This is a genomic window from Methanolobus zinderi, assembly GCF_013388255.1.
In the GTDB taxonomy this organism is placed as follows: domain Archaea; phylum Halobacteriota; class Methanosarcinia; order Methanosarcinales; family Methanosarcinaceae; genus Methanolobus; species Methanolobus zinderi.
Genome location: NZ_CP058215.1, coordinates 2,074,254 through 2,304,939, shown reverse-complemented (window position 1 = coordinate 2,304,939; position 230,686 = coordinate 2,074,254). Strand labels below are relative to the sequence as shown.

Here is a 230,686-nt window from a genome sequence, read left to right as displayed (position 1 = left end):
TGGAATTAGTAGGAAAAACAAGGGTAGTCGTAAAAGATGGAGAAGTTATTGAAGTCGGTGAGCCTGAGGTCAAATGGTGTCCTATATTTGCCAAGCTGCGCGGTATCGAGGAGATAACCCCGGAAGATGTCAGGAAGAACATGGAGTTCAGAATAAGCGACTTTGGGATGTTCACCGATAAACGTCGTCTGGAACTCGAGGACTTTGTCGGATTTGGGGCAAGTGAGATCATGATGACGGGCCTGAGCCGTGGTTTGCTTGATACAACGGTAACAGCCTGTGACGGAGCAGGAACTGTAATTTCCAGCAATCCGACCCTTGTTCAGGGTATGGGTGGCAGGATGTCCGGTCTTGTGGAAACAGAGCCAATTGAAGGTATCATTAAAGGTATCACCGAGCGTGGAGGGACCGTGCTTGATCCATCAACTGCAAGAATGGATCCGGTCGCAGGTGTGAAAAAGGCAGTCGAGCTTGGCAGCAAGAAAATTGCAGTAACTGTGGCCTTCCCTGATGTGGCGGAAGAGCTGAGAGAACTTGAAGCGGAAATGAATCTTGATCTGGTAATAATTGGCGTGCATGTTACAGGTCTGAGCAAGGAAGATATCCAGAAGATTGTCGATAACGCGGATATTACAACCAGCTGTGCATCAAAACATATGAGGGACCTCGTAAAACCACTTGCCCAGGTGGGAACCGCAGTGCCACTCTTCGCCCTGACCCAGAAAGGAAAAGAACTTGTTGTCGAGCGGGCAAAGGATGTTAAAAGCCCTGTTCTTATCAACACCATGCCTCTTCCTGAGCTGCCTGAAAAGAAACAGCCCAGAGAACTCAAATAAAAGTAAAATACTTTATGCCGGTATTCTAAAAAGGAGTTCTGTAATTATGCAATTCAGTCTTGGGATCGATGCAGGAGGTACCTATACAGATGTTATTCTGGTCAGGGATTCCGATGGTTCTGTTGTAAGTTCGGGTAAAGCACTTACAACCTATCCTGACCTGATAACAGGTATCAGGAATGCTATTGACAACCTCGAACAAGAACATCTTGACAATGTAAGCCTTGTATCGGTTTCAACGACTCTGGCCACCAATACGGTACTTGAAGATACTGGCAGTCCTGTGGCACTCATTCTTGTGGGTGAACATTCAATGAAAGGTGATTTTCCGGCCAGGCACATTACCCGCGTAGAAGGTGGTCACACTTTCAATGGTGAAGAAAATGTTTCCCTGGAAATAGAAAAGGTAAAGGAATTTGCGGGAAAAGTCAAAGATGACGTCGCAGCCTTTGCAGTCTCTTCCTTTTTTAGCATCCGCAACCCGGAACATGAAAACATGATACGTGATGTGGTTCATGAACTTACGGGGATGCCTGTGGTCTGCGGCCATGAACTTTCCCAGGATCTTGGTGCATATGAGAGAGCTGTGACCGCCTCCCTGAATGCACAGTTGTTGCCGATTTCGGACCAGTTCATCAAGTCGGTGCTCAAAGAGATCGAACGCAGGGATATTGATGCTAAACTACTGATGTTGAAGTGCGATGGTACGGTTGTAGGACTCAGGGATGCCCTGGAAAAGCCGGTAGAATCCATCTTCTCGGGTCCTGCTGCAAGCCTTGTGGGTGCATCCTATCTTTCAGGTCGTGATACCTGTGCTGTCATCGATGTAGGCGGGACAAGCACTGATGTTTCGGCTATTTATGACGGTGTTCCTGAACTGACCGATGCCGGTGCCATGGTAGGTGGCTGGAAAACAAGGGTCCGGGCAACAAGGATGGAAACCTCTGCCATGGGTGGGGACAGTCATGTATGGACGCGATCCAGGAAAATATTCATCGGTCCCAGAAGAGTTATCCCGCTCTGTGTGGCTTCTGCCAGGTATCCGGATTTTCTTGATAAATTGAAGAAAAATATCACTCCCCGAAGAAGTGTTCTTGACAGCAATATACAGCCGACCAAATTCTTCATGAGGTCCGGCTTTGAGTCAACGGATATGAACAGGTTCGAGGCGGCAGTTTTTGAGGCTATCGGTGACGAGCCTGTGTCACTTAATGAGATTGCAGCGGTTTCAACAAGATATCCCTCAACTATCGTTCTTGACTCCCTTATTCATAAAAGACTGATCCAGCCTGTTGGCTTTACACCCACGGATGCTTTGCATGTTCTCGGAGATTATTACCGGTGGGATGCCGATGCCTCGGCTGTTGGAGCCGGAAAGCTTGCCAGCCTGAACAAGATGGAGAAGATCGAATTCTGTTCCAGGGTCAAGAACATGGTTGCAAAGAACATGGCCTCTAATCTCATGTCATTTATCCTGCAGGACGTGGACAGATCAGGTATCGAGAGGATAGTTGATGGTCAGTTTCCTGCAAGATTTAAAATGGATGTCCCTGTTGTCCTGCTTGGAGGGCCGGTGGGAGCTCTCAGTGAAGAGCTGGGCAGGGTGATTGATGCTGAAATCCTTGTTCCTGACCATGCTGAAGTGGGAAATGCTGCCGGTGCGCTTTTTGGGAAGGGGATCAAGAGGCTGGAGTTCTTTATCCGGCCGATCTCTATTGCAGATCCCGATGAAGGCTACCTTAACTTTACTCCTACCGGAAGGGAAGAGTTCGAAACATATAATGAAGCGGTGGCCTATTCAAAAGAGCTCGGAAAAAAGCTGATCCTTGAATACATGGGTGATTGCGGGGTAAGCAAGGAAGTCCTTGAGATTAAAGTAAATATGAAAACATTCTCTCCTGAGGACTGGAAACATGATCCCCTGGAAACAAAACTGATGATCGTAGGGGTAGGCCATCCCAGGAACCTGAGAAAACACTAAATCCGTAAATTCCGGTTCCGATCTTTTTTTATATTAAATTGTAAAAAAACAGTTTTGCATAGCTTCGCGTGCTTGCTGATAATATACTAATTCTAAAAAAGAAAAAAGAGGCTGGTTTGCTTAAACCAGCTTGTTGATCGGGTGGTCCTCGTCCATTATTTCAAGGCCGAGTTCCTTTGCAGTCTCTGCAAGCATAATGTCAACCATTGCAGTTGCAGGGAACACTTTGTCGGTGTTCTCGATAGGACCGAAGAGCTGGAAGTTCGATCCGATTATCTGTGACACAAGGTTTGTGCCGATATCGGTTGGCATGTAGATTGCCTGTCTCTGCTCTTTTGTCTCGAACTGCTTCTTGTATGTCTTCATCCAGTCCCATGCAGATGCCATGTTGTGGTATCCACCGCCAACAGGCAGTCCGAAGTGTCCTTTGATGGCAATAACTGATCTCATGGACGCACCGGAACCTGCTCCGAGTGGGGTTGCTGCTACATCGACAAGTGGCTTTGTGATGCCACATTCCTTTGCGATCTCAAGCATACCCTTCTCCTGTCCGGTACCACCGGTCTCAAGGATCTCGAGCTTACCTTTTACGCTTGGGTCTGTTGCGTTGAACGCGAGGACGATTGAACTGTCTATGTCACTGTCTGCAATAGCCTGTATTTCGTCTGCGTGAACACTGGCGTTGATTGAGTTGTAGATAGCTCTGTCAGCAACACCTATCTCTGTTACGTACTCTGCTGCAGCTGCACGAACATCACCGGCTGAAGAGTCGATAAGGAATGGTGTCTTATCATCTACTTCAATGAACCAGTCAATATACTTCTTGATAGCTTCCGGTGTCTCTCCGACGATCTGGTTTACGATTGGGTTTCCTGTAACTTCTCCCATGTCAACCATTCCCTGCCAGAGATTGTTTGCGGCCTCTACATCGAAGACACCCTTGTCTTCATCAGTCACGATCTTGTGCCTGTTGTAGAACATCGTTCCTATAAGTACTGTCGGATATTGTCCTGGCTGGCCACCAAATTTGACCCCGCCTACCTCGAATACTTCTTGTTTCTTATCAAATCTGAACATATGAATACCTCTTTTTAGATGTTGAGCATAGGTGCGAGGAACAGAAGGTATAACAGGAACATAATGATCCCGGCTACTGCTCCGTATAAAATTCCTATGTCTCTTCCTACCTTTTTACCAATGCGCTGAGCAACTTCACTGTTTACGAACTCGATCTTCTCATCAATATTGTTGAGTTTCTCAAGTACCTCATTGAAATCTGCAGGGTCTACGACTACGCTTGGTATCTTGTCGCTTGCTTCACTCATTTTAGATCACGCTCCAGATGAACATCGGGAGTATGATTACCATCACTATGACGAAGACAAATCCTGCAATAAAACCGCTTACGCCGGCTGCAGATACTCCTGAATCAAGTTTCTGGTTCCTTGCGATAAGTTGAGCCCTGTAACGGATGTCTTCAACCACGGCTTCGATGGGTCCCATATTTGGCTCGATTACCATCGGGACTCCCTTTCCATATTCTTCTTCTGCCATGTTAGTTACCTCCGAACAACAACATTCCAAGCAGTGTAAGGGTAATGGCAAGTCCGATCATTATTCCTTCAACCTTGCCTGCATGTACTCCTGAGTGGAACTTGTTCAGGTTACCGATACTCATCATTTCCTTTTCGATTTCCAGGATCCTGCTCCTGACGGTTGCCAGTTCTGCTGCCATTGGCTTGAGTCCGCCGACTTCTTCTTCTTCAGCGCCTCCTTCACCAACTTCAATGACCATCGGGTCAGCATCAAAGGCATCAGCATCCTTGGATGCATATTCCTTGATCTTGGCAACGATGGCATCCATATCTTCAGTGCCGATGAAATCAACTATTTCGACCTGTTCCTGGAATCTCTTGATAGCTTCCTCGTTGAGGTTTTCAATGTAGGGGATCGCACCGGTTGCACCGACGATCCTGTTGTCCTTTACACCGTTCTGGTGAAGGGCAACGAATGCCTGTCCGGTAATGTGACCTTTAACCTCCGCTCCGGTAACTATAAAGTATCTGATGTTCGGGTTAGCTATGATGTGTGCAACTACTTTCTCGGCACCCAGGTTCTCTGTCTTACATGGACCTGTGATTGCCGCGCCGGCTTCAAGTTGAGGACCGGCAGGAAGGTGTGAACCACACGTAATAACAGCTACACTGTCCTGGATATTTCCGACATCATACTCACCTTTGAGTATTGGCCAGCCCGGGGCAGCATCTCTTTTTGTTGCCATTTTACATCACTCCTAATGCGCCCATAACAAGAAGCAGCAATCCTGCAACTCCAAGACCCACAATTATTCCGTAGAACGCATTTCCGTAGAAACCTGCACTAAGTGCTGTGGTCTCACGTCCCGGGAATGAGCTCTTTAATTGCATGTCGGGTGAAAGGGAGTTTATAAGATCGTCTGCTATCAAGTCAAGTTCGTCAAGCTGTGCCATAATAGGATCCATTGAATAGGATATTACGTCTTCTCTCTCCTCTGCGAGGAAAGAAGTAAGGGGATCCAGCACGAGATGTGCTTCCGGGGCTACGTGAACCATGCTCATTCCAATTCCTCCTTAGAAGGTAAGAGCCCTGAACCTGTTACCTTGAATGCATCTCTCTTTACACGCTTGTAGAATTCTGAGAAAGCAACATACCATATGATCAATCCGACAAGGATTGTAAGGGTTGCTGATGCTCCATCATTGACACTTGCTACTACTCCTGCAACGACCATTGCAATAGCACCTTTCTCAAAGGCAGTTGCAAGTGTACGATCCTGTTTCTCGTCAGGACCAAGGTTTGCATTGAACGGGTGCAGAATTCCAAGACCACCGGCAATGAAGATCACTGCTATGTATCCGGTTGCGATTACACCGGTCAAAACTTCATCGAACATGAATGTGCCAACCATGGCAGTGCTAAGACCAATGATTGTGATGGTACCGGCTGTTGCTATCTCTGTCATGGACTGTTCCATGATAGGTATGCCCATATTGAGTACCTTGTTTGCCAGGACACCAATGATCAATCCGATGACGGCTGCAGCTATTACTGCAACAACAGGTCCTGCTATGCCACCGACTGCAAGTCCGAAGGTAGCTGCTACAACACCAGTTCCAAGTGCCAGCATACCAATAGAAGGTACACCGGTACCAAGACCGTAGCTTGCAACCCTTCTGACCGCTGCGGCGCCCCATACGATACCACAGATGGCACCAAGGCCGCCGAGGAAGGACATGTATCCTCCTGGTATCATGCTGTCAAGGAAATAGGCTGCGTATATTAAAACAAGTCCGCCAACTGCGCCAAAGGCAATTATGTTGTTCTGGGGGATTCCGCCATGGGCTTCTCCACCAGCTCCTCCTGCTGACATATTACAGACCTCCTATTGCGAGTACTCCCATTATCGCAGCAAAGAATGTTGCAACAAGGGATGCAATTACAGCTTTAGGGAACTTCTTGAACTTGGGGTCATGGAAACCTTCGATGGTTCCGCCGATGTTGTATGATGGGATTACAGCATTCACAAAGAAAATACCTACTGCGAAGATGCTTGCAATTCCTACAAGATCGCTAGCAGCGAGCCCGTTCTCAATGGTGAGAAGTGAGTCATATATCAAAGCTCCTCCAAGTCCTCCGAGTGCACCACCAATGACACCACTTACATAGGATACTGTTGGCAATGCGTGTCCTTCTGTACCCTGGGATACATAGAGGTCCTGTCTGTCTTTTGTGATCGGGTCGTATTTGACCTTTGCAGATGCAGGTGGACAACCGACACCGTAGACGTATACCCACTGTCCTACGATCATTGTAACGGCTATCATTATCATGGCACCTACAGCACCTGCTGCAAGAACGAGAGCAAGGTTGTCAGTGACATTCATCATTGCACCGGCGGTAACAAGTCCTGTGAGACCTGCACCGGCTGCAAGCTGTACAGTACCGGTTCCGATACCGGTTGCCTGTGCCATAGCTGCGGGAGCACCGCCGACGGGGACGAAGTGAACGCTCCAGGAAATAAGTACTCCGCCAAGCGTTATAAGAATTATATTCAAAAAGTTAGCTGTTAAGATTCCAACTATATCGATCAAGCTGCCACCTCTGCTTCTTCATCTTCTTTATAAGGTCCATATGCCTTGCGGGCAGCTACCTCAATGTTCCTGTTCCAGAGTATCAGTATAAGCACGATAATTGCTCCTGCAATGACCGATGCCCAGCCGAATGCGTCACCTCTTGTTTCATCAAACAATACGGTGGTCCATCCGCTAAGGAATACCGTCATACCGAAGGCAATTCCTGTAACCGGTCCTCCGAACTTGGCACAGAACCATGAGTTATCAATACCGTTCCTGAGTCCGGATTCTCCTTTCCTCACGATGTTACCTGAGTTTGCAGCGTTGAGTCCGGATCCGAATTCTACATTCTGGAATTCACGTTCTGCACCATAGTGTACATCACCGGTTGATGATCCTATTGCACCAACTGTGATTCCCCAAATGAATGCCAACAGTGGCAGTGGGAACGGGTGTCCGAGAACAGCTATCATGAGGTATGATACCACAAGTATACTGAACGTTGTGATAAAGGCATATCCCATTATAACTGGAGTGTGTGATCTTATAATATCTAGATAAATTGGTTGTTTGAAACGTTTCTGACTTGCCGATCTGCCAAAATGAGATGAGACTGAGTAAGTACCGTGTACTGCTGCTGCGAGAATAGCTCCAATTGTTAATGCAAGAACAACAGATGCACCGGTGCTCATCAGAACAGAAGCAGTTGTACCACCGATAGCACACATAAGTGCATTTGAGGGTGGTTCGCCAGATACGGCTTTATTGAATATCCTGTGTGGATACATCATCTGGGGCGCTAATTGCACCTGTGAGTTCGGGTTACTCTGAGAACCTACGTCTGATTCGAGGTCTTCAGAAGCGCCTGCAATAGTTGCAGCTGCTCCGATCAGTGCCATTACGCCCATGCCTGTGAGCGGTTCCATTCACATTTCCTCCTTTTTTTGTTAATTTATGCGTAAATCGTGCCAAAATCATAATAACTTCTTTTCAATTAGATGTTTTTTATCATAATTGATATGGCGTAGACTAACGTCAGGTGGTTTGCATTATATTAAATACTTATTAAACCTTTCGAATGAATGCAGCTAAAAAACGGTATTTATAAGTGAGTTAATAAGATCGGGCAAGCAAAAATAAATATATTTATCCAATTATTTTTATTTCGGAAAAATGAAGAAATTATTCCCTGCGGACAAGGTTAAGTATATATATGTCCGGCCTGGGCTTCTTCCCGCTTCCCCTGGCAAAATCCATGTAGCATCTGTCGCAGAGTACACGTGAATTGAGTGATGCCAGTTCGGGAGTGCCCGGTATGAGCCTTGCAAAAAGGAATGATGGCTCGACTTCCAGTTCAAGGGATGTTTCTTTAAAGTATTTTGTGATGTGCTCTTCGAAGATCTCCAGGTCGTCAACCTGCAGTCCGCGGGTGTTTATCGTCATTCCATGGCATCCGCACGGAAGGGCAAAGGCATCTGCTTCTATGAGAAAGACTGGTTTTGCAAGCAGTTCACGTAATCTGTTTTCAAGTACACTCCGGTTCTTTGAGATTTTTTCTATTAGGTTCATGTTGTTCCACCTGTACTTTTCAGGGGCTGAAGTGTTTGCTCAGTACCGTCCGTTGAGTAAACCTGTACGATCTTCTCGATCAGTCTTTTGCAGTATCCGCACTTAGAGCAGTTCTTATCGCATCGTTTCCATTGCTCGAGAGCATTTCCTAGCTCTTTGTTAGGTATGTAGAACAGATCTCTGATATCCTTAGGACAGTCAAGAAGGTCCATCAGATTCCCATCATAACTTTCCTGGATATATGCTTGGACGTTGTTCAGTATCCAGTTTGGAAAATGGGTCCTTCCGCCTATTTTGAATGTGTCTGTGATATGTTTGTATTCTTTGATATCCTCGGGACGTATCCAGGGTGATTTTACCAATTGCTGGGGATCGTTTATCCTGAGTGACAGGCACTTATAATAATAGTAATCGTCAAGCACGTTCAGTTTCGGTCCGGGTCCGTTGGCATGGGAGAAGAAATTGAAATGTGCATATCTGAAGGGACACTGGTACAGACAACCTTCGTTGACCAGCAGTTTCAGATTACATGATACTGATTCTCTGATAGCCTCAAGTTTTGAGAAGTCCCTGTTGACCGCCGGGTCCACAACGATCGTATCGGCACCCATACCCTCATAGAATTCAGCCTTCTGGGGTGAATCAACAAAGGAGAGAACCGATACCACAATTTCCATATCGTAGTCCTTTGCAAGCATTTCCACAAAATAGGGTTCGGCAACTGTTATGGAATCAATACCGATATCATTGAGCCTGTCAAAGTACCATTTGACCTTATTGAATCCCTGGGGTGTCAGATGCTGTCCGCCCATACATGAGCTGTTGAGCACGATTTCCATTTTCACGCCCTTCTCATGGGCAAATTCTGTCTGCTCCTGTATCTCCTCCAACCCGGGTGCGCTCAGGTTCGTCCTTCCGGTTCCCACATAATCAGGGGTTCCGGCCATATATACTGCATAAATGTCCTGGGACCCTGACAGGAGATCCTCCAGCCCTTCCATATGTCCCACATGAGGTACGTAAAGCTTCATTTATTGCTTGAAAGCTTTAGTTCAGATAAAGATTTTGGTGAGGCTAAACCAAAAGTATATTATATTGCACTGGTTTCACTTTTGTATATGATATTAGGTGCCTCATCCTTTGCCGGAAGTCTGCCGGAGATCGCATCCGAAGTGCAGTCAGTAGAACTTTACATGCCAAAACTTGGTGTTTACAGGAACTCGGTACTTCAGAAAGACCTGCTGGAGAATATACTTGATGAGCTGTCCACACTGGATCTGCACACTTCGATCCATGCTCCCTATTTTGCAGATGTGCCTACCTACCCGAAGGATGTTGTGGTTGATTCTGCGGATATGGATAAGAGGAGTTTCAGGCTCATGGAAGAATCCATAGAACTTGCAGGACGTCTGGGCTCAGGAGCTGTTGTACTGCATCCGGGCAGGATCAATGGTAACTATGAAAGGGCTTTTTCCGGAATGATCGAAAACCTAAGATCACTCGCAAAGAAGGCATCAGATTATGGTGTGATGCTGGGTCTTGAAAATAAGGAAGGCACAGATCCCGGAAATCTGTGTACTGAAGTAGGGGAGCAGATAAAGGCCATAGAAGAAGTGAATTCCGATAATCTGGGTGCAACGCTTGATATCGGACATGCCAACCTGACCTGTGGAGGAGACATGTTAAAACTGCGTGAATTTGCCCGCAAACTTGCTCCTTACATAGTACATGTGCATGTGCACGACAATATGGGTGTCTGGTCTGAAAACTATGATGGTGACGAACATATGGCACCGGGTGATGGAATCATCGATTATGATGTGCTAAAAGAGATAAAGGGTTACAAAGGCATCTTCAACATGGAAGTGTTTTCCATGGAGGACGTTGCAAAAGGCAGGGCAACGCTGTCAGATGCTGTTCTGTATAGTAGATGAAGCACTCTTCAGGGTAGTTTATAACTTGGGGGTACCACGAGCACTAGCACCTCAGAGCTCTGCAGGACCTTTTCGGTAACCGTACCAACCAGTTTCTTAATTCCGTTCTTTCCCTGCGTTCCCATTACGATCCTGTCTACATTGAGTTCTTTTGCGACCTCAACTATTTTCTCGGGAGCGCTGCCGTCAACGGTCTTTGTCTCTATGCGCTCTTCCTCACATCCCACTTCAAGCAGGATTTCCCTGAGTTCCTGAAGAACGCTTTCAGCACCCTCCTTGCGCCATGTCTTTCTGGTAAATCCTTTGTCATCCACTACATGAAGTAATATCAGATGATAGTCGTGTTTTCTTGCGATCCTGGCTGCGACCCGGGCAGCATTTTCGGCATAGGCCGAACCATCTGTAGGGATCAGTATCTTCATCGCTTTAGGATAATGCTGCGCTATTATTAAATATTTGGATTTGCTTCTATTGTGTAGTATAGTGGCTGCAATACCAACTAAAGACATCAATATGGAAGCTTAGTATGAACAAATATCGCAAATTCAAAAAGATGGACAACAAGAGTTATTCTGACGTCACCCGCTTTCTAAAACAAACAACTCATCTTACTGGGCGTGAATGGGTGACCGCAAGATTATGTGCGGACTTCAAGAACCTGTCCAACCAGTCTGAAATGACATGGATAGGTGAAAAACTTCCGGAACTCGTACCCTTCATGGACGAGACCTATACCCGGCAGGAGGTTTCCAACGCACGTGCATCCTTCAAGAAAAAAGTTCAGCGCAGCGGAACAACATTCTTCTACGCCTACTATGCCGGGCTGATAACACAGGAAGAAATGTTGAATCTCATTCACAAAATGGTCAAGGATATTAAACAATTAATGGACACCGAAGGCAGTGAGATTCCCGAGGAACATGCCACCGAGGTCCAGTTGCTGATCGCTGATGTCCTGCGCAGGATCAATGAGTCCCTGGATGAGGATTATTAGATTTTCTCTCAAGATACATCAGGTATCTTTCAAGCATCCTCATTTCTATCTTTCTCAGATATCTTGCCTGGACCTTTGATACATATAGCGTATTGCCTCCTATCTCAATTATGAGATCCGTGTCCTTCGGAGTGCTGTACTCAATAGGGTAAATAACAGGTCCTCCGCAGGTTGTACACACTCTGAAGTCCCTCCCGGCATCTTTTATGAAATTCTCTACTGCTTTTTCGACTTCAATCTCTCTTGGAGTATCTATCATGGGTCTAAAGCAGTACTTTATATACTTAAGATTTATCGTTCCCGGATCTAAACTGATTTTCCCAAGCAAATTTAAATTGAATGAATTCCAATCTATGCTCCATGTTGATGAAGGAAAAGGGAAAACTCGTTATCTGGCCTGCATATATTGACAGAAACAAGTCAAGAAGCAAGGGGCGCATAATCTCACGAAAGACATCCATTAAAGAGCCGACAGTCAAGGAAATTAATCTTGCGGCTGAAAAACTGGGACTCAACCCGGAAATAGAAGCCGATAAAGCCTACCCAAAATCCTGGTGGGAATCCAGTGGCAGGGTTCTTATAGACGATACTGCTCCTAAGACTGTTCTGTCCAGAAAGATATCTTCTAAGATTAAAGAAATACGTGGGCAATAAACTTCCACGTTTTACAATTTATATACTAAATCAAGGTGCGAAGTATCAGAAAAGATATGAAATGGACTCTCAGGGAAGAGGCCACATTCCAAAGTAAGAACTCAATACGAGTATTGACAGGCCTATCACTATGCCTGAAACGATAACGGTCTTCGGATCAACGTGTATTGCTCTTTTGTCGGCCTCATAATAACGCATAAGACCTGCGGATGACATAAGTCCGCTGCCGCCTGATTTCTTTTTTGCCATGTTATCTCCGTATAGTTTATTATCACTAATATATCGGTGTTTTCTTAATTATTTGTTGCCCTTCATGTACTTAATCGTTTAAAAGATTGTGCCTTCACACAATGACCTCGTCAAGCAGGAAGGGTGGATGAAATACTCCTTTCTCTGTGATAACAGCGGTCACATTCTCCATGGGTGTGGCATCGAATGCCGGATTGTACACTTTCACGTCCGCAGGGGCGATCTGCACATCCTTAAAGAAGCGTAGCTCATCTGCATCCCTCTGCTCGATGGTAACAGTATCTTCCCAGTTGTCGGGATCGAAGGTTGATATCGGGGCTGCCACATAAAATGGGATCTCATGCTCTTTTGCGAGCACCGAGTGAGTATAGGTTCCTATCTTGTTGAATACCGCATCTCCTGTGATCCTGTCGGCACCCACTATGACCTTATCAACCATTCCCTTGCTCATGACGTGCCCTGACATTGAATCACTTATAAGTCTCACATCTATATTGTCCTGCATAAGCTCCCAGGTAGTGATCCTGCCACCCTGGTTCAGGGGTCTTGTTTCACAGGCAATGACATTGATATCCTTGCCTGCTTCAACCGCAGAACGGATCACCCCAAGTGCGGTACCCCAATCTACACATGCCAGCCTTCCGGCATTGCAGTGTGTCATCACAGTGTCCCCGTCTTCCAGCAGCTTTGCTCCATGCTTCCCGAGCTTTTTGTTTGTCTCCACATCTTCGTCAGCTATGTTCTTTGCTTCGGCAAGTACAATGTCCTTGATGCCATCAACATCATATGCATCCGAGATCGCATTGATGGTCCTGTCCACTCCCCACGCAAGATTTACCGCAGTGGGTCGGGTAGCCTTGATTGTCTTTGCCGCTACCTTCAGGTCTCTTGTCAGACCATCCATATCATCCGCACTGCTCAGTTCTGCTGCAAGAGCTATTCCGAAGGCTCCGGCAGCCCCTAGTGCGGGTGCTCCTCTTACGCGCAGGGATCTGATCGCCTCACAGAGCGAAGCAAGTGTCTTACATTCGATCACCCTGTACTCCACAGGAAGGAGCGTCTGGTCTATCATAACTATAGAATTTGATTCGTCATTCCAGTCTATGGTTCTCATGATATCTATCTGAATTAAAGTCCTGCCTGGGATAAAAATGTGAAGGTTGGTATGGTTAATGCAGATGCTTGTTCACTTTATCTCAACGGCCATAGCTAAGATTGGTTAAAAACGCATTGTTACTGGGTATTGTGAGTTCAAAAAAGGATAAAATGAAAAATAAATAATAGTTTCAATGTGGTGTATGACCTTTCTTGACTACAAATTCATGATCCCTGTATGCCCAGTATATTCCGCTTATTCCGGATACTATCATCAAGAAGGCAATCGACCATACAAGTATAGTTGCACCGAGATAGACATTGAAGATGAACAGCAGACCTATGAGAATACTGGCAACACCAAGTATGCCTGTTCCCCATCCGTCACCTGCAAAGGCAGCGATCAGAACTAAAATTCCCATACTAAGCCCCAGTATTCCAATAATAAGTGCCAGAGTTGCCGGTACTATAACAGATGCCTGAAGCGGATGTTGCAGGACAAGTATGCCGGCGACTATCCCTATTATTCCTGAAAATAGTTTCCAGCCCCATTGTGAACTGTCAAGGAATATACCGAATATCATGAATATTCCCTGTATCAACCACCAAAGACCAACAAGTAACATAATTACAGATAGTGTAGCCCCAGGCCAGCTAAGCAGCAAAATGCCGAATATAAGCGAGGCGATTCCTCCCAGCAATAATGCCTGGCTATTTACCGAATCCAGATCGTATATGTTTGACATTTATTTCCCCCATTATCGTCCTTTGTGTGCCATTGTATCAATGACCACAGTAATTGCAAGAATAAGCAGGGCGTCCTCACCGTCGTGCACATCCACACCATATGTATCACGGACACGGAACCATTTTTTAGAAACCTCTCCGATGACCCGGCCATTTCTCATGATCTTATATTCATGGTTCAGGATATTGCCCTTAGCCGTCAGATCCTCGCCGTCTGTAACGGAGACCTTCCAGCGGTCACGCAGCGGTGTGATAAGTGCATTATGAACCTTTGCAACAGTATGGCCATCACTCTCGATCTCCATGGTATCGCGTATACGTGCCACTTTCTCCTGTATCTTGTAGATATCATTACCATCAAGATCCTGGAACTTCAGTGTCTTGCGCAAGCGAAGTACCTTGTTCTCGATTCGGAATGCTCTGTTACCGTGTTCATCCTCTATAAAAAAGCGGTCCCCAATTGTAAAAAAACGCTGGAGGACTTTGAATCGTGTGCCGAGGTGCTCTCCTTCCCCGGTGGCTTCAGGTGTGGCTCTGCTTCTGAGCACACCAGGGCCTCCAGACCTTTCCCTTCTTCTCCTGAGCATTGAAACCCCTTTACAGCAGATTTCTATCTGCTATATTGATTATCTGATGCAGGCATCTAAGCTGCATGGGCGTTTTAATGCATTTTAATATCTTTTGGGAAGGCATATAAAAGCGTAAGAAACTTTAGTATGGATGAAATCAGGCCTGTGTATATAATAATTCTGAATATGAACTGGATGTACTATGCTCTGATATATTCTGTTTTCTCTATTGTGGCACATCTATCGGTTAATTCGGACTAAAGTTTCCTGCAATGATTTAAATCCGGATATTAATTTCTTTTATGGGCCTAAAAGGTGATTTTCGATGGATACAAGTTCAATTGCCAGATCAATTCCTTCTTTGTATTTCATAGTACTTTTCACCGGATACGGGCCCGGTTTAGTTAAACAAGACTATTCAATAAGTGGGGTTAGTTTATGATAAAGCGATTGATAATACTGTTTATAATACTGTTTGTTATGTTCATGGCTATGGGATGTACGTCAACAGATACCGAGGACCAGCCAGTAGATAATGATACCGGGGCAAATCAGACTGAACAGGAAGATATGAATATAGAAGAGAGCGCTCAGGCTGTAAGAGATACGGAACTGCGGATCAGGGGCATCGAGGTAAATGAGATCAGCAGGGATGTGGTCGATCTGACTTTGACCTTTGCTGTATATAATCCCGGGGATACTACGGTGGAACTTGAAAGAATGGAATATGATATCTACGCTAACGATGTGAGAATGGGAGAGGGGACCTTTGAGGAACCTATTGAGATACCACCGGATGAAGAAATAGAAACGACAACAAACTTTGTAGGATCAGTTTCAACAGCACCGGCAGCAATCCTCGGTGCCGTGACGGAAGGGGAAGTTGTATGGACCATGGAAGGGACCATGTTCTTTAATACGGAATCAGGAACAGTTGAGCAGTCATTTTCCAGAGAATTCCAGAGGGGAGAGGAACAATAAAATCCTTTCTTTTAAAGAGTGTAAGGGAGTGGAATGAATGGAAAATAGGCCGATAGGTGTGACGATCCTGGCAATCCTGGCCGGGATCTTATTTGTATTGAACGTTATCATAACACTTCGTTTTCTGGGCTTTTTGCCTTTTATAGGCCCTCTGGACATACGTACTTTCAATCTGTGGTACGCTCTGCTCTACGGCCTGCTGGCATATATCTGGTTCTGGGTAGCCAGGATGCTCTGGGAGGTAGATCCACAGGGGTGGATGTTCGTTGCTTTTCTCTCAGTCATGAACCTGAGCTTCGATTTCATTATACTGATTACAGGCGGCTCGTGGTATGATGTGAACGCCTCGGTGATACTGAATGCCCTGGTCCTGATCTACGTTATGTTGCCAGGTACCAAGGAGGCTTTCGGGACTGACTGAAGTTTACATGGACGATGATTAATACTACTGAATTGCGATACGTAACTAAGTGTCAAAAAGTCTAAACTTGCAGAATATAAACAACTAATGGGGATTTGGGTTTTGGCTTGTCTGAATGAACTGGGTTTTGATTCTCAGTTGATTCAGGTGCATACCGGGTAGGAGGGTTTGCTATGATGAAGAAATGGTCGGTGCTGATCACACTTTCAATGGCGATGTTCATTATTGTGATCGACACAACGATAATGAACGTGTCCATATCGGCTTTGATCGAAGATCTGGACACCACTGTAAGCGGTATCCAGGGAGCTATCTCGATCTATGCACTTGTCATGGCATCGTTCATACTCATCGGTGGTAAACTGGGTGACATTCTGGGCAAGAAGAGGACATTTCTGATTGGTACGATACTTTTCGGTATAGGCACTTTCACTGCTTCCATAAGTCAGGGACTGGGCACATTACTGATAGGCTGGTCTGTTATCGAAGGTCTGGGATCAGCACTGATGCTGCCCAATATACAGACCCTGCTGAGGGACGAATATCAGGGAAAGGATCTGGCTTTTGCCTATAGCATAGTCAGTGCTATCGGTGCTGTGGGAGCGGCTGTAGGTCCAATCGTGGGTGGTTACCTGACAACATTTCATACCTGGCGCTGGGCTTTCCTGCTAGAGGTGCTGGTAGTGGTCTCGGTGCTGGTGCTTAGCAGAAGCATCAAGGCAGATCTGCCGATGGAAGGAAAGCCGAAGTTTGATTTTGCAGGCTCATTCCTGTCCGTTCTGAGCCTTTTCTCCATTGTCCTGGGAATTCTATTGGGACAGGTCTACGGATTCTGGCTTGCCAAGCAGCCTTTTGTGATCGGACCTTTTGAAATCGCTCCTTTTGGCCTTTCCATTACCCCTGTCCTTATCGGACTTGGAATATTATTGCTGATGTTGCTTTTCAGGTGGGAAAAGCGGCAGGAGGGGACCGGTGGCGATGGCCTGTTCAAACCTTCGCTCTTCAATGTACCCGGCCTTTTCCCCGGATTTTTTGTCCGTAGTCTTCAGATGGGCCTTACTGCTGCCTTTCTCTTTACCTTCCCACTGCTACTGCAGCTTACCTTCGAGTTCACTGCAATGCAGACGGGCTTTGCACTTCTTCCCCTGTCGGCAGCAGTATTGGTGGCTGCCATAGTAGGGGCCAGACTGACAGCCAGGTTCATAGCAAAGCGCATCATCCAGGCAGGATTTTTGCTGATCATCTTTGGTCTTGGGATCGTGGCAGCAACTGTGAAACCGGATGTACAGCCATCGGACCTGAGCTATGGGGTTGTGTTCGGTGCAGGTATAGGACTGGTGACTTCCCAGATCTTGAACCTCATTTACTCCTCGGTCGACGAGCACGAGACTCCTGAAACCGCAGGTATTACCGGCACCTTCGAACAGCTTGGCAACTCCATAGGTGTAGCTCTGGTGGGTACTATAATGATTGGTACTCTGATGACAGGTCTGACGGTAAGTATAGAGGACAGCACTGCGATTCCACAGCAATATAAACCGGAACTCAACGCGGCTGTACAGGATGGTGTACAACTGGTCTCGGACACCCAGATACAGAACTGGCTGCAAACAACAGATGCGGATGCAGAACTAAAAGCAGAGATCATGGATATTTATGCTGCTGACCGGACCCAGGCCTTTAAGGTAGGGATAGCTTTCCTGATCTTCCTGGCCCTGGTGGGGCTGGTGTCAACGGTTGGCCTGTCGGACAGGAAGCTGGTGGAAAAATAAACGAAACAGTGAGTCTTTACTGAAGATGATGCGAAACTGTCCTCTTTACTCATCTTTCTTAGTATACGTTCAAAATGGATTAGTATGAACCATCCAGAACTAAAGTAATAGATGCTCAACTGGGGTTAGGATCTTGAATTTTGGCAAATGGGGATTTATCATAACTCCAGATGTAAACAGAACTGCCATCTAAATAGTAAGGAGTGAAATCAATGAGTAAGGAAACGATAAACGAGGGACAAGGTGCTGAAAGTGTGGGTATGTTTGTAGCTGCCTACGTAGAAGAGATGGGTGCAGACCATGCTTTAGATAGTTTGAAGCAGTCCAAAAAGCACGGCGGCTTTTACTACGATGATGCTGCCGTGGTGCGTCACGATGCCAAAGGAAAAGTACACATCAAAGAGACGGAAGATATGAGTACCGGCAAAGGTGTCGGGATTGGCACCCTGATCGGCGGCGTTATCGGTCTGTTGGGGGGACCGGCAGGTGTGGTCGTTGGTGCCGGTGCGGGTGCCGTAGTAGGTGGTGCCGCAGCTCATCATGATGCCGGCTTTGACAACAAATCTCTAAAGGAGATCGGTACCTCTCTACCTTCCGGCACTTCGGCCCTTGTTGTTACAACCAGCAAGAAATTTGTTGAAGAGGTGCGCAAGCATACTCCTAAAACGGAGACACTTACGATGGCCAAGGAAATTTCCCACGAGATCAGTGACCATCTGGCCGCCCGCAAGGATGTATTGCTGGCTATGGATCTGACCATGGATGGAATAGCGGCTAGCGAGGTTGTTTCCTCTCCTGAGGAAGTTGAAGTATTTGGCATCGCTGTCTCTGAGGAGGAAGCAGTTGCCGGTGCGGGTGAGGTCACATCAGAGGGTGCTGTGGAATTCGCTGCTGTCTCTACAGGGGAAACGAAGAAAAAGGAATAGAATGACTAAGAGAATTAAGCCTGGCCATTGATGGCGATTTGCAATATCCGGGCTGGCTCCCCTGCCGGGAAAGCCAGTTCTCAGGAAAAACGGACAAGAAATAGTCACCCTATTCTGGTTCTTTTACCTTTTCTTCGCTTTTGCTTGGACCCAGCAACATTCCCAAACTCTTTGTCTCCTCAAAACTATCGAGTATAGATTTAACAGCCATCGTGAGAGGAACTGAGATCAGTGCTCCGGCAGGTCCCAGCACGAAGGCCCAGTAGACCAGAGATATGAATACAACTGAAGAATAAAGTTCCAGTCCCCTTCCTGCAAGTGAGGGGAAAATCACATTCTCAGCAAGCGTATTCACAACCGTAATGATTGCAATAACGATAAGGGCTGCCACAGGACCATACTGCATCAGTGCAAGGAATACAGGTGGAATGGATGCCAGGAAAAGACCGATATAGGGTATATAGCTGAATATGATTATGACTAAAGCCCAGAATATTGCGAATTCGATCCTTCCCAGAAGAAGTATAATTCCAATACCCACTCCTGTGATTACATTCGTTTCGGTTCTTATCATAACGTAATCCATGAGACTTTTACCGAAACCACCCAGATTCTTCAGAACTAAAGACCGTTCTTCTGCCTCCTCAAATATCTTTTCCGGAACTTCTAGAGAATCCAGGAGCAGGAATCCTGTTGTAACTATGATAAGTACTATTCCGGTAGTAGCGTTTATGGCTCCTCCTAGGATATTTAAGGCAACACTTATCAGAGATCCTGTAATACTGCGCAGAAAAGCACCAAGGGAGAAATCTGCAGATAGCGGGATAAAACCGGTAAGCTGACTTATGTAGATGTCCAGTTGACTTTCATACACTGGGATACGTGAATTTAGCTGGACTATACTGATGACTGTCAATAGGCCAACAAATAGCACAATCAGTATAAAGAAAAATATAACTATTCCAACACTAACCGTATTTGGTACTCCTTTTCTTTGAAGCCATCTAACAAGAGGAGCAAAGATCATTGCTCCAAATATTGCAAAGATAAAAGGTGACAGGATCGAGGCTATTTCCCTCATTCCAAGTGTCACCAGTATAAAACCTACAAACACCAGAAACATAGTTATTGGTGCTGAGAATGTGTTATTTCCCATTCATTCACTTCCTATATTCTCTATGGTGTATTGTAATACCATTCTAATCGATGTTCTCGCTGGATTCCGTCCCTGTCGTGTCGGTAGCTCCTCAACTTCTGATTAATTTCTCCCCACTCGCTTCATTTATAAAATTTCAGGAATTGTAATCCGGGCAACTCGTAAGTCGTCTCTATACTTTCTAGTTAAGTACTGCTGATACCCTCCTGGAGCTTTTCCATCACCCTGTCTATGGTGAAGCTGGCTGCCTTCTGGCGTGGCGGGAACTCCACGAAGCTTGATAAAAAGTCGCCAACGATGCTTTGGGCCGGTACCAGGAGAAAAGCGTGGTCAAGCATCCAGTCATAATATGTATTGGATGTCATGTCTGCGCGTTCATATGGATCTGTGCGCAGGTTGAAGATCTTCGGGACACGCAGCGGTATGAAAGGCTCGGCCCACACCTGCAGGGTGCCGATAGCACGCTGCTCCATGAACACCATTTTCCAGTTGTCATACCTTACCGCAACCAGGTCCCCGTCGTCTGAGAAGTAGAAGAAATCAATACGTGGGGATTTTTTCTCCCTGCCTGTCAGATAGGGTAGGAGGTTGTGACCGTCGAGATACACCTTGAAGTTCTTCTGCCCTACTTTGTATCCTTTCTTTAGCTTCTCTCTTATATCCGTAACCTCTGCCACGGCAAGGAATGTGGGCAACCAGTCTGTATGACTGACAATTCCGTTGGATACCACGCCTGCAGGAATCCTGCCTGGCCAGCGCACGACCTCAGGAACGCGGAAGGCACCCTCCCAGTTTGAATTCTTCTCGCAGCGGAAAGGAGTCATAGCCCCGTCAGGCCAGGAATTCATATGAGGTCCGTTGTCCGTGCTGTACATGACGATGGTGTCCTCGGCAATACCCAGTTCGTCAAGCAGATCAAGCATCATGCCCACCTGCCTGTCATGTTCTATCATCGCATCGTGATACTCTGACTGCCAGCGTCCTGCACGTCCCCGGATCTCTTCAGGAATATGGACCCTGAAATGCATCCACGTGGTATTGAGCCAGACAAAGAAAGGCTTACCGGCTTCCTTCTGGCGTTTGATGAAATCAATGGCAGCATCTATGAACTCAAGATCCACCTTTTCCATACGTTTTCTTGTCAGCGGTCCCGTGTCCTCTATTATCTGTTTGCCCACACGTCCCCACCGTGGGTCCTCTGTAGGATCGTCCTCATCGGTGGCCAAGGAATGTATCACTCCTCTGGGTCCGTATCTTTCCCTGAACTGAGGAAAATCCTCCTCTGGCGGATAATCGGGCAGTTCAGGCTCCTCCTCGGCATTCAGGTGGTAGAGATTCCCGAAGAATTCGTCAAAACCATGGACAGTTGGCAGGTATTCATTCCTGTCGCCGAAATGGTTCTTTCCGAATTGTCCTGTGGCATAACCCTCTGCCTTCAGCAGTTCGGCAATGGTTGGGTCTTCATGCTGGAGTCCTGTCTTAGCTCCGGGCAGCCCCACCTTGCTCAGCCCTGTCCTGAAAGGACTCTGGCCGGTAATAAATGATGCACGTCCGGCTGTGCAGCTCTGCTCCCCGTAGGAGTCCGTGAATCTCATGCCCTCATCGGCTATGCGATCTATGTTCGGTGTTCTGTACCCCATTAATCCGTCGCTGTAGCAACTGAGATTGCTGATACCTATGTCATCTCCCCAGATGACCAGTATGTTTTGTTTCTTTTCTCCCATTGTCAAATCCCCGTGATTAATTGTTCACTGTCGATATGTTTCTGGCTCCGCCTCTCTGAATTCTATTGCTTCTTTTGAAATTTTTACATTCGGGCTGCTACCCTTGCGACCATGGCAGCGTTTGAACTTGAGCCCGCTGCCACACGGACAGGGCTCGTTGCGTCCGACCTTATGGAATCCCTTCTTCTGAACAATCTTCTCTCTGGACAGGATACGCATGACCTCCGAAGCCGGATATCCACGTTGCATCAATGAGACCATTGTTTGCATGGGTCGGTCGATATGATGAAAAAAAGCTTTCCAGCCATCACAGAGGTAGTTCAGTTTCCGCTCGCTGTCAGGAATTTTCAGGAAGCGGTTCTTCGGACATCCGCCATGGCAGGCAAAGTATACATCACATTCCCGGCATTTTTTGGGAAGTAACTTATTTTTATTCCTTCCGAAGCTGTATTGCTTCTCAGATGCCACTAACCTGGAAAGTTCGGTATTTGTGATGTTGCCCAGCAGGTAGTCCGGCTCAACGAAATGGTCGCATGAGTAGAGATCACCGTTGTGTTCCAGGGCAACTCCCATTCCGCATGTCTCATCGAAGACGCACATACCTGAAGAAGGCAGCCCCATCCAGCTTCGTGCTGCGGCCTCGAATGTCTGGACAAATATCTTTCCTACATCGTTGTTGACCCACTCGTCAAATATGCTGGTAAGGAAGTTTCCAAGCTGTTCAGGTCTTACGGAACGATCCGTCACTCTGTCTCCTTTCTGGCATAGTGTACTTCCATCACTGTTGATGCGCTCCACTATAGGAATGAACTGTATCCAGCTCGTTTTTGCTTCATCCCGCAGAAAACGGTAGACTTCCAGCGGATGGTCAGCATTGGCACGGTTGATTGTTGTCAGGATGTTATATTCTACACCGTATTTCTGCAGGAGGCGCAGTCCTTGCATGGCACTGTCAAAGGTCCCCTGTGCTGCTCTGTTCACCCTGTAGGCATCGTGCATTTCGCGTGGACCGTCTATGCTGATTCCGATAAGGAAGTTATTCTTCCTGAAGAAGCGGCACCATTCGTCATTAAGCAACGTGCCGTTGGTCTGCATGGTATTCTCGAATTTCATGCCGGGCCTGCGGTACTTTTCCTGCAGCTCGATTGCATAGCGGTAAAAGTCGATGCCCATAAGTGCAGGTTCTCCACCCTGCCATGCCACGGTCACCTGAGGACTGCGATGTGCTTCGATGAGCTGCCTGATATAGCTTTCAAGCACCTCTTCCGACATGCGGAAATCGCTGCCCGGATAAAGTGTCTCCTTGCTCAGGAAGAAGCAGTATTTGCAGGCCAGGTTGCAGACTGCTCCTGTAGGCTTGGCAAGCACATGAATGCGGGGAGGAAGATGGTTATTTGTCATTCAATATTTCCTCCATGTGTAGAGTTCAATGGTTCAACAAAAACCCCTTCCTCTTTCAGGCGGTGTACTGTCTGTACAACGACTGCAGTCAACGGCACGGCCAGTACCATGGCGAGTACTCCTCCCACAATGCCGGCTGCGATGGTGACAAGAAAAACGGCCAACGGGTGCATTTTGAGGGTTGCTCCAAGGACCCAGGAATTTATTGCATTCTGCAGAGCTCCATTGGATATGGTAACTGCCACCGCAATTATCAGTGCCGCTTCGGGTCCTCCTGAACCAAAGGCAATGATAACAGCAAAAGCCCCACCAATGAATGCTCCTATGTATGGTATAAATGAAGTAAAGAAGTAAAGGATCAGAATTGAGCTCACCAGGGGGACATTGAGGTAGATTAGGGGAATTGCAACCACGATCGCGGTTATTGCTGCAGTAATAGCAGTGCCCCGGAAATAGAGGCGTATTGAACGGCTTGTGTCAGCAATGATAGCTGCTCCGGTTTCGGGTTTTAAGTTTAATTGCCTTGACATCCACAGATCTATTTCAGGTCCGTCCCGCAGGATGAAAAAGAGGATGAAAATACTGAAATAAGCTCCTATCAGGAATGTCACAATACCTGAAAAGGTATTGGTCAGAAGTCCTACGATTCCCTGGCCAAGTGCAGGTATGGCAGTATGGACCGTGACGCTGATAGACTCTAATATCCCTTCGTCTATCTCAAACTGCATCAACCAGGCTTGAAGGCCTGTCCATCCTGCCTGTATCTGGGTTACTATCTCTGCTCCCTGATAAACAAAACCTCTTACCAGGATGATCAAAAGGATGACAATACCCACTAATATGAAAAGCATCGTCAGTACCGTGCCAGTGTTGCGATTAACATGCTGTTGCTCCAGTATGTCTACAAGCGGTCTGAAAACAATCCCTATAACTACCGCCACGAGCAGAGGGACAATTATTCCGCTCACTGTTGCAACAATACTCAGTATGGTGCTTGCAGCGAGAAAGATCCCAAGGAGGAGCCAGCTTACGACGCCTGCACGGCGCAACCAGTATGGTGCGCTCCTGACAAAGTCACTTTTATATGGTATGTCGCTAATGCAATTCCTCCCTGAATAGATACTGATCTCTCGTCTGCCCCGGTCCTTGAGTTCTGTCCTTACTGCCTGGCCAGGGCTGCGCGTATCTCAGCTTCGTGATCTTCTATCCTGTCACCGCTGACGTCCACAATAACACGGTGGATTGTACCTGTGAAAGCAAAAGGTGCCTTGTAACTATCAGTGACAGTTGATCCGGAATCCTGTCCTATTGCCAGTCCTCCTCCCAGACCTATCATGTTCGGCATGGTGACAGGTATCTCTGCCTTACCGGCCTGCTCTTCATTGAAGTAGAGCGTGCCTGTTCCAGGTGTTCCTTTTCCACTTGAGAGATCTGGTTTACCTACAGGTTCGAACTGGTAACTTAATATTACACGACCCTCAGGTACATTTTTTTCAGATACCACATGCAGTTCCTTAACCCCTACATAATTGTGGATATAGTGTAGTTTACCGTCCTTAACGAACAGTGTATAGCCCCCTGTCCTTCCACCATGGCGCAACAATACTCCTTCAGCTCCTCCTTTTGGAATGTCGACCATGGCAGCTATAACATGCGGACGGTTGAGCACCCTGGCAGCAGCATTCTCAGGTACCTCCTGGGTACCCGGGTAGTAAACGTAACGGCTGCGGTCTTTGGAAATCTGTGGCCTCTGGGCAGCGAACCGTGCTACAGTTGATCCGTCGATCGGCAGCACATTGTACTTGCCTGCTTCCACATACCACTGGTTAATAAGCTCTTGGAGTATCTCAGGATACTGGTCAGCTAAATCATTGCTTTCCGTAAAATCCTCTGAAATATTGTACAGCTCCCAGCCATTGCTGTCCCGCTCCCTGAGCATTTGCTCAGTAATGGGATCGCCGAATTTGTAACCGGTCTCATCTGCAGCTTTCCTGAAACTCGGACCCGGATATGGACAGACAGCCCTCCATCCGTTGTGGTAGATGGAACGATGCCCGAACATCTCAAAATATTGTGTATTGCGCTTGCCTTCTGCTTTTGCATCATTAAATGTATTGGCAAAACTCATTCCCTCAATAGGAGACTGTGCAACACCTCTAATCTCCTCAGGAGGTTCTATTCCAAGAATTTCGAGAACTGTGGGTACCATGTCTACTACATGGGCATACTGTGTACGTACTTCTCCTCTGGCTTTGATGCCTTCCGGCCAGTGGGCAATGAAAGCGTCACTTGTACCGCCCCTGTAGGTCTCCCGTTTCCAGCGTTTGAAAGGAGTATCACCTGCCCATGTCCATCCCCATGGATAATGGTTGAAGTGCCTGGGACCACCAAGCTCATCAAGGGCTGCCAAATTGTCTTCAAGTGACTCCGGTACATTATTGAAGAAGCGGTTCTCATTTACCGAACCTGTAGGACCACCTTCCGCACTGGCACCATTATCGGATATTACCATTATCAGGGTGTTGTCCATCTCTTCTATGTTTTCCAGAAAATCAAGAAGCCTGCCGATCTGGTGGTCTGTATGCTCTAGGAAACCGGCAAATACCTCCATCATGCGAGCATACAGTTTCTTTTCTTCAGCTGAGCACTTATCCCACTCGGGAACATCGGGATCATGGTAGGGAAGTTCGGAATTCTCCGGGATTATTCCCATCTCTTTTTGCCTGGCAAATACCTTTTCACGATATGCTTCCCATCCGTCATCGAACACTCCCTTGTATCTGTCTGCATATTCCTTTGGAGTGTGATGTGGTGCATGCATGGCACCCGTGGCAAAGTACATGAAGAATGGTTTATCGGGTGCCACCTGTTTTGCATCGGCGATGAAATGTATGGCCCTGTCAGCCAGATCCTCTGTAAGATGGTAGCCTTTCTCAGCTGTCTTTTCAGGTTCTACCTGATGATTATCGTATACAAGATCTGGATAATATTGGTGTGTGTCTCCTCCAAGGAAACCATAATATCGCTCAAAACCACGACCTGTGGGCCAGCGGTCATATGGTCCGGCTGCACTCATCTGTTCGGCAGGTGTCAGATGCCATTTTCCAACACAATAGGTGTTGTAACCATGCAGCTGCAATATCTCAGACAAAAATCCGTTCTCGAAGGGAATATAGCAATCATATCCCGGGTATCCTGTGGATGTTTCCATGATACTGGCCACGTGGTTACTGTGATGGTTGCGACCTGTAAGGATACAGGAACGTGATGGCGAGCAAAGGGCTGTAGTGTGCATGTTATTGTACAAAAGACCGTTTGATGCCAGTTTATCCAGATTTGGTGTATTGATGGGACTTCCATAGCATCCCAGCTGCCCGTATCCTGTGTCGTCCAGCACTATAAACAGAACATTTGGCGCATCTTTCCTGGCTCTTAATGGTTCCGGCCAGGCAGGATCAGATTCTCCCACCGTTAGTCCTATCTTGCCGGGGAATGTAGTTCCGGGTTTATATTCTTCCATGATGTACCTCTCCTTTAACTTTTATACTCCTGGAATGTCCCGGCCTGAAAAAATGATAAAAAGAAAAGGACTTCAGATTGCTTTCCGGATGTTTTCTAAAGAAGCCGTTTTTGTCTCAATTCTCTTTCTCCTCTCTATAATAACAGGCCTTCTGGAAGTAATCCTGAAGTATGTTTATGATCTTCACTTATTCTTCTTCTGCAAAGGCTTCACGAAGCTTTTCTTCCTGTTCCTTGGTAAGGTTGGATGCGATAAGTTCAAATTTGTGATCTTTCATGGCATCAACGACCTTGTCCATAACAGCACCGCTGGTCATCAGGAAAAGTGCTGATGTGCCTTCTGTCACCTTGCTTCTGACAGATTTAATGAAATCATCACTGATACCCACATCTGCCATGGAACCTGCCAGTGCACCCATGGCTGCCCCGAAGGCCATTCCCAGGAACGGGACAAAGAATAGTATCCCAAAGAGCATTCCCCAGAATGCACCGCTTAAAGCACCCGCCCCTGTCATACTGGTAAGTTGTTCTGTCTTTGGTTTCTTCTTGCCTTCAGGCCAGCTCACTATCGCTGCATCATGCAACGTGATCAGTTGTTGCTTGTTCAGATCTTCTATCACCTCAAGAGCTTTCTCTGCTCCGTCCGATTCTTCAAATTTAAGGACGGTTAAAGTTGTCATTGCCATATTCCTTCCTCCTGTAGTTTCACAATTTCATTTCCTGTTTCCGTGTAAATTCAGTCCCATATGCCTGAATCTTGATATGAATTTCTTTTTTATGCTTCTGCTTCTGTTGCACTTTCAGCTATGTCCAGTGCTGCTGTATCCATTAGTCCCGCTTTGACCAGTGCCTCAATAGCTTCTATGGTCTCAGATTCATCTATTATACCGGCCACAACCAGGTTTCTCACTGCTTCGGCAACAGCTGCGGTTTTTACCAGCTGTATTTCTGACGCGCTTTTTGATGTTCCTTCAATTACGGCTTCCTTTAACTCCTCGGCTGTGTCAATGGTGGAAAGAACGTCAAGCAGGGCGGCACCTTTTACGGCTTCCGATAACTCTATTGCAGCTTCAGCTTCTGCAATCGCTTCAGCCTCCTTGCCGATCATCAGTGTTGCTTCCGAACTGAGAAATCCCTGAGCAAGAACATGTCCTCCTGCCTCGACTATGGCATGTTTGAGGCCTGATGCCCATACATGTTCTATGAGTAAAATACCGGCTGAAGTGCCGGGTTCTATCCGGTCCACAACATCAAGTATGTCTTTTATTGCAAGTCCGTAGCTGTTTTCAACAGATACCTCCCCGCCTGGACTCTCCGTATCTTTCATGCCAAGCATGCTGCCTATCAGATTGCCCAGTTCCACTTCCTCCTCAGGTGTGAGGTCGGTATCTTCGATGGTAAGTATGTTCCCTTCTTCATCCTTCATTACAAAAAGCATATCCAGGAGTCTGATCACCCCTCTGCTGCGTATCTCATCCAGTTCACGCAGGATATCTCCCTTGAACCTCTCGTTATTTTCAAAGCCGACAGCAAGTAGCTGTATAGGTCCTAACATATTATCCCTCTTAACCCCTTTAACGTCCTTCATGTGCCATGGTATCAATGACCGCAGTTATGGCAAGGATCAGTGCCGCATCTTCTCCTTCACGCACGTCAACTCCGTATGTGTCGCGTACGCGGAACCACTTTTTAGAAACTTCCCCGATTACCTGGCCATTTCTCATGATCTTATATTCATGGTTCAGGATATTGCCCTTGGCTTTCAGGTCTTCACCATCCGTAATGGAGATGCTCCAGCGGTCCCGAAGTGGTGTGATCATGGCGTTGTGAACCTTAGCTACAGTGTGGCCATCCTTCTCGATCTCCATGGTGTCACGTATACGTGCCACTTTCTCCTGTATCTTGTAGATATCATTACCATCAAGATCCTGGAACTTCAGCGTCTTGCGTAAACGAAGCACCTTGTTCTCTATTCTGAATATCCGGTTTCCATTTTCATCCTCAATAAAAAAACGATCACCAATTGTAAAAAAGCGCTGGCGCATTTTGAACCGTGTGCCAATGCCTTGTTCTTCTGCGGTAGCTGCAGGGGCACCTCTGCTTCGAAGTGGTCCTGGCCTGCCGGCTCCTTCTCTTCTTCTTAACATTGAAATTCTCCCCACCTTGCATAGTAAATGGCTTTTGATACCCCCATTCATAAGCCTTTGTATGCAAAATATCATCATCTTTTAGATGTTTTCTGCAATTTGATATTCTCCTGAAAGAATTATAAGTGTTAGGAAACTATGGGGAGTAGTAAAGTTATTTTATCGCTCATGATTCGGATTTTCTCGTGTATAATAGTTTTTTCTGAATGAAATCCAGAAAATTGATTCCTATTGATTCTGCAGGAAAACTAAGATAGGCTTATATACAAACTATATAAATATATTATTATAATTGCAGAATTGATCATATTAATTCTGCTCTTGACACGGATGTGATAGTATAGCCGAAACCAGCTTTTATAATAACATAACTGTCCTTGACAGTGTCGATAAAGGAAATTTCAAAGCAGAGATACTTCAGTATGGTTCTCTTGCCGGAAGCAAGGATCCCCAACTTGGAAAGAGTCTCTACTATGTTCACAAATCAGGTATGGCCCTCAAACAGGTAAAGATAACACTGGATGATGGCGGAGTTATAGTTGAGCCGGGTGCTCTTCATTTCCACAAAGGAAACATCATATGTGATGCGAACGTCGGCGGGATGGGAGGACTTGCAAAGAAAATGGTGAAGAAAAAGCTCACGAACGAAGCTGCTTTCAATCCCCTGTACAGAGGTGTGGGTGAGGTATTTCTGGAACCAAGTTTCAGTCATTTCCTTATAGTTACATTGAAGAACGGTTCTATAATTGTAGACAAAGGTCTGTTCTACTGTGCCGAATCGAGTCTTGAGGTCGGTGTGGCAAGCCAGAAGAGCATAAGTGCGGGATTGTTCGGAGGCGAGGGCATGTTCCAGACAAAGATCAGTGGCACAGGTACGTGTATCCTGGAAAGTCCGGTTCCGATGTCTGAAATACTCAAATACAATCTTGATAATGAAAGACTCCAGGTGGACGGGAATTTTGTTCTGCTAAGGTCTGATTCTGTCAATTTCCGTGTTGAGAGCTCAGGCAAGGGGATTGCAGGCAAACTAACATCAGGAGAAGGTCTGCTCCAGACATTCGAAGGTTCCGGAGCTGTATGGCTTGCACCAACACAATCTGTTTACAGATCTATTTCCGCAGGTAGTATCCCTTCACTGGCTACTGCGACCTATAACAGGGAAAATCCGGCATAAGGAGCTTTAAGCTCTTTTTTTATTTTGTGTACTTATTACGATATTTACAGTTTTGATACCTTCTACTTATATGTGATAGGTAATTTAACAGAGCCAGAAATTTTTTAAATTTATATACTCTGACATTAGTATTATCCTATATGCAAAAGCCCATGCTCATACATGACCCTGTGCACAAGACCGTGATACTTGACGAGCTGGAACAGATGCTTGTCAATACCAGGCACCTGCAGAGGCTCAGGAATATCCAGCAACTGGGACTTGTGGACAATGTCTATCCCGGTGCCAACCATACCCGTTTTGAGCACAGCATCGGGACAATGCATATGGCGTCGGTTATCGGGAGCTCCCTGGAACTGGAACAGGAGGATATCCGTAAGATTCGGCTTGCAGGCCTTTTGCATGATGTGGGTCATCCAGCATTCTCTCATGTAGTGGAGGGGGTCCTCAAACGTGATGCTTCATTACAACCGGTGGTAGATGGTGTACACTTTATCAAACATGAGGCTTTCACCAGGCAGATCATTTCCCAATATTTGCCGGAGGACGGTGCCATATCAGCTTATGTGGAAAAGGAATTTGATACCGATCCGCATGTATTTTTCAGGGAAATATCAAAGATTGCTACAGGTGACACTTTGCAACTCAAAAAACCCTATCTTGCACAGATCATTGCTGACGATGTAGATGCTGACCGCATAGATTTTCTACTCAGGGATTCCTATCACACAGGTGTTTCTTTTGGCATGATAGACGTGGACCAGATCGTCCGCAGTCTTATGATAAAGGATGGCAATATCGTTCTTGGGAGTTCCGAGGGCTCGGGTTATGATGAGGACATGGCACTTACGGCAGCTGAATCCATGCTGATATCACGTGCACATCACTACACAGCTATCATACACAATCCAAAGACCCAGGCATCACGCATGATGCTGCTGCGTGCACTTGAGGACGCGCTCGGGCAGTTTGAGGATAAGAACGGGACCAGAAGTGCCAGAGAAGAAGTCGTAAGTTTCTTTACTGAGTATAATGACGATGACCTTCTGGCTTTTATCAGGGAAAATGCATCGGAAAAATCCTGCCATCTGCTGAATGATATCCGTGACGGTAACATATTCGCACCTGTCTCAAGGCTCAACCAGAAGACGATTTCACCCAAAATCAGGATGACATTATCCACCATCGCACGCAGCGGTGTGGCAACAAAGAAGCTGGAGGATCTGATTGCAGGAGAGCTGGGTGATGTCCTGGTGGATCTGAGTGTTGCATCCGGTGTCCCGAAAAGCATGAGGATAGTGATCGGGGATGAGGACGCTTTTTTCTATGATGAATCAGCCCTTGCAAACGGTCTTGTACGTGCCATATCAAGACAGCTGTCACTGACCGCATTCGCACATCCCGATCTTGCAAAGAATATGGATGAGGAAGCCATCTCTGTGAAACTCAGGGAGGCTGTGGACAGATTATCTCCTAAACTGCTCCATTTTATCCGTACCGAACAATATCTGCCGGTTGAAGGTATAATACTGCTGTTCTTTGGTGTTCAGAGTCTTTTCCAGGATGAAAAGGATGGTTTTATCTCAATTCCACGTCTGAGGCATATAACCTGGCTGTACCGTACTATCAGGCACCTGAGAGAATCTGTGAGACTCAAGAACCTGTTCGATTACTCTTTCCATGATAAATATGGGTTCCCTTATAGTGAAAAACTCTTTGAGGACATACAGAAACTTGTAGCCATGGGTATAGTGGATGAGGACCTGCGTTACTATGAGAAAGGTGGGAGATTCCGGCAGAGTTATGAATATGTGCTCACATGGGATGGTGTCCAGTATGCAAGGACACTTGCCGATGCCTACAGTCCAGAGTTCGAAGAGATCATGGATTACCTTGAAATGAACAAACACGCAATCCCCAGGGATATTGTTACCATTCCGGTCAAGAGGTATGCATCAGGAAAACGCTAGACAGGTGTAAAATTAAATGCAATCAGGCGAATTGATAATGCTTAAGACCTCCCACAGGGGCAAGGTCAGGGAGTTTATTGTGAATGTATCCGAAGATGAGTTCCATACGGATTTCGGGATTATTGACCTCTCTGTTATGCTGGATAAATCTCCCGGTGACAGTGTGACATCCCACAAGGGTCAGGAATTTACCATACAGAGGCCGAGAATGCCTGATTTTTTCAATCATGCAAAGAGGACCGGTGCTCCCATGATGCCCAAGGACATAGGGTCGATAATTGCCTACACCGGTCTGAACAAAGATGACTCGGTACTTGATGCCGGCACAGGCTCGGGAATACTTGCGATGTACCTGGGTTCCATAGCAAAACGTGTCCTGAGCTATGAAGTTCGTGAGGAATTCGTCAAGGTTGCCAGACAGAACATGGCAAGTGCGGGACTTGACAACGTGGAGATAAGATGCGGTAATATCGTTGAAGAGATATCATCAATTGAAGAGAGCTTTGATGTTGTGACACTGGACACACAGGAGTCAAAGGATGTTATTCCGCATTTAAGAAGAGTATTGAACCCGGGTGGTTTTCTTATGACATATTCTCCTTTCTTCGAGCAGACAAAGGACATCAGAAAAGCAATTGATGACGCGGGTTTCTATGATGTCAGGACCATGGAATTTTCCGAGCGTGAGATCTCATTTTCAGAAAGAGGCACAAGGCCTGCAACTTCAAGGGTTGGCCATACGGGTTTTATCACAATAGCAAGGCTTTGAGAGATTACCTGATGCCTTTGTTTGTGATCCTGAAATCAACGGTTTTGCCTTCGGGGATCGAGCGGTGTTTCCAGAGTCTGGCACGTCTTGTACCCTCTCCTGTTTTTTCCAGTTGCATGATAGTCTTGGATATATGTTCTATACCACTGCCACCTATGGGTTTAAGTTTACCTGATACCACGTCGCTGTAGACCTGGTTTGTTATCACGACAGCCAGTTTGTATTTACGTGCGACACCGTGCAAAAAACCTATCTGGTTGGAAAGCTCCCTTCTTGATCTGATACTTGATTCGTCCTGATCAAGCTCAAATCTATAGAAAGCTGTGGCAGAATCCACCACTATAAGACCTATCCTGTCAGAAACCAGTTTCTCTATTTCCTTGACCGAGGCGTATTGTTCTTCGAAACTGGTGGGCTCAAAGATAATGATTCCTCTAGCTATCTCCTTTGCATTCTCCCCGGCAATCTGTTTGAACCTCTGGGGTGAGATGGCTTCCGTGTCAATGTAGATGACCTTCTTGCCGCTCCTGACACACTCCACTGCAAGCTGCATACACAGATTGGTCTTACCGCTGCCTGCCTCGCCGAATATCTGTGTTACGATACCGTTTTCAAATCCTCCGTCAAGGAGTCTGTCTATTGACTGGCTGCCGGATGATAGCTGTTTGCTTATTTTTCACACCTCTTGTTCTGGACTATCTGCTATAATAGGATTCATAATATACAACTTTTGTCAAACAATCTTTGTATCCAGACATGTTATCATATATGATTCATATCTATATTCGATGTTGATGTGTATCCTTTTGTATAATTATCATCTCTATTCTTTCTTTGTAAATTTTCATGTTTTTTGTTACCAGATGGAGTCTGAAAAAGCATTATTAAGCTAAAAGTCATTTGTATAATTTACCTCACGGTGTTAAAGGAAACATAACACACAATGTCACTTGCATCTTTTTTTGTAGGTGGCATTGTTGTTCCTCTCCCAGAGGCATATTATATAAAAATTACTTTATAAATAAGAAGGGACGCGAGAAACAATGGCTGAAGTGATTATATATACAACAGAAACATGCCCGAAATGTGAACAGCTGAAAAAGGTACTTAATTCAAAGGGTATCCCTTTCAAAACAGCCGACATGTCAACTCCTGAAGCCCTCACTGAACTTAAATTCAATGGTGTTTTCACGATGACCGCACCTGTCCTGCAGGTAGACGACGAGTTTTTAACTCATAAGGACCTCTTCAAGGGTCCTGACGTTAACCTGGATGCGCTGGGCAGTCTTGTCTGATCTGAATTGTTGTGAGGTGGGAATGATGGATATTTGTGCTACGAAGAACAAGACGACCGGGGAAAAAGAGAATCTGGAGAAGACTGACCCGAAGCAGAATGGTTTCCGGACAGAGGAGAACAACGGGGTATCGAATAATATGAAATCGCTTACAAAACCACATGCCATTCAAAAGACACTTGATGGTCAAACTATCTCCATAATGCCCAAGGTCCGTACCACAGTGGGGCATATGGTTGACTGGGACCGCAATATCATTATCGACCAGTTATTAAAAGAAACCAAACTTGCAGAAAGGTTCCACGGCAAACCCGGTATGGAGAAAGAAGAGGCCCAGGAAGTTGCAAAAGAGGTCGAACGCCGTATCAGGAGTCTTGACCTGAAATTTCTCTCAGGCCCTCTTATCAGGGAGATAGTAAATATAGTACTTCTTGAAAGGGGACATATAGAATGGAGGAACATCTCTACAAGGGTAGGTACTCCTGTCTATGATGCCTGTGAGATCGATCTTGGAAGCGGTTTTGAAGCCAAGGACAACGCCAATCTCCAGGAGAATGCCGAAACCTCACACAAGAAAAAGGCTGACAAGATATCCAAAGAACAATATCTCCTGCTTCTGCCTCCAAAGACAGCTGACCTGCATCTTAATGGTGATCTTCATATACATGACCTTGAATATCTCGGAACCCGTGCCTTCTGTCAGGACTGGGACCTGAGGTACTTCTTCTACTATGGTCTCATGCCGGATGGCTCAGGTGCAAAGGCAAGTGTTGCAGGTCCTGCAATGAAGGCTGAAGTCGCCATACTGCACGCCGTGAAGGCACTGGGAAGCGCCCAGACCAACTTTGCAGGCGGGCAGGGTTTCTACAATTTCCTTACATTCCTTGCACCTTATTTCGAAGGCAAGAGCTACACAGATATAAAGCAGCTCATGCAGATGTTCGTGTATGAGATGACCCAGATGATGGTTGCACGTGGCGGACAGGTTGTTTTCTCCTCCGTTCAGCTTTCCCCCGGCGTACCAAAGCTCTGGAGAGACAAGCCCGCAGTCTATAAGGGCAGGGTGCATGATGGAACCAACGATACCCAGAAGCGTACATACGGTGAGTTCGAGCGTGAAGTACGTCTGTCTTTCAAGGCTCTCATGGATGTCATGATAGAGGGTGACAACTGGGGCAAACCGTTCAACTTCCCAAAGCCGGAGATCTCAATCGAGCCTGACTTCATGGAAGAGGATGAGTTCTTCAACAGGGCACATCCTGACCTGCCAGGCTACGAGGAACTGTATGACATGACCTTCGAGCTGGCAGCTAAGTTTGGCACACCATATTTCGATAATCAGTTACCTGAATACAGAGGAGCAGGCGAGGGTATATCCTGCTATCAGTGTTGTGCATACCAGTTCTCAGCCAACGCTGATGCTGATGACAGTTTCGAGGATAAGCTCCTGTTCAAGGACGGAAAGCACTTTTCCATGGGTTCCTGGCAGGTTGTCTCCCTTAACTGTCCGAGGGCTGCATACAGGGCTAACGGGGATGACAATGCCCTGTTCGCAGACCTCAAGAACCTCATGGACGAGTGTATAAAACTCTTCAAGACAAAGCGCAGCTGGATGGAGAGTATCATCGAGAACAACAGAATGCCCTTTGCCACTCAGAGACCTAAGGATCCTGTTACAGGTAAGAAGGGTGCCATCGCAGTGGATATCGATGCACTTGTGTGCACCATCGGTGTCGTTGGTATAAACGAAATGATCCAGTATCATGTTGGTTCCCAGGTCCACGAGTCAAAGGATGCCTTCAAGTTTGCAATCAGGGTAATGACCGAGATGGAGATGTACGCACACCAGCTCAGCCAGAAACATGGTTTGGAAATCGCACTTGCGCGTACACCTGCAGAGACCACAGGTCAGAGGTTCTCTGTATCAGACCTCCTGCATGATGAGTACAGGGACTGCGCACTCGAGGTTGTCAAAGGTGACAAGGAAACAGCTCTTGCAAAGCTCGGCAAGGCACACGACCTTCCGGTCTACTACACCAACGGTACCCATGTACCTCCAGGGGCCGATATATCCCTTATTGACAGGATCAATATCGAGCATGTCTTCTTCCCGATAGTTGACGGTGGTAACATCTGCCACATCTGGATGGGAGAAGGTGCGCCCGATGCAAAGGGACTCAAGGAATTCGCCACGAACATTGCGAGGAACACTCAGATCGGCTATTTCGCATTCACAAAGGACATGACAGTCTGTCTCAATGACTTCCACATAATGTCCGGCCTGAAATGTTCCTGTGAGAATTGTGGCTCTGAAGATGTCGAACAGCTTTCAAGGGTTACAGGCTATGTACAGGCCGTAAACGGCTGGAACAATGCCAAGAAGCAGGAGCTTGCAGACAGAATGCGCTACAGTTCAAGCGATATGATCTGATCGCATGAAAATCAATTACGGAAATTCTGTTCCGATCTCTACTATAGACTGGCACGGGCGTGTGTCAGTCGTCTTTTTTTTACGTGGATGTCCTTTCCGGTGTCCTTATTGCCAGAATTATGAATTGCTTGTCGAAAGCAACATGGTCGATATTTCAGTTCTAGAAGCAGCCATCAGGAAATCCAGGCCTTTTGTCAGCAGCATGGTACTCTCCGGCGGAGAGCCTCTCATGCAAAAGAAGGCATGTATGCATCTTGCACGTTTTGCAAAGGACAATGGTCTGCTTGTGGGAATACACACCTGTGGCTATTATCCGAAAATGATTGCCGAAATGATAAATGAAGGTCTTGCTGACAAGTTCTTTATAGATGTCAAGGCCCCTCTTGATGATCCTGGTATGTATGGTAAGGCAATTGGCTGCTGTTCAACTCAGTCTGCTGGCGAGTGTACTAAAGTCAATCCTGGTGAAGCTGTGAAGAATGTATCAGAGTCTATTCTTAATGTCCTGCACAGACACGTTGAACTTGAACTGAGGACAACTGCCATCAGGGATTTCATCGGTAATGCGGATGACATCTCAAAAATAGCTGCTTCCATCTTCAACCTAACCGGAAACAGAAATATTTCATATGTCATCCAGCAGGGTATTCCGGAACACGCAATGCTTGAAAGTATGAGGGATACCAGACCGTACAGCAGGGATGAGATGCTTGAGCTTGCCGCTGCTGCCCATGAGTTTCTGGATGATGTGTGGGTCAGGACAAAAGAGAAGGGTAATGAGAAGGTCTAGTAGTGAATCTGCCGTTTTTAATATCTCTTATATGTTCTCAGGCTCGACCGCCGTGATTCCGGGAATTCTATCAAAGTGTTTTATGTTCCGTGTCACTATTGCGTTCATTCCGGCAGATAGGGCTGTGGCGGCTATAAGACAGTCATTCAGTTCTATTGTTTTTCCTTCTTTGACAAGGGAAGCGTATATCTTCCCTGCATCTATCGCAATTTTTGAATCAATATCTATTATTTCTACGATTTCAAGCAGCTGCAGTGTCTTTTTGAGGGCATCCTCCCGTTGTGCAAGGTGTGCTCCGACGCTCAGCTCGGCAACTGTGATGGAGGAAGTAAATCCGATATGTTCTCCTCCAAATGATTCTAGAAAATGCCGGGATGAAGGTACTACATTCCTGCGCAGACAGTCGATAAATATGGAGGTATCCACAAAAAATCTCATTGTACCCAGTCCAGACGCGAAGACCTTCTGAGCTGGTCTACAAATTCCTCACTGTCAACTTCAATATCCCATGCCCCCAAAGAGGAATCGACAATTTCCTTTGGGTCTCTAGCACTCTTTTTTTTGAGCATGTTGAGAATAGTGTGGATATCGCTGTCAATGTTATGCAGCATGTCCTCAATGTCTGCGGATGAACTCATGATGTAAAATCTGTTTTGATGTGGTATAAATGTAATGTTAGCTTCATGAGCCTAGATGTAAATGTTGCTTGGACCGCATGAAAACCCACCAGGAGATCAATATCTACGGTCTAAAGGAGTTAATCATGGATCTTCAAATAGGGACCGCCACATGTACGAGGTACAGAGCGGCTTCGACGTGAAGAAACTTGTTACTTGTCCGCAATAGTGGGTATATAATGTGTGGCATATCAGTACCCTCAACACTCACAAGATTCTAACTGTAGGCTCACAACCATAACTTCGGAACCATTTGAAGTTTAAGCTATTGTTTTATAGGTATGTTCCCAATCTTCTAATAAAAGGAACGTGATCCTATGAAAAAGATATATTCTCTATTAACGGTTTTCCTGACAATCCTTGTCCTGATCGCAAGCGGTTGTATGGGGATTAATGATTATGAGACCTCCCAGTCATCAGACAGGGCATCAAATATCGCATATGAAGAAGAAGCGGCTTACTATCCGGTAGACGGGGTTTCTGAGGAAGCCGATTATGGTGGAGCAGGTACAGGTTCTGCGAACCGCAAGACTATCACAACCGTGGAGATGTCCATAGAAGTGGATGATGCTGCGGCCACGATCGACACGATAACAGATGCAACCATAGCTTCCGGTGGTTATGTTTCAAGTTCATCGGTCTATGACCTCAACTACAACTCGGACACCAGGAAAGCCGGATATATTACTGTCAGGGTCCCGGAATCGGACTATCCTGTATTTCTTGAAACGGTGGAAGGGCTTGGAGATGTTCAGTCCAAAAGTGTAAGCGGTCAGGATGTGACCGAAGAGTATATCGATGTCAGTGCCCGTCTGGAAAATCTCAGAAATCAGGAGGTACGCCTGAACGAGATCCTGAACATGAGCACAACGGTCGAGGAAGTGCTGAGTGTCGAAAAAGAACTCGAACGTGTCCGTGGAGATATCGAAAGCCTTACCGGGCGTCTGGAATATCTGGATAACAGGATAGAGTTCACAACGATAAACATACGTGTGACCGAACCCAGTCCGATAAACCAGTCCTGGGGACTCCGGGATGCGCTTTCCGAATCTGTGCAGGGCTTTATCTCAATGGTCAATGCGCTGATCGTACTGGCAGGTTATCTCCTTCCGATAGTGATATTACTGACACTGCTTGGAGGACTTGTCATTGGTATAAGGCGGATGGCAAAAAGATAATTCTGCAATGACCGGCACTGGATATTTCGTTTTGTGCCGGTCTCACTTTTTTACCATTATTTTTATAACTGTGTTCAGGATTACTGACTGATGATTCTACTGCAGAGTTTGCATCATTAAAGATAAATAAAGCGTAATCCAATACAGGTGCTCATTGTAAAAAAACTAGCTGTAAAACTTTCGAAATGTAAAAAGTCTTCCTTAAATATTAAAGCAAAAAACCATGAAAATCACACAAGTCTCACAGATGGGTGAAAGACCCCTTGTAGGCCTGCTGTCGGTCATGTTCAACAAGGATTCGAACGAAGACCTGCTGATCGGGCCGGGTAATGATGATTGTGCGGTACTTGATATCTCAGGTGAGGAATGCCTTGTGGCAACCACGGATATGTTGCACCGGAAAACGGACTTCCCTCCTGAGATGAACCCCTGGCAGATCGGCTGGATGTCTGCGGCAGTGAACCTGAGTGATGTGGCGTCCATGGGTGCGCGTCCTGTAGGCCTTCTCATGGCCATAGGAATGTCTTCTGATACGCATGTGTCCTTTGTGGAAAAAATAGCCCGTGGTATGTCGGATTGTGCAAAGGCATGCGGTACGACTGTGATCGGCGGGGATATTGACACTCACGATGAACTCACAATCACAGGAACAGCTCTTGGTATGGTGAAAAAGTCAAAGCTTCTGAAAAGGGAAGGTGCCAGGGTGGGTGATAAGGTCTGTGTAACAGGCTTTGCAGGCTCTGCAGGTGCTGCACTCCATGCTCTGCAGCATGGTATTGAAGCTCCAAATTCCTTTCTGAATGCACTGCTTGAGCCATATCCAAGAACCGAGGAAGGACAGGCACTTGCACATTCCGGTGCCGTGACATGTATGATGGACACAAGCGATGGCCTTGCAATGTCCCTGCATGACCTTGCTGACCTCAATGGCGTAGGATTCCGCATATATGAGTCCGGATTGCCCGTGCATGAGGATATAGGAAGATATGTAACATCAGATCCCGATGAACAGACTGACTTTGCACTTTACACAGGTGGCGACTTCGAATTGCTTTTCACCGTCTCTCCTGATAAACTGGATGAGGCAAATAACGCATGTGATTTAAGTATCATAGGTGAAGTAGTTGAACAAACAGCTGGTATTCGCATTGAACGAAAGGAAGGTACAAACCTGTCGATTTATCGTAAAGGTTATCTACAATTGGGAAGTTAAAGATATGCAAGACTAGATTACACTATTCAAATTTCAAGGCAAATTTCAAGGACGGTTTAAAAATGAATAAAAACCTAAAAATAATCCTGTTTGGATTATCATTAATAATGTTTGCAGGTGGTGCAATGGCTGCTCCATCTCTTTCAGGAGGAACTGTCTCTCCTGAAACTGGTACTGTAAGTGACAGTTTCGAGTTTACAGTAACTTATACAGATCCAAATAATACCGTTGCAGACTACGTCAATGTTACAATTGATGGTGTTCCCTTTTCAATGTCAGAAAGTGATGCGTCTGATACTAATATGGTTGATGGAAAAGATTATACTTACACTGAATCAAGTTTCACCAAAGGCACATATGCTTATGCATTTTATACTGCAAATGCAAACGGCACAGTAGGACCATTGGATTCAGGCACATTTGAGATTACTAATAGTGCTCCTGTACTTTCATCTCCGGATGTCAATCCTTCAAGCGGATCACCTGCTGACAATTTTGTGTTTACGGTAACGTACACAGATGCAGATAATGACAGTGCAAATTATGTCAACGTTACAATAGACGGTACACCATATAGTATGTCTGCTACAGATGCAAGTGACACCAATACTGCTGATGGGAAGGAGTATACTTATACAGGAAGCAGTTTTTCCGCCGGAACTCATTCATATAATTTCAGTGCTTCCGATGGGACTGATATCGTCGGTCCGGAAGGGTCAGGCACCTTTGATGTGGGTTCAGGTTCAAGTCTAACGGGCAGTATTTCACCTTCTAGCGGTAATCCTTCTACTACATTTAATTTCAATGCAACTTTCACTAATGAGGATGATGAAATTCCTGATTACGTGAGGGTTACTATAGATGGCAACGAGTATGATATGACTGAAGTTGACTCTGCTGATTTAATAACATCTGATGGAAAAGACTATAGTTACAGTGATTCTGGTTTTTCCGATGGTAGCCATACATACAGTTTTAGTGCAGGTGTGGGTTCAGATACGATTGGTCCTGTAGGATCTGGTACTTTTGATGTAGATGTCTCCAATCATCAGCCAACACTAACGGATGACGAAGTGAATGCGCCTGATGAATTCATTGTTGGTAAGAAAGTTTACTTTAACGTAACTTACACCGATTCAGATAATGATGCACCGTCTTTCATGTATGTGCAAATTGACGGTGACAATAACACGATGTCCAAGCTGGATAGCAGCGACAATGACGCAACTAATGGCATAGAATATACCTATAATACCTCTTCTCTTGATAAAGGAGAACACACATATGCATTCTATGCATCAGATGGTGCATCCGATGTAAATATTGATTCTGCTAACTTTTCGATATACTCAGAAAACTATTACAGTGGTGACAGGATCTGGGATGAGAATGCAGGTCAATCCACAACCTACACATGGGATGCAAAGAGCTTTTCCGGATTCTTTTATGATCTGGATTCAGGCATAAGCTCAGAAACCATGAGAATAACTGATATAAACAGGTCTCTGGGTGAAGGGGACATCGTTTATGAGACACGACCAGTTGAGACTGAATTCGAACAAAGTGACTGGGGCTCATACGAGGTAATCGGCTTCATGGCGGAGAAGTATTTTGCGGCATATACCTCTGCGACATCAATCGATGATGTCAGTCCGGTCAGTCTGATATCTTCGGGTCAGCTCTCGAAGGTCCTCATAGATGACGATGATAAGAAGTCCGTGTATACTGGCTCATCCCTGACACTGAAGGAAGGGTACAGGCTCAACATCGTTCAGGTTGACAGGGACGGCGGTAAGGTCATGGTGACTCTGACAAAGGACGGTGACGAGCTGGACACCGGAATTATCGATGGAAGCGGCGACTACGTCTACAAGACTGATATTGGCGACTCTGAAGATGTTCCAATAATTGTCGTACACTTTAATTCCATATTCAGTGGAACCGAGTCAAATATTGTTACTGTTCAGGGTATTTTCCAGATATCCGAAGACTATATCGAAATTGAGAACGGGGAAACCTTCGGTAAGATGGAAGTCACAGGATTTGGTAATGACTACATAGAAATGAAGAACGATGGAAGAATCACCCTGTCTCCTGGAAAAACCATTGATATAATGGGGAAAATTAACTTTATCGTAGCAGATTCAAGCACCCTGCGCTTTGCACCCTTTGTTGACATGTCTGACCCGGGAACTTACGAGCTTCGCGGTACTGTTGCAGAAGGTAAGGAAACACTGACATGGACGCCGCTGAATTTTGAAGGTTTCTATTATGATATCGATGAGGGTATCCGGACAGAGGAACTTGAGCTAAAAGTCATTTCTGGCAGCAGAATCGGTGACGGGAATCTGGTCTACACCAGCACTCCCCAAGAGGTATCATTCGAACACTCCGCATGGAATAACTTTAGTGTCATCGGCTTCATGGCGGAGAAGTATTTTGCGGCATATACCTCTGCGACATCAATCGATGATGTCAGTCCGGTCAGTCTGATATCTTCGGGTCAGCTCTCGAAGGTCCTCATAGATGACGATGATAAGAAGTCCGTGTATACTGGCTCATCCCTGACACTGAAGGAAGGGTACAGGCTCAACATCGTTCAGGTTGACAGGGACGGCGGTAAGGTCATGGTGACTCTGACAAAGGACGGTGACGAGCTGGACACCGGAATTATCGATGGAAGCGGCGACTACGTCTACAAGACTGATATTGGCGACTCTGAAGATGTTCCAATAATTGTCGTACACTTTAATTCCATATTCAGTGGAACCGAGTCAAATATTGTTACTGTTCAGGGTATTTTCCAGATATCCGAGAATTATCTCGAAATTGAGAACGGAGACACTTTCGGCAAGATGGAGGTCATCGGTACAAGTGGCAGAATTACAATGGAGAATAAGGACGACATCTCATTGTCAAGGGGCAAATCCGTGGCACTTATGGGTGACATCAGTTTCAATGTCGCCGATTCGAGTAATGTGAGGTATTATCCATATGTGGAGGTCACCACAGCACCTTCCCAGACACTCAGCGTGGATATGGACAAGTCCGTTGTTACAAATGGTGACGATGTGGTCATCAGGGTGAGTTCCCGCGGTGCATCTGTCAGTGAGGCAACTGTGAAGGTGGACGGCAGTTCCATCGGAACCACGGATGATGAAGGCCGGATAACATACACAGCCAGCAAGATAGGCACATTGGAGATTGTGGCTGAGAAGACCGGCTATGCCTCTGGCAGTGATGAGCTGGAAGTTATCTCTCCCGATGACGAGTCAAAGAAACTTGTAATCGAGGTATCACCTGATGAGGTATATGAAGGTACCTCTGCAACCATCTTTGTCCTCAAGGCAATCGGCAGTGAGGCCGTAGAGGGTGTTGAAGTGACACTTGACGGCAACTCCATAGGCTCCACATCTCAAGACGGTACCATTACCTACACAATGACCGATGTGGGCATGCACAAGCTTGAGGCAACAAAGTCAGGATTCCTTGACGCGGAACTGAATCTTGAGGTCCAGGAACTTGCAGCCGATTTCGAGTTCAGCAATCTGCGCATCACACCTCTGGATGTGGAAGAGGGTGAAGAGGCAACCATCAGTGTTGATGTCGCAAACACAGGTACTGCAGCAGGAGAATACACTGCTGACCTGAAGGTAAACGGTACCGTGGTCGATTCACAGACTGTAAGTCTTGGTATGGATGAAAGTCAGACGATCGAGTTCAAACACACAGAAGAAGAACCCGGTGTCTATACCGCAGAGGTTGGTGGTCTGAGTAAAGAATATGAGGTGTTCGAAAGTTCCGGGACCATCTGGTACGTTCTCGGAGCAATCGTGCTTATTGTTGCCGGAGCAGTCGGATATCTTTTCACTGCCGGAGGCTGGACAGTTGAGATCGCCCAGGCAAAAGTAGATGAAGCCATACAGTCAATACAGGAGTTGATCGGAAATCTCCGATAACTCCACTTTTACTTTTTTAGCTTAATTTCTGAGATGCAATTTCTATAGCTTCCATGAGGCTGTTTTTTGGCATAATCGTCGCAACCGGGATTCTCAGTATCTTTTCTACAGTGGGACTTACTATGGGTGCGCAGACAAGTGCTTTGGCACCATCTCTCTCAGCACGGATAGCTGCAATGATAGCCTCTTCCATGGATGTTGCCGAATACTCCCGTATGGTGTATAATGTGTTGCCTATCTTTCTCTTTGATTCACTCATACTGTCAAGAACCGGACGTGCGGCTATGACTGCTATAAAATCACCCTTCTCAGACCCTTCTATCATTTTTATGGTCCGGACTATCTGGCGCAGGGTTTTCATGTTAGGCTCCCGTTTTCCCGACATGATCTTATACAATGTACTCTGAGGTATGTCCGCCCTATCTGCGAACTCAACGGCAGTCAGGCCAAGATCTTCTTTGATGGCCTTTGATAATACTTCTCTGAAGTTTTCATCAGATTCAAAGACAGCATCGATCACTTTATCAGCAGCATTCATTCTTCCCACCTCACTATTTGTGCCAAATAAATGTCCTATTTAGGCAATGTTCTCTTTAGTATTAATACGTTTGGGATAAATTAAGCTCTTTTAGGGAAATATATATAATATATATTGTTCGAACTTTAGTTATTGAACATTAAAAGGTGATAATATGGACAGCAGAAAGTTTCTAAAATCATCCACATTTTTGATATTAACAATTCTTGTGGCTGTGGCCGTACTCGTGTCCGGCTGCGCAGAACAGGGTACAGACACAGGAAACGAAACAGAAGGAGCAACGGTTACAGAACTAACATTCGGTTATCAGCCAAGTACCCACCAGATTGCCTATCTTGCAGCAAAAGATAATGGATGGTGGACTGAAGATCTCTCTCCATTTGGTGTTGAAACACTAAATGACAATGTATTCCCTACAGGCGCTCCTGAAATGCAGGCCATGCTCTCAGGTGAGCTGGATGTAGCATATGTAGGTGCTGCCCCGGTGGTAGCTGCTATTGCAAATGGCCTGGACGGAAAGATCGTTGCTGCGGCACAGATACAGGGGTCTGATATCGTATTGCGTAATGAATATGAATACGAGAGTCCGGAAGATCTGAAAGGCCTGAGAATAGCCACCTTCCCGCCAGGAACAATACAGGATACACTCCTGAGGAACTGGCTTGAGTCAAACAACATCGATCCAGAGAACGATGTTACCATCGTACCAATGGGTCCGGGAGATGCGATGACAGCTATCTCAGCCGAACAGGTTGATGCTGTGTTCCTGCCACATCCCGCACCAACTCTCATTGCAGAGGAAGGCGTTGGCAGATCAGTAGTATCTTCAGGTGAGATCCAGGAAGATCACGCATGCTGTGTTGTTGTCGTTAGCGGTGATCTCATTCGTGAGAACCCTGAAATGGTCCAGCAGATCGTGGAAACACACGTACGTGCAACCGAGTATACAGTGGAGAACCCTGATGAGGCAGCACAGATATTTGCCGATGACCAGGACTGGGATGTTGAAGTCGTAGAGCAGTCGATTAATGACTGGGACGGAGAATGGGTCTCAGATCCAAACCTCATAGTCAACTCCACAGTGGACTATGCTCAGGTACAGTACGAACTTGGTTACATCAGTGCACCACTTGAGCAGGATGACATATTTGATCTGAGCTTCTATGAAGCTCTGGATCAATAATTTTTTTATTTTAGCAGTAAGTTGAATAATGATAAAAACATTTACAAACCGGTCTAAAATAATACTGATTTTTTTCAAACCGGAGGAATAATGGTCAGGGAACATTTTCAAAGTTTAAAGGATAAGGGCGTGGAAATTTTTTCCATTCTGGCTGCATTGGTTATATGGCAGCTTGTAGCTGTTTATGTAGTACAGAATAAATTCTTCCTTCCAAGCTTTACAGATGTTTCCCTTGCATTTATTTCTGTGATCTCAAGGCAGGTTAACTTTCCTTTGCTCTCCATGGAGCTGCCTGTGCTGATTGTAGATCTTTTGTACAGTATGATGCATTTCTTAATAGGTCTCATAGCTGCACTCCTGGTAGGCATGCCTGTGGGTATGCTCATGGGATGGTTCCGATCGGTTGACAGGGTACTTGACCCTCTCATTGAGATAGTTCGTCCGATTCCGCCACTTGCCTGGATTCCCTTTGCCATCATATGGATTGGCCTTAACCCCTTCGGGGCGGGATTCGTGATATTCATAGGAGCCCTGTTTCCAATAGTGATCAACACCTTTACCGGCTTCAAGAACATTCCCCGTATATATGTGGAAGCCGCTAAGGTCCTGGGATGTAATACCGACCGTGAACTGATACGACATGTTGCACTTCCTTCGGCACTACCCTCGATAGTTGCCGGTGTGCGTATTGCCATGGGAGTCGGATGGATGTGTCTGGTAGCTGCGGAGATGTTCGGTGTTAGCAGGAACGGACTTGGCTATAAGATATGGCACCACTACTACCTGCACAATATGGATTTCGTACTTGTCTACATGCTTGTGCTGGGATTCCTGGGACTGCTTATCGACCGCATGCTACGCTATTATCTTGAAGGAAGGTTCCTCAAGTGGCGTACAGGGGTGGTGATGTAATGAGCAGTGTCAGTGTAAAAGGCGTCTCGCGTAAGTTTGTAAAAGATGAGGTCACTCAGACCCTTGCTCTTGACAATATAGACCTTGACATCAAGGATCAGGAATTCGTATGCTTTATCGGACCTTCAGGATGTGGAAAGACCACCCTTCTCAGGGTCATCTCAGGTCTTGACACGCCCGATCAGGGTGAGATAGTCGTGGGTAATGAGAAAATAACCGGTCCCGGACCCAAGAGAGGTATGGTGTTTCAGGAATACTCTCTCTTTCCATGGAAATCGGTCAAAGACAACATAATATTCGGTCCCAGGATGAGAGGAATTCCCAGAAATGAGGCTCTTGAGGAAGCTGAAAAATATCTGGAACTTGTGGGTCTTACACAGTTCAGGGACAGCTATCCCCATGAACTCTCAGGTGGAATGAAACAGAGGGTTGCCATTGCACGTGCCCTTGCAAACGAACCTGAAGTGCTGCTGATGGATGAACCCTTCGGAGCACTGGATGCCCAGACAAGAAATTCTCTGCAGCATGAGTTACTCAACATATGGCAAAAAAAGCATCTTACTGTCCTCTTTGTCACACACAGTGTGGATGAGGCTGTTTTCCTGGCTGACAGGATCGTGATGTTCACCGCACGCCCGGGTAAGATCAAGGAGATCACAAGGGTTGATATTCCAAGACCCCGTGACAGGACAAGTCTGGAAGTCAACCAGTTGCGTAACCATTTGCTGAAATTGCTTTCCGAGGAACAAAAGAAGTGAACAGGAGAAATCTCAATTTCACTCAGAACGCACAATTACTTTTGTTCCTGATTCTATTTCCTTAACATTTACCTTTCCGATGAGCTCGAGCACTTCACTGGCCCTGGCAAAACCTACCGTAGATCCAGGTCTTATGGACATTGTCTTTCCGGAAATTGCCGAACCATGAACAGTAACCCTGTCAAAGAGCTTCAGGTCATTTGCCGCTTCGATGTCACCCTGTATCTCAGACCTGGATCCGATAACTATATCATCAGCCCTGATGTTTCCTTTGACAGAAGAACCTTTACCGAGCTTAAGAGTTCCCTTGACATTGAGGTTTTTCCAGAATCCGGATCCTGCTCCCACAATAAAGTTCCCGTCGATGTTTATATCATTCTCAAAATATGATCGTTTTCGGGCAATGTAGGTGTTTGATTCCTCGTGGTACTTTATGAACTCTTCACTCATCGCATTCACCGTATTACCTTAATACTTTTGTTAATTATAAATCCTGCTCTGAACAGAACAATAAACCGGCAGATAAAAAAAGCTAGTTTTCGGCCACTCTAATAAAAACTATTATATATTACAAACTATATACAATTGCATATCTTAACATTTTAATATATCCTAAGATGCGGCTGGTTTTCATGGATTAAGGTGTATGGATGGAATCTCATAATAAGAATCAGGATTTATCAGAACTTACCGAGCAAAATTGCTCCTTGGAGATTGATCCTGATCTTGTCTTCACCGGTAATCTCTCTTCTGAAGAAGTGAGATCCGCAAAACCTTTTCTTGATCTCGTTAATGGATTTATCCTTCTTATTGACAATGAACACAACATTGTGTCAATAAATAAAAAAGCAAGCTCATTATCAGGTTACGCTGCCCAGGATGTTGAAAATAAGAGCTGGCTCGACATTTTTGTTCCTGCAAATCTGCAGGATAAGCTAAAGGCAGATTTCTCATCTGTCTCATGTGATGAAACCAGCTCACAGGATTCTTTTGAATGCCTGGTTCAGTGCAGGGACGGTACGGAACTGAACATGGATCTGAAGGTGACCATCCTCCAGGACGGGGATGGCTCAACCAGCGGTTTTCTCTTGATCGGCAGTGATATCGTTCAAAAGAAAAAGGTGATCAGAGAGAATACAAAACTTCTTTCCTTCCTTGGAGCTGCCACCTATGCAGTTATCTTTTCCGATTCCAGCGGCCACATAACTTTCTGGAACAAAGCTGCTGCTGAATTGTTCGGATATGAGGAAGAGGAAGCTCTTGGTCAGCCCCTCACAATCATCATGCCCAAGCGCTACAGGAAGGCCCATGAGGGCTGGGATCAGATCATATCCATTGGCAAGTCTCCTGTTGTAGGGCGGATATTCGAGGTCACAGGCCTGCGAAAAGATGGCAGTGAGTTCCCTGTGGAGATATCCATCAATACTACTCATGTAAAAGGAGAAGTTTTCCATGGCGCTTTTCTGAATGACATCTCCAAACGTAAGATGAAAGAGCGTCTGATGACCATTTCCAAGAACAAATATCGTATGATGTTCGAGAAGTCCCCGCTGGGAATATTCCACTTTGACGAAAATGGTGTTATCACTCAGTGTAATGAGAATTTCGTGAAGATCGTGGGGGCTCCTGAAGAAAATGTAATATCTTCTATCATGGGCTTTAATATGCTCAGATCTTTCAGGGACAGATCCATTAAGAAAGCCATCAGGCAGGTTCTTGCTGGTATTCCTGCCAGATATGAGGACAATTTCCATTCACCTTTCTCAAGCAAGGTCATACCGATCAAGGCAGAGTTCAGTCCGGTGATATCCGAAGAAGGAAAACTCATGGGTGGTGTATGTGTTGTAGAGGATTTCACCGAGCGCAAAGCTGCGGAAGAAGCCCTGAACACATATGCTGACGAGCTTTCAAAGGCAAATGAGGAGCTCAAGTCCCTTGACAGGATGAAGGACGAATTCCTTTCAAACCTGAGGCATGAACTCACCACGCCCCTTATCCCGATCAAAGGGTACAGTGAACTGATGTTTGACGGCGCCCTGGGAGATCTGAACGAAAGACAGCATGATGCCATGGAAAAGATCATGCTCAGCTCCGAGAGGCTCAAAAGACTGATCGATTCCCTGCTCTATGTCAGTATTACCGAAGGTGGTAATGTGGATTATACGTTCATTCCTCTTCGCCTGACAGAGGTCCTGGAGTCTGCCATCAATGACAGGTCTCCTGAAATAACCAGCAAGGGACATACAATTGAAAAAGATCTTCCCTGCGACCTCCCTCTCATAGAAGGGGATCTGGATTACCTGAGGAATGTATTTGTAAATCTTATCGATAACTCCGTCAAATTCACACCTGACAAGGGGATTATTAAGATATCTGCGTCAAATGAAGACGATCATGCCCATCTGCAGATAGCAGATAACGGGATTGGTATAGGGGATACGGAGATTCTGAACATATTCAACAGGTTCTACCAGGTCGATGGCTCTTCCACACGCAAGTATGGCGGAAATGGTCTTGGTCTTTATATCTGTAAAAAGATAATCGAAGCTCATAAAGGAGAAATATGGGCTGAAAGCAGACAGGGTGAAGGCACCACTATTCATGTGACGCTTCCCTTCAAGCAGAAATCTATGGAAGACCAGCCTTCTCCAGAGATGCAAGAGTGATCAGGCTCAACGCTGTTGTATTGATGTCACCCTCATTTTTTCCCCAGGAGCCATTATCGTTCATCCTGTCCAGCAACCACTGGACGGATTCTCCGAGTTCAGAACAGTAACCTGTGTTTATCAGGGCCTGCATTACTATATTGCTTGTGGCAGGGGTTTTCCAAGCTCCTTCTGCAGTGCGTTCTGAGAGTATCCATTCAGCACGCTCATCTATGAACTTTTCAAGATCATTGCTCTCATCTTCACAAATCTCGTCCTGTTTTTTCAGTGCGTTTATGATCAGGGCAGTTGTTCCGGGATGTTCCCATGAGGCTCCGTAGTTATCAATAAGCCACAAACAACCTTCTCTGTTCCAAACTCCCATATCCGCAAGTGAAGCCAGTACATATGCAGTATCATAGACATCGTTATTCCATGCCATGTCTTTTTGTTCAGAGAGCATCCATGCTATCACATCGGAAAAAACAGTACCTCCAGGGGCCAGAGCTGAGGCTGCACGTGCAGTATCCCTGAGTGAATTTTCCCAGCAGGCTCCTTTTTTCAGATCGATGAGCTTAGAAACCAGGTCTGTCTTTACATCCCAGAGATAAGCTGCCTGGATTACACGTGAGATTTGCTTGACATTACTGATGTCCTGGGAAAGCAGCCATTTAAACGTCCTTTCGCTCTGGAATTGCATACATCTTCAGATGCCTGCATGCTTATTTATTTTTTCGCAGAGCAATCGTACCTGTGCCTCTGCTCATACTCCATGCGCTTTCCGGGGTTCCAGTTGCTGACATGTCCGTAATATCCCGTAACCCTGGAAATATGGTCTGCTACCTCCTCGCCGCAGAGCAGGCATGTCTCCCTTTTTCCACGTGTGGTGTGTCCGTTAATGCAAACCGAAAAATCAGGGGACAGGCAGAAATATGCAAGTTTCGTTCCCGCAAGTCGCTGTATGAACCTGCTCAATCCTTCAGGGTCCGGAGTGCTCTCTCCAATCCATATGTGGCATATGGTGCCACCTGTGAAATAGGGATGGAATTCGGATTCAATGTTTATGCGGTCAATAAGGGAGATGTTACTGTTGTATGGGACATGGGTTGAATTTGTGTAATAGGGAGTGTTTACAGTGCCCTGCACATTTGCACGTTTTCCATACCTGTGGCTGTCCAGCAGTGCAAACCTGTAAGCCGTACTTTCGGCAGGAGTCTGCTCCAGTGTGTACTCTATCCCGTCCTCAATAGAGAATTGCGTGATCTTTTCGGATATATGCCGTATTATCTCAAGACCCGTTTCCTGCTGCTCTGTCAGTGGTCTGCCTGTTAGATTCATCAGACATTCATTCAGGCCGACAACTCCGAAGGTGAGATGGCGTTTTGCGAAATCATAGTAAGGTATTTCTTCACTGGTATTGTTCATAAGCCATGGCAGCAGCCTCCATTCATAAAGTGATCTCCTTATTATCTCGTTTCCTTCCAGGAGTGCCTGACGGCTTATTTCCATTACCCTGTCAATTTCGGTATATAGGTCATCAGGGAAGTTTATTCTTGCCGTTATGCCTGGCAAATTCACGGAGACAACTTTGTTGGAACCTGTTCCGATGCCTCCCGCACTCCAGATCCCTCCGCTGTGTTTTGCAAGCAAACGGCAGCACATGGCCTGCACAGTTTCCTCCTCGAGGTAGTCTGCTGTAAGATTCAGAAAATATGGCGCACCGGTACTTGAAGCAGCCCTCATGGTACTGTGCCAGAGCTCATCATCCGGATCAATGTCCTCTGTTATTGCAGTGGTGAGTAACGGGAAAGTAAAAGGTGCTCCGCTTGCATCTCCTGCTGCCGCAACTTCCATAAAGGTCCTGTATATTGATCTTGCCTCGTGTTCAAATTCACGATAGGTCGCATCAAGCAGTTTGCCTCCAAAGATTACCCTTTCATCTTCAAGCATTGACGGACAGCTAATGCGAAGACCAATGTTGGTAAACGCGCTCTGTGCACCAATACGGTTTGACTGGTTCATCTGGAACATGAATCCCTGTATCATCTTGTATAGTTCTTCCTCATCGATACTATCATAATACAGATAGGGAGCAAGTAGCCAGTTCAGCATATCAACGGCCTGGGCTCCCGCAAAGAACTGCTGTGAATGCAACATAAAGGACATCGTATGGTAAAGTGCGGCCTCAAAGCGCCTTGCAGGAAGACTTATCGTATCAGGGAACCTGAGTCCGTCGATTAAAAATATTCTTGCATCTATACCGTTACAGTAGGGCTTGAAGGGACTATGGAGATCATGTATGTGAATGACCCCGTCAAGATGGGCGTTTGCTACTTCCTTTGAGTAGAGCTTTTCAAGAGCATATCTTTTCTTGATCTGTGTTGCGAGATGAAGATCAATGACCGAGGGGCTGGTACGTGTGTTCGAGTTCTCCTTGAGAAGCCAGCTACTGTCGTACAGGACATCATCCACAAGTTCCAGTGGATCGATAAAACCAAGTCTGTCTATGTTATTGGAACTACTTTCCACTCCCATGATAAAATATCTGTTCCGGAAGTCTATATAACTAACCCGGGGTTCTGATAAAAAAGAGTAAAAAAGAGGCTAAGTTCCCTTAGTGTAATTATTTCTTGAAATTCTCCACGCTGTCTACGACCTTGCTGAATTCCCTGAACCATTCAAGGTCTCTGTCTCCTTCGAGATGAACCCTTCCCTGATCCTCTATATCAGCGATCTCAGGATCGATCGGTAACTCTCCGATGACATCTACATCAAAGTCAGCAGCGGCCTTTTCGACCCCACCCATTCCGTAGATGTCTATCTTTTCATCACAGTGCGGACATCTCATAGCACCCATGTTCTCCACAATACCGATGACAGGTACTTCGAGCATGTGAGCAAAGGTCAGGGATTTCCTAACACTCAGAAGGGCCACGTCCTGGGGAGTGGTTACCACTACGGCACCGTCAAGTTTCTCGATCAGCTGTGCAATGCTCAGTGGTTCGTCTCCTGTACCCGGCGGCAGATCAATGAACAGGTAGTCCAGCTTTCCCCATGCAACCTCTTCAAGGAACTGTTTGATGGCTGCCATTTTTGCAGGTCCTCTCCATATGATGGGTGAGTCCTTATCCTCCACCAAAAGTGCTATTGACATGATACTCAGATTCTCAGTTACAGGAATGGGTATAATCCCATCCTCACCTACATTTGGTCTCTCATCCTCGATCCCGAACATCTTTGGAATACTTGGTCCGTGTATATCCGCATCAAGCAGGCCCACTTTATATCCACGGTCAGCAAGGCGCGCAGCAAGGTTCGCGGCAACGGTACTTTTACCAACTCCACCTTTGCCACTCATGACCATAATCTTATTCTTGATCGCTCTCATCTGTTTGATGAGCTTTGATTCCTGTGGTTTCTCAAGCAAAGTTTCAGGACTCTGGATATTTTGTGCCATTTGATCTCCTCTGTGATAAATTATGAATTGTGTATGAATTGTAATCGTTCTGTTTAATGTCTGGTCGAATAATCCTTATCTGAATAAGAATCATTGCTATTCTTTTCCGGTATCAACAGGACTCTCATTTGCTATTTCTATGGCCTTTCCGGTGGTGAGTGCCAGTGCTACTTTCTTTCTTGCACTTTTCAGGTCTTTCCAGAAAGCACGTCTTGAAATGCCCATTGTAAAAGCTGCATCTTCCTGTGTCATCCCTTCAACATCCACAAGTCTTAAGGCTTCCAGTTCTTCGATTGCAAGGGATACGGTATCAAGTTCCTTTAGCGGTACTCCCCTAGGTTTGAAGTAAAGCACTTCAGGAGAACAGCCGACTCTTCTTGGAGACTTAGGTCTGCCTCTGCATTTCATTAGTTTTCATGAAGGAGATTTGAGTACTTAAAACTTATCAGTAAAATTTATTAAATAATTCCCATATGGGAATGAATTTAAAACCCTCATACGAAATATGCCAGCAGACTCAGCAACCCAAGTACTATGCAAAATCTGGCAAAATCAAATCTCTCTGCGATCTTTATAAAGAGATCAATGGTAAGTATCCCGAATATAAAGGCAAAGAGTAACGCCAGTAGCGAATTCATATCGATTGTCAGTATTCCCATTGCTGCTATCCCCACATCTGCTGCCAGTACCGCAGGTATGCTCATGAGGAAACTCAGTCTGAGCGCCTGGGTGGCATTGAAGTTTCTCAGAAGCAGGGATGAGACTGTGATCCCTGAACGGCTGATGCCGGGAAGTGCTGCAAATCCCTGGGCAACTCCTGTGAAAAGAGAATCTCCAAAAGAGGGCAGCTCTTTTCTTGTTTCCCTTTTTGAGGCGCTTATCTGCAGCAGGCCGGTGAATATCAACAGCAGACCGATCAGGGCAGTTGCGATCTTCCCTGATATCTCTGTCATTCCGGTTGCAAAGATTATCAAGGGAAGGCCTACCAGACCGGTCAGGAGTGTTGAAATGATAAGAAAATTGATTATCGGTTGATCTTCTCTCTTACCTGATGCCAGATTTTCCAGATATTGCGGGATATCTTTCAGGATCTCCATGATGTCTTTTCTGAAATATATGGTTGCAGAGAGCAGTGTCCCCGTGTGCAGCCAGATGGAGATGGGAAGGGCTTCAGCAAGCGTCTTTCCGAAAACATTTATCATCAAAAGGGATGTCATTCCCTCGCTGCTTATGGGTAACCACTCAGCCACTCCCTGGACGATACCAAGTATGACCGCCTCAAAAATTGTTAACATCACGCGTTATCTTCTTTATTTGTATATATATTGCTTGGTAAATTGGGATGATCAATAATGGGCATACCTGCTCAAGTTATTAACAAGAATCACCGTTGCAACAACAGTCAGCACTATCCATGTCCTTACCTCTGAGGGCTGCTCTTATCATTGCCCAGGCACATCCAACTCCACTCTGAACTTCAATTGCCTGCACGGGACAATTCATTGCGCATGCTCCGCATTCCATACACGATGAAGGTCTTTTGAGTTCAACGTGTTCCCCTCCTCCAGTGAACACTCCATGAGGGCAGACCTGTGTGCACATAAGACAGTTGATACACTTTTCAGGATAATATTGCAGAGTATTCTCATTATATGAATCAAACATCAGATCACTTCCATTAAACGAGTTATCCCGAGAATGATAAGGAGTAACATTCCCGTAACTGCCATAAGTGCCATCAAAGGCACGTATCTGAAAATCTCTTTTTTGACACCTGTTCTTGATGTATGGGTTGTGCAACCTGTGAAATTGAGGGCAAGGTATGCGGTTACTGAGGCGGTTAAAAGGAATGTTGTTAACACAGCAACTATTCTCTCCCACAAAAGGAGCTCAGAGCCAGCTGCAATAGTTGCTGCAAAAGGAATTGTTACGATTGCGCCCAGGATAAGTCCTTTTGTGCTAAAGTCCTGTGTCGGGATGAAAGGATACAGAACAGGGAACAATACAGCTCCTGTAAATGCAATTAAGATTGCTATGAATGCTGCAAAAGGACCGGCCAGCAAATAGAGAATAAGGGCAGCGATCAATGTTGGCAGAACAATATGGGTTAATTCTATGGGTGTCAGCACCAGTCTTTCCCGGAAGGTGAACCGGACTCTGCGCATTTCAGGTGTTGCAGTGTGTGTTTTAAGATACTCCGGCAGATCCCTGGCACGTACGGGTCCGTATTCTACATTAAATCCCGACAGGCGCCTCACTTCATGTGCAGAAACACCCGGAGCACTTAGCTGAGGTAAAATTATGTTTCTATGCTTGATTATATCTGAGAGTCCTGACCACCTGATACGGTATACAATCTCTGCAGTGCCGAATGTTCCTTTGCCGGCAGCACACCATACATTGATCCCTTTGGTATCGATTACAAGGATGTAACAGTCGATACCCGCCAGTGAGCTGCGTAGCGCATCGAAGCTGAGTGTGTAATTAGCCGAGACGAATACCGGTGAATCCGCATCAGGGTTTCCCAGTCTGTAGATGCCGGGTTCTACGATGTGGCCCATTCTGTTCACTCCCAGTCGGGCAAGGAAATGGTCAGATCTGTCCCTGAATGAAATGGTGCTTGTAGTTTCACGGATCACAGGCGCATGGCTATTCCGGTTCAGATCGATCATTCTGATAAATTGGTCTGTATCCGCTTTGCTGTCAGGTTGGCAGCATGAGCCTGTATCTTTATTATCCATATTCCTTCTCTCTGTAATGATAGTTCATCCAGATGGTCTGGAATATTAATACTATGAAAGTATGCTACACATATATCTATCTGCTAAATAGAAAAGCAACTGCTATGGTTGATAATGAAATAATCAGATAAGCTTATCCTTCAATCTTGTGAGACAAAGATCAAACCGGAAGATCACTCAAATCTATCTCTTCCCCCGTCCTCAACCGGTCCCTTAAAAGAGTTATCTTCCTGTCTATCTTCTCAAGGCTCTTGAGGTGCTTTTTCTCATCTTCTGTGGTCTTCAGCAGTTTTGAGATTCCGCCGTTCTTGATGACCAGCCGCTGATCTGCCGAGAGTGCCAGCAGGGGATCGTGGGTGCTTATCAGGACGATCTTGTTGTTGCTTACCAGAAGTTCCAGGGATCTTACCTTATCTACCCCGGCGTTCTCGATCTCATCGATAAGGACAACGGATGCAGGACTCAGAAGTGCTGTATCTGCTATCATCAGTGCTCGTGACTGTCCGCCTGAGAGCTCTGTGACAGGGGTATTCCGGCTGAAAGTCTCCCCTGCCAGGACGTTTGCAGTGTCATATATTTTCCGGATGATATGTGATATCTCATCGACCATACGGCTTTCAGCATGAAGTGTCAGGAAGTCCTCTACACTGAGGTCCATGACAAAGTTCATGTTCTGTGAAAGCTGTGCAATAAAACGTCCTTCGGTTGAGAAACGCTCCTCATCACTTGGCGATCTGCCATCAACCAGTATCCTGCGCCCGGTGGGAGTATCTTCCTGCGCCAAGGATTCGATATCGGCAAGCAGGCGTGATTTACCTGATCCCGTGGGACCGACTATAGCTGTCACCTCTCCCTTTTTAAGTTCTACCAAAAAGGACTCCTTCTTGCCTTTTTTATCCTTTCCGGGGAGCACTGTCAGGGATTCAACCATGAACCTGCTTTCCTGCTGAAGTGCTCTTACCTGCTCGATGAACAGGAAGAAACCTTCAATGAAATCGGAATAGCTACTCCCTTTCTCAACAAAATAATCTTCGCCGATTATAGAACTCAGCTCTTCCAGCTTATTGTCTCTAAACCTGGCAGGATCGATGGCGAAAGAAGAGAAGTAGTCCTCTATCCAGGGCATCATCTCCATGAGTTCATCTATTGTCATCCGGAGCATATATGTCCGCAATCTAATCATCCCCTCTGAAATTCACGAGCTTTGAAACACCGATCTGCCTGTCATCTCCGATCTTCCTTTCCCCGAGACAGTACGAACACAGGGCTCCGGGCATGGTAAATCTAAGTATGGCTCCCTGAAGTGTCTCAACCGAGCCGCTTTTCTCGACAAGCTTTGCAAGATAGAAGCCACCCTGTCCCGTAACGCCATTGATATGAATTATCGTTCCACCGGGGTTGACCTGTCGGACCCTGTATGCAAAGACCTCACGCTCTGCCTGGGAGACAATATCCCCTTTGGTAATGACGACGATATCTGCAAGTTTTAGCATGGGACCGATCTTTCTGGGCGTATTGACCCCACTCAGATTATCTATGACACAGATTGCCAGAACATCTCTGATATGCGGAGAACAACGGTTGCAGAGGCCGGCACTCTCGGTGATGAGATAATCGAAGTTACGCTCTTTTGCCCATCCAAGTGCCTCCTCTATATTGCTCACAAAGAAGTGATCAGGACACAGCCCTCCAGAGAGCCCGGTCCTGACCGGAATATTGGAACTTGAATAGAGTTCTTCATCCTGAGCCGAGAGGCAGTCGAACTTGACCACACCGACATTCAGTCCCTTCTGCCTGAGTTCTTCAATTGTCCTGATTATGATACTGGTTTTTCCTGATGACGGAGGACCTGCTACCGTGACAAGTCTCAAAAGACACCTCCGGTGATGGTGAACTGTTTATTGAAGACCTCTGCTATCTCTTTTTTAAGAGATCCTACATCGGTATTCATCAGGTACTCCCATCCCATCCAGTAAAGTGGCATGTCCTTAAGATCATTATCGACTTCAGGATTCGTTGTAGGGAATAAGGCTCTGGCAGAGACTTCGCCGAACTCTTTTCCGCAAAGGAAATCCGTGATCTCCTTTACATTTTCCGCTGCACTTTTCTTGACCAGCATCTGTACCGGGCTTACAATAGCTCCTTCTGAAGGAATGGTGATGGTTATACTGGACTTGTCCTTGATCTTCCTGGTAAAGAAGTAGGGCATAATGTACATGGCCGGTACATCGTCTTTTTTGCTGTCTATCATCTTCACCATCTCGGATGGATGGAGTCCTGTATATATTGATGATGCAAGCTTTTTGATACCTTCCATTCCGTACATCTGATAGAAGGGAAGCAGTACTCCATTGCAGAAAAATCCGTTCATTCCCCGCATGGCAACCCTGTTGCGGTTTTCTTCTTTCAGAACATCTTCCCAGGATTTCGGCTTACTGTCATCCTCCATGAGCTCATCTATTGTCACCAGAACAAGCAGGTTTGCAGAGAGCATGGTGAACTGGTCGCGTGGGTCGGCATAATCTATTGATTTCAGATCGCGGTTCATGGGAGATGAATTAAGATTCACGAAATAGTCCTTGCTGAGAAAGTTCTCCCGGAAGGGTTTGTGATAGAAACTGTTGATATCGGAACTGATAATTATGTCCGGCAGTTCGTCGATGGATGTAACCGAATCTACATATGCATAGTAGGAGAGCTCATGATTAACATTACCTTCTACAAGGGAATGGAGCATATTGCCGGTTTTTTCCCTGTACTCAGTTGAAAAGGCATCAAGTGCACGATTAAAGGGCATTTTCATACCGCAAGGTAAGAGGGCAAGAAGGCTCAGCTCCTTTTGTCTTTCCGGGGAATCCGCAAGTGTAAAATCTCCCTTTGCTTCATTGTCCTCAACAGCCTGATTCAAAAGCTCAATAAACGATTCCCTGTTCACCGATACCATTGACAGGGCTGTTTTTAATTTCAGCAGTGGGCCAAGTTTTTCGAGCACCTCCCGGTTCTCGAATTTTCCCATTCCATGCTGTTTGAATATTTTTAATAAAGAGGGATGTTCACTCAATATCTGGTAAATGCTCATTGTTTCGTCAATTGTTTTCATATTATTCCCCTGAAGGTTTCATTTCATCTGCCCTGATGCTACTATTTTCTTATCTGGTCAATTCCGTATTTTACCAGTCTTTGTTTGATCTGATCTTTGGGGTTCAATTACTCTAATAAGCAGACAAATATTTAAGTATTAGCATATAGGAAGTTAACTTCCTGTAAAGTTCTTTGATTTTGAAAATAGTCCTGCCTGTTTTTAACTTACATACTTTTTTCCGAAGTAGATGAGTTCCTGTAAAAAAGAAGACGCAGGATTTTATCGCATCATTTTTTGATTTCTCTTTATCTATACTTTTTGCGAAATCAGGTAGAAATAAATATATGTTTTGGATAATGCTTTTATAATTAAACACTTATGTACCTAAAGGATGTATTTGATCTGATACAGATTCAAATACAGATGAAAATTTCAAATAAATACTCAATTGTCAAGTGATATCATGAAAGTAAGCGTACCATGTATGGGAAAAGGCGGAATCGATGATACAGTCAGCCAGCATTTTGGAAGGGCGCCTGCCTACACCGTCTTTGACACAGAGACCGGTGAATATTCTGTTGTAGTGAAAAATGGCGGTGAAGGTCCTGCTGATCTGATGGCTGGAGCCGGTGTGAACATAATGCTCTGCGGAGGTATCGGAAAGGGTGCTGCAATGATGCTCCAGCAGAAAGGGATTGATGTTTTCATTGGTGCATCCGGAACTATAAAAGATGCCATTAATGCATGGGAATCCGGTGCACTTGCAAAGAACCAGGATGGCAACTGTGACAGCCATGACCACGACCATGGTCACGATGACTGTAGCTGCAATTGCAGCTGTCACAGTCAGGTCACACTTAGCTGAATTGCTTGTCAGGTATAAGTAAGAAAATTGCCATGCAATGTGGTAATCTAATTTCGGTAAAGCAATTTTATGTTATGGCTAATTGCTTTGCCTTTTATTTTTATGTAATTGCATGTATCAAAAGTTATTTGTGTGTCTGTGGAATATTTTTAACTGCGGATGGCTATTTTAACATAAACAAATTCGGATCAGTGGATGAGCAATGAAATGTGCATTCTGTGATGAAAAGGAATGTCGTGAAGGCAAGGATTGTGTTGGTCTGTCAAAAGACACTGTCTATGAGGGATCTGATCTTGAGTCCATGAAGGTATCCGCCTCCATCGAAGCCCGATACTACATGCAGAAGACAAGGCTTGAGGAGTTGATTCTTTATGCAAGGGATATGGGCTATGAGAAACTGGGTCTTGCCTTTTGTGTGGGTCTTGAAAAGGAAGCAAGAACCATCCAGAAGATACTCGAAAGCGATTTCGAGGTATTTTCTGTATGTTGCAAGGTTTCAGGAACTGATAAAGGGGAATATGGTCTTGAGAGACTGCGTCCGGAAAATTTCGACCCCACATGCAATCCGATTATACAGGCGGATATACTTAAAAATAAGGGGACGCAGCTTAATATCATAATTGGTCTTTGCATAGGTCATGACATACTTTTCACACAGCATTCGGCTGCGCCTGTTACAACCCTGATAGTCAAGGACAGGGTGCTTGCACATAATCCGGCAGGTGCCATATATTCCAACTACTATCTGAAGAAAAGATTCGGTCTTGAGGAATGAGGAATGCTTGGTATGAAACTTACAGTTGTCTATGATAATCAGGCAAAAGAAGGGCTCAGGAGCGGCTGGGGCTTTTCCTGCTATATCGAATCCCCTGAAAAGAATATACTCTTTGATACAGGCTGGGACGGACATCTGCTGATGGATAACATGAGTAAGCTCTCCCTGTCACCAGAGGATGTGGGTATCCTTGTGTTATCCCATAGTCACTGGGATCATACCGGCGGGGTTCCAGCTTTACTCAATGCGAATTCCGATCTGGAGGTATATGTACCATCCGGCTTTTCTGCAAATCTAAAGAATGAGATATCTTCAAGATGTAGAGTTCTCCATGAGGTAAAAGGTCCTCAGGAACTGTGTCCGGGTGTTCACACAACAGGAGAACTTGGGAACAAGATCAAAGAGCAGTCCCTGATACTAGAATCAGGCGGAGGTATCTACGTAATCGCAGGTTGCTCACATCCCGGACTTAGATCCATAATGGATACTGCGTCTATCTTTGGTGATGTTAAAGGTATTATCGGAGGCCTGCATGATAGCCGGGAATATGACCAGCTTGCAGGAATGGAGTTAATAGGTGCAGGTCATTGCACGCAACATAAGGAAAGGATCTGTGAGATGTATCCTGATTCCTTTGAAGATATATTCGCAGGATATGTAACAGAGATTTAGAATAGAATATAGAAAATCAATTGATTTTTGGGATTAAAAAAAGAAATTATAGCAGCACTTGTGTGCTACTATTGAAATATCTGTTTTATTTTCTTCTGCTTGCAACAAAAGCAACTGCCAGCATGCCGATCAGTGTGAGTGCACTGAAGCCCGGAAGACCGTTTGATGTTTCTTCCTGTTGTTCTGTGCCTTCGTTTTCTTCCTGGAGCCCGGTATCATCAGAGGTTTCGGACTCGTCTTCAGAAGCTTCGACAATGCTGGTATCTTCCACTGCGCTTATAGCAAACGGAGAGAATCCGGGTGTTTTTGCTGTAAAGTAAACAAAGTCGGAATCTTCATCTGCTATTGCTGTTTCAAGCTGGTTCCACTCTGTGGTATACCTCATGAGCCTTACATTCGCAGAATCTATGTCATTCTCCTCAAGCCATGATTTTTCCACACTGAAGGAAACTTCCGGACCGGATATCGTACTGGAACTTGCCCAGCCGCCTTTACCAACCCAGATGTTCATGTTCCTGTATACCTTGCCGTTGGGCTTGGAATCCACAAGTGCTGACGTGTCATGCAGAACTTCAATTGTTACATCGATCATACCTGCATTGAGCTTGGGTGTGAAGGATACAATGCTGATCGGGTTTTCCTCGCCAGTGAATTCATATTCAGCAAGGACGTCCTTCTGCATGTATACCTTCTTCACAGCCTTATGGGCAATGTTCTCATACTCTTCACCACTGGCGCCGCCTCCGCCGCCACCGCCTCCGCCGCCGCCGGAGGAGGAAGATGTGTCAGAGCTTGTTGAAGGACCGACTACAGAGGAACTTGTTGTTACGGTTCCTCCAGGTATGGTGGATGTTACGGATAATGGCAGTGTGTTTGAAGATGAAGGGTCATCAGCAACCACTGTCCATGAACCCGAACTTGATGCACCTGGTGCAATTGTACCAAGTGATGCGGGATCTGTTCCGCTGCTGAGACTCCAGCCACTTGGGAGTGCCAGGTCGACTTTGACATTGGTAGCATCGGCAGCACCGGAGGATGCACTGTTGGATACCACATAACTTAGCACTACTTCCTGTCCTGCACTGACAGATGATATGTCAGTACTGGAAGATACACTAAGTACCGGCCTGTCTTTTACTGTGATTGCAGATGATGCTGTCTTTGCAGTACTACTGTCATCATCTCCTGAGGCTGACACAGTGAAGGGTGATGAGTGAGTTCCGGTTGAGGTAGCTGTAACAGTCCATGAAACGGCTTTTGTACCGTCACTTGTGAACTGTACCTGCTGGGTCGGACTTGGTATTGTGAACTGTCCCGAATTGTCGGTGAGTGTCACATCCACCGTAAGCGTACCGGATACACTTGCAGCGCTTACAGATGATGTTATGGTAATACTTTCGTCCTTCACAACATTTGTATCATAGCTGATACTTCCAATACTGAGGGAAGCCGCAGCAGAAGCAGTTGGGATGGTCCCAACTGCAATCAGTATAGCCATTAAAAATACGGCTAGTTTTTTCATTATCAATTACCTCCCATTGGGTCTTCGCCATCCATTGGTCCATCGTCCATGTATTGTCCCTGCATGAACTCTGACATATCACCCTGCATGAAGAAGTTTATCTTCAAGGTTTCTGTTCCTCCTGAATTCTTCTGAATATCCACAAAGGCTGTGAATTCAGCAAAGTCATAGTCGATACCTTCCATGTCTTCAGGCAGAATTTCAAGAGTACCTTCTCCATCCACAAGGGTCGTATTGACCATTGCAGAACTCATATCCCATGAAACTGGGCCATCTTCTACAGGTCCTTCCTCGAAGTATCCACCGAAAGTCATCTTCAGAGACTTAAGTTCCGCAGTTCCTTCTACAGGTGTTCCATCAAAGTCCTTTGCTGTGACAAAGACGGTTATGGTCTCGTTTGTTTGAACTTCTGATACTGAAGAGAAGGACTTGAGAATTGCCGTACCTGCGCTCTCATTGATCTTGAGGGTCGGGAAGGCAACCGGCCAGCTATCCATATTGCCGGTACCAATCTCCCAGGCCTGTCCCTCGGACATATTCACCAGAGGGAAGGAATCCTGGCCATCCATGAAATTCTCAGGGATTGAGTCGTTGAATCCCTGTTCTGTGGTGTACAGGTCATATATGGAATTCACATTCTCATAGTTCTGCCAGTCACGAAGTGTAGTAAGATCCGAGTCGTCATCGTATACAGCCTCAGTAGGCATGTTCACTCCGTTTGAGAGAGTGTCCATGAGAAGTATATGATAACGTTCATCGGATGTGATCTCACCGACACCCGGTTCGACATCGTTTTCATCAAACATCATACCTGCAGTTGCAACGTCAAATCCTACATCTTCATCACTGAATTTACCGGTGTAGAAGATTGGTTCGTCTGATATCCATTCAGGAATTGGGTAGACCTGCGTGACACTGCTGTTGAGCAGTATGAACCTGCCTCCCCAGTTTGAAACCGATGCAGCATAGTAGTTATCGAATTCGCTGATGGTCTCGCCGATGCGATAGTTGCTCACATCATTTGAATCACTTGCATTGACCACAAGTATGCTGTCCTTTGTTTCAGGGAAGTATTCAGGCAACTGGTCATACATTGTACCAGCTTCATCTTCGTAACCGAAGATGTAGTAGTCCTGGCCATTGAAGTTGGCCTGAGCCACGGATCCTGAATAGCTTGTCATGTCATTCATGACCGGTTCGACAGCTTCCACGCTAAGAATCATTATCGGACTTCTAAGGGTAAGCACAACATCAAACTCATTGATCTCACTGACATTGAAGTCCAGTCCTCCCATCCAGTATTGTTCTCCTAGAGTGAATTCCCTGACCTCAGGTCCTGAATCCCGGTTATAGCCCGGTACTGTCCACGGCCAGCCCTGATACGTCATGGATATATTTGCTGTTCCGGCACTTGAATTGCAGTCGTTTACAGTAAAGTTCCACATATCATCATAGAAGCTGGTGCTTTCATCATAGCTCAGGACTATTGTATCGCCTGTGTTGTTCACCATTGTTACATTGTAGTCCAGAGCAAGGCTTGCACTGCTTGAGTTGATGCTGGCACCGACTCCGATCTCGCCGGCTTCAAGTTTCTCTCCGTCTGCAGAATAGTTGAATGCACCTGTTGTACTGTTGTAGTACCATTCATTGAATGGCCAGTCCATATTGTACATGTCTGATTCTGGATTGAAATTATAGGCAGAGACACCTTTCTTGAACTCGATCTCGTCTCCGTATGCAAGAAGCATGTTGTTTCCTGGCATACCGTCACTGCTGTCATCATCATTGAGTTTGATGAGGTCTATCTCACCGGGGATTCCAAGTGCTCCTGAAACCATGAAGTTACGTACTTCAAAGCGTGTGAGCTCCCAGAAAGTCTCTTCATTGGCAACTGCATACTCGCCTTCTTCGATGGTCACATTGTAGTGTATCATCCAGGAGCCGGTTGGTATGTTTGCTTCTGAAGTATTGATCTCGATGAGTGCCAGTCCCGTGGAATCAGTTGTGGCGTTGACGTTCTCGAGGGTCTGCCTTGTTTTACTTTCATCTATGAGATAGTCAATTCTGACATCCTTGTCCGCAAGTGGGTCGCCTCCAGGTGTTGTCACCAGGAATGGAACCTTTATTGTTGATCCGTTCTGGAATGTTCCGATTTTCATGCCGTTCCAGCCTTCCTCATATGTGCTGAACTCCAGTGTATATGCGGAGGATTGGTACTTGTTACTGAGCAGGTATATCGGATCGCCACCGAACTCAACAGGCTCACCGGCACTTGCGTCTATGTATCCTGCGGTGAAGTTGTATGAATCACTGATAAGCACCGTGTCATACTTTCCTGCAGTAGTGGAGTCTGCCATAAGTATGAGGTAATTATCATCGAAGTATTCTCCATCTCCATCGAGGTCTATGTTCCTCCAGTCATCGTCCTGGAAATCACTTACAAGGAATTTACCTGATTTACTCATAGCCATGATCGTATCATTCAGCAGAATACCATTCTTGAGAGTGTTCTGACCCTCCAGTTTTATGGTTCCGTCTGACTTGATTTCACTGATGGCCCAGGTCCTTCCGGTATAATCCGTGAATTCGGATCCTTCGGACACATTGAAAACCTGTGTGCTTGTTGAATTGGACAGATTTCCAATTGCCCAGTGACTCTCATTTTCATATTCGATGTAGAGTGTGTCATAAACTGTATCGATTGCTACCATTGAGTAGTATGGGACAAAGCTGCTGTTATGTGAATCCTCGCCCATTATGTTATAATCGGTTGAAATGGGTGAGATCCGATCCTCATCAATGATACTACCTGCAATCTTTCCGGCAGTTATATTGCCCAGACTTTCCAGGTAACTCTGCTTTGTAAGTATGTCCGTTGTAGCACTGATGGATGTTGTGTTGGTGTGATACTGTGCGGCACTGACACTTATCCTCATGGGGTTTGTAACGGTGACACTCGCCAGCTCAAGTCTGAACCAGAAATCAGTGTAGACTTCATTTCCGTTTTCGTCTGTGGCTTTAAGTGTCATCATGTAAGCACCCTGGTCCCATCCGGTAGTATCAACGGACACATTGATCTCATTTGGATTCAAACCTTCTTCTGTGGTGGTGATACCTGCCATCTGACTCTTTGTCTTGTAGCTTGTTCTCCACATGCCTTCCTTCATCACTTCTTCCACAGTGACATTTGTGATATTGTGGCCGTTACTGCTCCACATCTTATCCTGTGATGCTTTAACTGTGAAGTTAACAAAATCGTTAACCGGGAAGTCATATTCTCCATCTGAATCGACCCATGAGACAAAGGCTGTGGTATACACCCATGCCCTTCCAATCTCTGTGGAATTGCCATCATCAGCTTCGAAAACAAATTCGAAGTTACCTCCTCTGGAAAGTCCCGGATATTCATAATATCCAGTTCCGTTGATAGTTCCGGCATCCATCTCGGTATCATTGTACATGGTTGAAGGAGTCATCATGTCCCAGTCACCCATTGCAATGATCTTTGTAAGGGTGACATTGACTTCCTTTGAATCGAAGTTGTTGTCAAAGGCGTTCAGGGAGAAATTAATAGGCTGATCTATACCTGCATCCCATGATGTGGAATATGGATAGAAAATAAAGTTACTTACCTCAAACCATCCGTTTCCGTAGTCGGTTACACCATCCTGGGTTGTCATCTTTATCCTGACGTTGTAGAATCCGGATTTGAGACTGTTTTCAGGTGAGATACTTAGTGTGGCATCACCACTGGAATCAGTTGTAACTGAACTCATAGAATCCTCCACAGCAATTGTTTCACCTGTCATTCCGTATCTTAGTTCTTCAACCTCGATGGATGCGGACGATACATCATTTCCACTGATGTCTTCTACATGTACTGAAAGCTCGATGGTGTCATCAGCTCCGAATACCTTAAAGGTACTGGAGTTCTCATCGAATGTCGGTTTTCCTTTTATCCTGTAGAGCTTCTCATCAAACCAGGCGTCCCCTGTTACAGTCGTCGGACTTCCGTCAACTGTTGCGTTGACCCAGAATCTGACATAGTGGAAACCAAGGTTTGAGTCCGTGACATTGAAGCTGAGAACCTTCTGGCCTTCTATGGTTGTCAGTGCGGGATCTTCCATGTACTCGGTAACTACTTCAGAAGCACTTTCACTCCAGACCTCTACAAGTCCTGCTTCGTGTATATTTTCAGCAGGTATCTCCAGACCTGTTGAAGGATCGAATGCAGTGATCATTATCCTTGCAGTGGCATCAGGAGCTACTGTGGGGCTGAACCATCCCATCTTGTTTACAGGCTCTCCGTGCACGAAAATATCCTGTACTGTGATACTTCTTCTTGCGGTGTTCCAGCCTGAGAGGTTCGCTCTGACCTCTACATCGTAGACGCCGTTCTGTTCAGGAGCTGTGAAGTTGATTACGGCAAATGTCTCTCCGATAGTTTGCTCAACCTCATCCTGTATGTCTGCAGGAACTTCTATGTAGTCATAGAAAGTCGTAGCATTCATAACGGACATGAAGGAAGTATTTACATTTCCGTCTCTGTCGGTAATACTGAGGCTGTAGTTCGCAGTGTCGAGTCCTGTCATTGATTCAAAATCAATGTTCTCTCCGCTGGCAAGATTGCTTCCGGCAATTACCAGGAATCCTTCCTCTCCCGGTGCGAAACCGTCACTCTCGCCGTCATTCTTGGAGACTGCCTTTATGAAGATGTCATAAGCCTTGATGTTGTAGCTTGTGTAAGCTTTCTGTGTCTGACTTGAAGTGCTTGCTTCATATTTTACGTAATAGGTGTCTATTTCCTCATCATCAGGAATTGTATAGCTTGTGGTATAGGCACCGATATCACCGTCGTATGTGAGTGTGAGTTCGTTAAGATAAGAATCATTGTTCTTGCTTGTGATACTGGCAGTGACGGTTGCATCTGTCAATGGTGCACCGGAACTTAAATTGTTAAGGTATACTGCAGGTATCATAACTTCGCCACGGGCAAAGGTGTGTTTGGGTGTGTTCTCTGTGGAAAGCATATCTCCAAACATGCTCATGGTGTTTACAACAAATGATATGTGTCCGATGTCATCTGCAACCAGGTGATATGTACCTGCTGTGCTTTCTATGGTCATCGTTGTTGTATTGAGTCCATGTGAGTTTGTCAGCAACTCTGTGGAGGATATAAGAGTACCATCATCTTTGAACTGCTCAAACATGATCTCATCCTGGACCGGGTATCCACTGGAGTTCAATGCCAGTATGCTGACATTTACCGATTCTCCACCTGTGAAACTCGGGGTCACGATCTTTGCCAGTGTAATGGCATTCTCATTGTTGATGCTGATGAATCTGTAGCTTACTCCACTGAGTTTTACCTTGGAACCCTCTACAAGATTACCTATTACACTCATGCCTGAATCGTCTGAACTGAGATTCATATCAGGATCATCATCAACGTATGATACGTCCGAACCTGATACAAGGAAGCTGTATGTGGTATCGCCGAGCGTTATATTGCCCCCGGTCTTACCATCACTGAGGGGTCCGGTGATCCCGTGACTTTCTGAAAGTTCGATAGTCAGGACTTCACCCTCTGTGAACATCACTTCAATCGTCTGGGGATCGTTCGCTCCGACAACGTTCATGTAAAGGTATGGTGAAATCACACCGCTCTCAATGTCCACGGCAACTACAGTATATCTGTCTGCCACATCAGGAGCACTCATAGTTGTGGAGAATACTCCTTCAGAAGCTGTAACTGTTTTATTGGAGCTCTGATTTGCGGGGCCGGTAAATTCGTCTCCTTCGGGCCATATGATTATCTTTACTTCTCCCGAACTGTTACCGTCCTGTACCTCTCCGGTTATGTCGATCTCATCTCCCGGACCGTATGTTTTTCCATCTATACTGAATTTTTGAATTGATGTTGCCGAACCAACCGGGTTGATTAGCAACAATAGCACAATTGTTATACATATCAGAAAACTGATTCTGATATGCCTGTTTATTTTTTTCTTGTCTGAATTCATTCCTTTCACATCCAACCCATGGATAAACGAATTAGATATTCTTAGATAGTATCTCAAATATTATATATAAATTATACTTATAGAATCAACAATTGCACATTTAATTTTAAATGTATGTTAATTTTGTTAATCTATTCTGCAAAAATCTTAATACTGATTTTATTTTCAGTGCAACTATCCGGCCATACAAATTTCAGTATTATAATAAAAAATGATGAAGAATACTCGTAATCTTTTTATTTCATCAGGACAGAAGTTTTTACGGGGTAAAGGTATGGTACATGAAACTAACAGAAATTCCGGCACCTTTGCACATATAGTACAATCTCTTCCAGACTATTCAGAAATAATTATCTTGATACTGGTGTTGGCTTTACTATGGATGTCCTCTGATGAGATTGCACATTTTGTGGATATCGTACGTGATGCATTTATATACCGCGGTGGGCCGTGAGCCTGGCTGCAATCATACATGACTAATTCTTAGTACAGCTTATATCTGAATACGTATTATACTATTATTTGTGGTGGTTTTATATGGTGGAAAGAATGGCTATTGTAAACAGTATTGGAGTAGTTTCCCTGGGAAAGGTAGTCGGATTGATCTACGCTCTTTTCGGTTTGATAATTGGAGCATTCGTGACACTTTTCTCCCTTCTGGGCGCGGTGGCTGCTCAGGGATTGGGATTTTCAGGTGCCATGAGTATTTTCTTTGGCATCGGATCGATAATCTTAGTTCCGATATTCTACGGAATAATGGGTTTTGTTATCGGTGTTCTAGTGGCATGGTTCTATAACCTTATAGCAGGATGGATCGGTGGAATCGAAGTAGAAGTAAAAGTTGAATGAATTAGTGGTAAAAAAGGAGATAAGTGGTTTACACTTTCTCCCGTATTGTTTCTTTTTTATTCGAAAAAGGAGCCCATGGAAGTACGCACATGGGGCATTCGGGTCCGTAGCCAGCAGCAGCATAACCTGTCATGCCACCGGCAACATTGTATACTCGATCGAATCCTTTCTGCTTGAGTATACTGCACCCCATGCTCGATCTTTTACCTGATCCGCAGATGAGTGCGATCTCGGCTTTCTTGTTAAATTCTGTGTAGCGGTCGCGTAGTTCATGGACAGGGATGTTGATCGAATTGCGGATATGGAAGTCCTCGTATTCCGAAGCAGAGCGTACATCCACAACTACCAGGCTGTTGCCTGTACTTATTTTTTTGTGTAATTCTACTGCCGAGAGCTGCGGAACATGGTCGGTTTCAAGCCCGGCGGTCACCCAGTCGTACAAACCTCCTTCAAGATATCCCTCTATCCTGTCAAGTCCCACTCTGTAGAGCTGGGTACATGCCTCAAGTGCCTGCTCATAGCTGTCAGAAACCAGCATTATGTTCTTGAAATGCGGGATCAGCCACCCGGCATATGTAGCAAAATTGCTGTTCAGGTCGATATGGTATGAATCTGTTATGTGCTGGCCTCCGAAGGATTCAAAACTTCGTATATCCAGTACGGCAGAATCTTCCTTCTTTGAGGTTTCTGTGAATTCCTCAGTATTTAGTGCTTTTATGGGCGCGAATCCTTTGATCAGCACCGGTCCTTCTTTGTTCGTACCGGTACATCTGCTGAAATGGTCCGGTGCATCAGGCATGCTGGTTGTCAGGGAGTCAATGAAATCATTGAGCTCTTTGATGTTCAGTGCATAGTTGTAAGCCTTTTCATAGCCTATGGTACTTGTCCGTTTAGATGCCATCGCCCTTCCGCACAGGGACCCTGCTCCGTGTGCAGGGTAAACTTCACAAAAATCGGGCAGTGTGAGGAGTTTATCATGAATACTGTGGTACAGCTTTGTGGCAAGTTCTTCAGCTCTTCCCGGGAAGAGGTCCGGTCTGCCTACGTCTCCTACGAATAATGTGTCTCCACAGAATAACGCAACAGGTTGCTCTCCTCTTGCGGTATCAGTAACAGTGTATGATATATGTTCCGGGGTATGGCCTGGTGTTTCCAGGACATTGATCTCCATATCTTCCAGCATGAGGGAATCGCCTTCAGAAAGTGCAATGTGCTCGAAATCACATTCGGCACTCTTCGGAGCATATATGTCTGCTCCTGTTCTGCTGGCAAGTTCCATGTGGCCTGATATAAAATCCGCATGCAGGTGAGTTTCCAGTATATGGGTGATCTTGACTCCAAGTTCTCTTGCCTGCTGCACGTATATGTCTGTATCTCTTCGAGGGTCTATAACTGCGCATGTTTTATTTCCGCTCAGGATGTATGAGCTGTGTGCTATACCTTCGGTGAAGTACTGCTTTATGATCATTCTTGTTTTCCCTTTCCAAGTAATCTGTAGTACTATATGTGATCTTACAAATAAATTATCAACCGAACATTGACTGCTAAACTCCTGCGAAAATTATTTCAGGTCTATGATTCAAATTAAGAACAGGAAGTGAGGTTTAATGGTGGACATTGATCTGTTATCCGGATTCAGTTATGCAGTACTTTCTTTCTTTGAGACTTTTCTGACAATTATAGGTCTGGGTCTGGTGATCTATGGAGGTATTCTTGCGGCAGGGGAGGTTTTTCTCCATGAGATCGGAAAAAAGTCCTTCACTTATTCTCATATAAGGCGCCAGTTTACTGATAAGATCCTGTTCGGCCTTGAGTTCCTGATTGCTGCAGACATTATACTTACTGTCCGCAGACCCACTCTGGATGATGTTCTTCTGCTGGGTGTCATAGTTGTTGTCAGGACCATTCTCGGATACTTCCTTACAAAAGAAGTTGAAGAATATAAATTTGAAGAGTAAGCTCTCGAAGATTCTTGTGAACTTTGGTCTATATGCAAATTTAAGCTTCATATTTGGTCAAAATTCAAAAAGACTATATACTACTTTGTGTAATTCTTATCCCATGCAGGAAATCACAGGGCTGGAACTCTCTCCCAAGAAGGTGGAATATCTCAAATTTCTCTTTAAAAAAGGAGAACTTGTACGAACTACTGACATATCCACTCAACTGGGAGTTGATCCTTCCACATCTACAAAAACAATCGGTGACCTGGCTGAATCCGGGTACGTGGAGCACATCCCCTACCGTGGGGTGAGATTGACCGAAATAGGGCAGCAGTATGCGGAATTTATGGTAAACAGGCACAACATACTGAGTCTGATGCTGAGTCATTATGGTCTGTCATCTGAAGAAGCATGCGAGGAAGCATCACGCTTCGAGGCATTTGTATCCAAATCCGCAGTTGACAATATATGTAAATCCATGGGTCATCCGACTGTGGGTGTTTGCGGTAAGATCAAACATATTTCGTGTGGTATTCTCTGATATTTTTTGTCCAAAATATTTGGATACTATGCAAACAATTTGGTATATATTCAAACAATGAGGTATTTTATGAAATATAGAATGTTGAAACTCGCGTTACTAGCACTCGTATTGCTAGTACTGGCAAGCGGATGTGTTGATGATCAGGAGGTCTCCGCCACATCGTCGGATAAGCCTGTTGTGGTAGTGAGTATTCTTCCTGAGGCCGAATTCGTGGAGCAGGTTGCAGGGGACCAGGTGGATGTGATGGTAATGGTTCCTCCGGGAGCGGACCCGCATTCATATGAAGTGACTCCGGGACAGCTCCGTGAGTTAAGTGATGCTGACATGTATGTGAAGGTCGGATCAGGCCTTTCCTTTGAAAATGTATGGATGGACAGGCTGATCGAAGTAAATCCTGACATGCTGGTGGTTGATGCCTCTGAAGGTATCCAGCTAAGGGCCATGGAGGCACACGCCCATGAAGAAGAACATGAGGGTGAAGAGGAGCACGACGAGGCAGAGGAAGAACATGAAGAAGAGGCAGGATCAAAGGATCCGCATGTGTGGACATCTCCTCAGGAAGCACAGATAATGGTTGAGAACATCTATGAGGGTCTGGTGGAAATTGATCCAGATAATACTGAACTATACACTCTGAACAGGGATGCCTACATCGGGGAACTTCAGGCAGCCGATGAGCAGATAAAGGAAACACTTGCTGGCAAGGAAGGCAGCACCTTTATGGTATATCATCCTTCATGGGGCTATTTTGCCGATGACTACGGACTTGAACAGGAAGCTGTTGAGATCGAAGGCAAAGAACCAAGTGTGCAGGATATGCAGCGTCTGATCGATACGGCCAGGGAAAAGAATATCACTGTGATATTCGTGCAGTCTGGCTTCAGTACCACAAACGCACAGACCATAGCCGGTGAGATCGACGGCGAAGTTGTGGAGGTCGATCCGCTGGCAAAGGATTATATAGATAATCTTGCAAAAGTTACCGAAGCATTTGAAAAAGGGCTGGCATAATATGACTGAAGTGATCGATCTCAAGGATATCTGGGTAAGTTATGATGACGTTTCCGTACTGGAAGCAGTAGACCTCACCGTAGAGGACAAGGATTTCCTTGCAATAATAGGTCCGAACGGGGGAGGCAAAAGCACCCTTCTGAAAGTTATTCTGGGATTGATCAAACCTGACAGGGGCTCTGTGAAACTACTGGGTGGTAACCCGAAAAAGACCAGGAAGTATGTGGGTTATGTACCTCAGTATATTTCTTCCAACCTTGAATTCCCCATAAACGTATGGGAGGTTGTCCTGATGGGTCGCCTGAGTCATAAGGGACCTTTCAGGTCATTTAATGAAGAGGACAAAAAGGCAGCTGAAGAAGCTCTGAACACCGTGGGAATGCTTGAATTCAGGGACCGGCAGATCGGTGAGCTTTCAGGTGGTCAGAAGCAGAGGGTATTTATTGCCAGATCACTGGTGACGCGTCCCAGGCTGCTCATACTGGATGAACCTTCTACAGGAATCGATTCCAGGAGGCAGAAAGAGTTCTATGAACTTCTCAACAGGCTCAAGTCAGAGATCGCCATCCTCATGGTAACTCACGATATAAGTGCACTGTCCGTATATGTTGATAAGATCGCGTGCCTGAACAAGCAGTTGCATTATCACAACTCCAAGGAAGTAAGTCCCGAGGACCTCGAAGCCACATATCAGTGTCCGGTGGAGTTAATAGCACATGGTGTGCCACACAGAGTCCTGAAACTACACTGAGTGGTGCCAAAAATGCTGGAAATTCTTCAATACGGTTTTATGCAGAATGCAATCACTGCTGCCATTCTTGCCAGTATTGCGTGTGGCATCATCGGTGTGTACGTTGTTGTCAAAAAGATTGTCTTTATAAGTGGTGGTATCTCACATGCATCCTTCGGAGGTATCGGGGTAGGCTACTACCTTGGTATAAATCCGCTGTACGGACTCATCCCCTTCAGCCTGCTTTCGGCTGTTGTAATGGGTCTTGTCAGCAAGAGGGCTAAGGTTGCGGAAGATACTCTTATAGGTATTCTCTGGTCTCTGGGTATGGCCATAGGTATAGTATTCATATACCTGACACCGGGCTATGCTCCTGATCTGCTGTCCTATCTTTTCGGGAACATACTTACGGTGCCACGCTCGGATATCTATCTGATGCTTGCGCTGGATGTGGTGATAATCGTTCTGGTCTATGCTTTCTACAAGGAGTTCATGGCCCTCTGCTTTGATGAGGAATTCGCAAAGGTTGCGGGTATCAATATAGAAAGGCTTTACCTTTTATTGCTCTGTCTTATCGCACTTACGATCGTACTGCTCATAAAGGTCGTGGGAATAATTTTGATCATCGCACTGCTCACAATGCCGGCAACACTAAGTCGCCATTATACCAATGATATCAGGAAGATGATGTACCTTGCCATGTTCTTCGGTGCGTTGTTCAGTGTTGCGGGCCTGTTCTTATCGTATATATTTGACATACCTTCGGGTGCGACGATTATTCTTGTTATGTCAACGGTATATATCCTGCACTTCATCTATGACGGCTTAAAGCCAAAAATTGCGGGCTGAATTGTCTATTCATTCATCAGCTCTTTAATCTTTTCAAGGACCAGTATCGCGTCTTCTCTTTTGACATCTGTTTCATGGTCCCTGCAATAGGTAAGAAGTTCAGAGGCTTTTTCTTCGGACAGTATTCCTGTATTTACAGCTTCCTTTGTTATTCCGAAATAGCTCCTTTCTCCGTAATGCGTCTTCTTGGCAAGGTCTGTGAGCAGTCTGCAACTGTTTTCATTAATGATTCCTTCCCTGGAAGCTGCCAGAAAAGTTTCCCTGATGTTCACCATGGGTGCTGAGACCGGCTCAAATGTATCGGGATTCGTTGCCACAGCAACCTCGTCATCATCCTCGATGACTCCGTCCCGGTACCACTCGTATATCTTCCCGACCCCAATCATTCCGTGCACGTCAAGCTCGGAAGCTCGCAGGGCACCCATACTGCAACCGCCTACTACGGTAACGCCGGCTTCGATCGCTTTGACTATTTCCTTATGTTTGACAGCCGCACGGCTGAAGAACACTCCGTCAATTATACCTATCAGTTTGTAGCCATCCTTTACTGCCTTTTCAACATTTCCTCTGTAAACAGGTGGGAGTAAGGTAACTCCGTCAAGCATTTCCTCTGCATCGCTGTGGCTGATGCTTGTACCGGTAAATATTACAGGTTTGGGATGGTCTTTGCTCATTTGTGTACTCTGTGTCTCCAGGGACGCTCTTCACGTGACATTTTCTTCTTCTTTCCTGCTTTGGCTCTTTTTCCAAGACGTTCCCTGTCCAGGGTGTACATCTCAAATCCCGGGACGATGACTCTTACCACGGGAACAGGTATGCTTTCTCTCGAGAGGTTCACCACGATTACGCTGTCCACGATTTTCCCGAGTTGCTCAAGCACCGTGTCGATGTTCTCGGCGGGACTGTTCTTTGAAAGGTCCCTGATATCTGCCATTGATACCTTTTTGCCTTCCTCATACCAGTACCTGTTCATACGCTTTATCCTGTCGTAGCCGATCTCCCTGACGAATTTCTCACGTTCGGTATCCTCACGGGCTCCGTGTATCTGCACAACTCTTGACTGTGCGGCTTCTGTGAGTGCTCTCTTGATTGCAATTTCAGGTTTGAGGTGTGATCCGGCGCCCATTACAAGCAATGCAGGGTCCTTCAATCTAATATCGTCCGTGGCAGCTACTATTGTGGGTATGTCCGTATCGTGTGGAAGTAACCAGAGCTTGACCTCCACATCATTAGTGGTGAACCTTTGCAGAATTTCGTAATTCTCCCCGTCTTCTTCAGTCAGGATTATCTCTTTCTCGGGGTATCTGTTGAACTCTGCAGTACTCAGTGCATCCCTTTCTATCACCTCGAGCAGCCCGTGCAGTATTGCTTCTTCAAGCACGTTCCCTGCTGCAAGGCCATTGGTGTTGGTCCTGAAGAGCTGTACTGTCTGTCCGGGAGCTTCATACGGATGGTAGACCGCATTTGCCGGAACTGCAACCTCATTTTTCTTGAGAAGGTCCCATCCGAGGATCCACTCAATAAGGTTTTCTGATGAGTATGCTTCAGATATCAGAAGAGATTCCGGGCGCAATGCAGGTCCATACTCACTGATCTCGTCATAGGTGGTAATGGTGTGAGGAGCAGCTATGTCCTCTTCTACATCCTTGTTCAGGCCTTTTCTCTCTGCGAGGCACCTCTCGTAGCTCTCCATCATTGCCGATATTCTTGCCTGGCTCTCTGTAGTGCCTTTTCCGGAGTATACGGAAATAGCTCCTTCTGCGGCACTTGGTCTTATTGTTGAGAAGACGGGTATTCCCAGCCGATCAAGGTCGGTGATGCCGGCTACCCTGGTGACCCCTATTCCCTTGAGGCCTTCTTTTGCCTTATCAAGGGTTTTATCCTGATCGAAAACACGTTGAGTGCCTTCAATGTATGAAAGTGATCTGTCTGGTATAATCTCTGGCATGTTTAGGCAAAGTCTCCTGCATGTATTATATTTCTTGCGACATCTTCGGTTCTGTCATGTGTTCAGCATTATAGCAAAAGTTTATATATTTTGACTCCTTATTATAGAGTTTACCGGATAAATTGCTATAAATATTCTAAGAATGTTATACAAGTTTCCGGTAAACTGAAACATGTGAGAGACAGGAGGATATTATGAGAGAAAACAAGTATAAAATAAGGTCCAGTACCTGCGACAATCTGAGGAAGGATTTCCACACTGTAGTTGATGGGATCTCAAGAGATAAACTCAGTGCAGAAGAAAAAGATCTATACCGCTTCATGGTAGGCGGTATGCAGGCAAAATAAGCCTGCAAAACTATTTTTATTTTCCTGACATAGGACACTTCCATGTATGATGTTCATTCCGTCAGGGAAGATTTTCCTGTTCTAAAAGATGTAATCTATCTGGACAATGCAGCCACCACCCAGACACCGGTGCCGGCTGTAAAAGCCATGGAAGAGTATTTTCTAAGCTATGCAGGCAACCACGGAAGAGGAGCACACAGGCTTGCACGTGAAACAACAAATCATTATGAGGATGCAAGGGAAACTGTTGCAAGATTCCTGGGAACAGATGCCAAAAAAACAGTTTTTACACGCAACGCTACGGAGAGTATCAATATCGTATCCAGGGGTTTTCCCTGGGAAAGTGACGATCATGTCATCGTAACCCTGGTTGAACATCATTCCAACCTGCTTCCGTGGATGCGCCTGAAAAACGAAGGTGTTGACCTCACTATTGTCAGGCCGGATGCCACCGGTATCGTAGATCCCGGAGAGATTATGTCCGCCGTTACAGACAGGACCCGTCTGATCGCAATGAATCACATATCCAATGTATTCGGCTCCACTCAGGATGTGGATACTGTGATCAGGCTGGCACACAAAGAGGATGTAAAGGTCCTTGTTGATGGTTCACAGTCGGCAGGCCATATGCCTCTCAACATTGCTTCAATGGATCCGGACTTCTTTGCTACCCCCGGCCATAAGGGCCTGCTGGGTCCACAGGGTACGGGCGTATTGTACATGAAAGAGCCCGACATGATAGAGCCGGTCTTTGTGGGAGGCGGGATGGTTCGCTCTGTCACGGATTCGGGCTATGAGACAGAGCCAAGTCCGGCAAAGTTCGAGGCCGGAACTCCCAACATGCCCGGAGTTATCGGGCTCGGTAGGGCGGTTGAGTATGTTGAGGAAATCGGGGTCAGTGATATTGAGAAACATGAGACCTCGCTGGCAAGAGTTGCTGCATCCGGACTCTCGGGGATAGAGGGTGTTGAGGTATATGGCCCGGAGAACAGGTCTTCTGTGGTATCCTTTAATGTAGGGGGAATGAATGCACATGATGTTGCCATGATACTCGACCAGACAAAAGCTATCTGCGTACGTAGTGGCTATCACTGTGCGATACCCGGAATCAATTTCCTTGACGTTGACGGAACCGTAAGAGCTTCTTTTGCACTGTATAACACAGAGGAAGAAGTCGAGCTTCTTGTTGATACTGTCTCAAGTATTGCTTCCATGATGGCTTAGAATCCTGGGTTGAAAGCAAAAAGTTATTATGCGCAGTTATTTATATATTAGTGAATCTGAATTATTTGCAGCCTGGAAATCTATTTCATTAAAAAAAGGGATCTTACGTGAGCAAAGATATGCTACTCTGGGATGAGACTTTGTTTAAGAACGGTGAAGTGCTCGAGCTTGACCACGTTCCCGAATATTTTGCACACAGGGATTCCCAGATGCAGGCGCTCAAATTCAGCCTGAAGCCTGCAATGAGGGGCATGAGGCCTGTTAACTGTCTTGTGAAAGGTCCGCCTGGCACCGGTAAGACCACGGCTGTCCTGAAGGTTTTCAGTGAAATGAAGGAACATACTGACAGGGTTTCTTTTGTCAAGGTCAACTGTCAGATGGATTCCACACGCTTTGCAGTGGTATCCCGCATATATGAAAAACTTGTCAATATCAAGCCGCCAACATCTGGTGTTGCTTTTAGGAAACTCTTCGACAAGGTCATAAAACAGCTTGTTGATTCCAACAAGATCCTTGTGGTGGCACTTGATGATATCAACTATCTTTTTCATGAAGGACATGCGGATGAGATCATGTACTCTTTGTTGCGTGCCCACGAGCAGTATCCGGGAGTGAAGATAGCTGTTATCGCGATCATCAGTGACGTGGGAGTTTCCCACCACTTCGATCCGAGAGTTGGATCTGTCTTCCTGCCCGAGGAGATCGAATTTCCAAGGTATGATGCAGAGGAGATACGTGATATAATCTCCAACAGGGTCCAGCATGCGTTCTATCAGGATGTCGTACCCGATGAGGTCTGTGATAAAGTGGTAGAGTATGTTGACTATACCGGTGATCTCAGGGTCGGTATCGACCTGCTGAGACGCTCCGGCCTGAACGCAGAACGCAGGGCGAGCAGGACGATTTCCATGGAGGATGTGGAAAAGGCCTATGATGCTTCACGGCTTCTCTACTTATGTCGCAGTATACGTTCCCTGACTGAAAACGAAAGAACTCTTCTGAAACTTGTGGCAGAACAAGAAAAAGACGTGCAGGCCGGTGATCTGTACAAGTCATTCCATGAGATCACAGGACTTGGATACACCCGCTTCTATGAGATAATTGAAAAGATGAACGCTACCCAGATGTTGGATGTGGATTTTTCCGGAAAAGGTATGCGTGGAAGGACCCGGGTAATCAAAGCAAAACACAACCCTCAGGATATTCTGAAATGTCTTGAGTACTGATATTTTGACGTCTGATTTTAAATCACTCCGACAACGAGCATTTTGTAAAATCTGACTGTCTTAAATTGCAAGTGGATTTTATGCTGTTGAATACAATCAGCTATAGCTTGCAGAACTTATATTGAAAAGAGACTGAACAATTATGTTCGGTTTAAAAAAAGTAGTTAAGCGCAGATCAAACTGCGCTTCCTGAAATATTATTTTCTTTCCCGATGGGTTTACATCATGTCCATGCCTGGCATTCCGCCTGGTGGCATGCCTGGAACCATGTCTTCTGCTGAAGGTCCTGCTGGTCCCTGCTTGGATGCGATGATGTCATCGATCCTTAGGATCATGACTGCGGATTCTGCTGCAGCGTTGACTGCCTGGGTCTTTACCCTGAGTGGTTCAACAACGCCTGCTTCCCACATGTCGATTACCTCACCGGTATAGACATTGAGACCTGCTGTCTTCTGTCCCTTTTCGTGGTGTGCACGTAGTTCCATGAGCATGTCGATCGGGTCAAGACCTGCATTTTCTGCGAGGGTTCTTGGTACGATCTCAAGGGCTTCCGCGAATCCCTTCACAGCAAGCTGCTCTCTTCCGCTGAGGGTTGAAGCGTATTCCTGGAGTCTGAGTGCGACCTCTACTTCAGGTGATCCGCCACCGGCTACGAGCTTCTCATCTTCGATTGCAACGCCGACCACTCTGAGTGCGTCGTTGAGTGCTCTCTCGATGTTGTCGATAACGTGCTCTGTGCCGCCGCGCAGGAGAATGGATACTGCCTTTGGATTCTCGCATCCTGTGACAAAGGTCATCTCGTCGCCGCCGATCTTCTTCTCTTCGACAAGTTCTGCCTTTCCAAGGTCCTCTGCGGTGATCTCGTCAACGTTTGTCACAAGTTTTGCGCTGGTTGCCCTTGCGAGTTTCTGCATGTCGCTCTTCTTGACACGTCTGACAGCAAAGATACCTGCCTTTGCGAGGTAGTGCTGTGCCATGTCGTCAATACCCTTCTGGCAGAATACGACATTTGCACCGCTTGCTACAACCTTGTCAACAAGCTTCTTGATCATCTGCTCTTCCTGGTCAAGGAAGGACTGGAGCTGCTCAGGTGATGTGATGGAGATCTCTGCATCCACTTCTGTGTCCTTGAGCTCGATCGCGGTGTTTACGAGCAGGATCTTTGCATCGTTGACCTTCTTTGGCATGTTTGTGTGTACACGCTCTTTATCGATGATCATACCCTCGATGAGCTTTGATTCTTCAATGCGTGCACCGACCTTCTTCTCTACCTTGATGTTGTCCATGTCGACATTGTTGTCCTCATCGGCAACGCTTATGATGGCTGAAACTGCGATGTCTGAAAGTACATCCTTGTTTGCCTCTGCGCCCTTGCCTGTCATTGCGGTTCCGGAGATGTTGGTAAGGATATCCCTGTTCTCTCTGGTTACTGACTTTGCGAGTGTCTGGATGATCTCTCCAGCCTTCTCTGAAGCCATCCTGTATCCGGAAGCTATGATTGTTGGGTGTATGTCCTGGTCGATAAGCTCTTCTGCTTTCTTAAGAAGTTCACCGGCAATAACTGCAGCTGAGGTTGTACCGTCTCCTACCTCATCGTCCTGGGTCTTTGCGACCTCTACGATCATCTTTGCTGCAGGGTGCTCGATGTCCATCTCTCTGAGAATGGTTGCACCGTCGTTGGTAATGACAACATCTCCGAGGCTGTCCACAAGCATCTTGTCCATACCTTTTGGACCAAGTGTTGTTCTTACAGCTTCAGCGACTGCTTTTGCAGCCATGATGTTGTTACTCTGTGCTTCTCTGCCTCTTGTTCTCTGGCTTCCTTCTCTTAATATGAAAATTGGCTGTCCAGCCATCTGTCCTGCCATTTGTTTCTATCCTCCTAGTAATGGAAATTATAGAATAACTATTAATTCCGGTCGTTTTCTAATGAATGTAGTTCTATATAAGCGTATCGGCTCGCAAAGTCATTGCTAAAAAATGGATGTACGTGTCTGAAACGATAGCGAATCCACTCGGGATTTTATGCAGATCAAAAAAGATAAGATAAAAAGAGAGTGAGATAAACTCACTTTACAATTGATTTCGGAGACCTGTGAAGGAATCTTCTCTTGGCTCCGGATGAGCTGTATCTCTGTGCAGGACCAGGATGTGCTTTTGCTTCCCTGGATTTTGGTACCTTGATTGTTCTGCCTTTACGTCCTTTCACTTTTGCCCATTCAATGCTGCCAGTTTTACCCATTATCAGTCCTCTGTATGATCCTAATATTCGATAATAATAACTAATTAAATTTTCGAGTTTACCTCTACACGTAATGCTTCCTATTAAATCTTGCGGAAATCCTCTCTTCTGAAAAATGAAAGCGTACCAAAATTGCTTTTAAGGCCAAGTCTCTATGCAGGTATACAAAAGGAGCTGGTCACTTTTAAAGTAGCAATAGATGAAGAACTTTCACTTGCAAAAGATGAACTAGAGGGACTGCTTGCATACCCTGATGAGAAGCTCGTGGATATCATCAGAGAAGTGGGATTTCAGTGTGATTTGTGTGCACGTTGCTGTACTCAGGAGTTCAATGATCATGTCTTCTTGCTGGAAGAAGACGTTGAGACCATCCGGCATATCGATCCTGAAAAGGTCGAACCTGCACCATATTATGAACTATGTGACCAGCACGGCAACTTCTATGTATCGGGTTATGCTCTCAAGACAAAAGAGGATGGTTCCTGCGTTTTCCTGGAAAACAAACGCTGCACCATATATGAAAAACGTCCTTTTATCTGCAGATTATATCCCTATATGCTTCACCTGGAAGCGGATGAGGAAGGGAATGTGGAATGGAGGCAGATAAGCGGACTCAACCTCCATGGCTGTTATCATACCGCTATCGATGATGAGCAGTGCAGTGAAATAGCCGCTGATATAAAAAGATATGAGCGTTTATTCCTTGAACAGAAGATAACATTCTTTGAAAAGGCAAAACAGCATTTCAAGGATAAGAAACTCCGTCATGTGCAGGGAGTATATGACAGGGAAATGAGAAAGTACAAAAAAGGTGGAGAAATAACAGTATTTGTATATTACAGAGGCACTTTTATAGAGCACAGCCTTAAACTGAAGTAATCAAGTATTAACTGGCAGGACCTTTTGCGGAGTAAATATGGCGGGAAACCACAAGCTTTCGATTATATGCCTGGTAGCATTTTTTGCAATGTCTGCAGGTGCTCTTCTGGGACCTGTCCTTCCTTTCATGGTGGAACCGCTTGATACCACACGTGCATCTGTGGGACTTGTCCTTGGTATGTATACCTTTTCCACTGCCCTTTTCATGCTCTTTGTCAGTGTGATCACCGACAGTGTGGGAAGAAAAAAGATACTTGTGCCCTGTCTTCTGATCAACGGCGTTGCTGGTCTTGCCTGCTATTTCGCAACCGATTTTGAGACACTTCTGATCCTTAGATTCGTACAGGGAATAGGTATTGCGGGAATGCTGCCCATTGCAATGACCATGATCGGGGAATTGTATGAAGGTCTTGACAGGGTCAATGCTATGGGTAAGATGAGTATGACTACCGGTATCGGTGCCGTATCTGCTCCTCTTATTGGCGGTACACTTGCCGTTTACGGATGGAATGTCCCTTTTCTTTTCTATGGACTGACAGTACCCCTTGCAGTAATAGTTGCATTCGCTCTCCCGGAAACAAATCCGCCAGGTAAAAGGATGGAGAAAAAGCTTTCTGATATGCTGGGGGTTTTCAGAAACTTGAATATCCTGTACACCATATTCCTAAGTTTTTCAATATTCTTCCTTCTGTACACGATCGTTATCTATGTACCTTTCATCCTGAAAGATAACTTCGGATTCAATGCAGCAGAAGCAGGACTTGCACTGGGTATCGAAGGGATAGCAATGGCATCCGTCTCATCTCAGGCAAGAAAACTTTCAGCAAAGTACGGGAAACAAAAGGTGATCAGAACTGGTTTTGCGATAACTGGAATTGCAATAGGCGGACTCATATTTGCGCATACACTCCCACAGACCCTTCTGATGATTCTTTTGTTCGGTCTGGGTTTTGGGATGGTGCAGCCTCCCCTCAACACACTTGCAACACAGATCGCTCCCAGGGGCATGATGGGGAGTATTGTCTCAATTTTCAATATAATGAAATATGGAGGACAAACAGCGGCCCCTCTGATACTTGCTGTAGTACTACTGAACTTTGGTATGGAAGCGGTCTTCGTCACTTCCTGCATATTTGCATTTACAGTCGCAGCTTCAATTTACATTGCCAGGGATATCTATGCTGACATTGCAGAAGCCTGACCAATTAATCTACAGTAAATTTCCAGGAGATCACTTGTTCTCAAAATAAAAAATGTGTTGGCTTAATTTCATTTAAGAAATACCTATATAGTCTGCAATAGGAATATAATTATTGACAGTACAGATTTACAATCTGTTTTGTCCCGATATCTATGAATTTCCCGCAGGGGTAAGATCGGTGAGGGGATATATTTGAAAACGCCGCTGTTTGAGTTATTGGGTATATCAGAAGAGAAGAAGGATCTGCTCTTACTGTTGTATGAAGGTTCAAAGGAAAAAGAGTCCATACTCCTTTCCATGGGTATCAGTCGTCAGGCACTTGTTCCTCATATAAGGTCACTGGAAGAGAACGGCCTCATCACGGATCAGGATGGTGTCTACAAACTGACAGGTATGGGGAAAATAACCGTTTCTGAAATGATACCTTTCCTTGAGACACTGTCATTTATTGATAATGCTTCGGATTTTCTTGGCGACTATAAGCTTGACTTCATTCCTTCGGATCTGCTTGAAAGATTCCATGAGATCGGTGTTTTGAATGCAAAAGAACCCAGACTTTCTGAGATCCACGAACCTGATAAGGAATTTATGAGCACGGTCTCAACCTCTTTTTCCGTTATCACTACTTTCCTCTACCCCACATTTAATGAGTTTACTCTGGAGTTGATGGATCGGGGAGTACATATATCGGTAATAATCGACCAGGCAATGCTTGGAAAAATGAAAAGGGACCGTTATGTTGATTTTAAAAGACTTGTAGAAGATGAACGGTCCAGTGTCTACCTTTACCCTGAAAGCATTGATTTTGTCTCATTTTCAGTTACAGACTCATGTATCATGTTCCGACTCTTCAAGAAAGATGACGGGTTTGATAATAAGCTGATCACAGCCTGTAATGATAAGGCAGTTAAATGGGGCAGAGAATTATTTGAATATTACAGGAAAAGATCAAAAAAACTGGATAAGATCTGAACTTTAATGCAATATATTTTTCCTGGTTTTTATTCCCATGAGCCGGTAGCCTTACCTTCCAGTGCCATCTTTCCGAGCACTTTCTTAAAACGGCTGCTGACAGTGGAAGGTTGAGTATTTTCATAAGGTGTTCCCGGAAGGGGTGTAAGGTAGTGTGCATGTACCTTCCCTCCTTTTTTACAAATCCACTTTATCATCTCAAGACTCATTTCCTGTTCCTCTTCGGTCTCATCCGGGGATCCCACGATAAAATCGACAACCGGGACAATTCCGTGTTCAAAACAGATTTCTATGCCCCTCAGACTATCTTCTGTACTGTGTCCCCTTCGTATCTCTTTCAGGATCCGGTCACTGCCTGATTGTGCTCCCATATTCAGTTTTGTGTTATCACAATATTTTGTGATCAGTTCGATGGATTCTTCGGTAATGAATTCAGGCCTGACCTCTGAAGGAAATGTCCCGAAATATATTTTCTTATCTTCCAGCTTACGAAGGGTTGAAAGCAGTTTCTCCACTTTGTCCAATCGCGGACGAACCCCGTCACTTCCATACGCAAGTGCATTGGAAGATGTGAACCTGAGGTCGCTGTAATACTGTGCATACCTGACGACTGAATCGATGCTCCTGTGCCTGACCTTTCCTCCGAAAAGCCGTGGTGTCTGGCAATACTTGCACCTGAAAGGACAGCCCCGGCTTATCTCCAGTGGTGCCATGGCTCTTGCCGGATCAAAACAGGGATAATTGTCAAGATTTACGGGGTTTCTGGCTTCTGTAAAGATAATATCGCCTGAATTATTCTTGTATGCGATTCCTCTGACCTTGCTGACATCGTCACCGTTTTTTAGTGTTCTCACCAGCTCCGGTAATGTCTCTTCACCCTCTCCGATGACCACATAATCAAAATAGCGAAGTGTTTCCTCAGGTGCACCGGAGGGATGAGGTCCGCCAGCTATGAAGACAGAATCAGTGCTTGCGTTTTCCACTTCCCTGAATACGGTATCTTTCTGTCTGGATGCAAAACTGTAGACCATCAGGCCATTCTCGGGCTTTTTTGCCATTCGTGCATCCGGGAGAAGCGGTGCAAGTGCGGCAAGACTGTAGGAATTCTTCCTGTTCCAGCGAAAATTGATATCCATATCTAAGTTTAAATATGTAATAGCACTCAAATCTCAGTTTCCACGAACCCGGAAGCAGCGTCAACCTTCACATGGTCGCCGTTCTTAAGTACCTCAAAAGGATCCTTCTCCATCTTATCAACCAGAGGAATGCCGGAAATAATAGCGCCGACCGCAACTATGGGCTCAGATTCGATATTGATCATGGCAGCAGGTGCGACCTCGTTTTTGATAAGCTGGTAGAGTACATATGAACCTACGGTCGAACCCTTTCCATGTGGGAAGACCAGGACTTTGTCCTTAATGCACTGGCCAAAAAGCTCATGCTCTGGTTCCACTATTTCTCCGGTCTTCGGATCTACATTACCAAGGAATGAGATGGAATCATGGGTGAGGAGTACCTCGCCTTCGGCAGTACCTCTTGAAATGCTTCTGCATTTAATTCTCATCGACAACACCTGCCTCTCTGATACACTGCTCGATACTTCCATATCGTGAAGCAACTCTGCACATGCTCGGAACGTATGCCAGTGCCTTTCCGGAATTAACCATCATTGCCTTGTAGTTGTTTGAAGCGGGGGATACGACCATGCATGTGTCACAGACAACCTTGGCTCCGCTTTTTTCGATGGCTTTTACATGTCCGACACACTTCTCTGCTACCTCTCTTGAGGTACATACCCACATCTCTTTCTGTATGCTCTTGCCTTCAAGCATTCTTGCTATGGTCTCCAGTTCCTCAGGTGAGCAGTGAGGACAACCGACGGTGATTATATCGGTGTCAAGTCCTCCTTCTGTGAATTCTGCCGAGGCTTCATAGACATCTGCAATCTGCTGCTTTTCGATTATTATGTTCTCGTCAGGTCTTTCAAAATTTGACCGGATAGCTTCTGGTGTAACTCCTTCCACATGGTACAGTGCAACAGCACCGGATGCTGCGAGGGCTGCACCAAGTGTTTTTAGCTCATCATTTGAGGGTTTGTTTTGCATGTAAAATATCGGTACACGACTGCCTATAGATTTTCCGGCCACATAACCCAGTGCACCATAGTCTGATCCAGACAGTTCACAATCAACGGTAACTGCGACAACAGGCTTGCGCATCTCATCAAGATGGTATCCGTAGTTTGCGGTCTTTCCTACGAGTGCAGCAGAGAGTGCGGAAGGTCCGCCTTCCCTATTTGTTCTTGCTCCGATTACAGAGTTGGCATAGGATACCGCAGATGATTCACTCCATGCAAGGTGGTCTCCCAACTTCGCATCAAAACCTTCCAGATAATAGGGAGTGCAGGTACATTTTGTTCTGATGCCAAGACTTTCGTAGGCATCTATGATCTCTTGCTGCTTCCTGGCAAAATCAGGCTCTATTCCCATCTCTTCCCATCGCAGCATATCCATACCCGCAGGATTGAGTATCGCGGGGACCTTTACCTTTCCTTCAAGGTCGGATATCCACTCAAGTCCTGCGTCTCCGATGGTCTTGTAGGATACCCCGGCTATCTGGGCGCTTTTTATGGGTATCAGACTGTCGGCCCCGTATATATCCCCGAGTGCCACAAGTATTTCTATGGCCTTGCGGAGTGTCTCACCGTACTCCCCTTCAAGGGTCTTTTCTTCTTCCTTTGTAAGATACATTGGAATCCCGTATCAGTTAAATTATCAATTTCAGTTCATTCGGGCATTTTCGCCCTTTCGAAATTCTCTGCCTCTGCCAGCACCTTTGTCGCATCGATCCCGACCTTTGTGGTGGTTCCGTCCGGTGATCCTCTTGGGTCAAGGGAACTTCCGCGGACATTGGGTATTATCATGATATCCATGTCACCCTTTACCCTTGTAGCAATTGCAAATTCCAGATCCTGCATATCGAAAATGTCGATATCCTCGTCGACCACGACCACATGTTTGAGGCTGGTGTGGCTGGCAAATGCCGCCATGATTGCATTCTTCCCGTCGCCTTCTGTCTGTTTCTCGATCTGGACTACAGCATGCAGGTAACAGCAGCCGCCTTCTGTGAGTACTACATTCTTTACAGTGGTTACCTCACTTACTGCCTTGTAGATCCTTGGCTCATACGGTACTCCCATCATCAGAAGGTGTTCGGGTCCGGCAGGAAGTATGCCGTGGTAGATTGGATCCTTGCGGTGCAGTATCTTTGTGATGTGTATCACAGGTTCCTGTCTCACATGGTCGTATGTGCCGGTAATATCCACAAAAGGACCTTCATCAACCCGCTCTTCTGGGTCAATATATCCTTCAAGGACTATCTCTGCATGCGGAACCTTTATACCGTTGCTGCATTCGAACAGTTCGACAGGCTTGCCCCTGAGCGCTGCAGCGTAGTTGAATTCCTTGCCTGCAGGTACTCTTGTTGTGGAGGCGTAGGTGACTGCCGGGTCTGCACCGAGAACGATTGCTACTGGCAGTTTTTCTCCTTTCTCAGCAGCTTTTTTGTGCAGCACATAGGTATGCCTTGGAGCCACAAGCCTTGCAGCAATCCTGTTCTTATCGACCACAAGCATCCTGTGGATTGCCGCATTCATGACACCATCATATTCGGTAACTACCACGCCTGCGGTGATGTAGGGTCCGCCGTCCCTTTCAAAATGCGTCATTATGGGGAGTTTGTTCAGGTCTACGTCTGTTTTCACAACTTCCTTTGTGGGAGAATCCTCAACCAGTAAGACTTCACCCTCAGGATTTATTTCCGAGAGTCTCTGTATGATCATATCTTTTTCCACGCCAAGCATTGCTGCGAGCTCGTCTCTGGAACCCAGGACATTCATGATTGCCCTGTTGCCATCTATATCGTGAAAAAGTACAGGAGCATTGGTCTGTTTTGCAATCTTCGGAGCTTCAAACACCTTTGACACGGGATCTTTGATCTCAACAAGCTTCCCGTTCTCTTTGAGTTTTTCGATGAATTCCCTCATAGTATCATCCGTATTACAGGTATATGGATAGTTAAAGGAAATTGTTGCTTTAAATCATTATCTTAAGTACGAACGAAATAGATAGAAAAATAGTATCATCGAATAAAGTCATTTGAACTCAGTATATCGCATGATAGTAACCATTGTTTCTTGTAAGCTTTACGGGAAGCTCGAAAAGGTCTGAAAACTTATCTTCACTGAGAATATTTTCCTTTTTCCCGTCGGCAAATATCTTTCCTTCCTTCAACAGTACAATCCTGTCAATTTCGGGTATGATGTCATCTAGTTCGTGGGTTACAAGGACTATGCTCTTTCCGGCAGATGCGATCTTTCTTGTCAGCTCCCTGAATTGGTGATGGCTTTTCATGTCAAGGCTGTTTGTGGGCTCATCGAGTACCAGGATATGAGGATCGTGAACAAGAGCCCGTCCTATGAGCAATCTTCTGGCCTCCCCTGTTGACATCTCGGATATCAGTTTATCCGAAAGTCTAGTGATCTCGAGAAATTTCATCACTTCACGGACCGTAGCTACCATTTCCAGCGTAACCTTATGATTTGAATAGATGCCTATACTGCTGAAGAAACCGGAAAGTACAACCTCAAAACCACTTATGTCCCTGTTATACTCCTGCTGTAGGTCTCCTGAAACGATTCCCAGAAGGTCCCTGAGATCAAAGAGACTCCATTTGTCCTTTCCCAGTATTCGGAGTACCATATCTCTGCTGTCAGCCCTGGGGCGGTAATCACCTGTGATGACCTTTATCAGGGATGATTTGCCAGACCCGTTGGGTCCTATTATGGCTATGTTCTCACCTTTATTGATTTGCAGGTCTACAGAGTCCAGTATCTTCCGATCTTTTCTGGACACTGTTATATTCTTCATCTCGATGAGGGGTGTTTTTGAGTCTACTGCATTTTTTGTTGACGACATCTTCGGTCACACAGTCCAATTCAGAATTAGCTTGTTTTTCCCGTTTAACCTCATCAACACTAATAAAGTTTTGCAGAAATGTACGTCTGCCATCTGCTTTTTAGAAAAAAGTCGTTTTTTGATATGGTGCCCAAAAGAAAAACCAAGCTTTCAGGCGGATTGCTGTGATTGAATGAACTCAACAGTTACAACAGGATTCAGACCTGTATTCTCTTTCAGACGTTCATCAACCTGGGTGGCAACATCGGGAGGGATGTCCTGTCCTTCCCGGTAACCTATGATTATGGAAACCTCGGGAGGATAATTTAGCAAAAAGTCTGTAGGTGTGTAGTCAATTGTTGTATCGAGAAGGAGAACCCCCTGGTCAGCATAACCCGTTTCCTCATACATAGTCTCTATCTCCTGCTTCATCTCTTCTTGAAACAGTGTGCTCTGGTAAGAGGTATATGTGACCACTGCAAGCACAATAGAAAGTACAGCAATGGCAACCACAAGAACACCTACACGTACTATTACAGATATACGTGCACGACCAATCGCAGTTTTCTCCATAGGCCTGAAACCCGAGATCCAGAAAAGGACAAGTGCAGATACATTGATTGCAAGCAGGTTCACAAGTACGAGCACACCTGCGGTGAGTGTAACTCCAGTCAGGCCCCATGCAATTCCAAGTCCTGCGGTCGCTGCAGGCGGAACAAGTGCAACAGCAATAGCAACTCCTACGAGTGCTGATCCTGCACCACGCATGATACTGATACCACCTGCAAGTCCGGAACCAAGAGCAAGGAAAAGGGACAGGAAGTTAGGACTCGTACGCTCGGCGATCTGTGGTATAGTGCGAATATCAAGTCCAGGAGCTACAAGTGTGGTCTGCTGTACAATATATCCGATGATAGCGGCGGTTGCGATTGCAGCAAGAAGGCCGGTAACCTGTAATATCACTCCTCTTGATGCAAGTTTTCTGTAGTCAAGTACCGTTCCTACACTTGCAGAGATGGCCGGCCCCATAAGCGGGGCAACCACCATGGCTCCAATAATTGTCGCAGCCGAGTCGAGTAGCAGCCCTCCGGTAGCAATAACGGTGCTCAGGATAAGGAATGCAAAGAATGTCGAGGTAGCAGGTGCAAGTTCTTCAGCGCGCGCAATGAGTTCTTCCCTGGCGATCCGTTTGCCTGAGAAGCGCTTTTGCAACGCTCCGATCCTTTCAGAAACCACGAGCTCAGGAGAGAAAACTATTGCATAGGAGTCCTTGCTTATACCTGCATCTCGCAGTTTCTCCATTATAGGTTCAACACCTATCGGAGGGATCGGAAACTGCACAAGGGCTTCAAAATTTCCTCTTCCTGTTTCTTCCCATACCGCGTAATCGATTTCTTCTTCGTCAAGCACGGCCAGCACTGGCTCTCGTTTTCCATTTGGGATTAGTACTTGAACTACTCGCATTTATTACACCTTCTTAAGTTAATTTCAAAATTCACAGAAACACATGTCTGCTGTCATTTTTAGAAAAAGAATCGTTTTTACAGTACACCCGAAGAAAAAGCTAAAACTTTCAGGCAGCCTGTTGCGATTCGATGAATCCAACCCTTACGACGACATCCATCCCAATAGTATCCTTGAGACGATCATCGACCCTTTGGGCAATGTCGGGTGGTATGGTCTGCCCTGCCTGATAGCCTATCAGTACGGAAGCCGTGGGAGGATCACCCAGCAGAAGGTCTGCAGGTTCATACTCTACATTTGTACTTACAAGTATCACTCCCTCTTCAGCCCACCCGGATTCATCATACATGTTCTGTACTTCCTGTTGGATCTGTTCCTGGACCAGGGATGTTTCGTAGGTGGAATATGTGACAAGTGCGAGTACAATAGAAAGGATAGCAATGGCGATCAAAAGGATGACCGCACGTCCGATCACAGCTTTACGAGCACGACCGACTGCAGTTTCCTCCATGGGCCTGAACCCCGAGATCCAGAAAAGGGCAAGTGCGGATACATTGATAGCAAGCAGGTTTACCAGTACCAGTACAGATGCAGTAAGTGCCACTCCTGGCAGGCCCCAGGCAATCCCAAGTCCGGCGGTCGCCGCAGGTGGAACGAGTGCAACTGCAATTGCAACTCCTACCAGTGTTGATCCGGAACCGCGCATGATGCTTATGGCTCCGGCAAGTCCTGAACCAAGGGCAAGGAAAAGGGACAGGAAGTTCGGGCTTGTACGTTCGGCGACCTGGGGGATCTCACGGATATCCAGTCCGGCTGGTACAAGTATAGTCTGCTGAACGAGGTAACCGATGATCGCGGCGGTTGCGATTGCAGCCAGAAGGCCGGTAACCTGCAGTATAACGCCTCTGGATGCGAGCTTTCTTAAGTCAAGGATTGTTCCTACACTGGCGGACACTGCAGGTCCCATAAGCGGGGCAACTACCATGGCTCCGATAATTGTTGCGGCCGAGTCGAGAAGCAGTCCTCCGGTAGCAATAATAGTACTCAGAATAAGGAATGCAAAGAATGTCGAGGTGGCAGGTGCAAGATCTTCTGCACGCGCAATTAGCTCCTCCCTGGCAATACGTTTGCCCGAGTATTTTTTTTGCAATTTACCCAGGCGGGAAGAAACAACTGTCTCAGGAGAATAAACTACAGCATAGGTATCTTTGCTTATACCTGCCTCCAGCAGTTTCTCAAATATGGGTTCAACACCAATGGGAGGAATGGGGAACTGTACAAGGGCTTCAAAATCTCCTCTTCCTGTTTCTTCCCATACCGCATAATCGATTTCTTCTTCGTCAAGTACAGCCAGTACTGGCTCCCGTTTTCCATTTGGGATAAGCACCTGAACTATTCGCATAATTTATAATGACTTGCTGAAGATATAGTCCTGTATGAAACTTTATTAAGTAAGGTTTTTTCCGGTTTTAATTACCTGTATTGCAGGTATTTTCAAAAAAGTTATCTTTATGTGTCCGTTGAAGGGGCTGTGATGGGTATTGTAAAGCTGAACATACTTCCCTTCCCAATTTCGCTTTCAACACTGACGCTGCCACCATGCAGTTCTACTAGTTTTTTTACAATGGACAGCCCAAGACCTGTTCCCATGTACTGGCGCGATAGGGAACTCTCGAGCTGTCTGAAAGGCCTGAACATCTCTTTTAAGTTCTCCCGGGCGATTCCAATACCGCTATCCTGTATGGAAATAATGATCTCATTGTCAGAAGATCTTGCAAAAATGCTTACAATCCCGTACTCGGGAGTGAATTTGATGGCATTGCTTAGCAGATTATAGATGATCTGTTTTATCTTCAGTTTATCAGCGAATAATTGGATATACTCAGGCTTTTCCACATGGAATTCGATGTGTTTTTTCTTGGCAAGATGGCCCATAAGATTCTCAACATCGTCGAACATTTCTCCGATTGTGAAATTCTCGGGCTCAAGCTCCATTTTTCCACTTTCAATCTTTGCAATGTCGAGTATATTGTTTATCAGCGTAAGAAGATATTTTCCGCTCTCTGATACGTTTTTAACATACCTGCTCTGTTTCTCTTCCAGATGCCCCGCATGTCCCTCCATGAGCATGTCCGAAAAACCAATTATGGAATTAAGTGGTGTGCGCAGTTCATGGCTCATATTGGCAAGGAACTCGCTCTTAATCCTGCTAGCCGTCTCAGCCTCAATCTTTGCATTGAACATGGCTTCTTCTGCTATTTTCTGTTCGGTTATATCTCTTATTACGGCCTGGGCAAGATTACTATATCCTTCGAGGATTGTAGCGTCGATTTTGACAAATATAATACTGCCATTTGCTGTGAGGTATTCTGTTTCCCCGCTAAAAGAACCCTCCATCCTGAATTTTTTCAGAACATTTACTCCTTCTATCCGCTCATCCGGAGTCTGAAGGTCAAGGACCGACATGTTCAGGAGTTGTTCTCTGGTATATCCTGTCATTTCACAGACTCTATTATTTGTATCAACTATCCGGCCATCCAGCGTGTTCAGGATAATGCCATCATTTGACTGTTCAAAAAGGGATCTGTATTTCTTTTCATTTTTTGTGATCTGCTCTTCAGCATTCTTTCGCTCTGTGATATTTGTGGAGTTTCCGAATACCCGTAAAGTTCCATCCTGCAACACGTGTGCTGTCCCATTCGAATTGACCCAGACTATTTCGCCGCTGCTTGTAACAAGTCGGTAATCAGCGTTAAAGAAAACTCCTGGGTTTTGAAAACCCTTCTGGAACGTATCATGGATATTCTGCATGTCATCGGGATGCACATGTGAAAAATATTTGTCCCAATCATTTCCAATAGAGCCCGTAGGCAGTTGAAGTATACTATCAGCTGAAGAGGAGATGTAGGTTCTTGTAAAATTACCTTCTCTGTCAACATCCGCCTTCCATATGATTGCATCAATGGCGTCTATAACCTCTTCATATTCTTTTTCTTTTTCGAGTAGCAGACTTTCTGCGTGCTTACGCTCAAGAAGACTGGTTATCATTTCTCCTACAAGCTTTGACAAATTGAATATATCATCATCCCATTTCTTGGGACCTGTTATTGAGTCTAGACCAATGAAGCCTTTAAATGATCCTCTTAAGGAGAGAGGTATTAAAACAGCCGAAGTAATATTTACCTCTTTTAGAGATTTTTTAAGTGTATCTTCTTCAGGTAGTTCCTCAACATCATAAATACTGACAATATCCAGGTTTTCAAGTTGTTTTGATACAAACTTTTCTTTCGGGATTCTTTCATTTATCTTTATGAACGAATGTACATTATCAGAATGCCATTCATGTGTCTTTGTAACGTATTTGCCGTCTTCTGTTATTGAGAAAAGTACTGCACGTTCGGCATCCAGGAATCTTGCCATTTGTTCCAGAGCCGTTTTAATCTCTTTATCGATGTCCTTAAATGTACTATTTATGAACTTACTGGATATCTGTGAAATAAGTCTTTCTTTCAGATCCTTTTGTTCAAGCTGTTTTTCGGTTTTGACAACTTCCGTTGCATCCTCGATTATGGCATGGCATCCGGCAATATTGCCTTCATCGGTTTTATATGGGACAATTTTTATGCGTAAAAAAAGATTCTTTCCCCACCGGGAATTGTAAAATGTCTCGATTGAAGTGGTCTCTCCGTTTTTTAATGTCTGCCTGATAGTTCCGGATATACCGGAGGATACAAGCGGAGGAAAGCTGAGCATATTGATCTTTTTGGTTGCTTCTGCTGAAGGTGAACCTAAAATATCCAGAAGAAATCTGTTCACTTCCAGAATATTGCCCTGTTTATCAAATGAGATCACCCCTACAGGCAGCTCGTCCAGAAGTTTTCCGGAGTTTTCCATTTTTTCCTCTGGCTTAATAGGCGGGATTTTTTCGTATTGTGTGGAAGCCATGCAAAACTCCTCATGATTTATGCGTTTTTGGGAAGAAACAGCTTTTTTTATGCTGCAATATTTAGCATATTTAAATTAGTATATAGACATATTTATAATTAAGTATATCAACTCTATCGTCTCAGAATTTATTAAAGCAAATGATTAGTTGAATAAAGAAATAGTGTGAATACAGCAGTGTGGATTCTGCTGCATCCTTATTTTAGTATATAGTTCAGATCATATCCCAGTGTGGGATATGAATATACAGTGGATTTGAGTTGTGTTGCCGTAATATCATATTTCATGGCAACTGCAAATATGTTGATCAGCTCTTCAGCCTCTGGACCAAGAATGTGGGCTCCGAGTATCCTGTCAGTTTCTTCATCGATGATTACCTTTGATGCTGCATATCCCAGATTTATTCTTTTTGCTGAATACCATTCACTCATATCATGGAAGAGTACTTTATGCCTGTCCGATGACCTGTTTTCCGTGATCCCTACCCCTGCAAGGGGAGGTATAGTAAACACAGTCGAGGGTATGACGCTGTAATCTGCAGTGTACTTGTTGCCTTCGATCATATTGCTTGCTGCCACATCTCCCTGCATGCTTACAACAGGGGTCAACATGGGTCCCGGCTGTATGCAGTCACCTGCTGCGTAAACTCCGGGGTTTGAGACACTCTGGAGGTATTCGTTCAGCTTTATGTTTCCCCTGTCGTCTGTTTCCACACCGCCTTTTCCAAGATGAAGTTCTTCCAGGGCGGGAACCCTTCCCAGTCCGTGTACTACCATGTCTGCTGAAAAAGTATCTTCTTTTCCACCCTCTGTGCAGCAGCCTGTTACTTTGAAACCATCGCCCATCTTCTCTATTCTTTCAAGGCTTCGACCGGTGATCACCCGGATGCCAGCGTCCTCGGATGCTTTTATAAGCATATCCACCAGGTCCGGATCAAAATTCTTCAAGACACGATCTCCCCTTTGCAATATAGTTACCTGTGATCCGCACCTTGCAGCAACGTGGGCAAATTCAAAGGAGATGTAGCCTCCGCCTGCAAATATTATCTTTTCCGGGATATCTTCCAGTTCCATGAATTCTTCACTTGTTACCAGATACTCCTCACCGGCTATGTTGAGCTCACGGGGCTTTGATCCGGTGGTAATAACTATTTGATCTGCCTGTATTCTCTGATCATTGACCACTAAAGTGGATTCATCCTCAAAGCTCACCACCCCATGATAGGTGTCGATACCGGAATCCCTGAAGTTTTGTTCATGACGATCTGGATGGGGTTGCGTGAAGGTTCTTTTAAAATCTATAAGTTCTTTCCATTTCACAGTATTTCTTGTATCACCGGTGCCTTTTCCCAGCATTCTGTTGTGTGCATCAACAATGCTGGCTGCACCGTAGAGGACCTTTTTTGGGATGCAACCCCTCAGAGCGCAGGTCCCTCCGTAGGCCCTGCAATCGGCGACCGCTACTTTTTTGCCTGCATCCAGTAACTTATATGCAAAAGTGGTTCCTGAGGCACCGGTACCGATTACAAAAGCATCATATTTTTCTGTCATATCACTCACCCGGAAAAACTTAATTTCTATTATTATTTAGCATTACCTGAAATAGCATTAAAATAATCAAAAAAGAACTGAAATAAGACTTATGCATTATTTATCATTCATATTTTATTATTGTATTCGTTGCCTTTAGATCTCTATTTTCTCTTTTCAGGATTGGGTTTATATAAAATAGGGTGATACTACAGGTATAGTTCGATTGATCAATGATTTAACAAAGAATTACTCTACTTTTGTGTGTTTCTTTTTTACAATTAATTGGACAGTTAGAGTTAATCGTATCGGAATGAAGATCTGGTATAATCAGGTAAACAAGTCATGCGAAGATTCTCGGTCCCGATATCATTCGGGGGAACTAAATAAAATTTAAGGAGAAATTAATAATGGGATACGATAACAGAGGCGGAAAAGGTAGAGGCGGCGGCTTCAGATCCAGTGGTCCAAGAGAGATGCACAAGGCAACATGCTCAGACTGCAAACAGGAAACAGAAGTACCGTTCAAACCAGATGGTGACAGACCTGTTTACTGCAGGGAGTGTTTCCAGAAACACAAACCTTCAAGATATTAATTTAATTGAAGTATTATCTTCAATGAACTTTTAAAGGCAGGCGACTTACGGAAAACTCATATTTTACGGCAATCTTCTGCCAATTCTCTCTTTTTCCAAAATAAATTAGCGTAAGCCAGATGGAGGCATTTTAATATGAAAATTGAAAAAGTACTGTGTCCGGCCTGTGGTTCTCAAATAATTTCTACTATACCACTGGGTCAGTGCATTGTTTGTGTTTCGACAGTTTCCGGTAAGCCGGGTGACTTTGGAGCAACATTCAAGTCCTCGTCAAGATGTACGAGCTGCCAGAAAAGTTTTGCATGCTATACACGAAATGTCTGAACAGGCAGATAAAAAACAATCATTTATTTGAGTGAATTTCCTTTACTCTTCCGACACAGCCATCTTCCAGTTGCACTTTTATGCCATGTGGGTGGGATGGGGATTTTGTCAGTATCCTTTTGACAACACCCCGGGTTATTTTCCCGCTTTTCTGGTCCTGTTTTAGGACGATGCCTACGTTTAATCCTATCTTGATATTTTCTCTGGTTTTGCCTGGATTCATGGCGCAAGGTAGGTTTGTGTATATATAAGGCTATTCATATATGAGAATATCAGGTCTGGTTATGAAGTGACAGGGGCTGCTGTTTCATGGCTGCGTCGGCTGCGCATGAATATTTTGATCACCTCATCAACGAGCAACAAACCGATAGCTACAGAAATGCAGATCAGCCACTGTCCCTCTCTCAATGGAACCAGTCCCAGAATGCGCTGCAGGAAGTCAAGTTCTGTTGCCAGGATGGTAATCAACAAAGCCGCTCCATATAGCTGTACCTGGGTCCTGTCATGAATAATATCCCGATTGAATGCGGTTTCTGTCTCGCTGCGGGAACTGAGCCCTCTGGATATGCTGAGAAGGGAAAAAGCCACAAAGCCCACGCTTGCTGCAGTAGCTGTGCTGCTTGTCTCGTAGATTGCTTCCAGATATACAGTGGCCACTGCCATCAGGATTCCCAGGAAGGTGATGCGTATCCACTGCGAAGTTGACAAGAGAGGTTGTTTCAACGGTCTGGGTTTCTTTTCCATCAGGCCTGTGGCCCGTTCATCTAATCCAAGTGCTATAGCCACCGGGACAGATATCAGGAAGTTCAGGAACAGGACTACAAGTGCTGAAAATGGAGTTCCATTGAGTACGAAAAAGAACGCAGCCAGCAGGTAGCAGGTAATGTAGGCTACCAGTTGTCCCATCTGGAAGCGAACGAAGTTGAACAGGTTGTTATAGATCTGACGCCCATATTCCACTGCCTTGACAATGGTGGCAAAGTTATCGTCGGTAAGGATCATAACAGCCGCATCTTTGGAGACCTCGGTACCTGTGATGCCCATGGCTACTCCTATGTCGGCCTTCTTGAGTGCCGGTGCGTCATTGACCCCGTCGCCTGTCATTGACACTATGTTCTCATTCTGCTGGAGCAGAGTCACCAGTCTTATCTTGTCCTCTGGTGTCACCCGTGCAACCACACCGATCTGGTCAAGTTGTGACTTCAACTTCTCATCAGGAATAGCAGCAAATTGGGCTCCTGTGAGTGCATTGCCTTTAATACCCAGTTCATCACCAATGGCGGCAGCCGTCACTGCATGATCACCGGTGATCATGCGCACCTGTATGCCGGCGTTATGGCATTTGGCGATGGCATCTTTTGCCTCGGCACGTGGCGGATCGACAATACCGACCATTGCAAGAAGTGTCAGGTCAGTTATAAGGTCAAGGAGATTTCCTTTGGGATTAAAGGTCTCCGGATCGAAGTCACGACGTGCAATAACCATTACACGTTCACCTGATTCAGCCATACGTTTGTTCTCTTTAAGTGCTACAGCCTTCCCCTCTTCATTGATCGGCTCCACGTCTCCTCCCGGCATCCAGAAGGAACCTGCACGTGCGATCAACACGTCCGGCGCACCCTTTACACAGCAGCGTACAACAGGCTCCCCTTGGGCGTTTGTCATGTTGTGGAAGGTTGCCATGAACTTGTATTCTGCATCGAAAGGAACCTCTGCAACACGTGGATAGCGTTGCCTGACTCCCTCAAGATCAATGCCTCCCTTGGCTGCCAGCACTATCAGTGCGCCTTCTGTAGGATCGCCGATAAGTTCTTCACCATCCAGCCGGGCATCTGCGCACAGGGCCATGGGCAACAGGACATCATCGAGATCGACCTTAATACCACCATCGTTGAGGAGTTGTCCCTGTATGCTGTATCCTTCTCCTGTAACCTTATAGTGATTCTTGCCCGGCACTGAGAATTCGCGTGCAGTCATTTTGTTGAGTGTCAGTGTACCGGTCTTGTCAGTGCAGATGGCTGAAACGGAACCAAGGGTCTCCACCGATGGCAACCGCTTAACGATAGCGTTTTGGGCTGCCAGCGCCCGTGTGCCCGTGGAATACATGGTGGTAACCACTGCAGGAAGACCGGTAGGGATTGCAGCGATAGCAAGTGCCACGCCGGAGATAAATATAGTATCAATAGGTTGACCGTTGTTCAGTCCCAAAATGACCATAAGAATAAATGCAATACCCGCCAGTCCTGCAATGATCATCGTGAGCCTGTCAAGCTGTTTTTGTAGAGGAGTCTTATCTGCCTTTGTCTTGTTTAGCAGGTCCGCAATATGACCCATCTGGGTACCCATGCCGGTAGTAGTGACAATCATCTCGCCCCGGCCTCGGGTGACTGATGTGTTCATATAGGCCATGTTGTGCCGGTCACCAAGTGACACCCCGTCCGTATCGATAGAATCGCTATTCTTCGGCGAGGCAACACTCTCTCCTGTGAGGGCAGCTTCCTCTACCTCCAGCGTGGCTGTCAGGAACAGCCTTCCATCAGCAGGAACAACATCTCCTGCCTCCATAAGTACAATATCTCCTGGCACCACCTGTGAGATATCAACCTCCTGCACTTCACCACCACGGCGCAAGCGGGCATTGACCTTCATCGTTCCGGCCAGAGCAGCCAGGCTGGCCGTGGCCTTTGCTTCCCCGCGCAGGCTTAACATAGCATTAAAAACAGTCAGACCGACAAGTGCCAGCGTGGTTTTCAGGTCGCCGGTGAATATCTGGTTGACAATAGCCGCCGAAAGCAGGACTATTTGCATGAGGTCCTTATACTGCCGCAGGAATGCACGCCAACCCGGCTCTTTTTTCTTATCCTCCAGATGGTTTTGGCCATACAGTTTCAAACGTTCCTTAGCTTCTGCTTCACTCAGACCCCTTGAAGGATCGACCTGGAGCCGTTTGGCAACTTCTTCTGTATCAAGCGTATACCATTTGATTTCCGATTCTTTCCGGGCAGAACCCGAAAGGTCAGTATGATCTGATCTGGATGACATATTCCTACTCCCTTTGTTTGAAAGGCGTGGGGTCTTCGGAGTCCATGCTTGCGGGTTTATGCTCGAGCCGTCTATTTCTTCTTCCTGGAAGCAGCAGTCTTTGCTCTGGCCTTCCGGACAGCTTTATCATCCGGATCTCCGCTTTCATTCTCAAGTTCTTCTTTAGCTGCAAGCAAAGCTTGCTTCTGCTGCTCGCTGACAACAGGATACGTCAGGTTGAGTTTATCCATTGTGTTGTATATCACCGCGGCTACCGCCAGTCGCGTGAACCACTTGTGATCGGCAGGCACTACATACCAGGGTGCCCACTCGGTACTTGTATGATTGAACATGTCTTCGTAGGCGGCGATATATTCGTCCCATCTTGCTCTTTCTTTCATATCCGCCGTAGAAAACTTCCAGTTCTTTTCCGGCAGCAGTGCCCTTTCCAGAAAACGCTCTCTCTGCTTCTCTTTGGAAACGTACAGGAAGAACTTGAGAACTATAATGCCGTTGTCCACAAGGTATTTTTCAAAGTTGTTTATCTCCTCGAAACGCCGTTTCCAGATATGTTTGTCTTTCAGAATGGGAGGTAGCTTCTGGCTTGCGAGGAATTCGGGATGCACACGCACGACAAGTACTTCCTCATAGTAGGAACGGTTGAAGATACCTATACGGCCGCGGGCAGGAAGCGCTTTGAAGTTGCGCCACAAGTAATCGTGGTCCAGTTCTTCTCCGGAGGGAGTTTTGAAACTGTGGACATCGACTCCTTGCGGATTGATTCCCGACATTACGTGTTTTATGGTGCTGTCCTTTCCGGCTGCATCAAGGGCCTGAAGTACTATGAGCAGGGCATACTGGTCCTGAGCATAGAGCTTGTTCTGCATCTCTGCCAATAGCCGGATTCCCCTGACAAGAGTTTCCTTTGCCTCTTTCTTTTTCATCCACTTACCTGTGAAGCCAGGATCGTAGTCCTTCTCCAGATCTATCTTTTCGTCCGGCGGGACCCTCATGATGTCCATCACTGCTTTTATTCTGTCTTCCATTTCTTCAGGTATGGTTGTCATTGTCTGCCACCTTCATTTGTTTCCCGGACGGCTATGCCACTCTTTATGTCCCACGTTAGATTATCAATAATTAAATCGAACCTGCGAGTATAGATAAATAAAAGAAATAATTAGAAGAAACTTTGTTATGAAAATTCCAACCTGCACAGAAGATTTTTTGAATTATAAAGGCTAAAAAAACAAAAATTCATCCAAATACCTGTCAGCATTGAAATGCTGGAGAAATAAAGAAAGGAGGCAGGGTTGACGGACAGGTACAGGTCCGCCAACCATGTGTCTTATATTATACTGATACAATCAGGCATATTCCCTGATTGCGGTTATATGTGTAGGTTTCAGACGCCTGGAATCTGTACTGTACCGTCGAAGTTGTTGTTCTCAAATATGAGGTTGCTACCACTGGATATGATTTCCAGTCCCTGGGTTGCACCTGATATTGGCTTCACGTTGGCTATGCTGTTGCTTCTTACGATCACGTTGTCGGTGTTCTCGAGGTTGATTCCTGTTCCACCGACTCCTGATATGTCGTTGTTCTCAACGATAGCCTTTTCCACGCTCTGAAGAACGATTGCACCATCATCTGCAATAAGCCAGTTGTTGACATCACGGATGGTGTTGTCAGAGACGATCACTCTTTGTATAGGTGCAAGGACAGTTCCTCCGTGTCCGCCTATGACATAGATACCGGAGTCCTGCTTCTGACCGTTGGTGTAGCCCTGGATATAGTTGCCTGTGATCTTCACACCGTGCAGGGTTTCAGGGTAGCTTCCGTCACTGGTACTGTGGGATACTGCAATTGGTATCTTTACATCGGTTATATTGTTGTCTTCGATGTAGATATTCTTGGATCCGTGACTGTCGATGCCTTCCCATACGGGGTTGTTCTCGATGGTATTCTTCCTGATGTAGATATTCTCGGAATATTTGTATGCGCTACTTCCCTTGGCAACTGCAACACCATATGAGTTCACGTTGATCTTCTTGGTGTTGATATCCTTGAAGAGGTTGTTATCAACGTAGATGTTGCTTGCCTGCTTGCCTATCATAACACCGGCATAGCCGAAGTAAGTGAAGTCGTTGTCCTTTATGGTTATCTCTTCGTTCCACTGGGACGGTGAGTTGACATCAAGGTATACTCCGTAGCTTCTGAAGTTTGTGAACGTATTGTCTTCGACAAGACAGTTGTTACTGTTCTCAAATTCAATGAGCCCGATTCCGCCTGCAACAGACAGGTATGACTGGTCAGGGTTGCTGAATTCGAACCCTCTTATTGTAACATTGTTAGCATTTTGTATATTGAAGATGCTGTATCCTTTGAGTACCGCATCGTTTCCTTCCAGGGTTATATTGGATTTAAGTCCGATCACCGAACTGACCATATATGTTCCCGGATTGAAGAGGATGGTACCTTCATCAACAGCATTCACTGCAGCCTTTATGGCTTCTACGTCATTATTTCCTTCGAAAATGAGCTCTCCTTCACTTGTGTGAACGAGTGTCGTGGTGGCGTCTTTGGAAATGCTTACTGTGTAGTTAGTTTCTTCATCGGTGGTGGTGTCGGCCGCTGAAGCAATTGCCGTCCCGAGGCTTAAACCAAGGAACAGGCATACCATTAAAAGGCCTGTAGTTTTTCTTTTTTGAACCATTTTTTAATCTCTCAACGATTGAGTTCTTATAGCCGTTTTTCGATTATTCAGGTCTTGCTGCCAAAAATACAGTTATGGGTCAATATTGGCTATTTAAGGGAGACCTGTATGGAGATTTGGGGAAATCATCCGTCCCGCCGTTAAAGAGTCAACACAATGTAACTATATTTTGTGACATGCTCCTCGATAATATACTTTAAAGTATATATAAGATTGCAGGTGTAAAAAAGGGCTTAAGTTGGTCTAAAGCTGTTTTAAGGTATTTTTAGGGCTTCCTTAAAAGTAATGTGTTGGTCAAAATGCGTGGTATTTAATTAAGGAATCAAAAATGGCTGAAATTATCAGGAAACAAATACTTGTTTTCTTCTTGTAGATTTTGTACAAAATCCATCAAGAAGATGTTATTTCATTAAGTATTTGTTTGATTTGAGGTTCGATTGCAGGTATTTCTTTTGTAGCGTTTTTTCATACCGATACTGCCTCGTTCAGTATGTTCTCTCCAATATTTGGTTTCAAGGCACTTTTAAGCACCAGATCCACTTTTACTCCTAAGGTGTCAGAAAGGTAATTTTCAAGTTCGACGAATTCAAGGAGGCCAGGAGCTTCACTGAACTCTACCAAAATGTCAAGATCACTTGAATCTGTTTGTTCTCTCCTTCCATAAGAGCCGAATATGGCAAGAGAGCTGACCTTGAATCTGTCTTCCAACTCGGGTAGCAGGTTATGGAGTTGTTGAATGTATCTCTCAGTCGCGTTATGTTTGAGTGATGAGTTCATATGTATTTGATATCTGGTGTTTTATTATATTGATTGATATCGAGGACTAGAACGTAATATTCCAGATTTGATGATGTCGCTTATACTCATGTCAGGGGCATTGATATCCTTGGTGGCTTCATCGTTTCAATCCCTCTAAGGTCTGATTTTAACGTTACCGACCGGGAAGGACAGGAAGTTTTTAAGCCGATTTCAATCCCTCTAAGGTCTGATTTTAACGATATCCCGGGTAGAAGTCAAACTCAACTCCGGAAACATTTCAATCCCTCTAAGGTCTGATTTTAACCAATTTTTGATAGCCTCGTTTACATCCTTTTTACTGATTTCAATCCCTCTAAGGTCTGATTTTAACCTCCAATAATAAGCCCCTATTGTATCCCCCACATCCATTTCAATCCCTCTAAGGTCTGATTTTAACCCTTATCTTGCCTGAGCTTGCCGATTTAATAGCGGCCATTTCAATCCCTCTAAGGTCTGATTTTAACCTTTGATCTATTGCCATATCTATAAGGGCTAATCCATTTCAATCCCTCTAAGGTCTGATTTTAACTACTATACAAAACTATAACATTCTATACTAGTTTGCATTTCAATCCCTCTAAGGTCTGATTTTAACCCTCTGCCTCTGGGTGGTTGTATTGGTGTTTTTCCATTTCAATCCCTCTAAGGTCTGATTTTAACCGTTAGACCCTCAGCCTTAAGAAGTCGGATATATTATTTCAATCCCTCTAAGGTCTGATTTTAACCCTCGCTTGTTACCTCCAATACTATAAACTTTCTTAATTTCAATCCCTCTAAGGTCTGATTTTAACTTCTTTAAACCTCAAAAATCAAACATGTTGATTATTATTTCAATCCCTCTAAGGTCTGATTTTAACACCTTTTAAAAAGTAAGGGCCTACCCCACAGTAAAAATTTCAATCCCTCTAAGGTCTGATTTTAACGCTACAAAATGGTACTATTTGCTACCCGGCGGGCGAGATTTCAATCCCTCTAAGGTCTGATTTTAACTTAGCCTGGGGGTTGATTCCTTGATCTATTTTTGATTTATTTCAATCCCTCTAAGGTCTGATTTTAACTTTTTTTTTCTATTTTTTCTATTTTCGATATACTAATTTCAATCCCTCTAAGGTCTGATTTTAACCGTGTTCTTTTAGCCCTCTGTTGATTTCCTGAAAGATTTCAATCCCTCTAAGGTCTGATTTTAACCGGGCGGCGGTGGGGATAAACTCAATATTAAAAGCGCATTTCAATCCCTCTAAGGTCTGATTTTAACTATAATATTCAATTCGACTTTGACGCCTTCGTTAAAATTTCAATCCCTCTAAGGTCTGATTTTAACGAGGATGATTAAAATGGATATTACAATAACATACAAATTTCAATCCCTCTAAGGTCTGATTTTAACAGTTTTACCCCGACGCCATAAGATACCCATTCAGGGATTTCAATCCCTCTAAGGTCTGATTTTAACCCTCCCCAGGGATGCAGTTATAGACGGCGTATATCTTATTTCAATCCCTCTAAGGTCTGATTTTAACCCAGGCCCTCGGCCCTGGCCCGGTTAATAAAATCTGATTTCAATCCCTCTAAGGTCTGATTTTAACTTTTCAAAACTTAATCTGACTCCGTGGTCTAAAAATATTTCAATCCCTCTAAGGTCTGATTTTAACATTTGCTTTAAGGGTCCCAACTACTCCCCCAACTCCATTTCAATCCCTCTAAGGTCTGATTTTAACGTGATTGGTGCACGGGCTGTCTGTTACAGGAGAGGCAGAATTTCAATCCCTCTAAGGTCTGATTTTAACTTTCCTGAACGGAATGTCAAACGAATTGGCAACAATATTTCAATCCCTCTAAGGTCTGATTTTAACCCATTATGTGATTGAAGCTGATAACGCCGTACTCGAATTTCAATCCCTCTAAGGTCTGATTTTAACATTGAACCCATTGAAATCGAAGAGGCGAAAGAACTTATTTCAATCCCTCTAAGGTCTGATTTTAACGTTTGCCCGAGAGATATCTGATTTTTGTGATGATCTATTTCAATCCCTCTAAGGTCTGATTTTAACTGCCCACACGGCTTAATGTATGGAATAGTAAAAAGTATTTCAATCCCTCTAAGGTCTGATTTTAACGGCTTATGTTGCCTTAAGTTGACTTAAGCTAACTTAATTTCAATCCCTCTAAGGTCTGATTTTAACTTTGTGTATGCTTCTGGCTCTGGATCTGGAAGGTATCATTTCAATCCCTCTAAGGTCTGATTTTAACGGCTTATGTTGCCTTAAGTTGACTTAAGCTAACTTAATTTCAATCCCTCTAAGGTCTGATTTTAACCATAAGCCCTTTCTATGTCTCCAAAAGTGCTATGTGATTTCAATCCCTCTAAGGTCTGATTTTAACGGGCATCAGACATTTTTACAGACAAATACGAAGAGAATTTCAATCCCTCTAAGGTCTGATTTTAACGATTTCTCCTCGGACATTTATTCCACCTTCACCCAATATTTCAATCCCTCTAAGGTCTGATTTTAACCCATATAATTAGACAAATTGAAGACACATATGAAAGATTTCAATCCCTCTAAGGTCTGATTTTAACGAGTAATTGACATGGCAACTTATGAAGAATACATGTATTTCAATCCCTCTAAGGTCTGATTTTAACGAACTACTCCATTGACATACCACTCCCACGTATCAAATTTCAATCCCTCTAAGGTCTGATTTTAACTAAAATATTTGAGATGCAAAAGGCAGAAGCACTCGAATTTCAATCCCTCTAAGGTCTGATTTTAACATGTGCATAGCTCTATGTGACCACCTCATCAATGACATTTCAATCCCTCTAAGGTCTGATTTTAACATTATGTGGTAATAACAGTGATGAATTTGAAGATGAATTTCAATCCCTCTAAGGTCTGATTTTAACCTTCTTAGTACGAAACACCGCTCCGCAGATATTTGGCATTTCAATCCCTCTAAGGTCTGATTTTAACACTAACCGCCGAACCATCACAGAGAAGCCAACCCACATTTCAATCCCTCTAAGGTCTGATTTTAACCCGTCAGAGGACGACCCTACGCGGATTATTCCACTGTATTTCAATCCCTCTAAGGTCTGATTTTAACCCGAACTATTCGACGCCGTGAAACTGGAAAAATCAAATTTCAATCCCTCTAAGGTCTGATTTTAACCAACTTTCCTTGATTGGTGCTCAGGCTCGGGTAGTCATTTCAATCCCTCTAAGGTCTGATTTTAACATACAAACATAGAATATAGTGAGTCACCAATGATGCATTTCAATCCCTCTAAGGTCTGATTTTAACATGACGATTCAATTATATGTTTATCTCTGAGACAAATTTCAATCCCTCTAAGGTCTGATTTTAACGAATCACCAAAATAGATAGAGGCGACATGCTACTAAATTTCAATCCCTCTAAGGTCTGATTTTAACTAGATCACAGATAGAAGAATCTACAATAAACAGCGATATTTCAATCCCTCTAAGGTCTGATTTTAACAAACATCTAGAATATTTTTGATATACTCAATTGTTCATTTCAATCCCTCTAAGGTCTGATTTTAACCAAGTAAACTATCAATATCCATAACGTAATATGAATATTTCAATCCCTCTAAGGTCTGATTTTAACTATTGCTCATAGTTATACATCTCCTATATTAAATATATATTTCAATCCCTCTAAGGTCTGATTTTAACTGGTAACGGAACAATGATGAGCGGAGTCGCTAAAATATTTCAATCCCTCTAAGGTCTGATTTTAACTATCTTAAATTGATCATAAATGACATTTTCCGATTCATTTCAATCCCTCTAAGGTCTGATTTTAACAATACCGCTTGGTCCATCTACTTCAAATGTTGCTTCATTTCAATCCCTCTAAGGTCTGATTTTAACTTTAACACCTTTTTAACATGGTGTTTTCGATAACAGGATTTCAATCCCTCTAAGGTCTGATTTTAACCTGATCAACCAAAACATCAAACTCTGACCAAGAATTATTTCAATCCCTCTAAGGTCTGATTTTAACTCGTTTACATCGCCGTTAAAAAAGTCTATTTTTCTAATTTCAATCCCTCTAAGGTCTGATTTTAACAGAGCAGACCACCCCCTCAAAAGTGGCCGAAAAAATATTTCAATCCCTCTAAGGTCTGATTTTAACAATATTAAATCTTTAAAATTCATGATTTCCTCTCCTATTTCAATCCCTCTAAGGTCTGATTTTAACATTATACACCCTCACAACTGGGTCAGACGGTGCCGCATTTCAATCCCTCTAAGGTCTGATTTTAACGTTGTATAATAACAGAGGGTGTAACGGACTGTATTAATTTCAATCCCTCTAAGGTCTGATTTTAACAAAAAATCAAGAGGAATAAAAATGACAGAAATAATATTTCAATCCCTCTAAGGTCTGATTTTAACCCGATCCCGATGACCGCGGTGACATGTTCTTGCTTGATTTCAATCCCTCTAAGGTCTGATTTTAACTCGAGTATTGATAATTCTTATGCAACCGGAAGCTCAAATTTCAATCCCTCTAAGGTCTGATTTTAACCTTCAACTGACACCTACGAGGGCAGCGACTTAAAGATTTCAATCCCTCTAAGGTCTGATTTTAACGTTCGGCATTGGCGTAAATGCTGAAGCAGGAAACACATTTCAATCCCTCTAAGGTCTGATTTTAACCAAAAAGCAAGTGAAAAATTAAAAGAACAAGACATAGAATTTCAATCCCTCTAAGGTCTGATTTTAACCGGAAAGTTAATAGAATCCCTTTTTTATGGTGTTTTATTTCAATCCCTCTAAGGTCTGATTTTAACACATTTACCACCATCAACTATACCTAAATTAATAATATTTCAATCCCTCTAAGGTCTGATTTTAACTTTGCCACTGATCTTTACAAGTTTAATCTGTTTTTCATTTCAATCCCTCTAAGGTCTGATTTTAACCGATTTTAATAGATTTTTGAATATCCTTTATATCATATTTCAATCCCTCTAAGGTCTGATTTTAACACGGCCCATGCCTAAGCCAAATAGAAGCAAGAAATCATTTCAATCCCTCTAAGGTCTGATTTTAACATTGCTTTCTGCAAGCGTGCGCATTTCTTCTACAGAATTTCAATCCCTCTAAGGTCTGATTTTAACGACTATGAACTGCACATAGTGAGGTAAAATATAGTTATTTCAATCCCTCTAAGGTCTGATTTTAACACTGTCCTTGATCTGCTCCCCGTTGATGATAACAGAATTTCAATCCCTCTAAGGTCTGATTTTAACGATCTTGGTGTGAAGTATACGTTGAAGGAAGATTTGATTTCAATCCCTCTAAGGTCTGATTTTAACCCACCTCAGACGCTATCCGGGTGATACAAAAACAGAATTTCAATCCCTCTAAGGTCTGATTTTAACAAGTCTATTCAGCTAACTCATTGGCACCTAATCCAAATTTCAATCCCTCTAAGGTCTGATTTTAACCCTGCATAAACTGCGAGTACACCCTTTTCTATTAAACATTTCAATCCCTCTAAGGTCTGATTTTAACGTGTTTGTAGTTTCAGCCTGTTTTAGGCCAGTGTAATATTTCAATCCCTCTAAGGTCTGATTTTAACCTGCCTCTCTCGTAGAATGCTTTTGTCCTTTTCTCCATTTCAATCCCTCTAAGGTCTGATTTTAACGAGTAATTGACATGGCAACTTATGAAGAATACATGTATTTCAATCCCTCTAAGGTCTGATTTTAACAATCAAGAATACCGCCGATGTCGAATACCAATGTACATTTCAATCCCTCTAAGGTCTGATTTTAACCATTTATGTCCATTGAGTTGATAAATAAAATATCTATTTCAATCCCTCTAAGGTCTGATTTTAACGGATGATTACAAAAGAGACTCCAGTTGAACTAGAGAATTTCAATCCCTCTAAGGTCTGATTTTAACCCTTCTGCAGAAACTCGGTATTTTCAGATACCTGACATTTCAATCCCTCTAAGGTCTGATTTTAACTCAGCACTTGCATTTTGAGTCGAAGCTTCTGCCTTATTTCAATCCCTCTAAGGTCTGATTTTAACTGTTATCGTCCGTTACTTACGTTAACTTAAGACCAGATTTCAATCCCTCTAAGGTCTGATTTTAACTAATTATCAGGATTGTGATAGAAAGGATTGACATGTATTTCAATCCCTCTAAGGTCTGATTTTAACAACATGAGCATTTTTGTCCAGTATGCCACCACTACATTTCAATCCCTCTAAGGTCTGATTTTAACCGTAGGAAACGGAAACCTTATTTCTGCACTTTCAAAGCTATTTCAATCCCTCTAAGGTCTGATTTTAACGTATCATTGTAGTTTACTCCTAAAACCTTATGATTAATTTCAATCCCTCTAAGGTCTGATTTTAACTGAACTTGCAGCAGGAACACAGACTATAATTAAGAAATTTCAATCCCTCTAAGGTCTGATTTTAACTCCTTCCTGCTTTCCTATAAGATATTGAATAGATTCATTTCAATCCCTCTAAGGTCTGATTTTAACATGTAAACGACTTTTTGAAACACCTTGCCGGAGCATATTTCAATCCCTCTAAGGTCTGATTTTAACATGTAAACGACTTTTTGAAACACCTTGCCGGAGCATATTTCAATCCCTCTAAGGTCTGATTTTAACCCTGTATCAATGCTGCCAACTGCCCTATAACAGATTTATTTCAATCCCTCTAAGGTCTGATTTTAACTACCATCAGTGGTAACTTTATACTCTTTATCTCCTAATTTCAATCCCTCTAAGGTCTGATTTTAACATTGAAACCTGTCTACAGTAAGTCTTTTGACGACGAATTTCAATCCCTCTAAGGTCTGATTTTAACAAGAAAAGCGTCAAAGTACATAGCTAAAGTGTATTAATTTCAATCCCTCTAAGGTCTGATTTTAACTGAAACTCTATCTCAAGAGCTTCTGTGACCATTCCAATTTCAATCCCTCTAAGGTCTGATTTTAACATGTACGCACTTGATAAGGTATGCTCCTATATATTTATTTCAATCCCTCTAAGGTCTGATTTTAACCCGGCAGCGGCACAAACAAGGCTGTCTACAAACTCACATTTCAATCCCTCTAAGGTCTGATTTTAACTAAGCCAATTTTGGCCCATTTTAAGGTATTTTTGCTTTTGATTATTGAAATGGCAAAAAGTGTCGGGAATTGTCCTGGTATTGTTTTATTGATGGAAAATAAGAATTTATACTATTTTAATTCAACTCTCTGGCTATAAAATGGAATTCTGGATTTCGGGGAACGTTAATTTGGTTGGAGGTATATAAAGATCCACGAAAAATCAGATAATTGAATCAATTTCAGCTTTTCTGGTACCCAATTCTTCAATGCCAAGATACTTTTTGTCCCTTACGTGATAAATAAATATGCAGTCCAGATCATCGTCTATCAGTTCCTTCAGTCTGGAACGCACTTTCATATACTCTGCTTTAGTAAGTTCGCCTTCAAAAACGCTGTTTTGCACCCAGTTAAGATATTGCTTCAGGAAAATACGGATTTTGTTTAACCTTTCTATTCCCGCATCATAGACAATAATCACGTACATTTTACCACCACATTACAAGAGGCTTATATTCTTCATCGCCAAGAACGTGCTTTGATAATTTGTAAAGCTCCAGCCGGATGAGACGCTTATATGATACATTGCGCTTCAAACCTTTGTGTTTGATAGTCGTACCTAACTTATCGTTATACCCCTGCAAGAATATCTTCTTGCCTTTCTCACTCAGCAACATATCTCCGATCTCACCCCTGAAGCAGTTATCATCCAGCATATTCTTGTTTACGAGTTTCAATATGACCCTGTCAATGATAATCGGTTTGAATATTTCACTGACATCAAGAGCAAGTGAAAAACGACGTTCAAAAGGTTCGTGAAGATAGGAGATGGTAGGATTTAGCTGGGTATTATAGATCTCTGAAAGCACTGTAGTATACATCAATGAATTGCCGAAACTGATGAGTGTATTCATTTTATTTCCCGGTGGGCGGCGTGTACGTGTAACTATCCGATATTCCTCCGGAAATATCTCATCAAGGGCACTGTAGTAGATATTGCGTATCCGCCCTTCCACGTTCATCATCTGTGGTATTGAAGAGGATGATTCCGGAAGGCAGAGTATCTCCGCTTCGATTGAATCTATGTATGCGTCCATGCTTTCCTGAATATCGTCTCTGTTTCTCGAATAATATCTCAGGTTCTTGAGAATATTACTGCAAGCCCCTTCAATGAATTTTCTGCCGAGTGACTTGCGCTTCTCTTCATCAAGATAATGAGATGCCTGCTGTATCACAAGATCACCGCTGATCAATGTCTCCCGTGGGTACATGCTGCCTTCATAGAAACCGTAGTAGTTGAAGAAGTGTATCGGGATCCCGTTCTTTGAAAGGTATGACACGACACCTGATGAGAATGATAGTTTTCCGTATGCGTAAACAGAATAAATCTTGTTTACAGGTAAAGCGCGTTTACCTTCTTTGTTTTCAAAATAGACTGTGTTTTGCTTTCGCTTTAAGATCCCGTCCTGAAGGATATAGTAGTCTGTTCTCATCGTGTTTCCCTCTTCTCAACATAGTAATATGAAATAATGTCAATCCTCATTCCCTTCTCCGCAAAAGCAGAACTCGAAATAAGCACACTTAGGACATATACGCATGCGTTTAGGATGCGGCATTCTGCCAGTAACGATCTCTTCAATGCCCCTTATGTCCTCCTCAATACTCTTTTCCCCATCTGGTGTCAGTTCCACTTCTCTTATCTGGTTCAGCAGGGGATAGTTCATGACACCTTTTCCTTCAACACCTCTTTTTTTGAGATAATAAAGATAATACAGCATCTGACGCAGGTGAGCATCCTCCATCTTTTTTGTCTTCTTGATCTCGTGCAGCTCCATGACACCATTACGTTGCTTCACAAAGTCGATGCTGATGGTGTTGTCGATGGTGATGTCCTTTTTTTTCTTGCTGTAACGCTCTTCATGCAACAGTTTGCCGATATTGACGTTCTCGTGCTCATGCTCAAGTGCGATGTTGTGGGAGAAGAGCCATAGTTTGGTGTGGCAGATATGGTAGTAGTTGATTTTGACACCGGTTATTTTCATGTGGGACGATATAGAAGGAATTTCCGATCTTGATTCTAGTTTTTGGTTTTTATTTGAATCCGGCACGTTATCACAAACTAACTATCTATTGATCATTTAAAGTTTCAAAAAAAATTATTTAGATAATTACTCCGCATGATTGATTATCCATTAATTCTTTAATTTCAAGTACATTTAATCCATCCTCAAAAGAATAGAATTTTGAAAATTTGTGGGTTGATATAATGAGATCGAACTTATCGTCTACTTCAATAAATCCTTCTTTTTCCAGATAATCACGTAAATTCGTATTATAATTTTTAATATTATTTATGGATATAATAAATTGATTGAGTAGGCTTGTAATTTTCCGTATAATATAGATATTTTCAAACTTATTAGTAGTTGTAATTATGTCTTTCCAGACCATGTATATATTTTTTGTGATTAGCATTCCATCAGAAATGATTCTTCGGTTTGCTGTAAATTTTAGAATATCTGGATCAGATAGTAAAGATTTTATTTTGCCAATATCATACTTGGACAAGCCGTCAAGTAAAATAGAATCACAAATAAATATATCAATTTTTTCAAGTTTAGTATCAATGATATCGATTTCATTGCTTAAAGACTGGTAATGAAGTTCAGCAATCTTTCTATTCACTGAAGAAAAACTATCATTGGCTATTTTTTTGACCTCGTCTGAAAGAGTGGAATAATAATTGTTGAACTGCTTAAATGCTATTATTTCTTCTTCATTTATTGATGACTTGTCTAGCAAAATAGTATATCGTTTTTGATTGCCGTATATTCTTTTTGAATCTGCAATACGATTTTCTTTGTACTTAATAATGAAAAGCTTGGATTTTTTAGATTTATCACCACTACATTCTCTGTTAATTCTACCTGATACCTGTTCTATACTATCCAAAATAGAATAATCTCTTATTCCAAAATCACAATCTATATCCACACCAGCTTCAATTGATTGTGTGGAAACAATTATGATTCTCTCATCATTATCTTTATCTTTTATTTCTTCGATCATCTTTTTGCGTCGAAGATTGGAAGTGGTACTGTTCAAAAGATAAAACGAGAAGTCATCAAAATATTCATCAAACTTAAGTTCTTCATATACTTTTGCTGAAGTTGCAACCAGATTTAGAGTAATGAGAATTTTTACGGACCCTGTTACGTAATTATTTTCAATTTCGTTAATTAGTATATCTTTGATACCATCAATATCATTCACATCTTTTCTAAAGATTACTTTATTTCTTTTAAAAACCGGATGATTATAATATTTCTGTGCATTATCTATCAGTTGTGCAGCATTAGAATCATCTATAAAGTAATTGATATCAGGAAGAGTTGCACTCATAATAATATAATAAATATTCAACGATTTGCTTGTTTCTTTTATAAAATTGTAAAAAGTACGTATATTCCTATCACTTAATGTCTGAATTTCATCGATTATTACAACACTGTTACACAAACTGGCAATTTTGTAACGATTGTTGCCATGCGTTTTAATGAAACAATTGAAAAAATTGACGTTGGTGACTACATTTACGCAATTATTTAAGAAATTATCATCCTGAATTATTTTAATTTTCTTAAAATAGGATACTTTAGTGTCTTCATTCTCGTTGAACTTATCGATATAAGACCGTGAATAAATATCAGAAACTGTACCTAATCTGTCTGGAAAGAGTGATTCGTGAAACAAAGAACTTTCTATAACACTATAATTTTGCTCAATTATATTGATAAACGGAAATACATAAAAAATTCGTTTAATAGTATCATCATTTTCAAGTATCTTTAAAGCTAGATTCATCGAAATGTTTGTTTTCCCGCCACCTGTTGGCACTGTCAGCATGAATATTTTATGATCTTGCTGCAACAAATGCTCCATATTGGTGCTACATTCAGCAAGTATTTCCTTTCTTATTTCATTTATGTCATAACAAGATTCAAGGTTGACAGAGGACATGGCATCTATATTTCTATTATATGGAATCATCGAATATGATTTCGCCATTTTTTCATGAATCTCACGATCTATTACGTTCAATTCATACATAGAATCCAGTGATTTAGAATAATGCAAGGTAGAATAGGAATCGCTAAGTACAAGTAGAGAATAAGATAGTTTCACAAAAAGAAACATTTTTTGCCAATCATATTCTTTCCAGAAAAAATCATCTTTTGATTGTTCAGAAATTGGAATTTCTTTAATTCCTACTTCATGAATTATTTCCTCTATGATTTTTCTCTCATCTAAGCTCTCATCACAATTTGTAGAAAAATCACTGAGTCTTGTATGATGCTTTGAAACAATAGTGGCAGCTAAATAAATTGGCCCCTCAAAATCCGGATATTTATCCAAAAGATATGAACTCAATATTCTGTCTGAAAAAAAACTATGTTTGCTGTTAGCTGACTTTTTCTTATTATGTACTTTGATCTGTTGAAAATTAGGGTTTAGTTTTCCAATATCATGATAATAGACCATATAAAGCAAAATCTGCTTTACTGATACTCTATTTTTTTCGCCGAATAATTCATCTATAAAATTGTCAAAAATTGGTTCAAGCCCTAATTTATCAACTATATACAGAAAATATTCTCCACATAACCGGGAATGGTCTTCTAATAATTCAAGATTATTGTCTTTTTTATGTGCAGAAAAATAAGTATTTGATGGAAAAAGGCTTTTGTCAATTGTATCAAAAAGTACTTTGAAAGTATCAGAACACATAATATACACTTCCTTCTGATACAATACAATTATCTGGATTTTTTAATTCGACCTTTGTTTCACTTTGCGGAATTGCCATTAAACAATAGACATACTTGAACATTTCATCAAAATCTATGGGGAGTAATTCCATTTTTAAATAACGAGTTGTTTCTTTTGATAATTCATCAAAAGGAAATATGCTAGAGCAAACAACCCTTTTTTCAGAGTTTATTTCATAATCGTTTAATGAAATATACTCTATATTAGCAAAGAATTCATTTTTACCTAAATATATTGGAAATACACTTTTATTTTGAATTATATGTTCAATGATCTGGGCATGAAGCGGATCATTTTCATTTAATATTAATCCTATTTCATAATCTGGATCTTGAATTATTTGCTCATTAATCATCACATTAGGAGAACCCGAATCAACTCTATTATTTAGAAAGCTATTGAGACTATTATATGTAACTACAAATTTTTTATTAGCTGAGCTATTAGGTTTGATGAACACTTTTAAGTCAGATAATCTTGAATAGAATTCAGGATAAGTGCTAGAATTTTTATATCCATTAAGACCTATAAGTGAACCAATAATTCCTAATAATTGTGGCTTTGGAATAATAGAATACGTATTTCTAAAGCGATTGCTAATTGGTTGATTGAAATGAGCAAACGTCCCATGCAGTCTAAAGGTAAGTAGTTTATTTGAATTCTCAGGACCTTTCGCATTTGTTGATGAAAAAGATTCAAGTGTTGTATTCAATAGAATCACCTGAATTTGTTGAAGAATTATCAATCTGAAAGACCGATATTCTCAACTTTATTGCTGTATTGCTCAAGTGAGTCTTTATTAATTCCATCAGCAATTATCCCATAGACTTTTGAATAATCCACAATAACATTTCCATCTGATTCATACACACTGACTTGTGAATTCAGGTTATTGAAAATGTGGTTATTCTTATTTTCAAACCAGATCATGCTTACTGTTTCACAGCCAAACATAGTTGTGGAATTTACACCGCCCACCGAATACTTCAGAGCATTTTTTAACTTTTCAATATCGGCATCAGATATATCAATTCCTTGTTTTTGAGCAGAGTTCATGTTTAGACAAATATCATACACATAGTAAACATCATCTGCCCTGGATTCTGAACCTATGGTCGTCTGTTGGCTCTCTTTGCTATTTTCATTTGGGTTTCTATACGGGGATAGTATGTCAGATGAATAGATACTCGAATTTTCAAAGCAATTTATACCATAATTTATTTGGCAGGGACCTGTGATAGAAATGTTTTTATCAACTGCAAAAACAACACCAAAAAGACGAACATCAATAAATGACTTCAAATCCTCCATTACTTCGATTTCACTTTTTGGAATCGATTTCTTTCCACACTTTTCCAGATAATTTTCTTTTAATGTAAGGTATCTTAGGACAGCTCCGTCTTTTGTTTCATGTTCTTTCTTTGTCCTTTGAACAAAAACAGTTTCATCACTAGAAAGATATTCTCTTATACAATATTTTAATGTTTTATCCGTGGCAAATATTCTTCCATTTGGTAATCTTCTTGGCAAACCATCAAAACCTGCATTAAAACTTGCATTTTTTGCGTTTATAACTACTAGCCCATTATAATTCATTCAGATTCCTCCTGTTGTAATTCACTTTCATCTCCTTCCTTTTTTGAATAAAATAGATAGTTTTTATCAAAGTAACCTGTATATAATGGAATCTTGTTGTCATCGTATGATTTGCTAAATTTAAATGCAAGTACACCGCTCATCATGTTGTGGAATTTACGGTTCCCATCAAGATACTCATTATGTGAATATTTTTCAAGAACTGTTATCAATTTCTTTTTTAATATTTCCATATTATGTACATTCATAGTATATTTGGTAAAAAGATCTAATGTGTTTTGTCCTTTTGAAACTTGAAGCAAATAATAGAATATCTGTCCCATGCAGTAACTTGCTTCAAAGTCGTTTTCTATTTCAAATAAATCATTTCCATCCATTTTTTCTTTCAATGACATATATTCTGTAATAGTATCTTCTCCTTTTTGTTCCATAGACAAATATTTGTAATAAATAGTAAGGAAAAAACGAATTTTGTTAGGTCTAATCTTTAATTCATCACGTAATGCAGGATTTTTTATCATTTCAGAGAGAAGTTCTGTAAATAGTTTGGTATAAATCCTGTCTTCAAACAATGAATTGTTTTGGAAATAAACATAGTTGCAAATGGGAGAATTATATTCTATTAGCTTTAATTTTAAAAATGGAGGAAGATTTTTCATCAATTTTGAAGGATCAGTTTCAAAAAGAGAACCAACAAGATTATTATTAAACAGTAGATTTAGCTCTCTTAAAAAAATAGACTTATCTCTTTGATTTTGAATATGTGTGATTTCGCTGTCCTTACCCTTTGAAGGTAGGTTTTTTAATGTTGAATATATGGGCAAATCCACAACATTGATAAAATCCTCATTTTGAAGTTCATAATCGAAATTGCTGACATATACAAATTTGACATTCTCTAACTTAGGGTCTGTAAGTATCATCACATAGTCAAATTCCTGAAAACGGTTTGATTTATACAGCTTATTTAGCATTTTCAATATTCCAAGCGGTTTGGATGAATAATTCTTATACTCACTGCTTGTAACATTTATAGAAGTAGGGAACACATATTTATAAAATTTGTATGCTTTGAGGTATTCAAAAAAATTGTGTAGTTGTTTTGCACATTTACCACAAATATTAAAATTTTCTGGATTTTTTGATTTAAGATTTGTTTTATATCTGGTAGGATGTCTTAGCAAATACTTTCTACTTTTTTGAAGATCAAATAAATTTCCTTGAGCTAACATATAAAGTTGTTCGTGTGAGCCACAACAATCACATTCACTTACAAAGGTTTTATATTTCAAAAGTTTATTCAAAGTATAAGCTGATACAGCATCAATGTATGAATTGACATCTTCTTTGTTACTCAAAAAAATGATATAATCATTCTGTCCTAAACCATAATGATTATCAGGATTTATATTGTTGAAATTACGAAAGACATTGTATACATTGTCACAGAGATATAAAAAGGGAGTGTATAAATCAATTTCAGAAGCTGCTTTTTTAAAATTGTCAATTTTTTCAGCTGGGATTTCTATGATGATATTATCATTTGAATATTTTCTAGCCTTGTTATTCTCATCTTTATCAATAAAAGCATCCGTTATTTTATAATGAGTTAAGGAATGACTCAATAATGCATTGTTACCACCAATGTTATTGCTTGAGTTGCGGGTTGGACGAATAAAGTTTTCGGATTTAAAATACTTCGAACCATAAGCTTCAAGCCAAGGTCTTCGATCAAATTCATCTTCCAGATTAGCAGGGTCAATTAGAAACGGCTCATCGGATATCTCTGGAGGAATAATCAATGCTTTTGTTTTTCCGATCCTTTGATCTGATGTTTGGCTATTCAGCAAAGTATCATATTCATCTTCTGAAAACAAATTTACAATAAAATTATACATTTTTTCTCCCCGAACAAGATGAAATTAATTTGATAATTAAAGAATGATAAATAGTACTAAATAAACTTTTATTAAGTCCAGTGAAACGATTCACTCCACAACCCCCAGACACCCGAATCCCATTGCATTTTTCTCGCCCAGTCCGGCATCATAGGCGAACTTCACAAGTTCTGGACTTGCCTCTAGTTTCATAGTCAACAGACTGCATCTTCTGAAGCTGTTACCTATGGACACGCGTTTTGGTTTGAAGTTCTTCACATCCAGTATCTCGAAAAAATCCTGTTCTACCTTTTTTCCGTGGTACTGCTCATATCTGGAAGTGAGATTTGTGTGGAGATTCTCGTAGAACTTGGCGTCCTTTGGATAAAGGTCGAACTCAGCAAGCTTTCCATCTTTTTTCCTCATGGTCTTCACATATAAGGGGGATAGAGTTGTGAACTTACAGGTATCCGAAAAATCTTTTTGTGGCAGAACCTCCGCACTTTCAATTATGAAATTTGCTTTTTTGCCTTTTCCGAGGTAAAACTCAGGTTCCATGAGCAGTCCTTCTGTGAAACTGCGAATAAATTCGGAATCAGGTGATGATATGAAAAAATGGGCTCTGGTGAAATTCAGACCCTGTTTAGCCTTGATCCGGTCTTCGATCACAAGATTTGAAAATGTATAGAATTTGAATCCCTGGTGACTGTGAAGCTCATTTGCAAGACTGATATTGGCATTGGCAAGGCGTTTGTATAACATTGACGCAATGCCGTACTGGTAATCATAATGGATAGGATTTGACGATGTCTTTCGAATAGTTATTTTGCATCGCATACTCTATATGACAAAGCAATATTATTTATATGTTACGAAAAAAGCCTATTATATGTCCTGCTTTTTTTTTACCTTTCTTACTGCGTGAATATCCGGACTAATTTGTTTTCAATATCCTTCATTTTATCTTTATCCACTACTCCCGTTTTTGTGAGGATCATATCCTCTGCCAGGGTCATGATCATATTGGCTTTGACAAAACTTGCCCTTGGCAGCGAACCCTCTGCAAAGTCCTCCTTTGTCAGGGATACCGCATATTCATCTTTGCGTGCCTGCTGACTCGTGATCTGGGAAACAATTACGTTCGTGCCTCTTGGATGTGCAACCACCAGTACGGGACGTGTTTTGCTTGCCGTCATATCCGTGTAAGGAAAAGGAAGGACAACAACATCTCCTTTTTTGTACCTTGGAGGCATTGTTCTCAATCCTTCTTTTTGCGCTGGTATTCTGCTGCATGCTCAAGCAGGTTTTCCCAGGCTTTATCCTCTTCAGGGCTGTCCCACTCCTCTTCAAATGCCGTTTCTGACATCAGGGCGCACTCCATTTTTTCCAGTACATAGGAGAGCGGACGGATCTCCATATGGTCGGTGTATGCCACCACCACTGCCTGTGTTCCTTCGGGAAATGTTGTTTTGCGAAGCTCCTTTGGAATCACTATCTGGCCTTTACCTGATACGGTCACTTCCCTGAAGCCGACTATAGTATCCATAATTTCATTCCTCAACATGTAAGATGTGTTCTTACGTAAGATTCCATCTTACACCAGTTTGATCGCCGGGAATATATTGATTTTGATTGCAAAAACAAATCTGCGTTTAGGAGTATAACGAGAATTTGCAAAAATATTTTGTAATACCAGCTTACGTCAAAAATAGTAAGAAGCCCCGGGCGTGATTTGAACACGCGACCTAGTGATTACAAGTCACTCGCTCTGCCGGGCTGAGCCACCGAGGCATCTGTGAATAAGTATTCCGCATCTATTTATGCGATGCACTCCCTTACATATCATTATCGCAGATAAATTTTATGGTAATACTTCCGGAGATAATCCATGTGGCGTGAAATATCCAGGATCGGTAAAAAACTTGTGGACACAGGTCTTGTGGAATCACACTTCGGTAACATCAGTGTGAGGATAGGGAACCGCATGCTTATCACGCGAAGCGGATGCGCACTTGATGAGATCACAGAGGACGGTGTCGTGGAGGTCGTGCTCGATGGGACCTGTGCCCTTGATATGATCGCATCCTCCGAGGCAATTGTGCATCGTGCAATCTACAGGAACACACCTGCACTTGCCATCGTACATGCCCACTGTCCCTTTGCGGTGACCCTGTCCCTGCTTGCAGAGAATGATATGATCGAACCCGCCGACAGTGAAGGGCAGTATTTCCTGGGGGAGATCCCTGTTGTCATGGGTGGTATCGGCTCTGATGAACTTGCAGACAACCTCTCTTCTGCACTTGCTTCCCACAGGGCTGCAGTAGTCTACAGTCACGGGACGTTTGCAATCGGGCGCGTACTGGATGAGGCATATGTTATGACCACCCAGGTGGAGCACTCCTGCAAGATCAGATACTGGTATGATCTGGCACGTAAATGACGTATCCTGTTTTTTAGACCTCTGAAAGACTTCGCCATTATTCGGTTCTTATATAAAATCTTATATATTATGCTCTGTTTCCTGTTATCACCCGGAAAACATTAAATCAAAAAAGAGTTCTTTTAGTACAATATTCATGACTTCCAATGCTCTAAGACCCCTTGCCCTCAAATATCTGGAACCAATGGCAAAAATCACTGCAAATGCCGGTGTAACACCCAATGCCATTTCCATGCTTTCTCTTATTTTTGCAGTAGTATCTGGTGTATTGTTCTATTATTCCGATGCAAATCCCATCATTGTGATGGCTGCAGGTTTGATGGTAGCACTGAACTCACTGCTTGATGCAATGGACGGGATCATGGCACGCTACCTTTCAGTTGCAAGTGCCAAGGGTGACTTTCTGGATCACGTGATAGACCGCTATGCAGATGTCTTTATCATATGCGGTATCTTCTTTGGTGGCTATGTGGACTGGATGATAGGCGTTGTGGCGATCGTGGGCGTCCAGATAACAAGTTATCTCGGAACACAGGCTCAGGCACTCAATCTCGGACGCTACTATGGCGGGATAATCGGCAGGGCTGATCGTCTTATATTTATAATGCTGGCTTCCCTGATTTACGTGATATCACCTGTACAAGTTTACGGACTGTCATCGCTTGGCTGGGTTATAGTTATCATCGCAGTGGGAAGCCATATAACAGCTTTCCAGAGGATAGCCCATATATGGAAGCAACTCAGTCTGTAAACAGCTTTCAGGGATACTTATTACCCTCATAAGCAAAATAAACTCAGGAGTAAAATCTCTCTTATGGATGAAAGATTCGAATATCTGGAACATACGGCTGATGCAAAGTTCAGGGCATATGGCAAAACACTCGAGGAAGCCTTTGAGAACGCAGCTTTTGCCATGTTCAATGTAATGATAGACACCGACACCGTGGAGAATAAAGTCTCACAGGAGATCGAGCTGAGCTCGGAGGACATCGAAGCTCTTCTTTTCAACTGGCTCTCGGAACTCCTCTTCGTATTCGAGGTCGAGACAATGGTATTCGGTAACTTCATTGTTGACAGGGTGGAAGAGGACAACGGAGGCTGCCGAATATACGCAAAAGCTATTGGTGAGGATATCGACCTTTCCAGACATAAGTTTGATACCGAGGTCAAGGCCGCAACCTACAACGACATGAAGGTCGAGAAAACACCACAGGGCTGGATGATACAGGCAACGGTGGATACCTGAGATATAACATTGATCTTTTTCAATTCAGGTTATGATATCTGCCGTCAGTGTCTGTCTTCTGTTCACATAGGTTTTTACTTGAGATATCATCAACACATTCATACGTACACAATCATATAGTTCGGCTTATAGATTTCATCACAGAGGAAAAATCAGATGTCAGATGAGAATGAAACTTCGGTCTTCGATGTGCTCAAACGTATCAGTGATAATGAATGGGAGGTGCCCGTAGGATTCAAACCGGGGATGAACGTTCCCGGCCGCATCTTTGTCTCGGAGTCGCTTCTTAATATGCTTGAAATGGAAACTCTCGGGCAGGTGGCGAATGTAGCCACCCTGCCGGGGATACAGAAATACTCCATGGCCATGCCGGATGCACACCTTGGTTATGGTTTTTCCATCGGCGGTGTTGCTGCATTCGATAAGGAGACCGGCATAATAAGTCCAGGTGGAGTAGGTTTTGATATCAATTGCGGAGTGCGGCTCATAAGATCCAATTTATCCGAGCAGGATGTACGTCCGAAGCTCTCAGAACTGCTGGATGACCTCTTCAAGGCGATTCCCACAGGTGTGGGATCCAAGAGCAGGCTCAGGGTTACGGATGCCGAGCTGGAAGACATCTTCGTGCATGGTGTACAGTGGGCGGTGGAAAACGGTTACGGTGTAGAAGCGGATATCGCACATTGTGAGAGTAAGGGACAGATGCCGGGAGCCGATCCGTCCAAGGTAAGTGCAAAGGCCCGCAAACGCGGAAGACCTCAGATAGGAACCCTGGGAAGTGGAAATCATTTCCTTGAGGTCCAGTATATCGATAAGATATATGATGAAGAGGCTGCTGCTGCCATGGGACTCAAGGAAGGACAGGTCACTTTCATGGTACATTGCGGCTCACGCGGTGCGGGTCACCAGATATGTACCGATCACTTGCAGATACTTACCAGCGCTTCGAAAAAATATAACATATCCCTCCCTGACAGGCAGCTTGCATGTGCTCCGGCCCAGTCCCAGGAAGCACAGGATTATTTCAAAGCAATGGTGTGTGCGGCCAACTATGCGTGGGTCAACAGGCATGTGATCATGCACTGGGCCCGCGAGATATTCGAGAGCCACTTTGCAAATGACTTCTGTGATCTTGGTCTTGACCTTGTCTATGATGTGGCACACAATATCGCCAAGCTTGAAGAGCATAAGATCGACGGAAAGAACACCGAGGTGTACGTACACAGGAAAGGAGCCACACGTGCGTTCCCGCCGGGCCATCCTGACCTGCCCGAAGATTATCTTGATCTGGGCCAGCCAGTCCTGATACCCGGAAGTATGGGAACACCTTCTTATGTGCTGTGCAGCACGAAGGATTCCATGGAGATCAGCTTTGGCAGTGCATGTCATGGTGCAGGCCGTGTCATGAGTCGCAAACATGCCAAAAAGGAGTTGCGTGGTGAGGACATACGCGATGAGTTAAGCTCCAGGGGTATACAGGTCAGGGCCACACAACCCTCGCTGATAGCTGAAGAAGCACCGGCGGTCTATAAATCCAGCAGTGAAGTAGTGGATGTAGTTCATGATCTTGGTATTGCCAGGAAGGTTGCCAGGCTCCTGCCAATGGGAGTTATAAAAGGCTAAACCTCTCTTCTTTTCTTCATTTTTCTCTTCTAAAAACAAGGAAAGCAAAAAAAGAGACTTTGCAGTCCCTGTAATTTAAAACCAGTAAGAATGAGCAATGAGGAAGCGGGATATGTTTGAGGGGATGAATGGTTTTGCTTGGTTACAGTTACTATACCTTTGAATACAGCTACAAGCAGTTAGCCCGCTTCCTCAGCTTATAATTAGTCATTATTATATATAAATCTGTTCGATATTCTTTAAATACGATTTTTGTACCTGTCCGGGATATTCTCTCCCACGGACCGCTATCAATTTAATGCTTATCCATTATTTAGCATCTATGCCAGATATCGAGAAAAATCTTAAAAGAGTACGTGTTATGGCGGACTTCCAGTTTGGAAAAGGCTGTGGAAATGCCCTTTTCCCGGATGATGTCACTTTCAGGCTTTCAAAGACCAAACGAGTACGGCAGGTCTTTAAGGAAGATGAGCACATCGCAACAGTCAGGGCAAAGGACGGTATGCTAACCCTTGGTATGGAAGGTGCCCGTGCGCTTCATGATTATTTCCCTGCACCTGCAAGGCGTGTTGTTATTTGTGAGGATGCGGTGCCCTTTGTGGCAAATGGTAAGACCACTTTTGCCAAACATGTCCTGTCCCTTGATCCTGAACTTCGTGCAGGTGACGAGGTGGTGGTTGTAAGCGAATCCGATGACTTGCTTGCAACAGGCCAGTTGCTTTTCTCTCCGGGTGAGGTTGCTGATCTGGACAGAGGGGCGGCTGTTGATGTCAGACGTGGCAGGGACCAGTCATAATATAAATAACAAACAAGATGTTTAAAGGATAAAATTAAAATAATATCAAGCCGATAAAAATGGACAATAGCAGCGATGCCTTCAAAAAAAACTAATCCGTCTCCGGAGCGTGAGAATATAGAAGAGGAGTTTTTCAAAACTTTTATCGTTCCGGATAAAACCAGAATGGAAGAACATACGATAGTGGTAGACGGAGACATCATTATCGGTAACCATTCTGATATCAGGTACGGTGTGATCTCAAATTCTTCCATACTGGGAGAAAGGGTTCAGCTTGCCGGTGATCTCATATCAAGATCTGATGTCAGGGTCGATATCTGGTCACAGATCGGGGGGAACGTCAAGACCGATGCAAACGCCTATATCGGTGAGTTCGTTTCCATAGATGGTAAGCTTGTTGTAAAAGGTGACCTCGATATTGGCAATGATGTCAAGATCAATGGCGGTTTCGAGGCAAAGGGCTGGATTGTTGTACGTAACCCTATTCCGGTCATAGTCTATCTCTTCCTCTACATCAGTGAACTCTTAAGACTTGGTAAGGACGAAGAGGTTGAGAAGGCATTGGAAGATCTCTTTGATGATGAAGAGCTTGAGTCCATCGGTGTTAACAGCATGATAGTCCCGAATGGTTCCAAGATCTCCATGGACGCTATCAGGGTGCCTTCAAAGGCGGTTATCGGAAGCGATTGCCGGCTGGTTGGTAACATCCGTGCCACCTCACTGGAAATGGCTGACGCTACCACCCTTTACGGAAGTATCCGTACCATCCAGGACGTAAGACTGGGTCAGAAGAATATTATTCACGGGAATATCGTTTCCAGGGGTACGGTCTACATTGCAGAAGAGACTCATATACTGGGTGAGATCAATGCCCAGTCGATAAAGATACATGAGAGCGCACGTGTTGACGGTGTCATGCGCGCACCTGACGGAATAGTGTTCGAAAGAGAGGAAGAAGAGGTTCTGAACGAAAAAGAACTGATGGAACTGAATGTTTGAAAAATGTTGAGATACCGATATTAAAAATGCATCTGAGGGGATGGTTATGAATTCGATTGGAGTATTCAACTTTCTGGATTTTGCGACCAGACTGGGTATTGTTGTGGTCGCGCTATTAATTTCCAACTTACTGGTAAGGATCGACGCGGATGTGATCCGCTCACGAATATACGTTTCTTTTAGCAAGATTAAAAGGTACTTCTTACTTATGACGATCGGTTTTCTGCTGTATCTGTCCGAGGCTTACGTCAGCATCAGTGAACCGGTTGCAGTGGCAAGCGGGCAGTATAATACGTTTACGGGAATCGCGCTTGCAACATTTCAGGCACTGGTCCTGGTCTTCCTTGTGAATCTCTATGTTGCCATAAGGGTTCCTGACAAAAGGATTCTCTGATTTTGGGACCTTTTTTTCTTCTCTTTTTCTGGTCTGCTTATTTTCCGGCAGTAAAATCTTTGTACTTTTCCTGAATTTCAATAGCCAGCTTTAATAGTTTAATTCAATATTATAGTCCACAGGGTGTTTACATGACAGAGAATATTACCTCACAATCACCGGATCATGAATCTATTATCAAAAAGGACGCTGAATACGTCATGCAGAACTACGGCCGCTATGATATCGTACTTGAAAGCGGGAAGGGCTGTATTGTACGCGACATCAACGGCAGGGAATACATCGATTGTGTTGCGGGAATAGCTGTAAACAATATAGGTCACTGCCACCCCAAACTTGTGGCAGCTATCAAAGAACAGGCCGGGAAGCTGATTCACGTTTCCAATCTATACTATACAGCAGTTCAGGCCGAACTTGCTAAGGAGCTTGCAGGTATCACAGGTATGTCACGGGTATTCTTCTGCAATTCGGGAACCGAGGCGGTTGAAGCTGCCATGAAACTTGCACGTGTGACCACCGGCAAGACCGATTTTGTGGCGGTGGAGAAATCGTTCCACGGCAGGACCATGGGATCACTTTCGGTGACCTATAAGGATATCTACCGCAACCCTTTCAAACCGCTGGTCCAGGAAGAGAAGTTTGTCCCATACGATGACGCCGGGGCTCTTGCCGATGCGATAACAGAAAATACCGCGGCTGTGATAGTGGAACCGATACAGGGAGAAGGCGGTATCAATGTACCGTCCGACGAGTATCTTCAGGAGGTCCGCAGGATATGTGACGAGACTGATACCCTGCTTATCTTTGACGAGGTACAGACAGGTTTTGGACGTACTGGGAAATGGTTCTGCAAGGAACACTCCGGTGTTAAGCCGGATATCATGACAATGGCAAAGGCAATGGGTGGAGGCTTCCCCATGGGTGCCATTGCCGCGCGTGACGGCATTTCGTTTGACAGGGGTCAGCATGCGGCAACCTTTGGCGGCAGCCCTCTGGCATGTGCTGCAGCCCTGGCATCCATTGAGGTCATCCGTGAAGAAAATCTTCTCAGGAACTCTCAGGAAATGGGTGAGTATTTCATGGACCGTCTCAGGAACATGTCTCTGGACGGTGTTGTGGAGGTTCGCGGACGCGGACTTATGATAGGTGTCGAACTTGATCGCAAGTGTGCGGACATTGTAGAGTCCTGCATGAAAAAGGGTGTGCTTCTAAACTGCACCTCGGAAAAAGTGCTGCGTATAGCTCCTCCTCTTACAATTAGCAAAGAGCAGATCGATGCGGTGGTGGATGTGCTTGAGCAGGCCTGAGCTGATAAAACCGGAAATTGCCAACATAGCTGAATATGTACCTGGTAAATCCATTGAGGATATCGCCCGCAAATACGGTCTTGATCCGGCTTCCATCATAAAACTTGGTTCAAATGAGAATGTACTGGGACCTTCTCCTGAAGCCATCAAGGCCATCAGAGATCATGCCGGAAAAGTGAATATCTACCCATCGGCAGACGCATCCGAGCTTGTGGATGCCATCTCCGAATACACGGGCTTCCCTGCAGAGAACATATGTGCCGCAGGTCCGGGGATGGACGGTCTGCTGGACAACCTTATGAGATTACTGATTTCACCGGGTGACGAGATCATCCTCCCGATCCCTACATTCTCCTATTATGAGGTTGCAGCCCGCGCAAACGGAGCGGTAGCTGTTCATGTGAATCTGGGGGAGGATTTTGTACTGGATGCCGATGTGATAATTGAAGCCGAATCATCAGGTACGAAGATAATATTCCTGTGCTCGCCTAACAACCCGACCGGCAAACAAATTCCAGAGGCCGATCTGCGCCGTATACTGGAACACACAAAGGGTCTGGTCTTTGTGGACGAGGCCTATGTGGAGTTTGCAGACCGCAACTATGCCGATCTTGTGAACGAGTATGACAACCTTATCATCGGACGAACACTGTCCAAGGCATTCGGACTTGCCGGCATGAGGCTGGGTTATGGTATTATGCCTGCATGGATCAAGCAAGAGTACATGAAGATAGCAACACCCTTTAACATCAGTGTTCCGTCCATTGCAGCAGGTGTTGCGGCATTATCTGAAAACGATCACCTGGAAAAAAGCATTCTCTGTGCCAGGGAAGGGCGCGATTATCTTGCAGAACATATTCCTTTCCGGGTCTACGGCTCGCAGGCTAATTTCGTACTTGTGGATGTTGCACCCTTAAGATCAAAGGATGTTACTGAGAAGCTGTTGAAAAAGGGGATTATCGTCAGGGACTGCAGCTCTTTCAAAGGAGCCGGTGATTCTCTGATACGTGTGACCGTTGGCACAGGCGTGCAGAATGAAATGGTAGTCGAAGCATTCAAAGAAGTTGCAGCTCAGTCAGAGCTGTAAACTTTATCTATTTTCATAAGCGGGTAGTCAAGTTCCTGGTCGAATGCCAGACTCACATCAGCAAGTACTGATTCATATCTCATTGTGATTTTCACATCAAGCATACGGCCTTCCAGTTCGCAGTAGCCGAACTCATCATTCAGTCTGGAACGGATTATGTCCCTGTCGATGGAGACAGTTATGTCTTTGACAAAGGGTTGTACCGAAATGCTTTCCTGTATTGCGGTCTCAAGGCTCTCTACGGTCCTGAGATTGACGGGTGAGCCTGTGAACTGATGGTAGAGGGCTCCAAGCTTGATGCCTGCCTCAAATAATACGTTGTCTCTGTCTGTTATCATGTATGTATCCTTCATTTTTATACAGCCTTTTTTATTGCAGGTGATATCACGTATAGTAACATTATGCCCAGTAAAAGGCTTGCCATTAGATGCGTATAACTCAGGTTGACCGCATAGGACAGAATGGTTATTCCGAAGACCAATGCCACAGGTGTTACGATCTCTGGTTTTCTCGCTTTCATGTATGTGAACCTGCTGATCATGAGCAAGCCAATGACAAAAGCAAGCAGTATTGCCAGATAGCTGTTAAAGTAATTCTCGCCCGCCAGTACATATGCTGAGAGGATGATACCTCCTGCGGTAATCGGGAGTCCCCTGAAAGAGGGAAGACCCTGATGTGATGTATTGAACCTTGCCAGCCTGAGCATCCCGCAGAAAAAGTAAAAGCTGAGTGCTGTAAAAAGCAGATATCCTGCACTCTCGCCCGCAAACGAATAAAGGATAGCAGCGGGGGCAAGTCCGAATGAAACGATATCTGCGAGTGAATCAAGATTTGCTCCCAACTCGCTTCCTGAAAAAAGCCTTGAAAGATATCCGTCAACACCATCTGCCACAGCAGCCGCAAGTATCAGTATGGGGGCAAGATAGGTAAAGCCATCCTGGATCACAATTACTGCCAGCAGTCCACACAGTGAATTGAATAAGGTGACAATGTCGGCTAATTTCAAACTCCGTAAAATGTTTTTTCACTCCTCACAGTCTGTCGCCCTGGCGATCACCGTTAAGCCTGCAAACACCCTGTCACCGATCTCGCAGGCTATGTCAAAGTTCTCGGGGATCGTTACATCAACCCTTGACCCGAAACGTATCATTCCGAACCTCTCTCCCTGTGTCAGGTGATCCCCTTCCCTTACATATGAAACGATTCTTCTGGTAACAGTTCCCGCAATCTGTATGACTTCTACCAGCCCGTGTTCTGTCTCTATGAGCATATGACTGCGCTCGTTCCTGTCCGAATCCTTACAGAATGCAGGTATGTATCCTCCTTTCTTATGCACGATGGAGTGGATCTTTCCGTTAATGGGCACTCTGTTAACGTGGACATTCTGGAAATTCATGAAAATGCAGATCTTCCGTCCCCTGATGTCAACGATCTTTCCGTCGGCAGGTGCAAGCATGATCCTGTCACATTGGTCGACCTTTCTTTCAGGGTCCCGAAAAAAGAATAAAAAGAATATGGTAACGGCAATTCCAAGCAAGGCTATTTTATCCGTATGTGGCCAGCTTAAAAAAAAATGGGCAATGGTAGCGAATATACTGATAGTAACTGCAGTCACTATCCAGGGAGCCGAACCTTTTGCAAGCATCTAATTATTTCCTACGACTTTTTTTAATATATTCTGGATGCATTCGGTGACCAACAGCCATACTCCTTCGATGAGCTCTATAAGTTCCGGAAGGATACGCATGACCACATAAGCTATGGCAAAGAGTGCTATGCCGGATCCTATCTTCCCGATGGTGTGATGTGCGATCTCAAAGCTGTTAGGGCCGAACCATTGGTATCCGTAAGCAGCAATTACGAATACATCCCTTATTATATTTAAACCGTATATAACAGGTACGGAAACGAGGAATGCTTTTAAGTGTTTCTTCCATGGTGCATCCACAGAGATTATGAGCCCGATGAAAAGGGCGATACTCTCAATGGCAGTACAGGCAAGAATTATCTCTACTCTATACCCGTTAAGACCAATCTTGTTCCAGGCTGTCAGTTCCGCGGGCATGTTCAGCAGATGCATCGTCCAGAGTACGTTGTCCGTAACAAGGCCGATGATCCATACATTGAGGGATTCCATCTGTGCAAAGGGGAAGTAGAACAATGATCCAAGGGCTGTTGCGCTTGTTGCCATGGATGTTATGTCTGCTGACTTATTCTCCAGTATCTCCGGATGTCTGTACTCCCTGAACATAGTATATGATATCATCAGACAGAGTATACCTACGGTTATAACCAGCGCGACATTGAAGTAGTCATTGATCTCCAGGTAGTGCCCTGGCTGGATGAACCAGTGTATTGCAAAGAATACCCAGCCTGCCGCACCCAGCAGTTTGCGCCAATTCTTTTTTCTGGGTGTAAGCGCACTGGCAAGCATGAATGCCACAGCAACCCAAAGTACATTTTCTATCATTTACAAGCACCTTTAATAGGTATGCGCTCTATATATTTGATTTAGCGTATTAAGTTTTTGTTCCTATGTGCCCCGAAACACCAAAACTGACAGTTGATGCTGTGATCCTGTATGATGGCAGAATTGTCCTGATACGGCGTAAAAACCCTCCTTTTCAGGGAAAGTTTGCTTTGCCGGGTGGTTTTGTTGAAATAGGTGAGACCGTGGAAGCAGCGGTGGTACGGGAGGCTCTGGAGGAAACCGGGCTGTCGATAGAAATAGTTAAGTTACTTGGGGTATACTCTGACCCCCGGCGTGACCCAAGAGGACATACGGTAAGTGTGGTCTATCTGTCAGTCGGTAGTGGAGATCTCAAAGCAGGTTCAGATGCCAGTGGCGCACATCTCTTTGATATTTCGAATTTACCCGAAATGGCGTTTGACCACAATATGATATTAGAGCAGTCACAAGGTGAGATTGATGGAATTTTGTCCAAAATGTAAAAGTATGATGTTTCCGGTAAAAGGTGTCTCTCAGTGCAGGAAATGCGGTTATGTGAAAGAAAAGGAAGCCAAAGATGGATCACTGGTGTCCAGATCGGAGCGCTCCGACAGGGAAGTAACGGTCCTTGAAGGTGAGACCGCACAGGGTCTTCCGACAACATCAGTCAGGTGTGAGGAATGTGGCCATAACGTCGCATACTGGTGGCTTCGCCAGCTCAGGTCTGCTGATGAATCTGAAACACGTTTCTTCAAGTGTACCAAATGTGGAACTACCTGGCGTGAGTATGATTAATATATAATTACTGCACAATATAAGGGCAGGTTGCACAAACTTTCAGATTATTTTCACGAAAGCTTTTATTAGTAAATGTGTATAATGACCTAAAAATCAAATTTATTTGGCGGAGAATCCAGATGTTCAAGGCAACAATCGATGCAGATACACTTAAGAGTTCCATAGAGGCACTTTCAGTTCTTGTTGATGAGGCGAGGTTCAAAATATCTCCGGAAGGATTTACTGTCAGGGCGGTGGACCCTGCGAATGTGGCAATGGTCAGTTTTGAACTCGGTTCAAATGCCTTTGAAGAATTCGCTGCTGATGACAGTGAGATAGGCATGGACCTGTCCAAGATCAGCGACATTTTCGGCGTGGCAGGAAGAGATGACAAGGTAAGTATGGAACTTGATGAGATGTCGCAGAAGATGTCACTTCACGTTGGTGGCCTGTCTTATACCCTTGCATTGCTTGACCCGTCGACCGTCAGGGCAGAGCCCAGGATACCCCAGCTTGAGCTTCCGGCAGAGGTCGTATTAAACGGCAAGGATCTGCAGAGGGCCGTCAAGGCAGCGGAAAAAATTAGCGACCACATGTTACTGGGAGTTGAAGGCGATGCATTCTACATGGAAGCCGAAGGCGATACGGATCGTGTAAGGCTTGATATTCCACGTGACCAGCTCATAGATCTCAAGTCCGGTGAAGCACGTTCGCTCTTCTCACTGGATTATCTATCCGACATAGTCAAACCCGCATCAAAGTCCAATGAAGTAACAGTTGAGCTGGGTAAGGACTTCCCTGTCAAGATCGGTTTCACGATTGCCGGCGGTGAAGGCAGGATCGGATATCTACTTGCCCCACGTATCGAATCTGATTAAGGACATGGAACACAAGGACCTTGCACTATATCCTTACGTAAGCGAGGCTTCCGGTTATGTGGCAAGCCTTGATTTCTCCCTTGACAGGCTGATATCCTCAAGGGCCATGGATTCGGCACGCCTGCGCGGCAAGGAAAGGGTGCTGCAGGCAATTGAGGGCGATATTCTCAAACCCGGTCTTATGAGTTCCGATGATCGTAAGATACTCATCGAGCTCCTTTCCTATCCTTTCTCACGTATACTTGTCTCATGCGTGGACGATTCTTTTCTGACCAGGAGATATGCTCTTGCAGAAGCTGTCTCCTCATACAAATCACTGAAAGGCAGGGAGCCTGCTTTTCTCAGGGAGTTCTCTCTTGAATTCGATATACAGGCGCAATCCGATGATTCCGGTTTCAGGATGCATTTCACGGATTACATCAGGCTTGCAAGTACCCTGAAGGCAAGCGAATGGAAACTGGTGAACCGCAAACTGGATCATGGCTATGTAAAGGTCTCAAAGGATGAATTTGCACGTCTGCTCCAGGAAGGTATCAAAAACCGAATCGAAGGTAGCCTACCTGTATCAGTCCCGGAGGACATACAGCATGCATGTGAGCCCTATCTCGAAGAGATAAAGACCGCGCTTCATGAACGCAAGAGTACCTTCGGGGACGGTACGGAATTCGGTACTGTGGAAAGCGGCCTGTTTCCACCATGTGTTATCTATGCAGTATCACAGACACAGGCAGGTGTCAACCTTGCCCATTCCATGAGGTTTGCAATGACGTCCTTTTTGCTCACTGTGGGTATGTCGGTGGATGATATCATGAACCTTTTTACCACATCTCCTGATTTCGACGAGGAAAAGGCGAGATACCAGGTTGAACATATCGCCGGTGCATCGGGGACAAATTACAAACCACCTTCATGTTCAACAATGAAGACCTACGGCAACTGCTATGCCCCGGACGAGCACTGCAAAAAGGTCAAGCATCCTCTGGGATATTACAGGCGCAAGCTCTGGTTTAAGAACAGGGATGCACAAAAAAATAAAGCAAAGGCACCATCAAAGACTGATGACGCCAAAACCGGATCTAAACCTGATTCTTAACTTCGTTTGTATTCCCTGCATCGGTCAACAAAGCTCTTAACCGGGAATGAGGCAGGGTGTGCATGTGTATAACTTGCCAGTGAGTTGTGTTCGGTGATACAGTCCATACCATCCACGATCCCCTTTCCGCGCTTCATCTCATAGATCAGCTTTGCATCTTTATCACAATATGTGGCTGAATAGTGGAATTCATGTCCCCTGATGGTTCCCCTGATAAAGTCTCCCTTTGCCGTACCCTCGGTGTAGCCAAGAGCCTGAAGCTTTTTTGTCATCACAGTTTCCGCAGGGAATAGGTCTGCCATCTTGTAAACGGTATCCTCTATTTCATAAGATGTTGAAAGGTATTGAAGTCCTCCGCACTCTCCATAGATGGGCATGCCGTCGGTAGAGAGATCTTTCAGGGACTTTGTTGTCTTTGAGCTTTCCAGCTCTGCCATGTGAAGTTCCGGATATCCGCCACCAAAGTACATGCCATCCACATCCGGTACTTCTCCCTCCATGGGGCTGAAGAAGACAACTTCTGCTCCGGCCTGCCTGAAAGCATCGAACATATCCTGATAGTAGAAACAAAATGCGGAATCATATGCGATACCTACCTTCACCCTGTCATCAGAAGGAGTTTCCTCCACAGTTGCATCCCCCATATCCGGGGCACTTTCCGCAATGGAGATTATTGCGTCAAGATCGATATTCTCCTCGATAAAATCTGCCAGTCCTGAGGCATCAAATTCCTGCTCATGTGCCATGTAGAGGCCAAGATGGCGTGAAGGTACGGTTACGTCCTGGTTGCGTGGGAGTGTGCCCACAACAGGGATGTCCTGAATGGAATCAATGATCATCTGTGAGTGTCTCGGGCTGCCTACCTTGTTAAGGATCACTCCTGCAACATTTACATCCTTATCATATTCGGAAAATCCCTTAACCATTGCAGCGGCACTTCTGGACATGCCGTGGACATTGACCACCAGGATCACGGGCACATCTAGTGATTTTGCAACGTGTGCGGAGCTCGCTGTCTCTGTGGCTCCCATGCCGTCGAAGAGCCCCATGACTCCCTCTATCACATTGATGTCCGCATTACTGGAGTATCTGGAAAAAGTGTTTCTCACCCCGTCAACCTGCATCATGAAGGTATCGAGGTTCCTTGAGGGTTTACCGCATATTGCGGTGTGGTATGTGGGGTCGATGTAATCAGGTCCCACTTTGAAAGGTTGTACTTCCATCTGTCTTTTTTTCAGGGCCGCCATTATTCCCATGGACACAGTGGTTTTTCCGACACCACTGTTCGTTCCTGCAAGTAGTACAGCTTTTGTCATGCAGGTTAGTTTGTCCAGTTTGTATATATGTATTGTTCCTGTCCCTATTCAAAATAGTTAAATAAGCGCAGCCTATCTACGTACTATGAATTCATCCGTGGCATGCACCACTCTGACGGATCCGTTCGGACGAACGGTCAGAAGTCTGAGAATGTCCATTACTAACAGGTGTAATCTCAACTGTATTTACTGTCACAACGAAGGAGATCCGGGCAGTGTACGGGAGATGTCGGTTGATACAATTGTAAACATTGTACGGGCGGCTGCGGATTTTGGTGTCGACCGTCTCAAGATATCCGGAGGGGAACCTCTCCTCAGGAAAGACCTTGAGGAGATCCTTGCCGCACTGCCACCGCTTAAGGATGTATCTCTGACCACAAACGCAATTTTGCTAAAGGACAGGGCACAGTCTTTAAAAGATGCCGGGCTGGACCGGGTGAACGTGAGCCTGGATACACTCGACCCTGCAAAGTTTCGCATGATCACAAACTGCAAAAAGGACGTTCTCGGTCAGATACTCGAAGGCATAGAGGAAGCCGTCCGTGTGGGCCTGAAGCCTGTTAAGGTGAATATGGTGCTCCTGAAGGACCTCAACGAGACGGAAATCGAGGATATGCTTGAATTCACGGGGAAGTTCAAGGGAGATGTCATACTGCAACTGATCGAGCTTATGGATTTCAAGGATGTTGCAGAGTTCCACGTTGATGCCGATAAGGTCGAGGATGAACTGCTTGACCGTGCCAGCGATGTCAAAGTACGCAGGATGCATCACAGGAAAAAATACATAATCAATGGTGCAGAAGTGGAATTCGTACGCCCCATTGACAATACGGAATTCTGTGCTAACTGCAACAGGTTACGTGTCACAGCGGAAGGCAAGCTCAAACCCTGTCTGCTTGTGAACAATAATCTGGTGGATGTTTCGGGTGCAAATCCGGAAGAACTGCCGGGCTTGCTGCAGCGTGCAGTGAGCAGAAGAGTGCCTTTTTACACAGAGAGGAGAGATAAAAATGGAAGTTGAACTGACAGTTGACGGTAAAAACATAGAGATAAATCGTTTTGTACAGGATATCCTGGGAAGTACTGTAGTCGGTGCCACAGGAACTCTGCGCGGAGTCGAGGATGACTGCACAGAGATTGTTCTGAAAATAAAGAAATAAATTTTGTCTTTTTCTTTACCTTAATCTTTTATCGACATACTCCTGTTCATAGCAGATGCTCTATCTCCGAGAAGCCAATGGGGGATGTGGCATCCAGTGAGATCGGTGTTACGGATATGTGTCCCTTGCTGACAAGTGCATCAACATCGGTACCCTCTTCGTCTTCATTTATCAGGTCGCCTGCTATCCAGTAGTACGGTCTGCCCCTGGGATCGTGTCTTTCCTCCACATCGGTCCTGAACAGCTTCCTGGAAAGACGCGTGATCTCGATTTCAGTATCTTCTTCTACATGATAGGGCAGGTTGACGTTTAACAGATCCACGTTTTGGGGAAGGCCGTGCTTAATGATTTTCCTGGCTATCCTGTTGACTACCTTGATCCCGACTTCAAAGTCATGCTGATAATCTCTGTGATCATCGAACTTGTCGCCTTCCTCTTTCACCTGAACAGATGCCGCAATTGCGGGTATGCCGTAACTTGCACCCTCGAGTGCCGCACCTATGGTGCCGGAGGTGGTTATTGTATCTGTGCTGATATTCTCTCCGATATTGAAACCTGAAAGTATGAGGTCGGGTTTTTCCTTCATTATTGTGAACATGCCTATGATCACAGAGTCCGTGGGTGTTCCGCCAACCGCGTTCACCTCGACTCCGTCTATTCTGGTCGTCGTCACCCTGAGTGGTTCAAAAATAGATATTGAGCGTCCCACACCACTTTGCTGCATAATGGGTGCGGACACGGTAACATCCCCCAGGTCCGCAACGCTCCTGTAAGCAGCCCTTATGCCTGCGGAATATACGCCATCGTCATTGGTAAGAAGGATCTTTCTGGACATGGCCTACTCTTTGTAGGTTAAAGTTTTAAAGCTAATGGCTAAAATAAAAAAAGCTAAGAGCAAAATCCCGGTGATCACACGTTTGCAAAGATCCTTTTCCTTTCTTTGGAAATGATCTCCTGGTCAGAACCTTCCGGTAATTCCGAGAGGGCTTTGACCTGCTCGATGACCTCAATGTCTTCGCTCATGCTGTCAAGTTGTTCTATTATATCAACAACCGCCTCATTCTGTTCTTCACTGAGGCATTTGTTGTCCCTTGCAATTTCAAGCAATAAGGAAGCATCATCAAGCACCTGGGCAAGTATTGTCCTGTCCATATACTCTCTTGCAAGGTCTGAATCCTTTCCTTTTAATGTTTCATTGAACTCATTCAACTGAGTCTCAAAAAGTCCTATGTCGTAGTGTGAGCTCCTGAAAATCTTCCTAACATAGTCTTCCCTGTAAACCTGTTTGGAATTCTTCAAGACTTTCAGGAGTTTTTTGTAGTCCATTCTCTCTCGTCCTGTTGCAGACCTCGTCCATATGCCTGCAGTTTTTCCCGTGCTAGAACAAATTAACGTTTGTCAGCTACTTTTTTTCTGAGATTCAGATTGGTCTCAGCTTCAAGGGGAGCAGGTGCAATAAGTTTCAATGCGTCATACATCTCAGTGAACTGGCCACCGTTAACGTCATATTCGCCTTCAAGATCTATACCGTATTCTTCTCTGTTTTCTTCGACGATGGGATCACACAGGTATACCTGTAAATTACCACCAGCATCCATGAAAACCGAAGGTCTTGCCCCTGAGTTGTTGTACTCTTCGACCAAACCTCTAAATACAAATGACATATATCGCATTGATTCCATCGGTCATCACCATTTATGCTAGTTTCTGAGCATCTATTTAAACATAATGTACTCGATTTTTTGAGTATGTAGTTTTATGGACAGTTCTATGTTCATAGCATGGCGATAAAAAATCCTCAAAAAATTAATAAACGCACACAATTGACATTATTTATCATGTATATTTATATTGACTATTATATTTTATTGGTTGGCAGATTTTCGGCAAATTTCTATAAGAAACATTTTTAATCATTGGGGCATACTTGGAAGAATAAATTTCATCAAATGATCATCTAGTTGGAATAATTATGCTTGAGGATGAATATCAGCTTGACTTTTTCTATGAAAACGGCTTTATTCGTAAGCAGTGTTCAAAATGCGGTAAATTCTTCTGGACACGGGACCTTGACAGGAATACCTGCGGCGACGCTCCCTGTGATCCATATAGCTTCATAGGTAATCCGGTTTTCAAGAAAAAGTTCGACCTCGCAGAGATGAGGGAATATTATCTTAGTTTTTTCGAAGAAAGAGGCCATACCAGACTGGAAAGATATCCTGTCGTGGCCAGGTGGAGAGACGACATATACCTGACAATCGCATCAATTGCCGATTTCCAGCCATTCGTCACTTCCGGACAGGTACGCCCTCCGGCAAATCCACTGACGATCTCACAGCCATGTATCCGTCTTTCAGACCTTGATGCAGTGGGCAGGAGCGGTCGTCATCTGACCACATTCGAGATGATGGCGCATCATGCCTTCAATAAGAAGGATGAGGTAATTTACTGGAAGGATCACACGCTGGAGCTCTGTGACGAGCTCTTCAACTCCCTTGGTGTGGATCCGCTGGCTGTGACCTATAAGGAGGAACCCTGGGCGGGCGGAGGCAATGCCGGTCCGTGTGTTGAGGCACTTGTAGGTGGTCTTGAAGTAGCAACACTTGTGTTCATGGACCTTGAGCAGTCAAAGGAAGGCAATATTGAGATCAAGGGTGACAAATACCAGAAGATGGATAATTATATCGTTGATACGGGATACGGGCTGGAGAGGTTCGTGTGGGCTTCACAGGGCTCGCCAACCATATATGATGCTGTTTTCCCGAATATTGTCAATGAGCTTATGGAACTTGCGGGGCTTGAACATGAGCTGGACAATACCGAATACTCCAATATCCTTGCCCAGAATGCCCGCCTTGCGGGACTCATGGATGTAAGCGAAAAGGCAAATCTCTTTGAGTTGCGCAAACAGGTTGCGTCCAGTATCGGTATCACCGTGGACAAGCTTTCAGCCATTATGGAGCCAGTGGAGAACATATACGCCATTACCGATCATAGCCGCTGTCTGACCTTCATGCTGGCAGACGGCATCATACCTTCTAATGTGAAGGCAGGATATCTCGCGCGTCTGGTGCTGCGCAGGACCCTGAGGATGATGGATGAGATGGATATCAGGATCCCTCTGTCCGAGATCGTTGAGATGCACATCAACAACCTGCCGGAGTATCCTGAATTCAGCGAGAAACTGGATGTAATACAGGACATACTGGAACATGAGGAAAAGAAATTCTCGGAGACCCTTGATCGTGGAAGACGTATGATCCAGAAGTCTGCAAAGCACTATAAGTCTGCAGGTGAGAAAATACCCCTTGATACTGTTGTCGAGATGTACGACAGCCACGGTATTCCTCCGGAGATCTCAAAGGAGGTCGCATCAGAGATGGGTGTGGAGACCGAGCTCCCGGATAACTTCTATTCACTGGTGGCAGAGGGTCACAGCAAGGCAGAGGCCAAGGAGGAGAAGGTTTTCCCTTATGCTGCCAAGGTCGAGAAACTCCCGGAGACAAAACGTCTCTTCTATGACGAGCCAACGCGTCTTGAGTTCGAGGCAGTGGTACTGGATATTTTTGACAACCATCTTGTACTTGACAGTACCCTCTTCTATCCGGAAGGTGGCGGACAGCCCGCAGACCATGGTACAATAACAGTTTATGACAATGTATTGAACGTCATAGACGTCCAGGTCGTGGATGGTGTCGTGGTCCACACTTTCGATGGTGTCGTGGATGAGCTTCAGCTGCGCAAAGGTGACATGGTCGTCGGCAAGGTTAACGAAGATAGAAGGATGGCCCATGCATGCCATCACACTGCCACTCACATTGTGAACGATGCAGCCAGAAAGGTACTCGGTGATCATGTCTGGCAGACAGGTGCACAGAAGACAGTTGACCGTGCCCGTCTTGATATATCTCACTATAAACGCATCACCCAGGATGAGCTCAACCAGATAGAACTCATAGCCAACCGCACGGTTATGGAGAACCAGCGCGTTACTGCTGAATGGATGGACCGTATCGATGCCGAGAAGAAATACGGCTTCAAGCTCTATCAGGGAGGTGTCCCTCCTGGCAACAGGATACGTGTGCTCAAGGTCGCGGATGATGTGGAGGCCTGCGGAGGTACACACTGTACAAGTACTGGTCTTGTAGGTCCCATCAAGATGCTCAAGACCGAGCGTATACAGGACGGTGTGGAACGTATAGAATATGCTGCCGGACTTGCGGCTGTCAGGGCCACACAGGAGATGGAGTCCTATCTGGATCAGTCTGCAGAAGCTCTGCGCGTACTTCCCGAACATCTTCCATCAACGATCGAGCGTTTCTTTGGCGAATGGAAGGAGTTCAAGAAAGAGAATGAAAGACTCAAGGACGAACTCGCGCATGCCCGTGTTGCAGGCATGGTAAATGACGCCCGGGATGTGGAAGGGCTGCGTGTTATAGCCAGTCTTATACCAAATGCGGATGCCGATGAACTGGTAAAGATCGCAGGCGAGCTCACACAGAACGGGGATGTCGTGGCTATACTTGCAAGTGATGGCGAAAGTGTCAAGATCGTAGCTGCTGCAGGTGACGATGCCCTCAAAGCCGGTGCCAATGCAGGCTCCATTGTGAGGGAAATGTCTAAAGTGGTCGGCGGCGGTGGCGGCGGTCGTCCGAACATGGCCCGTGGTGGCGGAACAGACTCGCAGAAAGTGGACGATTCACTGGAATGCGGTGTGTCGGTGTTAAAAGGTCAGTTAAAGGCTTTCTGAGAGGCGAATCATGATTCCAGGGGAGATAGAGCAGTTCTTTTCTTCCCAGTTCGGGAAGTCCCTGCTCGTAAAAGGCAAACCAGGTACCGGTAAAACCACATTCGTATTCGAAATACTGAATGAGCTCTGTCCCGAGGGGAACTGTGTCTACATATCTCCACGGATAGACAAAACTTCATCCTATGGCAAATTCCCGTGGATAGAGGGGGATTTCAGCAATAACGAGGATTTTCTCAGGATGCTTGCTTCCCGGATCAAGGTGATCTGGGAGTCCGGTGATTCAAAACCCATGATCGTGGTAGACTCCATTGACTCACTGAGCATTGCCACAACCAGATCGTCCCGATGGGAAGACAACAAGTTCGAGCTCGAGCGTCTGCTATCCGATTTTTCCAGAAAGGTGAATGCTGATCTTGTGCTCATAACCGAGCAGACAGAGGTCACATCACTTGATTATCTGGTTGACGGAGTGGTATCCCTTGAAGTTTCGGAGATCTATGATGCTGATATCCGTAAGATTCAGTTGCTAAAACTCCGTGGGGTTGAGATGTCCCAGTCGCGCTATGTTTTTACACTGGATGGCGGGAAGTTCACAAGTTTCGAACCCTTCAGGGTTTCCTATCCCAAAAATACCGCTGTTCCCGATGCTATTGCAGATCCCATGGAAAGCAAGATATCCACCGGCAGTCCCGATTTTGATGAGATACTCGGTGGCGGGTATCAGAAAGGCAGCTTCAACCTCTTTGAGATCACAAGTGGTGTCGGAGACTCATTCTACAGCCTTCTGCTTCCTACATTTATCAATCACCTGATCCTTGGCAGGGGTCTGTTAAGCATGCCCACGGAGGGTACCAGTGTTGAGACCGAAAAGAGGATGATCTCACCCTTTACCACAGGCCAGGATCTTGCAGGGCAGTTCAAGGGTTTTGAGATACGTGACCAGAAAGGTCGAATTCCTTCATACATCGCTGCTTTTTCAGGTAATGTATATAAAGACATGGATGTCTTCTATCAGTCAAAGAATGAGATGGTGCGACAGCATGGTTCTCCTCTTCTGGATTACATAGGGCTTGACAGCATGGAGTACAACTATGGCTGGGAGAACATTAGTCCTATCATAGGACAGATGGCATCGGTGACTAAAACTACTGATAATGTCGTGCTTGCTGTTACAAAACATGGCCAGAAGATAACCGATTCGGTGGCACATATGGCCACGACCCACTGGAAGTTCGAGAACGTTGACAAGACTCTTGTCATGTATGGTATTGTACCCAAAACAGGATTGTATGTGGCCCAGATGGATTTCAGTTCAGGCTATCCGCAGGTACGGATCACCCCGATCAAATAAAGCCTGTGCTTTTTTATATTAAACATCCCAAACATTAATAAGAAAATAGAACCAATATTGATAAAACAATATAAAGGTTAGGGATAATGGAAGATCGGACTGCTGAAATTCTGGCCACTTTAAGGAGTGAATTGGCAAACAAGACCTCTCTGTTCTTTGCCCCTGTAGACAGCTTTGTGGAACGTCTTGTCTATTTTCATGTCTATGATGTACTGACTAACAATGCTGACAGGAATGTGGTCTGGCTCTGTCTTAATTCTCCCAGGGATAAGGTCCTGAACAAATTCGGGGATTTCGGTCTGGATATCGATGGATTCATGGATCGTATCTGGTTCATTGACATTGAAATGCCAGGTACGGAGCCTCAGAAGAACACTCTTTACTGTAGCTCTGCGGCAGATTATACAAAGATGGCGTCACACATATCCAACCTTTTTGAGAAAAATCCCGGATCACTGCTTGTTATCGATAATATGAACGTTCTTGCAGGAGACACCATGCAGGTGGTCGAGAACTTCATGCAGTTTGTGGAGAAAAAGATACGTGAGAAGCAGGGCGGTATGGTTTCCATACTCCTGAAGGACATAGTTTCCGCTGATACGGAAATGCTTATCAAGTCATTCTTTGATGTCGTACTTGAAGCCACAAATATAGGTGAGGTGCATGCACAGGTCGGACTGAAGGATTTTGACTTTCTGTACACCGTGGAAGAGGGTTCTATCAAACTGGAATACTCCAGAAAGAAGATCAGAAGTGATAAACTGAAGATCCTTATCGTGGATGATGAACCTGATATTCCCGAACTTCTTAAACTCTCGCTTATAAACGAACCTTACGAGTTCCTGGTCGCCTACAACGGTGAACAGGCCATCGAAACCGCCCTGAAGGAAAAACCGGATCTTATACTGCTGGATATCATGATGCCTGATATGGACGGATATGAGGTTGTCGAGCAGCTTAAGGAAAGTAAAACCGCAAGTGATATACCTGTTATAATGATCTCCGCAAAGACCGCGGTCGAAGATAAGGTCAAGGGTATGGAACTTGGAATTGACGATTATATATCAAAACCATTCGACAAAAGGGAAGTTAAAGCCCGTATTAAGATGGTCATGAGAAGACTTGGATGGACAGAAGAGGATTAAATATATATTTAAAGAGTGTATTAGATTCTCATCTGGAAAGATCGTTTTCTCAGGAGTTATAAAAAATGTGTCCCAAAGTCATGGTCGTAGATGATGAGCCAGATACCATAGACCTTGTGAAACTTATTCTTGAATCTGAAGGCATAGATGTTATCGGGGCAAACAGTGGTTTTGAATGCCTGGAGTTCATAAAAGAAGAGCTACCTGATGCAATACTGCTCGATATAATGATGCCCGACATGAACGGATGGGAAACATTCCACAAGATAAAAGAGAATAATCCGGGTCTCCCGGTTGCCATGCTGACCGTAAAAAGCCAGGAATTCGACAAGATGCTGGGCCTGCATGTCATAAAAGCGGACGACTACATCACAAAACCATTCAGCAGAAAGGAACTGATAAAGAGGACCAGATCTCTGCTTGAAATGGATGGTCAGTAAGTTTACAGTGTCTCACATAATATGGCATTTTGTCCTTTGAGGAAAAGATGTGCTTTTCTGTCTCCTCTGAGTCCTTTTTCCAGACTGTTACGTATATCCCAGTATTCTTTCGGATCCACCGAAGCTCGTAACAATACGGTCCCGAAACCGTTCTCCTTAAGATATTTGTTGATTCGGCCTATGTCAAACGCCGGAGTGTTGAGCACTTTGTATCTGTTCTTGAACAATCGATGATCTATATCTTCCATTGATGTCAGGAAAATACGCTTTTTATCAATCGGGAAAACACCGATATCCTTTGCCTGTGTTTTTACTTCTCCGGCAAGCTCTGCAAGAAGTCCTGCCCTTTCAACCGATTCCTCCGGCTCATAGGCATACAGTGCCGGCTTACTGACCACCTGAATATCCGGGCTGTTAGTAGCGTCCGATTCGATCCTGGCTCCGGAAGGAAGTGCTATGGCTGATATCTCACATTTTTTCAGTTCCCCGAAATAGAGGTCCAGACGGTTCATCTTGCCATCCAGGGATAGGTATTCTTTCTCACAGTCAAAGGGAATCCTCCCTGGTGTAAGCTGAGGTGGGGCCTCGAAGACAAAGTTCGATGTCTTATCCCTGTAGGCATCCATTACTTCGGGAATCGAAGGCTGTAAACTATTGATATCACGCCTTTTTTCACTTGGTGGTCTTGCAGGGTCCGAGAAAACAACATCAAGCCTAGGTAAATTTTCTATAGCTTCAGGGGAAAGTGCATCGGCGCAGATGAATTCGACATTATCGATACCAAGTTGCCTGCAGTTTTTCCTGGCATACTCTATCTTTTTAGGGTCTATCTCTATTGCAAAGACCTTCTCGCATTCTTCTGCAAAATAGATCGTCTGCCCGCCGATCCCGCAACTGATGTCTGCGATGGTGTTGCATTTTAGGCGTTTGGCCCTGTATTTTGCAACATTTTCAGGAGTTGCGAATCGTTTTCCGTCTTTGTCGGAAAATAACCTGTGTTCGAATTTCTTCTTACGTGTCACTCTTATCTTTGAAGCAAAGGTATGTCAAATGATTTAAATCCACCTTCGCCTGCTTATTCGGTCCAACATTTTCATTCAATATTTTTATATAATATTGTACGTATATTGTAGTATCTATAGATATATCTAACAATAGCTATCTTTTATGAGAAACCATGTCCGGCTTGACTGATAAGATAAAAAAGGCAACTTCAGGCATCCTTGCTAAAAAAGGAAAGAAGAAGGGGAGTAGTTCTCCCTTTGCCTCCAACGAACCCCCTTTTATGGATAGTGTTCCTGATCTGGGTTCGGTTCCGGACCTGGGTTCAGGTATGCCTCCCGGGGGCCCGCCGGGTGCAAACGCTCCCTCAGGTCCGCCAGGCATGGCACCACCAGGTGCAGCTCCTCCGGGTGGTGCTCCGCCCGGTATGGGAGGTCCGGGTGGTTCCGGTCAGTCAGGCTCTTCTGAGAACAAGGAGGCCATCGAACTCAACGCCAAGAGGATCAAAGAGGTCGAATCGAAGGTTTCCAAAGCTGACGTAACACTTAGCATGGTGCAGCGTGAGAACGAAGAGATCAAAAAGACCGTGGACAAGATCGATCAGAGTGTACTCGAGTTACTTTCTCTCTATGAGATCGTGTCCAATCAGGTGAATCCCTTCGTGGGTGACGATGTGGCTTCCAGAGCCACGATAGAGAGGTTCGAGAAAGTGGAGAACAGGATCACTGAGATTGGTGATCTGCTGGTAGTCTTCAAGAACGATATGGATGCAATTGACCATAAATTGAACATGCCGGGTATCTCGCAGGAACTCGATTCCAAGATGCAGGATGTGGAATCCAAACTCACAGCCTTCGCCGATGCCATGGCCATGCTGCATGAGAGCATAGAGGGTCTCACCGCAAAAACAGAGGAACTCTCGAACAAGAACGAACTCATTGATCAGAATATACTGGAACTTGCGGAAACCACAAGCAGTATTTCCTTAAGGGTTGATGAGATCGAAAGGCAGGGTGTCCCCGTGACTCCGCAATCGGTATCTGGTGCCGGGGATGAGATTGTTGAGGATCTTACTGACAATGAGGGCGATGAAGATGCCCGGAAGGTCAAAAAGGACCTTGTTCCCATGGTGCGCCTTGAGAACATAAGGACCGACCCCACAAGCGTTGTCGTACTGCTCAACTGGATAGAATTCCTGATGGAGCGTGTGGGCAGGAATAATCTTATGGATGCACTGGATTATTATGTGGATATCGGCTGGATCAGCGAGGATGTGAGATCCGAGGTAATGGCCTATGCCCGTGGGATCGACTATTATGTGGAAAAACCTACATGGCGCCTGCTTCCTGAGGATCACACCAAGTCCCTGCTGTTTGTCGAACGCCTGTGCGGACGCAAGATCGACCGTAACATGCTAAGCTCCCTGGACCGGGAAATGTCAAAGGTGAAGCACGGACTGGAGGAACTTTATGGGATTTGAGGTTTCTGTGGTCGTTGTTATCCTTTTTATCTCCGCGGTCATTCTCGGGACTCTGTCCTATACGACCCTGACAACATCTGCTGAGATAGAAGCAGATGCATCTGCCCAGCAACACGAGATGCAGAGCAAAAGTCTGAACACTGATATTGAGATCGATAATGCCATTGCGGGTGTTTTCAATGGGACCTATGACCTTACGGTAACCATGACAAACACCGGAAGTGAAACCTTAAGCTTTGATAGGCTAAACATCCTGATCGACGGAAGTATCGAGGACTATGCCTTTTCCGACACCACTGTGACATGGGTCCCGGAGGAAACCCGCAACCTTACGGTTTCCGGCCTTGAGGGCACAGGAAGCCACCGGGTGAAAGTTGTGACTGAGAATGGTGTCGCCGATTATTCTACCTATATTGTTTGAAACCGGTAACTGTCTGGTATCAAATTTATATACCATTGTCAATATATAATAAATTCGATTATATTATCGAATATCATCAAATACCTTAGCAGACGGTAGCAAAGTATGAGGGATGAACACCAGGATGTAAGGCATTCGCTTTTCAAAGCTGAGAAGGCAGAGACGGCTGTAACTCATATGATATTCTTTATTGCAGCCATTATTATCGCAATGGGAGTCGTTACCGTACTCTCAGCCGATATCCAGTCTATGGTAGCCTCATCCTCTGTTAGCAGTAAGTTGCTCTCCGATCAGATGAGAACAGACATAACCATTGTCAATGACCCCTATGTCATTCCCTATGACTCCACCGGGAATTACTATACCTTCTATGCAAAGAACACAGGCAAGACCGAACTTGTACCCGAATTTGTAACGGTCATGGTAGATGGTGTCATGATAGAGTCAGCAAATGTCGATATGGATCTTCCCGATGGTGATGTCATATGGCGTCCAGGAGATGTTCTTATCATCAATGTCATAACAGATCCTTCTCCCCTGAACGAGGGTGACCATCGCATACTTGTTGCAGCCGAGAACGGAAAATCCGGTGGTATGAGCTTTATAACTTAATGGAGGAAAATGGCAAAGATCTATTCTTTTCAAGTAGCAAGAGACGAGCTCAACGATAAGCTTGGTGGAGGATTCCCGGCAGGCTCCCTTGTGGTGATAGAAGGAGGGAGCGGCGGTGGCAAGAGTTCGATCACCCAGCGGCTGGCATATGGTCTGAATGAGAATGAAGTGAGTGTTACCTTTGTCTCCACTCAACTGACAACAAAGGGTTTCATAAACCAGATGTATTCCATGGACTATCCGATAGCGCCTTTCCTTCTGAACGGTAACCTGCTGTACATTCCGGTAATTCCCCTTGTACAGGCTGCAAAATCACGTTTTGATTTCCTTGAGAGATTAATGGCTGCTGAAGAGCTCTTCGAGAAGAACGTGATAGTTATAGACACGATCTCATCTTTGATAAAATACAGTGCAAATACCGAAAAAAGCCTTGACCTGATATCCTTTTTTAAAAAGCTCAATGGTATGGGAAAGGTCATCATACTCACGATCGAGCCAAATCAGCTCAGTGAGGATATCGCTGCAATGTTCAGGTCGTCCTGTGACGTCTACATAACTCTCAAATCAAGGCCTCTGGGAAGTGAGGTAAAGCGTACGATTGTGGTCAACAAATTCACCGGGGCCAAGGGTCCGGTGGGTCAGATGATAGGTTTCAGGATAGAACCAAAGGTCGGGCTCGTTGTAGAGATAGCTTCGGTATCATGATTATTGAGGAAGGCGGTTGAATGGATCAGGAATTTGAGAAAGCCATACAGAGAAATCCGCATCTTGGTGATTATGTCAGGAAGTTCATGAAAGAAAACGACGCCGATGAACCAACATTCATGGTAAGTCTGTCCAAGGACATTGATTCGGAAAACGTCAATATAATTTTACCTGTGGGAGACCCTGTCTTCATTCATCTTTACGGTACAGCCGAACTTGGAGAGGTCCGGTATTATGGTATTGAACCATTATTGAACGGGCTTGAAAAGAAGAAATATGATGCTGTCCTGAGTATAATCCTGGAAAAATCCTCTCTGGAACCGGTTCCCGAATCCGAATCAGAACTAAAGGACCTGATCACCAAGCTTCTCAACGATTCAGTGGATGTGGGTTCTGGTGGCAGCATGGATGAGGAGGTAGCAGGGAAGTTCGATATAATCCAGAAACTGATGCCTGTCCAGAAGAAAGTGCCGATGACCCAGAACGAGTACAACAAGATCCTCTATCATATTGAGAGAGATATCATCGGCTCCGGTCCGATCGAGCCTATCATCAGGGACCCGTACCTTGAGGATATCAGCAGTATCGGTGTGGATAATGTCTTTATCGTCCACAAGATTTTCGATACTGTGAAGACAAACCTCACTTTCGGGGATGAGCAGGGACTGGATGACTGGCTCAGGAGTATGAGTGAGCGTATCGGACGTCCGGTCAGTGATGCCCGCCCCATAGCCGACGGTGCTCTTCCTGATGGTTCCCGTATTAACATCATTTACAGTATAGATGTCAGTAGGCGTGGTAGCAGTTTTACCATGCGTAAATTCAGTGAGGTGCCCGTAAGTATCATCCAGCTTATCAACTGGGGTGCGCTGAGCCCTGAAATGGCAGCTTACATGTGGATGTGTCTTGAGAACGGCATGAGTGTCTTCTTCAGTGGCGAGACAGCAAGTGGTAAGACCACAATGCTGAATGCATGTCTTTCCTTTGTTAACCCGAAGGCAAAGATATTCTCAGCAGAGGATACGGCAGAGGTCCAGCCACCGCAACCTGTGTGGCAGCAGCTTATCACCCGTGAGGAGGGACCACCCGATTCCAGGGTGGATACATTTGCTCTGCTCAAGGCTGCACTGCGTTCAAGGCCGAACTACATTATCGTTGGTGAGATTCGAGGAGCCGAAGGTAATGTGGCTTTTCAGGGTATGCAGACAGGACACCCTGTACTGGCTACATTTCACGCATCTGCTGTCACCAAGATGATCCAGCGTCTGACGGCAGATCCCATCAATGTTCCCGTGACTTTCATAGATAACCTGAATGTGGCAATGATATTGTCTGCGGTTTATCGTAAGGGTAAGTTCCTGAGGCGCTGTCTTGCGATTGAGGAGATAGAAGGATATTATGAGGAAGTTGGTGGAGTTGTCACCAGGGCCGTGTTCCAGTGGGACCCGGAGACTGACACACATAACTTCAGGGGTCTGAACAACAGTTTCATCCTTGAGAACAAGATCGCAACAAAACTCGGTTATGAGGACAAGAGACTGATATATCAGGATCTTTTCCTCAGAGCCAGGATACTTGATGAGATGCGCTCACGCGGTATCGATGATTATTATGATGTGCTTGAGATAATCGTGAATTTCTATAAGCATGGTGTGGACGGTCTTCCGTTTGTAGTATAGGTGAGTTCTGTGAGTTATGAGAAGGCATTCAAGAATCTGGGGATGGAGCCAAAAGCCTATCTCAAGAAGTTTGCTTTGCCCATCATCGGGTTTGGTATTTTCTTTGCCTTACTCATGTATGTCCTTCTCCCGACTCTCTTTGTTGGTCCGGCACAGTACATCCCCGCACTTGTTACGGTAATATGTTTCATATTTGCATTCGCCTATCCTTTGTCAATTCTGGGTGCAAAGGCATCCCGTATCGATAACAACATGCACTATTACATTACCCAGATGGGATCGATCGCAACTGCAGAGACTCCAAGGCTTGATATCATCCGCATCGTTTCCGAAAATGAGGACTATCAGGAACTTGCGGAAGAGACAAAGAAAATATATGATCTTGTGACCGTCTGGAACCTCAGTCTTGCGGACGGATGCAGGTTCATATCAAAGAGAACACCTTCCATAATATTCGAGGATTTTCTTGACAGGTTTGCCCATGCACTCCAGTCAGGAGAGGATGTCAAATCCTTCCTTTTTGCGGAGCAGAACGTTGTAATGAACGAATATGAATCCATGTATAACGGTGCTCTCTATGCCGTAGAGGTCATCAAGGAACTCTTCGTATCCATGGTGATGTCACTGATTTTCATGGCTTCATTTGCGGTTATCATGCCGGTTATTACGGGAATGAACGCAGAACTTCTAATGGGTATAGTAGTGGTCGTCTTCCTTCTTACAGATCTGGTAATGGTTGTTTTCACCAAGAACAAGATCCCGAAGGATCCTGCATGGAGCAGATCAAAACTACTTACCAGTGACAAGCTGAAAATGTATCGTTCCATTCCCATCTCGATAGCAGGTTGTATTGTTGTGGCTGTGCTTGTCACACTATATGGCAAGATTGAAACATCTATAGCAGTTGCAATGATATTCACTCCACTGGTCTATACCGGATATGTTGCCCGCAAGATCGAGAAAAGCATACGAAGAAAAGACGAGAACTTCCCTGCTTTTATACGCTCCCTTGGAAGCTCTGCAGGTGCCAGGGGTGGTGTGATAGATGATGCACTGAGGGCACTGAGGGCACACGACTTCGGTCCGCTTACAAAGGATGTGAACAACCTTTACAAGATGCTGGTAACCAGGATCGATAAAATGACCTCGTGGGAGATATTCTCTGCCAATACGGGAAGCAATCTTATCCAGCGTTTCAGTGTGATGTTCGTGGAGGCCACGAACCTAGGTGGTAAACCTGAGGTTATTGGCGATATTATTGCAACCAATTTCCACAGGATAGTCACTCTTAGGAAGAAAAGGACCCAGTCCGCAGGCAGTCTTGTGGGTGTGCTCTACGGACTGACCGGTGGTATCGGTTTTACCATGTATATCTCGCTGGGTGTTGTGGGACTGATGCAGGACATGTTCTCTGCGGTGGAGATGCCTCCTGGTATGTCAATGGGTATGGTGCTTTACACAAATATAGGAAGTATGGACCTGCTTGCAAACATGGTTCTGGCTATCATGGTAGGTCATTCCCTGATGTCTGCGATCCTTATCAGGGTGGTTGATGGTGGTCATATGCTCAGTGCGACCATAGACTTTGTTATAATGGTCTGGATATCAGCAGCAAGTGCCGTGGTAACAATGGCAGCAGTATCTTCACTGCTTGGAATTACGTGAAAAAGAAAAAAGAAAGTCCAATCTTTCCTTTTCGAAAAAGGATTGAACCAGTTAGAACAGGTCTTTCAGGAAGACCCGTTTCTAATTTTAATTTCTATATGCTCAACTATGGCCTCTGTCACTTCTTCAGTTGTGAAACTTCCGCCAAGATCTGGTGTTGTAACTCCCATGTTGAGGGAAGATTCCAGAGCTTCCTCCACAAGACCTGCCTGCATGATATCCCCATGCCATTCGAGCAACATCTTAAGACTCAATATGGCTGCGATGGGATTTGCGATCCCTTCTCCTGCGATATCAGGTGCACTTCCGTGGACCGGCTCAAAGAATGCATGCTCTGTACCTATATTTGCACTGGGGAGAAGTCCAAGCCCTCCTACAAGTGCCCCTGACATGTCACTGAGAATATCCCCGAAAAGGTTCGTTGTTACTATCACATCAAATTTTTCAGGGGAGACCATCAACTTATAGGCCATCGAATCCACAAGTTCGTCACTGTACTCAACTTCATGCTCAGAAGCGGTTTCGCGGCAGACATCAAGGAACAACTTGTCCGATTTCATAACATTGGATTTGTGGACTATTGTAAGTTCATTCTTCCTGCTTTTTGCAAGCTTACAGGCATATTCAGCTATTCGTTTTGATCCTTTTCTGGTCACAATCCTCTTTGTATATGAGGCATCTTCACCAATCTCTTCTATTGCTGAATAGAGACCTTCGGTATTCTCTCGCACGATCACGAAATTAAAATCTTCCCTCTCAAAGTTGCAGTCCACACATGGCAGTGGCTTGATGGGGCGGATATTGGCGTACATGTCAAGCTCCTTGCGGATCGTCAGCAGCACACTCTTGTAATTGGGATCAGGAGGTGTTGTCACAGCACCAAAGAGTATACAGTCACAGCTTTTGAGTATCTCTATGTCCTGATCGGTAATGGCAGATCCTGTCTTTTCCCATTTGCCATAGCCCAACTCAAGATAGACCTTCTCAACGTCCATCTCCAGGGCATCCAGTACTCTGACCGCCGCGGGAATAACTTCTTTTCCGATTCCGTCTCCTTCAACAATTGCAAGTTTCATTTTGACACCTATGATCAGTTCTCTCCCCGCAGCTCCCTAACAAGTTTCCAGATCGTGTCCGCCACATAGAATTCCGATGCACCCCAGTGGACCACGGCACCCTTAATGCCGTTGATGGTCACGATACCTGACTTTTCCGAGCGGCAGCACCTGGTGATAAAGGATTTTGCTGGTTTGAATACATCGGATTTGAAAGGACAGATATTGATAAATGAATACTCCAGGTCCGGAAACCTTGATTCGAACAGTTCCCTGGAGATCTCGCATCCCACAAGCAGCGACCCGTCCTCTTTTATCACATCGCAGTCAAGACACTTTCCTTTCAGTCCCGAGGATGAACATGGAAAGACTGTATTCTCTCCTTCGAACTGCCGAAGATCGGTAAGATTATCCATGAACCTGATCGTAAGATCTCCGAATATGCCGCTTTCCTCGAGTCTTCTGACAACACTTGCCAGCCATGAGGGCTCAGGAGGCACCACATCGACTATCTCTATGTCAAGTATCTCTTTGAGGTCAGGTTTGTGAACAAAGGTCACATGCTTATCTATACCTGTGAATATCACAGTATTGACCTTTCCTTTACACAGCTTATGCGCGGTTTCAATCAGAAGTGTACGATCCTTGATATTGAGTTCTTTATCATACCGGATTATCTCTTCACCTGAGGCAATCATCTCAAGATTGTCCACATCTCTTAAAAGCTGCTCACCAGTATTTTCCACACTGTACAGGGAATATTTTTCCACATCATCCACTGTGTCCTCTACGATCAGGTATTGAGTAAGAAAATAGATTCGCTTGTCGTCAGCATCTTCCGGAATGGCCCTGCTCATTCCCACGTACTTATATTCGTCAGGAAAGATCATATGTGTAAGTTAAACGCTCTCCTGCTTCTGCAACTTTTTCCTGTGTGGCACAAGCCCGCCATCGGTGAGTATCTCCAGCAGGAAGTCAGGAAGCTTGTTTCCTTGGTAAATCTTGCCGTTCACTTTCACAGTACCCTCCAGAAGGTCTATTTCGAGCTCGTCCCCTTCCTTACACTCAACATCAGCTTCTATAAGTGGGAGTCCGACATTTATGGCATTCCTGAAGAATATCCTGGCAAAGTACCTTGCCACAACACATGATACTCCTGCATGTTTAAGTGCAAGAGGCGCCTGCTCCCTGGATGAGCCGCATCCGAAGTTGTCTCCGCCAACGATGATGTCTCCCTTCTGCACTTTTTTGGAGAAATCCAGATCCACACCTTCCATTGCATGGTCTGCAAATACCTGCATATCGGTGGTACGGAGATATTTCCCGGGTATTATGACGTCAGTATCGATATCATTCCCGAATACCCATGCTTTTCCTTTGATTATTCTGTCCATGTTCTCACTTTGGGCTAGGTTCTACATAATGCTATTTCTATATAGCGGAGAGATGAATATCTTTCTAGGGCTGTGTTAACTTACCAGGATCATGAAAAACTCAAACCATCCCGGAGGGCCCGGCGAAGCCGGCGTTTTCCCGCAGGATGAAAGAAAATAATCTACAGAATATCCTTTGAACACTTTTTCTACAGGATTTCTATATGAGTTTCTCTGTAAAAAGCCTGCGATTGCAACTTTAAGGTCTCTAGTTTGGATACTGAATAACATTTTTCGTTACAGCAGCGAAGGAGCGCGCCGCCTGCGGCGGGTGGTCGCATTGTAATTAGTTTGACAATTGTTTTTACCAGAATTATGTTGATCATCTGACCAGAAATTCTATTGAACTGCATTATTAACTGATAAAAAAGAAGTGTGCTGGAAGGGATGTGATGGGTTTAAACCTCTATCACATTTCCTTCAAGCACATCTGTTTCACTGACACTAACCTCTTCCTGTGTGCCACCATAGCTTATGGTGTAAGGTCCGGTCGGTGCGGTATCGAACTGTGTCTCTCCTGATATCGGACCTTCTGTGGAGTATGGTACAGTAAAGGAGTAAGTTCCATCAGAGGTCTCTGACTGAGAGTAAATGAACGTGCGTCCCTGGCTGGTACGGATCGTGCTGCTGATGGTGACGGTCTCACCTTCGGGTGCTGTGCCTGTTACCTGTGCGCCTTCTACGTACTCGAAGATTTTGACGTATCCCGTATTGATCTCCGCCAGGCTGCCTCCGTATAGCACGTTATAGACATTCTTATATCCTGGTTCCTGGGTGTTTCCTATGGGTGATTCGTGTACCATACGGTACTGCTGCAGACCAGTACCATCAAAGATGTGCAGTTTTGCTTCCATAGAGTTGAAATATCTCTCCCCTGGCACATACTGGTATCCGGCATTAGTTTGAACTGATTGATAATACCCATCCGTATCAAGTGTCCAGGCTGACATAGCATAGAATTTACCGGTGGCCATCTCAACGTCAGAGACTACATAACGTGCACCTGCCTTATCAGGGTCTGGGTGAACCGCTTCAAGGACTGCGGTTGCTTCTTCTTCAGACTGGGCTGTGAAGAATGTTGAAGCACCTGGTTGATTTTCTTCTTCAATGCTGTTTCTGCGGCCACCAATTCCTGCCTGGAAGGGGTTGGCGTTAGGTATTCGATGGCCTATTGTCTCGATCCAATGTCCATAATCCCACCAGGACATCACTCCGTAGACTGAGTCGGGGTAGTCAAAAATCTCTCCTTTTTCAGGTGCCTCATATATTGCATAAAAATCCATTCCAGGATCCGGAGTGCTTTCGTTCATCCATAAAAGAGATTCTATCCAGTATCCATTAGGTCCACCTGTTCCCTGGGATTGCTGCATTGCCAGAGAATAGCCTGGGTATACAACAATAAGAAGGATCAAAGCTAGTGATAATATATGGTGGATTTTGAGATTATTTTTAAGGAACGGTCCTATTTCGCTTATAGATTGAATCTTTCTGTTGTAAGCATTTTCTAAATCTTCCCAGCCTGATATATTTAGGATTTTGCTTGCGAAATATGCACTGAGTATTGCAACATTCACTGAATAATAGTATGCAAAACGGTTTTGTCCGTAGATTGCAAGTAGTATGAAAAAACTCCAGACAAGAAGGAGTGTTTCCTGTGGTCTGTGTTTTCTGGCTACGCTATAAGCCAGCATAAGCATTGCGATAATTGACAGGTAAAAACCAACTGCAAAATTGTACCATACATTCTGAAGTGTAAAGTTTCCTCCAGAGTAGAATATTGAAGAAGCTTCTGCAATTGTGGCAGCACCACCTGTTTTAATCCCGAATATAATAGCCGGAGTATCTATTGCCAATGAATATATGGAAGGTGCCACTATTCTTGTGAATATCAGTCCTACAAGCAGTAAGGAAACCAGTACAATGGGATACATGTAAGGTTTGAATTTCCTTCGGTTGAGTTCTTTATGCAGTAAACTCATGAACACAAATGCGCCAATTGCTGCAATTGCTGATATTACATGGAACCATGAGTAAAAGAATGTTGAAACACCCATTTCAGGATGAATGAATGGAGCTATCAGGATCATTCCTATCAGAAAAGTTGTAATTCCAATCATTCCCAAGTAATCGGTTGATCTATTATTGAGATGATCAATCGTATACTGGACTGCAGCAAAAATCACAATTATAAGGCCAAATAAGGGCGCACCAGGCCATATTAGCTGGAAGGCTGCATACATAACACCCGCTATAGCAGCAAGTATGAATGGTGACTTCAATTTTTTCCAGTCCTTACTTTTTAAGTCAATAAAACCGATTTCTTTCTCCTTTGCCTTAATCGCAGAAAGCATGAAGAACATCATAAAAAGAGTACTAAATAATGTTTCTGCAGCATGATGATCGGTAAAACCTATGATCGAGCGCGAAAGGAATTGTCCGGGTGCTACAGCGATAAGCAAGGCAGCAATTATTCCTGTTTTGTGACCACCGACATATTTGCCTATAAAATATACCGGTATAACTGTCAGAGCACCAAGGATTGCAGGAAAATAAGCCCCGAAGGTGTTTACAAGTTCTGTGCCCGGGCTGCCTGCTCCTATAATCATTACTACGAAAGCTATCATCTGGTCAAAAAGCGGGCCAAAATGGATGTAACTGCCTGAAGGATAATTCGTAAGCGGGTTATAGAACATGCCGCGAGGATAATTTTCAAGGAGAGTGTATACCATACGCATATGATACCAGGGGTCGTTGCCCCCGAACCTGATGAAGTCCTCGGATATGAACACACTTTCTGATGGTCTGATTCTTATGTAAAAAGCAACAAGTGCTATAAATGAAATCAGGACCATGTAAGGCCAGCTGTTTTTTATCTGGCTTTTTATATCTCTGTCCGGTTTGTTATTCTCCATAGTTGCACCCATTATCAAGAATATTATTGTGTTTAAAAATTAGCATTTCATAAAGTCTCATGTATTGTCTTCATTTACTGCAGCGATAAACAACCTTTCCTCGTATTCCTCTGCAATGTTTTTCCAGTCATATTTTTTGGCAATTTCAATATATTTTTCATTTTCGGTATCTTTTTTCAGAATTTGTCTGACTATTTTTGCAAATGTATACTTGTCGTCATAGTAGAAAAGACTATCACCAAGAAGATTTTCAAGGGCAGTCATCCTGCTTGTTAGCACAGGTTTCCCGCATGCAAGGTAATTGAACACTTTTCCCCCCACAGTTATCTCATTTTTCTTCACGTGCTTCAGGGGATTCAGCCCGATATCCATTGCACAGATATATCTGTAAAGCTGATCGTACTCAACTCTGCCTGTGAATATGATTTTGTCGATTACATCCAGCTTTTCTGCAAGTTCTTTTATCTTTTCTCCATAATCAGTAAACAAGCCAGGTCCTACAATAAGCAATTTAACGTCAAGCTCAGGAAGTGCCTCGATCACCGTTTCCAGGTCGACCCAGTACTCAAGTGAGCCTACATAGCCGATAACATTGCCTTCAAGTCCAAGACTCATTTTAGCTTCTTCAGTATCAAGCTGTTCAAAAACAGATGTATCCACTCCGTTTGGAATCACATGCACGTCACGGGCACCTACTGAGTTGAGGAATCGTTTAAACTCGTGAGTTACCGTTATGACAGAATCTGCTTTTATAAGGTTGTATCGTATTATGGACCTCACACCTCCTTTGACTATCTTCCCGAAGAAAGTATCTGGATAATATGTAGCAGCCGATTCCTCGTAATGGTCCAGATAATCAAAGATTATAGGTTTACTTCCTTTCACGAAATTCGCTAAAAAGGCAGGCAATATGTTGGCAGAAACTATCACATCGATATTTTCCTTCTTTATGATGCTGTACAGTTTGTAAAAATGAAAAAAACTGTTGGCAAGATAGTATGAGGAAGGGTCATCCATATTGAAAAGAGTCACATCATGCAGCTTGCATTTTGTTTTTCTCGGAGTCTGGTTCTCGAATCTCTTCAGCCTGAAATAGATGACATGAACGTTATGTTTTTGTGCAATCTTATCAAAGATAAAGTTCAGTCTATTAGGGACAGGATGCTTTATCCAGTCAGTGGTTGGAATTACCAGAATATTCATGGCAGATTCTCTTTAGAGGTACATTTATAATATAATTCAAGATATAAATGCCTTGATTTTGTATTTCAATATCACGATACCACAAATAATCGCGCCAAAGAGATGATGTATTCGATCATAATTTTTCGCAATTATGCCCAGATCCTCGATTTTTGTTCTTGTCATCTGCCTGCAACTCATGCCGTCGTCTCTGTACTCAGCTAGTGTTTTGTCCATATATATCAGGCCATGGGGATACTTTTTGAATGCCCGGACTATGAATTCATGATCTGCCGAGAGTTTAAGTTCCAAAGAAAAAAGACCCAGCTCGTCGAAAAGTTCCTTTCGGACGAACAATGCCTGGTGGCAGATGCGCCGGTAGAGCAGGCTGTTCAATGTTACCCTGCAACCCCTTACATTCTTCTTTTGTCCGTCCTGCCCGATCATCCTGACATTTCCATAGACCGTAACAACAGAATCATCTGAGAACATTTCAATGACATTGCTGATAGTGTCTTTGCTGTGGAGATGATCACCGGAATTCAGAAAATATATGATATCTCCTGTAGAATTCTGAATCCCTTTGTTCATTGCGTCGTAAACACCTTCATCAGGCTCACTGATAATCTTTGAGATACTGTCCTCGTATCTCTTTACGATCTCCATGGTGCCATCGGAAGATCTGCCATCTACTATTATGTATTCTATGTCTGGATAGCTTTGATCCAGGACACTTTGAATCGTCTCTTCAATAAACTGCTCGCTATTGAAACAGGCAGTTATCACGGAAACTTTCGAGTCATTGGTGCCACTTATGGAACTCAGCTCCTTTTATCTTTGTGGTTATCGAGGTACCATTTGTAGGTCTGTTCAATGCCTTCCCGTAAGGTTATCTTCCCTCTCCATCCGAGTCCATGGAGCCTGCTTACATCCAATAATTTGCGTGGAGTCCCGTCAGGTTTTGTGCGATCATAGACAATCTCTCCTTTGTATCCCACGATATCTTTGATCATCTTTGCAAGTTCCTTAATGGAAAGGTCTTTTCCCGTGCCTATATTCACAAATTCAGCAGTATCTGAATAATCATAGTTCTCCATGAGATATATACACGCGTCAGCCATGTCATCAACATGAAGGAATTCACGTTTTGGGGAGCCTGTTCCCCAGATTACTACCTCTGGTTTAGCATTTATTTTTGCTTCATGGAACTTACGTATAAGTGCGGGCATTACATGGGATGTTTCAAGATTGAAGTTATCATTCTGACCATAGAGATTTGTGGGCATCACGGACATGAAATTGGTACCATATTGCTGGTTGTAATGCTTGCACAACCTGATTCCGGCAATTTTGGCTATGGCGTAAGCTTCATTTGTTCCTTCCAGTTCTCCGGTAAGTAGGTATTCTTCTTTCATGGGCTGGGGTGCGAATTTAGGATAGATGCAGGATGAACCAAGGAAAAGCAGTTTTTTGGCATTGTACTTATAAGCTGCATTGATGATATTTGCCTCGATCATGAGGTTCTCGTATATGAACTGGGCAGGATATGTGCTATTTGCAAGTATCCCACCAACTTTTGCGGCTGCAAGGAAGACAAATTCTGGTTTCTCAGACTCGAAGAACTCATTTACCTGCCACTGGTCTGTCAGGTCAAGTTCACTGTGGGTGCGATGTAGCAGGTTTGTGTAACCTCTGGATTCAAGGTTTCTTTTTATGGCCGAGCCTACCATTCCACGGTGGCCTGCGATGTAGATTTTGGAATTTTTTAACATTTATTATTTCAACTCAAGTAAGTTATAAATTGTTTCAGGGTAGATAATTATTGCTATTTGTATAATCCATTTTTCGTTTCAAGCTTTAAGGTTTGATTGCAATAGGATGACAAACTCTAAAGATTCAATTCTAATAGATTTTTGTATAACTCGGCATAACGTTGAGCTATAACGTCTATTGTAAAACAATCTTCTACTTTCCTTGTGGATTGCTGTGTTAAATTTGATCTTCTCTCATCATCTTCCAGCACCCACCTGATGCCTCTGGCCAGATCCTCAGGAACAAAAGGCTTTGCCAGATAGCCCGTTTCTTTATGACCGACAATATCTCCTGGACCGGTGGCATCAAAAGCAACAACTGGAGTGCCACACGCCATTGCTTCGATCAATGTTTTTCCAAAAGCTTCCTGGACAGACGGAGCAACGAACACATCGGAAGCAGAATAAGCAAGTCTTAGACTTTTGTTTTCTTTCAGGAATCCCAGGGTTTTATATTCCCTGTCAAGCCTGTCAAGTTCTTCATAATTTGTTTCTCCAAAGAATAGAAAGGAATACCTGTCATCCAGATACTTTATTGAATCTCGAAACTTATCGAAACCCTTGTATTTGTCATGAATACTTGTAGCACCGCAAAGAATTACTTTTCGATCGTCGGGTAATCCCAGTTTTTCCCTGGCTATCTTTTTGTCAGTTGGGAAAAAATCCTTTGTGTCAACTGCATTTGGGATTATTTCTATATCAAATTCATTTAGCAAATAGCTATTTTCTGCACACTCCTTTAACCAGCTACTTATAGCCACAAGGTGTAGATTTTTTGTATAATATCTTTCTTTGCGCTTCAATACGTATCTGGAGAGATCATGTTCAGTATTGCTTTTCAGTTTTGGGCAGTGTCCACATCTTTTTTCATATCTTTTGCATTCGCCGGCATAGTGGCAGCCCCCTGTCATTGTCCACATATCGCGCATCGTCCAGACTATCGGTTTGTCAATCTCTTTAAGCATTCTGACATTTATCATGCCATTGTTGATCCAATGCAGGTGGATTATGTCTGCCCATTGGTAATCACTTAATTTTCTAATATCAACTCCACTTATGCCTGTGCTGAAAATTGATTTATCCCGCTTCCAGTAAAATAGTGTTGGTAAACGGTCCAGGCCAATTCCTGACAGGACTGAAAGGTCGTGAAATCTATTGTCATAAACCTGTTTTACTTTTGGGTCTTTACCATCAGTATTCTGGACTAAGATTTTTGAGTCAATGTTATTATTTAAAAGTCCACGATGTAGCCAGTATGCACCTCTGGCAGCTCCTTCTGTTAGGTCACCGGCAGTTACATGGAGAACTTTTGTGCTCACAAATAATCCTCGAATATTGATCTAAGCTTCTTACTTCCAGCTTCAGTGGAATAATACTTGCAGATCGTTTCATAACCATGTTTGGCTATCTCTTCTCTTTCGTCTTCATTCTTAAGATAGTATTCAATTTTATCTAAAAGATCATCGGTATTTTCATAACTGATAAAATCCTCTCCGTCTTTAAGGAATTCTGGATAAATCCCTTTGTCTGAAAGCATGAAGGATCCAGTTCCTAATGCTTCAAATACTCGCATATTACCTTTGTGTTGACCTGCTATGTCACTATGGCAATTTATTACAATTTTTGATCTGGCAAATACTTCAAGCAGCTCATTCAAAAAAACGGGCTCATTAACGGCATTTAGCATTCTCCATGGTAACTGCGGTATAAGCCCACAAAACCTTTTTTCGGTGAGTAGATGGTATGCAATTGAATTGTTATCCTTAAATTTGCGATAAACATCATAGAGTAGCTTATTCCGATGATTGAACATCTTACCATATCTTCCAACAAAACAGATATCATTCTGTTTTTCCAAGTCCATTTGATCGAGACGTTTTTTTACTTCCGGGTCAAATGAAAAATCCATGTGTTCTACATTAGAGATTCCATGCTTTTTCATCAGGTCCATATAAATTGGTGCGTATGATAGACCTACATCAAAGCATGAATAATCTTCTTTGCTTCTTATAGGAGCCGCTCTCCATGCTGCGAAGACTCTTATATCTGGGAGTTTATCGATATTTTTGCCGATCCAGGATGGATTAACAGTATATAAAATATCTGGATCAAAAATTTCGATTTGTTTTTTCAAAATATCTGTTTGCCAATCTGTATTGTGCTTTAATTCTATGCTTTGCTCTTCTGTCCACATATTCTGGAGATATTTGGAATTTGAAATAGATACAAAATATTCATTCCCTAATTTCTCTTTTTCTATACCCATGAGGGATGCAGATCCCCAGCTAAGCAAAGCATACAACATTTCATGATAATTCTTTTCTCCGGTGAATATCTTGTTATTTTGCATCTTATCTATGGCTGATGCTGTTACGTGGACAAATATTTTCACACTTTGACCTCATATTTTAAACATAAGTTCAGTTTTAGTTTCAGCTAAATATTTTGATAAACGTGGTTTGAATTGTGTTTTTGTAATATTTCAGTGTATATGCTTATCATATCGTCGGTTATTCTTTCAGGGGAATATAATTCAATCACTTTGTTTCTGTTATTTTCGTAAATTGATTTGGAGATTTTCTTTTCAATTGCACACATTTCATTTGCAAGTTCTTCACTATTTTCAGGATTTACTAAAGATCCACCGTTATTTTTAACTAATTCTTGAAGACCACCTACTTTGGAGGCAATAACGGGCAAACCAATTGCCATTGCTTCAAGGGTAGAAACCGAAAAACTTTCTTCTTCTCCTTTTTCGTTCACAATCGAAGGTTGCACATATAAATCGTGATCAGCTATAATTTTTGGCATCTTTTGGTGTGGAACTCTACCCAAAAAGATAATCTTATTTTCTACTCCAAGAACTTTGGCTTTTTGTTTTAATTTTTGTTCTAAAGAACCTTGCCCGATTATTGTTAATTTGCTATTCGGGTAATGATTTGAGAATATTGAAAATGCTTCTATGAGGTATATTTGACCTTTCACAGTTTCAAGCCTTCCGACATTGAGAATCTTAAAGACATCGCCATGTCGGAAATAGTTTGTTTTCTTGTTTTCCAAAAAAGAAGGGTTAAATGAGTTTTTCAGCAAAAATATTTTGTTTGGTGGTATCCCAAGTTTTATTATCTTATTCATTAAAAAATAAGACGGTGACGTGAAATAAACATTATTTTGTTCCCCAAGACTTTGAATATATTTCAGATATCCTCGCCTGTAATGAGGTAAAGTATTAACATCCATACCGTGAAAAGATACAACCTGAGGGATATTAAATCCATAATTTATGAGTAGATTATTCATGCGTATGCCATTCGGTCCAAAATGAGAATGTATTATATTGGGTTGAATAGCATTTATCACATCATGTACTTCTTCATGCTTATTCATTTTATACCCATGGTAATCTCCCACTTTATGTAATATTTTGTTGAAAAGATGTGTTTTAATGATAATTGTCTTTTCAAAGGGCCTTTCATGTTCTAAATGTCTACGATGAGTTATAATCCAATTTTGGGAGTTGTTCGATTTCTCTAGGTTATTGATTAAATCATAAATGAAGGTCTCGGAAGGAAGAGAAAAGTCACTAATGTAGTGAAGTACTTTCATTTTTGTACCTGCATTGATCTTGTTTTAATTTGGAATATGGTCATTTTATAGAATCATCAATCATCATAAAATATCAAGGTTTAATTATTGAGTTTAAACGAAACCAAATTATCTTCCTTAATGTATGAATCTTTTCCTTTGATTTTTTTTCAATATAATGAAGACTGTATCCCAAATCATAACGGTGCTGGAATAAAGTTTAACATATTTTTCCTATTCTACTAGAGTGTTAGAATTGATCTACATTAGTAAATATGGTTTCTGACATGTTTTCATAAAAACCATTTCGGTTTTGTATCATACAGATAACAATTTTGCAAAGAGATTTAACTTTTTGATTGATAGGCACATACCTATATCTAAAACTACTAATTCTAGCATCTTTTTCCTGATACAGGATATCCTGTGCAAAGTTTCCCCATCTATCTTCTGGCATAAGGTCTATGGTCATTCCTGCGTGAGCTGAAGGCAAAAGAATATTTGAGCCATGCACTCCAATTATTACTCTGCTTTCTGAGTAAACATTGCAGAGCTTTTTTTCCAGATTTTCATCTAATTTTTGAACTATCTGATTATCAATCCAACTTGGAAATTTTTCAGGTTTGCTAATTCCCGCAACAGTATATTTTGCGTTAGGAAATGTTTTTCTAAGTCCTGAAAATAACTTCACTATTTTTCGTTTTTGCCAATTCAATAGTATATTTTTAAGTATGTTGTTTTTAGACTTATTAATTCCTTTATTTAAAACTAGACTATTTATCCAAGTTCTATCTTCTCTCCAGATAAAAGATATTCTAAACTCATCTTTTTGGAAATCATGCTTTTTTACTCCAGTAAAATTAGTTATATCAAAATCAGATGGATGAGCGCACGCTTTACTAAGGCAAACAGTTGAGAATCTCTGAAGTTCATTTTGTATCTTCTCATTAAAATCAATGAAATATTCCTTACCTTCTTTTAAAGGGATATCGAAAATCCACTTTTCAGCAATACCTTTTGGGGTCATCCATTCCAGATATTTTGGTACAATAACTATCAATCCATAGTCGGGATGGTTTTTTAAATGTCTTTCAGCGTTTAATAATTTAAGGAGAGAATGCCCATACAAATAATCGATACAATTTAAGATTATTACTTTATCACTGGCCGAGTATATCTCTTTTTTAAAGTCTAAATGTTTGTTACTTGGACTTTTTATGGATTCTCTCAATGGCTCTGAGTACCAACCTTTTGGATCGTTATCACAAAAAAGTTGGAAACTATCAAGATCCACACTACATGGCTTTGATGTTGAATGTCCAACATGCAAATCTTGAAAAAATCTTCTCTGACATACCTTGCATGTGGATTCAACACCTACGTGTATACCTTGCCATACAATTTTGGTTGCCTTAGTTTCTTGAATGCAGATAGGGCATTTGAGCTTTTGGTCTATGGATGGGTAGATTTGTATCATGCTAGATTAGTCTCTTAGAAATAGCTACATAATTTGAATATTCAAAATTATCTAAAAATGCTGAGTACTCCCTGATATGAAGCGAATCAGGCAATATTTTTGCTACTATAAATCCTTTGGACTCTAAAATTTCATAAAGGTTCATAAGGGAAGTCATACTGTCAAGGCTTGCTCCTCCATACTCAAATTGAATATAATCAACAAAATTAGGATTCAAAAAATCTCCAATTCCTTCAAATACAGCTTTCTCATGTCCTTCAACATCCACTTTAATGAAGTCAATATGATCAATATTACACTTTTTTATGTAATCATCTAATCTCTGGGTTTTTACCATTTCTTTTATTTTAAGTTCATTTCCGATTGCTTTCAAATTGCGATTATACATTGATGCCAAACCACTTCCTTCAGGATCATAATATATTTCTGCAGATCGATTTATGTTTGAACATGCAGTGTTATTTAATAATATTCTTTTATCTCGAAATCTTTTTGATAGCATGGAATAACAATATCTAGTTGGTTCAAAAACATGTATTTGGAAAGTTCCATTTAATTTAATTGCATTTTCAAATAACATTTGTGTATAATCGCCAATATTTCCACCAACATCTAATAGAATCAGCGAATCTCTATTCTTCAAATCTTCAAAAAGATTTCTTATAAACCTTTTTTCACCATTTGTTTCAAAGTTGCTATTACCTGAGTTATCAATTTTAACCGATAAATGATAAAGTTTCTTCGCAATATTATACTTTAGAGATTTATTTTTTATTATCATTTATTTACTTCCTCAGAAATCCTTTTGTATCTTAACAAATATGAAATATCCTAAAACTAAATTGTTTATTTATATCATTCTTTTAGCATATTGTTTAATGTTAAATCCAGGTCTTTGATGTCAATCCTGAAATTTCTCCATGAGGGAGGCGAATTGCCGGGAGTATCATCACCTAAAAGATACCAATATTCATTTCTTCCATGGTTAGCAAGTATAGAAAACCCTCCAAGGTAAGAAGGGGAAAAGAGCTCAAGGATTTTAGCATTTCTGCAGAATACTATGTTTGTCAGTCCAGCTCCATGAGGTCCGATTACAATCTTCGCTTCTGCACAGGCTCTAACTTGTTCCTTAAAAGAAAGCTTTGACATTTGGAGTATTTCGAATCCTTTTTCTTTGAGATAACCTTCAACTTCGTCTTCATTTTCTATTTTTCTGTAAAGTGCATCTTTTCTGGATATATATATCAACCGATGTGGATTTGCTATGTATTCTGGAACAAAAGATTCTCTCAGAAAGTCGCAGACCCATGTTGACATAAGTGCGTCTCTTATTGGTAGTGAGGGTACAAAGAGATTTTCACATTGAATGTTCATACCATTCTTGATGCGATATAATTTTTCTTTCGGGAATCCCACAAGATCAAGTGTTTCAATATGGAATTTTTTCAAGTTATCAGGAACTATCAAAAAATCAATATCATCAGTATAGTTCTCAATTAATTTTAGTCGAGGCAAACATTCCAGCATCCAGTGGAAATAACCTGAACTTTCAGAAGACGTAATGGTTGCGAAACAACCCATTTTATTTTCAGGTTTTCTAATATGGGATCTGAATACATCATTTTTTTCTATTGGTTTACCTATCTGATAGGTAAAATCCGAATAAACTTTATTATCATAAGATATCACCACTCCATTCTCATTGACTATATTTGCATTTTTAAGCAAGCAAAGATAAGCTGGTGGATATGAGTGGTATCCATGCCATTTGTCAAGAGGAGAATCTAACCTTCCATTTATGTTTTTGGCCTTTTCTCTGAACACTTTATTTTCAGGAACAATCGTTTTTCTCCAGCTTCCCTCCATTTGTGGGTGAATCCCATTTTCAAACCATTTCTCTACAGAGTATATTATCCCCTTTGGATGATAAGGAGATGGGCGGTGAAGATTTATGAAATGTTTAAGTTTTTTAATGAATGTATTTGTTACAATTCTTCGGTTTTTACCACCGATGATAATTTGTTCTAAGATAAACAATACTTTCCACAGTGTTTGGTTTTTCTCTCTTTGACGTAGAGATTTTGTTTTGCTAACTATATACTGTTTTGAAGAAGACTCATCCATAAATTCTCTACACCTACTGTTCAGACTGTATCATTGATTATACTATATAAGTGAGATTTATATAATGCCATTATTCAAGTTCACTTACATATACTATTATTTATTCGATTCGTTAGAGCCACTTAGGCCATGGCAGATGAGTCTGGATCGCAATTTCTTTTAGTTCCTTTTTTATATTTGCATCAATTCTTATCAAAATGAAAAAGTATATTATTGCACCAAGGATTACAGGAACAATTATCAGTGATGTGCTTGAAGTGCTTCCCAGAAGCCGGTATAATATCAGGAAAACTGCCATACATCCGGAAGCTATCAGGATATTGATCACACTGGGATATTCTATATCAATCGATATAATATTTGATAAATATTTTTTTAATAATATGGAGTTTAGAGCTAGTGTTATTAATGTTGCTAATGCAGCTCCGTCGATTCCTATCACTGGGATTAAAAGGATGTTCAAAATCACATTTCCAATAGCACCTATGGTAGTTGCTTTGAAAGACATTTTCTGGAAATCCAGTGCACCAAGATACGTATTGAATAAATATTGGAATACATTCATTATTTGAGCTATTAAAATCAATACAAGTGTGATATACCCTTCTGAAAACTCGGGTCCATAGAGTCCGTAAAGTAATTTATCCCCTACAAGAATCCCGCCTATCATTACCGGTATAGCCAAGGTCAATGAGAAATTAATTGCTTTGGAAAGTGATTTTTCAATTAGTCCTATTTTTTGCTCTTTTCCCCAGCGACTTATCTTTGGCCATAGGGTCGAGCGAAGTGCAATAGTTGAAAATGATGCGAGTGCAGCAAACTGGACTGCTATCTGGTAAATACCAACGTCCGCATTTTCAAGATAGTAGCCGATCATAATTCTGTCTGCATAAGAATACACCAGTATCCCACTGGAAGTCAAAAATAACCAGAAGGAAAATGTTGACAGGTTTTTTATGTGTCTCCACTCAAATAAAGTAACATGCAGGTCAAAAAAACGTAACGCAATTGTTATCGAAACAATAATCCCGACAACAAATCCACCGGCCAACCCGGCCAGCTCATATCCTAGGAAAATTGCCATTATCTGAAATAAAATCCTTGATATATCCCCGATGTAATTTCCGGTTGCATGAATCCCCATTTTTCCGCAACCTGCTATGCCACTATACAGTGGCCCTTTAAGCATCGATAATGCGAGTGCCGCCAAAAGCCACAAAAAAATACCTGCATTGTCCAGATCAACAAAATAATCGCGAAGTTCTATTATCAGTATTAATATCGATAATGTGACAAACAGGCGCAATACAAGGGCCGCACTAAAGTATTCATTCTGTTCTTCACCCTCACTGATCCTTTTTATTGCAGCACCGCCAATCCCTCCATCAGTAACCATGCCAATGATGTTATGATAGGCCATGAAAAGAAAATATGCACCAAGGACTGATGCGCCTACTGTGCGTGCAAAATAGATTGTGCTCAAAAAACCAATTATCGTAAGTACAATCTGACCGCCGAAAGATATTATACTTTGCCTTTGTATTTCTTCAATACCCATTATTTTGGAGATCAATTTGCTGAATATGGGCATAATTTTGGTTATCTGTGAGGGGAAATCATCAATCTCGATTCTATTTAACTCATGCTGATGGCTAAATCTATGAAATTTTCATATCCGCTTCAACCATCATCTTTACAAGATCTTCAAAGCTTAAACCAGATTTCCATCCCAACTTTTCCCGGGCTTTTCTCGGATTGCCTATCAATAGATCGACTTCGGTTGGTCTGTAGTATCTTGGATCAATCTCGATCAGAACCTTATCCGTAGATGAATCTATTCCAACCTCATTGATTCCTTGACCTTTCCATTCTATGTCAATCCCGACTTCCCTGAAAGCAAGTTCAACAAAATTTCTTACAGAATGTGTCTCGCCTGTGGCTATCACATAATCATCAGGTTCATCCTGCTGCATCATGAGCCACATGGCTTCAACGTAATCTCCTGCAAACCCCCAATCTCTTTTTGCATCAAGATTCCCAAGGTATAATTTCTCTTGGACCCCTCTCTTGATATTTGCAACTGCCATTGTTATTTTTCTTGTCACAAAAGTTTCACCACGAATTGGAGACTCATGGTTAAATAGAATTCCATTGCATGCAAACATGTTGTATGCTTCACGGTAGTTTATTGTGATCCAATAGGCATACAGTTTTGCAGCCGCGTATGGGCTTCTTGGGTAGAATGGAGTGTTTTCACTTTGAGGTATTTCCTGGACTTTACCATAGAGTTCACTAGTTGATGCCTGATAGAACCTTGTCTTATTTTCCATTCCTAGGATACGTATGGCTTCAAGAAGTCTCAAAGTTCCGATAGCATCGGAGTTTGCAGTGTACTCCGGCGTCTCGAATGAAACCTGCACGTGGCTCTGAGCAGCAAGATTGTATATTTCATCAGGCTGCACCTCTTGGATGATTCTAATCAGGTTGGTAGAATCGGTGAGATCTCCATAGTGCATGAAGAAGTTGACATTCCTTTCGTGCGGGTCCTTGTAAAGGTGGTTCACTCTTTTTGTATTAAATGAAGATGATCTTCTTTTGATGCCATGCACGATATATCCTTTGTTAAGCAGTAATTCTGCAAGATATGCACCATCTTGCCCAGTAATACCGGTGATCAAAGCAGTTTTTGTCATGTGTTAAGCCTCTTTAGTATGAGCTAAATAGTTTTTTAAAATGGTTCTATATTCGATTTGAAAAAATCAATTGTTTTTTTTAATCCCTCTGTCAGGTCTATTTTTGGTTTCCACCCGAGAACTTCTTCAGCTCTGCTAATGTCAGGTCTTCTGACCTTTGGATCATCAATAGGAAGACTCTCATATATTATCTTTGAATCAGTACCAGTTATTCTCAATATCTCTTCTGCAAACTCCAGTATGCTCATCTCTATGGGATTTCCAATATTAACAGGTTCACTGCAGTTTGACATCATCAATCTATATATTCCGTCTATCTGATCTGATACATAGCAAAAAGAGCGTGTCTGACTTCCATCCCCGTATATGGTTAAATCTTCACCTTTCAGTGCCTGATTTATAAAATTAGGAACTACTCTTCCATCACCTGCTCGCATACGAGGACCATAAGTATTGAATATGCGCACAATACGTGTATCTATTCCATGGTGATTATGGTATGCCATGGTAATAGCTTCAGCATAGCGTTTTGCCTCATCATATACTCCTCTTGGTCCAATGGGGTTCACATTTCCCCAGTAAGTTTCAGGTTGTGGGTTTACAAGGGGATCACCATATACTTCAGACGTTGAAGCCACCAGTAATCTAGCACCTTGTTCCTTTGCAAGTCCAAGCATGTTATATGTCCCTAATGCTCCGACTTTCAAAGTCTGAATTGGTAAGTCAAGGTAATCAACAGGAGAAGCAGGGCTTGCTAAATGAAATATGAAGTCTATCTTATCGCCAAAATATATTGGCTTAGTTACGTCATGTTTGATATACTTGAATTTATCAGATTCGATGTGAGCAAGATTTCTCGTATCGCCTGTCACCAGATTATCAATGCAAATTACTTCGTGTCCCTTTTCAATTAATAGGTCACATAAGTGTGACCCTAAAAACCCTGCACCGCCGGTTACAATTGATTTCATGATATCACTCTTCAAAATTCAATAGTAGATGAGTCTCCTATGTTTAAAGAGTTGTGTTTTCCTATGACATTTGCATCATCTCCTACTATGGATGACTGTAAATTCACATTTGAAATACATGTCCTTGAGCCTATAACACTGTTTGATATAATAGAGTTCTCTACAACAGTACCTTCTGCAATTGATGCATAAGGTCCTATGACCGAGTTGGTGAACTTGACATTTTTTCCAATAGCTACAGGATGTATTATCACAGAATCCTCACTTAGATACTCTAAACTTATGTTTTCTTTTTCATCTAATAGTACCCGATTTGTTTCAAGGAGTGATTTAGCATGACCGCAATCATACCAGCTTGAAACTTCGAAGATCTTCAATTTGCAGTTCTGATTTATCATTTGCTGAAGAGCATCTGTTAGTTGGTATTCTCCCCTAGACCTCATATCTTTCTTGATCATATTCTCAAGGACTTCGAATAGTGCAGGTGTATCTTTAATAAAGTATACTCCCGCAATCCCCAAATTAGATGCAGGCTTTTCAGGCTTTTCCTCAAGTTTTTTAATACATGATGTGGTCTGCTCAAATTCTACAATTCCATACTTCTTAGGCTCATCCACTTCCCGTACCCCTATCGAACCTGCACATTTTTTGTTTTTAATATGTTTGTCATGGAATTCACGATATCCGGCTTTGAATATCATGTCTCCAAGGGCTATCATGATATCCGATTCAACAACATGCTTCTGTGTGACATATACCGAATGGGCTAGACCAAGTCTGTTTTTTTGCTCGACATATCTGATATTGAAAATATTGGCATAGTTTTTGTTCACGTATGACTTTAACTGTTCTTTGTGATATCCAACAACAAGTATCACTTCCTCAGGCTCAAGGTCAACCATTCTATCGAGAATATGGCCAATAATAGGTTTACCCGCTATATACACCATTGGTTTTGGTTTTGTATGAGTGTGGGGGAATAATCTTGTTCCTGTACCTGCAGCGGGAATGATGACCTTCATTTTTAATCTCCGTATTTTAGGCCTCTATATATATATATGTTACTATTTATATATTTCAGTTCATACCTTGTTTGGCAGAGTAATCATAAATTCAACTGAAATGATAATTTCTAGGATTATTTAACTCTCCCATACTCATCATCAAACCTGACAATATCATCCTCTTCCACATACTCTCCCAGTTGCACCTCAATTATCTCCAGAGGCAGTTTACCGGGATTTGAAAGCCTGTGCTTTGTACCGGCTCTGATATAAGTACTCTCTCCCTGTCTTAAAAAGAACTGTTGATCATCATTTTCCACACATGCCATACCTTTGACCACAACCCAGTGCTCACTTCTGTGGTGGTGCAGCTGCAGACTCAGCTTTTTACCGGGCAGGACTTCAATGTTCTTTATTTTGTGTCCACCGGAGTTCTCCAGCAATGTGTATGATCCCCATGGCCTGTAAACTGTATCGTGGATATTCACGCGCTCATCGTTTCTCTGTTTGAGGGTGTTGACAACACTTTTGACCTTTTCACTGCTCTTGCGAGGGCATACAAGCAATGCGTCGCTTGTATCTACAACGATCATATCATCTATATCTATGAGTGAAACAAGTTTGTTGTCCTTTGAATATACAAAATTGTTGTTGGAATCGACACAGACATTTTCACATGCAAGAGTACAGCTGTTATTGGTATCCTTCTCGGATTCAGCATAGAGTGCATCAAAGTTACCAAGATCGCTCCATTTGTGCTCAAGTTCCACAACACTTACTCTGGAGGATTTTTCCATGATTCCATAATCTATTGAGATGTTAGGCATTCTGTCATATATCTCTTTAATATTTGATGATCCGTCAAAAGCATTCCACACATCTGGAGCCAGGCTCTTCAATTCCTCCAGAAAAATGTCGGTATCAAAAAGGAACATCCCGCTGTTCCAGAGACAACCCTCTGCAATGTATCTCTCTGCATCTTCAAGACAGGGTTTTTCTCTGAATTCTAAGACCTTTCTGCCAACTTCAAGTTCCTCTCCCGGCTTTATGTATCCATAACCTGTATGTGGTTGAGTGGGTACTATCCCAAAAGTTACAAGATGATCTGAAGTAAGTTTTTCTGCACCTGATATTGTTTTCATTGCATCATTATCCAGTACATGGTCTGAAGAGAAAACGCCTACCACGGAGTTTCCATGTGCCTTTTCAATTTCCTTTATGCCATAACAGATTGCAGGGAGTGTGTTTTTGCCTTCTGGTTCAAGGAGAATGTTCTCATCGGGTATCTCATGACCCAGTTCCTCAACCTGGCCTATAACAAAATATTTGTGCATTTCATTTGTGACTACATAGATCTCCGATATGTCCGAGATCTGCAGACATCTTGAAACGGTATCCTGAAAAAGAGAGTTTCCTTTTATCTTCAGGAATTGTTTAGGATACAGTTCTCTGCTCAGTGGCCAGAGGCGGGTTCCGGATCCGCCTGCAAGAATTATTGATTTGATGCACATTCCTCCTCTTTATCCTATGTGGAAATTGTTCACTTGATATAAATAGGCATACGAATATCCGGGCACAATTCAAAGTGATTTCACGTATTTTATTTGAAGGGCTTTTACTCAACCTGCCTTATGATTGACGGGGTGTAGGGGTAGAGAAGGCCCACTGCTTTGGCTGTGGGATGAATCGTACCCAACCCTTTAATTAATCTAATGTTATCACAACTTTTTTACGCAACTAAAGCATATTGAAGTATAATGCGTAAGACATACAAGTTCCGTATCTATCCTACTAAATCACAACAAAAGCAGATGGAGCGTAGCTTAGAGATATGCAGACAAGTATACAATCGTACTTTAGCGGAACGAAAAACTGCTTATGAAGAAAGGGGAGAAACGTTATCAAAATATACTCTCAACAAACTACTTCCTGAATGGAAAAAAGAGAATCCAGATTATAAAGAAGTGTTCTCTCAAACCCTTCAGGAAGTACAGGAAAGAGTAGACCTTGCCTTTAAACACTTTTTCAGGCGTATAAGGAGCGGAGAAAAGCCCGGATACCCTCGATTCAAAGGCAAAGGTTGGTACGACAGCTTCACTTATCCTCAAATGGGATTTAAACTCGATAGAAATCTGTTATACCTTTCTAAAATCGGAAATGTACGTGTAAAGGTGCATCAAGAGGTCGAAGGTGACATTAAAAGGATCATTGTCAGACGCTCCGCATACAAAAAGTGGTATGTTTCCATAATAACAGAATGTGAAGATATAGAAATCCCAGAACAAACTATGGAACAAGTTGTAGGCATTGACGTAGGTTTATCGAGTTTCGCTACATTGTCCGATGGTACAACAATACCAAATCCTCGCTTTTTCCGCCTGGAAGAAAAAGAACTTGCTAAGGCTCAACGTAAGTTATCCAAAGCTCCAAAAGGTTCTTATGAACATAAAAAAGCTATAAGGATAGTACAGAGAGTACATGAAAGAATCGCAAACAAGCGTTATAATTTCATTCACCAGCTAAGTAGACAATTGGTAGATGAATATTCTTTCATTGTCTTCGAGGATCTGAGCATCAAAAACATGCTTAAAAATCATTGTCTTGCAAAGAGCATAGCAGATGCCGCATGGAACATGTTAATCACTGCAACAAGGTACAAGGCTGAAAGTGCTGGTTCTTTAGTTGCATTTGTTAACCCTGCGAATACTTCTAAGATGTGCTCAAGGTGTGGTCTGTTGGTTGATAAAAAATTAGCAGATAGAACACACAAATGTAATAGCTGTGGTCTGGTCTTAGACCGTGACCACAATGCCGCTATCAACATTCTCAGATTGGGATTGCAATCTGTCGGTATTAAATCCGTAGAAGCCCACGCACTTTAGTCGTGGGAGCAGTCACTTAACTCTTAAGTACTAGAAATCCAATCATATGCACAGATTTCTATCCCGAATTATCAATCTTTATAACGTGATCACATGCCATACAAAATTCTCGAGAAAAAACAGATCGCTCCCCAGGTTCACCTCATGAAAGTCCTGGCACCGGATGTTGCAAAGGCAGCAAAGGCCGGGCAGTTCATAATCCTGCGAATCGATGAAACAAGTGAACGTATTCCTCTGACAATTGCCGATTTCGATGCAGAAGAAGGATATGTGACTATTATATTCCAGGAAATGGGAAAGACCACAAAGCAGCTTGCAAAGATGAATGAGGCGGATGAGCTTCAGAATTTAGTGGGTCCGCTCGGAACCCCTGCTGATGTAAGGAAGCTTGGCACAGTCATCCTTGTAGGTGGCGGTGTCGGTATAGCTCCAGTTTATCCTCAGGTGAAGGCATATCGTGAAGCAGGAAACAAGGTAATATCAATAATTGGTGCCAGAAGCAAGGATCTGCTCATACTCGAGGATGAGATGGAGGCTGCAAGCGATGAATTTCATGTGGCCACAGATGACGGTTCCAAAGGACATCATGGCTTTGTGACCGATGTTGTAAAAGAGATCCTTGACAGCGGCGAGGATGTTACGAGGATAGTTGTCATAGGTCCTCCAATTCTGATGAAAGTGGCAGCAGGTATGACAGAGCCTTATGGTGTGGAAACCATTGTCAGCCTTAACCCGATAATGATCGACGGTACCGGTATGTGTGGTGGCTGCAGGGTATCCGTCGGTGGCGAGACCAAGTTTGCCTGCGTTGACGGACCGGAATTTGATGCACATAAGGTGGACTTTAACCTGCTAATGAGCAGACTTGCACTGTATCGCAATGAGGAGTCCGAATGTCTTGAAAATCATGAATGCACCTGCAGGGGTGGTAACTGATGGCAGCAAGAGAAAAAATGCTTCATCAGGATCCTGAAAAGAGGGTTGAGAATTTTGACGAAGTAGCCCTGGGTTATAGTGAGGAACAGGCACTTGCTGAAGCTGCACGCTGCCTTGAATGCAAGAATCCAAAGTGTGTTGAAGGCTGTCCGGTAAATGTCGATATCCCGAGCTTTATTGCTCAGGTAAAGGAAGGCAAATTCGATAAAGCCATTGCCACTATCAAAGAAACCAATTCTCTGGCTGCTGTATGCGGGAGGGTGTGTCCGCAGGAAGTGCAGTGTGAGCAGTACTGTGTGCTTGCAAAGAAAGGCGAACCAGTTGCTGTAGGACGACTTGAGCGTTTCTGTGCTGATCGGGAAAGAGAGAAAGGTGTGGAAGCTCCTGTAAAAGCAGAACCTACAGGCAAGAATGTAGCTGTCATAGGCGCCGGGCCAGCAGGACTGACAGCAGCAGCTGATCTGGCAAAAGCCGGGCATGCAGTTACTCTCTATGAGGCATTACATGACACCGGTGGAGTGCTCACCTACGGTATACCCGAGTTCAGGCTTCCCAAGGCAATTGTCAGGGAAGAGGTGGACTATATTAAACAGCTCGGTGTGGATGTCAAGGTGGATTATGTCATAGGTAAGATAAAGACCCTTGACGAACTAAGGAATGAATTTGATGCGGTTTTCCTTGGAACCGGCGCTGGCCTGCCAAAGTTCATGGGTATTGAAGGAGAGAATCTCAATGGGGTTTATTCTGCAAATGAGTTTCTCACAAGAGTAAACCTAATGAAAGCATACCGTTTCCCGGATTATGGTACTCCTATCAAAAGAGGCAAGCGTGTTATCGTAGTAGGCGGAGGTAATGTCGCCATGGATGCAGCACGCAGTGCCCTTCGTCTTGGTGCGGATGAGGTGAGTGTAGTCTATCGCCGTGGTGAGGATGAGCTTCCTGCACGAAAAGAGGAGATTGAGAACGCAAAGGAAGAAGGCGTTGTGTTCAGGTTGCTTACAAACCCTGTGCGTATCCTCGAAGGCGAGAACATGACAGTCAAAGGTGTCGAGTGCATTAAGATGGAACTTGGAGATCCTGATGAGTCCGGCCGCAGAAGACCTGTGTCGGTAGAAGGCTCCGAATTTGTCATTGATGCGGATATTGTGATCATTGCCATAGGTACTTCTCCTAATCCAATGATCCTCTCGGGTTCCGAAGGTCTGGAAGTTGGCTCTCGTGGTACGATAGTTGTAGATGATTCCGGGAAGACCTCTCTGGAAAATGTCTGTGCAGGCGGTGACGCAGTTACCGGTGCGGCGACTGTTATCAGTGCCATGGGTGCAGGTAAGCTCGCTGCAAAGACCATCAATGAGTATCTCAAGAATAACTGAACTCCGGCTCTCTATACAGTAAAACATGGTCCGCTTCTGCGGACTGAATTCTTATTTTATAATTTTATTATCCTCTAAGTGAAGTAACAAATGGTACAGGTTCAATGAATAAAAGCAGATCTTATAGACGTAAAACCTCAAAAAGCAGTTTTTCCGGTGCTGGTTCTAAAGGACGCAGGTCGAAAAACTCAAGCCCAAGACATGCGGATAATGAAAAGGATTTTATTTTCTGGTGTGACGGGTGTAACGTTCCTCTTATCGAAGAAAAATGCTGCAGTTGCGGGGAAAACGGACTAAAGATTTCCTTATCCCAACCCGCGGATGTGAGGTTTTGCTCTCCTTATGAAAGGCAGGTTCTTCATGAACAGCTAATGAAGTCTTTTTCCTGTGATCCCATTGATGAACGCATTGTGCTGCTGAACAAAATCCCCGGGGATGACAAGACCGATGAGGTTATTGTGGATGGTCTGTTCTTTGGCATCCTGAGGTTTGATTTGCAGTTAATGGATTACACTTTCGAGCCGATGGTTCAGGGTGCTAAAATACTTCTTTGTCATTGCAGCAATAAAGTCGTCACTATAAAGAAAAGCAGGAAACATCTGAACGGAAAAAAACTTAGTTCTGATATGATCGAGAACATGTCTGCTGGCATAAAAAGCGGAGACTATATACTTGTTGTTTCTGAAAACCTGACAGGCTATGGAGTAGCATACTGTGATGCGGAAGACTTCCGGAAATATGAAGGTCCGGTCCTGAAGGTACGGAAACTGGATTCACAGAAAGTTGCCCTAAATTCCCGGTTTTCGACAATGGATGAGGTGATAGCTGCAAACGTACAATATCTGAGGACCCTCGGTAAAAATGCCATGAACACGATTAAGGGGATAGCAAACCAGAAGCATTACAGATCACTTCCTGTAAATGTCTCATTCAGTGGTGGAAAAGATAGTCTTGTGATACTGGACCTGGTTACAAGCGCTCTTCGGAAGAGGGATGTTAAGGCGTTTTTCCTGAATACGGGTATTGAATTCCCGGAAACCGTGGATTTTGTACATGAATATTGCAGTAATAATGGCATCGAACTGATAGAAAAAAAAGCATCCACTGGATTCTGGGATAATGTGGAAACCTTTGGCCCTCCTGCAAAAGATTTCAGGTGGTGCTGTAAGATCTGCAAGCTTGCACCTGCGAACGAGGCTATGGAACAGTGTCTGGAAACTGCTCCAGTTTGTCTGACCATTGACGGTAAAAGGAAGTATGAATCTTTCAGCAGGTCAAAGATCGCCACCAGTGAGAACAATCCCTTTGTACCGGGGCAGCTCAACATTTTTCCGATAAAGGACTGGAGGGCAATAGAAGTCTGGCTATATATTTACTGGCGAGGCTTGCAGTATAATCCTCTTTATGATATGGGATTTGAAAGGGTGGGCTGTTACCTGTGCCCTGCTGCACTTTCCGCAGAGTACATGCGTCTGAAGGATCTGCACCCCGAACTTTACGGTCGCTGGCATTCTTTCCTTCTGGGCTGGGCTAAAGGAGCAGGTATGCCTGAAGAGTTTGTAGCTCATGGTATGTGGCGCTGGAAAGAACTTCCTCCAAAGATGATCAAGCTATGTAAAGAGATGGGAATATCCGCCTCTTTTGAAATTCCCGAGAGTTTTTTTGATATTAAGATAACTTCGGGTATTTCTCCCTGCAAGGCCAGTGGTTATACTATCGAGGGGGCAATCAGTGGTCTTTCCATGAAAAGGACTGCCAATATCATGAATATCCTGGGAAAAACCAGTCTTTCAGAGGAATTAGGTCTGCTGTTCACCGAAAGGTATTCTTCAACTGTGAAGATATTCTCCTCGGGCAGTATGGTAGTAAATTCGGAGACCAGGGAAAAAGCGGAAGCTCTATTTAAAGAAGCTTCAATACAACTGTTAAGAAATCACAAGTGCACAGAGTGTGGAATATGCATCAATGCCTGTCCACGGGGATTTATCAGCCTTGATGCAGGAAAAGGCATCATCATAGGTGAGGGTTGCACATCCTGTGGGAAATGCACTGATTCATGTGTTGTTGTAAAATATCAAAGTAAACTTTAAAAACTTATAAATACATTTGTTATGTGGGTTGTACGGTGGTTATTAATAGATCGAGAATATTATAATATGCAATCTATACATTGTGGGATATTACAGAATGAAGGCAGATTTTACTCAAAAGGACGGCGTGTCACGTATACTTGACTCCAAATGGAAGATAGCCATAGGTGCTTTCTTTCTTTTACTTCTGATCATACAGATATTCATATTTCTGCCCCTTGCAGATGGTCTGGTTCTGGGGCTTGTGTTCGCATACATTTCCAGGCCTATATTCCACAAACTTGGCAGGTTTCCACGCATGGGAGCTTTGATCGCAACAATGTTTATTGTTGTGCCTGTGGTTTTCATTATAGGTTCAGGTCTGTTCGAGATATTCCGACAGATCGGCTGGATCATCGAGAATCAGGCAGAGGTACTGAACTTTTTGCTTGATACTTTCAGGACGATTGATATTCCTCCCAGTTACACCGATAATGTAGAACAATTGATATGGGATTTCTCAACTTCCTTCTTATCACTGATAGGCAATGCAGGAATTTTTTCCTATGCATGGAATCTGATGATGTTTGGTCTTAATCTTATAGTAGCAATTATTGTGTGCTATTTCCTGCTGGCTGATGGCCATAAATTCTACAATGCAGTAATAAATATTGTCCCCTCACAATGGAAAAATTCGGCGATCAGGTATTTCGAGCATCTTGATATCATTCTGCAGGGTATTTTTATAGGAAACGCATCGGCAGCACTTGTAGTAAGCCTGCTGTCGTTGATCGTCTTCTATGCATTCGGCTTTCCCAACATACTGGCACTGTCGGCCCTTATATTCATAGCATCTGTGATACCGATGTTTGCGGGATATATGGTCCTGCTGGCTCTTTCAGTATACCGCTATCTTGATCAGGGTCTCGAAAGTGCAGTAGTGTTTTTCGTGGTAGCATCGATAGTGATCTATGTTCCGCCTGAGCTTTTCCTGCGCCCATATCTTGCAAGCCTGAAATCGCATATCCATCCTTTACTGATTCTGCTTGCTTTTCTTGGCGGTGCCTTTGTGGGCGGTATAGCAGGATTCTTTGCTGCACCAATACTTCTTGGTGCCATTGTAGCCGGTTACCGGGTATATGTGGATGAAGGGTCTGATGTTTACGCTTATCCTGATAATGTATCACCACATTCGGAAACCGAAACATCTGACTGATATTTCCCTTTTTTGCCTTACGCCATTTTCCCGGCAAACCTGAAAAGATTAATAAGGAATGGTCTGATTTAAGTTAGCATTTATCTGAAAGGTGAACTCATGCAATTGCTGTTAATTCATTCCGATTACATAGAATACGAGGTCAAAAAAAGTACCCCGGTTGCTGAAAAGATTGAAGAGTCATTCAGATCCGGCAGGCTTGATGAGGCCCTTACCGCTTTTATCGCAGTCGAGAAGGTTGATGAGTCCGGTGTGGAAGAGATTGTAGAAAGGGCTGTCAATGAAATAAGAAACGTTGCAGGGCAGGTTAAAGCAGAGAACATTATGCTTTATCCGTATGCACACCTCAGCTCCGATCTTTCATCCCCGAAGGTCGCTGTCTCTGTTCTGAAAAGTATTGAAAAGGAACTCTCCGGGGGTTTCAATATTAAAAGAGCACCCTTTGGATGGTATAAAGCCTTTAAGATCAGCTGTAAGGGACACCCGCTGTCCGAACTTTCCCGGTCAATTGTGCCTGAAGGCAGGTCCGTGAGCTGCGGAGAAGGCGTGCTTGTTTCGGAGGAAAAGGAAGAAGTTGTTTCCGAAGCACTTAAAGCGGAAAGTACAGCTAGATCATACTGGCATATTCTCACTCCTGACGGTGAACTTCACAGTACCGATGATTTTGACTTTAAAGGACATGAGAACCTCAAGAAGTTTGTCAATTACGAGATATCGAAACAAAGGGCTGTGGAAAGGGCTCCTCCTCATGTGGATCTAATGCGCAGGCTAGAGATCGCAGACTATGAACCCGGGTCTGATTCGGGTAACATGCGTTACTATCCCAAAGGCAGGCTGATCAAGTCATTGCTGGAGGACTATGTGCTGGATGAGTCCTATAAAGTGGGTGCCATGGAGGTTGAGACCCCACTGATGTATGATATGGAACATCCAACTCTGAAGAAGTACCTTGACAGGTTCCCGGCACGCCAGTACTCGATTGAGTCCGATAAAAGGAACATGTTTTTGAGATTTGCCGCATGTTTCGGTCAGTTCCTCATGAACCATGACATGACGATTTCCTACAAGAACCTGCCAATGAAGATGATCGAGATGACTCGCTACAGTTTCCGTAAGGAACAGCGCGGGGAACTTGTTGGTCTCAGACGTCTGCGTGCGTTCACAATGCCGGATATGCACAGTCTCTGTACTGATATGGAGCAGGCAGTCTCACAGTTTGATGACCAATATAATATGTGCATCTCGGTGCTCGATAAGGTGGGCATCAAGGTAGATGATTTTGAAGTTGCCATCAGATTTACCAGGGATTTCTATGAAGAGAACAAGGATTTCATAACAAACCTTGCAAGAACCGTGGACAAACCCGTACTTGTGGAGATGTGGGATACCAGATTCTTCTATTTCGTTCTCAAGTTCGAGTTTAACTTCGTGGATGCTCTCGCAAAGGCAAGTGCACTTTCAACCGTCCAGATAGATGTCGAGAATGCGGAAAGGTATGATATCAACTATATCGACACGGACGGATCCGCAAAGAGACCAATAATACTTCACTGCTCTCCAAGTGGTGCCATCGAGCGCTGTATCTACGGGCTGCTTGAGAAAGAGGCCATGAAGGCTGAAGCAGGTGAAGTTCCGATGCTTCCGGTCTGGCTCTCTCCGACCCAGGTGAGGATAATTCCTATCTCGGAAAAGCATATGGACTTTGCATTACAGGTAGCGGATCAGCTTGACTGCCGTGTTGACATCGATGACCGCGAGGATACCGTGGGTAAGAAAGTCCGTGAAGCAGGCCGCGAATGGGTGCCCTATGTGGTCGTTGTCGGTGATAAGGAGGTCGAGACCGGCAATATCAATGTGACTCTCAGAGCGGAATCCCAGGCCAAAAAACCGAAGAAGGTTGAAATGACAGCAAAAGAGCTCAATGCCAGGATACAGTCAGAGGTGCAGGGAATGCCTTACAAGGGTCTGCCCCTTGCAAAACTTCTGTCCTCAAGGCCAAAGTTCTTATAATTCACAGATAAATTAAGCTGTATGCAGGATGTAAACACAAATGCGGAGGCACATGCCTCTGCAACTATTCTTGTTTCCGGGAGAGTGCAGGGAGTATATTTTCGTAAGTTCACTGTAGATAATGCTACGGAGCTCGGGCTTACAGGCTTTGCGAAGAACCTTCCGGATGGCAGGGTGGAAGTAGTAGCGGAAGGTAAGCGTGCCGATATTGAGAAACTGCTGGGACTGCTGGGAGAAGGTCCCTCACATGCGGCCGTGAAAGATCTTGATGTCAACTGGTCTTCCTATTCGGGGAAATTCACTGACTTCAGGATACACAGGTGAGATTGTGTTCTCAATTGTCATCTAGCTTACTTTCGATATATGTGGCAAGGATTGCCCTCTTAAATATACTTAATTGATGTTTCCGGAATGGTAAACTTATGTTCGATATAATTATTGTCAGGTATGGAGAACTGGCCCTGAAGAGCACCGGTGTCAGGAACTGGTACGAGAAGATATTGATGAGCAATATTGAGGCAATGCTCAAACAGAACGGTGTATCCTATTCCGGGATAAGCCGTGAATGGGGCAGAATATTCGTACATAGCTCCGATCCCGATGCAGCCCGGTCTGCAGCAGATGTCTTTGGGGTTGTTTCCACATCTCCTGCCTATACCACAGATCCTACGATCGAGTCCGCATCAAAGATGTGTGCAACAGTGGCGGATGGTTTTGTAGGGCCTGATGAATCCTTTGCTATAAGGGCAAAGCGTACGGGAAATCATGATTTTTCGTCCAATGACCTTGCAAGAAAATGTGGCGATGCGGTATGGACGATGCTTGAATCAAAGGGTATCGAGCCTTCGGTGGATCTGACAAACCCTGACAGGGAGATATTCGTGGAGATGCGTCAGAACCATGCATACGTTTACACGGAAACCGTGGATGGTGTGGGTGGCCTGCCGATCGGTACGCAGGGCAAGATGGTGGCTCTCGTATCAGGTGGTATCGATTCCCCGGTGGCTACATGGCTTCTGATGAAGCGGGGCGTGGAGATCGTTCCTATCTACTGTAACAATGAACCCTTCAGCACTGAACGTGCAAGACAGAGGACAATGGATTGTATTGAGCAGCTTCAGAAATGGTGCCCGGGTCATCCGTTGAAAATATATGAGGTTCCCAATGGTCGCAATCTTGAAGCCTTCATCGACAAATGTGAAAGGGGTAAGACCTGTGTGCTCTGCAAGCGTACCATGTACAGGATCGCATTTGAGATCATGAAAAAAGAAGGTGCTTCAGGTATAGTCACAGGCTCATCTCTTGGTCAGGTTGCCTCTCAGACTGCAGCGAACATGTATGCTGAGATATACGGGATCTGTGCTCCTATCTATCATCCGCTCATCGGTCTTGACAAGAATGAGATAATAGATATAGCAAAGAAAATAGGCACTTTCGATATTTCCATAATGCAGGCAGGAAGCTGTCTGGCGGTTCCCGAGCGTCCGGAGGTAAAAGCCAAATCCACTTCTCTTCCGATCGAAGAAGAAAAAGTGGATATTGAAAACATGGTTGAATATTCTGTAAACAATGCCAGAGTTTCCAGACTGTGATCATATCTCGGGTTTCTGATTTTATTCTCAGGAACCTTTTTTGAGTATCTTTACTTTTTAGTATCTTAATCATGTTTTTTTAGTTCCAGTGCACAGATATAAAAAATTAACTAGAACTCAAAAATAGGTCTCATCATGCCTTCATCATATTATATGGTTTAGAGTGTCGTGAGAAATCCTTATATATTATTATTTCCTATGCACAGTTAGGCGCACAAACTCACAGCAAATGAATTTTAGCACAAATTTCATCCTTTATCTCTCGTCCATTCCCTCAATTATTCCCGTGCGCCTACACTCTTTTTTAATGGTTTTATTCCGTTGAGTTGAACTTAGATATTTCCGGGAATATCCTTCTCCATGTTCAATAGCAAATTTTATATAAAAATGAGATATATAATTGTCTAATAGCGATTAGTTTTTCCTGTTGTAGTTGATTTCTATGAGTGAGTTTCCCTGGGAAGTAAAAAAGAATTCCGGTAAGGAATCGTCTGAAGCGGAAGGAGCCGGTCCCGATAACCCGGGTTCTGAGAAAACCGGTACAAAACCATCTATTCCTGACATACTTGCCAATGCATTCTCCGAAACTCCCATGGAAGAGATCAAACCGGAATTCCCTTCTCAATCAGGGATGCCTGATGAACAAAGCCAACAGTCAGCTCCTCCTGGTTTTGGAAATATAGCAGACCTGTCTGAAATCAGCTCTGCCGGAGATCAAAATCAGGGATCACCACAGTCACATGTGGATGACCTTCCTCCATTTATGCAGCCGGGGAACAACACCGAGCAAATCACTGCAAATGAAGGTGCTCCATCTTCTGATTCAATTAACATCGATGATATCATTAATAATCCGCCGGTTTCAGGAAATATTCCTACTGAAAATCCTGAAGCTCCTAAAAAGAAATCAAGAAAATCTCCTCCTCCGCTGTTCAAACCAGTGTTGCCTGGTGATGGGGATGAGGAAGCTGCGGAAGTCAAGCCTGCAGTAGAAGCTCTGAACTCCGCACCGGGACTATTTGAAAAGCCTGCTTTTTCTCCTGAACCTTCTCCTGAGACTTCAGCTCCTGAAGGAAGTAATATTCCAGATGATCCTTTCCAGAATCACGCTCCTTTTCCGGAGGAAGCACCGCAGGATATGTTTCCTCCTCAGGAAAATATGGGCCCTGAAATAAAGGACGAACCCGAAAACCCTTTCCCAGAAACAGCAGACCCTTCAAAAGATCCATTTGCTCAGGCTCCTTCTCCAGATAATCCATTCTCATCTTCTATGCCCAATTTTAACGGGCAACTACCTGACTATGTTGAACCTTCTGCTAACCCATTCTCTGATTCTTCCGCTTCTCCGGATCCTGTTACAAATCCCATTCCTGGTACTGATAATCCATTTTCAGATCAGTCCACTCCTTCAGACAATACAACACCGGATACTGAGAAAGATCCTTCAAATCCTTTTTCAGAATCTCCAGGACCTTCTCAGAATCCATTCCCTGGACCTACTAGCCATTCAGGGGACCCTTTTTCAGGACCGGGGCAGCAGGCTGCAAGTCCGTTTCCTGATTTTATTCCTCCAAGTTCAAGTCCTTTTCCGGAACATGAGCCCAGCAAGGGAGAAAAACCCAATCTCTCAGGCCTTGTAAGCTCGATTGGTGAATCCGTAAAGTTTGATGAGCTTGCCAGGCATTTTGACGGGATCAGCGGAAAACTAAAGTCCGTGTTCGCCAGTCTTACAAAGGGACAGAGTCTGATTGAGAGGATGGATGAATTAACCGATAATAAGGAAGCATCGGCAGATGAGCTTAGAGAATCTCCTTTCGATGCAGATATTCCAACAAATGATCCATTTTCTGAGCCTGCTTCTCCAGAAGCAGATCCTTTCCAGTCAACTGTCGGGCCGGATGTTCCAAAATTTGAAGATAGTATGGCACACGCACCTGAATCTGCAGGTGTTTCTCCATTTGACGAAAATATAGAAGGAGGATCCGGGGATATTCGGAAAGTAACATCAGTGTCAGAACCTCTGATGGAGCTTAAAGAGGAACACAGGATCGATCCCTTCGAAGATCTTGACAATGAAGGGAGGAAAGCTCCAATTCCCGGTACAGGTGAGGATATATCGAGGACAATTCCGGTGGGGGATCAGGTAGGGGAAATTGCTTCGGATTCATCTGCGGATGGTCTGTCTGATCTGTCTGTAGAATTGTCTGATAATCTCTCGGATCTTTCTGATAATCTCAATGAAAAGTCCGGAAAAGGTGAGGTGGAAAAGCCAAAAGCGGTTTCGGAATCAGAACTTGCGCGGATGGGGCAGATGTCTACTGATATTGAGGGTCTCAGGTCAGAGCTTGAAGTAATGCTCTCGCGTTTCGAGAATGTGGAAGGCAATGTCTCGGATCTGTCAGAAACAGTATCCGGCTTTGGTCCGCTGATCTCATCCGGAAAAGAGAATGAAGAACTGCTGGCAGGCACTGCCGGCAAGGTCGAGTCTCTTGATGGAAAAGTGGATGCCCTCGAAGGAAAGGTCTACAATATCGAAAGCTCACTGGTGAGTGTGCAGGCCGATAATGAGGATATCAGGTCAAGCCTTACAAGGATAGAAGAAAATGTTGCGGAACTTGTGAATTCCTATACTGCCCTGCTGGTACAGGTGCATGAGTCTGCCCAGGAATCCGACGCAAGGTTCTCTCAGATCGAAAATGCGCTGGAGGTACTTGAGCCATTTGAGACCCGCTTCTCTGCAATTGAGAAATCCCAGGAGGAGGCAAGGTCCACATCCATGGAACTGGCTCGGTCGGTGAGTTCTCTTGTGGACGAACTCGGAACAACTTCTTCGGGTTTCGATGAGTTCAAACAGGATTCTGAGTCAAGACAGGATAAACTCGAGGAGAACATAGGCTCTGTAACCGAATATCTGGATTCCGAACTGAAAAAGCTGGGTGCACGCAGCTATAAGGGATTTGGCCAGAACGTGCATCTTTCCAATATCATGAAGAATTCCACCAATATGAAACTCTGCATGGAATGGCTTGAGTTTTTGATGGAGCTGGCAGGCAGGAACAATCTTCCTGATATCCTGTCTTACTATGAGGACCTTGGCTGGATTACTGAAGATGTCAGGGTTGAATTGCTGCACTATGCCGAAGGAATTGATTTCTATATGGAAAAGCCCGACTGGAAACTAACTCCTGATGATCACGTCAAGTCCATCTGGTTCATTGAGAGCCTTGCAGGTATGAAGGTCGATAAGAACAGGCTTTCTGTTATCGAGCGTGATATCGAGAAGGTCAAGAAGGGTAATGAGATATATGGTATATAAGTCAGTTTTTTCTTTTATGCTGAAGCCAACTTGCTTATGAGTTAATAAAAGAAATGTTGTGAACCTGGCTGGCTCACAAAAGCTGATTTTTCCTGATTTTACACTGTTTCTGTCACGTAGCTTTCGGAGCTCTGGTGGGTTTCTCCTGAAATGTCCATGGTCGCACCTGCCAGGAATATCTGGCTGAGCGGTGCTGTGATCAGCAAACCGATCAGCAGTGCGATTGCACCGATGACATTGAGGACTGCTATTATCACATAGATGATTATAGCTTCCACGGGGTTTTCCTTAACGATCTCAAAGGTCTCTTTAACAGCATCAACACCGTCGTATCCTTTGATAACAAGCAATGGCAAACCAAAGATAAAAACAATTCCGACTATTGTGCTAAGTATAGAGTGTATCTGGCCGGCTATGCCCAGCACAACAAGATATATGATCATGTATATCCAGCTCCGGATGAAGTTTCCATCCTTGAAACCCTGAAATACATCGTTGATCTCTACTGGTTCGTTTCTTGCTCCCTTTACGGCCATATATGTAAATCCCTAGGCAAGGGGAGCTATTGTCACTATAAGTATCGAACCGATAAATGCTATCAGTGCACCAACGGCATAAGTAACAATATTGTCTTTCTGGAAATTCCAGGCACTTTTCAATAAACTTTCATAATCCATTATAAACCACATCCTTAAAATGGTTATATAAATGGTCTCATGGAAAGTATATATACTTTTTTAAAATTTAATGAAATTCTAAATCAAAAAAAGAAAGAAAAAATGACGCATGATGCGTCACAGGTTTGTTTTAGTCTTAGAAGTTGACCTTCATGTCAGCAATCATCTGCTGGCTTGATACGTCAATAAGCTTGACGTTGACTGTATCACCTGAAGTTGCAATAGTTTCCGATGTACCTGGGTATAATGTAGTATTTGCGTCATCCAGTGATGAACCTACATTATATGTTGATGCATTTTTGATGATATATACTGTTTCGCCAGCTTCAAATGTTGTGTCTGAAAGGGTGAACTCACCTTTTGTTCCACCAACAGTGATTTTTGTTTTCGCATCTGTAAGTGTTATTGCGTCACCGCCTCGGTGTTCCAGCTTTACGATGTTCAAGCTGCTGTTTGATGATGTGTCACCGCTCGCTCTCAGACTTGCCTGTGGTGCCTGCTCAGGTGGTCCCATGCCGAATACGAATGCTGCGATAACTGCAGCAAGGATTACAGTGATTGCGACCATCAGAATTACACCGATGACCGGGGATACTGCATCCTCTTCCTTTAAGAATTGGTTTGCTTTACTCATGTTCTGTTCCTCTCTCATTCAAAAGTCTACACTTTCTTTTGCTTTTTTTTCTGGACAACTTTTTCAAGTTTCTTTGTCCACATTTTATCGTCGAGGTCGGTGTATTCGCACTCGAGATAATGTTGCACTGCCATACTCAGGGCTTCTTTTGTAGACGACTCGTTACACTTTTTCTTAAGAGCCGCCAATTCATCCTCTGTGAGTACCGTTTGTGCGTGTACAATCTTTACCATTGTATCTCCTGAGTGTTCGACTTTGAATCATTTGATGAGCACTGCTGCTCAATCATCATCATTATAATAATTATGTAGTTGGTATAAATACTTTTTGTGTTAATGATGAATGAGCTTTATGCCCCTTTAGTGCTATAGATTTCATTTTATATTAATGTTATTATATTCTGGAAGATTAGTGATGATTGAGGTGCAGCTTTGCTCATCAAAGCCGGAACAGCGTAGAATATGTAATATGCACTTCTATATTAATATTTACAGTTAATTCCTTACTATCTTTTAGCAAATGTATCTGGATACCTCTCATAATTAATCTCATCCTGCCGGCAAACCAGAAATACAACTTAACATATTATAGATGCAGGTACTTATTGTTGTGATCAGGAAGAAACATATCATGGTTCCAAGTCGTTTCATAATTACAGTTATTGGTATTGATAAAGTCGGTATTGTTGCAGGTGTTACAAAGGTTATGGCAGATTTTCATGTAAATATCGTGGACATCAGTCAGACCATAATGGAAGATCTGTTCACGATGATCATGCTGGCAGAAGTAAAGAAAGGCAATTTTGACCTTGTAGCATTCCAGAAGGCAATGTCTGACGAGGGTAGCGAACTGGGTGTTGAGGTGAAAGTCCAGCATGAAGACACCTTCCGTTTCATGCACAGGATCTAAAGGAGGTATGGCCGTGCTAATTCATCCGGAAGAGATCCTCGAGACCATTCAGATGGTGAGCAATGAGAATCTGGATATCAGGACTGTGACCATGGGAATTAGCCTGCGTGACTGCGGCAATCCTGATATTGATGTCCTGAATGAGAATATTTACAGGAAAATCACTACCTATGCACGTGATCTTGTGAAAACAACCGATGCGGTGCAGAATCTTTACGGTATCCCTATAATAAACAAAAGAATTTCAGTCACTCCCATTGCCGTGGTTGCAGAAGGTTGTGATACGCCCGATTTCAGTTCAGTAGCCAAAACGCTGGACAGGGCTGCCGAGGATGTTGGGGTGGATTTTATCGGAGGCTTCAGTGCCCTCGTACAGAAAGGCATGACTGCAGGTGATCTGAAACTCATAAAGTCAATTCCTGAGGCACTTTCTAGCACAAAGAAGGTCTGCTCATCAATCAACGTGGCAACAACCAAAGCCGGAATAAATATGGATGCTGTCTCACTCATGGGTGATATCGTAAAGGAAACGGCACAGAGAACTGCTGATCAGGGAGGTATCGGATGTGCAAAACTCGTGATCTTTGCAAACGCCCCCGATGACAATCCTTTTATGGCAGGTGCATTCCACGGAATCGGTGAGCCCGAGTGTACTATTAATGTAGGTGTGAGTGGCCCGGGAGTGGTGAACTCAGCTGTACGATCACTGGAAGATCCTACACTGGGTGATATCTCGGAATGCATCAAGAAAACTTCCTTCAAAATCACACGCATGGGTGAGGTAATCGGAAGGGAAGTAGCAAAACGTCTTGATGCGAACTTCGGTGTTCTTGACCTATCCCTTGCCCCGACTCCTGCCATCGGTGACAGTGTTGCTGCGATACTTGAGGCAATGGGTCTTGAAAGTTGTGGCACTCACGGTACCACTGCCGCACTTGCTCTTCTGAATGATGCTGTCAAAAAGGGTGGAGCAATGGCATCATCTTCTGTCGGTGGTCTCAGTGGTGCTTTCATACCTGTCAGTGAGGACGCGGGTATGATACGGGCAGTACAAAGAGGCTCGTTAAGTCTTGATAAACTGGAAGCTATGACCAGCGTTTGCTCGGTGGGTCTGGATATGATTGCGGTTCCGGGTAAGACGCCTGCCTCCACAATATCTGCGATTATTGCAGACGAGATGGCAATTGGTATGGTCAACAAGAAGACAACTGCCGTACGTCTCATTCCTGCTCCCGGTAAGGATGTCGGTGATACCGTGGAATTCGGCGGACTTCTGGGCATGGCACCCGTGATGCCGGTTAATGAATATAGTTCGGAGAAGTTCATTGCAAGGGGTGGCAGGATACCTGCGCCTATTCAGGCATTAACCAACTGAATATTAGTTCCATCTGTTTAAACTTGCGGGAATATCTGAATTGGAAGGACCAAAAAATATGATCATAACACTTATCGGTATGCCGGGTGCGGGCAAGAGTTCAGCTGGTAAGATGCTCGCCCGACGTCTGGGTTATTGTTTTATTGATACTGATGATCTGGTAAGGGAATACTCGGGTGCGGCCCTTCAGCAACTCATTGACGAAAAAGGTGATCTTGCTCTGATAGATGTGGAAGAGCAATGCATCCTTTCACTTGAGCTGCAGGATAATTGTATCATTTCCACGGGCGGTAGTGTGATCTATTCAGAAAAAGCAATGCATTTCCTTCAGGAAAACTCATGCATTGTTTTTCTGGACGTGCCCTTTGGTATAATCAAAATAAGGCTTTCTAATCTGGACACACGGGGAGTTGTAGGTTTGAAAGATAAAGGATTATATCAGCTCTACAGGGAAAGGTCCCTACTTTATGCAGAGTTTGCAGATATCAGGATAAAGGTCAGGGGTAAGGACAAAATCAAGGACGTTGTGGAGAAAATAGTCATGCAGCTACCAGATAAATTGTGATTTTTCTGGTAACCAGTGGTTATCTCCTCTGGCTGGCATATTTTTACTTTTTTTCTTTCTTATTTTTCCACCATATTTTCACTCTGGTCGAACGGGCATCATGTATATAATTTCCATGCTCATTTCTTAGTTTGCTTTCAAGGTATTGTTCAAGTATCTTTTTCTGCTTATCATTTTTCAATGCGAAATGGTTTGAAAGATTTTCCATAGCTTCATTCGGAGTAGAATATGCTTCGGTTCGTCCAAGAGTGAATGTTTCCATATTGGGATAAATTCCCATCTGGTACAGGACATTATATAGTACATCGCATTTTGGGCTGGGTTTGTATTCTTTTCTGTGTAATTTCGGCCATATTTCCTTTGAATATCTGTCCCATGATCTTTCACCTGCAAACCAGTAGAGGTAGATGTATCCTGAAGAAACCGCTTCCATATCTTCTATGGCCTTACGGATATCAGGCATTCCCAGGGAGAATGATGCTATTATTATATCATAGGGTCCTTCAAGGTCCTTTTCAGTGTCAATGTCTTCCCATCTTTTTTTGATAATGCTGATATTGTCACATTCCTTCTCTTCCATATTCTCTTTCAGGACCTCGACCATGCCAGTGGATGGTTCTACAGCGGTAACATGGGCGACCTTCTGTGAAAGTGGGATTGCGAGTGACCCCGGACCTGCTCCGATATCGAGTACCCTTGATTCCGGTGTGATGTTGAGTCCTTCGATAGTTTTTCTAGCTCTTTTATTCCCATCTCTCTGTGTCATTTCCCAGAATCTTCTTGCAGCATCCTTTTCTTCCCAGATGGAGGCACATTCTTTTCGATTGCTGCTTTCCTGGTGCTTTCTTAGCTGCTCTTTCCATACATTGTTCCAGTCTATATCCTGCGGGTCCATGTCGGGTTCCTGTTTTATTTTTAGAATTAATTTTTTATGTTCAGTGGGTTGGTATTATCACTGCATGGTCCATGTAGTTCTGTATAGTTACCGGCACACCGTATACTTCCTGTATGATCTGCGGTGTAATGTCCTCCATACTTCCGGCCGCAAAAATTGTCCCGTCTTTCAGGAAGAGGAACTTGTCGGAGTATCTGAATGCAAGATTGAGGTCGTGCATTGTTATGATTGCGGATACGTTCTCATTCCGGACCACTTCCCGTACTGTATCCAGTATTCCAAGCTGGTTTTTCAGATCCAGGCTGCTTGTCGGCTCATCCAGCAACAGCAACTTCGGATTCTGGGCAATTGCACGTGCAATACCCACTTTCTGCAGCTCTCCGCCGCTCAGCTCATCGATATATCTCAGTGCCATATCTTCGAGATGAAGTTTCTTAATTGTTTCTTCTACTTTCCTTATGTCTTCCGATGAAACATTCCATTTCATGTGGGGCATCCTGCCAAGGAGGATTGCATCAAAAGCAGTAAGCCTGGCAGGTTCGCACCGCTGAGGTACGTATCCCACGCGCCTTGCGATCTCCTTCTGCTCCAGCTTGAGAACATCCTCCCTGTCAACCATTATGGTTCCATTCTGTGGCTTGAGGATGGTGTTCATACATTTCAGGAGCGTTGTTTTCCCGACTCCGTTTGGTCCGAGTATTGAAAGTATTTCATTCTTCTCCAGATGGAATTCAATATCTTTTAGTACTTCCTTGCTTTTGTACCGGAATTCAATCCCGTTTACTTCTAGTATCAAATTCTTCTCCCCTTCAGTATTATATAGATAAATGCGGGTGCTCCCAGGAATGATGTTAGTACGGCCACCGGAAGCTGGTAAGGCTGGATAATGATCCTTGCGACGGTGTCAGCAGAAAGCAGTAGTAATGATCCTATCACAATACTTCCGATTATCAGGAATCTATGATCATCGCCGATCATCCTGCGCGCCATATGCGGGCAGATCAATCCCACAAATCCGATGACTCCCAGAAAGGCAACGATCATTGCGGTAACAAAGGAAGCACACATCATTCCCCGAAGCCTTACCTTCTCAACATCGACTCCCAGTCCTTTTGCAGTTTCATCTCCGGCGTCGATTGCATTGTATTTCCAGCGGTTGAGTGTGAAGTAGATCGTCGAAGCTATTACTATTATAGCTATAATTCCAAGCTCTTCCCAGCTTGCCCGGGAAGTGTCTCCGAATGTCCAGAACACCACGGATGCAAGCTGAACATCATCGGCAAAGTACTGCAGAAACATGGTTCCGGCGGTGAATAATGAACCCATTGCGACTCCGACAAGTATCATGACCTCGGGACTTGTGCTTCTGAGTCTTGAGAATGCCAGAATGATGACGGTGACCAGCATGGCAAACAGGAATGCTACCGCCGTGGTGGTATGCGGGTTATTGATGGTTACCGCATCTCCTACACTGCTGCTGGTACTGCCTGCTCCCAGTATGATTATGGAGAATGCCGCCCCGAATGCTGCTGCATTTGAGATTCCCAGTGTGAAAGGAGATCCAAGGGGATTGCGGAGGATGGACTGCATCACAACTCCTGTTACAGCCAGGCCGGCACCTGCGATGATCGCAGTGAGTACCTGAGGCAGTCTTACGTTCCATATGATACTGTCCCAGGTGCTTGACACGCTATTTCCGGCAAGGGTCATAACCACTACTGAAGGAGGGATGTCCACAGATCCTGTTGAGATCGACAGGATAGTTATCACCATAAGTAGTGTGATACCACCAAGGATGTAGCTGATCTTCCTGCCGGTGTGCTCCCTGTATCTCCGGCTGATCTCGCCTTTTTCACTGTACATTCTCATACATCCATTTTTGTGAATGCAGGGACTGAGAAGACATTTATCATATTCTCGTAGACTTCCCGTCCCTTCTGCTCATCGCCTCCTGCCACCAGGAATGTATAGATCTCTATTGTCTTTTCCTCAAGGTCAACATCCTCGAACTTGTCGGGATACAGTAGTTTACCTGCAAAATAAGCGTCTGCGAGTACGGATCCGTGGTTCTGTGTGTACCAGTTGTATGGCAGTACTCCGTAGACTTCGCCGCTTTTGACCGCGCTTAACTGCTGGTATGATTCATCATGTCGAAGCTGGTAGAGGGCACTTGACTGATCTTCCAGCTGTACGGTGGACAGGTCGACAAAAATTATCTCGGGGTCCCATCCGAGTATGCTTTCTCTGGAGACTTCTGCGGTGCTGAGGTTTGAATTATATGCAACATTCTTTGCGCTGGTGAACAGGAAAGGAGGATAACTTGGCTCGGTAGACTGGAAACCGTGAGGACCTGACCTGGCTATACCACCTACGTAACATGTGGTCTTATTTTCCTCTGCAATATCTGCGGTACGCTCATTGAGATCGGCAATACTTGTATCAAAGAATGAGATTACCTCCTCTGCACGTTCTTCTTTGCCCATGACCTCTCCCATTGTGCGAAGTGCCTGGTACATTTCATTCCTGTTATTGACCATGTCTCCGTAATTGAGGACTACTACGGGAATTCCTGTCTTTTCCTGCAACTCCGCCGGGTCATATCCCGAAGCTGAATAGGTCTTAAAAATTACCTGTGGCTGCGGGTCCAGTGTCAGTATCTTCTCGGGATCATCGTTACCCCTGAACTCTCCGAAAACCGGGTAATCCCTGAACTGTGGGTTTGCAAGTGCGTATGGTCTTGCGTCATACTCTGATTCCCTTGTCTCTATGCTATCCACGGCGACGATCCTGTCCTGCGCCTCAAGATATGTAAGGTATCTCAGGCATCCAGAACCGGAACAGATTACATATTCGGGGGATTCCGGTACTTCCACTGTCCTTCCTATTGCATCAGTGATGCTTATCGTATCGGCACTATGGCCGGTTGTATCTGTGTCCTGAGTGCCGGATGAGTTTCCCATACAGCCGGATAATAATGAAAAAAGGGCCAGTAGCGTTAAAACGAGTATAACCTGTTTTCTTTTGTTCTGCTTCATTTGCCTTCTCCAAGCGTCTTACTTTTACACATCTTATGTTAATTAAATATTAATAATTTATTGTTTTTTCATACTAGATAAAACAAAAAACAGCTAAAATCATAAAAACAAAAGTATTTGCAAATAGAGCGATTTGAGAAATCAATTTCATCCAGAGTTTTGATTGACAAAAATAAAATGTCGGAAACTGTTGTATTCAATGAATACAACGTGTTAATGTATTAAAAAGAAAAAAGAAGCAGTTGTAGATCTAAAAACGTGAAAGCAGGTTTGTAGAATTTAATTTGTTATTTACCAGCCTCTTGTATACTCTTCATAACACGGGATGCAGACAAATTCTCCATTTTGAACCCTTGCTCTGGATTCAGCCATCATTTCCCCGCACTTTGAACATTTGACTGAGTTGAATATCCTTGCTTTCTGTGGGATTTCCACATCCACGAACTTAATGTCGAACATTTCCTCTACGGGAGTTTCTCTCATGGTCCTGGATATTCCGTCCATGCGCTTCCTGTATTCTTGTGTTTCTTCCTCTGTGGCTGTACCTGACATCACCCTTGGCCGTAGTTCACTGACTTCGGGATCGATATCATCAATATTGAAGCTCGCTCTCAGTGCCACTCTGACGGCTTTGCCACTGTCTCTGCAGATGAATGTGAACACCTGCTTTGCATGGTCACGGTAGATGAGATTACCTTTTCCGATTGTGCATCCGGTGAGGACCTGCACTGCATCCACTCCACATGCGTCGTTCTCCACGATTGTGACAAGTTGCTCGTCTATCTCTCTTTCACTTTTTAGTTTTTCAATTCCCGCTTTGGCTGCAATATAACCAATGGTCAGTCCGGGACAGACATGACCGTGGAACTTCGCGGCTTCTTCAAAGCCGGGTATTTTTCTGTTTTTGTCTTCTGTTGAGAATTCAGTCATAGTTATCATGGAAGTTTAAAGTTGGTAATACTTTTAATATCTTTTGTATGATTATTTGCTATTATAAATTCCAAAATGCCCATTTGTTGGATCCGGGATAAAAACAATTGGTATTCGGCTCTGTGCATATCCTGATTTGTCCTGACCCTCTGTTCAAATGTCCGGATTAGACACTAAAGATGCAGATCTGCTGGGATAATGACTGCCATTATTGCAATTGCCGGACCTATGAATACCCCTGACCATGTAAAAAGACCTGCTATACCAATCAAGAGCATCAATGATCTTTCTTTAGTTCCTATTGTGTCTTTTAATGACAGCTTCAGGAGAATGATTCCAAGTGTTGCAGAAACGATAATAAAGGCAGTTGTTAGGCCTATTGAAGGGCCCGCACTGGTTCCTTCCATTGCGACCATCATCTGATAAAGCTTCATTGCTGCACTTCCAATATAGAATAGTCCTGCTATTATGCCTGCAATTGCAAAATAAGAAAGATTCTTTTGTCTTTTGAATGCTATCACAAGTCCTGCCAGCAATGTGACAACAAGTGGTGCGAAGATCGAAAAGACGGATTGCCCTTCCCACAGGTGTATTTTTATGGTATAGGCCGGTACTGTTATCCATTCTGTCAGTTTGAATGACTCTGTATATCCGATTCCCAATGCATATTCTCCTCCGGTCGTTGTGGAATGGACTGCAACGTAATACTGGCCGGTCGCAGGCGCAGTAGTATCGATGTCCAGTAATGTGTAATGTTTTGAAGGGGTAAAGGCTTCATAAGAAGCTCTATCAGGCATTTTTCCTTCAATTGACCATGCACCGCTGTTTTCGGGAATGTCTATATATTCGGGAACATCCTCTTTTTCATCAATACCCGGACCTGTCAGGACGACACTGGGAACAAAATCTCCTCTTTGTGGTGTTAAAAGTGATAATTTGAGTCTGTCGCCTTTCTGCATCTGAAATGTATAGTATTGCACAGTGCTGTTATCCGGAAGTTGAGAATAGAATACCCATGATTTGAGCGGGTCTTCGACTTTTATTGCAGAATCGATGGAATATCCGTCGTCTGCAAACCGGGGGACATGAGCTGAAGTGACCTGGCTGGACAACAGGACTATGAATATGGCTAATAGGAAAAAGGACTTTATCCTCATCTTTTCTTACCCTGATCTAGTATTTAAAATGCATTAACCTTTGCTATAGGCGGATTCAGAGCAAATGGGTGTACCGCCAGTGTTTTCGGCAGAGTTTCAGATATAATCTGTATCTTAGTGTAATGTTTAAGTCGTTTCGGATTAAATATTAAGATGGTGATTAGAGTGGGTAAAGAGCAGAATGATAAAGAGTCTGAAGGTAAACCACAAGTAGAATCTGGTAAAAAGAAATCTCAATCCCCTATCAAAAAAAGTGAGCATGGACCACTGGATACTATCAAGGCACAAAACGGATTGGAAGATCCTGACAATGTATTCTTCGGTGATATTGAATCTGACCTGTATGTGGTTGAAACAGGTGATGCAAGACCAAGACGGATAGATCGGGTGGAGCCGCCTGAAAAGCCGAGAGAAGGAGCTTTGTATCTTGGGGAAGCACGCAAATATCTGAGAAGAAAAGGTAATGATGGGGTATAACGGTAGCATTTGCTAAGCTTTGTGCTCGAAAAAATGTGTTGTCCGGGAAGTTCAACAAGACAGCTGCAGAAATATCCTGGCAGATCTGCAGAAAGAATGAATTGCCTTTTGAGGTAAATTGAATTGATCTAAATCTAATGCTAACTTCTAATTTCGCGATTTGTTTTTGTAGTACTAAATCTGCGAAAGCTATAAATTTATGAAAATAGAACATATCAACATAATGGAAAGTTGTTATACAGGTGAATTTGGTTCAGTTAACTCTATCTTAAATAGTTTTTCTACTGATATGTTTGAATCAATTACATTTGTATTGAGACCTGTTACTGGTGGGATTGACTACTTAAGGTCTATGCGTCAATCATACTTATTCCAAAAAGGAATAAACAAGATTTCTAATCTTGATTATGAGCAGCGTGAAAAAATACTAGATGCTTTTACAGATCTTGTAGCAACTAGGACGAACGATAAGAACTTTGTTAAAGATCTGGAGAAAACGATAACTGAATTAGATGAGATAAAAGATATTTTCAAAGATTTGCACCATCAAAGAGTTAATATGAATACAAAACAGATGCATCAGATTTTAAATCTGTCTCTTCAAAAATTGAATGGAAGAATTGTTTCCATAAGGGATGTAATTAACTCTGAAATGTGGAATGTTGATCAAGATATAGATCAGTTGTTGGTTTTAAATCAAGTATTTTATCTGATACAAGAAACTACAAAAGAAGCTTTAAAAATTCCGGTTAGCAAAACGAGTGATTCACAAGTTTTGAATAAATTGGTTTTTTCTTTAATCTATGTTGAAGCTTTTCATCGGGGCAAAGTTACATTTGATGATTTTCAGGTTTTCCATTCATTCTTAAGTTTAAGCAATTATATTGATAGCCAAAATGTAAAAGATAACGATGCAGTTTTCGAAGTTTTAGCACTGTAAAAATGAATTTTTCAATCGATTCCAATATAATTATTGGTCTTGCTAATCCCAAAGACCGCTTGCATAAAAAATGTTTGATACTTTTTAAAGATAGGAGACATGATGAACTTTTTTTGTGTTCAACTGCTTTAAAAGAATCTGAAAATAACTTCAAGAACAAAATTAATCAAACAATTGTAAAACTTTTAAAGGAAATCTTGCCAATTTTCAATAACACTAAAATGACTAAATTTGAGTATCAGGATAAGCTGGTACAAGCCTTCAAGAAAGTAAAATCTTCAAATCCTGGAATCTCAAATTTTCTAGACCTGGTATATGATGAAGTTGTTGATTTTTTACAAGAAAATAATCGTGATGCTCTTCCTACTTTTTTAGCAGAACTTGGAGAAAGGTATTCACAATCTTTATTCAAAAGATTAGATCAGCACATATCTGAAGAGATTTCTATATTAGGCCTTGATCATGAACACTTGTCAGGCATAAAAGAAAAAACAACCAGTGTATATTTCAAAGATACGAATGATGAGAAAATATATCGTGAACTAATGACTAACCTTCCAAAATTAGAACCTGTTGATTTTTATACCGCAGACAGAGAGTTCGCAAAAAAGATAAATCAATCGTACATGGATTGTTTAAAATATTTTGGATATGAAGATGGTTCTTTTTCTTGTATTTTACTTTAGTTAATCTTTATTTTTGATAATGTTCTATTGACTTTTTACAAGATCCTAAATACGGAGTTACACTTCTAGGGCCCGGGCTTCAGCCCGGGCCCCTATGCTCCTTATACCGAAGGATTGTTCGACGTATGGGATGTACCTATTTCAAAGAAAACAAAATTCTTATAAGTAAGAGTGTTTACAATACTTCATATGACCAAAATTATCAATGTTAATGATTTTGTAAATCGCTTTTTTGAAACTGCAGAAAAACTCGGTTATGATGTCGAGGTATGCAAACGTGGAGAAGCACGAGGAAAAAAACAAATAGATTTTGGCAACAAAAAATTGCATGAATTACATCTTAGAAAATTGTATCCAATGCTTATTGAAAATGGAATTGATTTTTCATATGATGCTTTTAATGATATTGTACCTGGAAGGCCTTGTGCTGTAAAGGGATTCAGAGAAATCAGTGCAACAATTGTATGTTAAATCCATTTTTTAGAATATTTGGAACAATTGTACTCATCGATTATTTTTAGGATCGATTTTTCCATTGGTGGCAATTTGTAATCTTTTATATACCTTGTACTTTCTTGCTATACTGGCGTCCCATAGTGGAAAAAAATCAGGGGCTAACAAATGGAGTTTTTTTGCTGTCGATACCGCACTTTTCACACCATCCAAACCTTGAAGTGCATCATTGAATTCATTAAATATTGTTTTAATATTCTCATCATCTTCGTTTCATAAGGAATTGATTGTTCTTCCTTTTAGTTCACTAAGGTAATCCATGTTTTTGATTATGCAATCTTCTACTCTCTTAAGGTCTAAGCCTTTGTGAATTCTATAAAACTGTTGATTCCATGATAACAACAAAACTCCGATTGCATCTGCCATATCTACTGGTTTTTCCCAGTAGTTCTGTATGTGCAATAATGCAACTTTATACATGACATCTCTTGTTTCATATGTTTCAAATTCTTTACATGCCTTTATAATATCTGCTTCAGTAGGCATTTCTATGCTTGGTGGTAGTGACATAACCAAAAGAAGTATTTTTACTTGTAAAAAACATTTAGTTTTTGCTTAGTAGTTTAATAGATTATTAATTCCGGAACACATGACAAATACTCTTTCCTCACCAGTTCGGGGTCAATCTCCAAATAATGATTCGCCCAGGTCTTTTTTTCAGTGAATCCCCACGAAGCCATTTAATGTATATCTCCTCCATGCCTGCTCTTTGCATGTATGTTATAAAATGATTCTTTGAAAAATAGGTTCGAAATTTTCTAATGGCACTCTTTTAAATCGGCATGACTTCTAAAACATGAGTAAAAACAATCTGCTGCCTTAAGTCTACTTTTGACATGCAGTCATCAAAAATATGCAAGTTGCATTAATAATTCAACTTTAAACCCAAATCGAAAAACAATATATATCCTGAAATAACGTTTTTAATGAACGCCATTAAAGAAAATTAGAAGAATGGTGCTCCGATGGGGATTCGAACCCCAGTCGCAGGAGTGAGAGTCCTACATGATTGGCCGTGCTACACTATCGGAGCAATTGGTTTTGGCTTAACAGCATCTTGAAAGTAACTTAATGCATATTAAACTTTCGTTCAAAAAATATGGGTATATTTGCTCATGCAAACATACCGTGTGGTGTACTTGTATCTTCCTCTGTGACAACCTTCTCGTAGGCTTCCATGAGGTCTTTCATTGTTATCTTGTCGCCGCGTCTTCTGAGGACAAACATTCCGGCTTCCTTTGTGACAACCTTGAGGTCGGCACCGCTCAGGCCGTCTGTCAGCCTTGCGAGTTTGTCAAAGTCGACATCGGAGTCAAGATTCATCTTGCGGGTGTGTATCTTGAGGATCTCTGCGCGACCCTTCTCATCGGGTATCGGCACCTCTATTACACGGTCAAAACGTCCAGGGCGGAGCAATGCCGGATCAAGCAGGTCTATCCTGTTGGTTGCGGCAATGATCTTAACATCCCTTGTTGCGTCAAAACCGTCCATCTCCGCAAGTAACTGGAGCATTGTCCTGTTGACTTCCGCGGAACCTGTGGTACCGTCGTGGGTACGCATACCTCCCACGGCATCGATCTCGTCGATGAACAGAATCGAGGGAGCCTTGTCCCTTGCCATCTGGAACACGTCCTTCACAAGGCGCGCACCTTCACCCACGAACTTCTGGATCAGGTCGGAACCGGACATACGCACAAAAGTTGCCTGCGCGCGGGACGCAACAGCCTTTGCGATAAGTGTTTTTCCGGTACCTGGGGCACCGTGGAGCAGTACTCCTGTCGGTGGCTCAATACCTATGTTCTCGAAGAGTTCCGGCTCTGTAAGCGGTAACTCTACGGATTCGATAACTTCTGTGAGGACATCGTCAAGTCCTCCTATCATATCATAGTCTATTCCGGGTGAATTGATAAGTTCCATTACCTGAGCGCGCACATCGGCTGCCCTGCTGATAATGGATATTATAGAGAATGCAGCATTCACACAGACCCTCATTCCGGGCTGGATCTCTCCCTGGAAATTCGCAGGTATCTTTGTGACAACCTCCTGGTTGTTACCATGCTGTCTTATGACTGCCATGTCATCTTCCACTTCCATCACACTGGCAATGAAAAGTGGTGGCCTTGTAAGTTGTTCTATCTGTTTTTTGAGTTTGTTTGCTTCTTCCAGATAGCTGTTGGCCAGCATACTTGATTCAAGTAGCTTTGCCCGCATGTTCTCATTATTCACTTTCAGGACTTCTATCTCCTTGAGAAGTGAATCAACATCCTTGTTTTCAGAATCTTCTGACTCTATATTTGTCCCCATATTCGGGTTTTCAGTGTCAACCGGCGACTCAGCACTACTGTTTGACATAGGGGCATACTATGGTATCATCAGATATAAATCAACTGCAAGCATATTTAGGGCAGCCTTTCTTTTTTCTGGGATCTTTTCACAGTTCGTACGTATTTTTCGCTTTCACAAAAAACAGCCTGTTTTCCTGTATTAGAGTGTTTTTTGACAAATAATATGTTTTAACACGTTTATTCGGACAATTGTGACTTTAATGCAGTATTCACATGCCATGGCGAGAGTTCAATCCCTTTATCAGAGCAAAAAAGAAAGGTATATCTACCATGAATTGCAGTTACTAATTTGTAGGAAGGGTAGTATAGCTGTCTTAATACTTTAAAATGATAAAATAAGGGCTAATAGGGCTTTATTCTATCTAAAAACAAATGCCTACTAATATCAAACGGAATATTTATATATTATTACTTTCATTCAAGTAATTGCAGGTCACACGGAAACATTGTGTTCCGGATGTGATCACGTATCAACGGATCAAGATAAAACGAGCAACCATTATCTGAGGGGATAAATGGTATGTGAATCCACACATCTGAGGGGATGAATGGATGCGCACAAGAGGCAAAAAGGATGAAGGTTCGGCTTGAGATCATCGCAGAAGATGGTGCAGAAAGCACGAGTGTAGAATTTGGCGGGAAACACTGGAAACGGTGTATACTCGCTTTCATAGACTCGCTAGAGGACGAGAACCAAATAGATTCCGAACCTTCGTCCATTCACTCATCTAATACTGGTCCTGTTCCAACAGCTCAACAGCCAGTGCCAAACCAGGCACCAGTTCAGCAGCCACAGGGACAGATGCCCATGCAACAGCAGGTACCACCACAGTTCTACCAGCAGTTGCAGGGACAACAACCAGTTTACCAACCAAATAATTATTATCTACCTCCTATGGCGGCACCTTATTATTACAACGGACAGCCGGTTCAGCAAAACTCCTCTATTGCCCAACCACCACCACTCCACAAGCAACAAGCTCAACCGGCCGTGCCCGATATGAATGCTGCCAGGGAGCAGGATGTGCACAGGAATCAGGTCCGTGCACGTCCGTCCTCTTTAAGGGACAGGATCAATGATTCTTCACTTACTATTAATGAGAGGCTTGAACTTTTCTTAAAGTACGAATATCCAAGAGTCTGGTTCTCTTCACAGGATGTCCAGCAGCAGTACGAAAGGATATACGGTCCAATAAAACAGAGTACCGTGTCCACGTATCTTTCAAGGATGTTCAGGAAGAAGCTGCTGGAGCGCCGTGGAAACAGGACTCAGCGTGAGTACAGGTATGTCGGTGACGAAGTGGAAACATCATATCCCGAAACCGGTGTAAATGTTCCGCCACAGTTCCATCACAGGGTATAAATCCCGCAAATCCTTTTTCTTATACTATGAGCTCTTCTCAAAAAGCCATACAGGCTGGCATTCTATTGATCTTTCTGGGATTTGTGCTTGTGTTTTTAGGTACGATCCTGTCAGCAGGGGATTCGGGAGGCAACTTCGGAGGAGTGCTGCTCATCGGGCCTATCCCTATAGCTTTTGGCTCGTCACCTGAGATCACATCTACCATGTTGTGGGCAGGTGTGATAATAGCACTAATTTACCTGTTCACAAGGAGGATGTTTTAGTGTCATCACTACTCATTTACGCTGGCTTGTTATTGATTATGCTGGGTTTTCTTTTACTAATATCCGGTAGCCTGGGATCGATGTTCAAAAACAGTGGTGAACAGGAAAATCAGGAGGCTGATGTGAAGGGAGGCGGGATTATTATGATAGGTCCTATCCCGATAGTGTTTGGCTCTGATAAAAGCAGTGTGCAGACTCTGCTGATACTGGCGATAGTCCTTATGGTGATGTACTTTATTGTATTCAGATGAGTTTTTGTGGTTAAGCTGTGATCCTGTTAAGTTGTTTTTAGTTATTCACAAATCTGTAATGCGCATGAGTAGCCACTGTGAATATGTTTATAGGCTTTCAGTTCAATATCACTACTGATGCGTCCGTTCAAACTTGTATCCGACTATGAGCCAAGAGGTGATCAGCCAAAGGCCATAGCACAGCTCTCAGAGGGATATCTGGATAATAAAAAACATCAGACATTGCTGGGTGTAACAGGTTCAGGTAAGACCTTCACAGTTGCAAATGTGATCCAGAATATACAGAAACCAACACTTGTGATCGCACATAACAAGACCCTTGCAGCACAGCTTTTCTCCGAGTTCCGGGATTTCTTTCCGGATAATGCGGTGGAGTATTTTGTAAGTTACTATGATTATTATCAGCCCGAGGCTTACCTTCCCACCACGGATACCTATATCGAAAAGGATTCCTCTATCAATGAAGAGATAGACAGGCTGCGTCTTTCTGCTACGAGGTCCCTGCTTGAGCGCAAAGATGTGATTGTTGTATCCAGTGTATCCTGCATCTATAACCTGGGTTCGCCTGAGGAGTGGCGTAAGATGTCGGTTATCCTGACTGTGGGCGAGGAAATAGAAAAAAGAAAGCTCTTCGAGGACCTCATCAACATTCAGTATGAACGCAACGATATAGAGTTCAGTCAGGGAAAGTTTCGTTCAAGGGGCGATACCATCGAGGTCTATCCAGCCCAGGAGTTGCAGGGAGTAAGGATAGAGTTGTTCGGTGATGAAATTGACAGGATTGCATATTTTGAACCAGTTTCCGGAAAAATCATTCATGAACTTGCTCCTGGCGAGAGCACCATGATATATCCTGCAAAGCATTTCGTTATGCCGGAAGAGTATATCGAAGGGGCGCTCAGGTCGATAGAGGCCGAGCTTGGGGACCAGCTGGATAATCTGAAATCGCAGAACAAACTCCTTGAGGCTCAGAGACTTGAGCAGCGTACACGATTCGATATAGAGATGATCAGAGAACTCGGTTACTGCAGTGGCATCGAGAATTATTCACGACATTTCGACGGACGCAAACCGGGAGAACCACCATCTTCCCTGCTGAACTTCTTCCCGGAAGACTATCTTGTTGTTATAGATGAATCCCATGTGACAATACCACAGATACGGGGTATGCATAATGGTGACCATGCAAGGAAGGATTCGCTCATATCCTATGGTTTCCGCCTGCCTTCAGCATACGATAACCGTCCTCTGCGCTACGACGAGTTTGAAAGGCAGCTGAACAATGTACTCTATGTGTCGGCCACACCTGCGGAACACGAACTGAAGAAGAGTAAGGCTGTCGTGGAGCAGATCATCCGTCCCACAGGTCTTGTTGATCCGGAGGTGACCGTGAGACCCATTGAGAATCAGGTAGATGACCTGATAGGTGAGGTCAGGAAGGTTACTGCTGAAGGTTTCCGCACACTTGTGACAACCCTTACAAAGAAGATGGCTGAGGACCTGACGGACTATCTTGTGGAACTTGGCATCAGGGTACGCTATATGCACTCTGACATAGACACGCTTGAGCGTGCGGAGATCGTCAGGGATCTGCGAAAGGGTGAGTTCGATGTACTTGTGGGAATCAACCTGCTGAGGGAAGGTCTGGACATACCTGAAGTTGCCTTTGTTGCGATACTTGATGCTGATAAGGAGGGTTTCCTGCGTTCGGAACGCTCATTGATCCAGACCATCGGACGTGCTTCCAGGAATTCCGAGGGTCGTGTGATTCTTTACGCGGACAATATGACAGGTTCAATGGAGCGTGCCATACAGGAGACCAACAGGCGTCGTGAACTCCAGATGGAGTTCAACCGTGAGCATAACATTACTCCCATGACCATCCAGAAGGCATTGCAGAAGGAGCTTGTAGAGCCAAAGGAGTATGAGGAAGTCTCAGAGGTCATGGCGATAGCAGAGGACCTTTCCAGTACGGAACTTTCGGATATGGTGATCGACCTTGAGGCAGAAATGCACCTTGCGGCCAAGAATCTGGAATTCGAGAGGGCTGCTGAGCTCAGGGACCGGATAAAAGAACTGCGAGAGAACTATGCGGTGTGATCTTCATCTTATTTGCCTGCCCTGCTGCGCCTTCTGAGTGTTTTCATTGTTCCGGCACCGGACTCTGCATCCCTGATGCCTTTTCCGGTGTGGTGAAGGAAAACATCGTCAAGGGTTGGCTTGTGCAGGCTCACTGACCGGATATCCAGGTCAAGCTGTGATGTGATCTTTAATACTTCGGGTATAGTGCGCTCACCGTCCGCGGTTGTTATCTTAACAATGTTGTCAGATGCGGATACGCTGCCGGACGATGGGTTTGCTTTGTAGTGTTCGGTTAACTTTCCGGCGCCTTCTGTTGTTGCAAGCTCGAGTGTGAGTATATCCCCGCCGAGCGCAGATTTTAATTCCTGCGGAGTTCCCCTGGCGATAATCTTTCCATGGTCGATAATGGCCAGACGTTTGCAGAGCCTGTCGGCCTCTTCCATGTAATGGGTCGTGAGTATGATGGTGATGCTCTTTTCCCGGTTGAGATCTTTTATGTAGTCCCAGATATGGTTCCTTGTCTGGGGATCGAGTCCGAGCGTGGGCTCGTCCATGAAAAGGACGTTGGGATGGTGCATCAGTCCCCTGGCGATCTCAAGCCTGCGCATCATTCCGCCGGAGTATTTCTGTACTATCTCGTCTTCCCATTGCGAGAGCTCCACCAGTTCCAGCACTTCACTGATTCTCTGGTGGCGCAGTTTCTTTGGCAATCCGTACAGCCGTCCGTGAAGGTCCAGATTCTCCCTTCCGGTGAGTTTCTGGTCAAGGGTGGTATCCTGGAAAACAACGCCAATGGACTTGCGTACCTTTGTGGAATCAGACCTGATGTCATAACCCCAGACCGAGGCATTTCCCGAGCTGGGTCGTATCATGGTGGAGAGCATGCCGATAAGTGTGGACTTACCCGCACCGTTGGGACCGAGAAGTCCGAATAACTCTCCCTTCTCAACAGTGATATCTACATTGTCAACAGCAGTCAGCCCGTCATATTTCTTTGTTATCTTTTCCGTGTGGATTGCAGCGTCGGCCAAATTTACCCTCTGTACTTGTTCGTAAGCTTTGATACGTCCGATACAAAATATAGTTATTTGCCTTACCGGCACCGGGCGAAAACGTTATATCCGAAAAAACGCTTGTATGAGTTACAATCTTGCGCTGATGGTCTAGTGGCTATGACTGAGGCCTTCCAAGCCTTAAACCCGGGTTCGAATCCCGGTCGGCGCATCTATTCTTTTCTTATTCTGTGAATTATTAACTGATTAGTAACTGTTTTTTGAATTTTTAATTATATTTGTTATATACACACACCTTGTAGCTGAACTTTGAAGCTATCGTGTTTCTTGATCAGGATTCCTTTTTTACAAGGCGTTGACATGTTGGCGTGAATTGCCTTTGAGACTAATTTGACAATTCCTGTTTCTTTATTTAGGGAAAATATGATGAGAAGGATATTATTACCAATTATAAGTAGTTATAAGCTATAAATATCAGTAATAATTACATATAACTACTCTTAATACATTATATATTTCAAGACTCAGGAGAATCAGAACATGAGCCAGACAACAACTATACCAACCACCAAGGCGGTGAGGGACAGGCTGAAAAGCTATGGTCAAAAGGGGGAAACCTATAGCGATATTCTTGAGCGTCTGATGGATATGGCCGATAAAGACGAATTTATGGACCGTATGTACAGGCGTCTGGAAGAGAAGGATCAATTTGTCTCACTGGATGAAATCTGAAAGTGAGCAACATGAAATATCAGGTAAGTATACATCCCCATGTAAGGAAACTCCTGACTGCTCTGGATCTTGAAACAAAGAACAGGCTCGTAGAAGGGCTTCGGAAATTAGAGTATGATCCCTTTGCTAACGATATTAAAAAGCTGAAGGGAACCAGAGGCCGACAGGATCTTTATAGATTACGCATAGGTGATTACCGGGCAATTTTTGCAATTGAGGATGACATGATTTACGTACTTGAAATAATTACTCGTGGACATGGATATAAGTGGCTGTGATTCTATCATTTTTATCTGCTGGGAACTAACAGCGGACACTATATTGTGATGCTTCCGGAATATTATCAAAGGTGTTTATTTCCTGTGTGGCTTCATCATCATCCATCACCACACATAACTACAACTCAACTTGAAGTTTAAACAATTTTTTAATATGTGCAGCACATTCTATCAATTGCAGTAACTGCCACACAATTGGCGGTAAACAGATCACCGTAAAGGAAGAATGTGAAAATGTCACAGGAAAATAAAAACGATAAAACCTATTTAGCCATAATTGCACTATCAATTGTACTGGTGGTGATGTCGCTGACGATATACGCCATCGCGCAGGGTGGCTCAGAACAGAATTCGGCAGACACTATCACCATGAACGGGTATGCCGAACAGAAGGTCGTACCTGACACCGCCAGTTTAAGTATTGGTGTTGTGATCGAATCCGAAACAGCAAAGGAAGCAACCGACAAGAATGCAGCCATCATGAGCGCTGTCATGGAAGAGCTCAAGTCCATAGGTCTGGAGGACAGGGAGATACGGACATCATCTGTTTCCGTCTATCCGGTCTACAACTATGAAGGGGAAAGGAGGATCACAGGCTACTCCGCATCCAACAGCGTGCAGGTCACAACCACAGACCTTGACAGCCTGAGTGAGATAATCGACAGGTCAACGGCTGCAGGTGCCAATCAGATCGGAAGCATTTCCTTCTCAGCATCCGATGACATGCAGGAAGAGCTTCGTGAAGATCTCATGAACGAAGCCATAGCCGATGCCTCATCAAAGGCCGGTGAACTTGCCGACAGCCTGGGTGTTGAGATCACAGGCGTGCAGACAGCATCCGTAAACGAGGGTGGTAACTCTCCGGTCTACTATGCGGCTGACAGAGAAGCAGTACCAATGGAAGACGGGGCAGCTTCCACACCAATCGAGCCGGGAGAGTCCACAGTCTCAATGTCAGTACAGGTTACATACTACATCGGATAACAGGCCGGGACATAATAGATTTAAAACAGAAAATTCAGGGGTTGCAGGATGAGAGGTACATGACTGCAACCCCATCTTATTTTTTAAACGTTTCCTGCCAGAAAGAACCTTAAACATTAAATTACTAATTAATCATAAGTGAGCAACTGGGAATTAATAGTACCCTATTTAGAGCATTTATCCTATGCCGGGATATTTATCACCCTTGCCTTCCTGGGGTCTTTCATACCACTACCTGAAGAAGTTCTTCTTCTGGTCGTAGGGTACATTGCCAGTCTGGGTTATGGAGAGATCTGGCTCGTTATTGCTGTCAGCCTGATCGCCGGTATTTTTGGTGATCTGTTATTATACTTTCTCAGCAGGCGTGGCAATAGATTGCTCTCACATTTCGACCGCATTAATGATAAAAAAAAGATTGCCCGCTATGAAACTTTAATGCAGGACCACGGTGGTAAAACCATTTTTTCACTGCGCTTGATCGTTGGTCTTCGTATTTTTGGTCCAATCGTTGCAGGATCTACAAATGTTCCCTGGCAAAAATTTGCGTTTTATGACCTGCTGGCCCTGGCTGTCTATTTCCCTACTTTGATATTAGTCGGTTACCATTTTCACAATAGTCTTCAGGAGATGATATCCGATGTCGGTATTCTCAGTCACCTTATATTCTTTGCTGTAGTGGGCCTGGTCGGGATTACCATAAGTGTCTATTCTAGGAGACTTTTCCACAACAGGTAGCTGTGCTTTGTTTTCAGAATCCCGGAATTGTTTTTGAAGCTCTCGACTATTGCCCGCTCTTCATGTGTACTACATAGGACAATTGGTGTACCATTATTTTCTGGTATGCAATAAAAAAGCAAAATATATTCATTATTCAATTATTATTTCGAGCACAGCTGAAATTTTAATGGTATTGAAACATTCTTCGTCAAAAAAAGATAGTAACATTGATCAGATTATAATCCGTTCTGGTTATATGTGAAAACAACTAATTAGTGGTTGCAGGCATTGGGAAGCTTGCAAACTCTGTGGAGTGGAGTTAAAGGGAGATATTGGGGAATATCTCAGACACGAAGGAAAGAGATGCTTTTAATGGGTAATCAGGCAGCTTTCCTTCTTTCTCAACCGGAAGTGGGTTGAGGAGTGGGGGTTTAAGAGATGTGGGGACATCTCGGATCAACAAGGAAAGAGGCACCTTAAAGCGTGGTGGTTTATCAGGTGCCTCATCCTACCTTTTCTTTTGTCCAAAAAGGAGTTTTTCTTATAAAACATTCTCGTATATCAATAATTTTTCAGAGCAATATTATTTTCATGAAAGTCCTGTAACCGGCTTTGCATCCTGCATATAGTGATAAAATCATAATAAACAGTAAAAATAAGAACGTTTAATGCCTTTTTTTGACTGCTATTTTCTTCTTTAGATTGCTGAACGCAATAAGTTTGCGTTTCTTGCTCTTATCTCTGGGTTTACTGCTGAACTCCGATTCAAGCATCCTGCATATTGCTGCGGGTCCGTCAAGTTCCTCAGCCAGCTTCTTCATTCGCATGGCTTTGTCTTTGTACTTTTTATTTCCCAGAACTTCCTTGATGCCTTCCAGTATCTCTTCAGGTGGTGTTGAGTATCCGAGTTTCCTGCCAAGTCCGTCCTCATCAAGGGCGGATGAGTTGTTCTGCTGCTCGGTGTGGTTCATATCCGGGAAGGATATCATGGGTACTCCGAAACTGAAAGCCTCCATCATGGTGCTGTGCCCTCCCGGAGCGATGACAATGTCTGATGATCTCAGATAGGGAAACTGGTCGTCAATGAATTCAAGTACTTTCACATTGGAGGGCAGTGATTCGAATATATTCGGATTCACATTCGGTCCTGAAAGCAGTGTGTAATTGATCTCCTCATCCATCTCGGCAGCCTGGATAACTTTTCTGAAAATAGGCTCACGATAGCCAAAACCACCAAGTGTGGAAAGGATATGGGGTTTTTTGAGTTCCAGCTCCTTTACCTCTTCAAACTTTTTGCCTATGAGTGGTCCGCTGTAGAACACCTTTTCCAGTATTTCTTCTTTAAAATCTAGATTTTTCCGGCAGATGGTATGTGGCATTGGAAAATCGGGGATGATGATCCCGTCTATCATCCTGAATACACCGCTGTAGAACTTTTTCACAAATTCTCCTACTATTCTGCTTGATATGCCCTTTTGCATGAAGAACTGCTCCATGCTTGACTGGTTGATGATAAGATAGGTGGGAATGCTTCTGGCTTTTGAGCCCATGACACCGATGTAATAGCTGTCCGAAATCACAACGTCGGGGCGTATTCTTTTGAGAAGCCTTGAGATCCTGATTATGCTGAGGAATTGTCCTCTTTTAAAAGTGGCGAGTATGGACCTCTTGAGGTTCAGCTTGCCTGCTTTTCCTACAAGTGTGACCTCCGAGGGTATATTGTGGACCGCATATCCTTTGCGCTTTATCAGCTCTGCCGAATATCCGTAGGCTCCGAAATGAACCTCATGTCCGGTGGATTCCATCTCTCTTGCCAGGGAAATACACCTGCTCGTGTGTCCGAGTCCCTCTCCGCAGACAAATATCATAACTTTCATTGATAACACCTTTTTTCCGTATTGCAGGATACTTCACGGGAACGATAATGATCTTTCTTTATTATTAAATTGTTTGAAACGTCTGTATTCATCCGGTATTAAGCCGGGTACTCAAATCAGCGGTATTTTCAATACCATCAAATTATTATAAAAACCGATAGTCTATAACATGCTTCAATTTACCCTACAAATAAAATTGTGAAGGTTACGGATGAATCAGTTCACAAAACTATTGACGATAACCCTGGGAATAAGCTTTATTTCGGTTTTCCTTATCTTTGTATTTGTCTGGGACCGGCAGACTCTGGATCTGATTCTTGGCATGCGAATGGAATTTATCTTTGGTGCTCTGCTGCTTCATTTACTATCTTTCGTCGTATGGGGACTGCGCACCACCTCCATGTCAAAGGCCATAGGATATAATGTAAAGTTCCTTGATGCCATAGAGATAGTTACCTCAAGTGTCTTTCTTGCATCCATAACCCCTTCCTCGGCAGGCGGGGAGCCGTTGAGGGTTCACCTTCTCAGCAAAAGGTACATGCCTGTGGGAAAAGCCACTGCTGTGGTGGTGACCGAACGCCTGCTGGATGCAATTGTGATACTGATCGCCTCTCCTATAGCGGTATATTTCCTGCGTGGCAGGATAAACGATCCCAGACTTGATATTCTGCTGCTTGCAGGTGTGGGGATCATGTTTGCTGTAATTTTCCTGCTGGGCTATTCGGTAAAAAGACCGGGTAAGCTGGCAAACTTCATTCATATTTCGGCAGGTGCCTTCTCCAGATTTACCGGAAAAAGAGCTTTCATAAGGAATCTGCCTCACAGGATCGAAAAGGAGATCGGACACTTCAGCCAGTGCAGTCATGATTTCATAAATGAAGGGCGCAGGGGTCTATTCTTTGGAATGCTTTTTACGATCATATTCTGGGTACTGGAATTCTCCCTCATTCCCGCACTTTTGCTGGGTCTGGGCTCGGAGCCCTTTTTCCTGTATGCTTTTGCAACTCAGGTATTATTGTTCATTCTGCTCATAGTTCCCGCAACTCCCGGTTCAAGCGGTATTGCGGAATTCGGTGCCACAACCCTGTTCTCCACGTTCGTACCTGCCTATATGCTCGGCGTACTCGTGATCATCTGGAGGGCCTTTACTTTCTACATAAATCTGCTCATAGGTGGTCTTGTAAGTTTCAAGATACTTCATGACAGCGATCTCATGGGAGAGATACTGAATAAAAAGCCGGACTGAATATTAAAACAGATTCCCATCTGGAGTGGTCTGTGGCAGTGCATTGAACATTTTGCCTATCCTTGAGACCTGCGGCTGCTTGGACAGCATATAGAGAAATACCGGCAGCCCGGATCTGGATACCAGTTGCATGATGTTCATCGTGGTATTGTTGAACGTGTGATGGTTGCTGAGGCCGTATTTGTCGAAAAGGTTCACCAGCCTGTCTATTCTTCCAACCCCTGTGGTAAAGCCCATCTCTTCACGTATCTGTTTTTCCATACTGAATACAAGTTCTATCCATGCACTGGTTTCCCTGGTCAGGTGCTTCCATATCGGCTCATCCACTACCATCAAGTAGCGGCCTTTGCATATGTTTGTGAAATAATCATGGAAATCATCTCCCTGCGCGATGGTATAGACTTTTCCGATACTGCCTGTATGGCTGTCTGTTGTGACTGCCATTCCTTTTCCATACCGGCGGGCCAGGTCCATTGAAAAGAGATTCTTTTGCCTGAGGTCCTGCATGTTGTATTCTATCACCGGGAAATGTCTGGCAAGTTCGAAAATTGCGTCGATGTTAGGCTTGTCGCCCATCTGGAACCAGAAAGGATGGTTGTACATGTAAGGAAGCCCGTTATCCCTGAAATATTCGATAACACTGTAGATATTACCTTCCTTTTCCGCCAGACTGTTAAACTCCCTGTATTGTTGCCTGTCAAATCCGAAAACATTGATATGAACGGTGTGGCCAACATTATTGGTATCTTTAATGGATAGCTCAACACCGGTTGTAAGGTCATCTCTTTTCCATCCCAGCAGGTCATATGCTTTGACAGTATCATGGTCTGTGAATGTTACAAAATCGAGATCCCTTTTCTTCGCTTTTGTAAGCAGATTCTCAGGATGCATGGATCTAGAAGGTGGTACGTCATAGGAGCAACAGCTGTGTACGTGCAGATCTGCCCTGCTCCATCCATTCTCTAAATATTCGGCCGCACCGTCAGAAGAAATGATCTTCTGCTCATCGATATCTGATCTCCGGAACAAACTTATCACGTACCTGGTTGTTTTTAGTAAGATGAACTTTATATGGATATATAAAAAAAGTACCGAATAAATACTTTTTCTATATAAAATATAGCTAACACTGAGATATATAAATAATAAAGAGAAATATATTATCTAGTATTTGTATGTGTTAATCTGCGGGTACGAATGCATGATTATCAAAAACAACTGGCGGTAATTTCAATGAATGTTCTTCTTTTTACCTGTGGTGAAGGTCTTGGCCATACCGGCAGGAGTATTGCCCTGGGAAGGGAACTCCTGTCTGCAGGTCACACTGTGCATTTCGGAGCCTACGGCTACTCAAAGGAACTGATGGAAAAATCTGGATATACTGTTCGTGAGATTCCGCAGGAGCTAAAACTTGTGGGAAGGGAGGGTTCCCTGAATCTGGAAGCTTCCATTAAGCACACTGCCAGGAGTATATCTCCGGAAAATATTCTCTCGGTGCTGAGGCTTGTAAAAGACACGGATCCCGATGTAGTCGTATCCGACGGTTACTATCTTGGTGTACTTGCTGCCGGATTCAGGAAAATAAGTACCTATATGATCGTTAACCAGTCCAACATGGAGGAATTCTTCCGCGATAAAAGTCCCATGGTGGGATTGCTGGGGGGACTTGTCAGAAGTTTCTATCATTTTATCTACCACAGGATCGATGGCATCATAATCCCTGATTTTCCCGAGCCTTATACCGTGTGCTCCCGCAACCTCGCATTCCCGGAAGATGTGCAACATAAGCTAAACTTCAGTGGTCCTCTGGTCAGGAAAAGATCCAGTGAGGTGGAAACGCCTGATCTGAAAAAACCACATGTTCTGTGCACCATCGGAGGTTTTGGCTACAGGAGAGAAATATTCGATAAGATCCTGGATGCTGCACGGATGGACTCCAAAATAAACTATACGCTAATAGCGGGTCCGAGTCTTGATATCAATGTACTGGAGAATGTCCCGGAAAATTCCAGAATCTACAGTTTTATAGCAGACCCATTTCCCTTTTATAAGGCAAGCTATCTTGTGATATCCGCAGGAGGACACGGTACACTCATGGAAACACTGAGCTTTGGACTGCCGCTTTTCTCTTTCCCGGACCGGGGTCACAACGAACAGGAGAACAATGCCACAACGGTAGAGGAGAGGGGTTATGGAAGAAGACTTGATTATTCCGTTTCCGGTGAGGAGCTACTCTCAATGATCAGAGAAGTGGTCTTTGAAGGAAAGTTCCGGGAAAATACCATCAGACTGAGGGAGCAGGCCGAATCTTTCTACGGACCTGCATCTGTCAGAAAATTACTGGAAGATATATCTAGTAAAAATGCTAAAGACCGAGCTTAGCATATTATTTTTTCTGTAGCCTGTATCTTCCTGAGATATTCAATGAGTTCTGCATGGTCCCTTAACACAACATCGGCATGTTTAAGGTCGTTTTTGTCCACGTAGGTCGGCAGACCAATACAGAAAAGGCCTGCAGCCTTTGCAGCTTGAACTCCGAGTGGTGCATTTTCTACAACAATACAGTTTTCCCTGCAGACTCCCAGCTCATCAACAGCTTTATTATAAGGATCTGGCTGTGGTTTTCCGTGGCTGACATCATTGCCACTGACCATTACGTCGAAAATATCCGGAAAGAATTTTCCTGTCATCGTTTCAAGGGCATTTTTGTCAGAACCCGACACCACTGCAAGTTTAAGCTTATCTTTGAGTTCCCTCAGGTATTCGCTAATACCATCGAAGGATCTGACTTCATCGACATTAAATAATTCATGTTTGCGTACCGGAACCGATCTGAATATATCATTGTCGGAGGTAATTCCTGCATTCTTTAGTACCATTTCGATAATACCTCTGTCATTTGCACCCTCCATCCAGTAGATATCCTTCTCGTTAATTCCTATCCCTGCCTCTTCAAAGGCTATTTTCCAGGCTTTTGCATGCAGATGCATGGAATCTACCAGCACGCCATCGCAGTCAAAGATCAGAGCTTCGATCATGCTTATTGAAATGAAAGTCCTATATATAAAACTTATTAAAATATAATTAATACCAGGACTATATATTATAGCATTTTTTTAAATAGTATATTTTTGTCTAAAAACCTTTAAGTTTCAGGAGTAATCTATCTTTATGGAGAAAGAGGGAGTTATTTTCGCTATATTGAGTGTTGCGATCGTTCTGGTCGTAATATGGTTTATCATGGGGGTGATGATGTCGATGAGCGCGGAAAAAATAAAATATTCTCTATTGGATGAACTGGATGAAGGTGTTGAGATAAGGCAGTACGAAAACCTTATACTGATCTCTACAACTGCGGATGATACGAATTCCGCTTTTTCGACACTTGCGCGGTACATATCCGGAAATAACAGGGCTAATACAAAAATTGAGATGACCGCACCTGTGATCTCACACAGGGAGACAGGCGGAGTGAATATGTCCTTCATTCTTCCGCATGAATATGATTTAAGTAACGCTCCGGAACCCGGGGAAAATAACGTCAAAATTACAGAACTCACCACCCGGAAACTTGCAACCATTGCCTTTTCGGGTTATGTAAGTGATTCAAGTTACGAGAAACACAGGATGCAGCTTGAGAAGGTACTCAAAAGCAATGGTATTGTTACAAAAGGAGAATACTTTCTGATGAGATACAATCCTCCCTGGATACCTCCCACGATGATGCGAAATGACATTGCAGTGGAGGTGGAGTAATGCCGAAGTTCAGAAGGTCACTTTTTATTTTCAGGAGGGACCTGCGTATTGAGGACAACACCGGCCTGAGGGAAGCTATGGAATCCTCGGATGAAGTTTTACCATGCTTTATATTTGATCCAAGGCTTGCCGACCCCGAAAGGGAGTATTTTAATGCAAATGCATTTCAGTTTCTGGTCGAATCTCTGGAAGACCTCAGTCAGGATTTTGAATCAAAAAGCGGGCGATTATATCTTTTTTCAGGACTTCCTGAGGATATTATCGGCGTACTTGACGATAAGATCGGCATAGATGCTGTTTTTCTTAACCGGGATTATACGCCTTTTAGCAGGAAGAGGGATGAATCGATCAAGCAAAAATGCGAAAATTCCAATATTATGCTGCTGGAGTATCATGATGCTCTTCTCACTGAGCCCGGTACTGTTCTAACGCAAAAGGGTAAACCTTATTCTGTTTTTTCTCAGTTCTATCGAACTGCTTCTGAAAGAAAGGTCCCTGTTCCTTCAACGATCCAGGATTCGGACTTCTTTACCAACGATATTAATCTCGATCAACCTGATGACCCACGTAAATTATTACCTTCATACAATGAGCAACTATTTGCCACCGGTGGAAGGGAAAACGCCCTGAAGATCCTGGAAGATGTTTCGCAATTCGAGAATTACGATGAACTGAGGGATTATCCCTCGATCAGCGGAACCACAGGACTTTCCGCACACAACAAACTGGGAACGATTTCCATAAGGGAGTTTTACCATTCCCTGAAGGAAGAACTGGGAGCAGGTCACACTCTGGTCAGGGAACTTTACTGGCGTGACTTTTTCACTCACATAGCATATCACTATCCGCATGTGTTCAAATCTGCTTTCAGGGAGAAGTTCGAGAAGATATCCTGGGACTACGACCAGCCTGGTTTTGGAGCATGGTGCTCGGGCAACACCGGCTTTCCGATCGTGGATGCGGGCATGAGGGAGCTCAATGAAACGGGCTATATGCACAATCGGGTAAGGATGATCACCGCATCGTTTCTGGTAAAGGACCTGCATCTTGACTGGCGCTGGGGTGAGAGATACTTTGCCAGCAAGCTTGTGGATTACGATCCGTGTGTGAATAACGGTAACTGGCAATGGGCAGCTTCCACTGGGGCGGACTCACAGCCCTTTTTCCGGATATTCAATCCATGGCTGCAACAGAGAAAATACGATCCCGAATGTAAATATATCAAAAAATGGGTTCAGGAACTTTCAGAATTCAAGCCTAAGGCCATTCACGCACTTGAGAAGGCTGAACTGCCTGAGGATGCGGCATATCGTAGGCCCATGGTGGATCACAGTGTTGAGAGGGCAAGGTCCCTTGTAGTATTCCGCTCAGTCTGATTAATTTAAAATTATCATTTTTTCCAGTAGGTTCTCGTACCGTTGCTGGTAAGGTATGAACCAGTGGGTACCTGTGTTAATATTAATATGAATGTCAGTAAGTCCACTGAGGATGCCATGGAGTTAAGCAGGATGAGTATTTTTAATGGTTGTGACAATATACCCAGAACTCCAAGAACAAGCGGAATTATTACTGATATGATTAAAAAGGGTGCTATAGTGATCATAAGATACCTTGATCTTTGAATCTCTTCTTCTGAGTAAACAAAACCTCCCAGGGGAGTAATGCCGGCGTATGTTTTTTTAGATGAGACAAAGTCAGGAACTAAAATCAGGTGCAGCAGTTCGTGGAATATCAGAAGTATCAGAAATCCTACAATAATCCGCAGGTCAATGTTTATCTGGAAGCCATCCTGAACTATGCCAAAATCTGCCAGTGTAACGGGCTGCTGTACAACAGCGAAAATCGCGATAGTTAACATTAAATTCAGGATCATCAGGGGTAGTGAAGCAACTATAGCGCTAAAAATATCTCCGGGTTCCTTAAGCTGAACCCAGTTATTCTCTTTCAGAGAATCATGTCTCTGAGAGTTCACCAGGGGTATTTTCCTGCTTAATCTTATTTTATTACCTTCATTTTTTGCAGCACAATCTTTTGCAATATTGTATCATACTATTTACAGGACAGTATAAGATGGCTTATTCTTTGAAAAGCTATCAACTTTCAAGATAGAATATGTTTATCTTTTCCTTTTTGACTAAATTATCTGTGTCTCTTTTTAAAGGGAGTGGTAACACTTATCAGTTATCAATAAGAATGCCATGTTGGGTTCGGTAAATGTCATCATCAAAATCCATGGGTCTGTGGTCAGCAACTTCCATTGGTGTAGGAGCAATGGTTGGTGCCGGAATATTTTCGATCTTCGGCGTTGCGACACAGATTGCCGGTAATGCTGTGTACATTTCCTTTTTGATTGCAGGCTCTGTTGCTCTCCTGAGTACTTATTCCTTTGCAAAACTTGGTGTTACTTATCCGTCTGCAGGAGGACCGGTGGAGTTTCTTATAAAGGGTTTTGGTGACACGGTATTAACCGGAGGATTGAACATTCTTCTGTGGACTGCCTATGTGTTCGGACTGGCACTTTATGCCAAAGGTTTTTCATCCTATGCAGTAACTTTTCTGCCTGCTGGCTCATCCCAGATATGGATCAATATATTAGCTACATTGATAATAGTCCTCTTTACAGCTGTCAATTTTCTGGGTTCCAAAGCCGTAGGAAAATCCGAGTTATTCATTGTTTCCATTAAGGTAGGAGTGTTGCTGATCTTCGCCACGGCGGGGCTTATCTTTGTCAGCCCGTCAAATCTGTCTGTGGGTTCTTTTCCCGCCACCTCTCATATTTTCTACGGAGCAGGGATAGTCTTTCTTGCATACCAGGGTTTCAGTCTGATAACAAATGCTGCTGAAGACATGGAAGATCCCAAAAAAACACTTCCAAAGGCCCTTTATCTGAGCGTACTGATAGTGATCTGTATCTATGTGCTTGTAAGCCTGACCGTGGTTGGAAATCTCTCTATTTCACAGATCTCTACAGCTAAGGATTATGCGCTCGCTGCAGCTGCAAAACCTTTCCTGGGGTCGGCAGGATTCAAGATAATGGCAATTGCTGCATTGTTCTCGACTTCCTCAGCCATCAATGCGTCTTTATACAGCGGAGCTAATGTGAGCTATCTTATAGCCAAAAAAGGTGAACTTCCTGTGGTATTTGAAAGAACTATCTGGAAGAGAAGTACCGAAGGTCTTTTCATTACAGCAGTTCTGGTTATACTATGCACTAATTTCCTTCAAGTGGAGGGTCTGGGGATGATTGCCAGTGCTGCTTTGCTTATAATTTATGTGGCCGTTAATATCGCACATCTGCGCCTGTATCGGGAAACTGGCGCAAGGCCGTTTCTTATATGGGCCTCTCTTTTGAGCAGTGTTGTTTTCCTTGTGGTCCTTGTATATTACCAGCTGGGAAAATCGGCAATGACTTTAATCTTACTCGCAGCCATAATTATTCTTTGTTTTGTTACAGAGTGGGTATATAGAAGCTACTCGGGAAGACCCCTGAAGAAAAGGAGGGTATAGCTGTCTCTTTAGCATAATATCAGTGGAGTGATGATTTGTGACATCTGCCAGTGGTCAATCCCGTTCCGGGGGAAGAATTGGGTACCTATCTTCGGTTTCAATAGGTATCGGTGGAATGGTCGGGGGAGGAATATTCGCAGTCCTTGGTATTGCAGTCCAGCTCAGCGGTAAAGCTACTCCGATTGCATTTTTTATGGCGGGAATGGTGGCACTGGTGACCTCTTATTCCTACGCAAAGCTGTCAGTAAAGTTCCCTTCAGAAGGTGGAACCGTGGAATTTCTGAACCAGGCATTCGGTGAGGGTATACTGACCGGTGGAATGAATGTCCTGCTGTGGCTGAGTTACGTTGTTATGTTATCCCTGTATGCCTATGCATTTGGAAGTTACGGATCTGTTTTCTTCCCGGCCTCGGCCCAGACCCTTATGAAACATGTACTCATAAGTGGTGTAGTGATTCTTCTTACTTCCCTGAATATAATCGGCTCCAGGGTTGTAGGCAAGGCTGAAGAATGGATAGTCGGTTTCAAACTTGCCATACTGATAACATTCATAGCCTTCGGTATAAGGGGTGTCGGTTCGCAACAATTATTCTCGCTTGCAGGATCCGGTCCTCTGCAGCTTCTGGCAGGGGGTATGATCATTTTCCTTGCATACGAAGGATTCGAGCTTATAGCAAACACGGCAAAGGACGTGGAAGATCCGGGGAAGACACTTCCACGTGCATATTATACTGCAGTTGTTTTTGTTATTATCCTGTATGTTCTGATAGCAATAGTGACCGTGGGCAATGTGTCAGTTGATACTATCGTGCAGGCAAAGGATTACGCACTGGCGGTTGCAGCGAAACCCTTCATGGGAAATATCGGTTTCAGTTTAATTGCGGTGGCGGCACTTCTGTCGACTGCCTCTGCGATCAATGCAACACTCTACGGAGCTTCCCGGGTAAGCTATATCATTGCCAAGGATGGTGAATTGCCTCCATCACTTGAGAAAAAGATATGGAACCGCCCGGTTGAAGGACTGCTTATAACCAGTATTTTCACTTTAATCATAGCGAATATATTCGATCTTTCAAGTATCTCCATAATGGGAAGCGCCGGCTTTTTACTGATATTTGCCGGTGTTAATGCTGCAAACCTGGTACTTTCCAGAAAGACTAACAGTTCAAGGGTTCTGTCTGCTACGGGAGTGTTTGTCTGTATCGTAGCTCTCATTGCGTTGATATGGCATACTGTTTCCGTATCCTTCAATTCCATATGGATATTGATCGTGATGGTTGTCTCATCCTTTGCGGTGGAAGCTGTTTACAGAAATATTACAGGCCGGGGAATAAAAAAGATACATAAGAATAACAGATAATTATAGTCCTTCATCTTCTTAAAGCTGGCCATAGCAGGCCACCTGACGATCTTTCTGGCACGCACCAGGGGTCCTTTCTGGTCTATCAAGCCTGCAGGAATCCTCTTCTGGTCTGCTGTGGTAACAAAGTTCCTTGCAACACTGGTTGCGGTGTATGGCTTCTACATAAATCCTATCGGCTGGAAATTAGCCGGATTCATATGGATCTATGCCCTTGTAGCCTTTGTGATCACCGATTTTCTGAAGGTCCGTTTCTACAGGGTACTGGACCACAGAGGTCTGATATTCCATCGATGACAGTCCCGCAGCGTTATTAATTTTTAATCATGAGGGTCTGCTGATTCTGGTAATGCTTTTATAGGATATGATTATATTTTACTGTGATACCATGAACAATTTACTGACTACTCCAACGACTAAAGTCGTTGGGTTCTATTGAACCCTTAAGAAGTCTCTACCTTGTACAAGGTTGAGCAATTGCTGATTCATCGTCGGAACTTGCAACCCAGTTACAGAACTGGTTGTAGTGGTTCCAACTTCACAGCCGTTAATTCCCGCGAGCCTCACGGTATCCTTGTATGCTTTAGATTTCCTGAGGATGTTGACCGCAGCGTTGATATCTCTGTTTAAAGAAGATTTACAATGCTCACACTCAAACACCCTATCTGCTAATTTTAGTTTTGTCTTCTTCTTCTTTCCACATACCGAACATATCTGAGAAGTATTCTTGGGATCAACCTTTTCAACTGTCTTTCCTTTCTCAGCAGCCTTGTACTCAGTATGCTGGACAATCCTTGACCATCCTGCATCATGGATAGACTTGGCTAGTCTTGAGTTTTTGACAAGGTTTTTAATTTTCAGGTTTTCGAATACTATCAGGTCGTACTTCCCAACAAGCATCTTGCTTAAACAATGTGAGAAATGGTTTCTTGCCTTTGCGATTTTTCTGTGAATCCTGTTCACTTTTTTCTTTTGCTTTCGGTAGTTCTGGGAACCATATTCCATTCTTGCAAGTTTTCTTTGTTCGATAGCTAACCTTTTCTCTGCTTCTCTGAACAACTCAGGTGGTTCGATGAACTCACCATCTGATGTTGCTATTAATGATTCAAGACCAAGATCGATACCTATCATGGTTACTGGTATAATTGGTCCAGGATTATCAGGAATTTCTACTGTTACAAAAGCAAACCATTTATTTCCTTCTTTTTTTATGGTACAGGTCTTTGGTCTGCCCTGAATAATATCATTATTGATATCGATCTTGATCAGATCATTTTTACTGGTTATCTTTGACAAAAACAGTTTGTTTCCAGTTAGTTTCCATCCATTTCCATATTGTTTATAGGTGAAACTATGGTAGCCTTCCTTTCCCTTGAATTTTGGATGTCCTCTGGGCAGGATACCATCATATTGAATGAATTTTGAGCTATTTTTAGATGGGATCGAATACGACAGCTTTCCCACAGGAACGTCTTCTCTCTTAACAAAAGTGCCTCGTTTTGGTTTACTTCCTTTAAGTCTACCGTTCTTGATATCATCTAGAAACTTGAAATATGCCTGTTGTACTCTTTCAAACACATTTAATCTTACTTGAGAATGTATATTATTAGTATATTCATAAAATTTGAGTTGTTTTTCGAGTAGTCTTGAATCCGGATATAGTCCATATACATCAAACAGTTCAACTCTGCTTGAAAGCAAATCGTTCCATAGTCTTCTGCAGGTTTCCATTGTTTCTTCCAACTTTGCTTCTTGTTCAGGAGTTGGATGAATAGAAAACCTGAGATTTCTACAGTTCTGATCTTCTTTTCGGACCATACATTCACCTAAAAACAACAACAATATATTGATTTCTTATTATTTTAATGTTACTTTGAGTGTTTGCTTTTTTCGATAGATGGAGTAGTTGAACGTTGTTACGATGAGTTAATCAAAAACCAGTGGGGTACGATTCATCCCAGGTCTGAAGAACCTGGGCTTTCTCTACCCCTACACCCCGTTAATCGTAAAATTCTTCATACTCGCAATGTTCGTCGTGTATATCTTCGGGCATTTCCTAGTCTGAAAGTGCACACTCTTTTTATCGATATTGTTATGCAGATGCGCAATCTTAATATGTGAACAATCCCAGTTAGCAGTGTTTATCATCCGTCTGTGCGGGGGTTGCCCAGCCTGGCCAAAGGCGCAGGGCTTAGGACCCTGTCTCGTAGGAGTTCGTGCGTTCGAATCGCACCTCCCGCACCAGTTTTCAAATTTTTATATCTAGAGCTTGCTTACCGGAGCAGCATCTTTGCGATAATGATCAAAGAGCTCCGTTGCCCATTCAAGAGCTTCGGGATTGGAGCATAGCATGTGCTTGATATCGACTTCTTCCTCTTTTGTTAGCAGGCGCAGTAGCAGAAGATAGTCGTTGTGTGCAATAACCTGGAAACCCATTTTTTCCGGGTAAACATAGAGTTTGAAATATCCGCCGTCTATGAGTTTCTGGAAATGTTCCCTGTGGTCTTTTTGTATCTTTTCAAAGACATCTTTATGAACGATTATATTTACGGTAACCTTTTCACTGGTCATTTCATGGAAAACCCTTGGATAATCGGGGTGAAAAAAGGAAGTAATGACAAAGAAGTTTTCTGAGATGAAGGTGGTTTCGACCACATCCTGGTTCAATTGATATGACTCCGTAAGTGAGAGCTTTACCTGCTCGCATTTCCCCATCTCCTTTATTCTTTTAAGCAGATGTGGGGGTATAAAATCGAGGTTGTGACTTCCCCAGTAGTCGGTATTGCCATCAAAGACCTCAATGGTACTCAGTAAACGGAAAATTTCATCAAACACTAACTTTCCCACTGAGGTCAGATCATAGGAGTCATCCGACCGACTTATAAGATAATGGTCTTCAAGTATCTTTATTTGCGGGAGTAATGCCTGTCTGCTTGTATCAATTGATTTCAGAAGCTCTTCCATTTCTCTGGGACCATCCTGGAGTAACAGGAGTATATTTTTTCTTTTGTCGGATGCAAACACTACATCAAGCAACGGTTTCTTCATGTTGTACAACTCCTGCGAAAAGATTTCCTTTTTGTATCAGTGGTCCCGATAAAAAGATCGGTATTTACAAGAAGTAACTTTAGTAAATATAACTTGCGGAAATTAATTACTATAGTTAATATTTTAATATATTATTGGAATGAGTATTTTTATATAGTATCATCACACACACAACAACATTATATAAAAATGCTTCAATAAAATTTTATTGGATATAGTTATATTTTTTGTATGTGTCTATGGTCCTGCTGAAAAAGGAAGGGTGTAACATTGACAAAACAAAATTTTACGGGTGGTAGTGTGTCGGAATTCAGGAACATTGATACTACAGATAAACGGCGTTTTCAGGATATTTTCCTCCGATCGATGGATGCGATCGTCTGGTCCGCAACTTTTCCCGATCTTAAGCTACTTGACATCCGTGTTTCTTCAGGTAACAGTTTTGACCTTGATCTCCGGCAGGTCATGGGCAATAATGGTCTCTGGGACGGATCAGTCCATCCTGATGATATGGATAAAGTAGAATATGCTGCAAAACAAAGAGAAAGCGTTGGCCATGCTTCGGTTGAATATCGTGTGCTAAGGCCTGATAACAGTATTCTATGGGTACATGAATACTCTGAAATTGTCTATGACATGAACAATAAACCCTCACATGTGGAAGGTATAACCACGGATATAAGTGAGCGCAAAAGAGCCAAGGACGAGCTTCGTAACGGAGATGAACGATTAAGAAGCCTTGTCTCAATTCTGCAATACGATTCCGGTTCAATTCAGGACTTTCTTGATTTCGCACTTGATGAAGCGATAAAACTCACTCAAAGCAAGATCGGTTACATCTATTATTATGACGAGTATAAAAAGGAATTCAGCCTCAATACCTGGTCAAAGGATGTTATGGAGGAGTGCGCAATTGTCGAACCCCAGACAATCTATAAACTGGAGGATACCGGCATATGGGGAGAGGCCGTCAGACAGCGCAGGCCGATCATAGTAAATGATTTCCAGGCTGATAACCCATTGAAAAAAGGTTACCCTGAAGGTCATGTTGAGCTATATAAATATATGACCGTGCCTGTTTTCAAAAACGGAAAGATAGTTGCTGTTGTAGCTGTTGCGAACAAGGAATCGGATTATAATGACAACGATGTACTGCAACTGACCCTGCTAATGGATTCGGTCTGGAATGCCGTAGAAGAGAAAAAGGCTGAAGAAGCCCTGCAACAGAGTGAGGAAAAATATCGTCAGGCTTATAATGTTCTGCAAGGCCTGATCGAAAGCCCTGAAAATGTAGTGATATTCGCCCTTGACAGGGATTATTGTTATCTTGCTTTCAACAAAAATCATCAGGCTACAATGAAGAATATCTGGGGTTCCAGGATTGAAACCGGAGACTGCATGCTGGATTACATCACAGACCCCGATGACCGCAAAAAAGCGCAGGAAAATTTCGATCGTGCACTTGCAGGTGAGGCATTTACACTCATCGAGGAATATGGTGAGAGCTCACACAACAGGCGCTGGTATTCAAACCTGTATAGTCCTCTTAAGGATTCAGAAGACAATGTAATCGGTCTTACTCTTATTCTATCGGATATAACAGATCGCAAACGCGCCGAAGAACTTCTCAGGGAGAGCGAGGAGCGACACAGACTTCTGGCTGATAATTCCTCGGATGTAATATGGACAATGGATCAGGAAGGCAGGTTTACGTATGTAAGTCCCTCTGTTGAAAAACTTCGTGGCTACAAGCCTGAGGAGGTAATGCGACAAAAGCCCGATGAAATCCTGGCTCCTAATTCCCTGCATCATTATGTCAAAGGAATGGAGTTAGCCCGGAAAGCGGTTTCACAGGGTGAACTGTTCCCATCACAACGATTCCAGCTTGAACAGCCCTGTAAGGATGGTTCTACCGTATGGACGGAAGTTACTATCTCCGGGATGTATAACGAAAGCGAGGATTTCATCGGTATTCTCGGTGTCTCACGCGATATTACCGAGCGCAAAAGGACCGAAGATGCATTGAGGGAAAGTGAGGCATCCCTTGCCAGATCCCAGGAGATCGCTCATGTCGGAAGCTGGACGCTGGATGTGGCTGAGGACCGTCTCACATGGTCTGATGAAGTATATCGGATATTCGGGCTCAAACCCCAGGAATTCGAGGCAACTTATGAGGCTTTTCTGCAATGCGTACATCCAGATGACCGCAGAATTGTGGACGATGCCTATTCTGATTCATTGGATCATGAAGAAGAATACTACAGTGTTGATCATCGTGTCATCCGCAGGGATACCGGAGAGGTACGCTATGTTCAGGAAAAATGTATCCATGAAAGGGATTCCAGCGGAAATGTTATTCGCTCTGTAGGTATGGTGCAGGATGTTACCGAAAGCAAACTCGCAGAAGAGAAACTGCTCACATACGCACATGAGCTGGAAAAGAAGAACAGGGAACTTGATATTGCTCTGATACGAGCCGAGGAGGCCACAAGGGCAAAAAGTGAATTCCTGGCAAACATGTCCCATGAGATCAGAACCCCCATGAACGGTGTGATCGGCATGACAGGGCTGCTGCTGGATACCGAACTTACCGACGAGCAGAGGCACTATGCCGAGACTGTCAGGGTAAGCGGGGAATCCCTTCTTGATATCATCAATGATATCCTTGATTTCTCAAAGATAGAGGCCGGTAAGGTCGAAATGGAAACTGTAGGTTTTGACCTGCAAAGTGTGCTGGATGACTTTGCCTCCATTATATCCATCAAGGCCCATGAAAAGCAGCTTGAATTCATATGTGCTGCGGCTCCTGATGTTCCTGTCTGTGTTCGTGGTGATCCCGGACGTCTGCAGCAGATACTCACCAACCTGGCCGGAAATGCGGTCAAATTCACGGACGAGGGTGAGGTGGTCGTGCATGTGACCCTTGAGTCCCAGACCGATTCTGAAGCCACACTGCGTTTCTCTGTAAAGGATACGGGTATTGGTATATCCGGGGAGAAAATGGATCTCATCTTCGATAAGTTCAGTCAGCTGGATAATTCCACGACACGCAAGTACGGTGGTACAGGGCTTGGGCTCACCATCTCCAAACAACTTGTTGAGATGATGGGTGGCAACATGGGTGTTGAAAGTGAAGAAGGCAAAGGTTCTGAGTTCTGGTTTACGGTAAGTCTGGAGAAACAGGGTCGATCAGACCGAAAGGAGACAAATACCGAAGAGGTCAAAGGTGCCAGGATCCTGATCGTGGATGATAATGCCACAAACCGTGAGATCCTTTATAAGCGATTGTTTTCATGGGGTGCAACTGTAGAAGAGGCAGTGGACGGTCCGACGGCATTACAGGCCATCTACCGTGCCCTCGATGATGAAAATCCTTTCCAGACCGTGATACTGGACATGCATATGCCGGGTATGGACGGGGCGACCGTTGCAAGAATCATCAAGTCTGATGAGAAGATAGCGGACACCGATCTTATCATGTTAAGTTCTCTGGGACAACACCCTGATATCCGGAATCCGGGAAAGAGATACTTTGAAGCTCATCTGACAAAGCCTGTTAAACATACGGAATTGTTCAATGTATTGTCCAATGTCCTGGGAAGAAAAGAACAGGATGTTGAAACCGTTTCCAGTGATACTGCAGTTTCGGACTCAGCAAAGCATTACAGTCTGAGGATATTGCTGGCAGAGGATAATATAGTAAACCAGAAAGTAGCCCAGAGCATGCTCCAGAAGATCGGCTATCGTGTGGATACAGTGGCAAGCGGTTCAGAAGCTGTAAATGCCCTTGAGATGTTGCCTTATGACCTGGTCTTCATGGACGTACAGATGCCCGGGATGGACGGATTCGAGGCTACCCGTATAATAAGAGACCCGGATTCTGCGGTCCGCAAGCATGATATTCCTGTCATCGCAATGACCGCACACGCCATGAAAGGAGACCGGGAGCGATGTCTGGAAGCCGGAATGGATGACTATATCGCAAAACCCGTTTCTCTGAAGTCACTCATGCAATTAATGGAAAAGTGGAGACTTGCAATACCGCAGGAAAAAGCAGCTTCCAGCCCAATTCAGGAGAAATCCGATGATATGTCCGCCCCCGGCGTCTTTGACAGGGATGCGCTTATTGAAAGGGTAATGGGTGAAGAGGAACTTGCCAGAAAACTGATCGGTATTTTCCTTGAAGATATGCCCGGACAGGTAAGATCTCTCCGGGAGAGCATAGAGAACAACGATGCTGAAAAAATAAGCTGGTATGCTCATAAGATAAAGGGCTCTTCAGCCAACATCGGTGCCATGGCTCTGAGCAATATAGCTGCAAAAACGGATGAAGCTTCCAGGGATGGTCGGCTGGATGAGGTTTCCACTCTACTCCCTGAGCTTGAAAAGCAGTATAATTTGTTGGTGCAGGAATTGAAGCTTTTCTAATAGCTGCAATTTCTCCCGTATATTTGGTAGTGTT

212 protein-coding genes, 4 tRNA genes and 1 CRISPR repeat array (1 of these 217 running past the window's edge) are annotated in these 230,686 nt (G+C 43.8%); of the genes, 97 read left to right on the top strand and 119 right to left on the bottom strand.

Annotation, left to right across the window (positions count from 1 at the left end):
• Together HWN40_RS11305 and HWN40_RS11300 are read left to right on the top strand one after the other, a co-directional pair.
• Nucleotides 1-836, top strand: partial view of a methanogenesis marker 8 protein gene (locus tag HWN40_RS11305; protein ID WP_176965829.1) — the 3' portion only. The gene continues 13 nt to the left of window position 1, outside the view; only the last 836 of its 849 coding nucleotides appear in the window; the start codon falls outside the window, past its left edge; its stop codon occupies nucleotides 834-836.
• Nucleotides 837-882: 46 nt separating this feature from the next.
• Nucleotides 883-2,817 (top strand): hydantoinase/oxoprolinase family protein, encoded by a 1,935-nt coding sequence (locus HWN40_RS11300; RefSeq protein WP_176965828.1) that lies wholly within the window; start codon nucleotides 883-885, stop codon nucleotides 2,815-2,817.
• A 120-nt stretch (nucleotides 2,818-2,937) separates the two neighbouring features.
• On the opposite strand, the gene mtrH is transcribed toward HWN40_RS11300, so the two are convergent.
• The 10 genes from mtrH to HWN40_RS11250 form a co-directional block, all read right to left on the bottom strand.
• Complete coding sequence (gene mtrH / locus HWN40_RS11295) at nucleotides 2,938-3,894, bottom strand: tetrahydromethanopterin S-methyltransferase subunit H (RefSeq protein ID WP_176965827.1); 957 nt, start codon at nucleotides 3,892-3,894, stop codon at nucleotides 2,938-2,940.
• A 14-nt stretch (nucleotides 3,895-3,908) separates the two neighbouring features.
• Nucleotides 3,909-4,142: a tetrahydromethanopterin S-methyltransferase subunit MtrG gene (gene mtrG, locus HWN40_RS11290; protein ID WP_176965826.1), complete on the bottom strand. Its 234-nt coding sequence runs from the start codon at nucleotides 4,140-4,142 to the stop codon at nucleotides 3,909-3,911.
• Between the two features lies 1 nt (nucleotide 4,143).
• Nucleotides 4,144-4,371 carry a tetrahydromethanopterin S-methyltransferase subunit F gene (locus HWN40_RS11285; RefSeq protein WP_176965825.1) on the bottom strand — a complete coding sequence of 76 codons (228 nt, stop codon included), beginning with the start codon at nucleotides 4,369-4,371 and terminating at the stop codon, nucleotides 4,144-4,146.
• A 1-nt stretch (nucleotide 4,372) separates the two neighbouring features.
• Nucleotides 4,373-5,098 carry a tetrahydromethanopterin S-methyltransferase subunit A gene (gene mtrA / locus HWN40_RS11280; RefSeq protein ID WP_176965824.1) on the bottom strand — a complete coding sequence of 242 codons (726 nt, stop codon included), beginning with the start codon at nucleotides 5,096-5,098 and terminating at the stop codon, nucleotides 4,373-4,375.
• A gap of 1 nt (nucleotide 5,099) precedes the next feature.
• A complete protein-coding gene (locus tag HWN40_RS11275; protein WP_176965823.1) occupies nucleotides 5,100-5,414 on the bottom strand; it encodes a tetrahydromethanopterin S-methyltransferase subunit B in 315 nt (104 codons plus the stop codon).
• A complete protein-coding gene (mtrC, locus tag HWN40_RS11270; protein WP_176965822.1) occupies nucleotides 5,411-6,226 on the bottom strand; it encodes a tetrahydromethanopterin S-methyltransferase subunit MtrC in 816 nt (271 codons plus the stop codon). The genes HWN40_RS11275 and mtrC overlap by 4 nt, the downstream gene beginning before the upstream one ends.
• Nucleotide 6,227: 1 nt before the next feature.
• Nucleotides 6,228-6,938, bottom strand: a complete 711-nt coding sequence (gene mtrD / locus HWN40_RS11265; protein ID WP_176966399.1) for a tetrahydromethanopterin S-methyltransferase subunit D — start codon at nucleotides 6,936-6,938, stop codon at nucleotides 6,228-6,230.
• Nucleotides 6,939-6,943: 5 nt separating this feature from the next.
• Nucleotides 6,944-7,855: a tetrahydromethanopterin S-methyltransferase subunit E gene (gene mtrE, locus HWN40_RS11260; protein ID WP_176965821.1), complete on the bottom strand. Its 912-nt coding sequence runs from the start codon at nucleotides 7,853-7,855 to the stop codon at nucleotides 6,944-6,946.
• A 256-nt stretch (nucleotides 7,856-8,111) separates the two neighbouring features.
• Complete coding sequence (locus tag HWN40_RS11255) at nucleotides 8,112-8,498, bottom strand: DUF5402 family protein (RefSeq protein ID WP_176965820.1); 387 nt, start codon at nucleotides 8,496-8,498, stop codon at nucleotides 8,112-8,114.
• Nucleotides 8,495-9,529 (bottom strand): peptidase U32 family protein, encoded by a 1,035-nt coding sequence (locus HWN40_RS11250; protein ID WP_246275910.1) that lies wholly within the window; start codon nucleotides 9,527-9,529, stop codon nucleotides 8,495-8,497. The genes HWN40_RS11255 and HWN40_RS11250 overlap by 4 nt, the downstream gene beginning before the upstream one ends.
• 87 nt (nucleotides 9,530-9,616) lie before the next feature.
• Here HWN40_RS11250 and HWN40_RS11245 point away from each other — a divergent pair, with 87 nt between their 5' ends.
• The gene (locus HWN40_RS11245) at nucleotides 9,617-10,432 is read left to right on the top strand and encodes a sugar phosphate isomerase/epimerase family protein (RefSeq protein WP_176965819.1); all 816 of its coding nucleotides are present in this window, start codon (nucleotides 9,617-9,619) and stop codon (nucleotides 10,430-10,432) included.
• Between the two features lie 8 nt (nucleotides 10,433-10,440).
• Here HWN40_RS11245 and HWN40_RS11240 read toward each other — a convergent pair whose 3' ends face one another.
• Nucleotides 10,441-10,854 carry a universal stress protein gene (locus HWN40_RS11240; RefSeq protein ID WP_176965818.1) on the bottom strand — a complete coding sequence of 138 codons (414 nt, stop codon included), beginning with the start codon at nucleotides 10,852-10,854 and terminating at the stop codon, nucleotides 10,441-10,443.
• Nucleotides 10,855-10,958: 104 nt separating this feature from the next.
• On the opposite strand from HWN40_RS11240, the gene HWN40_RS11235 reads away from it, so the two are divergent.
• Nucleotides 10,959-11,426, top strand: a complete 468-nt coding sequence (locus HWN40_RS11235) for a DUF5806 family protein (protein WP_176965817.1) — start codon at nucleotides 10,959-10,961, stop codon at nucleotides 11,424-11,426.
• On the opposite strand, the gene HWN40_RS11230 is transcribed toward HWN40_RS11235, so the two are convergent.
• Nucleotides 11,398-11,685 carry a hypothetical protein gene (locus HWN40_RS11230; protein WP_176965816.1) on the bottom strand — a complete coding sequence of 96 codons (288 nt, stop codon included), beginning with the start codon at nucleotides 11,683-11,685 and terminating at the stop codon, nucleotides 11,398-11,400. The two genes, HWN40_RS11235 and HWN40_RS11230, sit on opposite strands and share 29 nt — an antisense overlap.
• 107 nt (nucleotides 11,686-11,792) lie before the next feature.
• Here HWN40_RS11230 and HWN40_RS11225 point away from each other — a divergent pair, with 107 nt between their 5' ends.
• A complete protein-coding gene (locus HWN40_RS11225) occupies nucleotides 11,793-12,080 on the top strand; it encodes a signal recognition particle protein Srp19 (protein WP_176966397.1) in 288 nt (95 codons plus the stop codon).
• Nucleotides 12,081-12,149: 69 nt separating this feature from the next.
• On the opposite strand, the gene HWN40_RS11220 is transcribed toward HWN40_RS11225, so the two are convergent.
• The 4 genes from HWN40_RS11220 to HWN40_RS11205 all read right to left on the bottom strand — a co-directional run bounded on the left by HWN40_RS11220 (nucleotide 12,150) and on the right by HWN40_RS11205 (nucleotide 14,758).
• Nucleotides 12,150-12,329, bottom strand: a complete 180-nt coding sequence (locus HWN40_RS11220; RefSeq protein ID WP_176965815.1) for a preprotein translocase subunit Sec61beta — start codon at nucleotides 12,327-12,329, stop codon at nucleotides 12,150-12,152.
• A 94-nt stretch (nucleotides 12,330-12,423) separates the two neighbouring features.
• Nucleotides 12,424-13,443, bottom strand: coding sequence for an S-methyl-5-thioribose-1-phosphate isomerase (locus HWN40_RS11215; RefSeq protein ID WP_176965814.1), 1,020 nt, complete (start codon nucleotides 13,441-13,443; stop codon nucleotides 12,424-12,426).
• A gap of 172 nt (nucleotides 13,444-13,615) precedes the next feature.
• Nucleotides 13,616-14,170 (bottom strand): HdeD family acid-resistance protein, encoded by a 555-nt coding sequence (locus HWN40_RS11210; RefSeq protein WP_176965813.1) that lies wholly within the window; start codon nucleotides 14,168-14,170, stop codon nucleotides 13,616-13,618.
• Between the two features lie 12 nt (nucleotides 14,171-14,182).
• The gene (locus HWN40_RS11205) at nucleotides 14,183-14,758 is read right to left on the bottom strand and encodes an LURP-one-related/scramblase family protein (RefSeq protein WP_176965812.1); all 576 of its coding nucleotides are present in this window, start codon (nucleotides 14,756-14,758) and stop codon (nucleotides 14,183-14,185) included.
• A gap of 420 nt (nucleotides 14,759-15,178) precedes the next feature.
• On the opposite strand from HWN40_RS11205, the gene HWN40_RS11200 reads away from it, so the two are divergent.
• The 4 genes from HWN40_RS11200 to HWN40_RS11185 all read left to right on the top strand — a co-directional run bounded on the left by HWN40_RS11200 (nucleotide 15,179) and on the right by HWN40_RS11185 (nucleotide 18,840).
• Nucleotides 15,179-15,721, top strand: a complete 543-nt coding sequence (locus HWN40_RS11200; protein ID WP_176965811.1) for an LEA/WHy family protein — start codon at nucleotides 15,179-15,181, stop codon at nucleotides 15,719-15,721.
• A 37-nt stretch (nucleotides 15,722-15,758) separates the two neighbouring features.
• Nucleotides 15,759-16,142 carry a hypothetical protein gene (locus HWN40_RS11195; RefSeq protein WP_176965810.1) on the top strand — a complete coding sequence of 128 codons (384 nt, stop codon included), beginning with the start codon at nucleotides 15,759-15,761 and terminating at the stop codon, nucleotides 16,140-16,142.
• A 173-nt stretch (nucleotides 16,143-16,315) separates the two neighbouring features.
• Nucleotides 16,316-17,914 (top strand): MFS transporter, encoded by a 1,599-nt coding sequence (locus HWN40_RS11190; RefSeq protein ID WP_176965809.1) that lies wholly within the window; start codon nucleotides 16,316-16,318, stop codon nucleotides 17,912-17,914.
• A 212-nt stretch (nucleotides 17,915-18,126) separates the two neighbouring features.
• Nucleotides 18,127-18,840 (top strand): DUF1269 domain-containing protein, encoded by a 714-nt coding sequence (locus tag HWN40_RS11185; protein ID WP_176965808.1) that lies wholly within the window; start codon nucleotides 18,127-18,129, stop codon nucleotides 18,838-18,840.
• A gap of 109 nt (nucleotides 18,841-18,949) precedes the next feature.
• On the opposite strand, the gene HWN40_RS11180 is transcribed toward HWN40_RS11185, so the two are convergent.
• From HWN40_RS11180 to HWN40_RS11140, 9 genes are all read right to left on the bottom strand, one after another.
• Nucleotides 18,950-19,996 carry an AI-2E family transporter gene (locus tag HWN40_RS11180; RefSeq protein WP_176965807.1) on the bottom strand — a complete coding sequence of 349 codons (1,047 nt, stop codon included), beginning with the start codon at nucleotides 19,994-19,996 and terminating at the stop codon, nucleotides 18,950-18,952.
• A gap of 185 nt (nucleotides 19,997-20,181) precedes the next feature.
• Nucleotides 20,182-21,720, bottom strand: a complete 1,539-nt coding sequence (locus tag HWN40_RS11175) for an arylsulfatase (RefSeq protein WP_176965806.1) — start codon at nucleotides 21,718-21,720, stop codon at nucleotides 20,182-20,184.
• 24 nt (nucleotides 21,721-21,744) lie between these two features.
• Nucleotides 21,745-23,121 (bottom strand): anaerobic sulfatase maturase, encoded by a 1,377-nt coding sequence (locus HWN40_RS11170; RefSeq protein WP_176965805.1) that lies wholly within the window; start codon nucleotides 23,119-23,121, stop codon nucleotides 21,745-21,747.
• A complete protein-coding gene (locus tag HWN40_RS11165) occupies nucleotides 23,118-24,170 on the bottom strand; it encodes an AI-2E family transporter (RefSeq protein WP_176965804.1) in 1,053 nt (350 codons plus the stop codon). Before HWN40_RS11165 ends, HWN40_RS11170 begins: the two co-directional genes overlap by 4 nt.
• Nucleotides 24,171-24,280: 110 nt before the next feature.
• Nucleotides 24,281-26,641, bottom strand: a complete 2,361-nt coding sequence (locus HWN40_RS11160; protein WP_176965803.1) for an arylsulfatase — start codon at nucleotides 26,639-26,641, stop codon at nucleotides 24,281-24,283.
• Between the two features lie 187 nt (nucleotides 26,642-26,828).
• Nucleotides 26,829-27,326 carry a DUF1269 domain-containing protein gene (locus HWN40_RS11155; RefSeq protein WP_246275909.1) on the bottom strand — a complete coding sequence of 166 codons (498 nt, stop codon included), beginning with the start codon at nucleotides 27,324-27,326 and terminating at the stop codon, nucleotides 26,829-26,831.
• An 89-nt stretch (nucleotides 27,327-27,415) separates the two neighbouring features.
• Nucleotides 27,416-28,195, bottom strand: coding sequence for a hypothetical protein (locus tag HWN40_RS11150; RefSeq protein WP_176965802.1), 780 nt, complete (start codon nucleotides 28,193-28,195; stop codon nucleotides 27,416-27,418).
• A gap of 19 nt (nucleotides 28,196-28,214) precedes the next feature.
• The gene (locus HWN40_RS11145) at nucleotides 28,215-28,787 is read right to left on the bottom strand and encodes an LURP-one-related/scramblase family protein (protein WP_176965801.1); all 573 of its coding nucleotides are present in this window, start codon (nucleotides 28,785-28,787) and stop codon (nucleotides 28,215-28,217) included.
• Between the two features lie 304 nt (nucleotides 28,788-29,091).
• Nucleotides 29,092-29,268, bottom strand: coding sequence for a hypothetical protein (locus HWN40_RS11140; protein WP_176965800.1), 177 nt, complete (start codon nucleotides 29,266-29,268; stop codon nucleotides 29,092-29,094).
• Nucleotides 29,269-29,277: 9 nt separating this feature from the next.
• On the opposite strand from HWN40_RS11140, the gene HWN40_RS11135 reads away from it, so the two are divergent.
• From HWN40_RS11135 to HWN40_RS11125, 3 genes are all read left to right on the top strand, one after another.
• Entirely contained in the window at nucleotides 29,278-29,961 is a 684-nt protein-coding gene (locus HWN40_RS11135) for an AIM24 family protein (protein ID WP_176965799.1), read from the top strand.
• Nucleotides 29,962-30,101: 140 nt separating this feature from the next.
• Nucleotides 30,102-31,931 (top strand): HD domain-containing protein, encoded by a 1,830-nt coding sequence (locus HWN40_RS11130; RefSeq protein ID WP_176965798.1) that lies wholly within the window; start codon nucleotides 30,102-30,104, stop codon nucleotides 31,929-31,931.
• Nucleotides 31,932-31,947: 16 nt separating this feature from the next.
• Nucleotides 31,948-32,700 carry a tRNA (adenine-N1)-methyltransferase gene (locus HWN40_RS11125; protein WP_176965797.1) on the top strand — a complete coding sequence of 251 codons (753 nt, stop codon included), beginning with the start codon at nucleotides 31,948-31,950 and terminating at the stop codon, nucleotides 32,698-32,700.
• Nucleotides 32,701-32,704: 4 nt separating this feature from the next.
• On the opposite strand, the gene radB is transcribed toward HWN40_RS11125, so the two are convergent.
• Nucleotides 32,705-33,373, bottom strand: coding sequence for a DNA repair and recombination protein RadB (gene radB / locus HWN40_RS11120; protein ID WP_176966395.1), 669 nt, complete (start codon nucleotides 33,371-33,373; stop codon nucleotides 32,705-32,707).
• A 370-nt stretch (nucleotides 33,374-33,743) separates the two neighbouring features.
• Here radB and HWN40_RS11115 point away from each other — a divergent pair, with 370 nt between their 5' ends.
• The 3 genes from HWN40_RS11115 (at nucleotide 33,744) to HWN40_RS11105 (ending at nucleotide 37,216) form a co-directional block, all read left to right on the top strand.
• On the top strand, nucleotides 33,744-33,995 hold the full coding sequence (locus HWN40_RS11115) for a glutaredoxin family protein (RefSeq protein WP_176965796.1): 252 nt from the start codon (nucleotides 33,744-33,746) through the stop codon (nucleotides 33,993-33,995).
• A gap of 139 nt (nucleotides 33,996-34,134) precedes the next feature.
• Nucleotides 34,135-36,426, top strand: a complete 2,292-nt coding sequence (gene nrdD, locus HWN40_RS11110; protein ID WP_246276026.1) for an anaerobic ribonucleoside-triphosphate reductase — start codon at nucleotides 34,135-34,137, stop codon at nucleotides 36,424-36,426.
• Nucleotides 36,427-36,430: 4 nt separating this feature from the next.
• Nucleotides 36,431-37,216 (top strand): anaerobic ribonucleoside-triphosphate reductase activating protein, encoded by a 786-nt coding sequence (locus HWN40_RS11105; RefSeq protein WP_176965795.1) that lies wholly within the window; start codon nucleotides 36,431-36,433, stop codon nucleotides 37,214-37,216.
• Between the two features lie 27 nt (nucleotides 37,217-37,243).
• Here HWN40_RS11105 and HWN40_RS11100 read toward each other — a convergent pair whose 3' ends face one another.
• Together HWN40_RS11100 and HWN40_RS11095 are read right to left on the bottom strand one after the other, a co-directional pair.
• Nucleotides 37,244-37,654, bottom strand: coding sequence for a type II toxin-antitoxin system VapC family toxin (locus HWN40_RS11100; protein WP_176965794.1), 411 nt, complete (start codon nucleotides 37,652-37,654; stop codon nucleotides 37,244-37,246).
• Nucleotides 37,651-37,854, bottom strand: coding sequence for a hypothetical protein (locus HWN40_RS11095; protein WP_176965793.1), 204 nt, complete (start codon nucleotides 37,852-37,854; stop codon nucleotides 37,651-37,653). The genes HWN40_RS11100 and HWN40_RS11095 overlap by 4 nt, the downstream gene beginning before the upstream one ends.
• Nucleotides 37,855-38,210: 356 nt before the next feature.
• Between HWN40_RS11095 and HWN40_RS11090 the strand changes: the two genes are divergently transcribed.
• The 3 genes from HWN40_RS11090 (at nucleotide 38,211) to HWN40_RS11080 (ending at nucleotide 44,243) form a co-directional block, all read left to right on the top strand.
• Nucleotides 38,211-39,071: a DUF4349 domain-containing protein gene (locus HWN40_RS11090; RefSeq protein ID WP_176965792.1), complete on the top strand. Its 861-nt coding sequence runs from the start codon at nucleotides 38,211-38,213 to the stop codon at nucleotides 39,069-39,071.
• 223 nt (nucleotides 39,072-39,294) lie between these two features.
• Nucleotides 39,295-40,284, top strand: coding sequence for a thiamine-phosphate kinase (gene thiL / locus HWN40_RS11085; RefSeq protein ID WP_176965791.1), 990 nt, complete (start codon nucleotides 39,295-39,297; stop codon nucleotides 40,282-40,284).
• Between the two features lie 125 nt (nucleotides 40,285-40,409).
• Nucleotides 40,410-44,243, top strand: a complete 3,834-nt coding sequence (locus tag HWN40_RS11080; protein ID WP_246275908.1) for an S-layer protein domain-containing protein — start codon at nucleotides 40,410-40,412, stop codon at nucleotides 44,241-44,243.
• Between the two features lie 16 nt (nucleotides 44,244-44,259).
• Here HWN40_RS11080 and HWN40_RS11075 read toward each other — a convergent pair whose 3' ends face one another.
• A complete protein-coding gene (locus tag HWN40_RS11075) occupies nucleotides 44,260-44,781 on the bottom strand; it encodes a helix-turn-helix domain-containing protein (protein ID WP_176965789.1) in 522 nt (173 codons plus the stop codon).
• 154 nt (nucleotides 44,782-44,935) lie between these two features.
• Between HWN40_RS11075 and HWN40_RS11070 the strand changes: the two genes are divergently transcribed.
• The 3 genes from HWN40_RS11070 to HWN40_RS11060 all read left to right on the top strand — a co-directional run bounded on the left by HWN40_RS11070 (nucleotide 44,936) and on the right by HWN40_RS11060 (nucleotide 47,634).
• A complete protein-coding gene (locus HWN40_RS11070) occupies nucleotides 44,936-45,964 on the top strand; it encodes an ABC transporter substrate-binding protein (protein WP_176965788.1) in 1,029 nt (342 codons plus the stop codon).
• Nucleotides 45,965-46,054: 90 nt separating this feature from the next.
• Complete coding sequence (locus tag HWN40_RS11065) at nucleotides 46,055-46,876, top strand: ABC transporter permease (RefSeq protein ID WP_176965787.1); 822 nt, start codon at nucleotides 46,055-46,057, stop codon at nucleotides 46,874-46,876.
• Nucleotides 46,876-47,634 carry an ABC transporter ATP-binding protein gene (locus HWN40_RS11060; RefSeq protein WP_176965786.1) on the top strand — a complete coding sequence of 253 codons (759 nt, stop codon included), beginning with the start codon at nucleotides 46,876-46,878 and terminating at the stop codon, nucleotides 47,632-47,634. The genes HWN40_RS11065 and HWN40_RS11060 overlap by 1 nt, the downstream gene beginning before the upstream one ends.
• Nucleotides 47,635-47,652: 18 nt before the next feature.
• On the opposite strand, the gene HWN40_RS11055 is transcribed toward HWN40_RS11060, so the two are convergent.
• Nucleotides 47,653-48,084 carry a polymer-forming cytoskeletal protein gene (locus HWN40_RS11055; protein WP_176965785.1) on the bottom strand — a complete coding sequence of 144 codons (432 nt, stop codon included), beginning with the start codon at nucleotides 48,082-48,084 and terminating at the stop codon, nucleotides 47,653-47,655.
• Nucleotides 48,085-48,284: 200 nt separating this feature from the next.
• Between HWN40_RS11055 and HWN40_RS11050 the strand changes: the two genes are divergently transcribed.
• Nucleotides 48,285-50,300, top strand: a complete 2,016-nt coding sequence (locus HWN40_RS11050) for a PAS domain-containing sensor histidine kinase (protein ID WP_176965784.1) — start codon at nucleotides 48,285-48,287, stop codon at nucleotides 50,298-50,300.
• Here the strand turns inward: HWN40_RS11050 and HWN40_RS11045 are convergent.
• The 10 genes from HWN40_RS11045 to HWN40_RS11000 form a co-directional block, all read right to left on the bottom strand.
• A complete protein-coding gene (locus HWN40_RS11045; RefSeq protein WP_176965783.1) occupies nucleotides 50,263-50,979 on the bottom strand; it encodes a prenyltransferase/squalene oxidase repeat-containing protein in 717 nt (238 codons plus the stop codon). The genes HWN40_RS11050 and HWN40_RS11045 overlap by 38 nt on opposite strands.
• A 26-nt stretch (nucleotides 50,980-51,005) precedes the next feature.
• On the bottom strand, nucleotides 51,006-52,814 hold the full coding sequence (gene nrdD, locus HWN40_RS11040) for an anaerobic ribonucleoside-triphosphate reductase (protein WP_176965782.1): 1,809 nt from the start codon (nucleotides 52,812-52,814) through the stop codon (nucleotides 51,006-51,008).
• Between the two features lie 88 nt (nucleotides 52,815-52,902).
• Nucleotides 52,903-53,736, bottom strand: a complete 834-nt coding sequence (locus HWN40_RS11035) for an Mrp/NBP35 family ATP-binding protein (RefSeq protein ID WP_176965781.1) — start codon at nucleotides 53,734-53,736, stop codon at nucleotides 52,903-52,905.
• A gap of 96 nt (nucleotides 53,737-53,832) precedes the next feature.
• Nucleotides 53,833-54,144, bottom strand: a complete 312-nt coding sequence (locus tag HWN40_RS11030) for a DUF134 domain-containing protein (protein WP_176965780.1) — start codon at nucleotides 54,142-54,144, stop codon at nucleotides 53,833-53,835.
• Between the two features lie 86 nt (nucleotides 54,145-54,230).
• Nucleotides 54,231-55,031, bottom strand: a complete 801-nt coding sequence (locus tag HWN40_RS11025) for an undecaprenyl-diphosphate phosphatase (protein ID WP_176965779.1) — start codon at nucleotides 55,029-55,031, stop codon at nucleotides 54,231-54,233.
• Between the two features lie 79 nt (nucleotides 55,032-55,110).
• On the bottom strand, nucleotides 55,111-55,401 hold the full coding sequence (hgcB, locus tag HWN40_RS11020) for a mercury methylation ferredoxin HgcB (RefSeq protein ID WP_176965778.1): 291 nt from the start codon (nucleotides 55,399-55,401) through the stop codon (nucleotides 55,111-55,113).
• Entirely contained in the window at nucleotides 55,401-56,477 is a 1,077-nt protein-coding gene (gene hgcA, locus HWN40_RS11015; protein ID WP_246275907.1) for a mercury methylation corrinoid protein HgcA, read from the bottom strand. Before hgcA ends, hgcB begins: the two co-directional genes overlap by 1 nt.
• A 160-nt stretch (nucleotides 56,478-56,637) precedes the next feature.
• Nucleotides 56,638-57,660, bottom strand: coding sequence for an ATP-binding cassette domain-containing protein (locus HWN40_RS11010; protein ID WP_246275906.1), 1,023 nt, complete (start codon nucleotides 57,658-57,660; stop codon nucleotides 56,638-56,640).
• Nucleotides 57,653-58,348, bottom strand: a complete 696-nt coding sequence (locus HWN40_RS11005) for a GTP-binding protein (protein WP_176965776.1) — start codon at nucleotides 58,346-58,348, stop codon at nucleotides 57,653-57,655. Before HWN40_RS11005 ends, HWN40_RS11010 begins: the two co-directional genes overlap by 8 nt.
• Nucleotides 58,345-59,577, bottom strand: coding sequence for an ABC transporter substrate-binding protein (locus HWN40_RS11000; RefSeq protein WP_176965775.1), 1,233 nt, complete (start codon nucleotides 59,575-59,577; stop codon nucleotides 58,345-58,347). The genes HWN40_RS11005 and HWN40_RS11000 overlap by 4 nt, the downstream gene beginning before the upstream one ends.
• A 445-nt stretch (nucleotides 59,578-60,022) precedes the next feature.
• On the opposite strand from HWN40_RS11000, the gene HWN40_RS10995 reads away from it, so the two are divergent.
• The 3 genes from HWN40_RS10995 (at nucleotide 60,023) to HWN40_RS10985 (ending at nucleotide 61,871) form a co-directional block, all read left to right on the top strand.
• On the top strand, nucleotides 60,023-60,424 hold the full coding sequence (locus HWN40_RS10995) for a NifB/NifX family molybdenum-iron cluster-binding protein (RefSeq protein ID WP_176965774.1): 402 nt from the start codon (nucleotides 60,023-60,025) through the stop codon (nucleotides 60,422-60,424).
• 202 nt (nucleotides 60,425-60,626) lie between these two features.
• Complete coding sequence (locus HWN40_RS10990; RefSeq protein WP_176965773.1) at nucleotides 60,627-61,199, top strand: DUF1847 domain-containing protein; 573 nt, start codon at nucleotides 60,627-60,629, stop codon at nucleotides 61,197-61,199.
• A 12-nt stretch (nucleotides 61,200-61,211) separates the two neighbouring features.
• Complete coding sequence (locus HWN40_RS10985) at nucleotides 61,212-61,871, top strand: MBL fold metallo-hydrolase (RefSeq protein ID WP_176965772.1); 660 nt, start codon at nucleotides 61,212-61,214, stop codon at nucleotides 61,869-61,871.
• Between the two features lie 85 nt (nucleotides 61,872-61,956).
• Here the strand turns inward: HWN40_RS10985 and HWN40_RS10980 are convergent, their stop codons facing one another.
• Both HWN40_RS10980 and HWN40_RS10975 read right to left on the bottom strand, forming a co-directional pair.
• Entirely contained in the window at nucleotides 61,957-63,393 is a 1,437-nt protein-coding gene (locus HWN40_RS10980; RefSeq protein WP_176965771.1) for a PGF-pre-PGF domain-containing protein, read from the bottom strand.
• 2 nt (nucleotides 63,394-63,395) lie between these two features.
• Nucleotides 63,396-69,416 carry a hypothetical protein gene (locus HWN40_RS10975; RefSeq protein WP_176965770.1) on the bottom strand — a complete coding sequence of 2,007 codons (6,021 nt, stop codon included), beginning with the start codon at nucleotides 69,414-69,416 and terminating at the stop codon, nucleotides 63,396-63,398.
• Nucleotides 69,417-69,953: 537 nt separating this feature from the next.
• On the opposite strand from HWN40_RS10975, the gene HWN40_RS10970 reads away from it, so the two are divergent.
• Nucleotides 69,954-70,265 (top strand): hypothetical protein, encoded by a 312-nt coding sequence (locus HWN40_RS10970; RefSeq protein WP_176965769.1) that lies wholly within the window; start codon nucleotides 69,954-69,956, stop codon nucleotides 70,263-70,265.
• 28 nt (nucleotides 70,266-70,293) lie between these two features.
• On the opposite strand, the gene HWN40_RS10965 is transcribed toward HWN40_RS10970, so the two are convergent.
• Nucleotides 70,294-71,733, bottom strand: coding sequence for a rhodanese-like domain-containing protein (locus HWN40_RS10965; protein WP_176965768.1), 1,440 nt, complete (start codon nucleotides 71,731-71,733; stop codon nucleotides 70,294-70,296).
• 139 nt (nucleotides 71,734-71,872) lie between these two features.
• On the opposite strand from HWN40_RS10965, the gene HWN40_RS10960 reads away from it, so the two are divergent.
• From HWN40_RS10960 to HWN40_RS10940, 5 genes are all read left to right on the top strand, one after another.
• Nucleotides 71,873-72,223, top strand: coding sequence for a DUF1622 domain-containing protein (locus tag HWN40_RS10960; RefSeq protein WP_176965767.1), 351 nt, complete (start codon nucleotides 71,873-71,875; stop codon nucleotides 72,221-72,223).
• A 103-nt stretch (nucleotides 72,224-72,326) separates the two neighbouring features.
• Nucleotides 72,327-72,749, top strand: coding sequence for a metal-dependent transcriptional regulator (locus tag HWN40_RS10955; RefSeq protein WP_176965766.1), 423 nt, complete (start codon nucleotides 72,327-72,329; stop codon nucleotides 72,747-72,749).
• 69 nt (nucleotides 72,750-72,818) lie between these two features.
• A complete protein-coding gene (locus HWN40_RS10950; protein WP_176965765.1) occupies nucleotides 72,819-73,763 on the top strand; it encodes a metal ABC transporter solute-binding protein, Zn/Mn family in 945 nt (314 codons plus the stop codon).
• Nucleotide 73,764: 1 nt separating this feature from the next.
• A complete protein-coding gene (locus HWN40_RS10945) occupies nucleotides 73,765-74,514 on the top strand; it encodes a metal ABC transporter ATP-binding protein (protein WP_176965764.1) in 750 nt (249 codons plus the stop codon).
• Between the two features lie 12 nt (nucleotides 74,515-74,526).
• Nucleotides 74,527-75,342: a metal ABC transporter permease gene (locus HWN40_RS10940; RefSeq protein WP_176965763.1), complete on the top strand. Its 816-nt coding sequence runs from the start codon at nucleotides 74,527-74,529 to the stop codon at nucleotides 75,340-75,342.
• A 5-nt stretch (nucleotides 75,343-75,347) separates the two neighbouring features.
• Here the strand turns inward: HWN40_RS10940 and HWN40_RS10935 are convergent, their stop codons facing one another.
• Nucleotides 75,348-76,016, bottom strand: coding sequence for a TfuA-related McrA-glycine thioamidation protein (locus HWN40_RS10935; protein WP_176965762.1), 669 nt, complete (start codon nucleotides 76,014-76,016; stop codon nucleotides 75,348-75,350).
• The gene (locus HWN40_RS10930) at nucleotides 76,013-77,290 is read right to left on the bottom strand and encodes a YcaO-related McrA-glycine thioamidation protein (RefSeq protein ID WP_176965761.1); all 1,278 of its coding nucleotides are present in this window, start codon (nucleotides 77,288-77,290) and stop codon (nucleotides 76,013-76,015) included. Before HWN40_RS10930 ends, HWN40_RS10935 begins: the two co-directional genes overlap by 4 nt.
• Before the next feature lie 194 nt (nucleotides 77,291-77,484).
• Between HWN40_RS10930 and HWN40_RS10925 the strand changes: the two genes are divergently transcribed.
• The 3 genes from HWN40_RS10925 (at nucleotide 77,485) to HWN40_RS10915 (ending at nucleotide 80,087) form a co-directional block, all read left to right on the top strand.
• A complete protein-coding gene (locus HWN40_RS10925; protein WP_176965760.1) occupies nucleotides 77,485-77,637 on the top strand; it encodes a hypothetical protein in 153 nt (50 codons plus the stop codon).
• Nucleotides 77,638-77,679: 42 nt separating this feature from the next.
• Nucleotides 77,680-78,861, top strand: a complete 1,182-nt coding sequence (locus HWN40_RS10920; protein ID WP_176965759.1) for a cysteine desulfurase — start codon at nucleotides 77,680-77,682, stop codon at nucleotides 78,859-78,861.
• Between the two features lie 107 nt (nucleotides 78,862-78,968).
• Nucleotides 78,969-80,087, top strand: coding sequence for an ORC1-type DNA replication protein (locus HWN40_RS10915; protein WP_176965758.1), 1,119 nt, complete (start codon nucleotides 78,969-78,971; stop codon nucleotides 80,085-80,087).
• Between the two features lie 218 nt (nucleotides 80,088-80,305).
• Here HWN40_RS10915 and thsA read toward each other — a convergent pair whose 3' ends face one another.
• The gene (gene thsA, locus HWN40_RS10910) at nucleotides 80,306-81,955 is read right to left on the bottom strand and encodes a thermosome subunit alpha (RefSeq protein WP_176965757.1); all 1,650 of its coding nucleotides are present in this window, start codon (nucleotides 81,953-81,955) and stop codon (nucleotides 80,306-80,308) included.
• Nucleotides 81,956-82,155: 200 nt separating this feature from the next.
• Nucleotides 82,156-82,329: a DUF5350 domain-containing protein gene (locus HWN40_RS10905; RefSeq protein WP_176965756.1), complete on the bottom strand. Its 174-nt coding sequence runs from the start codon at nucleotides 82,327-82,329 to the stop codon at nucleotides 82,156-82,158.
• 132 nt (nucleotides 82,330-82,461) lie between these two features.
• On the opposite strand from HWN40_RS10905, the gene HWN40_RS10900 reads away from it, so the two are divergent.
• The 3 genes from HWN40_RS10900 to HWN40_RS10890 all read left to right on the top strand — a co-directional run bounded on the left by HWN40_RS10900 (nucleotide 82,462) and on the right by HWN40_RS10890 (nucleotide 85,381).
• Nucleotides 82,462-83,208: a YkgJ family cysteine cluster protein gene (locus HWN40_RS10900; protein ID WP_176965755.1), complete on the top strand. Its 747-nt coding sequence runs from the start codon at nucleotides 82,462-82,464 to the stop codon at nucleotides 83,206-83,208.
• A 37-nt stretch (nucleotides 83,209-83,245) separates the two neighbouring features.
• Nucleotides 83,246-84,409: an MFS transporter gene (locus tag HWN40_RS10895; protein WP_176965754.1), complete on the top strand. Its 1,164-nt coding sequence runs from the start codon at nucleotides 83,246-83,248 to the stop codon at nucleotides 84,407-84,409.
• Nucleotides 84,410-84,601: 192 nt separating this feature from the next.
• Nucleotides 84,602-85,381 carry a helix-turn-helix transcriptional regulator gene (locus tag HWN40_RS10890; protein WP_176965753.1) on the top strand — a complete coding sequence of 260 codons (780 nt, stop codon included), beginning with the start codon at nucleotides 84,602-84,604 and terminating at the stop codon, nucleotides 85,379-85,381.
• A gap of 29 nt (nucleotides 85,382-85,410) precedes the next feature.
• Here HWN40_RS10890 and HWN40_RS10885 read toward each other — a convergent pair whose 3' ends face one another.
• The 9 genes from HWN40_RS10885 to HWN40_RS10845 all read right to left on the bottom strand — a co-directional run bounded on the left by HWN40_RS10885 (nucleotide 85,411) and on the right by HWN40_RS10845 (nucleotide 97,295).
• Nucleotides 85,411-86,517 carry a TIGR04013 family B12-binding domain/radical SAM domain-containing protein gene (locus HWN40_RS10885; RefSeq protein ID WP_176965752.1) on the bottom strand — a complete coding sequence of 369 codons (1,107 nt, stop codon included), beginning with the start codon at nucleotides 86,515-86,517 and terminating at the stop codon, nucleotides 85,411-85,413.
• 26 nt (nucleotides 86,518-86,543) lie between these two features.
• The gene (locus HWN40_RS10880; protein ID WP_484502547.1) at nucleotides 86,544-86,945 is read right to left on the bottom strand and encodes a phosphomevalonate dehydratase small subunit; all 402 of its coding nucleotides are present in this window, start codon (nucleotides 86,943-86,945) and stop codon (nucleotides 86,544-86,546) included.
• Nucleotides 86,935-88,131: a phosphomevalonate dehydratase large subunit gene (locus tag HWN40_RS10875; protein WP_176965751.1), complete on the bottom strand. Its 1,197-nt coding sequence runs from the start codon at nucleotides 88,129-88,131 to the stop codon at nucleotides 86,935-86,937. Before HWN40_RS10875 ends, HWN40_RS10880 begins: the two co-directional genes overlap by 11 nt.
• A gap of 35 nt (nucleotides 88,132-88,166) precedes the next feature.
• Entirely contained in the window at nucleotides 88,167-89,426 is a 1,260-nt protein-coding gene (locus HWN40_RS10870; protein WP_176965750.1) for an anhydromevalonate phosphate decarboxylase, read from the bottom strand.
• Between the two features lie 118 nt (nucleotides 89,427-89,544).
• The gene (locus tag HWN40_RS10865) at nucleotides 89,545-90,357 is read right to left on the bottom strand and encodes an ABC transporter ATP-binding protein (protein WP_176965749.1); all 813 of its coding nucleotides are present in this window, start codon (nucleotides 90,355-90,357) and stop codon (nucleotides 89,545-89,547) included.
• Between the two features lie 150 nt (nucleotides 90,358-90,507).
• Nucleotides 90,508-91,800 carry a TIGR00341 family protein gene (locus HWN40_RS10860; protein ID WP_176965748.1) on the bottom strand — a complete coding sequence of 431 codons (1,293 nt, stop codon included), beginning with the start codon at nucleotides 91,798-91,800 and terminating at the stop codon, nucleotides 90,508-90,510.
• Nucleotides 91,801-91,909: 109 nt separating this feature from the next.
• Nucleotides 91,910-93,202: a TIGR00341 family protein gene (locus HWN40_RS10855; RefSeq protein WP_176965747.1), complete on the bottom strand. Its 1,293-nt coding sequence runs from the start codon at nucleotides 93,200-93,202 to the stop codon at nucleotides 91,910-91,912.
• 107 nt (nucleotides 93,203-93,309) lie between these two features.
• Entirely contained in the window at nucleotides 93,310-95,745 is a 2,436-nt protein-coding gene (locus tag HWN40_RS10850) for a PAS domain S-box protein (protein ID WP_176965746.1), read from the bottom strand.
• A gap of 197 nt (nucleotides 95,746-95,942) precedes the next feature.
• Nucleotides 95,943-97,295 carry a dihydrolipoyl dehydrogenase family protein gene (locus HWN40_RS10845; protein WP_176965745.1) on the bottom strand — a complete coding sequence of 451 codons (1,353 nt, stop codon included), beginning with the start codon at nucleotides 97,293-97,295 and terminating at the stop codon, nucleotides 95,943-95,945.
• A gap of 389 nt (nucleotides 97,296-97,684) precedes the next feature.
• Here HWN40_RS10845 and HWN40_RS10840 point away from each other — a divergent pair, with 389 nt between their 5' ends.
• Nucleotides 97,685-97,870, top strand: coding sequence for a CxxC-x17-CxxC domain-containing protein (locus HWN40_RS10840; protein WP_176965744.1), 186 nt, complete (start codon nucleotides 97,685-97,687; stop codon nucleotides 97,868-97,870).
• 343 nt (nucleotides 97,871-98,213) lie between these two features.
• Here the strand turns inward: HWN40_RS10840 and HWN40_RS10835 are convergent, their stop codons facing one another.
• From HWN40_RS10835 to HWN40_RS10760, 16 genes are all read right to left on the bottom strand, one after another.
• Nucleotides 98,214-98,417 carry a YwbE family protein gene (locus HWN40_RS10835; RefSeq protein ID WP_176965743.1) on the bottom strand — a complete coding sequence of 68 codons (204 nt, stop codon included), beginning with the start codon at nucleotides 98,415-98,417 and terminating at the stop codon, nucleotides 98,214-98,216.
• A gap of 59 nt (nucleotides 98,418-98,476) precedes the next feature.
• A complete protein-coding gene (locus HWN40_RS10830) occupies nucleotides 98,477-101,236 on the bottom strand; it encodes a cation-translocating P-type ATPase (RefSeq protein ID WP_176965742.1) in 2,760 nt (919 codons plus the stop codon).
• 71 nt (nucleotides 101,237-101,307) lie between these two features.
• Entirely contained in the window at nucleotides 101,308-102,282 is a 975-nt protein-coding gene (locus tag HWN40_RS10825) for a polyphosphate kinase 2 family protein (protein ID WP_218165470.1), read from the bottom strand.
• 335 nt (nucleotides 102,283-102,617) lie between these two features.
• Nucleotides 102,618-103,928 carry a right-handed parallel beta-helix repeat-containing protein gene (locus HWN40_RS10820; protein ID WP_176965741.1) on the bottom strand — a complete coding sequence of 437 codons (1,311 nt, stop codon included), beginning with the start codon at nucleotides 103,926-103,928 and terminating at the stop codon, nucleotides 102,618-102,620.
• A 465-nt stretch (nucleotides 103,929-104,393) separates the two neighbouring features.
• Complete coding sequence (locus HWN40_RS10815) at nucleotides 104,394-104,705, bottom strand: nucleotidyltransferase family protein (RefSeq protein ID WP_176965740.1); 312 nt, start codon at nucleotides 104,703-104,705, stop codon at nucleotides 104,394-104,396.
• A 123-nt stretch (nucleotides 104,706-104,828) separates the two neighbouring features.
• A CRISPR array of direct repeats spans nucleotides 104,829-111,871; the repeat unit is 30 nt; unit sequence ATTTCAATCCCTCTAAGGTCTGATTTTAAC.
• A 202-nt stretch (nucleotides 111,872-112,073) separates the two neighbouring features.
• Nucleotides 112,074-112,337, bottom strand: a complete 264-nt coding sequence (cas2, locus tag HWN40_RS10810; protein ID WP_176965739.1) for a CRISPR-associated endonuclease Cas2 — start codon at nucleotides 112,335-112,337, stop codon at nucleotides 112,074-112,076.
• Nucleotide 112,338: 1 nt separating this feature from the next.
• Nucleotides 112,339-113,343, bottom strand: coding sequence for a type I-B CRISPR-associated endonuclease Cas1b (cas1b, locus tag HWN40_RS10805; RefSeq protein WP_176965738.1), 1,005 nt, complete (start codon nucleotides 113,341-113,343; stop codon nucleotides 112,339-112,341).
• Nucleotides 113,344-113,382: 39 nt separating this feature from the next.
• A complete protein-coding gene (gene cas4, locus HWN40_RS10800) occupies nucleotides 113,383-113,892 on the bottom strand; it encodes a CRISPR-associated protein Cas4 (RefSeq protein ID WP_176965737.1) in 510 nt (169 codons plus the stop codon).
• Between the two features lie 118 nt (nucleotides 113,893-114,010).
• Nucleotides 114,011-116,638: a CRISPR-associated helicase Cas3' gene (cas3, locus tag HWN40_RS10795; protein WP_176965736.1), complete on the bottom strand. Its 2,628-nt coding sequence runs from the start codon at nucleotides 116,636-116,638 to the stop codon at nucleotides 114,011-114,013.
• Nucleotides 116,628-117,392: a CRISPR-associated protein Cas5 gene (cas5, locus tag HWN40_RS10790; RefSeq protein WP_176965735.1), complete on the bottom strand. Its 765-nt coding sequence runs from the start codon at nucleotides 117,390-117,392 to the stop codon at nucleotides 116,628-116,630. Before cas5 ends, cas3 begins: the two co-directional genes overlap by 11 nt.
• A gap of 29 nt (nucleotides 117,393-117,421) precedes the next feature.
• Nucleotides 117,422-118,276, bottom strand: coding sequence for a type I CRISPR-associated protein Cas7 (locus HWN40_RS10785; RefSeq protein ID WP_176965734.1), 855 nt, complete (start codon nucleotides 118,274-118,276; stop codon nucleotides 117,422-117,424).
• Entirely contained in the window at nucleotides 118,273-120,174 is a 1,902-nt protein-coding gene (locus tag HWN40_RS10780) for a hypothetical protein (RefSeq protein WP_176965733.1), read from the bottom strand. The genes HWN40_RS10785 and HWN40_RS10780 overlap by 4 nt, the downstream gene beginning before the upstream one ends.
• Before the next feature lie 90 nt (nucleotides 120,175-120,264).
• Complete coding sequence (gene cas6, locus HWN40_RS10775; RefSeq protein WP_176965732.1) at nucleotides 120,265-120,990, bottom strand: CRISPR-associated endoribonuclease Cas6; 726 nt, start codon at nucleotides 120,988-120,990, stop codon at nucleotides 120,265-120,267.
• A 77-nt stretch (nucleotides 120,991-121,067) separates the two neighbouring features.
• Entirely contained in the window at nucleotides 121,068-121,406 is a 339-nt protein-coding gene (locus HWN40_RS10770; protein WP_176965731.1) for a type II toxin-antitoxin system PemK/MazF family toxin, read from the bottom strand.
• Between the two features lie 5 nt (nucleotides 121,407-121,411).
• A complete protein-coding gene (locus HWN40_RS10765; RefSeq protein ID WP_176965730.1) occupies nucleotides 121,412-121,699 on the bottom strand; it encodes an AbrB/MazE/SpoVT family DNA-binding domain-containing protein in 288 nt (95 codons plus the stop codon).
• Between the two features lie 171 nt (nucleotides 121,700-121,870).
• Nucleotides 121,871-121,944, bottom strand: a tRNA-Thr gene (locus HWN40_RS10760).
• Nucleotides 121,945-122,041: 97 nt separating this feature from the next.
• On the opposite strand from HWN40_RS10760, the gene HWN40_RS10755 reads away from it, so the two are divergent.
• The 9 genes from HWN40_RS10755 to hisC all read left to right on the top strand — a co-directional run bounded on the left by HWN40_RS10755 (nucleotide 122,042) and on the right by hisC (nucleotide 130,045).
• Nucleotides 122,042-122,593, top strand: coding sequence for an aldolase (locus HWN40_RS10755; protein ID WP_176965729.1), 552 nt, complete (start codon nucleotides 122,042-122,044; stop codon nucleotides 122,591-122,593).
• 136 nt (nucleotides 122,594-122,729) lie between these two features.
• Nucleotides 122,730-123,344 (top strand): CDP-alcohol phosphatidyltransferase family protein, encoded by a 615-nt coding sequence (locus tag HWN40_RS10750; RefSeq protein ID WP_176965728.1) that lies wholly within the window; start codon nucleotides 122,730-122,732, stop codon nucleotides 123,342-123,344.
• A 63-nt stretch (nucleotides 123,345-123,407) separates the two neighbouring features.
• Nucleotides 123,408-123,839, top strand: coding sequence for an archease (locus tag HWN40_RS10745; protein ID WP_176965727.1), 432 nt, complete (start codon nucleotides 123,408-123,410; stop codon nucleotides 123,837-123,839).
• A 156-nt stretch (nucleotides 123,840-123,995) separates the two neighbouring features.
• Nucleotides 123,996-125,462 (top strand): RtcB family protein, encoded by a 1,467-nt coding sequence (locus HWN40_RS10740; RefSeq protein WP_176965726.1) that lies wholly within the window; start codon nucleotides 123,996-123,998, stop codon nucleotides 125,460-125,462.
• Nucleotides 125,463-125,784: 322 nt separating this feature from the next.
• Nucleotides 125,785-126,258, top strand: a complete 474-nt coding sequence (locus HWN40_RS10735) for a PUA domain-containing protein (RefSeq protein WP_246275905.1) — start codon at nucleotides 125,785-125,787, stop codon at nucleotides 126,256-126,258.
• A 75-nt stretch (nucleotides 126,259-126,333) separates the two neighbouring features.
• Nucleotides 126,334-127,257 carry an acyltransferase gene (locus tag HWN40_RS10730; RefSeq protein ID WP_343044085.1) on the top strand — a complete coding sequence of 308 codons (924 nt, stop codon included), beginning with the start codon at nucleotides 126,334-126,336 and terminating at the stop codon, nucleotides 127,255-127,257.
• Nucleotides 127,258-127,303: 46 nt separating this feature from the next.
• Nucleotides 127,304-127,651 carry a hypothetical protein gene (locus HWN40_RS10725; protein WP_176965725.1) on the top strand — a complete coding sequence of 116 codons (348 nt, stop codon included), beginning with the start codon at nucleotides 127,304-127,306 and terminating at the stop codon, nucleotides 127,649-127,651.
• 131 nt (nucleotides 127,652-127,782) lie between these two features.
• Nucleotides 127,783-128,958, top strand: a complete 1,176-nt coding sequence (locus HWN40_RS10720; RefSeq protein WP_176965724.1) for an acetylornithine transaminase — start codon at nucleotides 127,783-127,785, stop codon at nucleotides 128,956-128,958.
• A complete protein-coding gene (gene hisC, locus HWN40_RS10715) occupies nucleotides 128,939-130,045 on the top strand; it encodes a histidinol-phosphate transaminase (RefSeq protein ID WP_425487354.1) in 1,107 nt (368 codons plus the stop codon). Before HWN40_RS10720 ends, hisC begins: the two co-directional genes overlap by 20 nt.
• On the opposite strand, the gene HWN40_RS10710 is transcribed toward hisC, so the two are convergent.
• Genes HWN40_RS10710 through artA form a run of 4 tightly spaced genes read right to left on the bottom strand, consistent with a single transcriptional unit; the run spans nucleotide 130,030 to nucleotide 132,515 of the window.
• Nucleotides 130,030-130,383, bottom strand: a complete 354-nt coding sequence (locus tag HWN40_RS10710; protein WP_246275904.1) for a dihydroneopterin aldolase family protein — start codon at nucleotides 130,381-130,383, stop codon at nucleotides 130,030-130,032. The genes hisC and HWN40_RS10710 overlap by 16 nt on opposite strands.
• A 17-nt stretch (nucleotides 130,384-130,400) precedes the next feature.
• Nucleotides 130,401-131,063: an archaetidylserine synthase gene (locus HWN40_RS10705; protein ID WP_281361437.1), complete on the bottom strand. Its 663-nt coding sequence runs from the start codon at nucleotides 131,061-131,063 to the stop codon at nucleotides 130,401-130,403.
• Nucleotides 131,064-131,069: 6 nt separating this feature from the next.
• Nucleotides 131,070-131,690 carry a phosphatidylserine decarboxylase gene (locus HWN40_RS10700; RefSeq protein WP_176965720.1) on the bottom strand — a complete coding sequence of 207 codons (621 nt, stop codon included), beginning with the start codon at nucleotides 131,688-131,690 and terminating at the stop codon, nucleotides 131,070-131,072.
• On the bottom strand, nucleotides 131,691-132,515 hold the full coding sequence (gene artA, locus HWN40_RS10695) for an archaeosortase A (protein ID WP_176965719.1): 825 nt from the start codon (nucleotides 132,513-132,515) through the stop codon (nucleotides 131,691-131,693).
• A gap of 65 nt (nucleotides 132,516-132,580) precedes the next feature.
• On the opposite strand from artA, the gene HWN40_RS10690 reads away from it, so the two are divergent.
• From HWN40_RS10690 to priL, 4 genes are all read left to right on the top strand, one after another.
• Nucleotides 132,581-132,997: an NUDIX domain-containing protein gene (locus HWN40_RS10690; RefSeq protein WP_176965718.1), complete on the top strand. Its 417-nt coding sequence runs from the start codon at nucleotides 132,581-132,583 to the stop codon at nucleotides 132,995-132,997.
• Nucleotides 132,975-133,289, top strand: coding sequence for a transcription factor S (locus HWN40_RS10685; RefSeq protein ID WP_176965717.1), 315 nt, complete (start codon nucleotides 132,975-132,977; stop codon nucleotides 133,287-133,289). The genes HWN40_RS10690 and HWN40_RS10685 overlap by 23 nt, the downstream gene beginning before the upstream one ends.
• Before the next feature lie 122 nt (nucleotides 133,290-133,411).
• Nucleotides 133,412-134,149, top strand: a complete 738-nt coding sequence (locus HWN40_RS10680; protein ID WP_176965716.1) for a DNA polymerase sliding clamp — start codon at nucleotides 133,412-133,414, stop codon at nucleotides 134,147-134,149.
• Nucleotides 134,124-135,242, top strand: coding sequence for a DNA primase regulatory subunit PriL (priL, locus tag HWN40_RS10675; protein ID WP_343044084.1), 1,119 nt, complete (start codon nucleotides 134,124-134,126; stop codon nucleotides 135,240-135,242). Before HWN40_RS10680 ends, priL begins: the two co-directional genes overlap by 26 nt.
• Here priL and HWN40_RS10670 read toward each other — a convergent pair.
• Nucleotides 135,239-136,558: a cobyrinic acid a,c-diamide synthase CobB gene (locus tag HWN40_RS10670; protein WP_176965714.1), complete on the bottom strand. Its 1,320-nt coding sequence runs from the start codon at nucleotides 136,556-136,558 to the stop codon at nucleotides 135,239-135,241. The two genes, priL and HWN40_RS10670, sit on opposite strands and share 4 nt — an antisense overlap.
• Nucleotides 136,559-136,643: 85 nt before the next feature.
• On the opposite strand from HWN40_RS10670, the gene moaA reads away from it, so the two are divergent.
• Both moaA and HWN40_RS10660 read left to right on the top strand, forming a co-directional pair.
• Nucleotides 136,644-137,579 carry a GTP 3',8-cyclase MoaA gene (moaA, locus tag HWN40_RS10665; protein WP_176965713.1) on the top strand — a complete coding sequence of 312 codons (936 nt, stop codon included), beginning with the start codon at nucleotides 136,644-136,646 and terminating at the stop codon, nucleotides 137,577-137,579.
• Nucleotides 137,569-137,718: a hypothetical protein gene (locus HWN40_RS10660; RefSeq protein ID WP_176965712.1), complete on the top strand. Its 150-nt coding sequence runs from the start codon at nucleotides 137,569-137,571 to the stop codon at nucleotides 137,716-137,718. The genes moaA and HWN40_RS10660 overlap by 11 nt, the downstream gene beginning before the upstream one ends.
• A gap of 46 nt (nucleotides 137,719-137,764) precedes the next feature.
• Here the strand turns inward: HWN40_RS10660 and surE are convergent, their stop codons facing one another.
• The 3 genes from surE to HWN40_RS10645 all read right to left on the bottom strand — a co-directional run bounded on the left by surE (nucleotide 137,765) and on the right by HWN40_RS10645 (nucleotide 139,400).
• Nucleotides 137,765-138,553 (bottom strand): 5'/3'-nucleotidase SurE, encoded by a 789-nt coding sequence (gene surE / locus HWN40_RS10655; RefSeq protein WP_176965711.1) that lies wholly within the window; start codon nucleotides 138,551-138,553, stop codon nucleotides 137,765-137,767.
• 74 nt (nucleotides 138,554-138,627) lie between these two features.
• A complete protein-coding gene (locus tag HWN40_RS10650) occupies nucleotides 138,628-139,044 on the bottom strand; it encodes a hypothetical protein (RefSeq protein ID WP_176965710.1) in 417 nt (138 codons plus the stop codon).
• Nucleotides 139,045-139,106: 62 nt separating this feature from the next.
• Complete coding sequence (locus HWN40_RS10645; protein WP_176965709.1) at nucleotides 139,107-139,400, bottom strand: hypothetical protein; 294 nt, start codon at nucleotides 139,398-139,400, stop codon at nucleotides 139,107-139,109.
• A 290-nt stretch (nucleotides 139,401-139,690) separates the two neighbouring features.
• Between HWN40_RS10645 and alaS the strand changes: the two genes are divergently transcribed.
• From alaS to HWN40_RS10625, 4 genes are all read left to right on the top strand, one after another.
• Entirely contained in the window at nucleotides 139,691-142,468 is a 2,778-nt protein-coding gene (alaS, locus tag HWN40_RS10640) for an alanine--tRNA ligase (RefSeq protein ID WP_176965708.1), read from the top strand.
• A 10-nt stretch (nucleotides 142,469-142,478) separates the two neighbouring features.
• Nucleotides 142,479-143,819, top strand: a complete 1,341-nt coding sequence (gene gvpD / locus HWN40_RS10635) for a gas vesicle protein GvpD P-loop domain-containing protein (protein ID WP_176965707.1) — start codon at nucleotides 142,479-142,481, stop codon at nucleotides 143,817-143,819.
• A gap of 86 nt (nucleotides 143,820-143,905) precedes the next feature.
• Nucleotides 143,906-144,964 carry a response regulator transcription factor gene (locus HWN40_RS10630; RefSeq protein WP_176965706.1) on the top strand — a complete coding sequence of 353 codons (1,059 nt, stop codon included), beginning with the start codon at nucleotides 143,906-143,908 and terminating at the stop codon, nucleotides 144,962-144,964.
• 65 nt (nucleotides 144,965-145,029) lie between these two features.
• Nucleotides 145,030-145,404 (top strand): response regulator transcription factor, encoded by a 375-nt coding sequence (locus tag HWN40_RS10625; protein ID WP_176965705.1) that lies wholly within the window; start codon nucleotides 145,030-145,032, stop codon nucleotides 145,402-145,404.
• 2 nt (nucleotides 145,405-145,406) lie between these two features.
• Here HWN40_RS10625 and HWN40_RS10620 read toward each other — a convergent pair whose 3' ends face one another.
• Nucleotides 145,407-146,426, bottom strand: coding sequence for a methyltransferase domain-containing protein (locus HWN40_RS10620; RefSeq protein WP_176965704.1), 1,020 nt, complete (start codon nucleotides 146,424-146,426; stop codon nucleotides 145,407-145,409).
• Between the two features lie 155 nt (nucleotides 146,427-146,581).
• Between HWN40_RS10620 and HWN40_RS10615 the strand changes: the two genes are divergently transcribed.
• From HWN40_RS10615 to flaJ, 6 genes are all read left to right on the top strand, one after another.
• Complete coding sequence (locus HWN40_RS10615) at nucleotides 146,582-147,886, top strand: FlaD/FlaE family flagellar protein (RefSeq protein ID WP_176965703.1); 1,305 nt, start codon at nucleotides 146,582-146,584, stop codon at nucleotides 147,884-147,886.
• Nucleotides 147,876-148,307, top strand: coding sequence for an archaellum stator protein ArlF (gene arlF, locus HWN40_RS10610; protein ID WP_176965702.1), 432 nt, complete (start codon nucleotides 147,876-147,878; stop codon nucleotides 148,305-148,307). The genes HWN40_RS10615 and arlF overlap by 11 nt, the downstream gene beginning before the upstream one ends.
• 105 nt (nucleotides 148,308-148,412) lie before the next feature.
• Nucleotides 148,413-148,919 (top strand): flagellar protein G, encoded by a 507-nt coding sequence (locus tag HWN40_RS10605; protein ID WP_176965701.1) that lies wholly within the window; start codon nucleotides 148,413-148,415, stop codon nucleotides 148,917-148,919.
• Nucleotides 148,920-148,928: 9 nt separating this feature from the next.
• Nucleotides 148,929-149,624, top strand: coding sequence for an archaellum protein ArlH (gene arlH / locus HWN40_RS10600; protein WP_176965700.1), 696 nt, complete (start codon nucleotides 148,929-148,931; stop codon nucleotides 149,622-149,624).
• 20 nt (nucleotides 149,625-149,644) lie between these two features.
• Nucleotides 149,645-151,303: a type II/IV secretion system ATPase subunit gene (locus tag HWN40_RS10595; protein WP_176965699.1), complete on the top strand. Its 1,659-nt coding sequence runs from the start codon at nucleotides 149,645-149,647 to the stop codon at nucleotides 151,301-151,303.
• 9 nt (nucleotides 151,304-151,312) lie between these two features.
• Nucleotides 151,313-152,968: an archaellar assembly protein FlaJ gene (flaJ, locus tag HWN40_RS10590; RefSeq protein ID WP_176965698.1), complete on the top strand. Its 1,656-nt coding sequence runs from the start codon at nucleotides 151,313-151,315 to the stop codon at nucleotides 152,966-152,968.
• Between the two features lie 65 nt (nucleotides 152,969-153,033).
• Here the strand turns inward: flaJ and HWN40_RS10585 are convergent, their stop codons facing one another.
• From HWN40_RS10585 to HWN40_RS10500, 18 genes are all read right to left on the bottom strand, one after another.
• The gene (locus HWN40_RS10585) at nucleotides 153,034-154,044 is read right to left on the bottom strand and encodes an isocitrate/isopropylmalate dehydrogenase family protein (protein ID WP_176965697.1); all 1,011 of its coding nucleotides are present in this window, start codon (nucleotides 154,042-154,044) and stop codon (nucleotides 153,034-153,036) included.
• Nucleotides 154,045-154,058: 14 nt separating this feature from the next.
• Nucleotides 154,059-154,913: a DUF7714 family protein gene (locus HWN40_RS10580; RefSeq protein WP_176965696.1), complete on the bottom strand. Its 855-nt coding sequence runs from the start codon at nucleotides 154,911-154,913 to the stop codon at nucleotides 154,059-154,061.
• Nucleotides 154,914-154,922: 9 nt separating this feature from the next.
• Nucleotides 154,923-155,417, bottom strand: a complete 495-nt coding sequence (locus HWN40_RS10575; protein WP_176965695.1) for a 3-isopropylmalate dehydratase small subunit — start codon at nucleotides 155,415-155,417, stop codon at nucleotides 154,923-154,925.
• Between the two features lie 437 nt (nucleotides 155,418-155,854).
• Nucleotides 155,855-158,368: an oligosaccharyl transferase, archaeosortase A system-associated gene (locus tag HWN40_RS10570; protein ID WP_176965694.1), complete on the bottom strand. Its 2,514-nt coding sequence runs from the start codon at nucleotides 158,366-158,368 to the stop codon at nucleotides 155,855-155,857.
• A gap of 57 nt (nucleotides 158,369-158,425) precedes the next feature.
• Entirely contained in the window at nucleotides 158,426-159,571 is a 1,146-nt protein-coding gene (locus HWN40_RS10565) for a glycosyltransferase (RefSeq protein ID WP_176965693.1), read from the bottom strand.
• A gap of 36 nt (nucleotides 159,572-159,607) precedes the next feature.
• Nucleotides 159,608-160,336 carry a glycosyltransferase family 2 protein gene (locus HWN40_RS10560; protein WP_246275903.1) on the bottom strand — a complete coding sequence of 243 codons (729 nt, stop codon included), beginning with the start codon at nucleotides 160,334-160,336 and terminating at the stop codon, nucleotides 159,608-159,610.
• Between the two features lie 35 nt (nucleotides 160,337-160,371).
• Nucleotides 160,372-161,322 carry a GDP-L-fucose synthase gene (fcl, locus tag HWN40_RS10555; RefSeq protein WP_176965692.1) on the bottom strand — a complete coding sequence of 317 codons (951 nt, stop codon included), beginning with the start codon at nucleotides 161,320-161,322 and terminating at the stop codon, nucleotides 160,372-160,374.
• Nucleotides 161,323-161,438: 116 nt separating this feature from the next.
• Nucleotides 161,439-162,680: a glycosyltransferase family 4 protein gene (locus HWN40_RS10550; RefSeq protein ID WP_176965691.1), complete on the bottom strand. Its 1,242-nt coding sequence runs from the start codon at nucleotides 162,678-162,680 to the stop codon at nucleotides 161,439-161,441.
• Complete coding sequence (locus HWN40_RS10545; RefSeq protein ID WP_176965690.1) at nucleotides 162,677-163,753, bottom strand: glycosyltransferase family protein; 1,077 nt, start codon at nucleotides 163,751-163,753, stop codon at nucleotides 162,677-162,679. Before HWN40_RS10545 ends, HWN40_RS10550 begins: the two co-directional genes overlap by 4 nt.
• A 44-nt stretch (nucleotides 163,754-163,797) precedes the next feature.
• On the bottom strand, nucleotides 163,798-164,967 hold the full coding sequence (locus HWN40_RS10540) for a glycosyltransferase family 4 protein (protein WP_176965689.1): 1,170 nt from the start codon (nucleotides 164,965-164,967) through the stop codon (nucleotides 163,798-163,800).
• A gap of 229 nt (nucleotides 164,968-165,196) precedes the next feature.
• Entirely contained in the window at nucleotides 165,197-166,423 is a 1,227-nt protein-coding gene (locus tag HWN40_RS10535) for a hypothetical protein (protein WP_176965688.1), read from the bottom strand.
• Between the two features lies 1 nt (nucleotide 166,424).
• Nucleotides 166,425-167,204, bottom strand: coding sequence for an FkbM family methyltransferase (locus HWN40_RS10530; RefSeq protein WP_176965687.1), 780 nt, complete (start codon nucleotides 167,202-167,204; stop codon nucleotides 166,425-166,427).
• 74 nt (nucleotides 167,205-167,278) lie between these two features.
• A complete protein-coding gene (locus HWN40_RS10525) occupies nucleotides 167,279-168,547 on the bottom strand; it encodes a glycosyltransferase family 61 protein (RefSeq protein ID WP_176965686.1) in 1,269 nt (422 codons plus the stop codon).
• A gap of 112 nt (nucleotides 168,548-168,659) precedes the next feature.
• Entirely contained in the window at nucleotides 168,660-170,105 is a 1,446-nt protein-coding gene (locus tag HWN40_RS10520; RefSeq protein ID WP_246275902.1) for a flippase, read from the bottom strand.
• A gap of 100 nt (nucleotides 170,106-170,205) precedes the next feature.
• Nucleotides 170,206-171,240 carry a GDP-mannose 4,6-dehydratase gene (gene gmd / locus HWN40_RS10515; protein ID WP_176965684.1) on the bottom strand — a complete coding sequence of 345 codons (1,035 nt, stop codon included), beginning with the start codon at nucleotides 171,238-171,240 and terminating at the stop codon, nucleotides 170,206-170,208.
• A 35-nt stretch (nucleotides 171,241-171,275) separates the two neighbouring features.
• Nucleotides 171,276-172,211: a UDP-glucuronic acid decarboxylase family protein gene (locus HWN40_RS10510; RefSeq protein ID WP_176965683.1), complete on the bottom strand. Its 936-nt coding sequence runs from the start codon at nucleotides 172,209-172,211 to the stop codon at nucleotides 171,276-171,278.
• A gap of 11 nt (nucleotides 172,212-172,222) precedes the next feature.
• On the bottom strand, nucleotides 172,223-173,233 hold the full coding sequence (locus HWN40_RS10505; protein WP_176965682.1) for a sugar phosphate nucleotidyltransferase: 1,011 nt from the start codon (nucleotides 173,231-173,233) through the stop codon (nucleotides 172,223-172,225).
• 116 nt (nucleotides 173,234-173,349) lie between these two features.
• Nucleotides 173,350-174,726, bottom strand: coding sequence for a mannose-1-phosphate guanylyltransferase/mannose-6-phosphate isomerase (locus HWN40_RS10500; protein WP_176965681.1), 1,377 nt, complete (start codon nucleotides 174,724-174,726; stop codon nucleotides 173,350-173,352).
• Nucleotides 174,727-174,972: 246 nt separating this feature from the next.
• Here HWN40_RS10500 and HWN40_RS10495 point away from each other — a divergent pair, with 246 nt between their 5' ends.
• The 9 genes from HWN40_RS10495 (at nucleotide 174,973) to HWN40_RS10455 (ending at nucleotide 188,609) form a co-directional block, all read left to right on the top strand.
• On the top strand, nucleotides 174,973-176,097 hold the full coding sequence (locus HWN40_RS10495; protein ID WP_176965680.1) for an RNA-guided endonuclease InsQ/TnpB family protein: 1,125 nt from the start codon (nucleotides 174,973-174,975) through the stop codon (nucleotides 176,095-176,097).
• A 93-nt stretch (nucleotides 176,098-176,190) separates the two neighbouring features.
• On the top strand, nucleotides 176,191-177,033 hold the full coding sequence (locus HWN40_RS10490) for a sulfide/dihydroorotate dehydrogenase-like FAD/NAD-binding protein (protein ID WP_176965679.1): 843 nt from the start codon (nucleotides 176,191-176,193) through the stop codon (nucleotides 177,031-177,033).
• Nucleotides 177,033-178,406 carry an NADPH-dependent glutamate synthase gene (gene gltA, locus HWN40_RS10485; RefSeq protein WP_176965678.1) on the top strand — a complete coding sequence of 458 codons (1,374 nt, stop codon included), beginning with the start codon at nucleotides 177,033-177,035 and terminating at the stop codon, nucleotides 178,404-178,406. Before HWN40_RS10490 ends, gltA begins: the two co-directional genes overlap by 1 nt.
• A 104-nt stretch (nucleotides 178,407-178,510) precedes the next feature.
• Nucleotides 178,511-180,496 carry a phosphoadenosine phosphosulfate reductase domain-containing protein gene (locus tag HWN40_RS10480; RefSeq protein ID WP_176965677.1) on the top strand — a complete coding sequence of 662 codons (1,986 nt, stop codon included), beginning with the start codon at nucleotides 178,511-178,513 and terminating at the stop codon, nucleotides 180,494-180,496.
• A 97-nt stretch (nucleotides 180,497-180,593) separates the two neighbouring features.
• On the top strand, nucleotides 180,594-181,691 hold the full coding sequence (locus tag HWN40_RS10475) for an AI-2E family transporter (RefSeq protein WP_176965676.1): 1,098 nt from the start codon (nucleotides 180,594-180,596) through the stop codon (nucleotides 181,689-181,691).
• Between the two features lie 99 nt (nucleotides 181,692-181,790).
• The gene (locus HWN40_RS10470; protein ID WP_176965675.1) at nucleotides 181,791-183,701 is read left to right on the top strand and encodes a threonine--tRNA ligase; all 1,911 of its coding nucleotides are present in this window, start codon (nucleotides 181,791-181,793) and stop codon (nucleotides 183,699-183,701) included.
• Between the two features lie 21 nt (nucleotides 183,702-183,722).
• The gene (locus HWN40_RS10465; RefSeq protein ID WP_176965674.1) at nucleotides 183,723-184,025 is read left to right on the top strand and encodes an acylphosphatase; all 303 of its coding nucleotides are present in this window, start codon (nucleotides 183,723-183,725) and stop codon (nucleotides 184,023-184,025) included.
• 98 nt (nucleotides 184,026-184,123) lie between these two features.
• Nucleotides 184,124-185,293 carry a tRNA uracil 4-sulfurtransferase ThiI gene (thiI, locus tag HWN40_RS10460; protein ID WP_176965673.1) on the top strand — a complete coding sequence of 390 codons (1,170 nt, stop codon included), beginning with the start codon at nucleotides 184,124-184,126 and terminating at the stop codon, nucleotides 185,291-185,293.
• Between the two features lie 442 nt (nucleotides 185,294-185,735).
• Nucleotides 185,736-188,609, top strand: a complete 2,874-nt coding sequence (locus tag HWN40_RS10455; protein ID WP_176965672.1) for a FlaD/FlaE family flagellar protein — start codon at nucleotides 185,736-185,738, stop codon at nucleotides 188,607-188,609.
• Nucleotides 188,610-188,707: 98 nt separating this feature from the next.
• Here the strand turns inward: HWN40_RS10455 and HWN40_RS10450 are convergent, their stop codons facing one another.
• The 4 genes from HWN40_RS10450 to HWN40_RS10440 all read right to left on the bottom strand — a co-directional run bounded on the left by HWN40_RS10450 (nucleotide 188,708) and on the right by HWN40_RS10440 (nucleotide 190,153).
• Nucleotides 188,708-189,145 carry a hypothetical protein gene (locus HWN40_RS10450; RefSeq protein WP_246275901.1) on the bottom strand — a complete coding sequence of 146 codons (438 nt, stop codon included), beginning with the start codon at nucleotides 189,143-189,145 and terminating at the stop codon, nucleotides 188,708-188,710.
• A gap of 12 nt (nucleotides 189,146-189,157) precedes the next feature.
• Complete coding sequence (locus HWN40_RS13670; RefSeq protein ID WP_281361331.1) at nucleotides 189,158-189,286, bottom strand: hypothetical protein; 129 nt, start codon at nucleotides 189,284-189,286, stop codon at nucleotides 189,158-189,160.
• Between the two features lie 136 nt (nucleotides 189,287-189,422).
• A complete protein-coding gene (locus HWN40_RS10445) occupies nucleotides 189,423-189,920 on the bottom strand; it encodes a type IV pilin domain-containing protein (protein ID WP_176965671.1) in 498 nt (165 codons plus the stop codon).
• Between the two features lie 26 nt (nucleotides 189,921-189,946).
• Nucleotides 189,947-190,153, bottom strand: coding sequence for a DUF5371 family protein (locus tag HWN40_RS10440; RefSeq protein ID WP_091711067.1), 207 nt, complete (start codon nucleotides 190,151-190,153; stop codon nucleotides 189,947-189,949).
• Nucleotides 190,154-190,550: 397 nt separating this feature from the next.
• Here HWN40_RS10440 and HWN40_RS10435 point away from each other — a divergent pair, with 397 nt between their 5' ends.
• Genes HWN40_RS10435 through HWN40_RS10425 form a run of 3 tightly spaced genes read left to right on the top strand, consistent with a single transcriptional unit; the run spans nucleotide 190,551 to nucleotide 192,769 of the window.
• A complete protein-coding gene (locus HWN40_RS10435) occupies nucleotides 190,551-190,829 on the top strand; it encodes an ACT domain-containing protein (RefSeq protein ID WP_176966387.1) in 279 nt (92 codons plus the stop codon).
• Nucleotides 190,830-190,842: 13 nt separating this feature from the next.
• A complete protein-coding gene (locus HWN40_RS10430) occupies nucleotides 190,843-192,204 on the top strand; it encodes a PFL family protein (protein ID WP_176966386.1) in 1,362 nt (453 codons plus the stop codon).
• 58 nt (nucleotides 192,205-192,262) lie between these two features.
• On the top strand, nucleotides 192,263-192,769 hold the full coding sequence (locus tag HWN40_RS10425) for a shikimate kinase (RefSeq protein ID WP_176965670.1): 507 nt from the start codon (nucleotides 192,263-192,265) through the stop codon (nucleotides 192,767-192,769).
• Between the two features lie 43 nt (nucleotides 192,770-192,812).
• Here the strand turns inward: HWN40_RS10425 and HWN40_RS10420 are convergent, their stop codons facing one another.
• The 6 genes from HWN40_RS10420 to HWN40_RS10395 form a co-directional block, all read right to left on the bottom strand.
• The gene (locus tag HWN40_RS10420; protein ID WP_176965669.1) at nucleotides 192,813-193,664 is read right to left on the bottom strand and encodes a class I SAM-dependent methyltransferase; all 852 of its coding nucleotides are present in this window, start codon (nucleotides 193,662-193,664) and stop codon (nucleotides 192,813-192,815) included.
• Nucleotides 193,665-193,704: 40 nt separating this feature from the next.
• Nucleotides 193,705-194,460: an ABC transporter ATP-binding protein gene (locus HWN40_RS10415; protein WP_176965668.1), complete on the bottom strand. Its 756-nt coding sequence runs from the start codon at nucleotides 194,458-194,460 to the stop codon at nucleotides 193,705-193,707.
• Nucleotides 194,457-195,527, bottom strand: coding sequence for a FecCD family ABC transporter permease (locus tag HWN40_RS10410; RefSeq protein WP_176965667.1), 1,071 nt, complete (start codon nucleotides 195,525-195,527; stop codon nucleotides 194,457-194,459). The genes HWN40_RS10415 and HWN40_RS10410 overlap by 4 nt, the downstream gene beginning before the upstream one ends.
• 2 nt (nucleotides 195,528-195,529) lie before the next feature.
• Nucleotides 195,530-196,699, bottom strand: a complete 1,170-nt coding sequence (locus tag HWN40_RS10405) for an iron ABC transporter substrate-binding protein (RefSeq protein WP_176965666.1) — start codon at nucleotides 196,697-196,699, stop codon at nucleotides 195,530-195,532.
• 291 nt (nucleotides 196,700-196,990) lie between these two features.
• Complete coding sequence (locus HWN40_RS10400; RefSeq protein WP_176965665.1) at nucleotides 196,991-197,638, bottom strand: FmdE family protein; 648 nt, start codon at nucleotides 197,636-197,638, stop codon at nucleotides 196,991-196,993.
• Nucleotides 197,639-197,802: 164 nt separating this feature from the next.
• A complete protein-coding gene (locus HWN40_RS10395; protein WP_176965664.1) occupies nucleotides 197,803-198,786 on the bottom strand; it encodes a hypothetical protein in 984 nt (327 codons plus the stop codon).
• Between the two features lie 153 nt (nucleotides 198,787-198,939).
• Between HWN40_RS10395 and HWN40_RS10390 the strand changes: the two genes are divergently transcribed.
• The 4 genes from HWN40_RS10390 to HWN40_RS10375 all read left to right on the top strand — a co-directional run bounded on the left by HWN40_RS10390 (nucleotide 198,940) and on the right by HWN40_RS10375 (nucleotide 201,360).
• Complete coding sequence (locus HWN40_RS10390) at nucleotides 198,940-199,263, top strand: hypothetical protein (protein ID WP_176965663.1); 324 nt, start codon at nucleotides 198,940-198,942, stop codon at nucleotides 199,261-199,263.
• A 199-nt stretch (nucleotides 199,264-199,462) separates the two neighbouring features.
• A complete protein-coding gene (locus tag HWN40_RS10385) occupies nucleotides 199,463-200,203 on the top strand; it encodes a hypothetical protein (protein WP_176965662.1) in 741 nt (246 codons plus the stop codon).
• A gap of 2 nt (nucleotides 200,204-200,205) precedes the next feature.
• Nucleotides 200,206-200,889: a hypothetical protein gene (locus HWN40_RS10380; protein WP_176965661.1), complete on the top strand. Its 684-nt coding sequence runs from the start codon at nucleotides 200,206-200,208 to the stop codon at nucleotides 200,887-200,889.
• A gap of 189 nt (nucleotides 200,890-201,078) precedes the next feature.
• Nucleotides 201,079-201,360: a hypothetical protein gene (locus HWN40_RS10375; RefSeq protein ID WP_176965660.1), complete on the top strand. Its 282-nt coding sequence runs from the start codon at nucleotides 201,079-201,081 to the stop codon at nucleotides 201,358-201,360.
• A 255-nt stretch (nucleotides 201,361-201,615) separates the two neighbouring features.
• On the opposite strand, the gene HWN40_RS10370 is transcribed toward HWN40_RS10375, so the two are convergent.
• The 3 genes from HWN40_RS10370 to HWN40_RS10360 form a co-directional block, all read right to left on the bottom strand.
• Nucleotides 201,616-201,912 carry a hypothetical protein gene (locus tag HWN40_RS10370; RefSeq protein WP_176965659.1) on the bottom strand — a complete coding sequence of 99 codons (297 nt, stop codon included), beginning with the start codon at nucleotides 201,910-201,912 and terminating at the stop codon, nucleotides 201,616-201,618.
• A 445-nt stretch (nucleotides 201,913-202,357) separates the two neighbouring features.
• Nucleotides 202,358-202,435: transfer RNA gene (locus HWN40_RS10365), tRNA-Glu, on the bottom strand.
• An 80-nt stretch (nucleotides 202,436-202,515) separates the two neighbouring features.
• A complete protein-coding gene (locus HWN40_RS10360; RefSeq protein WP_176965658.1) occupies nucleotides 202,516-203,754 on the bottom strand; it encodes a proteasome-activating nucleotidase in 1,239 nt (412 codons plus the stop codon).
• A gap of 537 nt (nucleotides 203,755-204,291) precedes the next feature.
• Between HWN40_RS10360 and HWN40_RS10355 the strand changes: the two genes are divergently transcribed.
• From HWN40_RS10355 to uvrB, 4 genes are all read left to right on the top strand, one after another.
• Nucleotides 204,292-205,110, top strand: a complete 819-nt coding sequence (locus tag HWN40_RS10355; protein ID WP_176965657.1) for a hypothetical protein — start codon at nucleotides 204,292-204,294, stop codon at nucleotides 205,108-205,110.
• Nucleotides 205,111-205,136: 26 nt separating this feature from the next.
• Nucleotides 205,137-205,373, top strand: a complete 237-nt coding sequence (locus HWN40_RS10350) for a TIGR00304 family membrane protein (protein WP_176965656.1) — start codon at nucleotides 205,137-205,139, stop codon at nucleotides 205,371-205,373.
• On the top strand, nucleotides 205,319-205,624 hold the full coding sequence (locus HWN40_RS10345) for a TIGR00304 family membrane protein (protein ID WP_343044083.1): 306 nt from the start codon (nucleotides 205,319-205,321) through the stop codon (nucleotides 205,622-205,624). Before HWN40_RS10350 ends, HWN40_RS10345 begins: the two co-directional genes overlap by 55 nt.
• A 117-nt stretch (nucleotides 205,625-205,741) precedes the next feature.
• Nucleotides 205,742-207,724 carry an excinuclease ABC subunit UvrB gene (gene uvrB, locus HWN40_RS10340; RefSeq protein WP_281361328.1) on the top strand — a complete coding sequence of 661 codons (1,983 nt, stop codon included), beginning with the start codon at nucleotides 205,742-205,744 and terminating at the stop codon, nucleotides 207,722-207,724.
• Between the two features lie 8 nt (nucleotides 207,725-207,732).
• On the opposite strand, the gene HWN40_RS10335 is transcribed toward uvrB, so the two are convergent.
• On the bottom strand, nucleotides 207,733-208,737 hold the full coding sequence (locus tag HWN40_RS10335) for an ATP-binding cassette domain-containing protein (RefSeq protein ID WP_176965655.1): 1,005 nt from the start codon (nucleotides 208,735-208,737) through the stop codon (nucleotides 207,733-207,735).
• Nucleotides 208,738-208,858: 121 nt separating this feature from the next.
• Here HWN40_RS10335 and HWN40_RS10330 point away from each other — a divergent pair.
• From HWN40_RS10330 to HWN40_RS10310, 5 genes are all read left to right on the top strand, one after another.
• A tRNA-Gly gene (locus HWN40_RS10330) sits at nucleotides 208,859-208,930 on the top strand.
• 329 nt (nucleotides 208,931-209,259) lie between these two features.
• Nucleotides 209,260-209,451 (top strand): DUF7557 family protein, encoded by a 192-nt coding sequence (locus tag HWN40_RS10325; protein ID WP_176965654.1) that lies wholly within the window; start codon nucleotides 209,260-209,262, stop codon nucleotides 209,449-209,451.
• 11 nt (nucleotides 209,452-209,462) lie between these two features.
• Nucleotides 209,463-209,729: a type II toxin-antitoxin system RelE family toxin gene (locus tag HWN40_RS10320; protein ID WP_176965653.1), complete on the top strand. Its 267-nt coding sequence runs from the start codon at nucleotides 209,463-209,465 to the stop codon at nucleotides 209,727-209,729.
• Between the two features lie 234 nt (nucleotides 209,730-209,963).
• Complete coding sequence (locus tag HWN40_RS10315; RefSeq protein ID WP_176965652.1) at nucleotides 209,964-210,713, top strand: SIMPL domain-containing protein; 750 nt, start codon at nucleotides 209,964-209,966, stop codon at nucleotides 210,711-210,713.
• 138 nt (nucleotides 210,714-210,851) lie between these two features.
• The gene (locus tag HWN40_RS10310; RefSeq protein WP_176965651.1) at nucleotides 210,852-211,448 is read left to right on the top strand and encodes a DedA family protein; all 597 of its coding nucleotides are present in this window, start codon (nucleotides 210,852-210,854) and stop codon (nucleotides 211,446-211,448) included.
• A 647-nt stretch (nucleotides 211,449-212,095) separates the two neighbouring features.
• Here HWN40_RS10310 and HWN40_RS10305 read toward each other — a convergent pair.
• A complete protein-coding gene (locus HWN40_RS10305) occupies nucleotides 212,096-213,307 on the bottom strand; it encodes a UDP-N-acetylglucosamine--N-acetylmuramyl-(pentapeptide) pyrophosphoryl-undecaprenol N-acetylglucosamine transferase (RefSeq protein WP_176965650.1) in 1,212 nt (403 codons plus the stop codon).
• A gap of 211 nt (nucleotides 213,308-213,518) precedes the next feature.
• Between HWN40_RS10305 and HWN40_RS10300 the strand changes: the two genes are divergently transcribed.
• Nucleotides 213,519-214,553: a lysylphosphatidylglycerol synthase transmembrane domain-containing protein gene (locus HWN40_RS10300; RefSeq protein ID WP_176965649.1), complete on the top strand. Its 1,035-nt coding sequence runs from the start codon at nucleotides 213,519-213,521 to the stop codon at nucleotides 214,551-214,553.
• A 3-nt stretch (nucleotides 214,554-214,556) separates the two neighbouring features.
• Here HWN40_RS10300 and HWN40_RS10295 read toward each other — a convergent pair whose 3' ends face one another.
• Nucleotides 214,557-215,582, bottom strand: a complete 1,026-nt coding sequence (locus HWN40_RS10295) for a PHP domain-containing protein (RefSeq protein WP_176965648.1) — start codon at nucleotides 215,580-215,582, stop codon at nucleotides 214,557-214,559.
• Nucleotides 215,583-215,786: 204 nt separating this feature from the next.
• Here HWN40_RS10295 and HWN40_RS10290 point away from each other — a divergent pair, with 204 nt between their 5' ends.
• Nucleotides 215,787-216,935, top strand: coding sequence for a UDP-N-acetylglucosamine--N-acetylmuramyl-(pentapeptide) pyrophosphoryl-undecaprenol N-acetylglucosamine transferase (locus HWN40_RS10290; protein ID WP_176965647.1), 1,149 nt, complete (start codon nucleotides 215,787-215,789; stop codon nucleotides 216,933-216,935).
• On the opposite strand, the gene HWN40_RS10285 is transcribed toward HWN40_RS10290, so the two are convergent.
• The gene (locus HWN40_RS10285) at nucleotides 216,932-217,591 is read right to left on the bottom strand and encodes an HAD family hydrolase (protein WP_176965646.1); all 660 of its coding nucleotides are present in this window, start codon (nucleotides 217,589-217,591) and stop codon (nucleotides 216,932-216,934) included. The genes HWN40_RS10290 and HWN40_RS10285 overlap by 4 nt on opposite strands.
• A gap of 133 nt (nucleotides 217,592-217,724) precedes the next feature.
• Between HWN40_RS10285 and HWN40_RS10280 the strand changes: the two genes are divergently transcribed.
• Both HWN40_RS10280 and HWN40_RS10275 read left to right on the top strand, forming a co-directional pair.
• Nucleotides 217,725-218,309, top strand: coding sequence for an SOUL family heme-binding protein (locus tag HWN40_RS10280; protein ID WP_176965645.1), 585 nt, complete (start codon nucleotides 217,725-217,727; stop codon nucleotides 218,307-218,309).
• Nucleotides 218,309-219,685 carry a cryptochrome/photolyase family protein gene (locus HWN40_RS10275; protein WP_176965644.1) on the top strand — a complete coding sequence of 459 codons (1,377 nt, stop codon included), beginning with the start codon at nucleotides 218,309-218,311 and terminating at the stop codon, nucleotides 219,683-219,685. Before HWN40_RS10280 ends, HWN40_RS10275 begins: the two co-directional genes overlap by 1 nt.
• A gap of 14 nt (nucleotides 219,686-219,699) precedes the next feature.
• On the opposite strand, the gene HWN40_RS10270 is transcribed toward HWN40_RS10275, so the two are convergent.
• On the bottom strand, nucleotides 219,700-220,281 hold the full coding sequence (locus HWN40_RS10270) for a DUF3267 domain-containing protein (protein ID WP_246275900.1): 582 nt from the start codon (nucleotides 220,279-220,281) through the stop codon (nucleotides 219,700-219,702).
• A 242-nt stretch (nucleotides 220,282-220,523) separates the two neighbouring features.
• On the opposite strand from HWN40_RS10270, the gene HWN40_RS10265 reads away from it, so the two are divergent.
• From HWN40_RS10265 to HWN40_RS13575, 3 genes are all read left to right on the top strand, one after another.
• The gene (locus HWN40_RS10265; protein ID WP_176965643.1) at nucleotides 220,524-221,816 is read left to right on the top strand and encodes an APC family permease; all 1,293 of its coding nucleotides are present in this window, start codon (nucleotides 220,524-220,526) and stop codon (nucleotides 221,814-221,816) included.
• Nucleotides 221,817-221,853: 37 nt separating this feature from the next.
• On the top strand, nucleotides 221,854-223,176 hold the full coding sequence (locus HWN40_RS10260; protein WP_281361327.1) for an APC family permease: 1,323 nt from the start codon (nucleotides 221,854-221,856) through the stop codon (nucleotides 223,174-223,176).
• 117 nt (nucleotides 223,177-223,293) lie between these two features.
• Complete coding sequence (locus HWN40_RS13575) at nucleotides 223,294-223,473, top strand: hypothetical protein (RefSeq protein ID WP_176965641.1); 180 nt, start codon at nucleotides 223,294-223,296, stop codon at nucleotides 223,471-223,473.
• Between the two features lie 135 nt (nucleotides 223,474-223,608).
• Here the strand turns inward: HWN40_RS13575 and HWN40_RS10250 are convergent, their stop codons facing one another.
• Entirely contained in the window at nucleotides 223,609-224,994 is a 1,386-nt protein-coding gene (locus HWN40_RS10250; protein WP_176965640.1) for an RNA-guided endonuclease InsQ/TnpB family protein, read from the bottom strand.
• Between the two features lie 338 nt (nucleotides 224,995-225,332).
• On the opposite strand from HWN40_RS10250, the gene HWN40_RS10245 reads away from it, so the two are divergent.
• Nucleotides 225,333-225,420, top strand: a tRNA-Leu gene (locus HWN40_RS10245).
• 18 nt (nucleotides 225,421-225,438) lie between these two features.
• On the opposite strand, the gene HWN40_RS10240 is transcribed toward HWN40_RS10245, so the two are convergent.
• Nucleotides 225,439-226,224: a helix-turn-helix transcriptional regulator gene (locus tag HWN40_RS10240; protein WP_176965639.1), complete on the bottom strand. Its 786-nt coding sequence runs from the start codon at nucleotides 226,222-226,224 to the stop codon at nucleotides 225,439-225,441.
• Between the two features lie 270 nt (nucleotides 226,225-226,494).
• Between HWN40_RS10240 and HWN40_RS10235 the strand changes: the two genes are divergently transcribed.
• A complete protein-coding gene (locus tag HWN40_RS10235) occupies nucleotides 226,495-230,652 on the top strand; it encodes a PAS domain S-box protein (RefSeq protein ID WP_176965638.1) in 4,158 nt (1,385 codons plus the stop codon).
• Nucleotides 230,653-230,686: the final 34 nt, after the last annotated feature.

Excerpts from the sequence above, each read along its gene's own strand:
- HWN40_RS10625 (WP_176965705.1), top strand. The coding sequence starts at position 145,030 with ATGTGTCCCAAAGTCATGGTCGTAGATGATGAGCCAGATACCATAGAC.
- HWN40_RS11155 (WP_246275909.1), bottom strand. The coding sequence starts at position 27,326 with ATGGCAATGACAACTTTAACCGTCCTTAAATTTGAAGAATCGGACGGA.
- HWN40_RS10995 (WP_176965774.1), top strand. The coding sequence starts at position 60,023 with ATGAAAGTAAGCGTACCATGTATGGGAAAAGGCGGAATCGATGATACA.
- HWN40_RS10950 (WP_176965765.1), top strand. The coding sequence starts at position 72,819 with ATGAAATATAGAATGTTGAAACTCGCGTTACTAGCACTCGTATTGCTA.
- HWN40_RS11010 (WP_246275906.1), bottom strand. The coding sequence starts at position 57,660 with ATGATTAGATTGCGGACATATATGCTCCGGATGACAATAGATGAACTC.
- HWN40_RS11215 (WP_176965814.1), bottom strand. The coding sequence starts at position 13,443 with ATGAGAACCATAGACTGGAATGACGAATCAAATTCTATAGTTATGATA.
- HWN40_RS10975 (WP_176965770.1), bottom strand. The coding sequence starts at position 69,416 with ATGAATTCAGACAAGAAAAAAATAAACAGGCATATCAGAATCAGTTTT.
- HWN40_RS10375 (WP_176965660.1), top strand. The coding sequence starts at position 201,079 with ATGACCAAAATTATCAATGTTAATGATTTTGTAAATCGCTTTTTTGAA.
- HWN40_RS10770 (WP_176965731.1), bottom strand. The coding sequence starts at position 121,406 with ATGCCTCCAAGGTACAAAAAAGGAGATGTTGTTGTCCTTCCTTTTCCT.
- HWN40_RS11105 (WP_176965795.1), top strand. The coding sequence starts at position 36,431 with ATGAAAATCAATTACGGAAATTCTGTTCCGATCTCTACTATAGACTGG.
- HWN40_RS10965 (WP_176965768.1), bottom strand. The coding sequence starts at position 71,733 with ATGATCATAAAGCAGTACTTCACCGAAGGTATAGCACACAGCTCATAC.
- HWN40_RS10680 (WP_176965716.1), top strand. The coding sequence starts at position 133,412 with ATGTTCAAGGCAACAATCGATGCAGATACACTTAAGAGTTCCATAGAG.
- HWN40_RS10570 (WP_176965694.1), bottom strand. The coding sequence starts at position 158,368 with ATGGAGAATAACAAACCGGACAGAGATATAAAAAGCCAGATAAAAAAC.
- HWN40_RS11035 (WP_176965781.1), bottom strand. The coding sequence starts at position 53,736 with ATGGCACAAAATATCCAGAGTCCTGAAACTTTGCTTGAGAAACCACAG.
- moaA (WP_176965713.1), top strand. The coding sequence starts at position 136,644 with ATGAATTCATCCGTGGCATGCACCACTCTGACGGATCCGTTCGGACGA.
- HWN40_RS10435 (WP_176966387.1), top strand. The coding sequence starts at position 190,551 with ATGGTTCCAAGTCGTTTCATAATTACAGTTATTGGTATTGATAAAGTC.
- HWN40_RS10660 (WP_176965712.1), top strand. The coding sequence starts at position 137,569 with ATGGAAGTTGAACTGACAGTTGACGGTAAAAACATAGAGATAAATCGT.
- HWN40_RS11125 (WP_176965797.1), top strand. The coding sequence starts at position 31,948 with ATGCAATCAGGCGAATTGATAATGCTTAAGACCTCCCACAGGGGCAAG.
- HWN40_RS10710 (WP_246275904.1), bottom strand. The coding sequence starts at position 130,383 with ATGATAACAGACAGAGACAACGTATTATTTGAGGCAGGCATCAAGCTT.
- HWN40_RS11080 (WP_246275908.1), top strand. The coding sequence starts at position 40,410 with ATGGCTGCTCCATCTCTTTCAGGAGGAACTGTCTCTCCTGAAACTGGT.
- HWN40_RS11240 (WP_176965818.1), bottom strand. The coding sequence starts at position 10,854 with ATGAAGATACTGATCCCTACAGATGGTTCGGCCTATGCCGAAAATGCT.
- hisC (WP_425487354.1), top strand. The coding sequence starts at position 128,939 with ATGTGCTTGAGCAGGCCTGAGCTGATAAAACCGGAAATTGCCAACATA.
- HWN40_RS11180 (WP_176965807.1), bottom strand. The coding sequence starts at position 19,996 with ATGGGAAATAACACATTCTCAGCACCAATAACTATGTTTCTGGTGTTT.
- HWN40_RS10475 (WP_176965676.1), top strand. The coding sequence starts at position 180,594 with ATGAAGGCAGATTTTACTCAAAAGGACGGCGTGTCACGTATACTTGAC.
- fcl (WP_176965692.1), bottom strand. The coding sequence starts at position 161,322 with ATGTTAAAAAATTCCAAAATCTACATCGCAGGCCACCGTGGAATGGTA.
- HWN40_RS11130 (WP_176965798.1), top strand. The coding sequence starts at position 30,102 with ATGCAAAAGCCCATGCTCATACATGACCCTGTGCACAAGACCGTGATA.
- HWN40_RS11235 (WP_176965817.1), top strand. The coding sequence starts at position 10,959 with ATGAACAAATATCGCAAATTCAAAAAGATGGACAACAAGAGTTATTCT.
- HWN40_RS10730 (WP_343044085.1), top strand. The coding sequence starts at position 126,334 with ATGCCTTCAAAAAAAACTAATCCGTCTCCGGAGCGTGAGAATATAGAA.
- HWN40_RS10535 (WP_176965688.1), bottom strand. The coding sequence starts at position 166,423 with ATGATACAAATCTACCCATCCATAGACCAAAAGCTCAAATGCCCTATC.
- HWN40_RS10750 (WP_176965728.1), top strand. The coding sequence starts at position 122,730 with ATGACTTCCAATGCTCTAAGACCCCTTGCCCTCAAATATCTGGAACCA.
- HWN40_RS10825 (WP_218165470.1), bottom strand. The coding sequence starts at position 102,282 with ATGACAACCATACCTGAAGAAATGGAAGACAGAATAAAAGCAGTGATG.
- HWN40_RS10410 (WP_176965667.1), bottom strand. The coding sequence starts at position 195,527 with ATGTACAGTGAAAAAGGCGAGATCAGCCGGAGATACAGGGAGCACACC.
- HWN40_RS10370 (WP_176965659.1), bottom strand. The coding sequence starts at position 201,912 with ATGTCACTACCACCAAGCATAGAAATGCCTACTGAAGCAGATATTATA.
- HWN40_RS10490 (WP_176965679.1), top strand. The coding sequence starts at position 176,191 with ATGCCATACAAAATTCTCGAGAAAAAACAGATCGCTCCCCAGGTTCAC.
- HWN40_RS10540 (WP_176965689.1), bottom strand. The coding sequence starts at position 164,967 with ATGAAAGTACTTCACTACATTAGTGACTTTTCTCTTCCTTCCGAGACC.
- mtrA (WP_176965824.1), bottom strand. The coding sequence starts at position 5,098 with ATGGCAACAAAAAGAGATGCTGCCCCGGGCTGGCCAATACTCAAAGGT.
- HWN40_RS11100 (WP_176965794.1), bottom strand. The coding sequence starts at position 37,654 with ATGAGATTTTTTGTGGATACCTCCATATTTATCGACTGTCTGCGCAGG.
- HWN40_RS10425 (WP_176965670.1), top strand. The coding sequence starts at position 192,263 with ATGATCATAACACTTATCGGTATGCCGGGTGCGGGCAAGAGTTCAGCT.
- HWN40_RS11225 (WP_176966397.1), top strand. The coding sequence starts at position 11,793 with ATGAAGGAAAAGGGAAAACTCGTTATCTGGCCTGCATATATTGACAGA.
- HWN40_RS10925 (WP_176965760.1), top strand. The coding sequence starts at position 77,485 with ATGAGAGAAAACAAGTATAAAATAAGGTCCAGTACCTGCGACAATCTG.
- HWN40_RS11220 (WP_176965815.1), bottom strand. The coding sequence starts at position 12,329 with ATGGCAAAAAAGAAATCAGGCGGCAGCGGACTTATGTCATCCGCAGGT.
- HWN40_RS10520 (WP_246275902.1), bottom strand. The coding sequence starts at position 170,105 with ATGGGTATTGAAGAAATACAAAGGCAAAGTATAATATCTTTCGGCGGT.
- HWN40_RS11060 (WP_176965786.1), top strand. The coding sequence starts at position 46,876 with ATGAGCAGTGTCAGTGTAAAAGGCGTCTCGCGTAAGTTTGTAAAAGAT.
- HWN40_RS10765 (WP_176965730.1), bottom strand. The coding sequence starts at position 121,699 with ATGGATACTATAGTCGGCTTCAGGGAAGTGACCGTATCAGGTAAAGGC.
- HWN40_RS10955 (WP_176965766.1), top strand. The coding sequence starts at position 72,327 with ATGCAGGAAATCACAGGGCTGGAACTCTCTCCCAAGAAGGTGGAATAT.
- HWN40_RS10845 (WP_176965745.1), bottom strand. The coding sequence starts at position 97,295 with ATGACAGAAAAATATGATGCTTTTGTAATCGGTACCGGTGCCTCAGGA.
- HWN40_RS10500 (WP_176965681.1), bottom strand. The coding sequence starts at position 174,726 with ATGTGCATCAAATCAATAATTCTTGCAGGCGGATCCGGAACCCGCCTC.
- HWN40_RS11115 (WP_176965796.1), top strand. The coding sequence starts at position 33,744 with ATGGCTGAAGTGATTATATATACAACAGAAACATGCCCGAAATGTGAA.
- HWN40_RS10525 (WP_176965686.1), bottom strand. The coding sequence starts at position 168,547 with ATGGATGAGTCTTCTTCAAAACAGTATATAGTTAGCAAAACAAAATCT.
- HWN40_RS10395 (WP_176965664.1), bottom strand. The coding sequence starts at position 198,786 with ATGAGGATAAAGTCCTTTTTCCTATTAGCCATATTCATAGTCCTGTTG.
- HWN40_RS10405 (WP_176965666.1), bottom strand. The coding sequence starts at position 196,699 with ATGAAGCAGAACAAAAGAAAACAGGTTATACTCGTTTTAACGCTACTG.
- HWN40_RS10860 (WP_176965748.1), bottom strand. The coding sequence starts at position 91,800 with ATGCGAGTAGTTCAAGTACTAATCCCAAATGGAAAACGAGAGCCAGTG.
- HWN40_RS10820 (WP_176965741.1), bottom strand. The coding sequence starts at position 103,928 with ATGGTTCAAAAAAGAAAAACTACAGGCCTTTTAATGGTATGCCTGTTC.
- HWN40_RS10575 (WP_176965695.1), bottom strand. The coding sequence starts at position 155,417 with ATGGACAGAATAATCAAAGGAAAAGCATGGGTATTCGGGAATGATATC.
- arlH (WP_176965700.1), top strand. The coding sequence starts at position 148,929 with ATGGCAAAGATCTATTCTTTTCAAGTAGCAAGAGACGAGCTCAACGAT.
- hgcB (WP_176965778.1), bottom strand. The coding sequence starts at position 55,401 with ATGTTTGATTCATATAATGAGAATACTCTGCAATATTATCCTGAAAAG.
- HWN40_RS10240 (WP_176965639.1), bottom strand. The coding sequence starts at position 226,224 with ATGAAGAAACCGTTGCTTGATGTAGTGTTTGCATCCGACAAAAGAAAA.
- HWN40_RS11145 (WP_176965801.1), bottom strand. The coding sequence starts at position 28,787 with ATGTTAAGAAGAAGAGAAGGAGCCGGCAGGCCAGGACCACTTCGAAGC.
- cas4 (WP_176965737.1), bottom strand. The coding sequence starts at position 113,892 with ATGAAAATAACCGGTGTCAAAATCAACTACTACCATATCTGCCACACC.
- HWN40_RS11055 (WP_176965785.1), bottom strand. The coding sequence starts at position 48,084 with ATGAGTGAAGAGTTCATAAAGTACCACGAGGAATCAAACACCTACATT.
- nrdD (WP_176965782.1), bottom strand. The coding sequence starts at position 52,814 with ATGGGAGTGGAAAGTAGTTCCAATAACATAGACAGACTTGGTTTTATC.
- HWN40_RS11025 (WP_176965779.1), bottom strand. The coding sequence starts at position 55,031 with ATGTTAACAATTTTTGAGGCGGTCATACTTGGTATCGTCCAGGGAGTG.
- HWN40_RS10960 (WP_176965767.1), top strand. The coding sequence starts at position 71,873 with ATGGTGGACATTGATCTGTTATCCGGATTCAGTTATGCAGTACTTTCT.
- HWN40_RS11195 (WP_176965810.1), top strand. The coding sequence starts at position 15,759 with ATGGAAAATAGGCCGATAGGTGTGACGATCCTGGCAATCCTGGCCGGG.
- HWN40_RS10280 (WP_176965645.1), top strand. The coding sequence starts at position 217,725 with ATGGAGAAAGAGGGAGTTATTTTCGCTATATTGAGTGTTGCGATCGTT.
- HWN40_RS10895 (WP_176965754.1), top strand. The coding sequence starts at position 83,246 with ATGGCGGGAAACCACAAGCTTTCGATTATATGCCTGGTAGCATTTTTT.
- HWN40_RS11300 (WP_176965828.1), top strand. The coding sequence starts at position 883 with ATGCAATTCAGTCTTGGGATCGATGCAGGAGGTACCTATACAGATGTT.
- HWN40_RS11050 (WP_176965784.1), top strand. The coding sequence starts at position 48,285 with ATGGAATCTCATAATAAGAATCAGGATTTATCAGAACTTACCGAGCAA.
- HWN40_RS10360 (WP_176965658.1), bottom strand. The coding sequence starts at position 203,754 with ATGTCAAACAGTAGTGCTGAGTCGCCGGTTGACACTGAAAACCCGAAT.
- HWN40_RS10875 (WP_176965751.1), bottom strand. The coding sequence starts at position 88,131 with ATGTATCTTACAAAGGAAGAAGAAAAGACCCTTGAAGGGGAGTACGGT.
- thiI (WP_176965673.1), top strand. The coding sequence starts at position 184,124 with ATGTTCGATATAATTATTGTCAGGTATGGAGAACTGGCCCTGAAGAGC.
- HWN40_RS10495 (WP_176965680.1), top strand. The coding sequence starts at position 174,973 with ATGCGTAAGACATACAAGTTCCGTATCTATCCTACTAAATCACAACAA.
- HWN40_RS10670 (WP_176965714.1), bottom strand. The coding sequence starts at position 136,558 with ATGACAAAAGCTGTACTACTTGCAGGAACGAACAGTGGTGTCGGAAAA.
- HWN40_RS10830 (WP_176965742.1), bottom strand. The coding sequence starts at position 101,236 with ATGTCATCCAGATCAGATCATACTGACCTTTCGGGTTCTGCCCGGAAA.
- HWN40_RS10465 (WP_176965674.1), top strand. The coding sequence starts at position 183,723 with ATGCAGGATGTAAACACAAATGCGGAGGCACATGCCTCTGCAACTATT.
- mtrC (WP_176965822.1), bottom strand. The coding sequence starts at position 6,226 with ATGTCAGCAGGAGGAGCTGGTGGAGAAGCCCATGGCGGAATCCCCCAG.
- HWN40_RS10355 (WP_176965657.1), top strand. The coding sequence starts at position 204,292 with ATGAATGGATGCGCACAAGAGGCAAAAAGGATGAAGGTTCGGCTTGAG.
- HWN40_RS10905 (WP_176965756.1), bottom strand. The coding sequence starts at position 82,329 with ATGGGTAAAACTGGCAGCATTGAATGGGCAAAAGTGAAAGGACGTAAA.
- HWN40_RS10595 (WP_176965699.1), top strand. The coding sequence starts at position 149,645 with ATGGATCAGGAATTTGAGAAAGCCATACAGAGAAATCCGCATCTTGGT.
- HWN40_RS11250 (WP_246275910.1), bottom strand. The coding sequence starts at position 9,529 with ATGAAGCTTTACGTACCTCATGTGGGACATATGGAAGGGCTGGAGGAT.
- HWN40_RS10815 (WP_176965740.1), bottom strand. The coding sequence starts at position 104,705 with ATGAACTCATCACTCAAACATAACGCGACTGAGAGATACATTCAACAA.
- HWN40_RS10880 (WP_484502547.1), bottom strand. The coding sequence starts at position 86,945 with ATGAGAATTAAATGCAGAAGCATTTCAAGAGGTACTGCCGAAGGCGAG.
- HWN40_RS10855 (WP_176965747.1), bottom strand. The coding sequence starts at position 93,202 with ATGCGAATAGTTCAGGTGCTTATCCCAAATGGAAAACGGGAGCCAGTA.
- HWN40_RS11095 (WP_176965793.1), bottom strand. The coding sequence starts at position 37,854 with ATGAGTTCATCCGCAGACATTGAGGACATGCTGCATAACATTGACAGC.
- HWN40_RS11030 (WP_176965780.1), bottom strand. The coding sequence starts at position 54,144 with ATGAAATGCAGAGGCAGACCTAAGTCTCCAAGAAGAGTCGGCTGTTCT.
- HWN40_RS10840 (WP_176965744.1), top strand. The coding sequence starts at position 97,685 with ATGGGATACGATAACAGAGGCGGAAAAGGTAGAGGCGGCGGCTTCAGA.
- HWN40_RS10450 (WP_246275901.1), bottom strand. The coding sequence starts at position 189,145 with ATGGCCGTAAAGGGAGCAAGAAACGAACCAGTAGAGATCAACGATGTA.
- HWN40_RS10935 (WP_176965762.1), bottom strand. The coding sequence starts at position 76,016 with ATGAGCAAAGACCATCCCAAACCTGTAATATTTACCGGTACAAGCATC.
- HWN40_RS11245 (WP_176965819.1), top strand. The coding sequence starts at position 9,617 with ATGATATTAGGTGCCTCATCCTTTGCCGGAAGTCTGCCGGAGATCGCA.
- HWN40_RS11070 (WP_176965788.1), top strand. The coding sequence starts at position 44,936 with ATGGACAGCAGAAAGTTTCTAAAATCATCCACATTTTTGATATTAACA.
- HWN40_RS11185 (WP_176965808.1), top strand. The coding sequence starts at position 18,127 with ATGAGTAAGGAAACGATAAACGAGGGACAAGGTGCTGAAAGTGTGGGT.
- HWN40_RS10785 (WP_176965734.1), bottom strand. The coding sequence starts at position 118,276 with ATGAATTATAATGGGCTAGTAGTTATAAACGCAAAAAATGCAAGTTTT.
- HWN40_RS11205 (WP_176965812.1), bottom strand. The coding sequence starts at position 14,758 with ATGCTCAGGAGAAGAAGGGAAAGGTCTGGAGGCCCTGGTGTGCTCAGA.
- HWN40_RS10755 (WP_176965729.1), top strand. The coding sequence starts at position 122,042 with ATGTGGCGTGAAATATCCAGGATCGGTAAAAAACTTGTGGACACAGGT.
- HWN40_RS11075 (WP_176965789.1), bottom strand. The coding sequence starts at position 44,781 with ATGAATGCTGCTGATAAAGTGATCGATGCTGTCTTTGAATCTGATGAA.
- HWN40_RS10930 (WP_176965761.1), bottom strand. The coding sequence starts at position 77,290 with ATGCCAGAGATTATACCAGACAGATCACTTTCATACATTGAAGGCACT.
- HWN40_RS10265 (WP_176965643.1), top strand. The coding sequence starts at position 220,524 with ATGTCATCATCAAAATCCATGGGTCTGTGGTCAGCAACTTCCATTGGT.
- uvrB (WP_281361328.1), top strand. The coding sequence starts at position 205,742 with ATGCGTCCGTTCAAACTTGTATCCGACTATGAGCCAAGAGGTGATCAG.
- HWN40_RS10285 (WP_176965646.1), bottom strand. The coding sequence starts at position 217,591 with ATGATCGAAGCTCTGATCTTTGACTGCGATGGCGTGCTGGTAGATTCC.
- HWN40_RS10885 (WP_176965752.1), bottom strand. The coding sequence starts at position 86,517 with ATGGATATCAATTTTCGCTGGAACAGGAAGAATTCCTACAGTCTTGCC.
- HWN40_RS10250 (WP_176965640.1), bottom strand. The coding sequence starts at position 224,994 with ATGGTCCGAAAAGAAGATCAGAACTGTAGAAATCTCAGGTTTTCTATT.
- HWN40_RS10745 (WP_176965727.1), top strand. The coding sequence starts at position 123,408 with ATGGATGAAAGATTCGAATATCTGGAACATACGGCTGATGCAAAGTTC.
- HWN40_RS10305 (WP_176965650.1), bottom strand. The coding sequence starts at position 213,307 with ATGAAAGTTATGATATTTGTCTGCGGAGAGGGACTCGGACACACGAGC.
- HWN40_RS10990 (WP_176965773.1), top strand. The coding sequence starts at position 60,627 with ATGAAATGTGCATTCTGTGATGAAAAGGAATGTCGTGAAGGCAAGGAT.
- gvpD (WP_176965707.1), top strand. The coding sequence starts at position 142,479 with ATGATTCCAGGGGAGATAGAGCAGTTCTTTTCTTCCCAGTTCGGGAAG.
- HWN40_RS10615 (WP_176965703.1), top strand. The coding sequence starts at position 146,582 with ATGTCCGGCTTGACTGATAAGATAAAAAAGGCAACTTCAGGCATCCTT.
- HWN40_RS10455 (WP_176965672.1), top strand. The coding sequence starts at position 185,736 with ATGAGTGAGTTTCCCTGGGAAGTAAAAAAGAATTCCGGTAAGGAATCG.
- HWN40_RS10325 (WP_176965654.1), top strand. The coding sequence starts at position 209,260 with ATGAGCCAGACAACAACTATACCAACCACCAAGGCGGTGAGGGACAGG.
- surE (WP_176965711.1), bottom strand. The coding sequence starts at position 138,553 with ATGTCCAGAAAGATCCTTCTTACCAATGACGATGGCGTATATTCCGCA.
- HWN40_RS10510 (WP_176965683.1), bottom strand. The coding sequence starts at position 172,211 with ATGAAATCAATTGTAACCGGCGGTGCAGGGTTTTTAGGGTCACACTTA.
- HWN40_RS10470 (WP_176965675.1), top strand. The coding sequence starts at position 181,791 with ATGCAATTGCTGTTAATTCATTCCGATTACATAGAATACGAGGTCAAA.
- nrdD (WP_246276026.1), top strand. The coding sequence starts at position 34,135 with ATGAAATCGCTTACAAAACCACATGCCATTCAAAAGACACTTGATGGT.
- mtrH (WP_176965827.1), bottom strand. The coding sequence starts at position 3,894 with ATGTTCAGATTTGATAAGAAACAAGAAGTATTCGAGGTAGGCGGGGTC.
- thiL (WP_176965791.1), top strand. The coding sequence starts at position 39,295 with ATGAAAATCACACAAGTCTCACAGATGGGTGAAAGACCCCTTGTAGGC.
- cas3 (WP_176965736.1), bottom strand. The coding sequence starts at position 116,638 with ATGTGTTCTGATACTTTCAAAGTACTTTTTGATACAATTGACAAAAGC.
- HWN40_RS10870 (WP_176965750.1), bottom strand. The coding sequence starts at position 89,426 with ATGAGGGAATTCATCGAAAAACTCAAAGAGAACGGGAAGCTTGTTGAG.
- HWN40_RS10630 (WP_176965706.1), top strand. The coding sequence starts at position 143,906 with ATGGAAGATCGGACTGCTGAAATTCTGGCCACTTTAAGGAGTGAATTG.
- HWN40_RS10725 (WP_176965725.1), top strand. The coding sequence starts at position 127,304 with ATGAATTCGATTGGAGTATTCAACTTTCTGGATTTTGCGACCAGACTG.
- HWN40_RS10580 (WP_176965696.1), bottom strand. The coding sequence starts at position 154,913 with ATGATCTTTCCTGACGAATATAAGTACGTGGGAATGAGCAGGGCCATT.
- gmd (WP_176965684.1), bottom strand. The coding sequence starts at position 171,240 with ATGACAAAAACTGCTTTGATCACCGGTATTACTGGGCAAGATGGTGCA.
- artA (WP_176965719.1), bottom strand. The coding sequence starts at position 132,515 with ATGATAGAAAATGTACTTTGGGTTGCTGTGGCATTCATGCTTGCCAGT.
- HWN40_RS11065 (WP_176965787.1), top strand. The coding sequence starts at position 46,055 with ATGGTCAGGGAACATTTTCAAAGTTTAAAGGATAAGGGCGTGGAAATT.
- HWN40_RS11255 (WP_176965820.1), bottom strand. The coding sequence starts at position 8,498 with ATGAACCTAATAGAAAAAATCTCAAAGAACCGGAGTGTACTTGAAAAC.
- HWN40_RS11230 (WP_176965816.1), bottom strand. The coding sequence starts at position 11,685 with ATGATAGATACTCCAAGAGAGATTGAAGTCGAAAAAGCAGTAGAGAAT.
- HWN40_RS10850 (WP_176965746.1), bottom strand. The coding sequence starts at position 95,745 with ATGGCTTCCACACAATACGAAAAAATCCCGCCTATTAAGCCAGAGGAA.
- HWN40_RS10315 (WP_176965652.1), top strand. The coding sequence starts at position 209,964 with ATGTCACAGGAAAATAAAAACGATAAAACCTATTTAGCCATAATTGCA.
- HWN40_RS10530 (WP_176965687.1), bottom strand. The coding sequence starts at position 167,204 with ATGATAATAAAAAATAAATCTCTAAAGTATAATATTGCGAAGAAACTT.
- HWN40_RS10690 (WP_176965718.1), top strand. The coding sequence starts at position 132,581 with ATGTGCCCCGAAACACCAAAACTGACAGTTGATGCTGTGATCCTGTAT.
- cas2 (WP_176965739.1), bottom strand. The coding sequence starts at position 112,337 with ATGTACGTGATTATTGTCTATGATGCGGGAATAGAAAGGTTAAACAAA.
- HWN40_RS10985 (WP_176965772.1), top strand. The coding sequence starts at position 61,212 with ATGAAACTTACAGTTGTCTATGATAATCAGGCAAAAGAAGGGCTCAGG.
- HWN40_RS11175 (WP_176965806.1), bottom strand. The coding sequence starts at position 21,720 with ATGGGAGAAAAGAAACAAAACATACTGGTCATCTGGGGAGATGACATA.
- mtrG (WP_176965826.1), bottom strand. The coding sequence starts at position 4,142 with ATGAGTGAAGCAAGCGACAAGATACCAAGCGTAGTCGTAGACCCTGCA.
- HWN40_RS10390 (WP_176965663.1), top strand. The coding sequence starts at position 198,940 with ATGGTGATTAGAGTGGGTAAAGAGCAGAATGATAAAGAGTCTGAAGGT.
- alaS (WP_176965708.1), top strand. The coding sequence starts at position 139,691 with ATGCTTGAGGATGAATATCAGCTTGACTTTTTCTATGAAAACGGCTTT.
- HWN40_RS10940 (WP_176965763.1), top strand. The coding sequence starts at position 74,527 with ATGCTGGAAATTCTTCAATACGGTTTTATGCAGAATGCAATCACTGCT.
- arlF (WP_176965702.1), top strand. The coding sequence starts at position 147,876 with ATGGGATTTGAGGTTTCTGTGGTCGTTGTTATCCTTTTTATCTCCGCG.
- HWN40_RS10720 (WP_176965724.1), top strand. The coding sequence starts at position 127,783 with ATGACAGAGAATATTACCTCACAATCACCGGATCATGAATCTATTATC.
- HWN40_RS10945 (WP_176965764.1), top strand. The coding sequence starts at position 73,765 with ATGACTGAAGTGATCGATCTCAAGGATATCTGGGTAAGTTATGATGAC.
- HWN40_RS10380 (WP_176965661.1), top strand. The coding sequence starts at position 200,206 with ATGAATTTTTCAATCGATTCCAATATAATTATTGGTCTTGCTAATCCC.
- HWN40_RS11135 (WP_176965799.1), top strand. The coding sequence starts at position 29,278 with ATGGCCCTCAAACAGGTAAAGATAACACTGGATGATGGCGGAGTTATA.
- HWN40_RS10835 (WP_176965743.1), bottom strand. The coding sequence starts at position 98,417 with ATGAATCCAGGCAAAACCAGAGAAAATATCAAGATAGGATTAAACGTA.
- HWN40_RS10400 (WP_176965665.1), bottom strand. The coding sequence starts at position 197,638 with ATGATAACTATGACTGAATTCTCAACAGAAGACAAAAACAGAAAAATA.
- HWN40_RS11190 (WP_176965809.1), top strand. The coding sequence starts at position 16,316 with ATGATGAAGAAATGGTCGGTGCTGATCACACTTTCAATGGCGATGTTC.
- HWN40_RS10605 (WP_176965701.1), top strand. The coding sequence starts at position 148,413 with ATGAGGGATGAACACCAGGATGTAAGGCATTCGCTTTTCAAAGCTGAG.
- HWN40_RS10700 (WP_176965720.1), bottom strand. The coding sequence starts at position 131,690 with ATGCTTGCAAAAGGTTCGGCTCCCTGGATAGTGACTGCAGTTACTATC.
- HWN40_RS11275 (WP_176965823.1), bottom strand. The coding sequence starts at position 5,414 with ATGAGCATGGTTCACGTAGCCCCGGAAGCACATCTCGTGCTGGATCCC.
- HWN40_RS11210 (WP_176965813.1), bottom strand. The coding sequence starts at position 14,170 with ATGTCAAACATATACGATCTGGATTCGGTAAATAGCCAGGCATTATTG.
- HWN40_RS11045 (WP_176965783.1), bottom strand. The coding sequence starts at position 50,979 with ATGCAATTCCAGAGCGAAAGGACGTTTAAATGGCTGCTTTCCCAGGAC.
- HWN40_RS10735 (WP_246275905.1), top strand. The coding sequence starts at position 125,785 with ATGCCAGATATCGAGAAAAATCTTAAAAGAGTACGTGTTATGGCGGAC.
- HWN40_RS10650 (WP_176965710.1), bottom strand. The coding sequence starts at position 139,044 with ATGGACTACAAAAAACTCCTGAAAGTCTTGAAGAATTCCAAACAGGTT.
- HWN40_RS10275 (WP_176965644.1), top strand. The coding sequence starts at position 218,309 with ATGCCGAAGTTCAGAAGGTCACTTTTTATTTTCAGGAGGGACCTGCGT.
- HWN40_RS10320 (WP_176965653.1), top strand. The coding sequence starts at position 209,463 with ATGAAATATCAGGTAAGTATACATCCCCATGTAAGGAAACTCCTGACT.
- HWN40_RS10780 (WP_176965733.1), bottom strand. The coding sequence starts at position 120,174 with ATGTATAATTTTATTGTAAATTTGTTTTCAGAAGATGAATATGATACT.
- HWN40_RS10480 (WP_176965677.1), top strand. The coding sequence starts at position 178,511 with ATGAATAAAAGCAGATCTTATAGACGTAAAACCTCAAAAAGCAGTTTT.
- gltA (WP_176965678.1), top strand. The coding sequence starts at position 177,033 with ATGGCAGCAAGAGAAAAAATGCTTCATCAGGATCCTGAAAAGAGGGTT.
- HWN40_RS11160 (WP_176965803.1), bottom strand. The coding sequence starts at position 26,641 with ATGGAAGAATATAAACCCGGAACTACATTCCCCGGCAAGATAGGACTA.
- HWN40_RS10505 (WP_176965682.1), bottom strand. The coding sequence starts at position 173,233 with ATGAAGGTCATCATTCCCGCTGCAGGTACAGGAACAAGATTATTCCCC.
- HWN40_RS10440 (WP_091711067.1), bottom strand. The coding sequence starts at position 190,153 with ATGGTAAAGATTGTACACGCACAAACGGTACTCACAGAGGATGAATTG.
- HWN40_RS10445 (WP_176965671.1), bottom strand. The coding sequence starts at position 189,920 with ATGAGTAAAGCAAACCAATTCTTAAAGGAAGAGGATGCAGTATCCCCG.
- HWN40_RS10350 (WP_176965656.1), top strand. The coding sequence starts at position 205,137 with ATGAGCTCTTCTCAAAAAGCCATACAGGCTGGCATTCTATTGATCTTT.
- HWN40_RS10300 (WP_176965649.1), top strand. The coding sequence starts at position 213,519 with ATGAATCAGTTCACAAAACTATTGACGATAACCCTGGGAATAAGCTTT.
- HWN40_RS11285 (WP_176965825.1), bottom strand. The coding sequence starts at position 4,371 with ATGGCAGAAGAAGAATATGGAAAGGGAGTCCCGATGGTAATCGAGCCA.
- HWN40_RS10865 (WP_176965749.1), bottom strand. The coding sequence starts at position 90,357 with ATGTCGTCAACAAAAAATGCAGTAGACTCAAAAACACCCCTCATCGAG.
- HWN40_RS10685 (WP_176965717.1), top strand. The coding sequence starts at position 132,975 with ATGGAATTTTGTCCAAAATGTAAAAGTATGATGTTTCCGGTAAAAGGT.
- HWN40_RS10385 (WP_176965662.1), top strand. The coding sequence starts at position 199,463 with ATGAAAATAGAACATATCAACATAATGGAAAGTTGTTATACAGGTGAA.
- HWN40_RS10980 (WP_176965771.1), bottom strand. The coding sequence starts at position 63,393 with ATGAAAAAACTAGCCGTATTTTTAATGGCTATACTGATTGCAGTTGGG.
- HWN40_RS11000 (WP_176965775.1), bottom strand. The coding sequence starts at position 59,577 with ATGAAAACAATTGACGAAACAATGAGCATTTACCAGATATTGAGTGAA.
- HWN40_RS10645 (WP_176965709.1), bottom strand. The coding sequence starts at position 139,400 with ATGGAATCAATGCGATATATGTCATTTGTATTTAGAGGTTTGGTCGAA.
- HWN40_RS10920 (WP_176965759.1), top strand. The coding sequence starts at position 77,680 with ATGTATGATGTTCATTCCGTCAGGGAAGATTTTCCTGTTCTAAAAGAT.
- HWN40_RS10290 (WP_176965647.1), top strand. The coding sequence starts at position 215,787 with ATGAATGTTCTTCTTTTTACCTGTGGTGAAGGTCTTGGCCATACCGGC.
- hgcA (WP_246275907.1), bottom strand. The coding sequence starts at position 56,477 with ATGGATAATAAAGATACAGGCTCATGCTGCCAACCTGACAGCAAAGCG.
- HWN40_RS10420 (WP_176965669.1), bottom strand. The coding sequence starts at position 193,664 with ATGGACCCGCAGGATATAGACTGGAACAATGTATGGAAAGAGCAGCTA.
- HWN40_RS13670 (WP_281361331.1), bottom strand. The coding sequence starts at position 189,286 with ATGGATTATGAAAGTTTATTGAAAAGTGCCTGGAATTTCCAGAAAGAC.
- HWN40_RS11150 (WP_176965802.1), bottom strand. The coding sequence starts at position 28,195 with ATGTTAGGACCTATACAGCTACTTGCTGTCGGCTTTGAAAATAACGAG.
- thsA (WP_176965757.1), bottom strand. The coding sequence starts at position 81,955 with ATGGCAGGACAGATGGCTGGACAGCCAATTTTCATATTAAGAGAAGGA.
- HWN40_RS11090 (WP_176965792.1), top strand. The coding sequence starts at position 38,211 with ATGAAAAAGATATATTCTCTATTAACGGTTTTCCTGACAATCCTTGTC.
- HWN40_RS10585 (WP_176965697.1), bottom strand. The coding sequence starts at position 154,044 with ATGAAACTTGCAATTGTTGAAGGAGACGGAATCGGAAAAGAAGTTATT.
- HWN40_RS10740 (WP_176965726.1), top strand. The coding sequence starts at position 123,996 with ATGTCAGATGAGAATGAAACTTCGGTCTTCGATGTGCTCAAACGTATC.
- HWN40_RS11170 (WP_176965805.1), bottom strand. The coding sequence starts at position 23,121 with ATGACAAATAACCATCTTCCTCCCCGCATTCATGTGCTTGCCAAGCCT.
- cas1b (WP_176965738.1), bottom strand. The coding sequence starts at position 113,343 with ATGAGAACAGACTACTATATCCTTCAGGACGGGATCTTAAAGCGAAAG.
- cas6 (WP_176965732.1), bottom strand. The coding sequence starts at position 120,990 with ATGCGATGCAAAATAACTATTCGAAAGACATCGTCAAATCCTATCCAT.
- HWN40_RS10565 (WP_176965693.1), bottom strand. The coding sequence starts at position 159,571 with ATGAATATTCTGGTAATTCCAACCACTGACTGGATAAAGCATCCTGTC.
- HWN40_RS11200 (WP_176965811.1), top strand. The coding sequence starts at position 15,179 with ATGATAAAGCGATTGATAATACTGTTTATAATACTGTTTGTTATGTTC.
- mtrE (WP_176965821.1), bottom strand. The coding sequence starts at position 7,855 with ATGGAACCGCTCACAGGCATGGGCGTAATGGCACTGATCGGAGCAGCT.
- HWN40_RS10970 (WP_176965769.1), top strand. The coding sequence starts at position 69,954 with ATGGTGGAAAGAATGGCTATTGTAAACAGTATTGGAGTAGTTTCCCTG.